The following is a 226,437-nucleotide window of genomic DNA, read 5'->3' on the forward strand; positions in this document are numbered from 1 at the left end:
TCACGGACATTCATGAGCAGAAAGTGGCCGCTGAACGGCTGCGCCGAAGCGAAGAGCAGTACCGCGCCCTGATCGAAGCCAGCTCCGCCATTGTCTGGCGCGCGGCAACCGACGGGGCGATCACAAAGGTCTGGGGCTGGGAGGCCTTCAGCGGTCAGACCAACGAGAACTACACCGGCTTCGGCTTCCTGAATGCCGTGCATCCTGACGACAGAGCAGGACTTCTCGCCCACTGGCAGATCATCCGCGCCTCGGAAGAGCCGGGGATGTTCGAGTACCGTGTCCGCCGCCTCGACGGCAAATACCGTTGGATGCTCGCCCGGGCGGTCCCGCTGCTGAACGAAAACGGTCAGGCTCAGGAATGGGTGGGCACCGTCACGGACATCCATGATCAGCGCCAGGCGGAGATCAGGCTGCGCAGCAGCGAAGAAAGGCTGCGCCTGGCCATCGAGACGACAGCCCTGGGAATTTGGGACCAGGACCTTGTCACCGGTCGGCGTCAATGGATGCCGGAGGCGCGCCAGATCCTGGGTTTGACGCCGGACGTCACCATCACGCGCGAGGTTATCCTCGATTGCGTTCACCCCGACGACCGCAGCCGGATGGCGAGCACGTTTTACGATGACCAGCCGGGCAGCGACCTGACCTACAGCGGCAGCTTCAGGATCATCCGCGCCGATACGGGGGAGGAACGCTGGGTCACGGCCATCGGCCGCACCCTGGTCGATGACGGCGGCCGGCCCATCCGCAAGATCGGAACCGTTCAGGACATCACGGAGCGCAAGCTGGCGGAGAACGCGCTGCGCTCGAGCGAGGAGCGCCTGCGGACGAGCGAAGCGCATCTCAGGTCCATTCTCGAGACCGTTCCCGACGCCATGGTCGTGGCCGACGAGAGCGGCATCATTCGCTCCTTCAGCGCCACGGCCGTGAACATGTTCGGCTATCAGCCCGAAGAGGTCATCGGCACGAACGTCAAGTTCCTGATGCCTCTTCCCTATCGCGAGCAGCATGACGGCTATATCCGCCGTTACCGTGAGACGGGAGAACGACGCATCATCGGGAGCGGGCGCGTGGCGGTTGCTCAGCGGAAGGATGGCTCCACCTTTCCCATGGAGGTTCAGGTCGGCGAGATGGAATCGGAGGGAGAGCGCTTCTTCACGGCCTTCATCCGCGATCTGACGGAGCGCCAGCGGACGGAGACCCGGATGCAGGAACTGCAATCCGAGCTTGCCTACATGTCCCGCTTCACGGCCCTGGGAGAGATGGGCTCGACACTGGCTCATGAGATCAACCAGCCCCTGACGGCGATCACGAGCTATTTGAAAGGCTGCGGCCTCATTCTCAGCGATGTCGAAGGAGACAAGATCTCCCTCGTTCGCCATGCCGTGAATGAAGCCGCCGAGGAGGCCCTGCGCGCCGGAGAGGTGATCCGGCAATTGCGGGAGTTCGTATCCAGGGGAGGAAGCGAGCATCAGATCGAGGGGCTTCAGCGCCTCGTCGAGGAGGCGAGCGCCCTGGCCTTGGTGGGCGCCAAGGAAAAGGACGTGAAGGTCGAATACGATTTTCCGTCCGACAACCCGCTCGTCTTCGTGAACCGCGTTCAGATCCAGCAGGTTCTGCTCAATCTGATCCGCAACGCCATCGAGGCGATGCAGGAATCGGACCGCCGAGAACTGCTGATCAAGGCTCAGCCTGTTCCCTTCGAGTCCATGGTCCAGGTCAGCGTCAGGGACACGGGATCCGGGATTGCCCCGGAGGTCTTGAAGAACCTTTTCAAGCCATTTACCACCACGAAGCGAAGCGGCATGGGCGTGGGCCTCTCGATCAGCCGGACGATCGTGGAATCCCACGGCGGCAAGATCTGGGCCGAGTCGATTCCCGGTGAAGGCACCACCTTTCATTTTACTTTGAGAACCGTCGACAAGGAGGACATGGCCAGTGTCGAACACGCCGATCGTGTATGTGGTGGATGATGACGTCGGAGTGCGGAAGGCCCTCTCTTTTTTGCTGGTTTCGGCTGGCCTGAACGTTCGTCTGTATGAATCCGCCAAGGCCTTCCTCGATGAAGTCGGCGATCCCGGGCGCTGTTGCATCGTGACGGACGTGCGGATGCCCGGCATCGATGGCCTGGAGTTCATCCGACGCCTCAATGGGCGCGGCCTGAACGTTCCTGTCGTCGTCATGACCGGCCATGCGGATATTCCGCTTGCCGTGGAAGCCATGAAGGCGGGAGCCATCGACTTTCTCGAAAAACCCTTCCGGGAAGACCGTTTCCTGGAGGTTGTCCGCTTTGCCCTGGTCTGCGACGAGAAGAGCGTTCGCAGAAATCAGGAGCTTCTTCGGACCCAGGCGCGCCTGCAATCCCTCTCGCAGAGGGAGCGTCAGGTGCTGGACGGCTTGGTCGCCGGCAAGGCCAACAAGATGATTGCCCATGAGCTGAACATCAGCATTCGCACCGTCGAGATCCACCGCTCGAACGTGATGGCGAAGATGGAGGCCAAAAGCCTTTCCGAGCTGATCCGCATGGCCCTGTTCCTGGAGGTCGCGACGGGACAGTGACCAGGCGCAGGCGGCACGGTGGCTCACGCAGCTGGACCGATGGAAAAAGGCGAAGGTCGTATTGACTGACGCCTGGCCGTGCCGGAAGCACTCCAGGCCCGTTGATGCCATTGGTTCCGCACAGAAGTGCGGAAGCCGCCCCTCTCGACAACTCCTTCAACCCAGAACTCCGGTGCCGCAATGGCCGATGTCAGACAGATCCTTCCGACGCCTCGGGAACGCGGCGACGGGGCATCCCAGGAAGAAGCCGCTCCACGGCAGTTCATTGTCTCCAATCAGAATCGGTGGTCTCGAAACACCCTCGACTTCAAGGATCTGTCTCAGGATGCGTGGTGCGAGCTCAGCTTCCAGATCTCCTGGCATCCTGAAGAGAAGAACCGGACAGCGCATGACTTCGCGGTCATCGGCGTCGACTTCCTGACCGAAGATGGATCGAGCATCGACTTCGCCTATGTTCCGGGTTTGACCAGGGCTCAGATCGACCCTCAGAGCTGCCCCATCGCAGGACCGGACTACTACGACCGGAGCAGCGACCAGACGCATGCAGGCACGGTCCAGTGCACATTCCTGGTTCCTGCTCCGGCGAAGCATATCACGGTTACCTTCCGCAGCTGGCGCAACTCTCATCCGTTCACGATCACCGATCCGAAGATCCTGCAGGTTGCTGAACATGAAGGCGGCGATGCTGGAGGAGCATCCTCTCCGGCGCCGAATAATCCCTGGCGCCCCTGGATCCGGCTAAACACCGATCCAGTGTGGCTGACCTATGGGGTAGTTCCAGCCAAGACGCTTTTTGTCAGAGGTCAGTTGATCAAGCCGAACGCAGGCGCCGAAGGTGCCCTGGCGCGTGTCATCTTCCGCAACAGGAACGGTGAAATCGTCGCCCCGTCGGACGATCTGCCAGCTTCGCCCGTTGTCGGAACCTACATCGATATTCCGGTCAGCCGGCAGACGAGGCGCTTCACGCTCGAACTCAACCCACCGGATCAGGCTGCTACGGTCGACCTCGGCTTTCAAGTCTGGCGCGATGAGGCGCAAATCAGCCTTGTCACACCCCTTGAGACCTCCCTCAGTGACGATCTCCTGCTGGAGAGCATCCTCAGCGAGGACAAAGCCGATGCCTCTGCGCTCGTTGGCGAGGTTCTCAACCGCCTTCAGGTTGGAGGTGCCAAGCTGATCGACGCTCTGATCGACAGCAGGACGCTTTCAGCGGCTCCGACGACATTCGATAGATTGCAGGCGGTTCAGCAAGGTCCATCGGCAGCCCTCGTCGGAAACGAGCTGTCTCTCGGCAGCTTCCAGGCGTGGCCGTTGCCAGAAAGTCCGGACTGGACTGAGGACCCCTACCAGTCGCCTTCGTGGCGCCTGGAATACCAATCCCTGTCCTGGCTTCTGGACCTTGTGCGCGACCAGGAGGCGAAGGGTGTGCACAGGGCCGTGGATCTCGCGCTGTCCTGGTCTCGCACCAATCCATGGGGCCAGCCCAAGGATGCACTCAGCGCGTATCCTGCGTCGATTGCCATCCGCACAGAGGTCTTGCTTCGTCTGCTGGCAGCCGCGAGTTCGGTCAGGGGCAAACCTCTCGAGAAGCTGCGTGTGCTTGGTGCGGAGGTCATTCAGCACAGCTTTGCGCTCGCCGAGATCCTCGGCCAGAACCTGTTTCTGCAATCCATCCTGCAGGTTCGGATCGCCTGCGCTCTTCTGAGCGCCTCAATCGGCCTCCAGGGATTTCCTCTGTCCGCCTACTGGAGATCCGTCGCCCTTGCTCAACTGCGCAACGGCTTCGATCATCTCCTCGGTCCTCATGGATCGTCGAATGAGCAGTCCCAGCATTACCGGCTGGAGCTGATCTCCATCGGCATGATCCTGTCCCAGCACCTCAAAAATCATCCTGAGGCAGAGGACCTCAGACGGCTCCTCGATATGCGCTTGAAGGACAGTCTCAAAGCTCTCGTGGCGACGACGGATCCGGCCGGCATGCTTGCTCCGTTCGGGGACACACCGCGCAACCTTCACCATGCCTCCTGGCTCCGACGTATCATTTCCGGATACGGGCGACATCTCCTGTCGGACCAAGCTCTGGCGGAAGAATTGGCGTATCCTCCTGGCCCGAGGCTCCATACATCGGATCATGCAGGTCTCATCGCCTTCCGCAATTATGAGCAGAAGCCGGGCTGGGGCTATCTCTGCGCCTCAATCGGCGAGCAGCGGCATGAGAACGGACATTACGACTGCACCTCCTTCGTCTACTCCGCCCGTGGCGTGAGATGGATTACGGATTCGGGCGGTTCAGGGGTCATGGAGGCAGGTCCTGCGCGCCAGTATCTGCTCTCGTCGCGGGCCCACAATGTGGCCATTCCGGATTCCCGCGAGCAGAGCGCAGGCTTCGGCCGGACCGAAGCGACAATCGCGCTCGAGAAGGCTCATGCGGTTCGGGTGGGCACGAACGTGCATGGCCCCTGCTACGACCATTCACGTGTTTTCGTGTGCCTGGACGACATGAACGCAATCGCGGTCTTCGACCGCTTCAGGTCATCCCGAAGCGCCATCAGCTTCGAGGCCTGTCTTCACTTCGAGGATGCCATTGCAGTGGCTCTCGCCAACAGCAAGCTTGCCATCGCTTTCCACAAAAGGGACAGGCTGCGGATCATCCCGCATCCTGTTGCCGGAACGCTGACTGGTCTGCGGGTCCAAAACGGGCAATCCGGGCGGGCCGGATCCATGCAGGGCTACCTCTCGAGCGGCACGGGCGGCCTCAAGCCCGCCAATGTGCTGAGCTATGGCTTCGCAGGCGCGTCTGAGGTGTGCGGCGGCGTGATCCTCGCCACCACGGAAGACGGCCTGAAGAGGCTTGTGAACCTCATTGCCACGCCGCAGGTACAGAAACTGCTGGCCTAAATTTTCGGCAGTCCGCCCCGGCGCTGCAAAAAAGAGCCCAGCCTTCAGGCTGGGCTCACGGCGCTCATGGTCTTCGTGCTGTCTTTTAGATCGAATTAGTTGAACAATGCATCGATGGCGTCCTGGGACGTCACGCCGTTGTCGCAGGCCAGTGCCGGCCCATTGAGGAGCGCCTTGTCTCCCTGGCGTTTCGGATCGTCGATGGTTTCGACATCCTTGAAGCTTTCCATGCCGCCCCAGATCTCCATCATGTGGTGGACGCGTTCTTCCACGAACTTCATTGCGCCCACGACCTTGCTGATGCGCTGGCCGGTAATGTCCTGGAAGTTGCAGGCCTCGAAGATACTGATCACGTGATCGAGGATTTCGCGGGCGATATCCTGATCGCTTCCGGCCAGTCTGGACGAGAGATTGCTGGAGAGTTCGTCGATCCGTTCAGCCGCAGCCAGAATCGAGTTCGTAGCGGTCTCCGTTCCAGTCACGATGGCACCGAGCTCATCCGTGACCCGGGTGATCTCCTTCCCCTGGGCGCCGGCATACCGAAGTGTGGCGATCTCTCTTTTCGTGCGCTCGATCGCCTCGTAGATCGAATCGAGTTCCGCCTTCAGGCGAAGGGCCTCCTGCATGTCGCGGCGGTGTTCCTCCAGCAGGGATGTCGAAATCTCCTTCGCGGGAACGATGGATTCCTTGATGGTCGCCAGCATCCCCATGACTTCGGAATGGCGCTCCAGAACGCTCTCGTCCTGCGAAGCAACGCCCAGGCTCGCTTCGATGCGATAGCTCTTTTTGAGGGTCATGACCGTCGCTCTTTTGTTGCTTATCCGCCAAAGACAGCGCTGATCTTCGAGCGCAGGGTGTCGGCGTTGAAGGGCTTGACGATGTAGTTGTTGACGCCGGCTTGCTTGGCCGCGACCACGTTCTCGGTCTTGGCCTCGGCGGTGATCATGATGAAGGGCAGGCTGCCCAGCTCCGCGTCGGCCCGCACCTGCTGCAGCAGCTCGAAGCCGGTCATGGGCGCCATGTTCCAGTCGGAGATCACCAGCCCGTACTTCTTCTCCTTCAGCTTGCCCAGAGCCTCCGAGCCGTCCTTCGCCTCGTCGACGTCGTTGAAGCCGATCTGCTTCAGCAGGTTGCGGATAATGCGCAGCATCGTCTGGTAGTCGTCAACGATGAGAACAGGGGTGGAAAGATCAAGGCTCACGGCAAAATTCCTGTATTCTGATTACACAACTGAAGTATATGCGATGGGCGAACAGGGCTTACGCAGCCTCCCGCTCCGTCTCGAAGGCAAGAACGGCATCGACATCGAGAACGATCAGCAGTTGGTCCCGCAACTGGTGGACGCCCTGCGACAGTCCCACCCAGCCCCGGTCCATATGAACCGGGTTCGGTTGCATCTCGTCCGGGTCGAGCTTGAGAACCTCGCCGACGTCATCAACGAGCAGCCCATAGGCCTCGCCCTGGTTCTCGAGGCCGACAGCCATGCGACGCCCTGCTTCGCCGCTATCGCCCAGTCCGAGCCGGCGGCGCAGCGACACCGCAGTAACGACGCGGCCACGGAGGTTCAGGAGGCCAGCGATTTCTCCTGGCGCGAGAGGAACGGTCGTCATCTCGCTTACGACGAAGACATCGTGCACGCGGCTGATCGGCAGCCCCAGCAGTTGTCCGGCCACCGTGACCGTCACGAACTCCATCTGCTTGGAGGCCGCCTTCACGTTTCCCGAAGGGTTTGTTTCTATGAGCTTCATGATCAGGCAGCCTCTTCGAGCGTTCCATTGAGCTCCGCGAGAGCGGAGAGCAGGCCTCTGCGGTCGATTTTCGAGACGATCTCGGAAATGCGCAGCTTTCTTGCCAGGGCAATCTGCTGCGGATCAGGCTTGACGGTCAGGCCGATCACGGGCGTCGTGCTGTGATGCGGATCGGCCCGCAGGGATGCAACCAGGGCGAAGCCGGAGTGCCCTGAGAGCTCGAGGTCCGTGACGACCACGTCGACGTGGAGACCGTTGGACAGGAGGCGAACCGCCTCCTGGGCTGTCGAAGCGGTCTGGACGCGATACCCGGACGCCTTGAGGACCGGCACAAGCATGTCCCGGAAGAAGGTCGAGCTGTCGACGAGCAGCAGTGACCGATCGGGCCCGCCCTTTCGCTCCTTCCGCGACCAGGTCTCCAGAACCATCGGCAGGTAATGCGCAACGTTGACGATCTCGGTGGTGCGCCCCCTCACGACCGCAGAGCCGACGAGGTCGGAGCGCTCGGCGAGGAGCTCGATGTCCAGCTTGTCCTCCACAATGTCGACGATCTCGGCCACTGCGAGGCCCATCGACACGTCACCGTCCGAGAACACCAGCAGAGACTGCATGCCCTCGCGCTTGATCGTGAGCTCTTCGTCGCATGAGACCAGCGGCATCAGTCGTCCGCGGTACTGAACGACCGGGCGTCCGCTCGACCATTCGATCGTCGAGGCCTCGATATCCTCAAGGCGCGTTACCAGGGACAGCGGGACAGCCTTCAGGCTCTCGCCCCCGCCGCGGAAGACCAGCAGGCTCGTCAGCTCGTCCGCCGCAACGACGGTCTGTTCGGGACCCGCGTCGTTCTGGAACTCGTTGCGGTCAGACTCGGAGCCCACCATACGGGCAAGACCATTGGGATCAATGATCAGCACGACGGCACCGTCGCCCAGAATGGTGTTGCCGGAGAACAGCTGGATGTGCCGCAGCTTCGAGGACATCGGCTTCACGACGATCTCTTCGGTATGGAAGACGCCGTCCACGAGAATGCCGAAACGCTGGTGCGCAACCTGCGTTACCACCACGAAGCCGTGGTTGGCATCCTCGTTTCCGGACAGCCCCATAACCTTCGACAGCGGCACGATCGGCAGCAGGCGGTCGCGCAGGCGCAGGATCGGCGTTCCGTTGATGCGCTCGATCGAGTGCTCGGAGGTGGGCGACACCCGCACGAGCTCCGATACCGCAACCTGCGGAATGGCGAAGCGCTGGTCCTTCGACGACACAATGAGCGCCGCCACAATGGCGAGGGTCAGCGGGATCTTGATCGTGAAGGTCGTTCCGCGTCCCTGCTCGGAGCGGATGTCGACCGTTCCGCCGATCAGCTCGATGTTGGTTTTGACCACGTCCATACCGACGCCACGGCCCGACACGGATGTGACCTTTGCGGCTGTCGAGAAGCCAGGATGGAAGATGAACTTCGCCACCTGGGCGTCGCTCATCCGCTCCAGCTCGGCGTCGCCTGCAATCCCGCGCTCGGCGGCCTTCTTGCGAATGGCCGCAAAGTTCAACCCCTTGCCGTCATCGGCAATCTCGATCGTGATCGAACCACCTTCATGATAAGCATTGAGGCGGATCGTGCCCTTCTCGGGCTTTCCGGCCGCCTTTCGGTCTGCCGGGTTCTCGATGCCATGATCCGCGGAGTTGCGGACCATGTGGGTGAGAGGATCCTTGATGACCTCCAGGACCTGCCGGTCGAGCTCAGTGTCCGCACCCTGCATCACGAGCTCGATCTTCTTCGAGAGCTCGTTCGAAAGATCGCGCACGACGCGGGGCAGTTTCTGCCAGGCATTACCGATCGGCTGCATCCGGGTCTTCATCACCCCGTCCTGCAACTCCGCCGTCACCTGCGAAAGACGCTGCAGCGGAACTTTGTAGCCGTGGTCCTCCGAGCTGCGCCGGGCGATCTCCAGCAGCTGGTTCCGCGTGAGGACGAGCTCGGACACCATCGTCATGAGATGCTCGAGAGTGTCCACGTTGACGCGGATCGTCTGAACCTTGCCGGAGATGCCTTCACCCCCGTCCCCGCCTTCCGATGTCTCGGCATTCTTCTTAGGGGGCGCAGCCGGCGAAGCGGTCGCCACAGATTTCTGGCTCGGCGCCTGCTCCTCAAGCTTTTCAATCACGAGCGGAACCGGCCCCGGCGCTTCGCGGAATGCACGCTCCAGTTCATCCAGCGAAACCTCGCCCGGCTTCAGAGGGCGCTCGAGTATCTGGTACGTCAGGGTGCCGGCGGTGACAGCCTTCTCCGGGCCGGGAGCCTCCTGGAAGGCGCGCTCCAGCTCGTCGAGCGAGACCTCGCCTGGCTTCAGCTCCCTCTCGAGCACCTGAAAGACCGTCGAGCCAGAGCTTTGGACTGGCTTTGGAGTCGGAGTGGCTTCGGGAGCAGGCGGCTCCTGGGTGGCCATCTTGTCCAGCAATGCGATAAGATCACCGTCGGAGCCCGCTGGCTCGGCGCCCTGACGCTCGAGTTCTCCGAGGATCTCCTTGATGCGGTCGAGGGTGCTGAGGATCAGCGAAACGGCAGGAGTCGTCACCGGCATTCCATCGCGGAACTTGCCCATGAGCGTTTCGGCTGCATGAGCAAGGGCCTCGAGCCGGGGCAACCCAAGGAAGCCGCAGGTTCCCTTGATGGTATGGACCAAGCGGAAGATGTTGCTGAGAATAGCCTCGTTGTTCGGATCCTGCTCGAAACGGACCATCTCCACGTCGACCGTTTCGAGGTGCTCGTTGGTCTCCGTAAGAAACTCAAGAAGAAGGTCGTCCATTGCCGTGTCTCAACTCTTACTATGTGAACTGAACGGCACCGGTCATCGGGCGTTTCAGATTGAGAGAATCACGCGGCCTTCACGCCGGCAATAAAGCGCTGAACCTCATGTTCACGCGTGGGAGCTGAAAGTCGATTTTCGACTCAAGAGCGGGAAGCCTGGAGACACCTGCCGTGCATGAGCTGCATGCAGACGGCAGTCCGCGAAATCATCATCGTCATGGCAGTGCCCCCAATACGCCTCGTCCACCCCGTCACTTTGTCGATTATCAAGGCTGAGCGGCCGGACCTGATCGTTGCTTCGACTTTTTAAGACGAAGAACTGATCCGTTGAGCCTCGCGCCTCTTCAACTTCATCAGTGACGTTGGGGAAGAATAAGTCGACGTTTCCTGCAATAGAGTTAACGCCCGGAAGAGACGAAGGCCGAATCGACTGAATTTCAGATAAAACTGCGCAGCCGAGCAGCATCAATGTTGCAATTTGCAACGCTGCTGCATCTGCGAACCTGCGCATTGCATTCAACACCAGCGCCTGCGCTGCACGCATGATGCCTAAGAACATTCGATCATGAGCGTTGCATGACCCTGTCGAAAACATCGGAGAAGAGCAGCCGGATCTGCCTTGGACGTTGGCAACTCCAACGCGCCTCAAACGGTCGATGACCGGATGCGAGCAGGAGAGAAAGGTCGCCCGGCACCAAAAGCAAATGGCTGCCCCAGTTCCTTAGGGCAGCCATCTATCGCACCGACGAGAATTAAGAGGCAACTCCTACATAGGAGTAGCCGATATATCGCTTGGCATCGATCGGATCATACCCGAGGCGCTGCCGCAGCTTCTTGCGCAGCTTGCTGATGTGCCCCTCGACGACGCTGTCCTCGACATCGTCGCTGTAGATTCCATAGACGGCGTCGAAGATCTGCTTCTTGGTCAGACGGTGCCCCTTCTTGCGCACGAGGTACTCGAGAATGTGCCTCTCGCGGCGCGGGAGAGAGAGTGGGAGACCGTCGATCTCAGGATCGCGGCCATCAAAGAAGACCTTGAGTCTGTCGCTGTCATCCTGAGACTTCTTGCCCAGGCTTGCGTTCACGCGGCGCCAGACGGCTTCGGCCCGGGCGAGGATCTCCCGCACGTGAACGGGCTTGCGGACGACATCGTCAAACTTCGCGGTGAAGAGTTCGAGGGTTTCCTCGAGGGAGCGAACATCGCTCAGGGCAATGATGGGTGCCTTGGAGTAGCGCCGGATGCTTTCGGCGGAGTGAACCCGCTCCTCGAAGCTGCCCAGCACGAAGCCCTGCACGGCGTCCAGATCAGAATCGGAAGCCGTCTCAAGCCAGTCGCTGAATTCATCTGCGTATAAGCCAAGGGAGGATATGCCTTCACGTTTGAAGCTCGCAACATATCCAGACGTAACCATCTGCCGGTCATCGACGACGATATACATTTTTTCTGCCCCGCCTTAGTAATTAAGTGCGTCTCGTGTTTTTATGCTTGCCGCTCACTGTTATTTACTTTGTTAAACATCGTTAAGCGGCTGAGGCAAAAACTATATTCTGAGGACTCGGCGGACAATACGTAAATAATGGGAGCTGTTACTCGCTTATGGTTAATGCTCCTTAACCATCGTTAACCAAAGCTTTCAGGAGCAAAATGCCCCGCCCACCCGGGACGGGCGCGCCCGATCAAAGAACCCAAAGGTTTGTCAAACCTGAAGTTTTCCAAGTGCCGGAACTTTCGGCTCACTCCTCCGCTCAGCTGGGGAGGCGTTATGCTTTCACATAACTACGTGGTTCCCGAAAGTCCGGAATACGTAGAACCACCTACGCGACCTGCGAAGAGGGCAGCCATGCGAGGTCGGCCCGGCCCTCCTGTCGTTTGGGGAGACAAAGCTCTTCCGGGCGCGACTGAGCAGCGGATTGCCATGCCGGAAAACATGAACTTGCAGCGGGCATACCAGACAGGAACCCTCTGTTAACTATGAAGCCTGGTGCCGCCAGGCCTGTCCTTGACCTCAAGCAGTGCGGCAAGTACCTCATATGGTTCAAGATCGCTCAAGTATTGCGAATAGGAAGCGATCAGCACTATGGCGGGTCCTCTCTGAGGACTGGCATGATGCACTGCCATTTTACCGGTCAGCCCGGATCATAGGTTTCCATCGGATCGAGTAACTGCTCGAAGGCATGATGCCGCTCCGTGGGGTCGGCTGCAGTCCGACATTCCTGAAAAGCTCCTGTGCATCCCAACGAGCAGTTTCTTCATGTTAGAGCGCCCTGGCCACAGCGAACTGCCTCAATGGAAGGAAGTCGAACGTCTTGCTGCGCTCCGGAGCTTCGACATCCTTGATACTGAGCCGCAAATCGAATTCGACAGCATTGCGAAGCTCGCGGCTCAGATCTGCAACACGCCGGTCGCTTGCATTTCGTTCCTCGACGAACAACGACAATGGTTCAAGGCCAGGGTCGGACTGGATCTCGCAGAGACTCCGCGTGAGAACTCCGTCTGCAATCATGCCATCCTGCAGACAGGGCTTTTCGTCGTCTCCGATTTGAACCTCGACCCGCGTTTCAAGGACAGAGTCCGTGTCGAAGGTGGGCCCGACCTGTCCTTCTATGCAGGCGTTCCGCTCAGAACGCAGGATGGTCTGCCTCTCGGGATGCTCTGCGTTCTCGATTACGTCGCTCGCCCTGATGGCCTCACCGAGCAGCAGGCAGAAGCGCTTTTCACGCTTGCTCAGGCGGTCATGTGCCAACTCGAGTTGAAGCTCACCAGCAAGAATGCAGCGGAAAACGAGGAGTTTACACGACGCCTTCTGGCAAGCTCCGACGATTGCATCAAGGTCTTCGACCTGAAGGGGCGTCTCCGCTTCATGAGCCAGGGCGGCATGCGTGCCATGGATGTCGAGGACTTCCGCACGATTGAGGGCCGCCACTGGACCGAGATCTGGAGCAGCGTCACCGGGAAGGACGCCGACGCGGCCGTTGAAGCTGTCAAATCCGGCGGCATCGGGCGCTTCCAGGGATCGTGCGCAACGATGGCGGGAACCCAGAAGTGGTGGGATGTGGTCGTCACCCCCATCATGGGGCACGACCGCGCCCCCCAGGGCTTTCTGTGCATCTCACGGGACATCACGGAATTTCGCGCGACTGAGGAGCGTCTGCGCAGAAGCGAGAGGCGCCTTCGCACCCTTGTCGATGCCATGCCTGCATCCGTCAGCTCCCCGCAGGTCGTCTGGTTCAGCGACCCGGATGGAGATTTCACCTATTGCAACGACATCTGGTACGAATATACCGGCCTGCGCTCCGAGGACGGGCTGACCGGAAGCTGGGCCTCGGCGATCCATCCCAACCACCGTGCGAGGATCCTCGGCAACTGGAGTGCCGCCCTCGGCAAAGATGCATCCTTCGAAATAGAGATGCCCTTGCGGCGAGCCTCGGATGGCATGTACCGCTGGTTCATCGTCCGTGGCCAGCCTCTGAAGAACGAGCAGGGCAAGATCGAGCAATGGTTCGGCATTGCCATGGACATCCACGAACGCAAGCAGTCGGAGCAGGCTCTGAGGGAAAGCGAGGAGCGTCTGCAGCTTGCGCTCAAGGCCGCCCACATGATTGCGTGGGAGTTCAACCCGCAGTCCGGGGCAACCACCCGCTCCGAGAATGCCCTCGCGCTTCTTGGAATCAGGCCGGGTGTCGACGGAACCTTCATGACAGGCATTCACCCCGATGACCACGAGAAGGTGGAGGGATTCTTGCGGGACATCCGGGCAGATGGGGCCAGTTCCGTTGAGTGCCGCTATGTCTTGCCCGGCGGAGAGACCCGGTGGCTCCGGGCCCGTGGTGAGCGGGCCGGTCCCGATCGCATTGTTGGCGTCACCTGCGACATCAGCGAGCAGAAGGAAGCGGAACAGGAGATCTGGCGCTCAGCCAACCACGATGCCCTGACCGGTCTTCCCAACCGCACCCTGTTTCAGCATCGCCTCGACGCCGCTCTCGACCATGCCCGGCAGAACGGCACGAGCGTCAGCCTTCTCCTGATTGACCTCGACGACTTCAAGGACATCAACGATACCCTCGGCCATGATGCCGGAGATGCTCTGCTGCAGGAAACGGCCCGTCGCCTGTCGACGATGGTCCGGGGGTGCGATACCGTGGCGCGGATCGGCGGCGACGAATTCGCAGTGCTTGTCGTGGACCCGTTGAAGCTGGAGAACGCGACCAGACTCGGCTCTTTGATTGCCGAGATGCTTCGGCAGCCGTTCATCTATCAGAAGCGGACGCTGATCAGCCGGGTGAGCATCGGCATCGCCGCCTATCCCGATCATGATGGGAATCCGTCGGAACTCATCAAGGATGCCGACATTGCGATGTACCAGGCCAAGTCTCAGGGACGGAACCGGGTCATCACGTACTCGCCCGAGATGCGGAACGCCATCGAGCAACGCGTCTCCCTCGGGCGGGGCATGCGCGAGGCCATCTCCAACGATGAGATTGTCCCCTTCTATCAGCCGAAGATTTGCCTCACCACAGGAGAGATCATCGGCCTCGAGGCGCTGGCACGGTGGCAGCACCCGACCGAGGGCATCCTCACACCGGCATACTTTGGCGCGGTCTTCGAAGACCACGACATCGCCGCGTCCATCGGCAAGCAACTGATTACAAAAGTTGCCGCAGATGTCCGCTCTTGGCTCGATCAGGATCTTCGGGTTGGACAAGTCGCCCTGAACCTTTCACCGGCTGAGTTCAGCCAATTGGGCATTGTCGACAATCTGCTGCGGGCGCTCGACCGGTTTGGGGTACCGGCCTCCTGTTTCGAGGTGGAGGTCACGGAAACCGTTCTTCTCGGCCGAAACTCGGACAACGTATCCTCGGCCCTCGCCCAGTTCCGCCGTCACGGAATTCAGATCGCCCTGGATGATTTCGGAACCGGATACGCTTCACTGACCCATCTGAAGCAGTTTCCCGTGGACCACATCAAGATCGACCGGAGCTTCGTGCGGGATCTTGAACAGGACTCCGATGACGAAGCGATCGTCGCGGCGGTCATCGGCCTTGGAAAGAGCCTGCAGCTTCAGGTGACGGCCGAGGGAGTAGAGACGCATGGTCAGGCTCGTCGTCTGCGCGAATTGGGTTGCGATCATGCTCAGGGCTACCTTTATGCAAAGCCCATGGCGGCTTCGCAGGTTCCGGATCTCGTGAGCCGGTGGAATTCCATGCTCATCAGGCCTCGCCCCGACAAGGCGGCAATGCTGCCCGGCGAATAGGCCTTGCGCACAGCCTCATGGCGGGCCGGAGGAGCGGTCCGGGTCTCTACGGATCTGGCCGTCTGACTTGTCCATCCTGCTTTAAGCTCCATCTGCCCCTCCGCATCGTCGAAGGCCCGCATCCGGTAAAGGGAACTTGAGGAATGAGCGTTACCATCTCCAGTCCGCAGCTGCGCGCTGAAGTGTCCGCCCATGGAGCCGAACTCATCCGGCTTCAGGATGACCAGGGACGCGATTGGTTGTGGGACGGCAATCCCGCCTTCTGGACCGGGCGCTCTCCCCTGCTGTTTCCGATCGTCGGGCGCGTCAGGAATGACCGCATCCGTGTCGGCGGCCTGGAATACGAACTGCCCCGGCATGGTTTCGCCCGTACGTCCCGCTTTGAGATCGAAGAGGCAAACCCCTCCCAATGCCGCTTTCGGCTCTCCTCCAGTGAAGCCACGCTGCAGCGCTATCCCTTTCCATTCCGGCTCGATGTGAGCTATGCGGTCGAAGGCGCCACTTTAAACATCACGGCGGCCGTCGCGAATACCGGCTCCGCCGGCATGCCCGTCTCGTTCGGCTTTCATCCGGCCTTTCGATGGCCACTGCCCTATGGCGCCCCGCGCGAAGCCCACGAGATCCGCTTCGAGCAGGAGGAAACGACGCCGATCCGTCGCCCTATCGAGGGCCTTCTCAGGAGAGACGCCGAGCCCAGCCCTGTGCAGGGTCATGTGCTCGCTCTGCGCGATCGCCTGTTCGAGGCAGACGCGCTTGTCTTCGATCAGCCGAGAAGCCGTTCCGTGGAATATGGTGCGGATGGCGGCGCTTCGCTCCGCGTCGACTTTCCCGGCATGCCGCATCTGGGAATCTGGACCAAGCCGGGAGCAGGCTTCATCTGCATCGAGCCCTGGCAGGGCCATGCGGATCCGCAAGATTTCGCAGGCGATTTCTCCGACAAACCAGGGAGCGTCGCCGTTCAGCCCGGAGAGACGCGCCTCTTCTCTATGACCGTAACGCTTAAGCCGCCAACCCGATAGCCGGCATGACACTCACGGACGGGACTCAGTGGCTCGTCACGAGGTCGCGGATCTGCTGGACGACATCGTCGCTGCAGTAGGGTTTCGGCACGAACCGCCCGTCATAGGGGAGAGCTTCGGGAGCCGGACGATGATAGGCGGAGGAAATCAGGAGCGAGATGTGCGGCCAGCGCTGCTGCACATTCTCGGCCAGAACCAGCCCATTCATGGAGCCGGGCATGTCGATGTCCGTAAAAAGGACCTGCACGTCTTCGGAGCACGATTCCAAAACCGCCAGCGCGACATCGGCATTGGCGGCCTCCAGAACATGAAACCCGGCATCCTGCAGGTCGTCGGCTGCGGCCATGCGCACAAGAGGCTCATCTTCAACCAGCAGAACGACAGGTAACCGATGTGAATAGCTGTTCATCATGAGGCGTGGAACGAAAGTAACCTATGTTAGTTCCTACTGCTCAGGTGGTTTTCGAGCGGGGGATAGTGCCATGACGTCGCACAAGTTCAGAATCGGGGATCGGGTGCGTCTGGTCAGGCAAGCAAGCACCAATACGGTGGAAGCGTTTCTCAACATGGTGACGACCATCGATACCACCCGCCCCGAAGACATATGGGAGGTCACCCGCCTGCTTCCTGCAGACCAGGCAGGCTTTCAGTACCATGTCCGAGGAAGCCATGACGGCGCCGCACGCCTCGTGCGCGAGGAGCAGTTGCAGCCTGCCTGATGCTTCGGCTGCAACTGTACGGGCCAAGCTTGTCCGATCACCGCTTCGACCTTCACGGGTGATTTCGGCAGACCGCCTGCAGGGCGCCTTATCCTGCCTTTCGGAGGAGTTCCCCAGGCTCATGCTCGACCGGCCCGGCCACTGAATGCCGGCGCTGGAAGTCGTGAAGCTCCTGCCTCACCGTCTCCAGGACGGGATCGAAGGTGGGCCCATGCTCCTTGGCGATGTCGACGAGCACATCGATTGCCCGGAGCAGGCGCTCCTCGGTAACAGGCTCCCACTTGCGTCCCGACCACTCGTCCATCTCAGATCCTCCTCATGGATGGAGACAAACACTGATCCAACATCCTTGAAGCCTAGTTAAGGGCGATGGTTAACGTTTTCCAACTGAGCAGACACCCTGTTGCTTCGTCGGCTTCGACTTTCAGGCCACCGAACAAACCCGTTCATGAAACTTTTCAAAGCCGCGTTTGTTGATTTGCCGTCAAGTTCTGCCCGACTGCCGTGAAACAACGAATCCTGATCAGCCGGTAACGATTTTCATCGGCTGAAAGGGACAATATCCGCTTGGCGCGGAGAAGCTGTGCTCCATGTACACCGCGGCAGAATGAGCGACCACCAGTAACGCAATTTCTTTGATGACTTTCTGAAAGGGAGCGTGGGCTCTTGGCGCAATCTGAACTCAAATCGCAGACCCTGCCCCACCGTTCCCGCACCCTCCGCCCTCACGAGCGTCCTGAGCGCCGGTACGAGAAGGGTGAGGCGCACTGGACGACCCTCGAGATCGAAACGCCCCGGCAGGAGACGTCCCCTCCCCTCGTCGTGGACCTCGACGGCACCCTGATCGCCTCCGACCTGCTGATCGAGACCGCCTTCTCGGAGCTGGGCCGCCGGCCGCAATCCGTTTTCGACATGCTGACGGCGCTCTCCCATGGCAAGGCGGCCTTGAAGCACCGCCTGTCCGAACCGGTCGATTTCGATCCGGGAACGTTGCCGTACGATCCCGAAGTCCTGTCCCTGATCCGGCAGGCCAGAGCTGCAGGGCGTCCTGTTTATCTCGCCTCCGCCAGCCATGAGCGTCTGGTGAGGAGCATCGCCGACCACCTCGGCCTCTTCACCGGATGGTTCGCCTCCAACGAGACCACCAACCTGGCCGGTCACAGGAAAGCCCAGAAGCTCGTCGAGGCCTTCGGGGAGCGCGGCTTCGACTATATCGGCAATGACGCCGCAGACCTGCCCGTCTGGGAGAAAGCCGCCAAGTCCATTGCCATCCGCACCCCTGCCGGGGTGAGGCGAAGGCTTGCCCGCCAGTGCCCCGATGCAGAGCACCTGAACCATGAGCGCCCGACGTGGCGGACCTGGGCCAGGATGCTGCGCGTGCATCAATACGCCAAGAACGTGCTCATCTTCCTCCCGCTCCTGGCGGCCCATCTGTTCACGCTGGAAGCCATCACCCAGGCCGTTCTGGCCTTCATTGCGTTCTCCCTCTGCGCCTCGAGCATCTACATCCTCAACGACCTCGTGGATCTGCAGGATGACCGCGGGCATCGCAGCAAGTGCAGGCGGCCTTTGCCCAGCGGGGCCATTCCCCTGATGCATGGCGTGATCGCCATTCCCATTCTCTTTCTGGCCGCTCTGGCGGTAGGCTCCCTCGTATCGCTGCAGTTCCTGGGCGTTCTGCTCGGCTACTTTGCCCTCACTACCGCCTATTCCTTCGTGCTCAAGCGCATGATGGTGGTCGACGTGATTACCCTGGCAGGCCTTTACTCGGTGCGTGTGGTCGGTGGCGCTGTTGCGGTATCCGTGCTCGTGTCAGAATGGCTGATCGCCTTCAGCATGATGATCTTCATGTCGCTGGCCCTGATCAAGCGCTACGTGGAACTGGCGGCCCGTCGCGACGCCAACCTCCCGGATCCGACGAGCCGCGATTACAAGAACAGCGATCTGGACATCGTGGCGGCCTTGGCCGCGGCTGCGGGCTTCAACGCGGTCACGATCCTGGCGCTGTACATTTCCAGCGACAGCGTCAACGAACTCTATTCGCGGCCTCAGCTCCTCTGGCTCGTGGGCCCGCTTCTCATGTTCTGGATTGCGCGTGCGCTGATGTTGGCCGGGCGCCGGATCATGGATGACGATCCCGTGGTGTTCGCTCTCAAGGACAGGGGCAGCCTTCTGACAGTGGCGGCCGCAGTCGCCCTGATCATGGCTGCCGTCTAAGCCATGTCCCACAAGCAAGCGATTGAGAGTGCCACCCCTCCCCGCAGTCTCCTCCAGATCCGAATGGGAGAGCGGGGCCGATGATGTTCGTCCGTTATGTCCTGTTCGCCATCGTCGCGACCCTGGTCAATCTGCTCACCCAGGAAATCGTCATTCGGATCGCGCCGGTTGCCCCCCTGGCCCTGTCCATCCTGATGGGAACGGTCGCGGGCTTCATCCTGAAATACGTGCTCGACAAGAAGTGGGTGTTCGAGGATGACTATGGCGGCCACCGGCAGGAGGTTCAGAAAATCACCCTCTACGGTGCCTTCAGTGTTCTGACCACGCTGGTCTTCTGGAGCTTCGAGGTGACTTTCTGGATGGTCTGGCAGACGGATCTGGCCAAATATACCGGTGCGGTGCTCGGACTTGCGATCGGCTATGCCGCCAAGTTCGTTCTGGACCGAACCTTCGTGTTCAAGGAGCGGCAGGCATGACGGAACTCTCCGGTTGGGGACGCTATCCCCGCCATCCGTCAGAAACGCTCACCCCTCCGTCCCCCAAAGCCCTCTCGTCCCTTATGGCCTCCCGGACCGGGCTGGTGGCTCGCGGCAACGGCCGCGCCTATGGCGATGCCGCCATCGGAGAACGGGTCACCCTCGTGGCCCGGGGACTCGATCGCATCCGCGCCTTCGATCCGGCCACAGGCCGCATTCAGGTGGAAGCGGGCGTCCTTCTCTCCGATCTGCTCGATACCATGGTCCCGAAGGGCTTTTTTCCCCCTGTTGTGCCGGGCACCAAGCTTGTCACCATCGGCGGCATGATCGCGTCGGACATTCATGGCAAGAACCACCACCGGGACGGCGGCTTCGGCGACCACGTGGAGAGCCTGACCCTGGCCCTGCCGGACGGCAGCATCATCATCTGCTCTCGTGACGAAAATTCCGAACTCCTGCTCGCCACCATCGGCGGGATGGGGCTCACAGGCACGATCCTCGATGCTACGTTCCGCCTCCGGCCCATTGAGACCGGATGGATGCGCCAGACAACCACCGTCGCCCGCAATCTCGACGGTGCCATTCATGCCCTTCAAGCCACCAGTCGCGCAACCTATTCGGTGGCCTGGATCGATTGTCTGGCCCGCGGCGCGTCCATGGGCCGTTCGCTGGTCTTCGCAGCCGAGCATGCCACCCACCGGGACCTGGAAGCCCTGCAGCCTGGGGGCGAGCCCTATCCGTCCTCCAAGCTCGGACGGCTGGGCGTTCCGCTCGACCTGCCCTCCTTTACTCTCAACCGACTGTCGGTATCCGCTTTCAACGAGCTCTACTTTCGGGCAGGAGCCGTGAAATCCGGCTATCCATTCCTGGTTCACTGGAATCCCTATTTCTTTCCCCTCGACGGGATCGGCAACTGGAACCGAATCTACGGGCGGCGCGGGTTTCTTCAGTATCAGTGCGTCATCCCTACCGCGCAGGCGCAGGCTGTGCTCGGCGGCATCCTCGAGCGCATATCCAAGCACGGCAACGCATCCTTCCTGGCCGTGCTCAAGCAGCTGGGCCAGAGCCATGGCGATCTCTCGTTCCCGCTCGAGGGCTTCACCCTGACCCTCGATCTGCCCGTCAGCGATGATGTCTTTCCCCTGCTCGACGAGCTTGACCGCATGGTGGTCGAAGCCGGAGGCCGGCTCTATCTAGCCAAGGATGCAAGGCAATCGCCTGCAACCTTCGAGGCCGGTTATCCCGGATTGCCCCGCTTTCGCGACCTGCGGCGGGCCATCGGTGCGACCGGCCGGATTTCTTCGCGTCTGTCGGCACGGCTGGGCATCTGATGGAACATTCGAAAACCCTTCTTCTCGTCGGCGGCACCTCCGATATCGGGCGCGCCACGGCGCTGCACTACGCGCAGGCCGGCTGGCAGGTGCAGCTCGCCGCCCGAAACGAGGAGGACGCCCGCCGCAACGCCGATGATATCCGCTCTCGCACCGGCGCCGAGGTGACGGTGCATCGGATCGACATTCTGGAGACGGGCGCCTTCGAGAGCTTCGTCGACACTTTATCCACGCTGCCGGACACGGTGGTCTGCGTTGTCGGCGAACTGGGCGATCAGGCACGGGGCCAGAGCGACATCTCCCACGCATCCCTCGTGCTGCGAACGAACTTCGAAGGCCCGGCGCTTCTGCTCGGGTTGCTTGCGGAGCGCTTCCTGGCGCGCGGTTCCGGCACTCTCGTCGGCGTGAGTTCCGTTGCAGGCGACCGCGGCCGCGGCTCCAACTATCTCTACGGCGCCGCCAAGGCAGGTTTCACGGCATTCTTGTCGGGCCTGCGCAACCGCTTGGCGCCCAAAGGCCTGCGGGTGGTGACGGTCAAGCCCGGTTTCGTGCGCACGCAGATGACGGCCGGCATGAAGCTTCCACCGGTTCTCACCGCGGAGCCCTGCGAAGTCGGACGCGCCATCTTCACGGCGGCGGAGAAGAGCGGACGCGACGTGATCTACGTGCGCCCGATCTGGCGTCCAGTCATGATGGTGATCGGGACCATTCCCGAACGGTTCTTCAAGCGCTTGCGCCTCTAACCCCTGACGCACGGAGGACGGAAGTCATGCGGCTCTGGACTGAGCGCCCCATGAAAGTGGGCCCGATTCTGCTCGCAGCCGCGGCCCTTCTTGCCCTGCTGCTCGCCCTTCCAGGTCAAACGGTCACGACCCGTTACCTGAACGACCTCTTCGTTATTCTGGACGGCGCCTATCGGGTTGCCGCAGGCCAGGTGCCGAACCAGGACTTCCATACACCCCTGGGTCCCTTTGCCTATTATCTCACGGCTGCAGGCTATTTTCTGTCAGGAACCCTCGGTGGCACCATGCCCACCGCCATGGCCCTGATCACCCTCGTGCTCGCCCTGCCGATGGCGCACATCCTCGGCTCCCGGCTTCATCCTCTCCTTGCCGTTCTCTACGGCCTGTTCCTGCTCCTGATCCTGGCGGTGCCTGTCAATCTCGGGGAAAGCGTCACCTCCCTGTCCTTCGCCAAGTTCTACAACCGGATCGGCTGGGCCGCCTTGGGCGCGCTCCTCGTCATGTATCTCCAACCGTTGAGCGCCAGACGCCGCCAGACGCTCCTGGACACGGCCTGCGCGGCCGCCCTGACCCTGCTGATGCTCTACACGAAGCTCAGCTACGGCGTTGTGGCCCTTGCCTTTCTTCTGTTCATGCTCTTGGACCGACAGCAGCGCCGCTGGTCTGCCAGTGCCTTGGGGATTACGATCCTCGCCGTCCTGGTCATCGAACTCATATGGCAATCTTCCCTTGCCCACCTTGCTGATCTGCGGCTGGCCTTCGACGTGGGTGGAAGCGGGCTGCGCGGAACATGGGGACAGATCATCGACCATGTCCTTGTCAACTTGACGGATTACGTGCTGCTCGGCCTGTTCGCAGGGATAGCCCTGTACCGGACGCACAGCGTTCGGGATTTATTGTTCTATGCCTTCTGCGCCATCGCGGGGTTTCTGATCGTCAATCAGAATTTCCAGGCCTGGGGCATCATCATGCTTCATGGTGCGGCGGCTGTTGCCGCAGAGACGATCCTGCGGTCCGAGGATCACCGGCCGCAAGCCGTCGATCATGGGAGCTGGTCCACAGGCGCAGGCGCGAAACTGCTTTTCCTTGCCGTCGTGCTGCCGACCATCATCCATTGCCTGGCTGCCCTGGGCCTTCACACGGCTGCCGCGAGTGTAAAGGCAGGCAATGCGGTCCCGCTCCCGAACCTGGAGCAGGTTCGGGTGGCGAACCTCTGGACGTGGAGCGACTACGATACAGCCGCTGCCTACCAGGACAGCCTGCGCGACGGTTTCGATGCACTATCGAATCTCGATCCGAAACCGGATCGCATTTTCGTGCTCGACACTGGGAACCCGTTCTCCATGGCGCTCGGTGCGCCCCCGGCGCGAGGCGATACGCCATGGCTGCAATGGGACCGCACCCTCGGCAGAGCAAACCACGTCCCAGCCGAGGCGCTCCTGGCCGATGTGCAGTTCGTGATGGTGCCGAAGACGGCCGACACTTCGGACGCCGCGATAGGACCGCTGCCGCAGCTTCAGGCCATCTATGGCCACTACATCGCAGCGCATTTCGACGCGGCCGGCGAGACACAACATTGGACGCTGTACCGGCGCCGTCCTCCTCCGGCTCCTGAAGCAGCCTTGCAACAGGACGGCCGGTCATGACGGCTCCTCCCGAACGACGGACGCCCTGGATATCCGGTACGCTCCTCTGTGCTGCGGCCGCTTTCGGGCTGCTGCTTGCCCTGCCGGGCCAGACGATCACGACAGCCTATCTCAACGACCTGTTCATCTTTCTCGACGGCGCGCATCGTATTGCGTCCGGCCAGGTTCCCAACCGCGACTTCCACAGCGCCCTGGGCCCGCTGTCGTTCTATGTGCCGGCTCTCGGATACTGGATCTCCGGCAGCATGGGCGGCGCAATGCCGACGGCCATGGCGCTCACGACCCTGGGGCTCGCTTTGCCGATGATCCACATCTTCAGCTCGCGTCTCCGACCGAGCGTGGCAATCCCCTACGGCCTGTTCCTGCTCCTGATCGTGGCCGTTCCCATGAATCTCGGCGAGAGCATCGCGTCTCTTTCCTTCGCCATGTTCTACAACCGGATCGGGTGGGCGGTTCTCAGCGCGCTTCTCGTCATGTACCTCCAGCCCCGGCAGTCTTCCGGCCGCCAGGATCCGCTCGATGCTCTGTGCGCCGCTGCCCTCACCCTGGCCTTGGTCTATACCAAGGCTACCTATGGCCTCGTTGCCTTGGCCTTCCTTGCATTCATGTTGTTCGACCCCCGCCAGCGGCGCTGGGCGCTGTGGTCCATCGGTCTGATTGCCCTCTCCGCCCTCGTCATCGAGGCCTTCTGGCAGTCCTCCCGCGCCTATCTTGAGGATCTTATGCTCGCAAGCCAAGTGAGCGGCACCCGAGGTATCGTCGATCTCTCGCTCGCCTTCATCCGCCACTTGGCCGACTACGTGCTTCTCGCCATCTTTGCGATTCTGGTGCTATGGCGAACCCGCAGCGTGCGCGATCTTTTGTTCTTCGGGATCTGCGCAGGTCCGGGCCTGATGATTCAGAGCCAGAACTCGCAGCCCTGGGGCATCATCACGCTGTTCGCGGGAGCGGCCGTCGCAACGGAGATCCTGCTGCGCTCCCGCCGTCCTGCCGGCCATGAAACCCTGGCCCGAGGGGCCACGCTTCTGCTGATCGCCTTTCTCCTACCGACAGGTCTTCATTGCCTCATAGCGCTCGGCGTGCATTCGGTCGCGGCCGTGGCGCACGTGGGTGAACCTTTTGGACTGCCTCGCTTCGAGGATCTGCGACTGACTACACTCTGGGTGCCGGGCGACCGCAGCTTCATGACGGACTACCTCATGAGCATTCGCGAAGGCGGGCGTATCCTGAGCGAACTTTCGGTGAAGCCCGAGAACGTCTCGGTCCTGGATTTCGCCAATCCCTTTTCGGCAGGCGTCGGTCTGCCGCCCTCGCGCGGCGACTACGCATGGCTTCACTGGGGACGCAACATCAATGATCTCCATCACCTGCCGCCGGAGCAACTGCTCGGGGATGTCGATGTGCTGATGGTGCCGAAGGCCGGCATCAACGGAATTCCGCTCCGCAACCTTTATGCAGATTATATCCGAGAGGCATTCGATCCTATCCGCCGCACGGATCTCTGGACCGTCTACAAGCGCCGCGAAGCGGGAATGCTCAGCAGCGTCGGCCAGCCACTGGAACATGCACGGCCATCCCGTGTTGGGGCTGGGGATGGAACATCACCATGAACGTCTCGAAGATACGTCCGTCGTCCTTGGCGGCGCTTGTCTTTGCCGTGGCGGCAATCTGCGCCCTGCTGCTCGCCTTGCCGGGCCAGACGATCACGACCCGCTACCTGAATGACCTCTTCATCTTCCTCGACGGCGTGCATCGCGTAAGCGAGGGACAGGTCCCGAACCGGGACTTCCATACGGCTCTCGGGCCGCTCGTCTACTACGTGCCCGCCCTGGGTTATTGGATCTCGGGTCATCTCGGCGGAGCCATGCCGGTGGGCATGGCGCTTCTGGTACTGGCGCTGGCAGTGGTGGCTGCCCACATCGTCAGTTCACGCCTGAGGCCTGCCATTGCCCTGCCTTTCTCGATCTTTCTGATCCTGGTGGCAGCTGTTCCCATCAACCTCGGCGAGAGCATTGCCGGCCTCTCGTTCGGCATGTTCTACAACCGGACCGGCTGGGCGGCTCTCGGCTTCCTTCTGATCCTGTATCTCCGGCCTCTCCATCACCGACCATTTCAAAACGTATTGGATGCCTTTTGCGCCGCCTCGCTGACGCTCCTCATGCTGTACATGAAGTTCAGCTATGGGCTGGTCGCTCTAGGCTTTCTCATCCTGATGCTCCTGGATTCGCGGCAGTGGCGATGGGCCTTGGCGGCATTGGCATTGGTTCTGACAGGCGGCTTGCTGATCGAGTCCTTCTGGGATGCAACCGAAGCCCACCTCAACGATCTTCTTCTGGCGAGCGGGGTCAGCGGAAGCTTCAAGACCCTCGATGAACTCGTCTCCATGTTCCTGAGGAACCTGGCCGACTACACCCTCTTCGCCTTGTTCGCCGCTCTCGCTCTCTGGCGCACACGCAGCATCCGCGACTTCGTGTTCTACGGGTTCTGCGCCGGCTCCGGCTTCATGCTGATCATGCAGAACTTCCAGGTTTGGGGCATTGCCACCCTCCCGGCCGGAGCGGCCGTCGCGGCGGAGTTGCTGGCGCGATCGGCGCCGGCATCGGTCGACAGGAGGACTCCGGCTCTGGCGGCGGGCACCCAGCTACTGCTGCTCGCTTTCGTTCTCCCCGGCAGCATCCACCATGCCGCCACTCTCGGCCTGCATGCCGCTCTGGCGAGCACAGGCCAAGGGCAAGCGGTCCCCTTGCCGAGGTTCGAGCGGGTCAGGCTCGTGCAGTTGTGGACCGAGGATAACTACCCCGTCTTCTCCCGCTATCTCGAGAGCCTCGGGGACGGAGCCCAAGCCCTTTCTGCACTTGGGGCAGAAGCCGGCCGCGTCCATGTTCTCGATTTCGTAGGCCCCTTCTCGGCCGGCCTCGGCCTTGCGCCGCCGCGGGGCGACAGCACCTGGCACCATTGGGGACGCACGATCAACGAGCACCATCACCTTCCTCCTGAAACGCTCTTTCAGGATGTCCGCGTCGTGATGGAGCCGAAATGGCCGGTGGAATTCTCAACGGCCGACGGCCTGCGCCAAATCTATGCCGGTTATCTTTCCGATCATTACGACCTCGAAGAGGAAACGAAGGACTGGAAAGTCTATCTCCTGCGCGAACCTTCAGAAACCGTCAGCCGCTCGTCTGACGATGATCCGAAGGAGCAGGAGACATACCCCTCAAGCGGCGGCTGAACCGTTCATATCCTCAAGAGGCGCTGGGCCTGCAATGGCACTCGGGCAATGGCATCGCGGCTGATGTCCGCTGCTCGTTCTGCCGAATACGGCGCCACTCATCTGTGACGAGGATGGCGAGGCACAGCACAAGCGCCCAGCCATAGACGGATCCGATCGTCAGCTGGATCCAGGCCGGCTTGCCCAGTTGATCGATGATGAAGGGCACCGGAATGATGAGCAGGAGGGCAACGACACGCATGGCCGGCCTGTGCCAATACCTCACGATCACGGGGAGCAGGAACAGCGTGTAGTGAATCCAGCCGAGCGGCGAAGCCAGAACGGACGCCAGGAGTGCCATGGCGCTGACGGTGAGAACATCGGGTCGCCGCCAGAAAGCCCAGGCCGCCAGTCCTGCCAGAAGCAGGAAGCCGAGCACAAGACCCAAGAAAGGGACGCCAGCCCGCGCGGCAAGGCCCGAGAATGACCCGTTCGTGAGGAAGAGCGCCCGCTCTCCATCGGCGGCGACGAGTTCGAGCCACTGGCGGTAGACCTCGGGCCCATAGAGCACCAGCGGGACCAGACTGATGGCGCATGCGGTGACGAAAGCCGCGACCGCAGGCCTGTACCGCCCGGACAGGAAGAGAAGCACGGGCCAGACCAGGAAGTTCGGCTTCATGGCCACGACGATCCCGATCAGGAGTCCCGCCCAGAACCCCTCCCCACGCTCAAGCAGCAGCCAGGCTGCAATGCCGGCGAAGACAAGCGGCAGATAGATCTGCCCAAGAAAGAGCGTGTCCCAGAAGCCGGCGAGCGCGAAGGCCCACACGGCGATGACCAGAGCCTCGGCGCGGTTGCCGACTTGGCTGACGAGGAGAAGGATGGCGGCGGCATAGACGGCAACCGAGATCCAGCGCCAGACTTGGTATGCCACATGGGGATCGGCCATGTCGAAGGCCTGGAACAGGAGCGCCGAGACCGGCGGGTTGAGATTAGGGTTCCATGACTCGAAGCCTGGCAGTTCCACACGAAGAGTCAGCGGGTAGATCCCATAGGGGTTGAGCCCCTCGCTCGCCGCACGGCCCGACGCCACGAAGGAGCCGAAATCCCACAAGCCATGCTCGTGGACGATGCGGGGAAACTCCGCGTGGATCGCAAGAAGACCCGCTATGACGATGAAGAACCCTGCGATCCAGCGCGTCGCTGCCGTCATCATGGGCTCCTTGAACTGAGGCTTGAAGGGGGCTCCCTGGTTGTAGTGCGACCCTGTTCGAAGCCCAGCCCTGCCGGACCCGCTGCTCCGGCGCTTCGCCAGGGCTGTTTCCCAAGGCGGCAAGCATTTGGAACCGTTACCTTATTCAGGAGGTTTACGATTGAGCCAAGCCGTGTCGGCTGGCAATCGATAAGTGAGGCTGTGTCCGACTATGGCGAATAATCCGGCTGTCCAGCAATCTGGAACCCAGCAAACATCCTCGACCGCCACGACCATGTGGGCCGTGGTTCTCGGCTGGGCTCTCGTGAGGCTCGTCGCAGCCGGGGAACGTCGTCCAATGCCGGCCGCGGCCGGACGACCGGCCCGGCGCCCACAGCAGCAGGGCACGAGACAGGCTCGCGATCGCGATACGGGCTTTTCCGAGAAGCAGCATGCCCCGCCTCATGCCGCCAACGAGAAGGGCCGCGGGCGCAGTGCGGACACGCCGACGGAGATTCCCTCCCGGGGCTGGAAGGACATCCTTTGGCGCACCTACGAGGAGTTCGGCAAGGACCGCGTGATGTCCGTTGCCGCGGGCGTGACCTATTATGCCCTGCTGGCCATCTTCCCGGCCATCGCCGCGCTGGTCTCGCTTTACGGTCTCTTCGCCGATCCTGCGACGCTGCAGGATCATCTCAACGCCATGGCGGGCGTCCTTCCGGGCGGCGCTCTCGACATCATCCGCGAGCAGGTCACACGCATTGCCTCGCAAGGCGGCGGCACCCTCGGGTTCAGCTTCATCATCGGGCTGCTCATCTCCCTCTGGAGCGCCAATGCCGGCATGAAAGCCGTCTTCGATGCCCTCAACATCGTCTATGACGAGGAAGAGAAGAGAAGCTTCGTCAAGCTGAACCTGATTTCCCTCACGTTCACTCTGGGAGCGATCCTCTTCATCATCGTCGCAGTCACCGGGATTGTCGTCCTTCCGATCCTTCTGGGCTTCCTCGGTCTCGGCAGCAGCATCGAATGGCTGCTGTCCCTCGCACGCTGGCCGGTTCTTCTGCTCGTGGTCGTCCTCGGATTGTCGCTTGTCTATCGCTATGGCCCAAGCCGCGACACGGCGGAATGGAAATGGATCACGCCCGGGGGCGTCATCGCCGCCGTGCTTTGGCTCGCGGTGTCGATGCTGTTCTCCTGGTACGTGGCAAATTTCGGCAGCTACAACGAGACCTACGGTTCGCTCGGCGCAGTGATCGGCTTCATGACCTGGATCTGGATCTCGAGCATCGTGGTGCTCCTCGGAGCCGAGGTGAACGCGGAGATGGAACACCAGACGTCCAAGGACACCACGGAAGGCGCTCATGAGCCCATGGGCACCCGCGGCGCACGGATGGCCGATACAGTCGGTGTCGCGAAGAGCTGAGCCTTCAACCCAGACTTCAAGGGCGCTCCCGGGAGGAGCGCCCTTTTTCGTTCGCCCTTTTACCGGAACGGTCGCTGATCCGATGAAGCCTCGCGGACAGGACCGGGGTCCTCAAGTCCTCTCTGCTTCCCGTGGCAACGACGCCTTTGAGGAAAGCGAGAGCAGCAAAAAATGCGCTGACGACGGTCAGCGCATTCTGGGGAATTTCAGATGGAGGACGATAGGAGAAGGGCTCAGGCCTGCCCCATCGTGACCGCACCTTCCAGGACCGGCGATGTGCGGCTGGACTTGCCGTCGTCGGCACGCTCATCGGAGAACCATGCGATCGTGGACTTGAGGCCGGCATCGAGAGACGTGCGCGGAGACCAGCCCAGGAGCTGCTTGGCGCGGGTGATATCGGGACGGCGGCGACGGGGATCGTCCACCGGGAGGGGGCGTGTGACGACACGGGAGGACGATCCCGTCATCGCCATGACCTTTTCGGCGAGGTCGCCGACGGTCAGTTCGACCGGGTTGCCGAGGTTGACGGCACCTGGGAACGGTCCCTTATAGGCCATGAGACGGAGAAACCCGTCGACAAGATCCGACACGTAGCAGAATGAGCGCGTCTGGCTTCCGTCTCCATAGACCGTGATGTCTTCGCCGGCGAGTGCCTGGCAGATCACATTGGAGACGACACGACCGTCATCGGCACGCATGCGCGGACCATAAGTGTTGAAGATGCGCGCGACCCGCACATCCGCGCGACCGGAGCGGTCGAAATCGAAGGTCAGGGTTTCGGCGGCGCGCTTGCCTTCGTCGTAGCAGGCCCGGGGCCCCGTGGGATTGACGTTGCCCCAATAGCTCTCGGGCTGCGGATGAACCTCCGGGTCGCCATAGATCTCGCTCGTCGACGCCAGGAAGAAGCGGGCGCCGATGGCTTCGGCGAAAGTGAGAAGGTTGTGCGTGCCGACAACGCTCGTCAGCATCGTATGCTCGGGATCGGCCTGATAATGGGGCGGCGAGGCCGCACAGGCGAGATTGAACACCTCGTCGAACTTCACGCGCTTGGAGCGCAGGCGGGCCGGCAAGGGCTTGATGATATCGCTGTCGATCAGATCGAACCGCGGTTCGCGCTCCAGATGGCGGAGGTTTTGCTTTCGTCCTGTCTGAAAATTGTCCAGCACAACCACGTGGGCGCCCTCGCTGAGAAGAGCATCGCAGAGGTGGGATCCTAGAAATCCAGCACCGCCCGCAACAAGGACGTGCTTGCTTTTGCCATTCTTCATGCGAACGCTCCTTCTCAGACCGACAAAGGGTCTCGAGGTACAAACCTTTTCTGGTCCAACGTGGAAGCTTGGCATTGGTTCAATGCCGGCTTCCGAATCTATTCACAAAGTCAGGCTCCGACTTCCAGAGCGAGAGAATAGTCCCGGTGCTGACGATCCATCGCCTCCAGAAGATCTCGCTCCATGGAGGCCGCACGATGGGCGGCCGTATGTTCGGCCAGGATCCGCTTTTGCGCCGAAGCCCTCAGCGCGTCCCGCCGGGTCGCGGCCCATGTATCGAGCACTTCGAGAACCTCTTCCGGTGTCTGAGCCAAGACGATGTCCTGTCCCGGCTGGAGCAGGGTCTCGATGCCATCCCAGATGTCCGAAATGATCGGCGTTCCGCAGGCTGCCGCCTCGAACAGGCGGACGCTCGGGCTGTAGCCGGCGCGGATCATATCGGCCCGCGTCACATTGAGCGTGTAGCGGCTCCGGGCATAAAAGGACGGGTGTTCGCCCGGAGGAACATGGTCGATCCGTTCCACATTCGGCGGCCAGTCGATATCAGCCGGGTATTGCGGCCCCGCAACGACGAAGCGCAGATGCGGCGCACGCCGGGCCGGCTCGATCAGCAGCCGCTCCAGGGTCGGCTGCCTGTCGGCGCTGTAGGTTCCAAGATAGCTGAGATCCCAGCGCTTTTCGTGATCGAGCGCGGGATAGGCCTCAGGATCGACGGAACAATAGAGCGCCCGCGCCGCCGGTGAACCGTAATGATTCATGAGGTGGTCGAGCGTGGGACCTCCGGTGAAGGAAAAGTAGACGTCATAATCGCGGATCAGAGCAGGCGTGATATATTCGTGATCGCCCCGTTCCAGCTTCGCGAGCGTCACCGGCGTATCGATGTCATAGAACGCCACCACGCCTTTCGCCGTCTGCTGCACCCATTGCCCGACGAGGACACCCTCCGGCACGTAGGATCCGACGATGACGGCATCCGCCTCGGCGATCACGTTGCGATAGCGCTCGAGATCCTCCAGGCCGGAATAGAATTCGAGGCGGCAGAAATCGGGATTCTTCAGATCGCGGTGGGAGGCATACCAGGGCACGTCGCGTTCAAGAAAGAGGATGTCGTGCCCCCGTGCGGCAAACGCTTTCAGCAGTGCGCGGAAGGTTGTCGCATGCCCGTTCCCCCATGACGAGGACAGGCTCAATCCCAGGACAACGACACGGAGCTTGGTCACGCCACGCTCCTTTCGCGCTTCAGGGATGCCTCCTCGCGCAGGATAGCGTCCACTTCCGCGCCGCGGCGGGTGTAGGTGTGCTCGGCCATGATCCGCGTCCTTGCAGCATCGCCGATGGCGCGCGCCCGCTCAGGGGTGAGGCTCTCGACGTGATCGGCCACATCCTTGCCGTCACGGGCGACGAGCACCTCCTCACCCTCCTTCAGGAAGAGCTCGAGGCCGATCCAAGCGTCGGTGATCAGGCACGCGCCGGCACCGGCCGCCTCGAAGACGCGGGTCGCGGGCGAATAGCCGGTCGTCGCCATGGAATCGCGGGCAATGTTGAGGACGGCCAGCGGGCTTGTGTTGAAGGTGTTGTGATCCCGCGTGTAGACATGCCCGATATGGCGCACGTTCGACGGCATGCCCTTGGTTTCCCAGCCATTGCCTCCGATAAGGAAGCTGCGGCCCGGCAGGCGGGAGGCGGGCTCCAGGAAAAACTGCTCCACACGGGCCTCCCGGTCCGGCAGGCGGTTTCCGAGGAAGGACAGGTCGGCCTTGAAGCGATCATCCGCCGACACCGGGTGGTGCGTTGTCGGATCGCAGGCATTGTAGATCGGGATGCAGCGGCGGGCGCCGAAGCCCTCATAAGCCGCGATGACCGGCGGCCCGCCGCCATAGGTGAGCACGAGATCGAGTGCCGGCATGGTGCGATGGAGCGGATGATCCGGACTTTCACGCAGTTCGGCGAGAGTGGCCGGCGCATCGACGTCCCAGAAGATGCGGATGGCGTCGGGACGCGAGGCGGCCACGACCCCTTCGAGGAGTTCGTTGTCGAACACGCCGACACCGGAGGCCTTCACCACCACGTCGGCTTTCGCTGCTTCGGCCACGACGCCACGCATGGCATCCTCGGTGGCGGGATACACCTTCACCTCGGCCCAGTCCGGCGGATCGATATCGCGGTGCTTCTGCCGGTCGAAAGCGTCCGGCTCGTAGAAAGTGATGCTGTAGCCGCGCCGGGCGAGGTCGCTCAGCAGGCCACGGTAATAGGTCGCGGCACCGTTCCAGTACGAGGAGAGAAGGCTTGAGCCGTAGAAGGCGATTTTCATGCGGACATCTCCATCGGCGTCGAAACGCCGTGAGTGGCGAGAATGGCGAGAAGCTGTTCGGCCCTGTGGGCGCAGGAATGGCGGCTGCGAATGGCATCGAGGCCGCTCTCGACCAGCGCCCGGCGCAGGTCGGCATCGTTGCGCACAGCATTGAGGTGGCGCTCCATCTCGGCTTCGTCCCGGGCGACCAGATAGTCCTTACCGGGATTGAACAAGCCTTCGGAGTCGCTCCAGGGCGCAGAGATCAGAGGGATTCCGCAGGCCAGGGCCTCGAAGACCCGGATGGTGGGAATGCCGGGCAGCAGATCGACATAGAAGCGGCGCGGCACATGCACCGTTGCCAGGTGGCGGGCTAAAACCTCGGGAGCCCGGGCATTCGGCAGCCAGCCGCGATAGGTCACGCCATAGCGGGCCAGCGTCTCCAGGGCGTGACCGGGATAGCGCACGCCATAGATATCCAGCGGGAGACCGACCGTTTGGGCCGGGCGGAACAGATAGCTTTCCAATTCGGCGCTGCGTTCGTCATCGCCCCAGTTGCCGATCCAGACGAGGCCGTTCCGCTCGGTCTCCTGAGCAGGAGGATGGAACAGCCGCATGTCGGCAGCCTCATGCCAGACATAGACGCGCTCGCCCCAGCCCCAGCGGCGATAGACCTCCGCAAGGGTCTCTCCGAACGCGAGAACTCCGTCATAGCCATCGAGGTCGAACTGGCGAATGGCATTCGGATCGCTGACGGCCCGATGATGCGTATCGTGGAAGAGGAGCGTGAAGCGGCCGCCCTGCCGCCGCACCTTTCCAACGGCCGCAACGAGCCAGGGATCGTTCCACTCATGGACGATCACCGCATCCGCATCGGCAAGCGCCTCCCCGAGATCGATATCGGGGTCGAAGACGACGGACGACAGTTCGGGATAGAGCTTGCGGTAGGCATCGAGCCCCGCGTCGCCGTGATCCTTCAGCAGGTTCTCGAGGCTCCAGGCCCCTCTGGGCTCGAAGGCCGTCACCTCATGTCCGCGCTGAACGAGATCGCGCAGGACGCCACGCAGGAAATGCGCGTTGCCGTGGTTCCAGCAGGACGCGAGAGAATGCGTGAAATAGACGAGCTTCATGCGGCGGCGCCCTCAATGGAGGATGTTCGGGATTCTCCGGCGAGCACGGATTCATAGGTCCTCAATACGCCCATGCTCATCGCTTCGACGGAATAGGTATCGGCCCGCTTCCTGGCCGCGCGCCCCAGAGCGTCACGGGCATCCGCGTCCCGAACCAGGCGCTCGATAGCCTCGGCGATCTGCCTGTCATCGTCCGGGTCGACGAACAATGCCGCGCCTTCCCACAGCTCGCGAAAGGTCGGAATGTCCGACAGAACGAGAGCGCATGCGGCTTGGGCGGCTTCCAGCACGGCCAGGCCGAACGGCTCGTAGCGTGCGGCCGACACGAAGATCGGTTGCTCGCCGAGATGCCGGGCAATTTCCTTATCGCTCAGGCGACCGAGGCTCTTGGCAAAGCGGGCCTCGACCTGCGCCCCATTCGGCCCTTGCAGGGGGCCTGCAGCGAGCACCGGGATGGAGAGATGCGCGGCCATGCGGTCGATGGCGGAAAAATTCTTTCCCTCGTCCCACAGGCGCCCAGCCGTGAAGGCGAAGAGATCGGAGCGAGCATGCGTCGGATGCTGCACGGCACGCCGCCCGTTCCTCACGACAAGAGGTGCCCGTTCAAGACCATAGGCCTCGGCCGTCGCCTGGGCGAATGCGCGGGTGGGCGCCAGGAGTCCATCGGCAGAGGCATAGCCCCGCCGGACGAGATCCGTGCGCCATTTGAAATCCTCCGGCAACGGCCCGCCTTTGACAGCCTGCCACCAGGTCGCGACACAGGAATGGCACGCGGCAATCACCGGGACGCTGAACCTGGCATGTGCCGCCAGCGCGGGCGAATTGAGATGCACGAGACCCGGCCTGATCTGCGCTGCGAGGCTGGCGATCGCTTGACCGGCCTCATTCACTTGACCCTGGTGGGATGCCGTCCAATCGAGGGGCAGACCTGTCGCGATGAGTTCAGCACCCGCCACCTCGGCCGTGGCCTGCTGATCCGCCGAAGGCGCAGGCCCCAGCACTGCAATCGTGGTCTTGACGCCATGCGGCCGCAGGCCGCCCGCAAGGTCGAGCGCATATTGCCAACCCCCCCCGACCGCATCGGCCGTCATGAGGATATGCAAGCCGTTTGCACCCTCAAGTGCAGTCATGGCCGATCACGCCGGTACGCAACGCGAATGCGAGAGGGCCTCTCATGACAAGGCCTCTGCAGCCTGAAGGCGGGGGGACGAGGCCGCCCGCGCAAGGCCCCTCTCCTCCTGCAGCCACTCCGCAAGAGCGGCGACGCCCTTGAGCCAGGATACGGGCTGCTTGAGACCAAGCTCCCGCGATGCAAGCCGCGTATCGGAGACGTAGTAGCGCTGGTCACCGGCGCGCCAATCCGAGTAGATCGTCTCGACTGGGCGGCCGATGACATACTCGATATGGGTGATGAGCTGGCGCAGGCTGATCGCGTTCGTCGGACCGCCACCGAGGTTGAAGGCCCGGCCTTGAACTGTGTCGATCCGCTTCCATGCCGCCGCATAGGCGTCGACAGCGTCGGAGATGCTGAGGATATCGCGAACCTGACAGCCATCGCCGTAGATCGTGATGGGTTCGCCCTGAAGGGCGCGGATCAGGAAGTGGGCAACCCAGCCCTGATCCTCGGTGCCCATCTGGCGCTGGCCGTAGATGCAGCTCATGCGCATGACGCAGGTGGGGATGCCGAAGGAGCGGGCATAGTCCAGAACGTATTGATCGGCCGCCCCTTTGGAGCAGCCGTAGGGCGTGTGGAAATCGAGCGGTCGCGCTTCGCCGACTCCAAAGTCCCGGATTGCCGGATCGCGCGGCCTGTAGGCATCGTTCGTCTGCTCGAGCTCCACATCCGAGAGATCGCCATAGACCTTGTTGGTGGAGGCGAAAATCAGCGGAACCCGGTCGTTGCGCTGACGGAGCGCGTCCAGCAGATTCAGCGTGCCGCGAATGTTGATCTCGAAATCCTCGCGCGGATCCGCAAGGCTCGTGGTAACCGCCACCTGAGCCGCCATGTGGAAGACGGCCTGCGCCTCGCCCGCCGCGTCGGCGACTGCGGTCTCGTCGCGGATGTCGCCGATGACGGCCGAGATCTTGGCCGGATGCCGCTTTTTCAGCCACTCCAGATTGCGGTCGACGCCGGGACGCGCCAGTGCATCGTAGACGAGGACATCGTGCCCTTCGCTCGCGAAACGATCCGCGAGATTGGAGCCGATGAAGCCTGCGCCGCCGGTGACTAGAACAGGCCTCCGGCGAAGAACCGCAGGAGCATCGGCATGCGTGTCGGTTGTCTTCATGCCACCAGGCCTCTGGCTTCCAACTCCTTGCGAGCCTCCTGCACGAGGTCTTTGGCCTCCTGCTTGGCGACCCATTCGGCGAGTTCGGCAAGCCCTTGCATGAAGTCCTTCTTCGGAGCGTAGCCCAACTCCTGCTGGATCTTGCTGATGTCCGCGATGCAGTGCCGGATGTCGCCGATGCGCGCCTTGCCGGCGATTTCAGGCGCCGTGGGCCGGTTCATGGCCTGCGACAGCAGCTCCGCCACCTCGGAGACGGTGCGATCCTGCCCGCTGCCGACATTGTAGACGCTGCCCGGTGCCTTCTCGTGCTCGAGGGCCAGGACGAAAGCCTGCGCCACATCCTCCACATGAACGAAGTCGCGCCGTTGCTGACCGTCTTCGAAGATCATCGGCGGCTGGCCGTTGTGAAGCCGTGAGGCAAAAATGGCCAGAACGCCGGTATAGGGGTTGGACAGCGCCTGCCCCGGGCCGTAGGCGTTCCAGAGCCGGAGCGCCACACCCTCCATGCCATAGGCCGGGCAAAGGGTCAGCGTCAGCCGTTCTTGAACGTACTTCGATAGGGCGTAGACGGAGGCCAGCGCCGGCTTCTTCCATTCGGGCGTCGGCACGGGAACGAGAGGCCGCCCCTTTTCGTCGAGAGGATCCCACGGATCGTTCTCGCTGGCGCGGGCCGTGCGCACAACATCCTCGTGGATCCGGCCCTCAGCGTCCTTGTAGAGGCCCTCGCCGTATATGCTCATGGACGAGGCGACGACCACGCGCTTGACGGGATTGTCGATGAGTTGCTGAAACAGCACCGCGGTGCCGTAATCGTTCACGGAGACATAGCGGTCGACGGCATACATGCTCTGGCCGACACCGACTTCGGCTGCAAGATGAACCACCTTGGTGGCGCCTTTCAGCGCCCGCAGGACCGCAGTCTCATCGCGCACGTCCCCGACGACAACCTCGACCTCGGGATCCAGCCCATCGGCCTGGGTCTTGTCGCCGTGGACTTGCTCGATCAGGCTGTCGAGCACACGCACCCGGTGGCCGCGCTCCAGGCAGGCACGAGCCACGTAACGTCCAATGAAGCCCGCACCGCCGGTAATGAGGATGGTATCCGTCACAAGATGCCTCCGGATCTGTTGTCGATTCTGCAGCCCATCGCGCCGACCGGGAGCCAAACCCTGTTCCCTGACTGGAAAAGCGACGCGAGACCTTCGCCGTTTCCAGGCAGGAACGGGCTCAGGCGGGACCCATCAAGAGCCGGTCACGCCATGCACTCCTCTTGCAAGCTTGGCCTTTCGCTGTGGAAACGCCGAAGCTTCATCTTTGTTCCTGCACCTGCTGAGTAGTTTGGGCGCTGGCGCGCTAAGACAAGAGACCCAAGCCAGGAATCGAGAAAGGGAACTACTTACCTTTCTCGAACGTTGACGGCCAAGCTTGGGATGATGCCATCCGGTATTTGCCTGCTGCCGTCTATGGGCGCGCCTCAAGAATGCAGGCAATCGGCTGACCGCACAAGGGAGAATCGTCATGAGTTCGAGAAAGGTCCGCGTTGGGATCGTGGGCGTCGGCAACTGTGCCTCGTCCTTCGTGCAGGGCCTTTCCTACTATAAGGACGCGAAAGGCAACGAGCCCGTTCCAGGCCTGATGAATGTGGACATCGGCGGGTATCACATCAGCGATGTCGAGGTCTCCGCGGCCTTCGACATCAATGCCTCGAAGGTCGGCCGCGACGTCTCGGAAGCGATCTTCGCCGCGCCCAACAACACGCAGCGGTTTGCGGCTGTCCCTGAAAGTGGAATCATCGTCAACCGTGGCAGGACCCTTGACGGCCTCGGCAAATATCTTCGCGACGAAGTCGAGGAATCCGGCCACGACGAGGCTGACGTCACGGAGATCCTGCGCCAGTCCAAGACGGATGTTCTGGTCTCGTATCTGCCCGTAGGTTCCCAGAAGGCGACGGAGTGGTATGCCGAGCGGGCGCTGGAAGCGGGCTGCGCCTTCGTCAATTGCATCCCGGTTTTCATCGCTTCGGATCCGGAATGGCGCAAGCGCTTCGAGGAGCGTGGGCTTCCCATCGTGGGCGACGACATCAAGAGCCAGGTCGGCGCAACCATCGTTCACCGGGTTCTGGCCAATCTCTTCCGTGAGCGCGGCGTGCGGCTCGACCGGACCTACCAGCTCAATTTCGGCGGCAACACCGACTTCCAGAACATGCTGGAGCGCGAGCGGCTCGAATCCAAGAAGATCTCGAAGACTCAGGCCGTGTCCAGCCAGCTCGACATTCCCCTGCCCGCCGGCGACATCCATGTGGGTCCGAGTGATCATGTCCCGTGGCTCACGGACCGCAAGTGGGCCTATATCCGCCTGGAGGGCACCACCTTCGGCGGCGTGCCGCTGAACATGGAAGTGAAGCTCGAAGTCTGGGACTCGCCCAACTCTGCCGGCATCGTCATCGACGCGGTGCGCTGCGCGAAGCTCGCCATGGATCGCAAGATCGGAGGCGCTCTGACGGGCCCTTCCAGCTACTTCATGAAGTCGCCGCCCCAGCAATTCACCGACAACGAAGCCCGGGAGAAGACCATCCGCTTCATCAACGGCGATGAAGAGTAGGGGAGCGAAGGCGTGACCACCACGTTCTTCCTCGTGCGCCATGCAACCCATGACCGGGTCGGCACGGTCCTGTGCGGCCGCATGCCGGGTGTGCATCTCGGCGCGTTCGGGAAGGCGCAGGCAGAACGCCTGGCGGCGCGCTTCGCCAACGAGAACGTCGCCGGCATTCACACAAGCCCCCTTGAGCGAGCCGTGGAAACGTCCGAACCCATCGCTGACCGGCTCGGGCAGCCGCTCGAAGTATGCGAGGGCATTGCCGAGATCGATTTCGGAGCCTGGTCCGGCACGAGCTTCGAGGCCCTGGCCCAGGACCCTCGCTGGGCCGCATGGAACAACGCCCGCAGCAACAATCGTCCGCCTTATGGGGAGACGATGCTTGAGGCGCAGGCCCGCATCGTCGGGGCCATGGAGCAATTGCGGAGCCGCTATGCGGATCGATCCGTGATCCTCGTCAGCCACAGCGACGTGATCAAAGCTGCCCTGCTCTACCACCTCGGCATGCCGATCGACGCCTATGGGCGCTTCGACATCGATCCTGCCTCGATCAGCACCGTCGTGGTCGGCGAGTGGGGCTCCAAAGTGTTGCGTTTGAACGAGGTGGTGGCCGCATGAAGATCGTCATATTCGGCCTCACCGTCTCCTCATCGTGGGGCAACGGCCACGCGACGCTCTGGCGGGGCCTTATCCGGGCGCTCGCGAAGCGGGGACATAGGATCGTCTTCTTCGAAAAGGACGTGCCGTATTATGCCGCGAACCGGGATCTTTTCGAGATCCCAGGCGGCGAGCTCGTGCTTTACCAGGAATGGGCCGACATACGCTCGCGCGCTGAGACCGCGTTGGCCGATGCGGACGTGGCGATGACCACCTCCTATTGCCCGGACGGGATCGCGGCAAGCCAGCTTCTGCTCGATGCATCGCGTGCGACCCGTGTATTCTACGATCTGGACACGCCGGTCACCTTCTCGCGTCTCGAGGCAGGTGAGCCGATCACCTACATCGGATCGCAGGGCCTGCGCGATTTTGACCTGGTGCTCAGCTATACGGGGGGCCGCGCCCTCGACCGGCTTCAATCCGAGCTCGGAGCCCGCCGCGTCGCGCCGCTCTACGGGCATGTGGATCCCGACGTTCATTATCCGGTGAAGCCCGCGGGCCACTACGTCTCGGATCTCTCCTACCTCGGAACCTACGCCGCGGACCGGCAAGTCGCTCTGCAGCGGCTGTTCATCGATCCGGCGGGCCTGCGTCCGAAGCAGCGCTTTCTGATCGGGGGCGCACAATATCCCGATGACTTCCCCTGGCAGCCCAACATCCATTTTGTGCAGCACCTGCCGCCTCCGGAGCACCCCGCCTTCTTCTCGTCCTCGCGCCTGACGCTCAACATCACACGGCAGGCCATGGCGGATATGGGCTGGTGTCCGTCCGGGCGCCTGTTCGAGGCGGCGGCCTGCGGCACGCCCATCCTGTCGGATCGATGGGAGGGTCTCGACAGCTTTTTTGAGCCCGGCCGGGAAATTCTCATTGCCGAGACATCTCAAGATACCGTCAGGGCGCTCGATCTCACGGATGCAGAATTGAAGCGCATCGCCACAGCCGGCCGGGAGCGGGTGCTCGCCGAGCACACCTCGGCTCACCGGGCCCGCGAGCTTGAGATCCTGCTGGAGGGCGCCAGTTCTGTTACATCCTCGACCGGCGACCCTGTCGCCATGATGGAGGCCTGACCATGTGGGGGATCATTCCCGCGGCAGGGATCGGCAGCCGAATCCAGCCGCTGGCGTTCTCGAAGGAGCTTCTGCCCGTGGGCAGCCGCCTCGACAACGGCGTCGAGCGTCCCTGCGCGGTCAGCGAGTATCTCGTCGAACGCATGATCCACGGCGGCGCCGACAAGATCTGCTTCGTGATCTCACCCGGCAAGTCCGACATCATGGAATATTACGGCGCAAGCTATGGCAGCGCCTCGATCGCCTATGTGGTCCAGCCCAAGGCGAGCGGGCTGTGCGACGCCATCTTCCAGGCTGCTCCCCTGATTCCGGCCGATGAGAGCGTGATCGTCGGCCTGCCGGACACGGTCTGGTTCCCCGAAACGGCACTTGCGGAGCTTCCGGAAGGCGTCCTCTCGTTCCTGCTTTTCCCGGTCGACAACCCGCAGGTCTTCGATGCCGTCGTCCTGGACGAGACGATGCATGTGCAGGAGATCCAGGTGAAGCGGGAGGATGCGTCCTCCCGCTGGATCTGGGGCGCCTTCAAGATGCCGGGCCATGTCCTGGGAGCCCTGCGCGAGCTCTGGCTCTCGCGCAATCGCGAGGACGAGTACTTCGGCACCCTGGTGAACGCCTATCTTGCCCAAGGAGGCGAAGCCGTCGGAGTCAAGGCCGGGGCATCCTATGTCGATGTCGGAACGCTGCACGGCTACCGCTCCGCCATCGGCCTGTTGAGCGAAGCGGCCCAGCAGGACAACGTCACGGGCGCCCGGGTCGCCCTCGGCTGGCCCGCCGGTCGGCTGCCGCGCGGACTTCATGATCTGAACAGGGAGTAAACTCCACGATGAACGCCATCGACCCCATGCCGCCAGAGGAAATCCGCCGGAAAGCCGAAGCGCTCGGCCCCTGGTTTCACAACATCGAGCTGAAAGGCGGCGTCTGGACGGCGCCCGACCACTTTCTCGGCAATTACCCGGCCGTGAAGTGGCAGCAATTCTCCGATGCGATCCCGCAGGATCTCACCGGCAAGAGCGTGCTCGATATCGGCTGCAACGGCGGCTTCTACTCCATGGAGATGAAGAAGCGCGGCGCCGAGCGCGTGCTGGGCGTCGATTTCGATGACGTGTACCTCGACCAGGCTCGCTTCGCTGCTCAGACCATGGGCTATGACATCGAGTTCCGGAAGCTCTCGGTCTACGACCTGGGTCAGCTCGGCGAGACGTTCGACGTGGTGCTCTTCATGGGCGTCCTCTACCATCTGCGCCATCCGCTCCTCGCCCTCGACCTCATTCACGAGCATGTGGCCAAGGACCTCCTCGTGTTTCAGTCGATGCAGCGCGGCTCGGCGGAGACGACGCCAGTCGAGGAAAACTACACCTTCTGGCAGACGGACCATTTCGACGATCCGCGCTATCCGAAGATGCATTTCATCGAACATCGCTATGCCGATGATCCGACCAACTGGTGGGCGCCGAATGCCGCCTGCGTGGAAGCCATGCTCCGCAGTGCCGGTTTCGAGATCGTCAAGCATCCTGAGACCGAAGTTTACATCTGCCGCCGTGTCGATGCCCCGCCCGGTGCGGGCGCCGTCTATCCGGCCCAAGGGAGAACCGCATGATCGAAGCTGCAATGATCTGGAACGAGCCGAACAACAAGTCCCATTGGGATCCCGAGATCGATCCGGATTGGAAGCTCTTCTCCGACATGGTGATTGCCGCCGGTCAGGCGATCAAGGCCGAGAACCCCAACCTGCCCCGCGTGCTGGGCGGCATCTCGCCCATCGACCCGGGCTTCATCAGGAAGCTGGAGGAGCACGGCGCCCTCGATCATCTGGACATCGTGGCCGTCCATGGTTTTCCGCTCGACTGGAACCTGTGGCAGATCCACGACTGGCCATCGAAGATCGATGAGATCCGGGCCGTGACGGACAAGCCGATCTGGGTCAGTGAGGTCGGAATCTCGACCTTCGGAGCCGAGGAGGTTCAGGTATGGGGCCTGAACCGGACCGCGGAGCTTCTCATCGGCAAGGTGCCGAAAATCCACTGGTACAGCCTCTATGACCTGCCCCGCGCCTGGGAGGCGACCACACGCCACCGCGAGGCGGAAGGATCCTCCTATTACCGCCACTTCTACATGGGCCTGCTGCGCGAGGACGGCACGCCGAAGCCCGCCCTGGAAGAATATGCGAAATACGCATCTCAGATGGGCCTGTGTCAGTGGTTCCACTTCGAGGATCATCGGCTGGATGACGCCGTCACCTGGATGAAGCGGCTGGGCGTGAAGTATCTGCGCACCGGCCTCTCCTGGGCCGACAGCTTCCGTCCCAACGCCCTCGACTGGTTCGACCGTCAGATGGAGGCGCTTGCCGACTTCGACGTGACGGTCACCTTCTGCTTCACGCCGGAGCACCGCGGGATTGCCCCGCACCATACCAGCGCCCCGCAGGTGAAGGAGGAATTCGCGGAATTCTGCGCCAGCATGATCAGGCGCTATGCGCCCGCAGGCCAGCCGGCGCAGACGAGCAAGGTTCTCGAGGTTCTCTGAACCGGGATCGAGCGTTCTTCATGAGAGAGGCGGCCGAACCCGGGTTCGGCCGCCTCGATTGTTTTCCAGCCGCCTTGTGCGGGTTTTATCGCCCGTAGATCCGGTCCAGAACGCGAGCGACATCGACGAGCTGCTCCGCCGCAGGGTCGAAGCGCTCGCCTGCCGCCAGGCGCGAAGCCCAGTCGGCCGCGGCGCGTCCGCCCCATTCGTCCGGCGGCGTGGTAAGCGTCTCGCGCGAGGTGCCCCGGTAGCGTTCAGCCGTAAAGTCGTAGAACGAGCCGTTTACGTTGCGCAGGGATACACCGCCCTGCGTCCCATAGAACGTGGCGGAGATCATGGCGTCGCATCCCGCCTGCAGGCGCCAGGAGCAAGCCAGCTGCACCACGGCGCCCGTCTCCAGCTCCACGGTGGCAACCGCATAATCCTCGACCTGCGTGGCTGTGTCCTTCAGCGGCGCGCCCCCGGCAAAGAGCTTGCCCGTGACGCCGGCGACATTCGGATTGTCCAGGGACCACAGGGCAAGGTCGACGAGGTGAACGCCGAGATCCATGACGCAGCCGCCGCCTGAGAGGGCCGGATCGTAGAACCAGGGCTTATCCGGACCATAGGCATTGTGGAACACGAGATCCACGGCATAGACATGCCCCAGATCCCCTGAGGCGATGATCTCGCGGATCCGGCGCATGCCTTCCGTGAAGCGATAGGAGAGGTCGACGCAGAGCAATCGGTCGGCCTTGCGCGCTGCATCCACCACGGCCTGGACCTCCGCCACGGTGCGCCCGAGCGGCTTCTGGCAGAACACGGCGACGCCCCGCTCCAAGGCCCGGATCGATTGCTCCGCATGCATGGCGCTAGGGGTCGCGATGACGATTCCATCGACGCCCGTATCGAGGATCTCATCGAGCGTCGAGACCAGCTTCGCATCCGGCGCCAGCTTGCCTGCCTCCGCGGCCATTTCCGGCGACGGATCGGCGATGGCCGCCACATAGACCGCACCCGTGCCGAGGATTGCTTGCATCCGGTGACGGCCGATCCAGCCGACGCCGAGAAAGCCCAGGCGGGGCCGATCAATCGACGTTTCGGGATTTGCCTTCATCAGAGCCTGTTGCGCCATCAGTACATCACCAGAGCTTTGAGAAAACCATCCGGCCGGTCGCGCGTGGCGTCGAGCGCCTCATCCAGTCGGTCGAGGCGATAGCTGTGCGTGTAGAGGAAGCTCGGATCGAGCCTGCCCGATGCAATCGCGTCCACAGCCTCGCGAAGGCCCTGCATATAGACCTTGGGGTCGCGCTCGTGCGCGTTGATCACGTCGATGCCGCGCCAGTTCCAGAGCCACATGTTCACTTGCCGGGGACCGTCCTGATGGTAGCCGGCGACGATGAGCCTGCCGCGCTCGCGGGTGATTTCGCCGGCAAGGTCCAGGGGCCATTGCTTGCCGACGGCCTCGATGACCCGTTCGCAGAACGCCCCGCCCGTCAGTTCCTTCACCTTCTCGATGATGGCATGGTGGTCTTCCATCGGGATCGTCTCGGCCGCGCCCATGCGGCGGGCGAGATCGAGCGAGAAGGGGCGGCGCGAGATCGCGATGACGCGGGCGCCTGCATCGGTGGCGAGCTTCGTCAGGATGGCGCCGAGAAAGCCGATGCCGATGATCGCCACCGTCTGCCCGGCCTCGATCTCGCTGCGACGGAAGATGTTCATGGCGCAACCGAGCGGCTCACCGGGAAACGGCTGCCCTGCAAGGGCTTCCGGCAGCCGCACCACGGCCTCGGCCTCGGCGAGGTCGTACTCGGCATAGGACTTGTAGGAGAGAGCGGCGACGCGGTCGCCGACCGACAGGCCCTCGACGCCCGCGCCAAGGGAATCCACGAAGCCCCAGGCCTCATGCCCGAGCGCACCCGGCTCGGTGGGATACTGCATCCATTCCGGCCCGGCCCAGGGCGTGAGGTTCGAGGCGCAGACGCCGCACCCTTCCAGGCGCAGGCGCACCTGACCGGGACCCGGCTCGGGGCGCGCGACCTGGCGCACTTCCACTTGCCCAGGCCCGGTGAGAATGGCCGCGCGCATGGTTCCAGCCGTGCCGGCCGGCCCATCATCCTTGTGCGAAAGAGTGGAAATATCGCTGCTCGTGCCGCTATCGTTCAGCAAGTTTGGCCCTCCACCATGATGCCCGAGCAATTAGGAACGGGTGGAGAGACTTCAAGGCTTGGCTGTAGTGGGGCAATCAGGGTTCGGCCCGGGAATTCTTCTCTGCCACGTAGTCCCTGCGCGCGGCGCTGTCGGGCTCCACCCCCTGAGCCGCGCACCAGCGGGCGAAGGCTTCCGGCTCGATCAAGATTCGATTGACGTGAAGACCGGCGTCCCTCCCGACGCTCTCGTTGTTTTCGGCGGCGGCAAGCCAGCTTTCGTAGGTCGGTGCCAGGTTATGCCGATCGGCCATCATTTCGCGGATGCGAGGGTAATCCTCACGTCTGTACCACGGCAGCCCGATTTGGCGCGTCGGCTCATTCGCCATTCCGTTGCCCCTGCATCAACCAGCCACCGAGCCCTCCCGTTGCTTGCGAGGCGAAAGGGCTCGATGCTGCAGCGCTTCCTCAGCTCAGCAGATAAAATACTGCCGGTGCCGCTGTGAGCAACCCGGCCGCCGTCAATAACGTGAGCCGATGATCAGGGTTCGCGATGCGATGGATTTTCCGGGCTGTCGTTCCGGCCTCCATGCTCCAGCCGTTCATGCAGGAGCAGAGAAGGCGGTGAGAGGCTCCCTCGGACAGTTCGAAGAATTCCATGGCATCTCCGAGCGTATCGCCCTTCAGGCCTGCCGCGCGCAGGACCGGATCTTCGAAGGCGACCGTGATCGGCGACTCGTCCGACCTCAATTGCGGACGCTTGTCTTTCGGGACGAACTCGATCTCTCCCAAAGACCTCAAGCGCCGCTTCGGCTGGCGCTCCAGCACTTCCGCCCAACGCTCGAGGCGCTCGTGGCGGGACAGGAAACCTTGGTTGAACTCATGCACCTCAGCGACGCTACGCAGCTTCTCTACAGGCTTGTGTTCCATAGGTATTCTCCTGCAAGGGAGCCGACCCTCGATCCAGGGCCGAGCCCAGGGAAACCTATGATCCCGTGAGTCCCAGGCTTTTTTGCGTCAAAGCGGGCTTTAGAAGAGAGTTTCGTGCGGGTGCGCCACATGCTCCTGGAAGATCGCACCGGTCGCAGGCTCGACCTCCTTGAGCACGACGGCATAGCCCCAGAGATTGGCCACCATCTGCAGCACGCGCTGAGCATCGTCCTTGTGGAGCAGGGTCCGGTTCAGAACATGATGGTGGAGGATCAGGCGCCGGTCGCCGGCGAGGTCGACGTCGATGACCTGGATGTCGGGATCGCTCCATCCGACATCGTAATGGCGCGACAGGGAGCGCCGCAGCCGGCGGTAGCCGCGCTCGTCGTGAATGGCTTCGATCCTGAGGTCGGGCCGATCCGGATCGTCCACGAGATGGAACATGCGCCACTGCCGGATCAGGTGCGGGCTTAAGTATTGCGAGATGAAGCTCTCGTCCCGGTAATTGGCCCACACATCGCGCAGGACCGCCATCGCATCGCCACGGCCGGCGATGTCCGGGAACCACTCCCGGTCCTCGTCGGTCGGCTTGGTGCAGATGCGCTCGATGTCCTGCATCATGCCAAAGCCCAGCGCATAGGGGTTGATGCCGCCGTAATGCTTGTCGTCGAACTCAGGCTGCCGCGTCACGTTCGTGTGCGACTGAAGGAATTCCAGGAACGCGCCGTCGCTGATCTGGCCGGTCTCGTGAAGACGGGTCATGATGCGGTAGTGGCAGTAGGTGGCGCAGCCCTCGTTCATCACCTTGGTCTGGCGCTGCGGGTAGAAATACTGCGCGATCTGCCGAACGATGCGCAGGATCTCCCGCTGCCAGGGCTGGAGCCGCGGCGCCGACTTCTCCAGGAAGTAGAGAAGGTTTTCCTGCGGCAGCTCCAGGAGGGCGCGGCGGCGCTCGTCGCTCAGTTGCGGCTTTGCGGCAGCGCCCTTGGTCGGCACCGTGCGCCAGAGGTCGTTGAAGGTCTGCTCCTGGTGGAGATGCCGTTCCTTTTCGCGGCGCTCCTCGGAGCGCAGGTCGGGACGCTTCTTGCGCGGATAGCGGTGCACGCCGTGGGACATCAGGGCGTGGGCGGCGTCGAGCACCCGTTCCACGGCAGCGTGGCCGTAACGCTCCTCGCAACGCGTGATGTAGTCCTTGGCGAAGTCGAGGTAGTCCAGGATCCCGTCGGCGTCGGTCCATTCCCGGAAGAGATAGTTGTTCTTGAAGAAGTGATTGTGCCCGAAGGCCGCGTGGGCGATCACGAGCGTCTGCATCGTCGCCGTGTTCTCCTCCATAATGTAGGAGATGCATGGGTTCGAGTTGATGACGATCTCGTAGGCCAGTCCCATGAGTCCCTGGCGGTAGCTCGATTCATGAAGCGCGAAGCGCTTGCCGAAGGACCAGTGCTTGTAGAACAGGGGCATGCCGATTGAGGCATAGGCATCGAGCATCTGCTCGGCCGTGATCACCTCGATCTGGTTAGGATAAACATCGAGCCCCATTTCCCCGACGCCGATCTTCTCGACGGCATCGTTGATGCGCTGGATGGTTCCGAAATCCCAGTCGGCGCCCTGGAACAGAAGATTGTCATGCTCCATCACGCTCATGGCACCCTTGCTCCTGCCTCCGCATCGCGCCGGCGAAAGAGTTCGCGGAAGACGGGGTAGATCTCACGCCGATGGTTGACCTTGCGCATGGCGAGGTTGGCGCCCTGTTCCTGCAGCGTCTCGTAGGTCTGCCACAGGGAGGTCTTGTGGTTGATGAACCCGGTCTGCATCCGGTCGCTGTCGCTGCCGACCTCCAGATAAGCGTAATACTGGCAGACGGGAAGGATCACATCCCTGAGGAGGGCGGCGCTGGTGCTGCCGTCGTTGGGGGAGTTGTCGCCGTCCGAGGCCTGTGCGGCATAGATGTTCCAGCTGTCGGGGGAGTAGCGCTCCTCGACGATCCGCTGCATCTCGCGCAAGGCCGATGACACCACCGTGCCGCCGGTCTCGGGGCTGTTGAAGAAGGTCTCCTCGTCCACCTCCTTGGCCTCGTGGGTGTGGCGGATGAACACGATCTCCACATGCTTGTAACGCCGCGTCAGGAAGATGTAGAGCAGCATGTAGAACCGCTTGGCGAGATCCTTCATGTGCTCCGTCATGGAGCCCGACACGTCCATCAGGCAGAACATGACCGCCTGCGCCACCGGCCGGGAGACCGGCTCGAAGCGGCGATAGCGCAAGTCGATGGGATCGATGTAGGGCAAGCGCTTGGTGCGCAGCCTCAGCTGCTCAAGCTCCTGCCGCAGGGCCGTCAGACGCTCTGACGGCCCCTCCGCCTTCTCAAGGCGGTCGATCTCCTCCTCGAGGAGCAGCAGTTCCTGCGGCTTGGGGCGCCGCATAGCAATGCGGCGGGAGAGGGAATTCCGCATCGAGCGCAGCAGAGCCAGGTTCACTGGCGATCCGGTGACCGTGTAGCCTGCCCGCCGCATGCCCTGCGTCTCGACCGTTGCCACCCGCCGCTTGGCGAGGTCGGGGAGTTCGAGGTCATCGAGGAAAAGATCGAGGAATTCGTCTCGGGTCAGGGCGAAGCGAAAATCGTCCTCGCCTTCGCCATTGTCGCCGCCGGCGCTGCCACCGCCTCCGCCGCCCGGGGGCCTGTCGACCGTGTCGCCTTCGACGAAGCGCTTGTTGCCGGGCAGGACATGGTCGTGCACGCCGCCTTCGCCCGAGCGCCGGAAGCTGGGCTCGCGAACACCATCGGCTGGGATCGTGACTTCCCCTCCCCGTTCGAGATCGGTGATGTCGCGATCTCCTGCGGTCTGGCGCACCGCCCTCTGGATCTGCGCCTTGGCGCGGCGCAGAAAGCGTTGCCGGTTCGCCAGACTCTTGCCTCCTGGGTTGAGGCGCCGGTCGATGATGTACATAGGAACGCCTAATCTGCCTCCGTCTTCTGTCAGCCCGCCTGCTTCACCCGCATGTACCACTCCACAAGCCGTCGGACCTGACGCTCGGTGTAGCCACGCTCCATCATGCGCTGCACGAACTCGCCGTGCTTTTTCTCGGTCTCGCCATCCTTCTTGGAACCGAAGCTGATCACAGGCAGGAGTTCCTCCACCTGGGAGAACATCCGGCGCTCGATCACGTCGCGGATCTTCTCATAGCTCGTCCAGGACGGGTTGCGTCCGTTGTTGCCGGCCCGTGCCCGCAGGGAGAACTTCACGACCTCGTTGCGGAAGTCCTTCGGATTGGCGATGCCCGCTGGCTTCTCGATCTTGGTGAGTTCCTGATTCAGGAGTTCCCGGTTGAGAAGCTGGCCGGTATCGGGATCCTTGAAGTCCTGGTCTTCGATCCAGGCATCCGCATAGGCCACGTAGCGGTCGAAGAGATTCTGACCGTAATCGTGGTAGGATTCCAGATAAGCCTTCTGGATCTCATGGCCGATGAAGTCGGCGTAGCGGGGCGCCAGCTCCGCCTTGATGAACTCCAGGTAGCGCCGCTCCACATCCTGCGGCAGCTGCTCCCGCCGGAGCGACTGCTCGAGCACGTACATGAGGTGCACGGGATCCGCCGCCACCTCGATGGTGTCGTGGTTGAAGGTGGCGGAGAGAACCTTGAAGGCGAAACGGGTCGAGATCCCGTCCATGCCTTCGTCGACGCCGGCGGAGTCCTTGTATTCCTGAAGGCTGCGGGCGCGGGGATCGACCTCGCGCAGGCTCTCGCCGTCATACACCCGCATCTTCGAGTAGAAGTTGGAGTTCTCGTGCGCCCGCAGGCGCGACAGAACCGAGAACCGGGCCAGCATCTCCAAGGTGGCCGGCGCGCAGGGGGCGCCAGAGAGCTCCGAGCTGCGGATCAGCTTTTCGTAGATCTTCTGCTCTTCCGTGACCCGCAGGCAGTAAGGCACCTTGATCACGTAGATGCGGTCGATGAAGGCTTCGTTGTTCTTGTTGGTGCGGAAGGTCTGCCATTCCGCCTCGTTGGAATGGGCCAGGATGATGCCGGTGAACGGAATGGAGCCGATATTCTCGGTGCCGACGTAGTTGCCCTCCTGCGTGGCCGTGAGCAGGGGATGCAGCATCTTGATCGGCGCCTTGAACATCTCGACGAATTCGAGGATGCCCTGGTTCGCCCGGTTGAGGCCGCCGGAATAGCTGTAGGCGTCGGGATCGCTCTGGGAGAGCGTCTCGAGCTTGCGGATGTCGACCTTGCCGACGAGGGACGAGATGTCCTGGTTGTTCTCGTCGCCGGGCTCCGTCTTGGCAACACCGATCTGACGCATGCGGGACGGGTTGATCTTGACCACCCGGAACTTGGAGATGTCGCCTTTGAACTCGTCGAGGCGCTTGATCGCCCAGGGGCTGAGCAGGTTTGTCAGGCGCCGCTTGGGGATGCCGTAGCGCTCCTCCAGCATGGGGCCCATCTGCTCCGGATCGAAGAGCCCGAGGGGGCTCTCGAAAACCGGACTGATCTCGTCGCCCGCCTTGAGGACATAGATGGGATTGACCTCCATCAGGGCTTTCAGGCGCTCGGCCAGGGAGGACTTGCCGCCGCCGACAGGTCCCAGGAGGTAGAGGATCTGCTTGCGCTCCTCCAGGCCCTGCGCAGCATGACGAAAGAAGCTCACGATCATCTCGATCGTCTCTTCCATGCCGTAGAATTCGGAGAAGGCCGGATAGACCCTGATCGTCCGGTTCATGAAGATGCGGCCGAGCCGCGCGTCCTTCGAGGTGTCGACGAGTTGAGGCTCGCCGATCGCCGCCAGGATGCGCTCAGGGGCGCTTGCATACATCATGGGATCGGTGCGGCACCCTTCCAGGTATTCCGCCAGGGACATCTCCGCCTCGCGGCGGGTTTCATAAGCTTTCAGGAAACTCGAGAACAGGTCGTCGGAATGAAGCATGGCGCCACCGAAATCAGATCCCTCTCAGAGACAACGATTGTGCACCGCTAAGGTTGCCCAGACCATGCGATACTGTGATGCGGCCAAATGGTGCGGCATAACCCTTTCGCTCTGGCGGCTGATGAACAGGTCGCGACTGGCCCGGCTTGTCTCGGGTCCGTCCATGCGACTTGGAAGCTTGCCCGCCCTGACAACCAGCGTCGCGGATTGCGGGCTGGACGGCAAGTTAAAGTTTGTCACCAGCATGCGTTTCCGGTGTGCCGCATCGCCGCCTGTACGCCCATGGGCCGACTTTCCTCAAGCTACGACAAGCCCTTACCTAACATCTGGGCGGCACGGACGGAGAGGCCAGCCTCCAGTGATTCAATTGAACGTGACCATGTGGAAAAGGGCCACCCGCTGCAATGCAGCAACGGGCCGGTCCCGCTCGATGAACAAAGCATGTGCGGAGCCGTTGACGGCGGACAGACCAAGCCTATCGTTTGTAGCGCACGACGACCCGGCGGCGCATACCCCTTCAGGCCGCCTTCATCCGGAGAACTTTCCTGTGATCAAAGCTTTCGGCTACGCCGCCCAGGATGCGACCACACCGCTTGCCCCCTTCAGCTTCGAACGCCGGGAGCCGGGTGAGCGCGACGTTCAGATCGAGATCCTCTATTGCGGCGTCTGCCACTCCGACCTGCATACGGTGCGGGCAGAATGGGGCGGGACGCTCTATCCATGCCTGCCGGGCCACGAGATCGTCGGCCGCGTCACTCGCGTCGGCCCCGGGGTGCAGAAATTCAAGGCAGAGGACGTCGTCGGGGTCGGCTGCATCGTGGATTCCTGCCGCACCTGCCGCTCGTGCCGAGAAGGACTGGAGCAGTACTGCGAGGTCGGCTTCACCGGCACCTACAACGGCCCAGAGCAAGGCACGGGTGCCAACACCTATGGCGGCTATTCCAACACCATCGTGGTCGATGAGAGCTTCGTCCTGAAGGTGCCGGACGGGCTCGATCCGGCCGCTGCGGCGCCTCTGCTGTGCGCCGGCATCACCACGTTCTCGCCCCTACGCCGCTGGCGCGTTCAGCCTGGCCAGAAGGTGGGCGTCGTCGGTCTCGGCGGCCTCGGTCACATGGCCGTGAAGCTCGCCCGCGCCATGGGGGCGCACGTGGTGCTCTTCACCACCTCCCCCAACAAGCGCGAGGATGCCCTGGCGCTGGGCGCCCATGAGGTGGTCGTCTCCAAGGACCGGGACGCCATGAAGGCGCACCGCAACAGCTTCGACTTCATCCTCGACACGGTCGCCGCCCCGCACGACCTCGACAGCTACCTCGTGCTGCTTGCCCGCGACGGCGTCATGGTGCTCGTAGGAGCGCCCGCCGAACCGCATCCGGCCACCACGGTCTTCAATCTGATCATGAAGCGGCGCCAGCTCGCCGGCTCCCTGATCGGCGGCATCGCGGAGACGCAGGAAATGCTCGACTTCTGCGCCCAGCACGGGATCACAGCCGAGATCGAGATCATCCCGATCCAGAAGATCAACGAAGCCTATGAGCGGATGCTCAAGAGCGACGTGAAGTACCGCTTCGTAATCGACATGGCTTCGCTGAAGCAGGAGGCTGCGGCCTAGAGTTCGGCAAGCCGCTTCCCATGCTGGTCTACGGCGACATCGAGACTGTCGAGACGGTTGGAGCCAAGCAGGCTGCCGTCACGGGCCTCCTGTCGAAGACCTTTTCCATGCCGCCCGGCATCGAGCGGCATGGGGTTCTCGTCTCCGCGTTCATCGGCACGAGCGAACTCGTTCAGGGCATTGTCGATCTGGAGTTTCAGGAGCGCGGCTTCGACACCCTCAGCGAGGATCATGCATCGGGCATGGAATGCCTTTCCATCCTCGCCCACGCCGTCGACAAATCCTGGTGCAGCGGCTTCGGGCAGCTTTCACCGCTGCCCCATGCCTTCTTCGAGAAGCTCAACGGGTTCGCCTTGTCCCGATCCATCCGAACGAAGCAGGTTGAAGGCTACACCTTCTATGCCCTCTACCCGGAAACCTATCTGGAAGCGGCAAGGGCTTCGGGCCTGGGAGCCAATACCCAGGTTATCGGCATCCGCAGCATCGGCACGGGATTGAGCGCCCTCGTAGCGGCAGCTCTCGGCGCTCCTGCTCCCCTCACCCTGCGCCCGGCCGGGCATCCCTTCGGCCGCGAAGTCAAGGTTGATCCGAGCCTCACGAAGAGCCTCACGGCCCAACGCGAGAAAGCCTTCGCCATCGTCGATGAAGGTCCGGGCCTGTCCGGCAGCTCGTTCGGCGCGGTGGCCGACTGGTTGGAGGAGGCCGGGGTATCGCGAGACCGCATCCATTTCTTTCCGAGCCACAGCGGCGCGCTCGGCCCGCAGGCCAGTGCCAGGCACCGGGCGCGATGGGTCTCCGCCCCCCGCCACCTCGTCACCATGGACGACCTCCTGCTGCGCGGCTCGCCCCCTCACCGGCTTGAAAACTGGATGGAGGATCTTCTTGGCCCGCTCGACGGACCGCTGGAGGAGATCTCGGGCGGAGCCTGGCGGACCCGGCGTTACTCGGACGAAAGCTCATGGCCGCCGGCCAACATCCAGCAGGAGAAGCGCAAGTTCCTGGCCAGGGCCGAGGGCGCGACGTGGCTGGTCAAGTTTGCGGGTCTGGGCGAGGCGGGCGAACGGAAGCTCCGGATGGCTCGTCAGCTTCATCAGGCGGGTTTCAGCCCGGAGCCGGCCGGCTGCCGCCATGGCTTCCTGGTGGAGCGTTGGCACGGAGGGCCGAATGGCCTCGATCGGGCCTGTATCGACCGCAGGAGCCTCGTCGATCAGGTGGGCCGCTACCTGGGCTTCCGTCGCAGGCATTTCCCGGCACTCGATCACCAGGGAGCCTCCCTGGAGGCGCTTCGCCCGATGGCGGTCTACAATGCCGGTCAGGCCCTCGGGGATGCGGTGGCTGCGGCCCTGGAGCGATCCCTGGCCGATCCGAGCACCCTTGAGAGCAGGATGCGCCGGATATGCACCGACAACCGCCTGCAGGCCTGGGAGTGGCTCGTTTCGGGCGACAAGGTGATCAAGGCGGATGCGCTCGACCACAGCGCCGCCCACGACCTGATCGGTCATCAGGACGTGACCTGGGACATCGCCGGCGCAATCGTTGAACTGGACCTCTCCGGCGAGGAAGCCTCGGAGTTGTGCCGCACCGTCCGGCAGGAGAGCGGCTGCCCGGTCGATCAGGACCTGCTTGCCTTCATGCTGCCCTGCTACCTCGCTTTCCAGCTGGGCGCCCACCTCATGGCAGCAGATTCTCTGGGAGAGGGACCGGAGGCCAACCGCTTGCGCCGGGCCGCCGGCCGCTACGGGAATCTCCTCCAGGATCACCTGAACCGTTTGAGCCGGTCCGAACCTTTGCAGGAACAAGAGGAAGTGCCGGCCAGTTAACGGCCAAGGCAACACACTTGCGAAGCCGGACCGATCCGTCTGGCGGGATCGGTATTTCATGTTCTCCGACACATGGCGGCTTTTGAAGGTGGCATTCGCGGGCTGGTGGAATGACCGCGCGATGAGCCTTGGCGCCTCCATTGCCTTTTTTACGGTCTTTTCGCTTGCCCCGATGTTGCTGGCGGCCATTGCCGTGGCTGGCTTGGTCTTCGGCCGGGAGGCGGCCCAAGGCGCCATCGTGGCGGAACTCGGCGGGATGATCGGCAACAACGAGGCCTCGTTTCTGGAGAGCATGATCGCCAGCGCCGGCAATGTGGGCTCCGGCATTATCGGCACCGCCGTGGGGATCGTGACATTTCTGCTGCTGGTCACAGGCGCCGTGGTCGAGCTCCAGGACGATCTGAACATCATCTGGAAGGCGAAGCCGCCCGCGAGCTACGGAATCATGAGCTTCATCCGAACCCGGCTCGTCAGCCTGGCGCTGGTGCTCGGGATCGGCTTTCTGCTGCTCGTCTCGCTGGTCATCGACACCGGACTGACGGCGCTAGGATCCTATCTCGAAGCGAACTTCTCGGGCGCAACGATCATCCTTCGTTTCCTCAACAGCCTCGTGGCCTTTGCCGTGGCAACCCTGCTGTTCGCGATGATGTTCAAGCTCCTTCCCGCCGTCGAGATTCAATGGAGCGACGTCTGGACCGGAGCCCTCGTGACTGCACTCCTGTTCACCCTCGGCAAGTTCCTGATCGGCTACTATCTCGGCAAGAGCAACGTCGCTTCGAGCTACGGAGCCGCCGCCTCCATCATCACGATCCTGCTCTGGATCTACTATTCAGCCCTGATCCTGCTCTTCGGCGCGGAGTTCACGAAAGCTTATGCGGAAAGCCGAGGGAGCAGAAAGGGGCGCCCCACGATGGAACCATGACGGAAAACGGGCCAGGAAACCCTGACCCGTTCTGTTCTGATCCAGGCAGTGCTGCCTACTCGGCAGCCTCCTTGGTAGCAGGTTCAGTCGGAACATTGCGCATGCCGCCTAAGACCTCCTCGGCCGAGGCTTTGTAGTTCTTCACGGAACTCGTCCACTGCCCCCAGACGGCGGGGTCGATCTTGTCGCCGTTCTTGCCGAGCTTCTGAAGACGGCGCTTGTCTTCGTCCGTCAGCACCTGCTTCGGCAAAGGCTGAAGATTGCGTACATCGTCGGCCGTGATCCCGATCATCTGACCGACGCGGGTGCCGTAATCGTCATGGACGAGCAGCAGGTGCCAGACCATTCGTTCCTGCACGTCGCGCTCGCACTGGCCGAGCAGGGTACCCATGTTGAGGACGAGGTCGTCACGTTCCCAGTCCATCATGGTGCAGTAGCGGCCACGCGCCTGAACATAATCGTTGCGGCGCTCGAGCACGCTGCGGGTGAGCCGGCCGCGGATCTCGGGCGGGTTATTCGGCTCCTCCTGGGGCGCCTCATGCAGGCCGTTATGGATCGACGGCTCGTAGTTCACATGCGGGTTCTGCCCCGGCGCTAGATCGCGGCGGTAGGACATCTGCCCGCCGTTCAGGTTGGTGGACACCTTGGCGTTCTTGGCTTGGTTTACCGGCAGTTGCAGGTAGTTCGTGCCGACGCGGTAGCGCTGCGTGTCGGAATAGGAGAACGTGCGCCCCACTAGCATCTTGTCGTCGGAGAAATCGAGGCCGTCCACGAGAACGCCCGTGCCCATGGCGATCTGCTCGTTCTCGTTGAAATGATCCTGGACATTGCGGTTGAGCGTCATGACGCCCGCATGGCGCAGCGGGAAATCCTTCTCCGGCCAGATCTTGGTGTCGTCGAGCGGATCCCACTCGAGCTCAGGATGGTCGTGATCCTCCATGATCTGGACGTACATGTCCCATTGCGGATGCTCGCCGCGCTCGATGGCCTCGTACAGATCCTTGGAGGCGGAGCCGAGATCCTGGCCCTGCACCTTGGCAGCTTCCTCGGCCGTCAGGCTGGCCAACCCGCAGCGCGGGTGGAAATGGTACTTGACCAGCACGGTGTCGCCCTGGGCATTGACCATCTTGTAGGTGTTGACGCCAAAGCCCTCCATATGCCGGTAGCTCGCCGGAATCCCGCGGGGGCTGAACAGGTGGGTCAGCATGTGCATGGATTCGGGCGTCTGGCTCATGAAGTCGAAGATGCGGTTCGGCTCCTGGCGGAACGTGACCGGATCGGGCTTCAGGGAGTGGATGACATCCGGGAACTTGATGGCGTCGCGGATGAAGAAAACGGCAAGGTTGTTGCCGACCAGATCCCAGTTGCCGTCTTCGGTGTAGAACTTGACGGCAAAGCCGCGCGGATCGCGGGCGGTCTCGGATGAATCGCGGCCGCCGATCACGGTCGAGAAGCGGATCGCGAGCGGCGTCTTCTTGCCGGCCTCCTGAAACAGCTTGGCGCGGGTATACTTGGAGGCAGGCTCGTCGCCGATCTTGCCGGTTGCCTCGAACTCGCCGTAGCACACGAAGCCGCGGGCATGGACGACACGCTCAGGGATTCGCTCCCGATCGAAGTGGGTGATCTTCTCGAGGAATTGGTAGTTCTCCAGCGTGGCCGGGCCGCGGCTGCCGACGGTGCGCTGGGACTGGTTGTTGGTGATGGGATGACCCTGCCTGTTTGTCAGGACCTGATCGGGCGTTCCCGACGGTGCTTTGGGGTTCTTATCCATAGGCTATCTCCCTTGAATGGCCTGCCACGGCTCGATTGCTCGAAGCCCAACATCCCGCGCAGACAATGGTTGCGCATGCTCGTGCGGACGCGGCGAAAGGGGATACCTGATGCAGGATGAGAGAAAGGGAATACGCTTCGTGAAAGATGCAACCGTGCAGCCTTGCAACGGCTCCTGGACTTCAGCCGAAGATGCGGTCCCCCTGCTCGTCGATGATCTGCTTGCCCTTGGTGATCGCGAAGGCGGCGGCGTCGTCCTTGCTCGGGTGCGTCTCGGCCCGCACGAAGCGATGCTCCTTCAGCCCGGTCTCGGCATCCTTCTCGATGATTCCGGCCGTCTGATACCCGCCCTTGGAGGAATAGGGCGCGGGGCGGATCCGGAAGCCTTTATACTCGATGGCCTCGGCGGCAGGCTCCTCACGGCTTGCCGAGCCGCCTCCGCCTGCAAAACGGTTCCAGAGGTCTTTGAGGATCGAGGGCATGGCTGAACTCAAGCTGCAATGATTCGTGAGCCCGAAGCATACGCGGGCACCGGCACAGGAGCGAATCCCGCCTGTCCCATCACGATCTCACGATCAGGCTTGGCCTTTCCGCCGCTGCGCCTTGACGGCCGGCACCCTCCAGCCGACTCTGGCAGGAGACATGCCATCTGCGGGATGCAGGAGCCCACGATCATGAAATATCCTCTGTTCGGCCTGTTCTTCTCCGGCGCCCTCCTGACGGGCGGCATCGCCGTCGCCCACCACGGCTGGGGCAGCTACGATGCGGGCCGGCTCGTGTCGATCACGAGCAATGTCCAAGAGGCCAACTGGCAAAATCCCCATGTGACGGTGGTCGTGACCCACCAGGACAAGAACTGGGATGCGGTGCTGGCCCCGCCCTTCCGAATGAGCGCAAGAGGCCTGAACCCGGACATGATCAAGCCCGGAACCTCGGTCCGGCTGGAGGGCTATCCCTCGACCCGGACGGATACCGAGCTGAGGGCAGAGCGCATCGTCGTGGACGGCAAGACGTACGAGCTGCGTTAGACGCCGATGTATCTGGACCTGCTTGCGGCCCTGGAGAGTTCGTGGCTCGGCCATGCAGGGCGCCATTCCGCATGGCTTTACACGGTTGCGAACCTTCTCCATGTGCTCGGGGCGGCTTTCTTGGTCGGCGGCATTGCCGTCTTCGATCTGAAGGTCCTGACAGAGCATGGCAAACATGCCTGGCAGGTCGGGCGTTATGCGATACCGCTCGCCGCCGCCGGCCTCGCCCTGCAGATCCCTACAGGGGTCCTTCTGCTGGCGGTGGAGGCCCGTGCCCTGGGGGTCAACCCGGCCTTCTATCTCAAGCTTGCCTTCATCGCCCTGGGCCTCGCCAACGTTGCCTTGTTCCATACCCGCTTCGGGGCGGCTCTGCGCGCCGGGGCTCTGCCCCCGGAGGCGCGCGCCTATGCCCTCGTGTCGCTCCTCGCATGGATCGTCACGCTCTTGGCGGGACGCATGATCGCCTATCTGTAGCGTGACCGGATTCACGCGTCTCCTTTCACCGGTGAGGTGTTCATGCGCTTGCGGCTGGCGCTTTGCGGAATCATCCTGTGCTGCAGCGCAGCCTTCGCCAATCCGAGCCCGTCGGGTGAGACCGTGGAGCAGGCCCTGTGCCGGCTGATCGAGGGAGCTGCGCGCAAGCAGCGGATCCCACAGGACCTGCTCACCCGGCTAATCTGGCAGGAGAGCTCATTCCGGCCGCATGTCGTCAGCCCCGCCGGAGCGCAGGGCATTGCGCAGTTCATGCCCGGCACGGCCAGGGAGCGGGGCTTGGTCGATCCCTTCGATCCCGAGCAGGCGATCCCGAAGGCGGCAGAGTTCGTGGCTCATCTCGCCGAACGTTTCGGCAATCTCGGTCTTGCGGCCGCCGCCTATAACGGTGGCCCGGCCAGGGTTGCCTCGTGGCTTGCCGGTCGTGGTGGGCTGCCGATGGAAACCAGGAACTACGTGTTCGCCATCACCGGTCGCTCGGCGGAGGAATGGGCCTCCGCAGCACGGGAGGAGCAGAATGATGTCGACGGAGACGCGACGGGCACGCAAGTGCAGCCGTGCCTGCAGATCGTGGCCACTCTGCGGGTCCCCGGCCGTGGCGACACCCTGGAAGCCCCCTTCGCTCCATGGGGAGTTCAGCTTGCCGGCAACTTCTCGAAGGAAAGAGCCCTGGCGAGCTTCAGGCGTGCGAGCCGAACCTACGCTTCCCTGCTGAAGGATGCACGGCCGATGATCATCGGCACGCGCCTGCGGTACCGCGGCACCAGAACGTTCTACCGTGTGCGCGCACCGGCAGAGACGCGGCAGGCGGCGGAACAGCTCTGCCGGGATATCCGCTCGGCCGGAGGCAATTGCATCGTCCTGCCGAGCTAAAGAAAAAGCCCCTCGGCGTTTCCACCGAGGGGCGTTCCTGAACGATCCCGATCAGCGGCGCTGGGGCCGCAGCGAGCGGGCCAGTTCGCGGATGACATTGTCCTCGATGTTGAGGTTCAGATCGTTGTCGTCGTTGTTGTCGTCGTCGCCCATGTCGGCATCGGCCGGAGCGGCGGGCCTGGACAGAACACCCCGTTGCGGAGCCGGCTGCCTCTCGCCTCCCTGGGCCGGAGGAGGCGCGGGAGGTGCGTTGCGCTGCTGCCCTGCGCCCTGCTCTGCAGAGTTGCGCGCGGGGGCATGAGGCGTATAGCCCCGAGGCGCCACATAGCGGTTCTCCAGGGCATCGAGCAGGCTGTTGAGAGCCGCGTTCGACATAGGAACGTCCGGCGCCTGAGGCGCGCCCTCCAACGCGATGGAGCGGTTCTGGTAAGGCACTTCCGTCGTGACATCAGGACCGAACCAGGAGAGCGGGCGGAAATCCCGGGCCTCATCCTCGCTCTCGAAGAACACGGAGATCATGTCCAGGGGGCCCGGCGTCACGAACCGGAGGATCTGGATATCGCGGGTGCCGATCGTCAGATGCGTGAGAAGGTAATCGAGCTTGCCCGGGGTTACGTCGAGAAGCGCCTCGGCATGCGCCCGCGGAACCTCGGTACGCTCCTCGATCGGGCCACTGGGGCTCGCATGAACCAGAACGAGGCTCCCCTTGTCGCCTTCCACGACCACGAAGGAACTGCGGTCGGCTTGGTTGGGGAAGTGGCCTTCCGTGACACGATTGCCCCCGCGCTCCTTGCGGATCAGCCGCGCAAGGGAAGAGGCAATGAGGTAACGCCGGGAAGTAACCATATTAAGTTCTCTACTATTAACGGAGTGCCGCGCCCCAGCCCGAAGAATTCACAGCATTCTGCCTCAAAACAACGACGTTACAATTCATACTCCGGAGGCAACTCGCCTGGGATCGACATGCAACAACGTTTGATACCGCGGAAGTTCGGGCGTGTAAGCGCGATTCTTTTGAAAGCCTATGATGGCGTTCGCGTGGCAAAGTTCAATGGATGTGGCAAAAAGCGGCCAGAGTTTTGTCGATAGAGTTAATGCGCTTCAATCATGGCATCCCGCAGCCGTTATCCACTTGGCTGGAATGCCTGCCGCGCTCATCGATCACATAGGCTAAAGGCTTGGAGCCCCGGCACCTTCTCCACGAGGTGCCGGGGCCGGGAGCAGCGGGAAGAAGTTACTCGCTGGCCTTCGTTTTCGGCACATAGGGTCCGTTGCCGTCGAAGGTGTAGGCGGTCTTCACCGTAGTGTAGAACTCCTGCGCATAGCGGCCCTGCTCGCGCGGACCATAGGACGAGCCCTTCCGCCCGCCGAACGGCACATGGTAGTCCACGCCGGCCGTGGGCAGGTTCACCATCACCATGCCGGCTTCCGCATTGCGCTTGAAGTGCGAGGCATATTTCAGGCTCGTGGTGCAGATGCCCGACGACAGACCGAACGGCGTATCGTTGGCGATCTCGAGCGCTTCGTCGTAGTCCCGCGCCCGGATCACCGTCGCCACCGGGCCGAAGATTTCCTCCTGCGCCACCCGCATCCGGTTGCTCACTTCCGTGAACAGGGCAGGCGCCAGGTAGAAGCCGGGAGCATCCCGCTTCAGTAGTTCGCCGCCGGCCACCAGCTTGGCGCCCTCCTCCTGGCCGATGCGGATGTACTTCAGGTCCTGATCGAGCTGCCCCTGGTCCACCACCGGACCGATGTGCGTGCCGCTCTTGAGGGCATCGTCCACCACCAGCCCCTGCATGCGCTCCTGCATGGCGGCCACGAAGCGGTCGTGGATGCCCTCCGTCACGATCAGCCGCGAGGAAGCGGTGCAGCGCTGGCCCGTGGAGAAGAAGGCGCTGTTGACGGCGCAGTCCACCGCCACCTTCAGGTCGGCATCGTCCAGCACCACCATCGGGTTCTTGCCGCCCATCTCGAGCTGGACTTTCTTCATCGGGTCGGCCGTGATGCAGGTCTGGGCCACACGCCGGCCGGTGGGCACCGAGCCGGTGAACGAGATCGCCGAGACCTTGGGGCTCTGCAGCATCGCCTCGCCGACCACCGAGCCCTTGCCCATCACCAGGTTGAACACGCCAGCCGGCACGCCGGCCCGGATGATGATCTCGGAGAGCGCATGGGCCGAGCCCGGCACGAGCTCGGCGGGCTTGAACACTACCGTGTTGCCGTAGGCCAGCGCCGGGGCGATCTTCCAGGCCGGAATGGCGATGGGGAAGTTCCAGGGGGTGATCAGGCCCACCACGCCGACCGGCTCACGGGTGATCTCCACGTCGATGAAGGGGCGTACGGACGCCACCTTCTCGCCGGCCATGCGCAGGCACTCGCCGGCGAAGAAGTGGAAGATCTGGGCCGCGCGCGTGACCTCGCCGATGCCCTCCGGCAGGGTCTTGCCCTCCTCGCGGGAGAGGAGCCGTCCCAACTCCTCCTTGCGGGCCAGGATCTCGTCGCCGACAGTTTTGAGAATGTCGTGCCGCTGCTGGATCGAGGAGCGTGACCAAGCCGGAAAGGCATCGTAGGCCGCTGCAATCGCACGCTCTGCCTCGGCCGCCGAGGCACGGGCGAACTCGCCCAGCACGTCGTTGGTGTTCGACGGATTGATGTTCGGCGAGGCCTCCGATGCGGCAAGCCACTCGCCCGCAATATAGTTCTTCGTCATCGTTAACCTGCCTGTCTGGTGTTGATGAGGCCCCGCTGGGCCAAGTTGGACATGAGAGCGCGGATGCCGAAGGTCCAAGGCTCGCATTCGGAACTCGGTTTCATGCGGTTGACGAGGGCTCCAAGCTTGGGAGCCGCGATGGTGACGATGTCACCCCTCTTGTGCGTGAAGCCCATACCGGGCTCGCCCCGGTCCTGCGTCGGCGCGAACATGGTTCCCAGGAACAGTGCGAACCCGTCGGGATATTGATGATGCGGCCCAACGGTCTGCGCCACAAGATCCTCGGGGTCGCGGCTGATCTTCGTGATCGAGGACGATCCTTCAAGCCTGAAGCCGTCCTCGCCTTCGACCGTCAGCGTCACATTGGTCTGGCGCACGTCGTCGAGGGAGAAGGTCTCATCGAAGAAGCGGATGAACGGGCCGACGGAGCAGGATGCATTGTTGTCCTTGGCTTTCGAGAGCAGCAGCGCCGAGCGGCCCTCGAAGTCACGCAGGTTCACGTCGTTGCCGAGAGTCGCGCCCACAATCTTTCCTTCGGCGGTGACGATCACCACCACTTCCGGCTCGGGATTGTTCCAGGTGGATTTGGGATGCAGCCCGGCATCCATGAAAGCGCCGACCGATGACAGCGTCGGTGCCTTCGTGAAGACCTCCGCGTCCGGCCCGATGCCCACCTCGAGGTACTGGCTCCAGGCTCCCTGAGCCATGAGAACCTCTTTCAGCGCCATGGCCTCGGCGGAGCCCGGCTTGAGGCGGCTGAGATCGTCGCCGACAAGCCGAAGGACCTCAGCCCGGATCGCCGCTGCCGCGCTGGCATCGCCCCGTGCGCGCTCCTCGATGACGCGCTCCAGCATGGAGACCGCGAAGGTAACGCCCGCAGCCTTGACGACCTGAAGGTCGATCGGCGCCAACAGCCAGGGTTTCGAGGCATCGCGCCTGTCGGGCGCGGCATTGCCCGCGATGTCTTCAAGCGATCCGATCCGCTCGCCCTGTGCAGCTTTGACCACGCCGGCCGGATCGGCCATGGCGGCAAGCTCGCTCACCGTGGCGCATGTGGAGGAGATATCAAAGAGGCCATCATCCCTCACCGCCACGACCGAAGGCCCTTGGCCCGGACGCCAGACACGCCCGACAAGGGCCCCCTGGAAGCCGTCCTCCGGCAGAATACGGGCAATGTTCGTTGAAGACGCGTGGTCCATCGGCTGGCGCTCGCTTTCCTTGAGGGCCGTTCCTCGCCCTCTCCCCTGTGGGCCTTTGATATAGCGAGCATGCCGCAAGCGGCTATAGCGAAAATTCATTGCAGGTCTGTCCTGCGGGGAGGGCTCGGAACAAACCCGGTTCATCCCCCGTTCGCACCCTAGTTACGTCGTTGCCGTGTCATGCACGTGCCGACCGGCACCGAGCAGGAAAAGGATGCGAGAATTGTCAGATACACCATCTCCGAATCCACAACCCGACGTGCCTAGTCCGGCACCGCAGCCCGTGCATCCCGATCCGGGCCCTGCCGGCCTTCCGGGCCACCAGGAACCCTTGGGCGTTCCCCCGACCACGCCGAGTGAAGCCCCCAGCCCGGGCGAGCCGGTGGGCATTCCGCCGTCCAGCCCTCAGGAAATTCCCACCAATCCAACGGGGAGTTAACGCCGCTTCGAATCTGTGCTTTGGCTTGGCTGGGTCAAAGGAGCCCACCCTATGGATGACAGCAAACGTTCTGCTGCGGCCAACATGGCCTCGCCCTCCTACCGTCTGGCCGCGATGGACCAGGATTTCCTGCTCGGCGACAGCATGCGGGGCATGCGGTTCATGCTGGAATACGCCAAGGCCGAGGAGCACCTGCGAACCTGGGGTGTGCGCTCGACCGTCGTCGTGTTCGGCAGTGCCCGGGTCAGGGAGGACGGACCTGGGCGACATCCCTACTGGTACCGGGAGGCGCGGTCCTTCGGCGCCATCGCCTCGCAGCGCGGCGGCGCCCTGGCCGTCACCAGCGGGACGCGGGACAATGTCATTGCCACAGGAGGCGGTCCCGGCATCATGGAGGCGGCGAACCGGGGAGCCTTCGACGTGGGTGCGCCGTCCATCGGCTTCAACATCACCCTGCCGCACGAGCAGGAGCCCAACGCCTATTCCACGCCGGACCTAACCTTCCGCTTCCACTACTTCGCGATGCGCAAGATGCACCTGGCCATGCGCGCCAACGCGCTCGTGGTGTTCCCCGGAGGCTTCGGCACCCTGGACGAACTGTTCGAGCTCCTGACCCTCCGGCAGACCGGGAAGGCGCCGCCCCTGCCCATCGTCCTCTTCGACAAGGCCTACTGGCAATCCGTCGTCAAGTTCGACGCCCTTCTCGAACATGGCATGGTGAGTGAGAAGGACCGAGAACTGGTCAACTTCGCCGACACCGCCGAGGATGTGTGGACCACATTGATCGAAAATGGTCTCGTAATTCAGACACTAGAGCGGAGCACCGAGCAGGATTTCTGAGGCCGCTTCAGAGACCATTGAATTGATTTGACAAGATCGCAGGGCTGAACTTTGATGACGGCTATGGGGATCGCGATCTCCCCACGAGGCGACATGCCCAAGCATCGCATCCGCACCACGAACTCACGGATGCATCATGTCGTCATTCAACACCATCCCGCCTGAAAAGCTTGCTCGCCTTGTCGGCACCCCCAAGTGCCCGGTCCTCGTTGACGTCCGTACTGATGAGGATTTCGAGAACGATCCGCGCCTCATTCCTGGTTCGATCAGGCGCCCATTCGAGACGGTCTCGGACTGGGCTCGAGAGTTCACAGGCAGATCTGCCATCGTGATCTGTCAAAAAGGGCTAAAGCTCAGTCATGGCGTTGCAGCCTGGCTCCGCCATGCAGGCATACCGGCCGACACCCTTGAAGGAGGGACTTTAGCCTGGGCTCAAGCTGACTTGCCTATGGTGCCCGCCGCTAGGATCCCACCCCGTGATCTGCAGGGGCGAACGCTCTGGGTGACGCGCTCGCGCCCGAAGATCGACCGGATCGCCTGCCCGTGGCTGATCCGCCGTTTCGTTGACCCGCACGCAGTTTTCCTGTTCGTTCCAACCTCCGAAGTTCCTGGCGTCGTGGAGCGATTTGAAGCCACACCTTTCGACATCGAGGGTGAAAACATCTTCTGGAGCCATCGTGGAGAGCTTTGCACCTTCGACGTGATGGTCGAGGAGTTCAGGCTTGACACGAAGCCCTTGAAGCACCTCGCCGTGATCGTGAGAGGCGCCGACACGGCTCGGCTCGACCTCGCCCCCGAAGCCTCGGGTCTGCTGGCCGCTTCCCTAGGGCTATCCCGCATGTATTCGGACGATCTCGCCCAGCTCGAGGCCGGGCTTCTGCTCTACGATGCGTTCTATCGCTGGTGCCGGGATGCCACGGACGAGACCCACAGCTGGCCCTCGAAGAAGCCGGGAGCTTGATGTGAACGAGACGGCACAATCCACGAGGAGCTCGGCGTCTCAAGCTCGGCCAGGCCATGGCGTCTCCTTAGGCGAAGCCTTTCGCGTCTGGCTGCGAGTCGCGGCCTTGAGCTTCGGCGGGCCGGCGGGCCAGATTGCCGTGATGCACCGCATCCTGGTCGAGGAGAGGCGCTGGATCTCGGAGAGCCGGTTTCTCCATGCGCTCAACTACTGCATGCTCCTGCCGGGACCCGAAGCGCAGCAGCTCGCCACCTATGTCGGCTGGCTCATGCACCGTACCCTCGGCGGCCTCATGGCGGGCGGCCTGTTCATCCTGCCGGGCATCATCGCCATCATGGGCCTGAGCTGGATCTATGCCCTTTACGGGAATGTCGGCTTCGTCGCGGCGCTCTTCTTCGGCCTGAAGGCGGCCGTGCTCGCCATCGTGCTGGAAGCGGTGGTGCGCATCGGCAGACGCGCGCTCAAGAATTCAGTGCTGATCGGGATCGCGGCGGCTGCCTTCGTGGCGATCTTCTTTCTCGATGCACCGTTTCCGCTGATCATTCTTGCTGCGGGTTTGATCGGCTTTCTTGGAGGGAAAGCAAATCTGCCACAGTTCCATGGCGGCGGGCATGGCAGCCAAAGTGGGGCGGAATCGGACAACCTGCTCGGGGAGCATCTGCCAGCACACGCCAGACCCAACACAGGGCGGAGCCTGCGTATAGCCGCTGTTTGGCTGGCGCTCTGGCTCTTGCCGGTTGCCGCCCTCCTGTTGATTCTCGGCGGCAGCAATGTCTTCAGCCAGATTGCTGTTTTCTTCTCCAAGATGGCGATGGTGACGTTCGGTGGCGCCTATGCAGTTCTGGCCTATGTGGCGCAGCAGGCGGTCGAGACCCATGGCTGGCTGCAGCCAGGCGAGATGCTGGACGGGCTCGGCATGGCCGAGACGACGCCGGGGCCGTTGATCATGGTGCTGCAATTCGTGGGCTTCATGGCAGCTCTCCGCGATGCAGGCACGCTCGACCCGCTGCTGGCCGCAACGCTGGGTGGCCTTCTCGCCACATGGGTGACTTTCGCACCCTGCTTCCTCTGGATCTTCCTCGGCGCTCCCTACATCGAGGCCCTGCGCGGCAACAGGGCCTTGAGCGGTGCGCTCACTGCCATCACGGCGGCCGTTGTGGGCGTGATCCTGAACCTCGCCATCTGGTTCGGCATCCACACGATCTTCAGCGATGTGCGTCCTGTGGAATGGGGAGCTTTTAGCTTCGATGCGCCCGTGTGGCAGAGCGCAAATCTCTGGGCGCTGCTGCTGTCTGCGGCGGCCATCGTCGCCATGTTCCGCTTCCACGTCGGGATGCTGCCAACCCTGGCTGCGACTTCGGCTGCGGGGATTGCTCTCTACGCGGCCGGCGTCATCGCGTGAGGGTGAGGCAGGATCCTGCCTCACCCATCTTCAATCAGGTCACAGACGAGATCTGGCCGCCGTCGACGCGCAGGATCGAGCCCGTCATGAAGGAAGCCTTCTCGCTGGCAAGGAACACGGCGGCGGCCGCAAACTCCTCGATCTCGCCATAGCGGCCTGCGGGAATGCCGGCACGGGCCGCAGCGGCGACGTCCTCGACGGAGCGGCCGGTGCGCTCGGCATTCGCCGCATCGAGCTGCTTCAGGCGGTCTGTCGCGATGCGGCCCGGCGCGATGGCATTCACGGTCACGCCCGAGGAGGCAACCTCGCTCGCCAGGGTCTTGCCCCAGCCTACGAGGGCGGGACGGATGGCGTTGGAGATCGCGAGGTTCGGGATCGGCTGGATCACGCCGGACGAGATCACCGAGATGATGCGGCCGAACTTGCGCTCAATCATCCCGGGCAGAAGCTGATCGGCGATCCGCACCAGATTGACGAACATCGCGTCGAAGGATTGCCGCCACTGATCGGACGACACGCCCTGCGCCTTGCCAGGAGGAGGACCGCCGCTGTTGAGCACGAGGATGTCCACGCCACCCAATGCATCCGTGACATCCTTCACCAGGGCGTCGACCTGATCGACCTTGCCGGTATCGCAGACGAACGGCAGGACGCCGTTGCCGATCCTGTCGGCAGCGGCCTTTGAGCCCTCCATCGTGCGGCTAGCGATGGCGACGCGGGCGCCTTCTTCCGCCAACCCCTGGGCGATGCCGAAGCCCAACCCCTTGCTCGCGCCGAGAACGAGCGCGCGCTTTCCTTCCAGTCCTGTTTTCATGCTTGTAACTCCCCTTGTCTTATGGGCGCTCGATGCGCTCCATCAGCCATTCGATATCGGCAATTGTCTCCGGGCTCAGCTTCGGCCCGGGCTTGCGCAGCGTGTCGGTCGCGATGATGCCGCGCCGCTTCAGGACGTATTTGCGCACCGCCAGACCGACGCCCGGCTGCGTCTCGTAGCGCACCAGCGGCAGATGCCGGTCGAAGAGGTCGTGCGCTTCCTTGCGCTTGCCCTCGTTGATGAGATTGACCACGCCCACCAGCATCTCGGGATAGGCATAGCCCGTCATGGCACCGTCGGCACCGCGCTCCATCTCAAAGGGCAGGAACATGCCGCCATTGCCGCAGAGAATCGACACGCGGCGCACTTGGCCGGCATCGCTCGCGCGGCGCAGAGCGGTGATCTTGTCGAGGCCCGGCCAGTCCTCGTGCTTGAGCATCACGCAGGAGGGGCTCTGCTCGATGATGCGTATGATCACCTTTGGAGTCATGACCACATTGGTCGTGAGCGGGTAATCTTGGATCACCCATGGCACATCCGTGCCGATCGCCTCCACCGCATCGGCGTAATAGGAGACGATCTGGTCGTCGGTCTTCAACGTCGAAGGCGGGGCGATCATGACGCCGGCGGCACCCGCATCCATCACCTTGGAGGACAGTCCCGACATGGCGGCGAAGCCCGCTGCCGAGACGCCGACGATCACGGGAACGCGGCCCGCCACCGTGGCGATCACCTGACGGGCGAAGGCCAGCGCCTCGTCGGCTGCCAGTTTGGGCGCTTCGCCCATGATGCCGAGGATGGTCAGCCCGGTGGCCCCGGCTTCGAGATAGGCCTCGACCATCCGGTCGGTCGAAGCGACGTCCACCCGCCCATCGCTTTCGAAAGGCGTGGGACAGATGACATAGACGCCGGCGGCAAAACTCGTGAGCAAGGCTTCCTCCATGGCAGAGCTTGGCAAGGGGTCAGGGGACCCTCATACACCTGCTTGCTGCCGGGCGCACTACCCACAGAAGGCGGCCCAGCTATGCCTTTAGCTGCGTCCGGAGCCGCTCTTCTTGCCACCGCCGTCCTGTTTGTTGACGGTCGCCCAAGCCCGGCGCTCGGCTTCCTTCTCGGAAAGGCCGCGGCTCTCATAGGATTCCTCGATATGCTCGGCCTTGCGCTTCTGCTTGTCTGTATAGGCAGATTTATTACCGCGGGACATGGCGCTCTCCTAACACGATTGATGCTCTGGAGATGCACGCCTCTCAGGATGCATCCCTCCGATCTCAACCGGCCAGCCGGAGCACAGTTCCGAAACTCTGTAGCCTGAGGCCTCTAGTTGGCGATAGCCCAACGGCCGGGTTCCTCCGTCTGGCCCATCAGGGCGAGGCCGTAGGCGATCGACTCGAACTGATCGGCCGAGGTCAGGCGGGTTTCGCCGAAGCGATCCACGAACAGGCGGCGGATGGCGGGCACGAAGGAGGTGCCACCCGTGAGGAAGACGCGCTCGATCTGCTCCGGGCCCACATTGGCCTTGGCGAGCGCCTCGTCCACCGTGCCGGCGATTTTTGCCACGTCTTCGGCGATCCAGTCCTCGAATTCGGCGCGGGTGATCCGGGCCTGAATGTCGACGCCCTCGCCCTGGAAGCGGAAGTCCGTCTCTTCCTCGCTTGAAAGCGCCACCTTGGCCGACGACACGGCCCGGTAGAGGGCAAAGCCCAGATCGTATTCGATGATGTCGATGAATTTCTCGAGCGGCTCGGGCTCGAGCGCGGCTCGGGCGAGCTCCCGCAGCTCCTTCAGATCGCCGCTGCCCTTCATCATGGCGAGTTGGTTCCAGCGGGCGAAGTTGGCGTAGTAGTGGTTCGGGATCGACAGGATCTTGCCCATGGAGCGGTAGAGCCCGCCCTTGCCCAGGCGGGGCGAGACGACCCGGTCGACGATGCGGTAGTCGAAGGCATCGCCTGCGAGGCCGATGCCCGCATGGCCGAGCGGCTCGGCCCTCAACACCCCGCCGGCCTTGGAAAAGCGCATCACGGAAAAGTCGCTGGTGCCGCCGCCGAAATCCGCCACGAGCACGGTCGCGTCATGGTCGAGCTGCCTGGCATAGAAGAAGGCCGCTCCCACAGGCTCATAGACATAGCGGGCATGCTCCGCGCCAAGCCGCCCGAAGGCGGCCTGGTATCGCTGCATGGCGAGAGCATCGTCCGGATTGTAGCCGGCGAACCGGACGGGCCGGCCGATGATCACGTTTCGGGCGCCCCAATCCAGGCGGGAGCCGCCGTGGCGGACGAGGGTGCGCAGAAAGGCGCTCAACAGATCCTCGAAGCCGTAGCGTTCCCGAAAGATGCGGGTCTCCTTGAAGGTCGGGCTTGCCGCAAAGGTCTTGAACGACTGGATGAACCGATGCGCGTGGAGCCCTTCGAGGAACTGCTCGATGGCCCAGGGGCCGCCTTCCACCTGGGTCCGCAGCCCGTTGCCATGCCGCTCGTCCCAGAAGCAGAGCGCGGTCACGAAGACCTTGAGGCTCTCGCCCCCATGCTCGAAGGTCAGGGCCTCGACCTGCCCGTCCGGGCCCGCGATGGCCACGACCGTGTTGCTGGTGCCGAAATCGATGCCGATGGAAAAATCGTGGGATTGGGGCATGGAGACCTCGGAAGCGGGCGGGAAGGGCCGGACGGTCTATACGCCAAGGCTTCCGGAGCCAAGAGGAATCGTCGGGAAGCATGCCTGACCCATCGGCACTGCGACCCCGGCGCTGTGGACAGGCCGTTGACCCGGGGGCTCCCCGCACCGTAGAAGCCGCGCCTTACGCTTTCTCGGAGACTTTCATGCTATCCATCGGTCAGCGCATTGCGGACGAACTGAATGTTCAGGAGTGGCAGGTCAAGGCGGCCATCGAGCTCCTCGACGGCGGCTCGACCGTGCCCTTCATCGCGCGCTACCGCAAGGAAGTCACCGGCACCCTGGACGATGCCCAGCTGCGCACCCTGGAGGAGCGCTTGGGCTACTTGCGCGAGCTGGAGAGCCGCCGCAAGACGATCCTCGACAGCATCCGCGAGCAGGGCAAGCTGACCGACGAGCTGGCGCTCCAGATCAACACCGCCGACACCAAGGCGCGGCTCGAAGACCTCTACCTGCCCTACAAGCCCAAGCGCCGCACCAAGGCACAGATCGCCAGGGAAGCCGGCCTGGAGCCCCTGGCCGATCTGCTCCTGACTGAGCCCGCCCGCGAGCCGAAGGAGGCCGCCGCCGCCTTCGTGAACCCGGAGAAGGACGTCGCCACGCCGGAGGCTGCTCTCGAAGGCGCTCGCTCCATCCTGGTCGAGCGCTTCGCGGAGAACGCTGAACTCCTTGGCGCCCTGCGTGAGATCTATTGGGAGCGCGGCAGCCTCACCTCGAAGGTGTGCGACGGCAAGCAGAGCGACGGAGCCAAGTTCTCGGATTATTTCGACTTCGCCGAGCCCCTGACCAAGCTGCCCTCCCACCGCATTCTCGCGCTGTTCCGCGGCGAGAAGGAGGAGATCCTCGACCTGCGCATGGAGGAGGACAAGGAGGCGGCCGAGCCCGGCTATGTCAGCCGCTACGAGGGCCGCGTCGCACTTGCGTTCAGCATCACGGAGCAGGGCCGCCCCGGCGACAAGTGGCTGCTCGATACGGTCCGCTGGGCGTGGCGGACGAAGCTGCGCTTCTCCATCGAACTCGACATGAAGATGAAGCTCTGGCAGCTGGCCGAGGACGAGGCCGTGAAGGTGTTCGCCGGCAACCTGCGCGACCTTCTGCTGGCAGCCCCTGCCGGCGCCCGACCGACGCTCGGCCTCGATCCGGGTTATCGCACCGGCGTGAAGGTGGCGGTGGTGGATGCCACCGGCAAGGTGGTGGCCACCGACACCATCTACCCGCATGAGCCCAAGCGGCAATGGGACGAGTCGATTGCAACGCTGGCGCGGCTCTGCCGGGTTCACAAGGTCGAGCTCGTCGCCATCGGCAATGGCACGGCATCCCGCGAGACCGACAAGCTCGCAGCCGAACTGGTGTCGAAGCACCCGGACCTGACGCTCACCAAGATCATGGTCTCAGAAGCGGGCGCCTCCGTCTATTCGGCCTCCGCCTATGCGAGCCAGGAACTGCCGGATCTCGACGTGTCTATCCGCGGCGCGGTCTCCATCGCCCGCCGCCTGCAGGATCCTCTGGCGGAGCTCGTGAAGATCGACCCGAAATCCATCGGTGTCGGGCAGTACCAGCATGATCTCGCCGAGTACAAGCTTTCCCGCTCCCTCGACGCGGTGGTGGAAGACTGCGTGAACGCGGTCGGTGTCGATCTCAACACGGCGTCCGCCCCGCTGCTCGCCCGCGTCTCGGGCCTCGGCGATTGGGTTGCGCAGAACATCGTTACCCATCGTGACGCCAACGGTCCGTTCAAGACACGCAAAGCGCTGACCAAGGTCTCAGGTCTCGGGCCTAAGACCTTCGAGCAGGCCGCAGGCTTCCTGCGCATTCCGAACGGCGACGATCCGCTCGATGCCTCCGGCGTCCATCCGGAAGCCTATCCGGTGGTGCGCCGCATTCTCGAAGCCACGAAGAGCGACATCAAGGTGGTGATCGGCAACGGTGCCGTGCTGAAGAAGCTCAATCCGCAGAGCTTCACAGACGAGAAGTTCGGCGTCCCGACCGTCAAGGACATCCTGAGCGAGCTGGAGAAGCCCGGCCGCGATCCGCGCCCCGAGTTCAAGACCGCAACCTTCATGGAAGGCGTGGAGAAGATCGGCGACCTGAAGCCCGGCATGATGCTGGAAGGCGTCGTCACCAACGTGGCGGCCTTCGGCGCCTTCGTGGATATCGGCGTGCACCAGGACGGCCTCGTGCACATCTCTGCGCTTGCCGACACCTTCGTGAAGGATCCGCGCACCGTGGTGAAGCCGGGCGACATCGTGAAGGTGAAGGTGCTCGAGGTCGACATTCCCCGCAAGCGCATCTCGCTCACCATGCGCATGAGCGACCCGGCCGAGAAGCGCCCCTCTGGGCGGCAGGACGACAACCGGGGAGCCTTCCAGAAGCATCGGGCCCAGAGCGAGCGGAAACCCGCTCCACAGGCAACGGCCTCTGGCGGCGCTCTGGCTGATGCCCTGCGCCGGGCCGGAATGGACAAGGGCAGCCGGAAGTGAACTCGACAGGGGTGGCTTGTGGACGCCCCTGATCTGTCCAGCGCATCGTGCGGAAAAGTGGTCCCGGTTTTCCGCACGATGCGCCTATCAAAAAAAGGTGAGCATCGGATTGATCCCAAAAGTGGCTTCCACTTTTGGGTCCGATGCTTTAGAACCAAAGCGTCTCACGGGGAGCCTCATACGGGGCTGAGAGGCGGCCAGGCCGCCGACCCGTCGAACCTGATCCGGGTCATGCCGGCGGAGGGAATGAGCATGCGACATCGCCATAAAAGCTATGCCCCGTGCAATTTGCGCCGCCAGTCCGGCCTGCTGCATGCATGGGAGCGCCCTTAAGATGTTACGCCGCCTTCTTCTCACCCTCGCCTCGCTCGGACTGGCCACAGGCCTTGCCCAGGCTCAGACAAAGCCGACGCTCACCGTCTACACTTACAGCTCGTTCGCCGGGAAGTACGGTCCCGCAAAGACCGTCGAGGAACGGTTTGAGGCGACCTGCAACTGCGACCTCACCTGGGTCACCGCCGAGGATGCCGGCAGCCTGCTCGGGCGGCTGCGCCTGGAAGGCCAGAACACCAAAGCCGATGTAGTGGTCGGCCTCGACATGAATCTGATGGCGGAAGCCAAGTCCCTCAACCTGTTTGCCCCCCATGGCGTGGAGGTGAAGGACTTGTCGCTTCCCATCGATTGGAAGGACGACACCTTCATTCCCTTCGACTGGGGCTACTATGCCTTCGTGTATGACGCCAACAAGCTGCCCAACCCGCCGAAGAGCCTGAAGGAACTGGTCGACAATCCCAACGGCCCGAAGGTTGTGCTGCAGGATCCCCGCACCAGCGCGCCGGGCCTCGGCCTTCTGCTCTGGATGCAGAAGGTCTATGGCGACGACGCCGGCGAGGCTTGGGGCAAGCTCAAGCCCCGCATCGTCACCTTCACTAAGGGCTGGTCGGAGGCCTACGGCCTCTTCCTGAAGGGCGAGGCCGACATGGTGATGTCCTACACCACGTCTCCCGCCTATCACATCGTCGCGGAGAAGAAGGACAACTACAAGGCCGCAGCCTTCAGCGAGGGGCACTACCTGCACGTGGAGCTCGCCGGCATGACGCGCACCACGAAGCAGCCGGAACTCGCCAGGAAGTTCATGGCCTTCATCCTCAGCGAACCGTTCCAGACGGCGATCCCGGAGACCAACTGGATGTACCCGGCGAAGAACCCGCCATCGGGCATGCCTGAGGCTCTCAAGGGGATGATCGAACCGAGCCAGGCGCTTCTCTTCACGCCCGAGGAGGTGCAGGAGAACCGCCGCGCCTTCACCGATGCCTGGCTCAACGCCACGGCGCGCTGATCGCTCATGCTGACCTTGAAGCTGCCCCATCCCGGAAGCCTGGTGGCTTTTGTCATCTTAGGGTTGGTTGCGGGCGGCTTCATCGCGCTTGCCACTTTCGATGGAGGAACGCCGACGCTTTTCTCCATCGGCCCTTATCTCGGCCGCGTGCTCGCCTTCTCGATCATCCAGGCGACGCTCTCGACGGCCCTGTCCCTTGCTCTCGGCATCGGCCTCGCGCTTGCCCTCGTGCGCCGCAGCTTCCCAGGCCGGTATGTTGTTCTTGCGGCCCTGAGCACCACGATGGTGATGCCCACCATCGTGGTCGTCTTCGCAGTCTTCGCCGTCTATGGCCGCAGCGGATGGCTCGCCGAGATGCTCGCGTTTTTCGGATGGGAAGGCGGCTTCAGCATCTTCGGCTATCCCGGCATTCTCATCGCTCACGTGTTCCTGAACGCTCCCTTCGTGGCGCGGGTCACGCTGGATGGCTTGGCCCAGATTCCCGCCGAGCACTGGCGCCTCGCCACCGCATTCGGCTTCACGCCGGCGCAGGTCTTTCGCCACCTCGACTGGCCGGTGCTGCGCGCGGAGCTGCCAGGCATTGCGGGCCTGATCTTCCTCATGTGCTTCAAGAGCTTCGCCATCGTGCTGGCGCTCGGCGGCGGCCCGAGCCGCTCCACCCTTGAGGTGGCGATCTACGAGGCGCTCAAGATCGACCTCGATTTCGGCCGCGTCGCCTGGCTGGCTCTGATCCAGCTCGTGATCTGCCTGTCGATGACGGCACTCCTGCATTGGGCCTTCATCCGCCCGCCCGCCGGGCATACGGTCCGCAGCCTCGTCCGCCGTCCCGATGCAAAGGATCCCCGCCTGAAGATCGTGGATACCGTGCTGCTCGCGATCGGGGCGCTCTTCATCGTTCCCCTCGCCTTCAGCGTCCTGACAGGCCTTCGCAATGTTCCCGACATCATCGGCCTCGATCTTCTCCAGGCCTTCGTCACCAGCATGGTCATCGCTTCCGCCGCCGCAATCATCGCCTGCGTGCTCGCTCTCGCACTCGCCTCCGCGGCACGGCGGAGGCGCCTCGTCCTGCGCTCGCCACGCATCGCAGCCTTCTATGACTTTCTGCCCGATACCCTTCTCGCCATTCCGCCCTTCGCCCTGACGGCGGGCCTCTTCCTGCTGATCCAGCGCTTCGGCGATCCGGCATCCGCCGGTCTGATCCTTCTGCCGCTCATCAATGGGTTGGCCGCCGTGCCATTCGCCTATCGCTATGTCGCGCCCCATCTGCTCACCGTCGAGGAGCGCTATGGCCGGGTGGCAGCCTCGCTCGGCGTCACCGGCTGGGCGAAGCTCACGATCATGGACTGGCCCGTGCTGAGGAAGCCTCTTGCCGCCGGCTTTGCCCTGGCGATGGCTTTGTCGTTCGGCGATTTCGGCATCATCGCGCTGTTCGGCGGCACGGAGCTGGTGACGCTGCCCTACCTTCTCTACGAGCGTCTCGGCGCCTACCGGCTCGATGAGGCGTCGGCCATCGGCCTCGTCATCGTTCTCGTTGCCTTCCTGCTCGCTCATCTTTCAGGTCGCCTGTCCCATGCTGACGATTGAGAACTGCCGCCTGTCATGGCCCGACTTCGTGGCGGACTACACTCTTGCGGTGAAGGCGGGGCACCTGTGCGCCGTCATCGGCCCGTCAGGCGGCGGCAAGACGACCCTGCTGCACATGATCGCCGGCTTCGAGACGCCCGAGAGCGGAACGCTGACCCTCCATGGCCAGAACCTGCTGCCGCTCGAGCCTGCCAAGCGGCCTGTTGCCATCGTCTTTCAGGATCACAACCTGTTTCCTCACCTGAGCGTCACGCAGAACGTGGGCCTGGGCCTCCGGCCCTCCTTGCGTCTGACCGACGGTGAGAAGGCGCTGATCGAAGACACCTTGGAGGCCGTCGGCCTGACCGGGTTCGGCACCCGCAAGCCCGGCGAGATGTCGGGAGGCCAGCGCCAGCGCGTGGCATTGGCGCGCGCCCTGGTCTCCGGCCGACCGCTCATCCTGCTGGATGAGCCCTTCAGCAGCCTCGACCCGACGCTGCGCCGTGACATGATCCTGCTCGTCGACGACATGCGGCGCAAGCGCCCGGTCACCATCCTCATGACGATCCACACGCCGGAGGATGCTGCCGACGTGGCGGATCAAATGGCCTTTGTGGCCGACGGCAGGGTCGTCGCCTCAGGTCCGCCCGCGACCATCCTCAACAGCGCGCTGGCGCCGAGGATCGCGGCGGCCGTCTCGAATTCGTGAACGAAGCCTCGCCTCAGGAACGCGCGGCCAAGACCGAAAGCCCTGCCGCATCGAACACGTGGAGCGCACGAACCGGCACATGGGCCGTATAGGACCCGCCCGGAGCCGCCTCGGTCTCGCCGGGAGCACGGACGATCACATCGTCGCCGCTGGCGAGGCGCATGTAGACGTAGCTCGACTCACCGAGCTGCTCCACGGCATCGATGGTGCCTCTGAGGGGGGTAGCGTCGGCCCCTCCCTCCTCCATGTGCTCGGGCCTGATGCCCACTGTCACGGCATCGCCCGGCTTCACGCTGCCGGGCTTCACGGCCACAGCCGCTTCCGTGCCGGCGAAACCGACCGTGGCCTGGCCTTCGCCTGTCCGAAGAACCTGCCCCTGGATGAAATTCATGCGCGGCGAGCCGATGAAGCCGGCGACGAACAGGTTGCGCGGGTGGCGGTAGAGCTCCAGCGGCGCCCCGACCTGCTCGATCCGGCCCTGGTTCAGCACCACGATCTTGGACGCCAGCGTCATGGCTTCGACCTGATCGTGAGTAACGTAAATCATGGTGGCGCCGAGATCCCGGTGTAGTTTGGCGATTTCCAGGCGCGTGTTGACCCGCAGAGCCGCATCGAGATTCGACAAGGGCTCGTCGAAAAGGAAGACGCTGGGGTTGCGCACGATGGCGCGACCGATAGCGACGCGCTGGCGCTGGCCGCCCGACAGCTCCCGCGGCTTACGGTCGAGCAACGGCGTCAGCTTCAGGATCTCGGCGGCCTGCCGTACCCGGCGGTCCACCTCCGTCTTGTTGGCCTTCGCGAACTTCAGCCCGAAGGCCATGTTCTTGTAGACGCTCATATGCGGGTAGAGCGCGTAGGACTGAAAGACCATGGCGATCTTGCGATCCGCCGGCGGCAACTCGTTCACCCGCCTGTTGCCGATCCGGATCTCGCCGCCGCTCACCGTCTCAAGGCCCGCGATGATGCGCAGCAACGTGGACTTGCCGCAGCCCGACGGACCGACGAAGACGACGAACTCTCCGTCGTCGACGGAAAGGTCGATATCCCGCAGGATCTCCGTCGCTCCGAAGGACTTGGCAACGCCGTGGAGAGAAACCTCAGCCATCGTGGTGAATTCCTGGAATGATGCTCACTTCACGGCGCCGGCGGTCAGGCCGCGCACGAGATAGCGGGAGAAGAGAAGATAGAGAACGAGTACGGGCGCGATCGCCAACGTCAGGGAGGCGAGCACCGCATTCCAGTCCGTCACATACTGGCCGATGAACTGCTGCACACCCAGTGTGATCGTCTGCTTGCCATCGCCGGGCGCGAGGATCAGCGGGAACCAGAGATCGTTCCACACAGGCACCATGGTGAACACGGCGACGGTCGCGATGGCCGGGCTGATGAGGGGCAGGATGATGCTGAAGAAGATCCGGTACTCGCTCACGCCGTCGCAGCGGGCTGCATCGCGCAGATCCTTCGGGATCTGCTGGATGAACTCGCCGAGAATCAGGATCGCGAGCGGCAACCCTTGAGCCACATAGACGAGGATCAGCGCCGTCAGGGTGTTGACGAGGTTCAGCTCCACCATCATGCGCAGGATGCTGACGCTCCCGAGGCGGATTGGCACCATGATGCCGATGGCGAGATAGAGGCTGAGAAGCGTGTTGCCGCGAAAGCGGTATTCGGTCAGCGCCCAGGCGGCCATGGCCCCGATGAGCACGATCAGCACCAGGGATACGACCGTGACGGTCATGCTGTTGAAGAAGTAGAGGCCGAAATCGGAATTGGCGAAGACACGGTCGAAGCCGATGGTGGTCAGGGTCTGGGCATTGGGAAGGCCGAGCGGGTCGGCGAAGATCGCCCGGCGTGTCTTGAAGGCGTTGATCAGGATGAGAAAAATCGGGCCTAGTGCCAGGATCGTGTAGAGGATCAGCGCGATATGGACGGCGATGCGGCCGGGCCTGACGGTCATGTCCCGGTCTCCTTTAAAAGGTGTGCCGCTGCAGCCGCCGCTGCACGCCAAACAGGTAAATCAGAATGCCGATCAGGATGATGATCAGCATCGCGGTCGCCACCGCCGCACCCATGGTCGGGCTGCCGACCTGAAGCTGGAAGCCGAAGAAGGTGCGATAGAAGAAGGTGCCGAGAATATCGGTTGAGAAATTCGGGCCGGCGAGCGCGCCCTTAATTGCGTAGATCAGGTCGAAGGCGTTGAAATTTGCCACGAAGGTCAGGATCGAGACAACACCAAGCGTCGGCAGGATCAGAGGCAGGCGCACGAACCAGAACACGCTGAACGGCCCTGCACCGTCGACAGTCGCCGCATCGAGCAGATCGTCGGGGATGTTCAGAAGGGCCGCATAGATCAGCATCATCGGGATGCCGACGAATTGCCACACAGAAATGAGGGAGACTGTCAGCAGAGCCGTCGATTCCTGCCCCAGCCAGGGGCCGAACAAGCCGCCCAGCCCCACTGCCTTCAGAAGGCTCGGCGCGATGCCCCAGAGAGGGTTGAGGATCAGCTGCCAGATGAAGCCGATGATGACCACGGAAAGCATGGTCGGCAGGAAGATGAGCGTGCGATAGACGCTGCCGCCGGTCAGCCGCGGCAGGCTGAGCAGCATGGCTAATCCTAACCCGATGCCGTTCTGCACCACCATATGAATGGCGAAGAAGATCAGGTTGTTGGTGAGCGCATTCCAGAACTGGCCCGACCAGTTGGGATCCATCAGGAGCGTCTCGAAATTCTGCAGCCCGACGAAGCTGCGCGCGCCTGTCTCATCGCCGGCATAGAGGCTCAGGCGGATGGTGTCGATCAGCGGGTAGATCGAGAACAGCGTGTAGATCGCGAGCGCAGGTGCAAGAAACACCGCGATATGGATCGGGAAGCGCGAACGGGCTGGAACCACGTCCGTCGACTGCACGCTGGAGGCCGTGAGATCCGTCATGCTTGCCTGAAATCGAGGAGAGTAAGAGCGGGCCGCCCATCCGAACGGCCCGCTTACAGTGCTTCGCTTACTTCTTGTGCGGCTCGTACCAGCTGGCGAGGCCGTCCTCGACCTTCTTGGCCGCTTCTTCGGGCTTCATGGTGCCGTTCATCACTTGGGCGCTCACGTTCCAGAGCTCGTTCTCGAGGTTCGGCGTGCCGCGGGACAGGATCTGGTAGGAATTGCGGATCGAGCTTTCGCAATCGCCGCGCCAGCCGACGAACTTGGCCGCCACTGGGTCCTTCACCTCCACCTTTGCCTTGGAGAGCGGGAAGAAGCCCGGCAGCTCGTTGGCGTAGATCTCGGCGAATTCAGGCGACGCCAACCAGGACAGGAAGGTCTTGGCGGCTTCCATGTTCTGCGACTTGGCATTGATGCCGAGGGCGATGTCGGTGTGGTCGCTGATGTAGCACTTGTCGCCGGCATTCACCACGGGCGGCGCAAAGGCGTCGAACTCGAAATCGGCCTGCTTGCGGAAGATCGGCACATCCCAGGAGCCGGCCGGATAGATCGCCGCGCGGCCCAGGGTGAACAGGTTCTGCGTATCCGGGTATTTCTGGGCCTTGTAGCCGTCGCCCATATAGGGAGCCCAGCTCGCCAGTTCCTTGAACGTGTCCACGTAGGGCTTGTCGGTGAATTTCTGCTTGCCCTCGATGAGCGCCTTGCGGCCCTCCTCGCCCTTCCAGTAGTTCACGCCGATGTTCTGGAAGCCCATGGTGGCGGCTTCCCACTGATCGGCCGTGCCCATGGCGATGGGCGTATACTTGCCGTCGGCCTTGATCTTGTCGAGCACCGCATGGAATTCGGCCATGGTCTTCGGCGGCGTCAGCTTCAGCTCGTCGAAGATCTCCTTGTTGTAGACGAAGCCGTGGATCACCGAGGCCATCGGCATGCAGAAGGTGGTCTTGCCGTCGTCCGTGGACCAGGCGCTCTTGGCCACATCCGAGAAATTCTCGATGCCCTTCACGTCGTTAATGGAAACGAGATTGCCCTTCTTGAACAGGTCGAGGGACGCGTCGAAAGGACGGCAGGTGATGAGGTCCCCGGCCGTCCCGCCGGCCAGGCGTGCATTGAGCGCGGCATTGTACTCGGTCGGCGGATCGGCCTTGAACTGCACCTTGATATTCGGGTGCTTCTTGTTGAAGGCCGGAATGATCTTGTTGTTCCAAACCTCCGCATCGTCGTTGCGCCAGCTCTCAATGGTGAGGGTCTGGGCCGAGGCGGCGTTGGCGAAAGCCAGGGCGGCCGCGACGACGGATGCCGTCGCCAGCAGCTGTCCCGCACGACGCCGGAAAGCCTTCGAATGGAGCGTCTTCATCGTTTTCGTCCTCCGTACTCCAGAGGCGGCGTCGAAGCCCGCCTCCGAGCATGTTCCCTTTTGTTGCCCCGTGCCCATTTTGTGCATTCTTGTGCCTTCCAGCGGGCAGCCATGACTGTTTCACTGGTCGATGCGTTGGACAAGTGACCTCATATTGGTATCGGCAAAATTCAAAGACAACTCCCCTTCGGCCGGATCTTCTGGAAACTGCCGACCTCCCTCCGCGCTCTCGCGAATCTGCATCCACAGGGTCGACATGCAGGACCTTGGGCAATGAAGCTGCCGCCCCTTCCCGAACTGGACATTAAGTGGCATTGTGCCGTCCGAATGTCCGATCCTGAGATCCCTCCACGCATGACCGACCTCCTGTTCCTTGGCATCGATGGCGGCGGCACCAAGTGCCGGGCGCGTCTGCGCAATGAGCAGGGCGATCTGCTGGGGGAAGGGACGGGCGGCCCGTCCAATATCCGTCTCGATCCAGACGTGGTCTGGAACTCGATTCTGACGGCGTGCCGCGAAGCGCTGTCCCAGGCAGGGCTTCAGGAGAGCGACCTCGGCCGGGTTCATGCCGGCATGGGTGCTGCAGGCGCGGGCCAGACCAGCGCGGTCGAGCGCCTGCTGGCACGCTCCCATCCCTTTGCATCCTTCGAGATCGAAACGGATGCCCACACCGCCTGGCTCGGCGCCTTCAACGGAGGCGACGGGGCGATTCTCATCGTCGGCACCGGCTCCTGCGGCTATGGGGGCGTGAGCGGCCAGTGCCACTACGTTGGAGGCTGGGGCTATGAGGTGTCCGACGAGGGCAGCGGCGCCGCCATCGGGCGAGAACTTCTGCGCCACTGCATCTGGGCCCATGACGGGCGCGCCCCATCGACCCCGCTCTCGGACGCGGTGCTGGCCGAGTTCAAGAACGACCTCGAGATCCTGGTCGACTGGGTCGGCAAAGCCCGGCCGAGCGATTACGGGCGCTATGCGCCGCTCGTCCTTGACTATGCCGAGCGGCGGGACCCGCTCGGCATCGAGCTGGTTGCGAGCGCTGCCGCCGGGTTGGGCCTGATCGCCACCCGCCTGCTCGACCTGGGCGCTCCGGCCATCTGCCTCTTCGGCGGCTTGGCCGAGCCCATGCGCCCCTGGCTGCCGCCTCCTGTCCAGCGGACCATTGCGCCCCCCATGGCCGATGCTGTCGACGGCGCCATCCTGCTCGCCCGCACGGCCATGGCAGAGAGGCTCTCATGACCCATCAAGCCGGCGAGGCCCTGTCGCTTCTTCCCCTGAACGAGGCCAATCCGACGCCTCTCTATCTCCAGCTACAGCAATCCATCGAGGAAGCGGTGCGCAAGGGCGCGCTCAAGGCCGATGCAGCCCTGCCCGGAGAGCGGGATCTTGCCAAGCAGCTCGGCATTTCGCGCGTCACCGTGCGCAAGGCCATCACGGGCCTCGTGCAGAAAGGCGTGCTCGTTCAGCGCTGGGGCTCAGGCACCTTCATCGCGCAGCAGATGCGGCTGGAGCAGCCCCTGTCCCGCCTGTCGAGCTTCACGGACGACATGTCGGCCCGCGGCCTGAAATCCTCGGCCGTGATGCTGAGCCGGTCGACAGGGCAGGCCTCGACGGACGAGCTGATGGCGCTCGGTCTCTCGCCCGGCGACCGGGTGAGCCGCGTCAATCGCCTGCGCCTGGCGAACGGCATTCCCATGGCCATCGAGAACGCCGTCATCCCGTCTCGGGTTCTGCCGGATCCCTCCCTGGTGCAGCAATCCCTTTATGCAGTGCTGCACGAGAAGGGCTTCATGCCGACGCGCGCCCTTCAGCGGCTGCACGCAGTGCTCCTGACAGAGGAACAGGCTTCGCTCCTCGGCGTTCCGCCCCAGAGCCCGGCGCTTTATATCGAGCGCCGGTCGTTCACGGCCACCGGTGAAGTGGTCGAATTCACCTCGTCCTACTACCGGGGCGATGCCTATGATTTCGTGGCCGAGCTGACGATCAGCCAGCCCGAACGGATGCACAATGATGACACCTGAAACGAACAGCGCTGTTTCCACCGTCACGGCCATGCTGCGCGAAGCGCAGGAGGCCCCCCAGGTGGTGGCGCGCCTGCTCGACAACAACGCATCCCTCTGCCGGGAGCTGGGCGAGCGCCTGCGCGCCTCCGCTCCGCCCTTTGCGGTGACCTGCGCACGGGGCAGCTCGGACAACGCGGCGACCTTCGTCAAATATCTGCTCGAGATCCACTCCGGTCTGGTGACGGCTTCCGTCGGCCCTTCGGTGACATCCGTCTACGAGGCGCGCCCGCGCATGCGCGATGCGCTGTTCCTCGCCGTGTCGCAATCGGGTCGCAGCCCCGACATTCTCAACCTTGCCCAGGCGGGACGCGATGACGGCGCGCTGACGGTCGCGCTGGTGAACGACACCTCCTCGCCGCTCGCTTCCACCTGCGAGGTCGTGCTGCCGCTGCATGCCGGCCCCGAGAAGAGCGTGGCAGCCACGAAATCCTTCATCGCGGCGCTGGCAGCGGGCCTGCAGCTCGTCGCTCATTGGTCCCAGGACCAGGGTCTGCTGAACGCGCTCGACACGCTGCCCGACGTGCTCGCCAAAGCATCCGCCGTCGATTGGTCGCCCGCGCTGCCGCTCCTGTCGGACGCCGACAACCTCTTCGTCGTCGGACGCGGCGTCGGCTTCGCCGTGGCCCAGGAAGCCGCGCTCAAGCTCAAGGAGACCTCGGGCGTGCATGCGGAAGCCATGAGCGCCGCCGAGTTGATGCACGGCCCCTGGACCCTGGCCGGCGACCACTTCCCCATCATGGTCCTGAGCCAGCAGGACGAGACCCTGAACGGCGTCAACGATCTCGTGACGAGGCTGAACGAACAGGGGGTCCCTGTCGTGGTCGCAGGTGCGGCCGAGGGCCCTGCTTCCGTCATGCTGCCGGCCGTCGAGGATGTTCACCCCTATCTCGCGCCGATTGCCCTCATTCAGAGCTTCTATCCCCTCGTGAGCGCCATTGCGCTGGCACGCGGGCGCAATCCCGACAACCCGCCGCGCCTGCGCAAGGTGACGGAGACCGTCTGATGCCCATCGCTCTGACCGGAGCCCGCGTGTTCGACGGCTCGCACATGCTCGACGGCCGCGCCGTCGTGATCGAGAGCGGCCGCATTGCCGCCGTGCCGCATGAGCGGGACCTCGGCGCCGGAATTAAGCGCCGCGCGGTGAGCGGCCTCCTGGCGCCCGGCTTCATCGACGTTCAGGTCAATGGCGGCGGCGGTGTCCTCTACAACGACGTGCGCAGCGTCGAAGGAATCAGGACCATCGCGCAGGCGCACCGGGCCTACGGCACCACCGGCCTCCTGCCGACCTTCATCACCGATACGCGCGAGATGATGGCGGAAGGAGTCGAGGCCATGCGCGAGGCTCTGGCTTCTCGCATTCCCGGCGTTCTCGGCATCCATGTCGAAGGCCCCTTCATCAGCCCCGAGCGCAAGGGTGTGCACAACCCCGCCTTCATGCGCCCGATGGAGGAGGAGGATATCGCCATCCTGACCTCGTTGAAGGAAGGCCGCACCCTGGTGACGCTCGCGCCCGAGCGCAACGGCATGGATTCCATCGCGCGGCTCGCTTCAGCCGGCGTTCTGATCTGCGCCGGGCATACGGCAAGCGACTACGACACCGTCATGGAGGCGATCCGGCACGGCTTGCGCGGCTTCACGCATCTCTTCAACGCCATGCCGCCGCTCGCCGGCCGCGACCCGGGCCCCGTGGGTGCGGCGCTCGACAGCCCGGATACGTGGTGCGGCCTCATCGTCGACGGGCATCATGTAAGCGATGCCGCCTTGCGTGTGGCGATCGCCGCCAAGGGCGCGGAGCGCATGATGCTCGTGACCGACGCCATGTCTGTGACCGGCACGGACCTGACGAGCTTCGAGCTCCACGGCCGCACGATCTACCGCAAGGACGGCCGGCTTACCACGGAGGACGGAACGCTCGCCGGCTCCGACCTCGACATGGCGAGCGCCGTGCGCAACAGCGTCGAGCGGCTGGGCCTCGCCTTGCCGGACGTGCTGCGCATGGCGTCGCTTGCACCGGCGAGTTTCCTGCGCCTCGATCACGAGCTCGGCCGCATCGCGCCGGGCTACCGCGCCGACCTCGTCCTTCTCGACGAGAGCCTGCAGGTGCGGCAGACTTGGATCGGTGGGCAAAGCGAATAAGGGGTAAGCGTCGATGAGCGCGCAGCGGGTTCTGGTCGTCGGCCTCGGCAACATGGGCCTGTCCCATGCCCTCGCCTACACGCGGATCGAGGGCTACGAAGTGGCAGGGCTCTGCACGCGCAACATCGAGACCATGGTATTGCCTGAGGCTCTGAATGGTGCTCCACGGTTCAGCGATTTCGAGAAAGCGCTGACGGCGACAAAGCCGGACGTGGTGTCCATCAACACCTGGTCTGACACCCATGCGCCTTATGCGATCCGGGCCATGGAAGCAGGCGCCCATGTTTTCGTGGAAAAGCCCCTGGCCGATACGGTCGAGGATGCGCAGCGGGTCGTTGATACGGCCATGCGCACCGGGCGCAAGCTCGTCATCGGCTACATCCTTCGCCACCACCCCTCCTGGATCAAGTTCATCGAACTCGCCAGGACGCTCGGCACGCCTCACGTCTTCCGCATGAACCTCAACCAGCAATCGAGCGGAGCCGCCTGGGAGGCGCACAAGAGATTGCTGCAATCCCTCTCCCCCATCGTCGATTGCGGCGTGCATTACGTCGACGTCATGTGCCAAATCACGAAGGCCAAGCCCGTGCAGGTCCATGGCGTCGGCACCCGCCTGACGGAGGACATGCCGGCCGGCATGTACAATTACGGCCATCTCCATGTGACCTTCGACGACGGTTCTGTCGGCTGGTACGAGGCCGGCTGGGGACCCATGATGAGCGAGACCGCCTATTTCGTGAAGGACGTGATCGGCCCGAAGGGCAGCGTCAGCATCGTCATGGCCGAGACGGCGGGCGACATCCGCTCCGACGACATCAACGCTCACACGAAGACCAACCAGATCCTTCTCCACCATGCCGCCTTGAAGGACGACGGCACCTTCGCGAGGGCCGACGAGCGGATCAGCACCACGGACGAGCCGGACCACGACGATCTGTGCGAGCGCGAGCAGCGCTACCTGCTGTGGGCGATTCAGGAGGACCTGGACCTGACGGATCACATGAACGACGCCGTTCGTTCCTTACGCATCGTGCTCGCGGCCGACGAGGCGGTGCGGACAGGCCGGGTGGTGACGCTCTGAGCGTCAGCCCTTCGCGTAGAGAACGAAACTGCGGCTTTTTCCGGCAAACTCCCGGTCGTATTCCCGCTCCACACGCCAGCCGTGACGCTCATAGAAGTGGCGAGCCGCATGGTTGTCGCGGAAGCACTCGAGGGTTCGCGCATCTCGCTGTTCGGCCTCCTTCAGGAGAGCCGCACCGCCTCCCCTGCCGCTGGCTGCGGGATCCATGAACAGCATATCGATGTGCCCGCCCGTCAAAAGCAGGAAGCCTGCGGGCGCTTCGCCTGAACACGCGACCAGCATTCCCTCCCACGACGAAGCGAAACGCGTCGCAAAGAAGGTGGCGTCTCGGCTTTCGAGCACATCCGGCTCCAGGATGTTCTCAAAGGCAGCCCGGTAAGACCTCTCGGCGATAGCTGCCAAAGCTGGAATGTCATCTGCTCCGGCAGGCCGCACGATCACGGCTGTCCTCTCAGACGCGGATCGAGGGTATCGCGCAGGGCGTCGCCCAGGAGATTGAAACCGAAGGACAGGAACAGGATGGCGAAGCCCGCGAAGATCGCGCTCCAGGGGGACAGCATGAGGAAGTTGCGTCCCTCCGACAGCATCAGGCCGAGCGAAGGGGTCGGCGGCTGGGTGCCGAGACCGAGGAACGAGAGCGAGGCTTCCACCAGGATGGCGGCGGAGAGCAGCAGGCTCGTCTGGACCAGGATGACGGAGGCGAGATTCGGCAGGATGTGCAGAAAAATGATGCGCGCATCCGACGCCCCGATGGCGCGGGCGCCGGCCACGTACTCGCTCTCGCACAAGACGAGTGCCGGACCGCGCAGAAGCCTTGCGAAGATCGGCGTGTAGACCACCGCAATGGCGGCGGCCGCGCTGTAGGTGTGCGGGCCCAGCACCGCGATGATGCCGATGGCAAGCAGCATCACCGGGAAGGCGAAGAGCACATCCATGATGCGCATGATGATCCGGTCGAGCCAGCCGCGGTAATAGGCAGCAACAAGCCCAAGCGCGCCTCCGGTACAAAGCGCGATGCCGACGGCGAGCAGACAGGCAATGAGCGAGGTGCGGTAGCCGTAAAGGATGCGGGTGAGCACGTCGCGACCCAGCTGATCGGTGCCGAACCAGTTCAACTCGGTCGGCGCGCGCAGCCGCCGTGCCACGCTCTGCGCCATAGGGTCGTAAGGCGCGAACAACGGCGCACCGAGGGCGAGGATGATCTGGATCGCCACCAGGACGACCGCGAAGGTGAGGAGCTTGTTCTTGGCCAGACGCTGCACGGCTTTTAGGCCCTCACGCGGGGATCGACCACGATGTAGAGAAGGTCGACGAGAAAATTCACGAGGACGAAGCCTGCCGTGACCACCAGGATGGTGGCCTGGATCAGCGGGTAGTTGCGCTCGGCGATGGCTCCGAGAATGAGTCGGCCGAGGCCCGGAATGGCGAAGACCTGCTCGACCACGATGGCGCCGCCGAGGAGATAGCCCGTCATGATGCCGACGCTGGTGAGGAACGGGATCAGCGCGTTGCGCAGGGCATGCTTGTAGACCACCTTGCGCTCGGCCAAGCCCTTGGCGCGCGCGGTGCGGATGTAGTCCTGACCCAAGGCATCGAGCATGGCCGAGCGCACGAGGCGCGAGAGATTGGCAAGGATCGGCAGCGCCAGGGCGATGGCCGGCAGGGTCATCCGCTGCAGATTGCCGACGGGATCCTCCGAGAACGGCACATAGCCGAGGGACGCGAAGCCCGGCGCCCAGGCGGCCAGAAGCAGGATCAGCACGATGCCGAGCCAGAAGGAGGGAATCGTGAGGCCGGCGATGGCCGTCACGCGCATCGCCACATCGGCGGCACCGCCGCGGGTTTGCGCCATCAGGCAGCCGACGGGCACCGCCAGCACGGCGCCGACGAGAAGCGCCAGGAAGGTGAGCTCCAGCGTCGGCCACAGGTGCAGGAGGATTTCGCCCGCCACGGGCCGACCCGTCCAGAGCGAGGTGCCGAAATCGCCGCGCAGTGCAGCGCCCGCCCAAAGCAGATACTGCTCGACGATGGGGCGGTCGAGACCGACGCGCCGGTTGAGCTCCGCCATGCGCTCGGGCGTGATCTCGGTATTCGCCCCCAGCATGATCGCGACCGCGTCGCCCGGAATCAGGCGGATCATCAGGAACACGATGATCGACACGCCGAACAGGACAATGACGAGGTCGATAAGGCGGGCGAGCAGAACGCGATTCATGCAGGCGGGCTCTTCTGATAAAAGAGTCCCGGCGCCGCACGGGTGCGGCACCGGGGGATGGAAGCCGATCAGTAAGACGCGTCGCGCAGGGTCAGAAGCGACCGGTTCGGCATCACGTCGTAGCCCTGCAGCTTGCTGTTCATGGCCGAGAACAGCGTGCCGTAGGTCAGGTGAGCCACCGGACCGGAGCAGGCGAGCTTCTGCTGCACCTTGTCATAGGCCGCCTTGCGGGCTGCCTGGTCCTGCTGGCTGCGCGCCTGATCGAGCAGTTGATCGATCTCAGGATCCGAATACTTGAACACGTTGGTCGATCCGCCGGTGCGGAAGGTGCGGTAGAAATACTCGTCCGGATCCGGCTGGCCGGCATTGATCGAGGCGAACATGTCGAAGTTGCTGTTGCGCCAATCCTGAATGAACTGGCCCTGCTCCTGGTTGACCAGCTCGACCTTGAAGCCTGCCTTGTTCAGCTGCTCCTGCACCACCTGGGCGATGTCCTTCACGTCCTGACGCGGCAGGACCTTCAGGGTGACGGCGACCGGCGTTGCGACGCCCGCCTCCTTCAGGAGCGCCTGGGCCTTGGCCGGATCGGGCTTGTAGCAGGCGAACTTGTTGACATCGAGCGCCCAGGACTTCAGCGCGGGCGAGAGCGGGCCACCCGGAACACCGGCGCCGAAGAGGGCTGCGTCCACGATCTCCTGACGGTTGAGGGCGTAGTTCACCGCCTCGCGCACCTTCGGGTTGTCGAAGGGCGGCTTCGACACGTTCATGCCGATGAGCGTGTAGGCGAGATCCATGGTCTCAGCGAGCTTCACGTTCGGCTTGCCCTTGAGCTGCAGGGCCGTGGCCGCATCGATGTTGGGCAGGAGCGCGTATTGGCCGTTGCTCAGGCCCACCTGGCGGGTCGCCGATTCAGGCACGATGTTGAACTTGAGCCCGGCGAGCTTCGGCAGGCCCTTCGCCCAATAGGCGTCGTTCTTGGTCAGAAGAATGAAGCCGTTGGGCTGCCACTCCTGGAACTTGAACGGGCCTGTGCCAACGGGCGCCTTCTGCAGGGCATCTTTGTTCGCCTCCATGGCGCTCGGCACGATGGCGATGGTGGCGAGCGACGACAGGAGCGCCGCGGACGGCTCCTTGAGCTTCAGCTCGACCGTCTGGGGATCGACCGCATTGGCGCTTTCGACCGCTGCGAGGCGGCTTGCCAGGGGCGAGGCGATGTCCTTGCTCTGCACGCGCTTGATGGAGGCGACCACGTCTTCTGCCGTCATGTCGGAGCCGTCATGGAATTTCACGCCCGAGCGCAGCTTGAACGTATAGGTCTTGCCGTCCGGCGCGACGGTCCAGGATTCGGCGAGGCCCGGGACGGTCTTAAGATCCTTGTCGATGGCCGTGAGGCCCTCATAGATATTGCCGTTCACCACCATGAAGCTCGGAAACGCGGTGATGAGATGCGGATCGAGTCCTGTCGGGCCTGCATCCGCGCCGATTTCCAGAACTTGAGCCGAAGCGGAGGCCATTGCCGCCACCATGAAACCTGCGCCAAGCGCACTGCGCAGAGCTGACCTGACCATTCTTTTGTTCCTCCTTTGGAAGCCGCAAAGGGATTTATAAGTCATCGTTTCGAACCTGTCATGGTCCAATATCATACCACTCTGGACCGGCTCATGGGCTGTGCTATGGTCCACCACAGGATTGAACCTCCCGGAGAGAGTGATGTCGGATCGTCCCATCGTCAAAGCCATCGGCGTGATCAGCGGTACTTCGATGGACGGCATCGATGTTTCCATCGTCGAGACGGACGGCGATACGGTCGTGAGGCCTGGCCCTGGCCGTACCTTCTCCTACCCGGAGGATTTGAGGACAGTTCTCCAGGAGCTGATCGCCGAGCCGGCACGGGCGCAGAGCGAGCCGCTGGAGGATCTCGAGCGGGCCGTGACGGAGGCCCATATCGCCGCCATCCGGCGCTTCATGGGCGAGACCGGGATTGCCGCCGCGGATGTGCAGCTTATCGGCTTTCACGGCCAGACCGTCTACCACCGGCCCGAAACCCGCTTCACGCGCCAGCTCGGCCTCGGTGCGCGTGTCGCGCAGGATCTCGGCATCGACACGGTCGACCGCTTCCGCCATGCCGATGTTGCTTCGGGTGGCGAAGGCGCGCCGTTCGTCCCCCTCTATCACCGGGCTCTCGCCAGCAAGCTCGCGCAACCGGTCATGGTCCTCAATCTCGGCGGCGTCGGGAACGTCACCTATATCGACGGCGATGTGGTGATCGCCTTCGACACCGGCCCGGCGAGCGCGCTGCTCGACGATTTCGTGCTGCGTCGCCGCGGCTTGAGCTTCGACGAGAACGGGCAGCTGGCAGCCTCCGGCAAGGCCGACGACAAACTCGTCTCCGAATTCATGCGGAACCCGTTCTTCGACCGCCCGGCGCCGAAATCCCTCGACCGCCAGGACTTCCATGCCCGCGCCAAAGGTGTGGAAACGCTCTCGGACGAGGACGGCGCCGCGACTCTGGCGGAATTCACGGTGCAATCCGTCATCGCCGCTCTGCGCCATGTGCCGCGCGCGCCGCAGCGCTGGCTGGTCACCGGCGGTGGGCGGCGCAACGCCCATTTCATGAAGCGCCTGCACGGGGAACTCGGCGTTGCCGTCGATCCTGTCGAGTCCGTGGGCTGGAACGGCGATTTCCTCGAGGCTCAGGCCTTCGGCTATCTCGCCGTGAGGTCGACCCTCGGTCTGCCCTTGAGCCTGCCGACGACGACCGGCGTGCCGCATCCCATGCCCGGCGGTGAACTCCATCGCGCCGCGTGAGACCGCCATGGTCCTGACGGAGATCATCGAGCAGGCCTTCGCGCCCTCCGCCACTTCGATCGAGAGCGGCAGCATTCCCGGCGCGGTTCTTGGGCTCATTACCGCAAGTGGCGAGCGCGCCGTGCAATGGGCCGGCGCGGCACAGATCGAGCCGGATCGCGAAAGTGTTTCCCGTGAAACATGGTTCGACCTTGCCTCGCTCACCAAGGTGATCTTCACGACCACGCGCGTTCTGCAGCTGGTCGAAGAGGGCCGGATCGCCCTCGACGATCCATTGGTGACGGTCATCCCGGATCTGCGCCAGTACGACATGAACGCGGCCGAGCGGCGGCTCACCTTCCGCCAGTGCCTTGCGCATCAGACGCATCTGCCGGCGGTGGAGCCGCTCTACACCTATGGCCAGGATCCGAACACGCTGCGTGCCTTCATCCTGCAGAGGGTCTGGCAGCCGGGGCCGCCGGTCTATTCCGATATCAATTACATGCTGCTCGGCATCGCCATCGAGCGCATCACCGGACAGGCGCTGATCGACCAGCCGCTTCCCGAACGCTTCTCGTTCCGGCCCGATCCGAAACTCTGCGCCGCAACCGAGAGGGACACCTGGCGCGGGCGCGTCATTCGCGGCGAGGTGCATGACGAGAACGCCTTTGCGCTGGGCGGCGCCTCGGGCCATGCGGGATTGTTCGGCACCATCGACGGCGTGCTCGACTTCGCCCGTTCGCTCCTCGACGGCACGGGACTGTCACCCGACTCCATCAAGGTGATCCGCACGCGGGAGTCGGAGAGGCGCACGGTGGGCTGGGAGGGCTTTTATCCCGGCTGGCACGGCGGCGATTCCTGCTCGGCCGACACCATCGGCCATACGGGCTTCACCGGCACCGGCCTCTGGATCGATTTCGAACGCGGGCTCGCCTGGTCGCTGCTGACCAACCGGGTTCATCCGAGCCGGCACAAGGACAGCGGGATCCTGCCGCTGCGCCGTGCAACGGGCGAGGAGGTGATCGCGTTGTTCGATCGCCGCGCGTGACTTTAAGGATGCCAACAGAAACGTGGTGAACGTCTCCATTCTGTCGTCCGCAGGCAATTGTTGCGGGTCTCAACTGGTCCTATATTGGTCTGGAAGAAAGTTGGCATAATGGCGACAGAACATTTCAGTACCCGCTTCCAGGACCTCGACACCTGGCCGAGCCTCGACGTGCTCTCGGCCTTTCTCGAAGGACAGCTCTCCGCCGTCGCGGCCGTCAGGCCCGCTCTCCCGGCGATTGCTTCTGCTGCGGAAGAGGCGGTGCCGCGCCTGCGCCGCGGCGGGCGGCTCGTCTATGCCGGCGCCGGAACGTCGGGCCGCATCGGCGTTCAGGACGGCACGGAACTGCCGCCGACCTTCAACTGGCCGGACGACCGCATCGTTTACCTGATCGCCGGCGGGGAAGGCGCCATCATGCAGGCGGTCGAGAATGCCGAGGATTCGGTCGAGGACGGCATCGCGGGCATCCGCGACAACAAGATCGGCCCCGACGATGTGGTGATCGGCGTGGCGGCCAGCGGCCGGACGCCGTTCACCATCGCGGCCCTCAAGGAGGCGGCCGCGCGGGGCGCCCAGACCATCGGCATCTCCAACAATCCCGACACGCCCCTGCTGGACGTCTGCTCCCATCCGATCCTGGCCGACACGGGCGAGGAGGTGGTGGCCGGCTCGACCCGTATGAAGGCCGGCACGGCCCAGAAGGTGATCCTCAACCTGCTCTCCACCCTGATCATGGTGCGGATGGACCGGGTCTATCGCGGCCTGATGGTCAACATGCGGGCCACGAACGCCAAGCTGCGCCGCCGCAGCGAGATCATGGTGATGCAGATCACCGATTGCGACGAGGCCACGGCGACGGACGCCATCCTGGAGGCCGGCGGCGACCTGAAGACGGCCGTTCTCATTGCGATGGGTGCCAGCCCGGCGGAGGCGCAAGCCGCTCTCGAGCGCCATGACGGCAATCTGCGCAAGGCCCTGGCGGATCTCCCCAAGACGTCATAACAAAGCAGCATCAAGGCGGGCACTGACAAGAAGGCTGCAGGCGCATGGGGCTGGGGCTGGGCATCGATGCGGGCGGAACCGCCACGCGCTGGCGGCTGGCGGATGCCACCGGCCGGTGCATCGCCGAAGGCTCCGTCGCGCCCCTGACCGGCCATCTCTTTTCCGCCGCCGCCGAAGAGCGCGCCCGGCAGATCGTTCTCGACATGGCTCAAGTCGTGCTGAAGACGGGAAAGCCGCTGGGCATCATCGCGGGCATCACGGGGCTGACCCGCGACACGCCGGCCGAGGCCACCATGCGGGCCATGTTCGCCGAGACCTTCGAGCTGCCGCCGGAAAAAGTCTTCGTCGCGGAGGACATGTGGATCGCCTACCTGGCCTACTTCGCCCTGGGCGAGGGCATCCTGGTCTATAGCGGCACCGGCTCCATCGGCTACTATCTCTCCGAGGACAAGCAGGTGATCCGGGTCGGCGGGCGCGGCAACCTCATCGACGACGGCGGCTCCGGCTTCTGGATCGCCCGTGAGGCGCTCAAAGCCATCCTGCGGACCGAGGAGGAAAGCCCCGGCGCAGGTTGGAGTTCGACGCTCGGCACCTGCCTCGCCCGGGCGCTCGGCGGCACCGACTGGAACATCGTCCGCTCCTTCGTCTATGGCGGCGACAGGGGCAAGATCGGCTCCCTGGCTCGGGCCGTCGGCGAGGCGGCCTCCGCCGATGACGCCACGGCCCTTCATATCCTGAGGGAGGCCGGCGAGGAGCTGGCACGCCTGGCCAATGCCCTGATCAAGCGCCTCGGGCCCCGGCCCGTGGCCCTGGTGGGCGGCTCGGCGCGGCTCCATCCGGTCGTCGCCAGTTCCTTCCGCAAGGGCCTTGTCGCTCCGGTCGAGTTCATCGCGACCGATCTGGACGCGGCTCTGACGGCCGCCCGCCTGGCCGCGACCCTCAACAGGCCTTAAGAAACCGCCAAGCCCAAAGGCCAAGCCCTCACGGCTTGCCTATTCAGTCCCGCTCGTCCAAGACTCTGGCGGCGAATTCAGCGAGACGATGTTTAAGCGATGCATGCTCTCTTTGTCGGACAGACCTATATCGACGTGACCTTCCTGGCGGACGAGTTGCCGACCGGGGACGAGAAGACCGTGGCCCGTGACTATGCGATCTCGTTCGGGGGCAATGCGGTCACGGCGGCCTTCGCCTGCGCCAAGCTGGGCCTGCCGCCGGACCTGCTCACCTCGATCGCGGATGACTGGCTTGGCCGCATGTTCATCGACATGGCGGCGAAATACGGCATCTCGGTCCATCACCGGAAGGTTCACGAATCCTCCCTGTCCTTCATCATGCCCCGGGGCGGCAAGCGCGCCATCGTGCGCTGCCGCGACGACCATTACCTGCACCCCGTTCCGCCGCTGAACCTTCAGGGCTGCAAGGCGCTCCACCTCGACGGCCACCAGGCCGATGCGGCCATGCATTACGCCCGGGCCTGCCGTGAGGCCGGCATCCTCACCTCCCTCGACGGCGGGGGCCTGCGCTCCAACACCCATGAGCTCCTGGAATTCATCGACGTGGCCATCGTGGCCGAGCGCCTGTGCGAGCAGATGGACCTGAGTCCGGCCGGAATGCTCGGTTATCTGAAGAGCCGCGGCTGCCGGATCGGCGGCGTGACCTTGGGTGAGCGCGGCCTCGTCTGGTACGACGAGACGGGTCAGGAAGGCGTCCTGCCCGCCCTCGACGTTCCGGGCGACAAGGTGGTGGACACCAACGGCGCCGGCGACATCTTCCACGGCGCCTATGTCTATTCCGCCATGGCCCGGCCGGAGCTGCCCTGGCGCGAGCACTTCATCTTCGCCCGCGGAGCGTCGTCCCACGCCATCCAGCATCTCGGCAACGAGGCGAGCCTGCCGACCGTTGCCGATATCACGCAGGTGCAGACGCAGTTTGCGGAGAAAGCCGCGTCCAAGGCCCTGCTGGACGGCCCGGATACGGCTGGACAAAGCAAGCGGACAGCCTAGAACATTATTACAATAATAAGCCTGACACCGACGCTTCCCGTTCATGTGCCTTCGTAAAGGATGTCCGCGTGAGTCCCTCTCAGCCTTGGGCCTATGGACTGGATGAGATTCGCCTCCAGGGCGGAGCGGAAGGGTTCAGCCGGGAGGCTTTGTCCGAGCTTCTCGAGAATGTGCCGCTGGCCATCGCAGTCACCCTTGGGGCGAACCAGCAGTTCGCCTTCGCCAACCGCCTGTTCCGGTCGGTCCTCGGATCCCCCGACGAGGACCTGATCGGACAGACCGTCCAGGAGGTCATGGGTGAGAGGTACACCCCCGAGCTTCGCTCCGCGCGCGAGAAGGTCTTCCAGACCGGCGAGCCGCAGGAGCTGAAGGACCATGCCCTCGTCCTGACCCCCGGCACCACCACCTATTGGGACATCAAGCTGCTGCCGGTCCGCGATGGGAGCGATCAGATCAGCGGCATTCTGGCTCTCGGAGCCCATGTGACGGAGCGGGTCAAGGCGCGCGGCGAGGCCGAGATCAAGGCCCGCGAGGTTGCGCTCCACAATGAGCGTCTGGCGCTTGCCGTCGAGGCGACCGAGATGGGCCTGTGGGAATGGAACACCCAGACCGGCGAGACCTTCTGGTCGGACCGGCAGAAGGACATCTTCGGCCTGCCGAGGAACGAGCCTGCAACCTATGAGTTCTGGTACTCGGCCCTCCATCCGGAGGATCGCGAGCACGTTGTGAGCGGCGTCGGGTCCCTGAGCAATCCGCGATCCGGCGGGCAGCTTCAGATCGAGCACCGGATCCTCCGCCCCGATGGCGAGGTCCGCTGGATCCTCAGCCGCGGCCGCATGCTCTACGAGATCGTCGACGGCGAGCTGAAACCCGCCCGCGTCCTCGGAACGATCATCGACATCACGGAGCGCCGCAGGAACGAGGAGGTCCGGCAGCTTCTGGTGCAGGAGCTCAATCACCGGGTCAAGAATCTCTTCGCCATGACCAGCGGCATGATCGCCCTCACGGCCCGGACGGCGGAAACGCCGAAGCAGATGGCCACCGCCCTGCGCGGGCGCATCGAAGCCCTGGCCCGCGCCCATGAGCTGATCCGCCCGGCCATCACGGGCAGCGAGCCGACCGATGGGGAGACCACGGTCGACGGGATCCTGCAGGCCATCCTGGCGCCGCACATCAGCCAGGACGCCTCCTCCTCGATGACGCTCGAAGGGCCGCCGGTGCGGATCGGCCCCAAGGCCGCAACGATCCTGACCCTGGTGCTGCACGAGCTGGCCACCAACGCGTCGAAATACGGCGCCCTCTCGGTTCCCGAAGGCCGCCTGAGGATCAGCTGGGTGCGCGGCGTGACGCTCACGCTGCTGTGGCAGGAAGAGAACGGGCCGGCAATCCAGGGCGAGCCGAGCGCGGAAGGCTTCGGCTCGAAGCTCGCGCTCCGGAGCGTGAAGGACCAGCTCGGCGGCGCCATCGCCTACGACTGGCGCCCCGAGGGCCTGCGGGTGCGCATCGACCTGCCGATGAACCAGCTGGAAGCCTGATCCGGCGGTGTCATTCCCGGCCGAAGATGGCGAAGCCATCGCAGGGGAAGGGAATCCATAGCGCCGAGGGTGTGATTGGATCCCCTTCCCTCGCTTTCGCTCGCCGGGGATGACACCCTCCACGTCATGGCCGGCCTTGTGCCGGCCATCCCGATGCGAAGGAACGCGACGCCTCAACGAAGGGGGATCACCGGCACAAGGCCGGTGATGACAGAGGTTCCAATCCCGAAAGGCGCTTGAGCCTTACGCCGCCTTCTTCTGGTAGTCCTTCACGTCCGAGAACTGGATCGCCTTGTAGCGGTCCACCTCGTATTGAAGGTTGAACTGGTTCGCCGCCATGAACACGGGCGCATCGTCGAGATCGCGCGCCATGGACGACAGGTGGCTCTCGATGAACTTGTCGAGCTCCTTCGGGTCGTCCGCCGTGATCCAGCGGCAGATCGAGAAGCGGGTCGGCTCGTAGTCGATGGGCAGGCCGTATTCGGCCGCCAGGCGTTCTTTCAGCACGTCGAGCTGCAGCGCGCCGACGACGCCCACGATGGCGCCGGAACCGTCCTGCGGCACGAAGAGCTGCACCACGCCTTCTTCCGCCATCTGCTGCAGCGCCTCGCGCAGCTTCTTGGCCTTCATGGCGTCCTGCAGCTTGATGCGGCGCAGGATCTCGGGCGCGAAGCTCGGCACGCCGCGGAAGACGATGTCCTCGCCCTCGGTGAGCGTATCGCCGATGCGCAGGGTGCCGTGATTGGGAATGCCCACCACGTCGCCGGCCCAGGCTTCGTCCGCGATGGCGCGGTCCTGGGCGAAGAAGAATTGCGGCGAGTTCAGGCTCATGGGCTTGCCCGTGCGCACGAGCTTCGCCTTCATGCCGCGCTGGAGCTTGCCGGAGCAGATGCGCATGAACGCGATGCGGTCGCGGTGGTTCGGATCCATGTTGGCCTGGATCTTGAACACGAACCCCGACATCTTGGGCTCGCTCGCCTCGACAAGGCGCTTGTCGGCCTCCTGGCCGCGCGGCGGTGGCGCGTATTCGGCGAGCGAGTCGATGAGATCCCGCACGCCGAAATTGCGCAGAGCCGAGCCGAAGAACACCGGCGTGAGATGGCCCTCGCGGAAGGCTTCGAGATCGAAGGGCTTGCAGGCCTCCTGCGCCAGCGAGACCTCCTCCTGCCATGCCTCCACCTCTTCCGGCGGCAGCAGGTTCAGGAGCTTCGGGTCGTCGGGGCCTGAGACCTCCGTCGGCTCGTCGTCCGTGTCGATGCGGCGGACCACGTTGCGGCGCAGGTCGAAGGTTCCGGCGAAGCTCTTGCCCTGACTGATCGGCCAGGTGACGGGAGCCGTGTCGAGGGCGAGCGTCTTCTCGATCTCGTCGAGCAGGTCGAAGGGGTTGCGCGCCTCGCGGTCCATCTTGTTGATGAAGGTGACAATCGGGATGTCGCGCATGCGGCATACCTCGAACAGCTTGCGGGTGCGCGCCTCGATGCCCTTGGCCGCGTCGATCACCATGATGGCGGAATCGACGGCCGTGAGCGTCCGGTAGGTATCCTCCGAGAAGTCCTCGTGGCCCGGCGTGTCGAGCAGATTGAAGACGCAGCCGCCATACTCGAAGGTCATGACCGAAGTCACCACCGAGATGCCGCGCTCCTTCTCGATGCCCATCCAGTCGGACCGGGTCGAGACGCGGTTCTTCTTGGCCTTCACCTCGCCGGCGAGCTGGATCGCGCCCCCGAACAGCAGCAGCTTTTCGGTGAGCGTGGTCTTGCCCGCGTCCGGGTGGGAGATGATCGCAAAGGTTCGGCGGCGGCCCACCGGGGCCGGAAGATCGGTCATGGCTTTTGGAATTCTCTGAAATCGATGCAGGGGACAGAACGCCGCAGCGCCCCGCCCTTTCGCTGGGCTCTTCTCACCCCATATGGGGGTTTCCCGTCAACAACGAAAGGAGGTGATCCAGTGTCACACTCCTTTATTTTCAAAACCCCTTGTCTTACCGGGGGTTACGGCGGCTCTCCCTCTAATTGATTCTACGTTGGTACTTCGCTCAATAGATCAGCGAAAGACTGGCTTTGTCCTTAGCGACACTGCCACTTGGCCTTTAGGACAGATGCTCCGGGCACATCGAGAATACCATCTCGAATACCGAAAGATCCATAAATCAATTCTCCATTTATGCGAACTTAAATATCGCCTTTTTGGCATCAACTCCGGCACAATAATCAGCATATTCTTTACGGATTTATTGCTGATGAGTAATTCACCTTGGAAAAAACGATCTGAAGCGGCTGATTACTTGCGCCGAAGCCCGAAAACGCTTGCGAATTGGGCATCCGAAGGACGTGGCCCACGCTTCACTCGGAAAGAAGGGCGTCCCCTCTATCATATCAACGATCTCGATACTTGGGCCCGCAGCGGGAGCGATTCTGCCCTGCTTCAACAGCGTGGCCGCCCACTGGCTGTGGGGGGTCAGCATGGCTAAGTCTACGCCGCTGAAACTTACCTGCAACAAAGTTCGAACACTGACCTGCCCCGCAGGCGAACGCAGCATTAGTTACACTGACATCATGGGGAATCTCATCATTGTGATCTCCCCTCGGTCAAAGATTTGGCGGTATCGCTTTCGGTTTAACGGAGGCAACCCCGAGACTATCACGCTCGGGAAGTGGCCTAATATGAGCTATGAAGAAGCAAGAGCTAAGGTTGTCGAGTTCGAACGGGCACGCTCAGAGGGCCGCCATCCAAGGTCCATCTTGGCCCGTCCACGACGCGCGACGACCGTTGCGGACGTGCTTCAGCACCACCTCTTGACCCTGAAGCCCGACAATAGGAAAGGCGTAACGAACCTTTATCGTGAGATTCTGAAGGATCATGGAGCGACTGCGGTAACTGACTTTACGCGGTATGTGGCGAAACGCTGGATTGAGGACAATTATGAGCATCGCAAAGGCGCGGCGCGTTCGCTGATCCGGAATTTGACGGCGGCATTCAACAGGGCCATTGACTCGATCAGTGGGCTCGCAGTCCCGCCGGGATATGAAAACCCGACCTCGAAAATTTCCAAGCACATTTCATGGCTCGTTGAGCATAAACCGGGCAGTCTCGCCGTGGCTTGGGAAGACCGCGAGTGGGAACAGGTTATGGCTGCGATCCAACATGGCTATGCCGATCCTGATACGCATGTGACAGGTCCAATGTGCCTTGAATTGCTGCTCCATACAGGCGCTCGCCCGTCTGAGATTCAGAGTTTGCGTTGGGACGAAATCGAGGACTTCCACACAGAAGGGAAGAATTTCAGAATCGCAGTCAAGGATCGCCACAAAACATGGGCGAAGACCGACCGACCGCGACAGATCTTCTTCAGCGAGGAAGCAATGGCAGTCCTCGACAAGGCTGCCGCGTATCGTAACCAGACTGGCTACAACGGCCCCTATGTTTTTCCGTCGCGCCGCAGTCAAAAGAACCAGAAAGTGGGCTACGTCAGCCGCTTGACTGCGCTGGCACACCGCCTCGGCAAAGCGGTTGGATTTGACTTCAAGCCTTATAACTTCCGGTCTGCATACATCAATCACGCGGTCCAGACGCTCGGATATGGCAAACTCTCGGTGATTTCCGAGAACGTTGGCCACACCGAGGTAGCAACCACCCTTAAATACTACCATCGCCAAAGGGTCTCGGATCGCGCAGAGGCAGCGGAAGCTGTGGGAAGGGCATTCAAAAAGCTTTCCACCGCCACAACTGTCTCGGGGCTGTATAGTGCTCCCTTCACGGGAGCAAGTTCTCAGAACCCCGCTTTTGCACCTGACCTTCAGAGCTAACATCCTTCGATGTAGCCTAAAGCGGTAATAGAGACCCTTTCTATGGCAGGAGCGCCTATCGGAATTCTAACAAAATGGTTCAAGTTCCATTCAGCCACGCTTTGTTTGAATGAAGCCAATAGGAATTTGGCGCTATCGGATTGGAGATCATACATGCGGAAGATTGCAACGCTGGCTGCCATCAGCGTCTTGGCTCTTGGAACCGTATCGGCGTCCAATGCCGAGGCACGGGATCGCAATTGGGTTGGCCCTGCTGTTGCGGCTGGCGTCGTCGGTGTTGCGGCGGGTGCCCTGCTTGCGAGTGCAGCCACTCCGGCCTACGCTTATCCGGCTTATGCTCCGGCATCTTATAGTTATGGCAGCTATTATGCCGCCCCGGCTTACCGCCCCTATCGCGTGAAGCGGATTGTCCGCTACTACGAGGAGCCCCGCCCGGTCTACCGCACTCGGCGCGTGGTTCGCTCCTATGACTACGGGTACGCTCCGGTGAGCACCCGTACTGTGACCTACAGCTACGGCTCTCCGTACTATGGGGGCGGCTACCACGGCGGATGGTAAGCTGAACCAAATCCGGGAATCCAGAGGGCGGTCTTTATGACCACTCTTTTTGTAACTACATGACACCTCGAAATTCGCGATCTTTTAGACCCGGCACCGTTATCTGGCTGAAACCCTGACAGGAACTCCACGAGCGATTGAATTGCTCACGGTGGATGGTTGCCTTCGTGCGCTCAATAACGGCATCCAGATCGGCGTTCGCATCGGCAGCCTCAATGGCCACCTGCATGTCAGCCGAAGTTGCAAGCAGCGGATCACCGTCGAATGTCACCGTTACATCGACTGCTACCGATGACAGCCGGATGCCCATCTCATGGGCGACATAGTAAAGGTCGTTGCAAAAGCACCCGCCAATTGCCACCCCAAGCAGTTGGCCGCCATTGAACCCTAGTCCTTGACCACCTGCCCTTCCCTCTGGCCGGTCAACGACCACAGAGTGAGCGCCTGCCCAACCAACCGACGCTTCGGTATCAGGAATGCCACGTAGTTTGACCGTCATTGTCGTCATATAGCCCTCCCCTGTCTGCGCTAAGTCTAAGCCACCACGTCCTTGGCCACCGCAGCAGTCCATAGCCCCAAGATCACATCGGGATTGGTGATCCCCATGATTTCTTCGGTGGTCATGCCGATAGAGGTGCCGTACCGAAGCATCTTGGTACGGTCGTCTTCGAAGATTGCTTGGTCAGCCCAATCAGGGCGAGCATCGATCAAGGCGCTCATCATTCGCTAAACCCGATGCGAATGCGATTGGCTGAACATCACGGCCCTCCATGTGCGATGTTGATGTTCCCAACCGATGCCAGAGATTATAAAATGAACGGTGAACCGAAGACTCGATGCAAAATGCGGCACATAGGGGTGCGACGGTCTTCGAGATCTATGGACCCGATGCTTGCCCAAAAGCTGCGAGACGGCGCATGCTCATTCTGGAATTCCTGCGAGCTTTAGCGCCTCAAGAAACCGTTCAAACATGGCCTTGTCACGGTAGTGGGATCGTCGCGAACGAGTGATTGAGGTGTTCGGCTGCACTTCTAGCAGTTTTGAAGCGACCGCTCTCGCTTCATCTAATCGGTCGAGGAAGACGAGGGCAGCGGTATGGTATCGGAGTGAAACTGGATGTGAGGGCATTCTTTCCAGTGTGCGTCGCGCCCACAGTTCCGCTTCTTCAAAGCGGCCAGAAAACAGGTAAGCGGCAGTCGTCCCACTGTTTATGAGGTGTACCCGAGGGTCGATGGGGCTCATGCGCCGCGCTGTATCCAGCAAGCTCAATGCCCTTTCATACTCGCCAATATGCACGAAGACCCACCCACAGTTTGTGCAGACGAAGGCGGAATTTGGATGTAATCGCAGGGCATTGTTGGCGAGGTCTGCTGCCTCGTCGAAATGCCCAACGAGGCCAGCGAGTGTAAAGGCTGCGATTGAAAGGGCAGTCCCATTGGCATTGTCGGCTCCAATTGCCCGATGCGCCGCTTCACACGCCTGCTCTGACCCGTAGCTCCAATCCGCAATCCAGCCTCCGACCGTCATTCGAGCCAAACAATCTGATAATGCGGCCCATGCCGCTGAGAACTCTGGATCACGCTCAACTGCCTTGCGAAGCAGGGCTTCGGCGTGGCGAAATCCGGCCTCTGTGTATGAATGGAAGTCTGGCAGTGCTCGGAGATAAAGATCATAGGCCGCGAGGCTTTCGGTTGGCTTGGCACGGGCACGGGCGATTTCTGCTGTCAGCAACGTTGGTTCAATAGCGGATACGACAGCGCGTGTGATCTCGTCTTGGAGGTCAAAAATATCCTCTATTTCGCGGTCGAAGCGATCAGCCCATATGTGGGCTCCGGTCGCGACCTCAATAAGCTGGCCTGTAATCCGTACTCTTTTGCCAGCACGACGGATTGAGCCCTCAAGCACGTACCGAACACCGAGAACCCGCCCAACCTCCTTTACGTCTATCGCCTGTCCTTTGAACGTGAAGCTGGAATTTCTCGCAATCACGAAGAGCCAGCGGGTACGAGATAAGGCCGTCAACAGGTCGTCTGTGATACCGTCTGCAAAGTATTCCTGCTCCGGGTCGCCGCTCATGTTCGTGAACGGCAAGACGGCAATAGAGGGTCGGTCGGGCAGCGGGAGGGCTCTACGGAGCACCTCAGCACTTGTTGTTCCGTCCGAGCACCGTCCAATGGCAAAGACCCGAATTGGCCTGTCGATGTTCTTCACCTCCTGCTCACCCATGTCCTCAAAGACATAAGGCAGTTTGCCCCGGACCTCCTCGTGGACCTTACTGGAAATCAATATGCTTCCGGGCTCGGCAATCTGCTCCAAGCGGGCCGCGATATTCACCCCGTCCCCGAACACATCTCCGTCACTTTCAATGATGATGTCGCCAAGATTGATACCGATACGGAGCTTTAGAGCTTGGCCATTATCCTGAGTGCCTTCGACCCTCAGCGCGTCCTGAATGGCAATGGCGCATTCGACGGCCCCTGTTGGGCTTGGGAATTCCACGAGGAACCCATCTCCTGTGGTCTTGACGATCCGCCCACCCTGCTCGGCTACATGGGGCTCAACCACCTCGGCTCGCAGGCTCTTGATGCGGGCAAGAGTCTCCTCTTCGCTCTGGCTCATTAGTCGTGAGAATCCGACCACATCAGCCGCAAGGATGGCCGCAAGCCGTCGTTGGACCTTCATTGGAGTGCCCTAAACCACAAAAGCAATTGTGCAACGGAGTTGCCGCTTCGTCCACGGCAAAACTGTCATCGTCGGGTTTGATATGGTGAGGGAGGCGATCCAAAGGCGGTAGCTTCCGGCGGGTCCTCGATAGCGGCCCACCAGATGGCCAACACTACGTCTTTGTCCGAAAGCAGATGCACACGACCCTGACCGTGTGAGAACGGCGAAGTATTCAGAAAGCCGTCTCACACAAGTTGTCTCTTGATTTTTAAGGCCAAGTCTCCCATAGTTGTCTCACATGGTCAGGGGGCAACATGCTGATTGGGCTGGCACGCACTAGCACTGACGAACAAAAGGCTGGCCTCGAAGCACAGGTCGAAACGCTCCGCGCGCTTGGTGTCAATGAGGACCACCTGTTTGTTGAGGAGGCCAGTTCGGTTGGGAAGCGGCCTGTCTTGGAGGAGGTGCTGAGGTTCTGCCGCAAGGGCGATACGCTCATTGTCACGTCCCTCTCCCGGCTTGCTAGATCCGTTCCCCACCTATGGGAGATCGTGCAAAGCCTTGAGAAGAAGGGTGTCGCCCTCCGAATCCTCGATTTGGACATCGACACGAGCACCCCGAATGGACGCTTGATGATGACGCTCGTTGGCGGCATCGTTCAGTGGGAACGCGAGATCATGCTGGAGCGCCAGAGGGTCGGGATTGCCAAGGCGCGCAAGGAGGGGAAGTTCCGTGGACGTGTACCCACCGCCCGTCGTCAGAGCACCGAAGTTGCAAAGCTCAAGGCGGAGGGCATCGCGCCGACTGATATCGCCAAGCGGCTCAAGATCAGCCGAGCGTCGGTCTACCGTATCCTGAGCGAGACCGGCCCGTGCGAAACTGAGGCTCGGTAAGGTCGAGTTGTAAGCTGTCGAGCCTATCGCCTGTGCGCCACCGGAGGTGTCATCACGCTCCGGTCGATCCTCACCAGCGTCTCGACCTTTGACGACACCTTGTCCGGGAGGCTGTCACCCCCACCGTTGGGGATGTCTAAGCGTTTAGCAAGGAAGTCGATCTCAGCGGCGGTTACTGGATGCCCATGCCCTTGGAGCATTTCCGCCAGATCTTCAGGGAGCACATCAATCTGCTCTTGCAGGAGGAGAAGGGCTGCTCGGAGGGTACTCAACTCACGTTCGTCGAAGACAAGTGTGAGGGTCTTCATCTGATCCTTCATCCATAAGAATGGTCCGCTCAGGCTAACCGGACGTTTGGCAGAATCAAGGCAATCGGAGCACATTGAAACTATGTTGCCATGGCGCACCAAGTGCCTTCCACGGACCGAATGGCCCGAAGAAGGTCGCACCATTCCTCAAACATGATCATGCTGTATTGTGCCGACGAGAAGATAATCCAGCGGATGCTGTCCACATTCGGTCGCGTCCACCTTCCAAAGGCGGCGGCGATTGGCCGGGCGACTAATGACCCAGAGCCACTCACCGCCCATGAGTTGGTTGCTGCTGATTAAAAGGGCACAAGGATGAGTTGCGTAGTCCGAGGGATCTCCAGCAATCTCGACAACATGGCGTCAGCAATATTAGAACAAGCGCGGACGATCTTAGCTCATCGACAGGCATCTACCTGCTGAGGGAAGCCATTTCCATTGAACTCGATCCTCTTTTTCTTCCCAAAGTATGCAGTGAAACTTGGCCCACTGTTATTAGTTGTTCCACTCACGACGTAATGCCCGCTCTCTACCCGCACATCTTTAACCGAATATGGCGTCTCGCCCTCTTCTACTTTCGCGACGAAAGTGCGTGACGCAGGTGTAAACACCACGGAATACTCCCGACGAATATTCCGACACGTCATTTGCAGCTTGGAGGCTGGTTGGGCAGCGGCCGCTGTCGTTCCTACTGTGAACGAAGACGTTGAAGTAAAGGCCGAGGCTGAGACGGTTAATAGGATGTATGTTAGGGCTTTTCTGCGAGCCATCGTTGATCTTCCACTCTTGAAGAGGCGCATTTTCTTAGGCAGTCGTTGCAGATCGATGCGGCCTGCAAGACCTGTTATCATTATCTTGAGTATGATGACGCATGGATACCTTTTCCCATGCGCGAGATCAGGCATGATGTGGCATATATATTATTGAATACGCGAAGGATTTCGGTTCTAACGAACGGAGATCGTGAACGTCTTAACGCCGGTTGGGCAACAGCGAGGATCATCGGGCTTTGGAACGGTCGTGGTAACTGAAATGCGACCGGGCGAGAACTTCACGTTCCGAGGGCTTTCCCCGAATAACTCGTTGATCTTCACAATTCTAGCAAGCTTGTAGGTCCCGTTGATCTCGCGCCAGACCCACGTATGCAACTCCATGCTGTTTCCACCCTCGAATGGGCTGTAAATGAGAGAGATCGCATCATTGGTTCCTTGGCCGGTCAGGTCGCCATAAAACACGCTGACGTAATCATTACTCAAGCGACTCTTCTTCATCTGCGCTCGGATAGTCCCAGATGCCGGGCCGTGCAGCCCTTCAGACGGAGCATCAGCGTCAGACAAAGAAAGGTCTTTACCCTGTTGCTCCAACTGAGCCTCCGCTTCCATATCAGCCTTGAGGAAGCGTGCGTTTACCCACCCCGCCATCCCTTGGTACTGTATTTTGCACCAACGGGTTGTGCCGGGAAGCGGAGCATCTGAGTTGATGACCTCCTGCCCTCCATGAAAGGTGCGGCATTCCAGATTGCGGAGCCCTCGTCCATCCGGAGGGATCTGCCCGATTTTAGCAGAAGCTACGGAAGGTTTCTCGCGAACGAATAGCACATCGTTTGAGGCTACGCCTTTCACCGAGAAAAAATCGGGGCCATCGGCGGTAGCCCAAGCAGGCTGGTGCAACCCTACAGCCGCGATAGCTAAGAGCAGCGCGCCAACTGAACTATTCATTTTAACCTGTCTCTCTCGCTTAAGCACCACGTAAGTCTGCCAACTCGCGCTCGTGACTTCCACGAGGAGTCAATATACCTCGAAACTCGTCATGCAGTGATTCTTGGGCAAGGTTCGCGCGCCCCCGGTAATGGAAAAGGTTGATCTCCGTCCATCCTCTAGTGACACCTCCATGGTGCGCCCCTTGCGGAGTTCCTCCCAAAGCGACCAGAAGTTCGCAGCACAGGCATGACACTCGGTTGACACAGACGATGTTTCGTCAGCACCAAGCTCAAGCTGTCGATTATTAACTTTTATCTTGATACTGCTATCTGGCGGCGGGGCCTTGCCCCCGATCAGGAAGCTAATCTGAACCGGCTTACCGCCCTTCGGTTTCCAGCTATGACAATTCATCCGAAGAGTGTCGCCAGCCGAGTTCCTGACGGAATACTCCCTCGACCCGCGTTGAGTATCGACCTTCCAGTTCTCCAATCCTAAGCTCTTGTCCGCAGTAGACGCCTTTGCAGCCTGCTCTTCACTTTGCGGCGCTGACGGATCAATATACTTACTCTCACAGACGGCACCCCAAAGCCGATACTCTGCCAGATGCTTCTTTGGGGGCTGGCCAGTGCGCTTAATCGGAATGGCTGGAGCATCGTCGCCTTCGGGAACATTGTCGGTTCTAGCGACAAATCGATTACCTTGATGGCATCCGATCATGTAGATCGCATGCGTGGGCGGCTTGTTATCAAAATCCGTTCTAGTCCTAACGCTGGCAATACCGTCGTCGCCAATGTTGCTTGGACTTAAGATGATCGAAGTCCAGCGTGCGCCGTTGCTCTCGCCAAGATCATATGGCCGTGGATCGGATGGGCGTTCCGCTTTCTGTTCAACGGGCTTCTTCTCACAAAGAAACTCCATTCCTGCGTTGCTTAAGGTGAATGCCTTCCATTGCTCGGAGTAGGCCCACCTGACACCGAGAGGTCCATAGTCGGCTTTCTCAAGTCCATACGTGTGGGAGGCTCGCTGAGGCGAATCCTTTATTTCGCCTCCGTAGTCCGTGCTCGTTGAGCTTTCCAAATAGAAGTTCTTGAACGTGGTCCGACCGTTCATACTGTCTAATCGGGTGCTTTCCGTGCCCGTAAATCGTACAGTAAAGGTCAAGGGGTGCTTGGCCGGTCTCGGTGCCCCTGTAAACGGCAGAGATCCATTTGTTCGGAAACCAAACTCACGATCACAATGGAGAGCATAGTCGGCATCAGCCCATGCAGCGGTGGCAGCAATCATATTGAAGGATGCGGCAGTCAGTATGGCTCTCGTCAGCCGGATTTTAGACATATCTGCCCCCAAGCCGATTTAGCTTACCGGCTTCTATTTCCGCCCATATTACCATTGCAGATGGGGACATCGCCACGCTTCAACTTGGCCTCGGCCTCATACTTTATGGCATAAGGTAAATGTGAGCGGCTTAACCCCACGGAAACGCTCATGGGGTCGTAACGCCCTTGCTAGGCCGTCGCCCATTCCTGAAGACGCCGAATCTCGCTAAACACCTGTTCCATTTCTCGAAAACGCCGATCAGCCTCGACTCGGTGCTGTTGGGACTTGCCGTCTGGATGCAGCGCCTTCCGATAAGCCTTGTGGACCGCCCTGATTACGAAGTCGGGCGCGGCCTCATCGAGCCCAACCCGCCGGAACACGGGATGGCCCTTGCCCTCCCTTCCTTGGCGCTCCTTCGCTTCCTGTAGTTGTTGCTCCAGATGTGAGATCTGCCCCTGCGCGAAGATGAGGGCACTTCGCAGGGCTTCCGCCTGAGCCTCCGTGCTTTGACATGCCGCGCGGAGACGGACGGCTTCGCGTCGATCCGATATCAGCAGCGGGACCGCCCATATGACCGAGCCCCACAAGAGCAGCCCAGAGAGCACAGGCCACTTCACGATCATCAGGAAACTCCCAAGCATGATCGCAATCCGAAGCGTTCGTGGGGAGGCAAGGATTGCATCGAGCCTCGGCTCGATCAGCTTCCACCCGGCCACTGCTATTTGGTTCACGAATACGCGCATGAAGGGGGTCACGCCGCGTGGAGGTCTCTGGCCACCTCATTCAAGATGGCCTGCAAATCGTCAGGCCCTGCATCATCCTCAAGCACATCAAGCTCCAGCCCGTCGAACTGCCTAATGCCGAGGAGCCGTGCCACAGCGTTGTAGGGCTTGGCCTGCGCTACCCGCGCGGGGCTCAGGATGCCAGCGGCTTCGAGCTTCCGGTGGATCGTGTGAGCCGTAGCCCCATCAACAGGACGATTGTTGGGACTATAGATGCCGGTCAGAAGCCAATGGTTCGGGCTCAGGCTCAGGACTTCGATGATGGCGGGTTCAGGCAGGTACTCTACATAGGCTTGCCGCCCGACCACGCAGAACCGGATCTTGGTGGCCAAGCAGTTGTTGAAGCGCGCCGCTGCCTCACGCATGGCCTGTGCAGAGCCAAGGACGGTGAAATCACTGTTGTCATAGATCGGCGGAGAAACAGGAAAGCGTTCAGCCTTATCCAACCACCGCATGGCCCAATCGTCCAACTTTTCGGGGCTGACCTCTGCGAGGCTCTTGGCCAGTTCGAGTTCCGTCACCTGCGGCACGAGGCGCAGGATCAAGTCGATGGTCGTCTTGAAGTCTGCCACTTGCTCAACCGAGCGCAGACCCTCGACAAGATTGGGAAGCACAAAGGGAGGTTTGAGCGCCAACAGAACCGCAGGCATCGAGGGAGCCACCTTCTCTATCTGCCGGAGGATCTTGGCGCGGCCACGGTGCTCAGGCTGAGAGAGGATGTTCACGATGGTGCGGTAGGTGGCCGGATGCAGAGGGCTAGTGCCCAAGCGGCCAAGAACTCCGACCAGCCCCTCTACGGACCCGAAGGCGGCAGGAACGATGTCCCGCACCCGGATCGGGCGGGTTATGAGAACCTGAGCGATCTGCGCTCGCGGGTCGGCACCCGCAGGTCCAGCATTGGGAAGAAGAGAGCCAAGACGGCTTGCGATGCCCGCCGGCCCTTCATGGAGACAGGACGCGAGCACGAGAAAGATCGCTTGTCGGCGCAGGGGGCCTGCGGCCATAGCAAATCGGAGAATGCCGGGGTGGATTTCGTCGTAGGAAATGAGAGTGCTAAGAGCCCAACCGTTGAACGCGCGCGGTTTCACTTCCAGACATTGATTCAAGGGCAAACCCCGTCAATATTGATTATGATTCATTGTTTCATAGGATGGAATATTTGTAAAGTATAACTTCGTAATCGATGTATATTATGAATCACTATTACGAGTGTCATTCGTTATTCTGAGTCATAGGGTCGACTCTTCCGCCAAAATCTGGCTCACCTAGCGGGAAATCCCATCTCTGCTGCCCTTCATTGGGATGAGCCAATCATCTTTATGGCTTGGTCCTTCCCAATACCGATCTGCTATGAGAGTTGGGAGCCAACATTCAACCACTTGAACTTCTTAGATCGTGCGTATAGCTGCGGGTCACTATCTTTCAGTTAGTAAAAAAGCGCGCAGATGAGGCTGCACCTTTTTTAGACGCCTCATCCAATGGGATCTTGAATGTCCAACGAAACAACATCAAACTACATCGAGCTTGCGGCTGGCATCGTGTCGGCCTTCGTCACCAACAACTCAGTGCCAGCCTCCGAACTTCCGAGCTTGATTGGAAGCGTTCACGCGGCGCTTCAGAACATCGGCCAACCGGCTGGAACGCAGGAAGAAGCGAAGCCTACCCCTGCTGTGTCCGTGAAGAAGTCGATTACACCGGACTTCCTAATCAGCTTGGAGGACGGAAAGCAATACAAGTCTCTCAAGCGGCACCTTGGGAAGTTGGGTCTGACCCCTGAAGCTTACCGTGAGAAGTGGGGCTTGCCCCGCGAGTATCCCATGGTTGCGCCAAACTATGCGGCTCAGAGGTCGGAATTAGCCAAGAGCATGGGTCTTGGTCAGAAGCGCAGGAAGACGGCTCAGGCCAAAGCCGCCGCCAATGATGTAGTCCAAGCGGATGCACCCAAGGCTCCAGCCAAGCGCGGACGGAAGAAGGCCGCTTAACGCCGCTCCGACGAAGGTTAGAAGGCCGCTATCTCTGAGCGGCCTTCTTTTTGGATAGGGCACCGCGAGCACTATGGAAGGAACCTGAGCGGCACCAGCAGAACTTTGGCCTGATTGCAGAGGCGATGTCGAATACAGCTATTTTGGCTGGAAGTACGAGGTCTTGCCCTCCTGACCGTGTTTGGGGTCAGGGGGCATCCATAGTGACAAAACTTCTTGATCCAAAATGTAGGGCTGCCAGCCCTAACTATGAGCCGATCTGCATGGGGAGCCCGTCCGAGGCCAAAACGGGCAGCGATCACCTTGGATAAATAGCCCAAACATCTGTCCAAGGATCACCATGCGCTACCGCGACTTCGCTCCCAACCAAACCTCCACCTATAAGAAGCGTCTTCGAACCGTGACCCTCTGCGTCCTTGATGACGCTGAATGGGCTCTCCTGACCAAGATCCGAGAGGCCACAGGTCCGAGCCGGATTATTGGCGTGAGATCCCTCGCTCCACGATTTCAGGGCTTCTCCGTCGAGATCGTCTGCAAGGATATCAATGCGGCTTGGGAGTTATTCGCGAACTGGCATGACAACTCCATTCGGGAGGTCTGCCAAGCCGCAATACAGGATGAGGTCCAGCATTCAGCAGCCCAGACCCACTAAAGTGGCACGGCCCGTGTAAGCCTTACGCAACTTTCTGCGACCTAATCTCACATTCAGAAGACAGTCCTATTGTAGTCAGTCCATCTTGCCACTGAGCGGCTTTCTGCGAGAGAAGCAAAATAACACTAGGTCTATCGGGGCAGCCCTGAATGAAACGACGTAGCGCAAGCGAACCCAACTCTCCGTCAGTGGGAGCACGCCAGCCTGCCGGGAGGGATCGAGACTGGAAAGCCATTGCCGAGATCATCCCACAAATGGTTTGGTTGGCGCAGCCCGATGGCGGCAACGACTATTACAGCGGTCGCTGGTATGAATTCACAGGCGTTCCCGTTGGCGTTGCTCACGAGGACGGCTGGAGAGAGGTGGCGCACCCTGACGACCGCAGCCGGGTAGAGGCCCGATGGGAGCACTCCGTCACAACCGGGGAAAAATTTGAAACGGAGTATCGCATTCGCCATCGTTCCGGCGAGTATCGGTGGATTCTGAGCCAAGCCGCACCGTCCTATGACGATCACGGCAGGATCGAGCGGTGGTTCGGCACCAGCACGGACATCCATGCGGCTAAGATGACTGAAGCGGCACTGGCGCGGAGTGAAGAGCAGTATCGTGCGCTTCTTGAGGTCAGCGCCGGGGTCGTATGGCTCGCCACGCCAGACGGAATGATCACTGAGGCAAGAGGCTGGAAAGACTTTACCGGACAGGACGAGGATAAAGCTGTTGGGTTGGGCACTCTCAACGTCGTCCACCTCGATGACAGGGAGAGGACCCGACAAGCGTGGTTGGCAGCCGTAGCGTCTGCTGTCCCTTATCAGCATGAGTGTCGTGTGTGGCACGCCAGCGGTGAGTACCGCTGGACGCTGAACAGCGCCGTACCCATCAAGAACCCCGATGGTTCGATCCGTGAATGGATTGGCACCCTGAGCGACATCCACGAACGTAAGCAGGCCGAGGAACAACTCCGTGCCAGCGAGGAACGACTCCGGCTTGCTTTACAGGTCGGAAGAATGTCGGCATGGGAGCTAGACCTCGAAACCGGCGAGATTTCGAGTGCCAAGAACCTGCCCGACTTGCTTGGGCATTCACCCCGCTCCCTTTCCGGCTTTCTGGAGAGGGTCCACCCCGATGACCTGCACAAGCGGGAGGCGTTCTTCCGCGAGATTGCGGCGCAAGGCGCAAGCAGCATTGAGCTTCGTTACCTCTTACCGAGCAATCAAGTGCAATGGGTTGGTATTCGCGCCGAGAAGCGTGGGCCAAGTCAGATCGTTGGCGTCACCTTCGATATCAGCGAGCGCAAGGCGGCAGAGGAAGAGATCTGGCGCGCTGCCAACCACGATCCGCTGACGGGGCTCCCTAATCGTGCCCTGTTCCAGCAGCGTCTGGAGCAGGCACTAGCCGAGGCCAAGCGCAGTGAAACGAGCGTGAGCTTCCTCATGCTCGATCTGGACGAGTTCAAGGTGATCAATGACCTCCTTGGCCATGATGCAGGTGACGCGGTGCTGCGAGAGGTCGCGAGCCGTCTGGAGGGCATTACCCGTCAGTGCGATACTGTTGCACGGTTTGGAGGCGATGAGTTCGGGATCATTCTAGTCGAGCCGATGCGGCTTGAGCATTCGATCAGATATGCAGAGCGGGTGATTAAGCGCCTGCGGCAGCCGTTCTCCTATACAGGCCGGAAGCTAATCATCAAAGGCAGCATCGGCGTCACGGCCTTCCCTGATCACCACGCTGACCCGATGGCTTTGATGAAGGCAGCCGACATCGCCCTCTATCGGGCTAAGGCTCAAGGCCGCAACAGGGTCGTGGTCTACACATCGGAGATGGGGCAAGACATCGAAGATCAGGCTGCTCTCAGGCAGCAGGTGCGGAAGGCGCTCTTGCGAGAGCAGTTCCTGCCGCACTACCAGCCCAAGATCGATCTCGCCTCTGGGAGGATCGTTGGATTCGAGGCGCTTGCGCGATGGGAGAATCCTAGCCGAGGCATCCTGACGCCAGCCGCTTTCAGCGCAGCGTTCGCTGATCCGGAGCTTGGGGTAGCCCTTGGCAAGCAGATCATCAGTCGAGCCGCACAAGATATGCGGCAATGGCTCGATAACGGCATCGACTTCGGGCGCGTCGCTGTCAACCTCTCATCGGCAGAGTTCAACCGTCCTCACCTTGCGGAGGAAGTTCTGAGCCTCTTGGATGCTGCGAAAGTCCCGCCGGAGCGGCTGGAGGTGGAAATCACCGAGACGGTCCTGCTCGGCAGAAGCGCGGAGTATGCCGGGACAATCCTCCGGACGCTTTGCGAACGAGGGGTGCGGATCGCCCTTGACGACTTCGGCACCGGCTATGCCTCACTGACCCACCTCAAGCAGTTTCCGGTCGATCACGTCAAAATCGACCGAAGCTTCGTTCGGGACTTGGAGGAGGATGCCGACGATGCGGCAATCGTCGCAGCGGTCATCAGCCTCGGTCACAGCCTCAACCTCGCGATCACCGCCGAAGGCGTCGAAACACCCGGTCAGGCCCTGCGGCTGCGCGCTCTAGGTTGCCACCATGCCCAAGGCTTCCTCTATTCACAGGCCGTGACGGCTTCCGAGGTGCCGGAGTTCATCGCCAGTTGGAGCAATTGGGAGACGAAAAGCTCTGGCTGATCGATAGGGTCTTACGGACCATCTTCATCACGGACGGACGTAGCTCCCGCTCTACACGGGCAGCGGGAAGCTTATGATGCAATCCGCTCAAGATCGGGTGGAGGCTCTGCGCCATTCTCCTTACGCAACCTCTCCAAACGGGCCTTGGCGATCTCGTGGTAACGCTGGTTGGCCTCGACACTGATGAATCCACGGCCATTCTGGTAGGCCGCAGCAGCGGTCGTGCCGGAGCCGCCAAAGGGATCAAGCACAACGGCACCGGGGCTGCTACAGGCTCGGACGATCCTCTCGATCATTGGCAGGGGAAACTGCGCTGGATGGTCCGTCTTGTCCTTTGACGCAGTTCTCCCACCCACCACACGGTCAAAGTACCAATAGTCGGTCGGGTTCTTTCCGGCAGGATTGTTCCTCTGATCGTTCGACCGATTGAGGGTGCCGTCGCGGACATCATCAAGGTGGAACACGTAATTGGCCGGATCTTTCACCAACCACATCCACCGCTCGGTGCGGTGAGCAAACCTCTTGGAGTAGGCTAACCCGCCCTCGAAGTGCCAGACGACCTCTTGGATGAGGTGCAACCCGTGCCGAGCGAGAAGCGGATAGTAGAGATATGTCAGCGGAACGGCCTGACCAACTTCTGGTCTGAAATAGCCGACATTGAGCCAAAGCGCGCCCGTGGGACTTAGGAGCCGTGGTATGGAGGACACCCACCGTTCTGCAAAGTTCAGGTACTCCTCGACCGAAAGATCAGCCTCATACTCCTTACCAGCATTATAGGGAGGGCTGGTCACGATAAGATCCACAGACCTGCTTTCCATGCCGTGCATGAAGTCGATGCAGTCGGCATGCACCAATCTCTGGACCGTTGAATGGCCCATCCCGCGCGGTGCTTCCCTCCTGATCGTTGCAGGCTTCCGGACGCGCGCAGTCGGGGCCAATGCGGCTATGGCAGCCTCAAGGCTGGCAATGCGCCCCTTGCCCTGTTCCAGCCCACGGATCGTGGGGATCGAGAGGTTGCTCCGCTCCGACAGTTTCTGGAGTGACCATCGCTTTTTTAACCGAGCCTCTTGGACGCGGGCACCTAGACTGCTGGCTGGCGAAAGGCCAGCAATCGGTATCCGAAGGTGGTCGAGGATGGGGATCAGGGTCTTGAGCGTTCCCGCTCCTTGTTCGGCCAGCCATACGGCACGGGGTGTCACACCGATGGTTTGGGCCAACTCCTCTTGAGAGAGGATTGCGCGCTGACGCGCATCTCGGATTGCGGGGGCAAATTTCATGAAAGGAATCGACAGGAGAGACTGTCTGAACCTTTCATGGTTCGGTGGTAGAACTCAAGGGAAACATTCTGCTCCAAGAGTTCACACAGGTCGAGAATCCACCCTCGCCAGAAACGCACGATGAAAGCGTTAAAACAGCGTTGGCATCGGCTCTCGGCACACTTGAGCCACCCTCCGCATAGAGACTGTCGCTCCACCGTACCGGAAGCGAAGACTTCGGAAATCCTGAAGGCTGAGGTGCCATTGGCTGCTGGCTGTGAGGGCTTGGCCAACCATGATCCTTGCAAGGGCCGGAAGGTCGATGCGGCCTACCACTGACCCGACCTCGATCTGATCGGGCTTGTCCCACGTCCTTGTCATGGCCTCACGGACATCCGCCTGACCAAGCAGTGGTCCGATACGCACGATGGCGTGAGCGGTGATCTCGAACCTTCCAGCCCCCTCCTCCACTGCTATCCAGCCCCAGATCGCCGCACTGAACCACCACCGGGAAAGCTGACGACACAGGTTGAAGCGGTTGCGGAGGTCGGAACGGAACTGCGTAATTGCACCCTGAGCATTCGCGGTGGCACCCAACCTGATTGTGACCGGTACGAATCGGCAATCAGGAGCATCAAACCCCTTCAGCACGGCGCGACACTCCCGCCGGATCTGACGCTTTCGACAGCGATCACAGCCGGGACTGCCACAGCGATAGCGGCCATTCCAGCCAACCCCGCAGTCGAGAGCTTCAGGTGTCACGGCCACAGAGCTTTTTCGAACCGGCGTAGGTCCGAAGCGGACTGGAATTCTATGGCCACCATATCGATCAAGTCGCCGCTATGTGGGTTCTCATTTATCCAGTCTTGAACCTCGTCCGAGACCGGAACGATCATCAGGAAAACGTCAGGATCGGCAGCAGGCCAGCGTTGTGCGTCGTTGAAGTGTAGGAGGAAGTAAATTGCATCCCTCTCACTGGCGCACACGAGCCCCACGAGGCTTGTAGGCTCGATGAATGTCGCTTCTGACGGGAGACCTGCCCGTTCGGCAAGTTCGCAGGCGTAGTTCAGAGGCACTGGATAAATTGCGGAAGGCTTGGGGAGCATCAGATAAACCCTTTTATGAGGTATTTATCTGATGCTCTGGATAGCGACTTCTCCCAAAGGGCGAGGCATAGAACTAGCTTCGCGTATCAGCGCCGACGTTGTGCGACCGGCCTTCCCTTCGGAACCTCATCGAAATTCTTGAGATAGGGTTCCGCAGATTTACGCCAAATCCGCTCGAACTGCTCGACACCCCAAATCATGAGATAGGCTTCTTCCGGCGACGGCATGATATTCAGGCTGCGATCACGGCGCTCTGCTGCCATTTCGGTTGCCTCTTGAAGAGTAGGAAGCATCTGCTTCCGCAGACGCTCCCAGATCTCTTCGTGCCGGTCCAATCGAGCCTCAAGGGCTGTGATCTGCTCCGTCAGGGCAGTGATAATCTCAAGGATCTCTTCGCTCATCATCGCCGCCCTCCTGTCAGGTCTTTGAGTGCATGATGGAGAGCGACACCTGACAGCATCCTCGACGGATGTTCGTCCTGCATATGGCGCTGAAACCATCCCCTAAGCTCGTCAACGTCCTTTGCAAGAGCTTCGGAGACTGCACTCACTGTGCCGTCTGGATCTACAACGGTAGGACGGGCCTTAGCCCCGTTTTCAAGGGCTGCCACACGGTCCAGCGCATCTTCAAGGGCAGCCGTCAGAATCTCGTTATCTTTTGAAAGCTGCTCCACCTGATCAATGAGGGAGAAGAGGACTTGGAGAACTTGGTCACTCATTGGAGCTTACCCTTTTTCAAGGAAGCTCCTCGGCCCTTCCAAAGACCCAACGGATTGTAACGAGCCCGAATGATTGGCAGCTTCTTGTCAGGCGCAGGCTTGACCTCTTCCCATGCAATGATGGTGGGCAGCATCGCGTCCAAGTGGACCTCAAGGTTCGCCCCTTCGAACTGATCGTACCAGAAGCGCAGGAAGTAAGGCCATGAGTAGTTGGTGCCACACCTCTTGTCGGTGAACGTCCCCATCAAAGCATTGTCGGGATATTCATGAACAGTCCTCTTGTACTGTTCCTTGAGGTAATGATGGGTAACGATGTCGATCTTTCCCTCGCTAGCCTTGTGGTCCACATACGACATCCAGAAACCCGGATCGTGCAATTGAACCGTACCAGACCAAGCAGACAATGCTGGTGACGGCGTAAATGCCTGTGTCTGAGTGAAAAACTGCACGTTCATCGCATAGCGAGCGGATGACCACTTCCCCTTGTGACCCTTGCCGTTGTCATAGTGATTGAACGTGGCAACGGTAATAAGAATCGCCGGAGGGATGTCGTTGAGGCTAACCACCTGAGAAGAGTCAATAAGCGTATCCTGCTGGATTTGAACAGTGTTGGCGGACACAAGCGCGTCTCGCATATTATCAAAAATACCTGCCATAAACATTCTCTATAAAAATACATAAATATAAAAATATCGATCAGATATTTCTTAATGATCGATGCTTTATTTAAGCATAATACAGAGTATTTTTCAATTTATATTATTAGTAAATCTAGTCTATACGCAGTGACCGCTCCGCCTTATCGCTGATTTCTGCAACGTGTATTGAACAATCTATAAGCAACAATGTATAAAAAGTAATTATAATGAGATTTAGGACATCTCAGGCAAATCACATCGGCTGCGCCTCATTCCTCGCTTCGCTCGGACAATTAACTGAGGTCGCATTCGCTCCTCATGCCAAAGGATAAGGGCAAGTGGTCGTCTTCCTCATAACCGGGACAAGAAGATCAAAAAGGGGAAACCTGCGAGACGACGCCGTGCCCTTGATCCGCATGCCCCACCCGCACCCTGTTACGAACTCTCGCTGCTCACACAGCCAAGAACCCTTCACTACCGATTCAATTGTTGCGCTTGATCGTGACTGTCGGGTGGTTGCGGCGCTTGGATGGCAGTGAAATTAGATACAGAGGGTCGGGCTTCAAAAGCGAAGCAACGCTGTCTCGGTTGCGATCATGTCGCAACACGTCTGTACCTTCTCGCCTATGGGGGTTTGGTCGCGAGCGCCACCAGCATGAACCCGACGAGGCAAGAATGCGTAGATGAGATTCTACGTTGATGCTACGTTTGTCGGGATTAGACGGGAATGGACGGGATCAATCGGGAACCACAATTCCACCAGCCCAACCGTGTGACAGCCTGCCACATCGTTGAATTGAAAGGAAAACTCTTGTCACTGTTGAACTTCGGGTCATCGCTCCCACATTTGGTATTCCCGTTCAACAAACGAAAGGAGGTGATCCAGTGTCTCATTGTCATACCCTACGGTCCCCGGTTGCCGTGACCTGGATCTTGGCCTCTGCCGAGATTGGTGCGTAACGCACGCGCATCGTGCGGAAAAGTGGTTTCCGGTTTTCCGCGCTAAACGATGCGCCCTGAAGAAGGGAGCATCGAATGGATCCCAAAAGTGCCCCCCACTTTTGGGTCCGATGCTCAAGGAACGGCTCCTTACGGGCCGTGGAACCGACAATGGAAAGGCCGCCCTTCGGGGCGGCCTTTCTTGTTTTCAGGCGCTGAGCAGCTTGCCCGTGCGCCGCGCCTCGGTGCCGGCCACCTTGGCCAAACGCATCCCTTTGGTGACGAAGCGCTGGGCGATCCGGGCGAACATCACGCCGTCGCAGGGTGCCGTCGCTGGAACCACCGCGCCGGTCAGCGGATCCACGACATCCCCGATCACGTCGCCTTCTCTCACCCGGTCACCGATGTCCGCCTTGAAGACCAGGATGCCGTAGGCGGGCGCCTGGACCGGCTCGGAGGCGGCCAGCGGCGTGGCCCGGCACAGGGGCTCCGGCACCTGCGGAGCCTCGCCGGCGATGACGCCGCGCAGGATCAGGTAATCGACGACCGCCGCCGCATCGGCCTGCCCCGTCTCGTGGCTCACGTCCCGCTCGCCCCGGAACTCCAGAGTGGTCGAGTGGCAGCCGAAGGGGATCGGGCGATCCGGGAAACGGTCGGCCAGTTCCGCCCACGGGCGGCTGCAGGCTTCGTCGAAGGGCTCGTCGCCGGACACGTCGGCGACGAGATAGGCATGGGCGCCGATCAGGGCGGAGAGCGGCGCGAATTCCTCCTCCGAACGAGTATGCGTGTAGAGATGCACCACGGCTTCCGAGTCGCAATGCATGTCGAGCACGATGTCAGCCTCTTGCGCGAGGCCCAGCAGGGCCTTCTTCATCGCCTCGGCCGGATTGGCGGGCTCCCAGGCTTCGAGCTCCGCCCGCAGGGCCTCGCGGATGAGGCGCAGATTTTGCGCGCCGTCATCCGTCAGCTTGCCGTCGATACGCTCAGCCACCTTCGGCACGAGATCGGGATAGCCGCGATTGAAGTTGATGCCGTCGGAAAGATTGAAGCGGCCGATATGGTCGCCCAGCACCCTCTGCGCCAGGCCGATGGGATTGGCCGAGGGCACGAGCACGATCTCGCCTTTGATGCGTCCCTCGCTTTCGAGGGCGGTGAGGCGCTCGCGCAGGTGGTGGGCGGCGATCATGCCGGGAATCTCGTCCGCGTGGAGCGAGGCCTGGACATGGATGCGCGGGCGGGCGCCTTCCTGGCCGAAGCGCTGGACCGTCAGGGAGAGGTCGGCTCCGGGAGCCAGCGGAGCAAGGGCGATCTGTTCTGTTCTCATCACCAATCAGCAGGTTGAAGCGCGTGCTGCCCGACGCGTTTACGGCAGGCTCTTCAGGTAGCCTGCCACCCCTGCGATGGGAAGACGAAGCGCTCGGGATTCGTCACGATGGCGGCCAGGCCCTGCAGGGCCGGCTCGGGATTGACGATGGCGTAGACCGGCACCCGCCTCGCCCAGGCATCGTGCGGCGCCTTGCGGTCGAAGGCCTCGCGGAAGCCGCCGGACTGGAGGATGTCGATCATCCGGGGCGCGATGCCGCCGGCGATGAACACGCCACCGGAGGATTCGAAGGTGAGCGCGAGATCGCCGGCGAAGCGGCCGAGGAAGCGGGCGAACAGGTCCAGCGCGTCCTTCGCCAGCGCGTCGCCCTCGCGGGCGGCGGCCAGGACGTCATTGGGCATGGTGAAGGGGCAGTCGACGCAGCGGTGCGCCGCCAGGGCCTTGGCAATGCGGAAGAGACCGGGCCCGGAGAGCACCACCTCGCCGGAGACGCGGTCGCCGACCCGCTCGAGGTGCGGCCAGAGGGCGGTTTCCTCCTCCGTAGTGGGTCCGAATTCCATGTGGCCCGCCTCGGTTGCCAGGATGGCGAAGCGATCCTCCACCGGCACCAGGGCGCCGGCACCGAGCCCCGTGCCCGGTCCCAGCACCACGCGGGCACCAGATCTGGCCGGCGGGAAGGCGCCTATGGGCGCAAGATCGCCCCTGCCCTCGTCGAGCACCGTCACGGACGCCGCGACCGGCGTGTAGTCGTTGACGAGGGTCACGCGCTCGAGGTTGAGCGCCCGGCCGATAGCCTCGGCATCGATGACCCATTGGGCATTGGTGAGGCGGATGGCGGGCGCGTCGACGCGGGTCGCAACCGCAATGATGGCGGAGCGCGGAGCTGTTCCGGCATAGGCTTCAAGCGCGATCCTGATGGCCCCGACCGGATCCGGCGTCTGCGCCGTGAGGGCGCGTGGCAGGAGCTGAACGGGCTCGCCGGGCGCAGGCAGAACGGCGAAGCGGGCATTGGTGCCGCCGATATCGCCGAGCAGAACGGGAAATGCGAACATCGAAGCCTATCGTCCTTTTTCGCCTGTGACGCCCGATCGTGACGATCAGAACGCCTCCTCCCAGCTCCGGCTCAGGCGCACGGCCGAGTTGATGAGGCCGACCATGGAATAGGTCTGGGGAAAGTTGCCCCAGAGCTCCCCGGTGGTGAAGTCCGCATCCTCGGAGAAGAGGCCGAAGGAGTTGCGCAGGCTCAGGATGTGCTCGAACAACTCCTTCGCCTCCTCCTTGCGCCCGATGGCGCTCAAGGCATCCACGTACCAGAAGCCGCAGATCATGAAAGCCGTGTGCATGAGCCCGAAATCGTCCTCCACATCATAACGCAGAAGCAGGTCACCCCGTCGCAGGGTTTTTCCCACGGCCTCCACGGTGGCGACGAAGCGCGGGTCCTCCGCCTTCACGAAATCGAGTTCAGCCAGGAGCAGGAGCGTCGCGTCGAGATCCTCGCCGTCGAAGGAGGACACGAAGGTGCCCTTGTCGGCATTGTAGGAGTGCTCGTTGATCACCCGGTGCATGTGCTCGGCGTTCTCGCGCCAGAAGGCGGCCCGGTCCTCGCGCCCCATGGCCTCGGCGATCTTGGTGAGCCGGTCGCAGGCCGCCCAGCACATCACGCTCGGAAAGGTATGCACAGCCGCCTTGGTGCGCAGCTCCCACGGGCCGGCATCGGGCTGGTCGAACACCTCGATGGCACGCTGGCCGAGCTTTTCCAGGTGCTCGAACAGGGCCCGGTTGCCGGTGCGGATGAGGCGCTTGTCGAGGAAGGCGTGAACGGAGGCGAGCACGACGCTGCCATAGGCATCGTTCTGGATCTGGGTGTAGGCGGCATTGCCGACACGCACCGGACCCATGCCGCGGTAGCCTGCCAGCGCCGTCGCCTCCCGCTCGTCGAGATCGGGCGAGCGGGTGATGCTGAAGAGCGGCGGCATGTCCTTCTGGTCGGGGATGGCATCCATGTCGTCGACGATGTTGGTGATGTAGGTGAGGTATTCCTCCATCGTCTTCGTGGTGCCGAGCCGGTTGAGGGCCTGGATCACGAAATAGGCGTCGCGCAGCCAGCAATAGCGGTAATCCCAGTTGCGCTGCGTGTTCGGCGCCTCGGGCACCGAGGTGGTGAGCGCCGCCACGATGGCGCCGGTCTCCTCGAAATTGCACAGCTTGAGCGTGATGGCGGCGCGGATCACCGCCTCCTGCCAGTCGAACGGAATGGAGAGCGAGCGCACCCAGTCGCGCCAGAAATCCACCGTGCTGTCGAGGAAGGCGCGGGCCGTGGTGTCGGCTTCCGAGCGCAGGGGCTCATCCTCGCCGAAGAAGAACGACATAGGCCGGTCGACCACGAAGAAGCGCTCGTCCTGAACGTAGGAGATCGACGCATCGGTGGTCAGGCGAAGGGACGTGTCGGGACCGACGAAGCGCAGATGATTGCTGCCGCGCGTCTGGCCGGGCGGATGCTCGCCCCATTCGAAATGCGGCCGCAGGCGGACGCGGATGCGCGGGCGCCCCTTCACGGGCTGCACCCGGCGGATCAGCATGGGCGGGCGGAAGGTGCGGTCGAAATGCTTGAAGCGCGGCGCGAAATCCGTGACCTCGACGACGTTGCCGAAGGAATCCGTCATGCGCGACACGAGAACCGCCGTGTTCTCGAGATAGCGCTGTTCGCAACTCACCATGCCGGCCATGTCGATGGCGAAGATGCCCTTCTGGTCCGCATCGCTCTGGCCCTCGGGGCAATCGAGCAGGGCGGAGAAGACGGGGTCGCCATCGAAACGCGGAAAGCAGCTCCAGACGATCTGCGCACGGCGATCGACCAGTGCCGAAATCATGCAATTGCCGATGACGGCAAGATCCAGCGAACTCATGTCAACTATTACCCTCGTCGAAAGGAAGAGAACCCTCGGACGCCCACGCGGACAGGCAGCGCCGCAGCTCGGCGGGGGTGCCGAGGCGCACCTTGGCGATGGTCTCGCCGCCGCCGATGCGCACGGACAGGCCGCCATGGGCGTTCACGGCCTTGAAGCCGTTCTCGTCGGTCAGGTCGTCGCCGATGAAGATCGGGCGCCGCCCCCTGTAGGGGGCCTCGTGAAGAAACCGCTCGATCACCTTGCCCTTCCCGGCCGCCGAGGGAAGGATCTCTGCCACAGCTTTGCCGTGCTGAACACGGTAATCGTGCCCTAAGGCCTCCATGGCCGCGTGCGCGGTGGCGAGCGCGAATTCCTTCTCGTGGGGAGCCAGCCGCCAGTGGATCGCGACGGAGCAGCCCTTGTCTTCGATCAGGACGCCTTCCTTGCCGGCCACGATCTGCTTGAGGCGCTCCACCATGTCCCGCAGGACGGGGTGCTCGTCCGGATCGCACATGGAGAGCCGGCCTGCGATGCGCTGCTCGAGGCCGTGCAGCCCGGCGATGTCGAACTCGTGCGGCGCAAGGCGCCCGTCCAGAAAGGCAATGGGCCGTCCGCTGATGATGGCGAGCGCGCCGCCCAGCCGCTCCTGCAGATCCGTGAGCACCTTCGGCAGGGCCGGGTCGACCGCAACCGCATCGGGACGTTCGACGATGTCGACGAGCGTTCCGTCGAAATCCAGAAAGAGCGCGAAATTCTCGTTTGTCTCGTCCATTACCTTCTGTCCTGCGGAAATCTCACGCATTGGCGGCCGCCTGTCTGCGCCCTCTGGCGATCAGCCGCCGGATCCGCTGCTGCTTGCGCAGGCGCGATGCCGCGAGCAGCATCTGCCCGGCCCAGCGATAGACGTTGCGCTCCTTGACCTGATCGCGCATGAGCCGCATCCGCTCGCGTTGCTCCGGCTCCGGCATGGTGAGCGCCCGGTTGATGGCCTGCCCCATGGCATAGGCATTGTAGGGGTTGACGATCAGCGCCTCCGACAATTCGCGCGAGGCTCCCGCGAAGGCCGAGAGGATGAGCACGCCCTGCTCGTCGTCGCGGGCAGCCACGAACTCCTTGGCCACGAGGTTCATGCCGTCGTGCAGGCTCGACACGATGCACAGATCCGCCGCGCGGAAGAGCTCGAACACCTCGTTGGGCTCGTGGTGGCGGACGAGCAGCTTGATCGGCTCGTAACCGTCGCCGCCATGGCGGTCGTTGATGTCACGGGCGAGGGCCTCCGCCTCCTCCTGCAGCAGGCGGTAGTTCGCCAGCTTGCTGCGGGTCGGCGCCGCGACCTGGATGAAGGAGAAGTTGCCGTGCCATTCAGGATGCTCCGTCAACAGCGCGTCGATGGCCTGCATGCGGTCGATGATGCCCTTGGTGTAGTCGAACCGTTCGATGCCGACACCAATACGCATGTCCGGCGACAGGCCCAAGCGCTCGCGCACGACGCGGCGGCACTCCTCCACTGGCTTCTGGCCCTCCATGGCCGTCGGGGGCCACTCGATGGAGATCGGATAGGGCCGGATCAGGGTCTCCTCGCCCCCGAAGAACACCGAATCCCTCTCCCGATCGATGCGGCTTTCCACGTAGGAATCGACCGAATCAAGGAAGTTGTTGCAGTGGGCCTGGGTATGGAAGCCGAGGATCGACGAGCCGAGCAGCCCGTCGACGATCTCCTCGCGCCACGGGCAGATGCCGAAGGTCTCGGCATTCGGCCAGGGGATATGCCAGAAGGTCACGATGGTCGCCCGGGGCAGCCGGTCCCGGATCATGCGCGGCAGCAGGGCGAAATGGTAGTCCTGCACCAGGATGATCGGATCCTCGCGCTTGGCCTCGGCCACGATGGCCTCGGCGAATTTCTCGTTCACGGAGCGGTAGAACTGCCAGTCGGCCTCGCGGAAGACCGGCCGCACGAAGGCGATGTGGCAGAGCGGCCAGAGCCCCTCGTTGGCGGCGCCGTAGTAATAGCCGTCCTGCTCCTCTTCCGACAGCCAGACCCGGCGCAGGGTGTAGGACGGGTTATTCGGCGGCACGGGCACCCGGTCGTTGGCGTCAACCACGTCCCTGTCGGCCGAGCCGCTGCCATGGGCGACCCAGGTGCCGCCGCAGGCGCGCACCACGGGCTCCAGGGCCGACACGAGGCCGCTTGCGGGAATCTGAAGGGCGACCTCGCCCGTCTGGGTGCGGTTGTGGATGTAGGGCTCGCGGTTCGACACCACGATGACCTCGGAGCCGGACAATTCGTTGGCGAGCGCGGCCCGCAGGGTCTCCGGGCTCCAGTCCGTATGCGCGGCATCGATGGTCCGCCGGGAGGACTCCAGCTCCTGGAGCACGTCGCGGATCTCCTTGCCGAGAGGGATGATGTTCTCCTCGGCGGCGGGCTGCGCATCGCCCGCGCGGGCACTCTCCAGCGCCTGCCGGATGGAGGCAAGCCATCGCCGCATGATGAGGGCGGCGATCATGGCGGCAAGGGCCGCGGCCCCGAAGGCGACGCCGGCGAGGGCCAGGAAGAGGTAGTTTCTCGCCTCCCCGCCGCGCTGATCGGCGTAGCTCAGGTCGTGCAGGACCACGAGGTGGCCCAGCCGTCCGCCCGCATTCAGGGGGAAGGAGCTGACGAGAATATTGCGATTCTGGCTTCTGACGGTGGAGAAGCTCTCCGAATCGGAGCGGGCGGCCTCCGCGCAGGAGAACGATGGCGGCATGTTGGCCGTGGGGAAGCGCAGCTCCTGCCCGTCGCAATAGCCGATGGCCAGGACGCGTTCGTCGGCTGCGATTCGCTCGAACAGGGCGGCCACCTGCTGGGCATCGTTGCGGACGAGAAGGCCCGTGACCTGGTCGCGGACGGAGTTGAACACCAGGCGGGACCGCAGCTCGACGTCGCGGCGCGACCATTGCTCCACGAAGGATGTCGCAAAGGGCAGCACCGCCAGGATGACGATGGCGGCCACGAGCAATGCGATGCCGCCGAAGCGGAAGATGATCCTCAAAACACTCAGTTCCTCAAGAAAACCAGCACCGTCATCGAAGGGGAGGCCTGGCCTCGGAGCGACCTTCGGAATGCCTTCGACGGAGGGCCACGGGGATGCGGCCTTCGCCCCTGTTATGGGTTTTTCGACGGAACTTTCCAGCCTTGACCGGAGCTGGAGACGGGTTCTGCCTGGATTTGCAACAAAAAACGCGGCCGGACTGAGGGATCCGGCCGCGTCTGATTACGCAAGGTCATTACAGAAGGCTAGTGCTCGCGGAAGGCGCGGGCGATCTGCTCCTTCATGGGCTTGAAGAAGTATTCCAGCGGGGTGCGCTCGTTCACCTCGACGAAGACTTCCGCCTGCATGCCGGCGATGAGTTGCACTTTATCGAGCTTCTTGATCTGATCCTGAGGCAGGTCGACCCTGACCGTGTAGAAGGTCATGCCGGTCTGCTGGTCGCGGGACACGTCCGCCGAGATGCGGGTGACCTTGCCGTGCAGCTCCGGCGTGTGGCGGGCATTGGCGGCATGGACGCGCACCGTTGCCTTCTGGCCGATCTTCACCTGATCGATCTCGTTGGGGAGAACCCGGGCCTCGAGCTCGAGCTTCTCGTTCACGGGAACGATGTTCATCACCGGCTCGGCGGGCGAGATCACGCCCCCGATGGTGTGAACGTTGAGCTGGTGGACGAAGCCGTCGCTCGGCGCGCGGATGTCGATGCGCTTGAGCTGGTCTTCGGCGGCCACGCGACGCTCGGTGTATTCCGCGATCTTGCCCTGGATCTCGCGCAGTTCCTGAACAGCCTCGGCCAGCATCTGCTCGTCGATCTGGATGATCTGGAACTCGGTTTCCGCGATGCGGCTCTCCGCCTGGGCCACGGCAGCGATGAGCTGGCCGCGCTGGCCTTCGATGCTGGCGGCGTCACGCTCGAGAGCGTTGAGGCGCGTGATCGGAACCAGGTTCTTCTGGTACAGGTCCCGGACGCCCTTCAGCTCATCCACGATCAGCTCGGCCTCGCGGGCCTTGGCTTCCTGCTGCGCCTTCAATCCCCGGATCTCGTCCTGGGACTGGGTGATGCGCTTCTTGAGCTGATCCTTCTGCGCCTCGCGGGAGGCACGGCGCGCGGTGAACAGGGTCCGCTCCGAGGACATGATCTTGTGAATGGCCGGATCGTTGAGCCGGTTGGCGAACTCGGCCGGCGTCGCGACCTCGGACGCGCCGTCGCGTTCCGCCTCCAGGCGGGCCTGGCGGCCGAGATACTCGTCGAGCTGCTTGGCGACGACCTGCAGGTTGGCGCGGGTCACCGTCTCGTCGAGGCGAATCAGGAGATCGCCCTGGGAGACGCGGTCGCCTTCCTGGACCTTCAGCTCGCCGACGATGCCGCCGGTGGAGTGCTGGATCTTCTTGACGCTGGTGTCGACCACGAACTGACCGCCGGCCACGACGGCGCCGGACAGGGTCGAGGTCGCCGCCCACAGGCCGATCGTGCCGCCGAACAGGGCGATCATGGCCACGCCGCCGATGGTGGACTGGCGCAGGATCCGCTGGTGGACGGACGGTTTCTTTTCGGGAGCTTGAATGACCAACATTTAACCAACCTCTCGCAGGCTAGCCGCCTGGGCGGCGGGCGCCTGCTGCGGGCGCACCGGAGCCGGCGTCGCATTGCGTTTCATGACGGATTGCAGGACCTCGTCCCGCGGGCCGACGGCCTTGATGCGGCCCTCTTCCATAATGGCGACCTGATCGACTTGGCCGAGAGCGGCCGGGCGGTGGGTGATGACGACCACGATGCCGCCGCGCTTCCTCACCGCCAGGATGGCCTGGTTCAGGGCCTCGTCGCCGGCGCCGTCGAGGCTGGCGTTCGGTTCGTCGAGCACGACCAGGAACGGGTTGCCGTAAAGGGCGCGGGCGAGCGCCACGCGCTGACGCTGGCCGCCCGAGAGCGATGCGCCGCTTTCGCCGATGCGGGTGTCGTAGCCGTCGGGCAGGTTGAGGATGAGCTCGTGGGCCCCGGCCGTCTGCGCCGCCATGATGACGTCGTCCGGCTTGGCGTCGGGCTGGAAGCGGGCGATGTTCTCGGCCACGGTGCCTTCGAACAGTTCCACGTCCTGCGGCAGGTAGCCGATGTGGCGGCCGAGCGGATCGGCCTCCCACTGGTCGAGGGCGGCGCCGTCCAGGCGGATCTCGCCGCGCAGGGTCGGCCACACGCCGACGAGCGCACGGGCGAGCGTCGACTTGCCGGAAGCGCTGGGGCCGATGAGGCCCAGGCCCTGGCCGGCCTGGAGCTGGAGGGTGGCGGCCTGCACGATGGGCAGCGGGGCGCCCGGCGCACCGACATAGACCTCGTCCACCAGGAGGGTGGACTTGGGCGCGGGGAGCGGCATGCGCTGGCCCTGGGCCGGCACGATGGACATGATGTGCGCGAGGCGGCGATAGGCCTGGCGGGAGGCGGTAAAGCCCTTCCAGTGCGCCACGGCGATTTCGATGGGCGCCAGGGCGCGGGACATCAGGATCGAGCCGGCGATCATCAGACCACCCGACATCTCGCCCTTGATCACGTAGTAGGCGCCCAGGCCCAGGACGGCCGACTGCAGGACCATGCGGAACACCTTGGCGAAGGCGCTGATGCCGGCAGACGACTCGCTCGCCATCAGGCCGTCGTTGACGTGGCGGACATGCACCTCGTCATAGCGCTTGGCCAGGAAGCCCAGCATGCCGTTGGCACGGATGGACTCAGCGTTGCGGCGGCTGGTCTCCGCGATCGCGTGCCGCTCGGCGCCGCTCTTGGTCACCTCGTAGGACGGCGCCTTGCTCTTGGCATCCGTGTAGATGGTGAGGCCGATGATGATGACACCGCCCACCACCGACAGAACGCCGATGCCCGGATGGATCATGAAGCAGCCGATGAGGAAGATCGGCATGAAGGGCATGTCGAACAGGGCCGTGGGGCCGAGGCTCGAGAGAAAGCCGCGGATCGTGTCGAGATCGCGGATCGGCTGCATGCTCTCGGCCTGCTTGGCGCCCTTCAGCGGCATCGTGGCCACGAGGTCGAAGACACGATGCGACAGGAGCTCGTCGAAACGGGCGCCGATGCGCGCCAGCATCCGGCTGCGGATCATGTCGAGGCCGCCCGAAAGCGAGTAGGCCGCCAGCGTGATCAAGGAGAGGCCGATCAGGGTAGCGATGCTCTGGCTCGACAGCACCCGGTCATAGACTTGGAGCATGTAAATGGAGCCCGTCAGGGCCAGAAGGTTGACCACCGCCGAAAAAACGGCAACCCCCGTGAACGAAGGAAGGCAGGATTTCAGAGCGTCCTGGACCTCTGTGCTTTCTTCCCGATTTCTCGATGCCTGCTTCATGTCTTCTTTCCATCAGCGCACGCGTAACCGGCGCTAGCTTGATTGCAGTGCCGCTCCGCAAGGTTATCACCTAGCACAGCGGTGGCCATTTGGCGATGGCTGCCATATCGGGGTTTTGGCCCCACAAGAGTATCTCTTCATAGTTAGGCCTGGTGGCCCGCGTTGCTCACTACTCTTATGGGTATTGAAGTGCCCCTAAGGTGTCGCTTTCCGTTACGCCACCTGTTGTAACCCTATTATATGTAACTATGTCAATAAAAAGTTCTTAATAGATCTTCATCAATGTGCGCAAAATCACCCTACCTCTTTGTTTAGAGAGGGTTGCGCTGCAACCACTAACCTTCACCATAACGCTTTGGTAAACATTCGTGGTTAATCGTCTGTGACCTGCAAATGAGGTCGCATTATGGACAGCACCGAACGTCTTCAGGATCGCGATTCAGCCAAGCAAGAGGCCGGGGCATCGTCCGACAGCACCGTCCGCGACGTCTCTCCGGCCAGCGCTGCCCTGGCCGCGGCCATCGAGAGCGCGCGTGAGAGCGCCAAGCTGGCGCTCCAGCCGTCCGAAGCGAAGGCCTCGGATGCTGCCGGCCGCCGGGTCGTCCCCTCCGGGTTGATCGCACAGGCGGCCATGGCCCTTCTGCTGATCGGGACCGGCTGGTCCGCCTCTTATCTGGGAACGCTCGCCAACCGCGACGCCATCGAGAAGCTCGAAGCCGAGACTGCCCGCAGCCAGGAGATCCTTGCGCGCCTGAGCAGCGACCTCGAAGCTCTCAAGACCACGGCTGCGGCCTTCAAGGAGATCGAACACACCGCATCCACTACGGCGAAGTCGGCACAGGCGAAGCTCACCGATAGGGTCGAACGGCTTGCAATCACCCTCCAGGAGCCTGCCAAGAAGCTCTCCTCGATCGAGGGACGGCTGGACAAGATGGAAAGCCAGATCGCGACCACCCTGGCGGCCCTGACCACGAAGCCTGCGACGCCTCCTGCTCCCGCGGCACCTCCGGTCACGGAAGCAGCGGCGCGGGAAGAGGCGCCTGCCCCTAAATCCGTCAAGAGCGAGCCCGTGGACGGCTGGGTGCTGCGCGAGGTCTACAAAGGCGCGGCGCTCGTGGAGAGCCGCAACCGCCGGCTTTACGAGGTCATGCCCGGCGGCATCCTGCCCGGCGTCGGCAAGGTCGAGGCCATCGAGCGCCGCGGCACCCGCTGGGTCGTGCTCACCGACAAGGGCTTCATCGGCACCTATCGGTAAACATCGGCCACCAAACCCCGCAGGCTGTAGACGAGCCCCGCGAAGATCGCGAGGCTCGCCACGTAAAGAAGGACGAACCAGAGCAGGCGCTTCCCGCGCCGCTCTCCAGGCCGATGCGCGTCGTCCCGCATCAGTGATATCCGTAGCCGCCGCCCGAGATCTCCTCCGCCACCTTGCCGCGGAAGACCCAATAGGCATAGGCCGTGTAGGCAAACGTGAGCGGCATGACGATGGCGAAGCCCACGAGCGCAAAGAGCTGCGAACTGACCGTGTTGGCCGTGTCCCAGATCGTGAGGTTCGGCGGCACGTTGTAGGGAAAGAGGCTGATGCCCAGACCCAGGTAGCCGAGCAGGAACAGCCCGATGGTCAGGAAGAAGGGCCGGTAATGGCGCCCCTCCTCCAGATCGCGGAAGAGCCGGTAGGCCAGATAGGCCGTGACCAGGGGAATCGGCGCCAGGAAGGCGATGTTGGGCCAGGAGAACCAGCGCGTCTCGATCTCGCGGCCGAGGAACGGCACCCACAGGGACACCGCCGCCATGGCCACGATGGTGAGCAGCAGAAAGCGCACCGCCATGCGCCGCGCCCAGATCTCCAGTTCGCCCGTGGTCTTCATCACGCACCAGGTCGCGCCCAGAAGCGCATAGCCGAAGATCAGGCTGACGCCGGTGAGCACGCTGAAGGGCGTGAGGAAGTCGAAGGTGCCGCCGGTGAACTGGCGCCCGTCATTGGCGAAGCCCTGCACGAAGGCGCCCAGCACCATGCCCTGGAAGAAGGTGGCAGTCAGGGAGCCGAAGAAGAAGGCATTGTCCCAAAGGAATTTCGAGCGCTCCGCCTTGAAGCGGAACTCGAACGCCACGCCGCGGAAGATGAGCGCGATCAGCATGAGGATGATCGGCACGTAGAGCGCCGGCATCAGCACCGCATAGGCCACATGGAACACGGCGAAGAGCCCGCCGCCGCCGAGGATGAGCCAGGTCTCGTTGCCGTCCCAGATGGGCGCGACGGAAAACATCATGCGGTCGCGCCAGTTCTCGTTGTGGGCGGCCTTGAACAGGATGCCGACCCCGAGATCGAAGCCGTCGACGATCACGTACATGGCCACCGCAACCGCGATGAGGCCCGACCAGATCAGCGGCAGCCAGAAGGCCAGTCCTTCGTATTCCGTTCCGAAACCGAACATGGTGCCGTCTCCTATCGAACAGGCAGGGCTTTGTCGCCGGGCCGTCCTCCGATGCTTTCGTCCGGCACCGAGAGCGGGCGCTTGGGTTTCTTGCCGAGATCATCGCCGCGGATCTCCTCGACCGGATCGGGGCCGCGCCTCAGGAGCTTGGCGAGGTAATAGGAGCCGAAGCCGAACACGAAGGCATAGACGACGATGAACGTCAGGAGCGATGCGGTGACCGCGCCGGCCGAGACGGGCGAGACTGCATCCGCCGTGCGAAGCTGGCCGTAGACCACCCAGGGCTGGCGGCCGATCTCGGCCGTGAACCAGCCGAAGAGCACCGCGCCGAAGCCCGACGGCGTCATGATCATGGCCGCTGTCAGGAAGGTTCTGTTGGTGAACAGCGTGCCCTTCCAGCGCAGATAAAGGCTCCAGAGGCCTATCCCCAGCATCGCGAAGCCGATCGCCACCATGATGCGGAAGGAGAAGAACACGGGCCAGACCGGCGGGCGATCCTGGGGCGGCACCTCCTTCAACCCGGGCACCTCGCCGTCATAGGCATGGGTCAGGATCCAGCTGCCGATCTTCGGAATGCCGATCTCGTAATGGTTCGTCTCAGCCACCTCGTCGGGGATCGCGAAGAGGCGCAGCGGCATGTTGGACATGCGCTCCCAGTTGCCCTCGATGGCAGCCAACTTCGTCGGCTGGTATTTCAGCACGCCGAGGCCATGAAGATCGCCGATGATGATCTGAACCGGGACGAAGATGGTGGCGAACCACAGCGCCATGGACAGCGAGCGCCGCGAGGCGGCGAGCTTCGCCTCCGGCGCATCGTGCGGATGGCGCAGCAGCATCCAGGCGGACATGCCGGCCACCGCAAAGGCCGTCGTCAGGTAGCAGCCCATCACCATGTGCGCGTAGCGCAACGGGAAGGAGGGATTGAAGATCACCTTGAACCAGTCGACCGGCACCGCCTTGCCGTTCTCGATGGCAAAGCCGTCGGGCGTCTGCATCCAGGAATTGGCGGAGAGAATCCAGAACGCGGAAATGAGCGTGCCCAAGGCCACCATGCAGGTGGCGAAGAAGTGAAGACGGTCGCCGACGCGCTCCCAGCCGAAGAGCATGATGCCGAGAAACGCCGCCTCGAGAAAGAACGCGGTGATGACCTCGTAGGCGATGACGGGCCCGAGGACGTTGCCCGTGAACTCGGAGAACCGCGACCAGTTCGTGCCGAACTGGTAGCTCATGACGATGCCGGACACGACGCCGAGGCCGAACGAGACCGCGAAGACCTTCACCCAGAAGCGAAAGAGATTGCGGTAGAGCGGATTGCCCGTGCGCAGCCAGTTGAACTCCAGCGCCGCGAGCCAGCTGGCAAGGCCGATGGTGAAGGCCGGAAAGATGATATGGAAGGCGATCGTGAACGCGAACTGGATGCGCGAGAGCAGCAGGGCATCGAATTCCATATCGGCCTTCCCCTTGTCGACGTACCTGCCTGCTTTTAGGGCGGCGGCAGTCCGGGACCAGGGGCGAGAGGTCTCAGTGCGACTCTATTCCTGCCGCATATCCGGAACGGAGCGGGCGCCATCCGGTGCTCAGGCGCTGCAGGGCTTCGAACTCGACAGGGTCGTGGCTGCAGAAGATCCTGACGTTGCCGGCGGGATCGTTCGCCAGGTCCCGCAGGCGCTCCTGATTGTGAAGACGCAGCGGCCGGTTCTCCTCCATGAGCTTCTGATAGGCCAGAAGCCCGAGGGTGCATGACGGATCCTCGTCCATCTCGTGCCGGTGGAAATAGGCGTCGCCCGCATTGAGCAGCCATCCCTCCGGCGTATCGATGGCGATGCCCGCGTGTCCCATCGTGTGGCCCGGAAGGGGAAGCATCAGGATTTCGGGCGGCAACCCGTCGAGGTCGCGCACGGAGCCGAAGCCGAACCAGTGCTCCCCGGTCGGGTCGTAGAAGCGCCAGTCGCGCACGCCGTCCCATTGCTCGGGACGGTAGCGGCGGCGATGAATGAAGCCCTGCCGCACCTCGGCTTCCTCGACCTCGGCGCGCAGCACATGGACCGTCGCGTCCGGAAAATCCTCCAGGCCGCCTGCATGATCGAAATCGAGATGCGTGAGCACGATGTGGCGCACGTCGCGCGGGGAGAAGCCGAGGCTCTTCACTTGTTCGAGAGCCGTGTAGCGGTGTTCCAGCTGGATGCGGTTGACGTGCACGAAGAGCGGGCTCAGGCGCTCGTAGGGATCCTCCACGTCGCGGGCGCCGATGCCCGTGTCGACGAGAACCAGACCGCTGCTGTCGGTCTCGATCAGCTGGCAATGGCAGACCAGATGTCCCGTCAGCCCGCGGCTCACCCCATCCCAGAGCCGTCCGCCCACCGGACACATGCAACCGCAATTGAGGTGATGGATGCGCATGAGGGACCTCGCTGAATGAAGAAAGCGAAATCCTAACGCGGGGGTTGAGGGAAATGTTCGAGAGGCCCTGTGTCGCTCACTTGCGGCAGGCGAAGGGCGGGAAGGTGCTGGCCGTGCCGGCGTTCATGGCCGCGACGACCATGATGTTGGCCATGCTGAGCTCCTCTTCGGACCGGGGGCACACATCGGCCCGCGCCGTGCAGCCGGATGCGAGGAAAGCCTCGTGACGCTCGATGAAATCCGGGCTCAATCCCTGGCGGCCCCGCCGCGTGAGCGCCTCCGCCCAGGCCTTCCCGTAGCGCTCGCATTTCACCTCGGGCCAGGATCTCGGCGGAGCATCCTGGGCCATCGCGGATGACAGCCCGCCTGTCACCGAGCAGGCTAACGAAAGCGCAAGCACCACCACTCTCATCGATTAACTCCGTCATCCTCGGCCAGGACGAGGCGATGGATCACGGGAGAAGGTTCAGGTCAAGCTTCGGAAGATCGGGCGCCGCTCAAGCCCGGATCTCGGGCCGGCTCTTCTCCGGCTGCTTGCCTGAGGCACGCCGCTTCTTTGCAGGCTTTTCCTCCTCCTGCTTCTTCACCTCGCGGGAGAGGCGCTCCTGCAGCAGGGTGAGGACGGCAGCCTCCTCGGGCTTGAGGGACGGCAGATCCTCGCGCAGCTCCGTTTCGATCTCTTCCTTGATTTCGAGCAGAAGCTCGCCCTCGAGATAGGAGGAGAACACCTCAGGGTGCACGTAGCACTTGCGGCAGATGCTGGGCGTGTTGCCGAGCCGGGCCGACACCTTCTCGATGGCCGCCCGGATGTTCTTCTTGGCCTTGGCCTCGCTGTCGAATTCCTCGAATTCGATCAGCGCCAGCGCGGCCAGCACCGTTCCGGCCCAGGTGCGGAAGTCCTTGGCTGTGATGTCGCGTCCGGTGATTTCCTTGAGATAGGCGTTCACGTCGTTCGAAGTGATCGATTGCTGCTCGCCGTTCTCGTCGAGATACTGAAACAGGTCCTGACCCGGCAGGTCCTGGCAGGCTTTCACGATCCTGGCGATGCGCCGGTCCTTCACCTGCAGCTTCCAGGTCTTGCCGCTCTTGCCCTTGAACTGGAAGCGCAGCTCACCGCCATCGACCTTCACATGCGGGTCGCGCAGGGTGGTGAGGCCGTAGCTCTTGTTCTGCTTCACGTAGTCGGCGTTGCCGACGCGGATGAGCGTGTTCTCGAGCAGATGCACCACCGTGGCCAGCACCTTCTCGCGCGGCAGCCCGCGCAGGCTCATGTGCGCGTCGATGGTCTTGCGGATCTCCGGCAATCCCTTGGCGAATTCGAGCATGTGCTCGTATTTCGTGCTCTCGCGGACCTCGCGGAACGCCGGATGGTAGCGGTACTGCTTGCGGCCCTTGGCGTCGCGTCCGGTCGCCTGGATGTGGCCGTTGGCCCTGGAGCAGATCCACACATCCGTATAGGCCGGCGGGATGGCCAGCGACTTGATGCGATCGAGCGTCGCCTTGTCGGCAACCTTCGCGCCGTCAGGCTTCGTGTAAGTGAAGCCCTTGCCGGACTTCTTGCGCCGGATGCCGGGCTCCTCGTCCGAGACATAACGCAGCCCTGCCGTCTCAGCCGCATCCCGCGGATCGACGATGTTCTCAGAGGTGGCATTGGGTTCCAGCAGCATGGGGCGCCTTGATAAACGAGCAGAACGTCAACCGGGCCGCGCCGCTTCGGGTTCCCTGCGCGAGGTCGACGCAGCGGGTGGCGTATGGGTGTCGCTGCGGTCGTTGCGGATCTTCAGGACGAGGATGGTGGCGCTCAACCCTAAGCTCAGCAGGTTGAAGATGATGAGCGGCAACGCCCCGATCAGGAACCCGTAGGCGGTCCACAGCACGAAAGCCGTGACGGTGACCATGTACATGCCCTTGGAAATCGCGGCCGTGTCCCGCTCGCGCCACGCCTTCAGCACCTGGGGCACGAAGCTCGACGTGGAGAGAATGCCGGCGATTGTCGCCAGAAGTGTCGGCAGCCAATCCGCCATGAAGCGCCTCCCGTTGCACAAGCCGACGGCAACGGGCGCCGGCGAAGGGGAGTTCCCTTTCTCCTCGCAGGGAGGTTACAAGGGCGCCTTGCTTCACCCGGATCGTCCTTTGCCCTCCTCTCCCGCTCTCGAGACCCAAGCCCCAGAGATCCTTGGCCGCAAGCTCGTCTTCGTCGTCACCGAGGACTGGTTCTTCGCCTCCCATTTCCTGCCCATGGTCAGGGCCGCCCGCGAGCTGGGGCTTGCGGTGACGGTGGTCACACGGGTGCGTGCGCACCGGGAGGTCATCGAGGCCCTGGGGGCGAAGGTCGTGCCGCTCGACATCGAGCGCCGCAGCCTGAACCCCATCACTATGGGCGACGCCTCGGGCCAGCTCGCCGCCATCCTGAAGGCCGAGAAGGCCGATCTCGTCCACTGCATTGCTCTGAAGAGCATCCTGCTTGGCGGCTTTGCCGCCACTCTCGCAGGCGTCGGGCGGCGGGTCTATGCGCTCACGGGCCTCGGCTTTCTCGGCGCCCGGAGCGACGCGGTCGGGCGCCTGTCGCAGCGGGCGGTCCGCCTGCTGGTGCGCGGCCTCCAGACGGACCGGACCCGCTACCTCTTCGAGAACACGGACGATCCCAAACTCCTCGGCCTCGACCCAACCGGCGCCCGCGTCACCATCCTCGGCGGCGCCGGGGTCGACCCCGAAGCCCTCAGGCCCGAACCAACGCCGCCCCTGCCCCCTCTCAAGGTCGCGGTGGTCGCCCGCATGCTCTGGTCCAAGGGTATCGACGTGGCCGTGGAAGCGGTCCGCACCGCACGGGCGCAAGGCGCGCCTATCGAGCTCTCCCTCTACGGGGCCCCCGATCCGTCGAACCCCAAGGCGATCCCCGAGGAAACCCTGAAAGCGTGGAGCGCGGAGCCCGGCATCGCCTGGCATGGCGCGACGCGGGACGTCGCGGGCGTCTGGCGGGACCACCATGTCGCCTGCCTGCCCTCTCGCGGCGGCGAGGGCCTGCCGCGCACCCTCCTGGAGGCGGCGGCCTGCGGCCGCGCCATCGTCACCACGGACGTGCCCGGCTGCCGGACCTTCGTGCGGGATGGAGTCGAAGGCCTGCTCGTGCCGCCGGGCGAGGCCGCGGCCCTGTGCGAGGCCCTGCTGGCCCTCTCCGGCCAGCCGGATCGCCTCGCCCGCATGGGCGAGGCCGCCCGCGCCCGGGTTCTCGACGGCTTCACGGAACGGGACGTGATGGAGAGCGTCAAAGAGCTGTACCGCTCCATGCTGGCTTCATGATCGCCGACCCGGTCGCCTTCATCCTCGCCGAGACCCGGCTTCGCCCCGTGCCCCACGCGCCGGAGATCGCCCTGCACGTGGCCGACGAGGCCACGGAGCTGTGGCAGAAGACCGAGGAGGAACTGGGCGAGATCGGCCTTCCGCCGCCGTTCTGGGCCTTCGCCTGGGCCGGCGGGCAGGCGCTGGCGCGCTACATCCTGGACCATCCCGACACGGTACGCGGCCGACGCGTGCTCGACTTCGCCTCCGGCTCGGGCCTCGTTGCCATCGCGGCCATGAAGGCGGGCGCCGCCGCGGTGACCGCCTGCGACATCGATCCCTTCGCCATCGCGGCCATCGGGGTCAACGCGCAGGCCAACGGGGTGGCCCTCACCCCGCTCCAGGCCTACATCGTCGGGCAGGATGGAGGCTGGGACACGGTGCTGGCCGGCGACATCTGCTACGAGCACGATCTCGCAGCCCGTGTGACCGAATGGCTGCTGGCCCTGAGCAGCCGGGGATCGACGGTCCTGATCGGCGATCCGGGCCGCAGCTACCTGCCCATGGACCGGCTCGAGAACCTAGCGGTCTACGAGGTGCCGGTCACCCGCACGCTTGAGGATTCCGATATCAAGAAGTCGAGCGTCTGGCGCTTCCGGCAGGCGTGAGCCGGCGCCGAAGCTTGCACATTTTTTAACCCCCGAAGAAGCGACTTTGCTGTTTACCTCTCGAAACATGTAGTGTTATAACCTCTATGAACGAGGTGGATCTACCTGATTAGCAGGTGTGGCGCCGCATCGCTTTCAACCTTCAGCCTTATTCGAAGAGGGATCCCGATGGTCCATGCTCCGGCCCTGCAGCACCGCCTTCCCGCCGACAGCGCGCGCTTCCAGACTTCCCCCGCTTCCGACAGCGGGAGGCGGACCCTGGCGGAAGCCGAAGCCCTGTGCCGGGCCAGGGGCGTGCGGCTGACGCCGATCCGCCGGCGCGTTTTCGAGATGCTTCTGGGCTCACCCAAGCCTCTGGGAGCCTACGACCTCGCCGATGCCCTCGCGTCCCAGGGGCGGCGGATGGCTCCCATCACGGTCTATCGCGCCCTCGACTTCCTGATCGAGCAGGGGCTGGCCCATCGCCTTGCGAGCCGCAACGCCTACATCGCCAGCACCGGCAGCCGCGAGACCCCGGCCTTCCTTGTGTGCGACGGCTGCGGCGAAGCCACCGAGATCACCTGCCAGGAGGTGGCGGCGACCGTCCGCAGGGTGCTGTCGGCGCAGGGCTATAAGCCCCTGGCCCGCGCCCTGGAGATCACGGGCCGATGCGTCCATTGCCAGGACGTTCACTGACCTCCTGCCTTTGCTCCGCCGGCGCACCGCGTGGATCACGAAAGGGCAAGCTCACTTTTGCGTTCCATGCCCCAAGCCGCGCTTGACGAAGGGGGCTTTTGGCATCAGCTAAACGACGGCAGCCCGGAGCTGCCGTCGTGGGTTGTACATGTCCTTCATCTCGTCTCCTGAGACCGATCCCGCATCCGAGAGCGCAGGCGGCCCCGCTCCGCGCCACCGTACGGTGGGCGTGATGGTCGGCCCCGTCATGGTCGGCGGCGGCGCTCCGATCGTGGTCCAGTCGATGACCAACACGGACACGGCCGACGTGGACGCCACCGTCGCCCAGGTGGCGGCGCTGGCCCGGGCAGGCTCGGAAATCGTACGCATCACGGTGGACCGCGACGAGGCAGCGGCCGCCGTGCCGAAGATCCGCGAGCGACTCGACCGGCTCGGCGTGGACGTGCCTCTCGTGGGCGACTTCCATTATATCGGCCACCAGCTGCTGGCCGATCACCCGGCCTGCGCCGAGGCGCTGGCCAAGTACCGCATCAATCCCGGCAATGTGGGCTTCAAGGAAAAGAAGGACCGGCAGTTCGGCGCCATCGTCGAGCAGGCGATCCGGCACGACAAGGCCGTACGCATCGGCGCCAACTGGGGCTCCCTCGACCAGGAACTGCTCACGCACCTGATGAACGAGAACGCCGCTTCGGCGAACCCGCGCGACATGCGCTGGGTCACCCGCGAGGCGATGATCCAGTCGGCGCTGCTCTCGGCCGCCCGCGCGGAGGAGATCGGCCTCGGGCGCGACCGGATCATCCTCTCGGCCAAGGTCTCGGCCGTGCAGGACCTGATCGCCGTCTACCAGGACCTCGCCCGCCGCTCCGACTACGCCATCCATCTCGGCCTCACCGAGGCCGGCATGGGGACGAAGGGCATCGTGGCCTCGTCGGCCGCCATCGGCATCCTGCTCCAGCAGGGCATCGGCGACACGATCCGCTTTTCGCTCACGCCGGAGCCCGGCGGCGACCGGACGCTGGAGGTCAAGACGGCCCAGGAGCTGCTCCAGACCATGGGGTTCCGCACCTTTGTGCCCCTGGTGGCCGCCTGCCCCGGCTGCGGGCGCACCACCTCGTCCGTCTTCCAGGAGCTGGCCCGCGACATCCAGACCTGGATCTCCACCTCCATGCCGGAGTGGCGCCGGACTCATCCGGGCGTCGAGAACCTGAACGTGGCCGTGATGGGCTGCATCGTGAACGGGCCGGGCGAATCGAAGCACGCCAATATCGGCATCTCGCTTCCCGGCACCGGCGAGCAGCCAGCCGCTCCTGTCTTCATCGACGGCAAGAAGGCTATGACCCTGCGCGGGCCGACGCTGGCCCAGGACTTCCAGAAGATCGTCATCGACTACATCGACAAGAATTATGGCCAGGCCGGGCGCGATGCCGCCGAATGAGGCGGCAAGCCGGACCGTAGAATCCCGGGCGAAATACCGTTTTAAGCTCAGGCGCGATGTGCTAGACAGCCGCCGCGCCGGCAATGACGGCCGCTGCGTTCATGAGCGCATCGTGCGGAAAAGCGGATCCCGACAATGGCTTCCGCTTTTGGGTCCGATGCTTTGAGAAGGGGCTGCCCTTCGTCGTTTGCAGAGTGTTTCAACAAGGCCGTCCGCGGGCACGTCCGCAAAGAAAAGCACACATGGCAGAACAGCATGCTGTTGCCCCAGGGCACGCGGATTCCGCGGTCCCGGAGGCCACCCTTCCCGAAAGCCATCACAAGGCGAGCTTCTGGACCCTGACCCTCGGCGCCATCGGCGTCGTCTACGGGGATATCGGCACCAGCCCGCTCTACGCCATGCGCGAAACCGTGATGGCTGCGACAGGAGGGCACCATGGCGTTCCGGTCGATCTGACCCGTGAGCTGGTGATCAGCATCCTGTCGCTGCTGCTCTGGGCCTTGATCCTCACGGTCACGGCGAAATACGTCATTCTGCTGCTGCGGGCCGACAACAAGGGCGAAGGCGGCTCGCTGACGCTGGTGGCCCTCACCCAGCTCGCCCTCGGGCGCCGGAGCCTGCCCGTGCTGATGATGGGCATGGCGGGAGCGGCCCTGTTCTATGGCGATGCCGCGATCACGCCGGCCATCTCTGTGCTCTCCGCTCTGGAAGGCCTGAAGCTCGTCGCCCCCTCCTTCGAGAGCTATGTCCTGCCGGGAGCGCTCGCGATCATCATTGCACTCTTCGCAGCCCAGAGCCGCGGCACCGGAAAGGTGGCGACCTTCTTCGGCCCCCTCACGCTCCTGTGGTTCGTGACCATGGCGTGCCTCGGCCTCCTCCACATCGCAGACGATTGGGAGGTCCTGCTCGCCTTCAATCCGTATTACGGGGTGCATTTCCTCGTCACCCACCCGGGAACGGCTTTCGCGATCCTGGGCAGCGTGTGCCTTGCCGTCACGGGTGCGGAAGCGCTGTATGCCGACCTCGGTCATTTCGGCCGCAAGCCGATCCGCATGGCCTGGGGCACGGTCGTGTTTCCGGCGCTTGCCCTGAACTATCTCGGCCAGGGCGCTCTCGTCCTGTCGAATCCTGAGACCATCGCCAATCCGTTCTTCCTGCTGGCGCCCCCGTGGCTGCTCCTACCGCTGGTCATCCTGGCGACGCTCGCCACCATCGTGGCGAGCCAGGCGGTGATCACCGGCGCCTTCTCCCTGACCCGGCAGGCGGTTCAGCTCGGCATCATGCCGCGCCTGGAGGTTCGCTTCACGTCCGAGACGCACCAGGGCCAGATCTATCTGCCGCGCGTGAACTGGTTGCTGCTCGCTGCCGTCGTGACGCTCGTGATCCTGTTTGGTTCGTCGAGCAACCTCGCCAGCGCCTACGGCATTGCGGTGTTCGGCACCATGGTGGTCACGACGCTGCTCGCCTGCATCGTGATGAGCCGGAGCTGGGGCTGGGGTCCGGTAAAGACCGGGCTGGTGATGATTCCCCTTCTTCTCATCGACCTCACATTCCTGTCCTCGAATCTCGTGAAGCTCCTGGACGGCGGCTACGTGCCCCTGCTGATCGCCGGCACGTTCTTCGTGATCATGTTCACTTGGGTGAAGGGAACCCGGATCCTGTTCGAGAAGACCCGCAAGGTCGACGTGCCCTTCGTCGAGCTGGTGCAGATGCTGGAGAAGAGCCCGCCGCACCGGGTGAAGGGCACCGCCGTGTTCCTGACGAGCGATCCGGACACCGCGCCCGCCGCGCTGCTTCACAACCTCAAGCACAACAAGGTGCTGCACGAGAAAAACGTGATCCTCACGGTCAACAGCGCCGACATCCCGCGCGTGGACGACGAGGACCGCGTCTCCATCGAGCATGTGGGCGATTCGTTCTGGCGCATCCGCCTGAGCTACGGCTACATGGAGACGCCCAACATCCCGCGCGGGCTGGCGATCCTGCGCAAGCAGGGCTTCAAGTTCGACATCATGGCGACGTCGTTCTTCCTGTCGCGGCGCTCGATCCGGCCGGCGAGCCAGTCGGGCATGCCGCTCTGGCAGGACAAGCTGTTCATCGGCCTCGCGAAATCGGCAAGCGACGCGACGGACTTCTTCCAGATCCCGACCGGCCGCGTGGTGGAAGTCGGCACCCAGGTGACGGTATAGGCATCGGACCCAAAACTTGCGCATCGTGTGGGCCGAAAAACCGGGGCCACTTTTCGCACGATGCGTGAGCATATTGCCCTCGTGGCGGCGCGATGTCACTTTCGAGCCGCCATGACCGACATTACCCTGATCCGCCCGAGCCTCGACTGGCTGCCCGCTTATGAAGACGCCCTTGCCCGCGGCTGGTCGCCCAACACCGACCATGACGTCAGCCGCGAACAGCTCCGGCAACTGCGCCGCAATCCCGAGCGCTTCCTTCACGACCTCTACAACAGCCCGATGATCCGCCTGGCCGACGGGCGCGAGGTGCCGCGCCTGCCTGCGCACGATTTCTGGATCAGCGACGGCGCGTTCTGCGGCCGGATCGGCTTTCGCTTCCAGCGCGGCACGGAAGCGCTGCCGCCCACCGCCTACGGCCATATCGGCTACACCATCGTGCCGTGGAAGCAGCGGCGCGGCTATGCCACCCAGGCCCTGCGCATGATCCTGCCTGTCTGCCGCCAGGAGGGATTCTCCCGGGTCCTGATCACCTGCGACGACGACAACGAGGCCTCGCGGAAGGTAATCCTCGCCAGCGGCGGCGTGCCTTCCGGCACGGTTCCGCACAATGGCCGGCCCGGGCACGTGAAGCTCCAGTTCTGGGTGCCGACGGAAGCGGATTCGGAGGCGGCCGCCCTTGCGGGGTAAGGCTGGCCGGTGATCTAACGAAACCCCGTCGATCCCTCTGGAGCATCGCATGACGAAGCCGGTTCTCGAACCTCTGAGCACATACCGTTCCTATCCGCCCGAGGAGATGGTCGACCGCGCCCGCGCCTTCTACGAGACCATTCGCCGGCGCCGCACCGTGCGGGACTTCTCCAGCAAGCCCGTTCCCAGGGAGGTGATCGAGTACGCGCTCATGGCCGCCGGCACGGCGCCGTCCGGCGCCAATCTCCAGCCCTGGCACTTCACCGTGATCACCGGCGCGGAGACGAAGCGGCGCATCCGGGAGGAGGCGGAGGTCGAGGAGCGCGACTTCTACAACGGTCGCGCCCCGCAGGAATGGCTCGATGCCCTGGCGCCCCTCGGCACGGACGAGCACAAGAATTTTCTGGAGACCGCCCCGGTGCTGATCTCCATCTTCGGGCAGCGATCGAGCGAAGGACCAGACGGGCGCCGGATCAAGAACTACTACGTGCCGGAATCGGTGGGCATCGCCACGGGCTTCCTGATTGCGGCCTTGCATGAGGCGGGCCTCGTCACGCTGACGCACACCCCCAGCCCCATGGGCTTTCTCAACGAGATCTGCGGCCGACCCGACACGGAGAAGCCCTACATTCTCTTAGTGGCGGGCTACCCGGCAGAGGATTGCCGGGTTCCGGTCTATGGCGGGCTCAAGAAGCCGCTGGAGAAGATCGCGTCCTGGCTTTGATCGACCGCTAGACCTGCCGCTCGACCACGAAGCGCACTGCCTCGCGCAGGGTGTCCGCTTTCACACCGAACCGGTCGAGACAGGCGTGCGCCTTGTCCACCAGCTGGCGGCACTCGCGGCGGGCGCCCTCCATGCCGAGGAGATCCACGAGCGTGGCCTTGCCCTTCTCCTGGTCCTTGCCGGTGCGCTTGCCGAGCGCTTCGGCGGAAGCCTCCCGGTCGAGGATGTCGTCCGCCACCTGGAAGGCGGCACCCAGGGCTCGCCCGTAGTCGAGCAGACTCCCGCGGGTCGTCCCGTCGGCCTGCCCTAGGATCGCCCCCGCCTCCACGGAGAAGGCCAGGATGGCGCCCGTCTTCATCATCTGGAGCAGGCGCACATCCGCCTCACTCAGGGTCGCGGTTCCGTAGCGGCCTTCCGCCGAGAGGTCGAGGAGCTGGCCGCCCACCATGCCGCCGAGGCCCGACGCGCGGGCGAGGCCCAGCACGAGATCGGAGCGGACGGAGGGGTCCGAGGCCGTCGCCGGATCGGCGAGAACCTCGAAGGCGAGGGTCTGGAGGGCATCGCCCACGAGAATGGCCGTGGCCTCGTCATAGGCCTTGTGCACCGTGGGGTGGCCCCGGCGCAGGTCGTCATCGTCCATTGACGGCAGGTCGTCATGCACCAGGGAATAGCAGTGAAGAAGCTCGACGGCGCAGCCGGCCCTCAGCGGCCCCTGCCCTTCCACCCCGAGGAGGCGGGCCGCCTCGATGGTCAGGAAGGGGCGCAGGCGCTTGCCGCCTCCTAGGGCGGCGTGACGCATGGCGGCCATGAGCCGGGGCGGGCGGGCAATCTCGCCGGGAGCGACTTTGTCTGATAGCAAGGCTTCGAGACTGGCTTCGACGGTTCTCGCGGCCTCCGAGAGCCGCGTCGTGAAAGTAGGGGTAGATGGCATCATGATGAGCCTGGATTCGGGTGGGGCCGCCGCTCCGCCCGAGGGGAACGTGGGTGAGCAATCGCGGTCGAAATGGACGCTGCGGTCGGGACAGCCCCGGGAGCCGATGACGGCTGGGCGCTTCCTCCGCCGCTTCGTCAAGATCGGCCTCGGTCTCGTTCTCTTATGGGTCGGTGCGGTCTTTTGGCTAGGGCTTTTGTATTGGGCCGTGCCGCCGGTCTCGACTCTCATGCTCGGCCGTTGGCTCACCCTTCAGCCGGTGGAGCGGACTTTCGTCAGCCTGGACGAGATCTCGCCCAGCCTCCCGCTCGCCGTTCTGACCGCCGAGGACAGCCGCTTCTGCGAGCACAACGGCGTCGACTGGGACGCCCTTTGGGACGTGGTCGAGGCGGCGGACGGGGACGGGCCGGCCCGCGGCGCCTCGACCCTTCCCATGCAGGTGGCCAAGAACCTCTTCCTGTGGCCGAGCCGCTCCTACATCCGCAAGGGCCTGGAGATCCCGGTGGCGCTCTATCTCGACCTGATCTGGTCCAAGCGCCAGATGATGGAGGTCTATCTCAACATCGCCGAATGGGGCGACGGGGTGTTCGGGGCCGAAGCCGCCGCCCAGAAATATTTCCGCAAGTCCGCCAGGAACCTGAACGCCCGGGAAGCCGCCCTGCTGGCCCGGGCCCTGCCCAATCCCCTGGCGCGCAATCCGGCCCGCCCGAGGCCGGGGCATCGGGCGCTCGCCGGGCAGCTGCAGGTCCGCATGGTACGGGCTGCGCCCTTCACCGATTGCCTCAAGCCGTGATGCTGCCTGCGGCAATGAAAAACGCCCCGAATGCACCAGGGGGCTAGATATTTGCTCGCAGACCTTGTATGAGGCGCAACCTCATCAAGTTTGAGATGTGAGCGTTCCCCGGTTGAGCGGGCGCTCCGCTTTATTTACCGGAGACGAGAAATGGCCGTTCCTAAGAGAAAGACGTCGCCCTCGCGGCGTGGCATGCGTCGCTCCGCCGATGCCTTGAAGGCCCCGACCTATATCGAGGACAAGGATTCCGGCGAGCTGCGCCGTCCTCACCACGTTGACCTGAAGACCGGCATGTACCGTGGCCGTCAGGTCCTGAAGGTGAAGGCTGACGCGTAATTCCTGCGCGACATGCGAGCATCAAAAACCGGCGCCTCGGGCGCCGGTTTTTTTTATGCCCGCAATCCCCAGAGCTCCTGATTTTCCAGCGCTTTTTACGCTTCCTTAAGCCTGAAGGCCGATCCTGCATCCTTGTTCTCCAGGGCCGGCTCAACCGCGATCCATGTATCGCCGCCCCGGTGTGCGTTTTCCAAGGGTGAGAGTGATGGCGAAGCGGCAGAGCCCGTTGGGATTGTTCAAGGGAGCTTCCCGGCTGCCGCGCAAGGGTCAGGCTGCCGCCTCCCGTCTGTCCGTCGCCGGCGTGCTCTATGCCTGGGACATGGTCACGGACGCTCTGACCTGGGGGCCTGGCGCGGCCGAGGCTCTTGGCCTCTCGTCCAGGGACCTGCCCAAGACCGGCCAAGCCTTCGCCCAGCTGGGCGAGCCGGGCTGCGGCCTTGCCCGCGATGAGGCCATCGCGGCCACGGAGCCGCCCCAGCATGCCTACGAGACCCGCTATGCCCTGAGGCTCGAGCCCGACCGGGTCGTCATGGTCGAGGATGCCGGCCGCTGGCTTCCGGATCTCCAGGGGCGGCCCGCCTTCGCACGGGGCCAGCTGCGCGTGGATTCCGCCTCCGGCGCCCGAGATCTCCTGCCGGCGGTGCTGAAGGAGCGCTCGGCGCTTCTCTGCCGCATTCAGGATGCCGTCAATGAGGCTGTTCGCGTTTCCCAGACCTGCACGCTCATCGTCGGCGTGTTCGAACCGGATGCCGTGGACGAGATGGCGGAGATCGCCCGCCGGCTTCGCCCGATGATGCGCCACCACGATGTTTTCGCCAGGCTCGGGCCGAACCGCTTTGCCCTGGCCCTCACCAACTGCCCGGCCGCGGACGCCGCAGGCGCCATGAGGCGCCTGTCCGGGCTCCTGCAGGATCATCCGGCCGCTTCGTCGCTGCGCCTGGGCGCCGCCTGCGCGCCGGACCACACCTTCAAGGCCACCAAGCTGCTGCGCTTTGCCGAGCAGGCCCTGGCGGCATCCGCCGAGCGGGGCGACGCCTTGGCTCTCTACAAACCTCGCTCGGCGAGGCCCGCGCCCGCCGAGCGGACGCCCTTCGACTGGGTTGCCGCCCTCAACGACCGCAGCCTGGCCTTGGCCTTCAGCCCCCTGGTGGATGCGCAGACCCGCGCACCGATGCTGGCTCACGCCAGCGCCTCGGCGACCGGAGCGGACGGGCGCCCCCTTCCGCTCGGCCCCGCACCCGGATTGGAGAAGGCCAACCTTCCCCTGCTCGTCGACGGGCGCATGCTGGAGCTGGCCGCCGACCACCTGGCCCGGAATCCGAACCGGCGCCTGGCGCTGCCCGTTTCGGCCAAAACCCTCCAGGACGCCGAATGGCTGCCGATGCTGGCGGCGCATCTCGGCGCCCGTCCGGGCATCGAGGCCCGGCTCGTTCTCGAAATCCCCGAGATGGCTCTCGTGGAGTGCCGGCGCAATCTCGGCCGCCTCCACGCCATGAAGGCGCTCGGCGTCGGCATCGCGCTCACGGGCTATGGGGCGGGCCATGTTGCCCCGGACCATCTGCGGGTGCTGCCGATCGACCTTCTCAAGATCGACGGCGCCTTCATCCAGCCGCTCAAGCGCTCCACGGACGACCGTCTCCATGTGCGCACCCTGGTCGACCGGGCGCAGCACATGGGGATCGCCCTTGCGGCCGAATGGGTCGACGACGAGACGACCGCCCGGCTTCTCGCCGCCTGGGGCGTGGACTACCTGCAGGGCGGTTTGTTCGGCGAGCCGGAGGCCATCGTGCAGCCGTCCGCGCTCCGGCAGATGCTGAAGAAGGCGCGCGGATAGAAGCGACTTACTTGGTCGCCAGCTTGTCGAGCTTGGCCTGCATGTCGGCCATCTGCCGCTTCAGGGTATCGAGGTCGTCGGGTCCTTCCCCCTTGGGAGCGGGCTTGGCCTCGGGCGCGCCTGCGGTTCCTTGCGGGAAGGGCGAGAACATGCGCATGGCCTCGCTGAAGAAGCCCATGTTCTTGCGCACCTGCTCTTCCATGGCCTGGAAGGCCGAGGGGCCGAAGGCCTGCGCCATCTGCTCCCGCAGCTTCTGCTGCTCCTGGGACAGATTGTTCATGGAGAATTCGAGGTAGCTGGGCACTAGGGCCTGCATGCTGTCGCCATAGAAGCGGATCAGCTGGCGCAGCACCGTCACGGGCAGAAGGTTCGGCCCCTCCTTGTTCTCCTGCTCGAAGATGATCTGGGCCAGAACCGAGCGAGTGATCTCCTCGCCGGACTTCGCGTCGTAAACCACGAAGTCCTCGCCTTTGCGCACCATGCCGGCCAGATCTTCCAGCGTCACGTAGGTGGAGGTGCCCGTGTGATAGAGGCGGCGGTTGGCATATTTCTTGATGACTGTCGGTTGTTTGTCCGTCGCCATGTTGACCCGATACGCTCCTGGGAAATCCACCGGTCCCGGCATCCCTCAGGATGTCAGCCTTCCTTGATTATAAGCCTTATAAGAGAGGTGCAAAGCGCCAAAAGTCTAAGGCTTCTTGAGACCGGGTCGAACGATCCTATCCTTGACATCCCACCCTCTGGGGCTTTCATCGAGCAAGCACTACATACAATCCAGCACCACCCGGATCAGCACAGGAGAGAGGCATGGCCCAAGAGAGCATCGTCATCGTCGGAGCGGCGCGCACACCCGTCGGCTCATTCAACGGCGCTTTCGCCAACACCCCGGCCCATGACCTCGGCGCCATCGCCATCAAGGCGGCCCTCGAGCGCGCCAAGGTCGACGGCTCGGAAGTGGACGAAGTGATCCTCGGCCAGATCCTCACCGCGGCTCAGGGCCAGAACCCGGCCCGTCAGGCCGCCATGGCCGCCGGCGTACCGCAGGAGAAGACCGCCTGGGCGTTGAACCAGCTCTGCGGCTCGGGCCTTCGGGCCGTGGCCATCGGCATGCAGCAGATCACCAACGGCGATGCCGGAATCATCGTAGCCGGCGGCCAGGAATCCATGTCGCTTGCGCCGCACGCGGCCCACATGCGTTCCGGCGCCAAGATGGGCGACTTCAAGCTCGTGGACACCATGATGAAGGACGGCCTCACGGACGCCTTCCACGGCTATCCCATGGGCAACACCGCCGAGAACGTGGCCCAGCGCTGGCAGCTGACCCGCGAGGAGCAGGACCAGTTCGCCCTCGGCTCGCAGAACAAGGCCGAGGCGGCGCAGAAGGAGGGCCGCTTCCGGGACGAGATCACCCCTGTGACCATCTCCTCCCGCAAGGGCGACATCGTGGTGGACCAGGACGAGTATATCCGCGCCGGAACGACCATCGATGCCCTCGCGAAGCTCCGGCCCGCCTTCTCCAAGGAGGGCACGGTCACGGCCGGCAATGCCTCGGGCATCAATGACGGCGCCGCCGCCGTGGTGCTGATGACGGAAGCCGAGGCCCAGAAGCGCGGCCTCACCCCGCTCGCCCGCATCGCCTCCTGGGCGACTGCCGGCGTCGATCCGGCCATCATGGGCACGGGCCCGATCCCGGCCTCCCGCAAGGCGCTTGAGAAGGCCGGCTGGAAGGTGCAGGACCTCGAGCTCGTCGAGGCCAACGAGGCTTTCGCCGCGCAGGCGCTCGCGGTCAACAAGGACATGGGCTGGGATCCGTCCATCGTGAACGTGAACGGTGGCGCGATCGCTATCGGCCATCCCATCGGGGCGTCGGGTGCGCGCGTGCTCGTGACCCTGCTGCACGAGATGGGCCGTCGCAATGCCAAGAAGGGCCTCGCGACTCTGTGCATCGGCGGTGGCATGGGCGTCGCCATGTGTCTGGAGCGCTAAACCGACAGGAAGCTCTGTAAGGGAAATTACGGAGCTTCACCCTTCCACGTTCTGCCACATATCGTAAGCTATGGTGTGAGACGGCCTGAATCGGGCCGCCTCACACCAAATGGATCCTTGAGAGATCCGCAGAACGGTCCTGGGAAGGAAACAGCATGGCGCGCGTCGCATTGGTCACCGGCGGCACTCGCGGCATCGGTGCCGCAATCTCAACAGCCCTGAAGCAGGCAGGATACAAGGTTGCCGCGAATTACGGCGGCAACGACGAAGCCGCAAACGCATTCAAGAGCGAGACCGGCATTCCGGTCTTCAAGTTCGACGTGTCGGATGCTGCCGCCTGCGAGGCGGGCATCCGGGCGGTCGAAGCCGAACTCGGCCCGGTCGACATTCTCGTGAACAATGCGGGCATCACCCGCGACGGCATGTTCCACAAGATGACCTTCGATCAGTGGTCGGCCGTCATTCGCACCAATCTCGATTCCATGTTCACCTGCACGCGTCCCGTCATCGACGGCATGCGCTCGCGCAATTTCGGCCGTATCATCATCATCTCGTCCATCAACGGCCAGAAGGGCCAGATGGGGCAGTCGAACTACTCGGCCGCTAAGGCCGGCGTAATCGGCTTCGCCAAGGCGCTGGCGCAGGAGAACGCCAACAAGGGCGTCACCGTCAACGTGATCGCCCCGGGCTACATCGCCACCGAGATGGTGAAGGCGGTGCCGGAAGAGGTGCTGAAGTCGAAGATCCTGCCGCTCATTCCCATCGGCCGCCTCGGCGAGGCGGAAGAGATCGCCCGCAGCGTGCTCTACCTCGCCGCCGACGAGGCCGGCTTCATCACCGGCTCGACCCTGTCGGTGAACGGCGGCCAGTACATGGCCTGACGATTCGAATAGACCCTAGGCAAGACGATGAAAGCCCTCCTCATCGGGAGGGCTTTCGTTTATGGCGGTCATCATGACGACTCGCACCGCCACCACCATCGGCCTCACGGCCATCCTGCTCTGGTCCATGCTCGCCTTGTTCACGGCGGCAACCGGCACGATCCCGCCGTTTCAGCTCAACGCCATGACATTCCTGGTCGGTGGGCTGGTGGGCGTGGCGAGTTGGATCGCGCGGCCGCAGGGGCTGAAAGCGCTGCGACAGAAGCCGGTCGTCTGGGCATTGGGCGTCGGCGGCCTGTTCGGCTATCACGCCCTCTATTTCGCGGCGCTCCGCTGGGCGCCGCCGGCCGAGTCGGGGCTCATCAACTATCTCTGGCCGCTCCTGATCGTTCTGTTCTCCTCGTTCCTCCCGGGCGAGCATCTGCGGCGGGCGCATATCGTCGGAGCGCTGCTGGGTTTTTCCGGCGTGATCGTGCTGATCGCCGGCCGTGGCGCCTTCGACGCGCGGGCGGAATACATGCCCGGCTATCTCTGCGCCTTCGTGGCCGCTTTCGTCTGGGCCGGCTACTCGGTGTTTTCGCGGCGCTTCGGCCAGGTGCCGACGGACGCGGTGGCGGGCTTCTGCCTGGCGACCTCGCTGCTCAGCCTCGTCTGCCACCTGGTCTTCGAGACCACCGTGTGGCCCGAGACGACGACGCAATGGCTCGCCCTTCTGGCGCTCGGCATCGGCCCGGTGGGCGCGGCCTTCTATGTGTGGGACATCGGCATGAAGCAGGGCGACATCCGCTTTCTCGGCGTCGCCTCCTATGCGACGCCGGTGCTCTCGACCCTGCTGCTGGTGGTGGCCGGCTATGCGGCGCTCACCCTCTCGCTGGCGCTCGCCTGCGGCCTCATCGTAGCGGGCGCCCTGATCGCGACGCTCACGCCGAAGAAGAGCGTCCCGGCATGACCCGGTGGGTGTAGCGGTAGGCGGTTCCGAAACCCAACGCTCCGTAGAGGGAGCGGGCGATCTCGTTCTCCTCCCGCACCTGGAGATAGGCGGTGTGCGCCCCCTCCCCGCAGCCCCAAGCCATGAGGCTTGAGACCACGCGGCGGCCCAAGCCGATGCCGCGCAGGTCCGGGGCAACGACGATGTCGTAGAGGCCCACATAGCCGCGCTCCACCACCCCGAGGCCCCAGGCGACGGGCCTGTCGTCGAGGCTCAGCGTGGCAAACGCCGCCTTCTGGCGGATGCGGGAGACGATCTTCATCAGGGTCTCGTCATCGGCCTTGTCGCCGCCATAGGATCCCGCGGCCTCCCGCACCCAGCGCTTGGAGACCTGCGGCTCGAGAACCACTTCGGGATCGCGCTCGCAATCCTCGCTGCTGATCGGCGCGGTGAGCACATGCGTCGCCTCGATGTCCTTGAAGCCGCGCAGCTTCAGCCGCTCGTCCACATCGGTTGCCTCGAGCCCATTGAGGCGGAAGGTCGGGCGCACATTGGCCTCGACGAAGCGGGCAACCATGTAGTCGATGAGCGCGTCGTCGAGGGTTGCATTCGGCAGGAACGGCGTCGCGGAATTGGCGCGCTTCGAGTAGCCGTCGGCAAGCCGCAGGATCCAGCCGTCATAGGCCTGGTAGTCGAACGAGGGCCAGGCGTTCAGAAGCCGGCTCTCGAGTCCGATGATGAGGCTGTGGTCTTTCATGAGGCTGTCCGCTCCTGCAAGGTCCAGCACTAGCGCATCGTGCGGACCCAGAGGGCCGCGTCAGCGAAAAGTGGATCCGGTTTTCACTGCGTGGCCCGCTGGGTCCGCAGAGAACGATGCGCCAGCAAAGAATTGGAGCATCGAATTGGATCCCAAAAGTGGATTCCACTTTTGGGTCCGATGCTCTAGTCAGAACCGGTTCTTCCATTCGCGCAAGGCCTGGAATACCTCCACCGGACTGGCTCCCTGCTTATCAACGGATTTCGCGAGCGCCGGCTCCCCGGCACGCAGGAAAGGATTGGTCGCCTTCTCCTGGCCGATCGTCGAGGGCACCAGGAAGCGGCCTTCCGCCTTGGCGTCCTCCGCCTCCTTGGCACGCGCCTTCAGCGCCGCGTTGTCCGGATCGGCGGCGAGCGCGAAGCGTGCATTCGAGAGCGTATAGTCGTGCCCGCAATAGACCCGCGCCTCGTCCGGCAGGGCAGCCAAGCGCTGCAGCGAGTGCCAGAAATCGGCGTAGCTGCCCTCGAACATCCGCCCGCACCCGAGGGTGAACAGGGTATCGCCCGCAAACAGCGCACGGTCCGCCGCGAACCAGTAGGAGACGTGGTCGGCGCAATGGCCCGGCGTCTCCCAGACATGCGCCTGCAGGCCGCCCACATGCACGGTGTCGCCCTCGCGAACGTAGGCATCGGCGGACGGCACGGCCTCGCGCGCCTTAACGGGCGCCACCACCCGGCAGCCGGTGCGGCGCTTCAGGCCCTCGATGCCCTGCACGTGATCGGCATGGCGGTGGGTGACGAGAATGTCTGTGAGCTGCCAGCCTGTCTCGGCCAGGGCCGCCAGGATCGCGTCCTCGTCAGGCGCGTCGATGGCCGCGCAGGCGCCCGTGTTGGGATCGTGGATCAGAACACCGATATTGTCCTGCAGGCAGAGAAAGGCGTGGATCTGGGCGGACATCGAGGAACCTTGTCTTGATGTGTTCTGAGCTATCATGGGACAGTCGGCCCGTGAAACCAGCCCCCGCACCTTCGATTGCCAGTGTCGGACCGGCCCGAGAGGCAGCCTGTTGAGGTCATGAGCATCGATATCACCGATCTGCGCGGCTTCTACGCCAGCCCCCTCGGGGCGGTGACGCGCCGCTTCGTCGGCCGGGCCATCGACCGTTTCTGGGGACCGCTGACGGGTTTGCGCGTGCTCGGCCTCGGCTATGCGCCGCCTTATCTCTCCGCCGTGAAGGGCGAGAGCGAGCGCACCCTGGCCTTCATGCCGGCGAACCAGGGCGTGGTGAACTGGCCCAGCACCGGCGCCTCGGCCTCCGCCCTCGTCGACCCGCTGATGATGCCCCTGCCCGATGCCTCCATCGACCGGGTGCTCGTGGTCCACGCCCTGGAGACGGTGGAGAGCCCGAGCGAGCTCCTGCACGAGATCTGGCGCATTCTCACTCCGGGCGGCCGGATCATCCTGGTGGCGCCCAACCGGCGCGGGCTCTGGGCCAGGATGGACACCACGCCCTTCGGCTATGGCCAACCCTACAGCCGCTCGCAGCTCAAAAGCCTCATGCGCCAGACCTGGTTCTCGCCGGAGGGCTGGGCCGAGACCCTCTACGTGCCTCCCCTGCGCAACCGCTTCCTGCTCCAGACCGCCCAGGCCTGGGAGCAGGTTGGTGCCGGCTTCTCCCTGCCTTTTGCCGGCCTCCACATCGTCGAGGCGACCAAGCAGCTCTACCGGCCCGGGGCCGTGCGGGCCGTGCAGCGCTCGCGCCGCCTCTCGCCCGTCTTCGTTCCGGCTCCGGCCTCGCGTCTAGGCTGATTGTCCTTGATTCCGCCGCGTTTTACAGGACTAAAGCAGAGCTCAACTTGACTTGGCAGCCCCGAAACGCCAGTGTCCGCCCCGCTTCGGCAGGGCTATAGGGCCCACGCCGGTCTTCTTTGCCCATAGAGTCTGATGCGCAGTTATCTCGATTTCGAAAAGCCCGTCGCCGAGCTGGAAGCCAAGGTCGAGGAGCTTCGGGCGCTCGGTGAGAACCGGGACGCCGTCTCCATCGCCGACGACATCTCCCGCCTGGAGGTCAAGGCCGCCGATGCCCTGAAGGATCTCTACGGCAAGCTCACGCCCTGGCAGAAGACCCTCGTGGCCAGGCACCCGCAGCGGCCGCATTTCATCGATTACTGCGCCGGGCTCATCACCGAGTTCACCCCGCTCGCCGGCGACCGCAAGTTTGCCGAGGACGAGGCGATCGTCGGCGGCTTCGGGCGCTTCCGGGGCCAGCCGGTCTGCGTGATGGGCCAGGAGAAGGGCCACAACACCGAGACCCGCATCCGGCACAATTTCGGCATGGCCCGCCCCGAGGGCTACCGCAAGGCCGTGCGCCTGATGGAGATGGCGGACCGCTTCAGCCTGCCGGTCATCTCGTTCGTCGACACCGCCGGCGCCTATCCGGGCATCGAGGCGGAGGAGCGCGGACAGGCGGAGGCCATCGCGCGCTCGACCGAGATGCAGCTCTCCCTTGGTGTTCCCAACGTTGCCCTCGTGATCGGCGAAGGCGGCTCCGGCGGTGCCATCGCGATTGCCACCGCCAACAAGGTGCTGATGCTGGAACACGCGATCTACAGCGTGATCTCGCCGGAAGGCGCGGCCTCCATCCTCTGGCGCGACGCGGCCCGGGCGCAGGATGCCGCCACCAACATGAAGATCACGGCCCAGGACCTCCTGCGGCTCGGCATCATCGACGGCATCGTGACGGAGCCCGTGGGCGGCGCCCACCGCGACCCGCAGGCCACCATCGAGGCCGCCGGCAACGCCATCGAGGAAGCCCTGCACGACCTCGGCAACATGGGACCGGCCGAGATCCGCGACCATCGCGCCGACAAGTTCCTCGCCATCGGCCGCAAGCTTTAGGCGGACCGATCCCGGTTGGAGCCCGCGCCAGGCAGGCGGGCTCCCGCGCCTCCCTGCTGGGTCGTTACCTCCAAAGGGAGCCTCGCTCTCCGAAGAGGCCGGTCCAAACCCCGTCGGCGGCGGATTTTTTACCTTTTGTTCACCACGACTCCATCACGGCCCCGCTTGCAGTAATGGGCGGTTAAGGCTAACGATCTAGGAGTAAAGGGGAACTGGTCGGCACAGACGCCGGGCAGATCAAGAATTGCGGGGTCCCCATGATGAAGCGTATCGCATTGGCTGCGAGCCTGGTGCTCGCGCTTGCCGCCTGCCAGGACGATAATCTCTCCCGTGGCTCCACGCGCCACCTCGTGCCGATTCCGCCCGCCACCATGGCGTTGATGTCGACCAAGGGCATGTCCAAGGAAGACCCGATCCTGATCCGGGCCTATAAGAAGGAGTCGGAGCTGGAGATCTGGAAGCGCGGCTCCAACGGCAAGTATGCGCTCCTCAAGACCTACCCGGTCTGCCGCTGGTCCGGCCAGCTCGGCCCCAAGAACCGCGAGGGCGACCGCCAGGTGCCGGAGGGCTTCTACACGGTCACCCCGGCGCAGATGAACCCGAATTCCAACTTCTATCTCTCGTTCGATACCGGCTATCCCAACGCCTTTGATCGGTCGCTCGGCCGCAACGGCGGCGACATCATGGTGCACGGCTCCTGCTCGTCGCGCGGCTGCTTCGCCATGACGGACCAGAACGTGGCCGAGATCTACGCCATCGCCCGCGAGGCGCTCGGCGCCGGACAGCGCGGCTTCCAGTTCCAGTCCTATCCGTTCCGGATGACGGCCGAGAACCTGGCCAAGCACCGCCTCGACCCGAACATCGCCTTCTGGAAGAACCTGAAGGAAGGCGCCGATGCCTTCGAGGTCACCAAGGACGAGGTGCGGGTCGCTGTCGGCCGCGGTCGCTACGAGTTCAACCTCGACCCGGACACCGCCTCCGTCGTGGCGCAGAAGCGCGCCCAGGACGAGCAGGAGGTGGCCGAGCTCGTCGCCAAGGGCGAGAAGCCGATCAAGCTCGTCTACCACGACGGCGACACCCATGAATCCTTCCGCACGGCGCTGGCCAATGTCACGGGCGTGTCCGACACCAAGCTCGGCTACGTGAGCCGGACCGAGGGCATCTCCTCCGGCCCGCGGGTGGTCGCCCTCAACGACACCGGCAAGGAAGTGCCGGAGGCGCCGCCGACGGCGCTCGCCTTCGCGTCCATGAAGGAAGTGCCCGTCTCGCAGGCCGAGACCCGGGCGGCCGTGACCCAGCAGACAGCCCCCGTGGCGGCTGCGGCGGAGGCTTCGGCCACCGAGACCCCGTTCTACAAGAAGATGTTCGGCGGCGTCGCCGACCTCTTCAGCACATCGTCTCCGCAGCCGGCGGTCGAGGCGGTCCAGGTGGCCCCTGCCGCTCCCGCTACGATGGCCCCCGTCGTGAAGCCCGTACCGCAGAAGCGGGCTCAGGCCGGGACCGGCGTCAGGGTCGCGAACGCGAACTGATCCAGCGAAGCAAGAACTTGTGCAAAAACCCGCCAGCCCGGCGGGTTTTTAGCTTTGCGGGCTCAAAGCCAAGTTGAAAATCTGCCCGATGCTTGAGATGCTACCCTAGGTTTAGACAGGGGGCATTCATGCAACCTTTAAAGATAGTACCGGTACCTGTTATTTCTATCTTGCTAACCGGTTGCGCCACCCTCCCGAGGCTTCCTTCGGAAGAGCAGCTTTCGATCCATAAAATCGTCGATCATGTTCAATGCGAGCTTGCTCTCGCCTGGGCAGCGCTGCCTCCGAAAAGCCCTATCAGAAACTGGGACGCTGGTTTCACTCTCGATCTGAAAGTGAGGACGGATAGCGGGATCGCTCTTGGCGCCGATAGGGCGATTGAGCTTGGAGCCGGCTTGCTGCCGTCGGTTTCCCTCAAGGCCGGCGGCAACGCCACGCGGTCTTCGACAACGAACTTCAACCTTCCGATGGGCGCCATTACCGATGATCTGGTTGAAGCCTGCCGTACCGAGCCAACTCCGACCGAAACCACGTCGTGGAGACTGCAAGGCAGCTTGGGCGTCGGCGAGTGGGTGGCCAGGATGGCCAAGATCATCGATGAGCAGGATGACATCTCTGCCCTGAAGGGCTTCTCATACGGAGTCGAATTCGTTCTCAAAATGGAAGCTGGGGGCAATCTCGCATTCAGTTATGTAACGTCGAATGCCTCAGTCGGCCCAAGCATCTCTAATGAGGAGACTCACCGGATTGTGGCTGCATTCGCTCCTGTGCCGCCACCGAAGACAACCGTCGTGCAGGTCAAGACCATTCGAGGAAGGCCTGTTCGAGTCCGGCGTCTCGTTCCGCAAACCGGCGCGCCTGCTTCGAACGTCGACAACCTTCTCCAGCAACAACGGTTGAACCTGCAATTGCAGGATCTGCAGGAGAGATGATCGGTTTCGACAGGCTGTCGCCCATCGGATCTCACCTCACGAAAAGGCCTGCCGAAGCAGGCCTTTTACAAGGCTACGCCCGATCACCCGAACAGGGCGTCGATGGCATCCTGGGAGGTGCGGTTGGGGTCGCCGTCCATGGCCGGTCCGTTCAGGAGAGCCTCGTCCCCCTGCCGCTCCGGCATCTGGAAGGCCTCCACGTCGTTGAAGCTCTCCAGGCCGCCCCAGATCTGCGCCATCTGGGTCACGCGCTCCTCGATGAACTTCATGGAGCCCACGACCTTGCTGATGCGCTGGCCGGTAATGTCCTGGAAATTGCAGGCCTCGAAGATCGTGATGACCCGGTCCGAGATCTGCCGCGCCATCTCGGCATCCTGGCCGGAGAGCTGGGAGGCCAGCTTTCCCGTGATCTCGTCGATCTCCTCGGCGGCCGCCAGGATGCTGTTGGTGGCGGCCTCCGTGCCGCAGACCACGGCCCCGAGCTCGTCGGTGACGCTCGTCACCTGCCCGCCCGGGGTGTGGGAGTGAAGGGTTGCGATCTCGCGCTTGGTGCGCTGGATCGATTCCGTGATGGCGTCGAGCTCGTCCTTGAGGTGGAGCGCCTCGCGCAGATCGGTCCGGATCTGGTCGAGAAGAGCCTTGGAGGCTCCGCTGCTCGGCTCGAGGGCGGCGTGGATGGCCGCCATGCCCCGCATGATCTCAGCATGCCGGCGGGCCGCGATGCTCTCGCGGGACTGGGCCAGGAGATCCAGGCTCAGGGGATCGAAGGAAACGGGCGGTGGGAGACGCATGGCGGCTACTCACCCAGCACGGCGGCGATCTTCGAGCGCAGGGTGTCGGCGTTGAAGGGCTTGACGATGTAGTTGTTGACGCCGGCCTGCTTGGCCGCGACCACGTTCTCGGTCTTGGCCTCGGCGGTGATCATGATGAAGGGCAGGCTGCCCAGCTCCGCATCGGCCCGCACCTGCTGCAGCAGCTCGAAGCCGGTCATGGGCGCCATGTTCCAGTCGGAGATCACCAGCCCGTACTTCTTCTCCTTCAGCTTGCCCAGAGCCTCCGAGCCGTCCTTCGCCTCGTCGACGTCGTTGAAGCCGATCTGCTTCAGAAGGTTGCGGATGATGCGCAGCATCGTCTGGTAATCGTCAACGATGAGCACCGGGAGAGACGTGTTCAATGCCATGATGTTTCGGCCTGCAAAGTAAGAAAGGAATGTGAAGAAGCGCCTGTGACGGACACTTTTCAAAAAGGTTGTCGGGTGCTTGCCTTATGGCTCACGATGCTTGCCTCAAGCTGGCGTTGCCGCAGCAAAAAGCCCGGCCGAATGGCCGGGCTTCTGGTCTCACGCTTCGAGGAGAAATTGCTCAGTGCCGTAGTCCCGGCGCCTCCTGGCCTGTGCGGGCCACGTATTCCGTGTAGCCGCCGCCATATTGGTGAATGCCGTCCGGGGTGATTTCCAGAAGGCGGTTGGACAGGGCGGCCAGGAAGTGGCGATCGTGCGAGACGAAGAGCATGGTGCCCTCGTATTTCGACAGCGCGTCGATCAGCATCTCCTTGGTGGCCATGTCGAGATGGTTCGTGGGCTCGTCGAGCACCAGGAAGTTCGGCGGGTCGTAGAGCATCTTGGCCATCACGAGGCGCGCCTTCTCGCCGCCGGAGAGAACGCGGCATTTCTTCTCCGCGTCGTCCCCTGAGAAGCCGAAGCAGCCGGCGAGTGTGCGCAGGGACCCCTGCCCGGCCTGCGGGAACGAATCCTCCAGGAACTCGAACACGGTGCGGTCGCCCTCCAGCACCTCCATGGCGTGCTGGGCGAAGTAGCCCATCTTGACGCTCGCCCCGATGGTCACCGACCCTTCGTCGGGCGCCGTGGTGCCGGCCACGAGCTTCAGGAGCGTCGACTTGCCGGCGCCGTTGACGCCCATGACGCACCAGCGCTCCTTCCGGCGCACGCCGAAGTCGAAGCCCTCGTAGATGCTGCGGCTGCCATAGCGCTTGTGCACGTTCTTGAGGCTGACAACATCGTCGCCCGAGCGCGGCGCGGGCAGGAAGTCGAACGCCACCGATTGCCGGCGCTTGGGCGGCTCCACCCGGTCGATCTTCTCCAGCTTCTTGACCCGGCTCTGCACCTGGGCCGCATGGGAGGCGCGCGCCTTGAAGCGCTCGATGAACTTGATTTCTTTCGCGAGCATTGCCTGCTGGCGCTCGAACTGCGCCTGCTGCTGCTGCTCGTTCAACGCACGCTGCTGCTCGTAGAACTCGTAATTGCCCGAATAGGTGGTGAGCGAGCCGCCATCGATTTCCATGATCTTGTTGACGATGCGGTTCATGAAGGCGCGGTCGTGCGAGGTCATGAGCAGCGCGCCGTCATAGCCCTTGAGAAACTCCTCCAGCCAGATCAGGCTCTCGAGGTCGAGATGGTTGCTCGGCTCGTCGAGCAGCATCACGTCCGGGCGCATGAGCAGGATGCGGCCGAGCGCGACGCGCATCTTCCAGCCACCGGACAGGGCGCCCACGTCGCCGTCCATCATCTCCTGGGAAAAGCCGAGGCCTGCCAGAACCTCGCGCGCCCGGCCCTCCAGCGAATAGCCGTCGAGCTCCTCGTAGCGTGCCTGCACCTCGCCGTAGCGTTCGATGATCCTGTCGAGATCGTCCGCCTTGTCCGGGTCGACCATGGCGGCTTCGAGCTCGCGCAGTTCCGCCGCCACGGCGCTCACGGGACCTGCGCCCTCCATCACCTCGGCGGCGGCGCTGCGGCCGGCCATCTCGCCCACGTCCTGGCTGAAATACCCGATGGTGATGCCGCGATCGACGGAGACTTGGCCCTCGTCCGGCTGCTCCTCCTTGGTGACCATGCGAAAGAGCGTGGTCTTTCCCGCGCCGTTGGGACCCACGAGGCCGATCTTCTCGCCCTTCTGAAGGGTGCCCGACGCCTCGATGAAGAGGATCCGGTGGCTGTTCTGCTTGCTGACGTTCTCGATGCGAATCATGGGTCTTTGAAACTTGAAGATGTTGGGCGGCGCAGAAAAAGCCCGGCCATGAGGCCGGGCTTTTCACGGTATGGTTTCAGCGTGTGGCGGCTTTAAGCCACGAACTGCCCGTGGCAGTGCTTGAACTTCTTGCCCGAGCCGCACGGGCAGGGCTCGTTGCGGCTGACGCGGCCCCAGCTGGCGGGGTCGTTCGGATCGCGGGACGGCGTCGGCTCGGTGGCTGCTGCGGCCGCAAAACCAAGCGCCGGTCCGGCTCCGAGGGCGCCGCCTTGAGGCCTGTCGAACTCGTTCTCGCCGGTGGCGGGATCGAGGTGCTGGGCGAACATGGGCGGCAATTCCTGCGGCTCCGGCTGCTGGAACACCACCTGGATGCGCATGAGCTGGCCCGTCACCTGCTCGCGCAGATGGCCGATCAGACCGTTGAACAGCTCGAAGGCCTCCGACTTGTATTCGTTGAGCGGATCGCGCTGGGCGAGCCCACGCCAACCGATGACCTGGCGCAGGTGGTCGAGGGTCACGAGGTGCTCGCGCCAGAGGTGATCCAGGCTCTGCAGCAGAACCTGCTTCTCCACGTAGTCCATGACCTCGGCGGAATTCGCCTCGATGCGCTGGGCATAGGCCTCGTCGGCCGCCTTGGTGATGCGCTCGCGGATCTCATCGTCGGCGATGCCCTCTTCCTTCGCCCATTCCTCGATCGGCAGATCGAGGTTGAGGAAGTTGATAACGTTGTTCTTCAGGCCCTCGACATCCCACTGCTCGGCATAGGCCTGCTCGGGGATCGCGCGGGCGACGATGTCCTCGATCACCCCATGGCGCATGTCGTCGATGGTCTCGCGCACGCTCTCCTGGGCCATGAACTCCTTGCGCTGCTCGAACACGACCTTGCGCTGGTCGTTCATGACGTTGTCGTATTTCAGGATGTTCTTGCGGATGTCGAAGTTGCGCGCCTCGACCTTCGCCTGCGCCCGCTCAATGGCCTTGTTGATCCACGGGTGGATGATGGCCTCGCCCTCTTTCAGGCCGAGCTTCTGCAGCATGCCGTCCATGCGGTCGGAGCCGAAGATGCGCATCAGGTCGTCCTGAAGCGACAGGTAGAACTTGGAGCGGCCGGGATCGCCCTGGCGGCCGGAGCGGCCGCGCAGCTGGTTGTCGATGCGCCGCGACTCGTGGCGCTCGGTGCCGAGCACGTAGAGGCCGCCGGCGGCCAGCGCCTTCTCCTTGAAGGACGCCACCTCGTCGAGGATCTCCTTCTCGCGGCGGGCGCGCTCCTCGCCTTCGACGCCGACAAGCTCGCGCTCGATGCGCATCTTGGCGTTACCGCCAAGCTGGATGTCGGTGCCGCGGCCGGCCATGTTGGTGGCAATCGTGATCGCGCCCGGCACGCCGGCCTGGGCGACGATGAAGGCCTCCTGCTCGTGGAAGCGGGCGTTGAGCACCGCGAAGTGCTTGGTGCCGCGCCCGGCACGGGCGTCGCGGTAAAGGGGCTCGAGCGCCTGCGGGTTCTCGAAGTCGATCAGGGTGTAGCCGTCCTTGATCAGGAGCTCGGCCAGATGCTCGGACTTCTCGATCGAGGTGGTGCCCACCAGGATCGGCTGGCCCTTGGCCGAGGATTCCTCGATGTCGCGGATCACCGCCTGATAGCGCTCCTCGACGGTGCGGTAGACCTCGTCGTCGTCGTCGATGCGGGAGACCGGGCGGTTGGTCGGGATCTCGACCACCTCGAGATTGTAGATCTCCATGAACTCGTCGGCTTCGGTGGCCGCCGTGCCGGTCATGCCGCCGAGCTTGTCGTAGAGGCGGAAGTAGTTCTGGAACGTGATGGAGGCGAGCGTCTGGTTCTCAGGCTGGACCTGGACCTTCTCCTTGGCCTCGAGTGCCTGGTGCAGGCCCTCCGAATAGCGCCGGCCCTGCATCATGCGGCCGGTGAACTCGTCGATGATGACTACCTCGCCGTTGCGGACGATGTAATCCTTGTCGCGCTGGAACAGGGTGTGGGCGCGCAGCGCCTGGTTCATGTGATGGACCAGGGTCGCGTTCTGGGCGTCGTAAAGGTCGCCCTCCTTGAGAAGGCCGATTTCCCGCAGCAGCCCCTCGATCTTCTCGGTGCCGTCTTCGGTCAGCGAAACGGAGCGCTGCTTCTCGTCGAGCTCGTAGTCGCTCTTGTCGAGGCGCGGGATCACCACGTCGATGGCGTTGTAGAGTTCGGAGCGGTCATCGAGCGGGCCGGAAATGATGAGCGGCGTGCGGGCCTCGTCGACCAGGATCGAGTCCACCTCGTCCACGATGGCGAAGTTGTGGCCCCGCTGGACCATCTGCGCCATCTCGTACTTCATGTTGTCGCGGAGATAATCGAAGCCGTATTCGTTGTTGGTCCCGTAGGTGATGTCGGACGCATAGGCCTGGGCGCGCTCCGCATCGTCGAGCCCGTGGACGATGACGCCCACCGACATTCCCAGGAAGCGGTAGATCTGGCCCATCCACTCCGAGTCGCGCTTGGCGAGGTAATCGTTCACCGTGACCACGTGGACGCCCTTGCCGGAGAGGGCGTTCAGGTAGACCGGCAGCGTCGCCACCAGGGTCTTGCCCTCACCGGTCCGCATTTCGGCGATCGAGCCCTCGTGGAGGACCATGCCGCCGATGAGCTGCACGTCGAAGTGGCGCTGGCCGAGGGTCCGCTTGGCCGCCTCGCGGACGGTGGCAAAGGCCGGGACCAGGATATCGTCCAGGGTCTTGCCGGCTGCAAGCTGAGCCTTGAAGTCCTCCGTGCGGGCGCGGAGCTGATCGTCGGACAGGGCCTCCAGCTCGGCCTCCATCGCGTTGATGGCCGCGACCTTGGGCCGGTAGGACTTCAGCCGGCGATCGTTGACCGAGCCAAAGATTTTCTTCGCGAGAGAACCGAACATCGGGAGCCTTCGAAAATTCCGTAAAGAGACAAGGGGCGTTTGCGCCGCCTTATAGACCTAATTATGCCAGAGCGCATCTTAAAGGCTGTGCCTTTAATGGCGCAGCCTCAAGGGGGCACCCGGCAGGGCCGTTCAAGACCCTGCGAGCGGCGATGCTGTGACATAAATATGCCATTACTTGCAAACGTAAACACATTCGGCCATCTGATCGTCGCTGCCCGTGGGCGATCACGCTCACCAGAGGAAACACAATGAATCGCTCACTCACGCTCCGGAAGAGCCTTCTCTCCCTCGGCGCCGCCCTGCCGCTCCTGGCCGGCGCCGCCCTCGCCCAGACCCCCGCAACGCCTGCGGCCCCGGCCACGTCGCCCGCGACGGTTCCCGCCGTCGATCCCGCCAAGGTGGTCGCCCGCGTCAACGGAATCGAGATCACGGAAGGCGATCTTGCCATCGCGGCCGAGGATTCGGCCCTGCAGATGCCCAACATTCCCGACGAACAGAAGCGGGACCTGCTCATCGGCTACATGATCGACCTCAAGCTCGGCGCCAAGGCGGCCGAGGCCGCCAAGGTCGGCAGCGGCGCCGAATTCGCCCGCAAGCTCGCCTACAACCGGGACAAGACCCTGCTCGACCAGTACCTGGAGCAGGAGGCCAAGAAGGCCGTGACCGCGGAGGCCGCCCGCAAGCTCTATGAGGAGACCGTCAAGAGCGTGCCGGCCGAGCAGGAGGTCCGGGCCCGTCACATCCTGGTGGAGAACGAGGAGGAGGCGAAGAAGATCGCGGCCCGCGTGAAGGGCGGCGAGGATTTTGCCAAGGTGGCCGGCGAGGTTTCCAAGGACCCGGGCTCCAAGACCGACGGCGGCGATCTCGGCTTCTTCACCAAGGACCGCATGGTCGAGCCCTTCGCCGAAGCCGCCTTCAAGCTCGAGCCCGGCCAGATCTCCGACCCCGTCAAGAGCCAGTTCGGCTGGCACGTGATCAAGGTCGAGGAAAAGCGCAGCAAGCCGGCGCCGACTTTCGAGGAAACCAAGGACCAGGTGGAAGCCTACCTTGCCCGCAAGGCCCAGCAGGACCTGATCCTCGGCCTGCGTAAGGATGCCAAGATCGAGCGCCTGGACGACAAGGGCAACCTGGTCGAGCAGAAGCAGCCGTAAGGGTTTTCAGCTTCAGAAAAGTTCAGGGCGGCCTTCAGGGCCGCCCTTTTTCTTTCCAGCGTGTCATTCCCGGCCGGAGCGAAGCGGAGGGGAAGGGAATCCATGGCGCCGAACGTGTTCATGGATCCCCTTCCCGGTCCTGCGGACCGCCGGGGATGACAATGCCCGATGGGGCAATGTCACTTGTTCGTCCGACCCATCCGGCCCGGATCGACACCACCCTCACGGTTGGTCTGGTTCTCCACGTCGCCCTGGAATGTCGAGCCGCCGTCGAGGTCGCGGGGGTCCTCGCCGGCCATGGTGGAGCCTTTCGACCGGCCGATGCCCGGGTCGACGGCGAGATCGCTGCGGGGACGGTCCTGGGGTTGGGTCTTGGGGTGCTTGCCTGTCACGGAAGGCCTCCATTGTTGTCAGACCGCGTCAACGGCGCGGGCGAAGCGTCGTTCCGCTCCGTGACAATGACGTTCCGTGAAGCTTGCACTTGACAAAAAGCCTTAAAAAACCACAGGTCGCGCTCGCAACGTCGTATCCCCACAGCTCTTGTCCGAGTCCTCCATGTCCAAGACCGTGTCTCCGCTCGCGCCCACGTCGTTCCCGACGCTTCCCGCCCTCGAGGGCGTCAGGATCGCCACCGCGGAAGCCGGCATCCGATACAGGAACAGGACGGACGTGCTCTATGTGACGCTGCCCAAGGACACGGCTGTGGCGGGCGTCTTCACCCGCTCCAAGTGCCCCTCAGCCCCGGTCGACTGGTGCCGCAAGAATTTGGCGAAGGGCACGGCGCGGGCGCTGGTGGTGAACTCGGGCAACGCCAATGCCTTTACCGGCAAGAAGGGCGCGGAAGCGGTGAAGCTCACCGCCGACATCGCCGCAGAAGCCGCGGGCTGCCGCGCCTCGCAGGTGTTCATCGCCTCCACGGGCGTCATCGGCGAGCCCCTCGACGCCAGCAAGTTCCAGGGCGTGCTGAGCGCCTGCGAGAAGAAGGCGAAGCCCACCGGCTGGACCGATGCGGCCAAGGCCATCATGACCACCGACACCTTCCCGAAGGTGGCGACCCGCACGGCCAAGATCGGCGGCGTCGACGTGACGATCAACGGCATCGCCAAGGGCGCCGGCATGATCGCCCCCGACATGGCCACCATGCTCTCCTTCGTGTTCACCGACGCGCCCATCGCCGCGCCGGTGCTGCAGACGCTTCTGAAGAAGGGTGCCGACAAGAGCTTCAACTGCGTGACGGTGGACAGCGACACCTCCACGTCCGATACGCTGCTCTTCTTCGCCACCGGAACGGCCGCGGCCAAGGGAGCACCCACGATTTCTCTGCCGAGCGACCGGCGCCTCAAGGAGTTCCGTGCGGCGCTCGAGAACCTCCTGTGTGACTTGGCCCAGCAGGTTGCCCGCGACGGCGAGGGCGCGCGCAAGTTCGTGACCGTGAAGGTGACGGGCGCCACGGGCGCGACCTCGGCCAAGCGCATCGCCATGGCGATCGCCAATTCACCCCTGGTGAAGACCGCGGTGGCCGGCGAGGACGCCAACTGGGGCCGCGTGGTCATGGCGGTGGGCAAGGCGGGCGAGCCCGCCGAGCGCGACAAGCTCGCGATCTGGTTCGGCGATATCCGGGTGGCCGTGAAGGGCGCCCGCGATCCGGACTACGACGAGGCGAAGACCTCCAGCTACATGAAGGGCGACGAGATCACGATCCGGCTCGATCTCGGCCTCGGCCGCGGCGAGGCGACCGCCTGGACCTGCGACCTGACCAAGGCCTATGTGGAGATCAACGGCGATTACCGGAGCTGATGGGGCTCCGCCTGAGCGGCTAAGGAATGACTTTGACAGTGACCTGAACCGGCCAGGTCGTGTCATTGCCCCACCGGTCTTGCCCGACCCAGGCCCACGTAAACTGGTCGGAACCTGCAAAGCCAGCCTTTGCCGCATAGACCACGGCTGTTCCTTGCGCAGTAGCAGATCCAACGGACGCCTTGTTTAGGATGCGCGCCTCGGAGATAGCAGAAAGCGAACCACCCAAAGTAATTCTGCATGCTTTCCCGGCTTTAACCGTCATCTCCAGATCAGTCGTTTGACCCTGCGCGGTTCGGAAAGCAGGATAGGAGCAGTTTTTGCCCTGAATGAGTTGTGCCTGCGCATCGTCAATCGGATGAAACAGGAAAATCAAAGTCGCGATAACAACGATTTTTTGCATAAGCCCCCGCAAGCTGTGCTGTACTTTTTATTTGATATAATTTCGATTAGACGTATTCGACCAACTGGAACTGGATAAGTTCTTTTGGCACTCAGTCCGGTTAGGGAACGACCGTAATCTTCCTCCGGATGGTCACCCGCATCGGTCCGCCATACCGCCCTTGTCCGATGAACGTGTAGGCGAATTCGTCAGGCCCTTGGTACCCGGGTTTGGCAAGGTAGTAGGGTTTGAGGCCCTCTACACCGGCTCTGCCGATCTTTGGCTTCTGCGAGATTACTGTTTCGGTAAGCGCGCCTGGAATACCGTCGAGGCCGAAAAGGCAGCCCTTACCGGCCTTCACGGTCAGTGGGCCCTCAACTTCGGAGATCTCGCCGGTGAAGTAAACCGGGGCCCCCGAGCAGTTTTGGGCGAGCGCGTCGGAGGCAAATGCCACACATCCGATGATGCTTGCGGCAACGAGGGAAACATATTTGCTCATTGGAAGACTCTTGGCGTTGTCAGTCATGCAATTGAGTAACATACATTGATTGATGCTGGGAGGCAGTTTCGGCAAGAAGGTGAATCGGACACTCAAGCGGAACCTGTGCCATAGCGCACGAGAGATTCAATTCGCTCCGCCCCGAGTTTCAGGCTAAGAGACCGGCCCTGAGCCACTCCCTCACGCGCCCAGCGGATCTTTGACGTGCCCCCTCTCAAGCTCACCCTCGTCGTTGCCGTCGCCCTGATCGACACTGACAACCGCATCCTCCTGGCCCAGCGCCCGGAAGGAAAGCAGCTGGCCGGTTTGTGGGAGTTTCCCGGCGGCAAGGTGGAGCCGGGCGAGCGGCCGGAGGAGACGCTGATCCGGGAGCTGCGCGAGGAGCTCGGGATCGTCGTGAAGGAGCCCTGCCTCGCGCCGCTGACCTTCGCGAGCTACGCTTACGAGACCTTCCACCTGCTCATGCCGCTCTATGTCTGCCGCCGCTGGGAGGGCTTCGTGCAGCCGCTGGAGGGACAGGGGCTGAAATGGGTCAGGCCGCAGGAGCTGCGCTCCTATCCCATGCCGCCGGCCGACGAGCCGCTGATCCCCTTCCTTGTCGATCTCCTGACCTGAGGTCGCGCATGTCCACAGCCCATGGGGAAGCACCCTCGCTTCCCGCAGCCCCGACCCCGGTTTTTCTGGCGGCGAACCTCCTCGTCTGCTCGATGCTGTGGTCCACCTCGTTCCTGTTCATCAAGCTGAGCGGAAACATCAACCCCTTCGTGCTGGCCTCGATCCGCGGCCTCATCGGCGCGTCGGCCCTCCTCGTGTGGTTCGCCGTGCAGGCCAAGAGCCTCCGCCCCGACAACGGCCAGTGGCACCATTGGCTGGTTCTCGGCGCCCTCAACGGCTGGATCCCGAATGTCCTCGTGGCTCATGCGCTGACCCAGATCGGAACCGCCCCGGCGGCGATGATCCAGGCCTCGGGGCCGCTCATCGTCGCGGTTCTGTCGCACCTGCTCTATGCGGACGAGCGGCTGACATTGCGGCGCTTCGTGGGCGTCCTCGTCGGCCTTGCGGGCATGGGCATTCTCATCGGTCCGGCGGCCCTGCCGGACAGCGGCATCAGTCCCTGGGGCGCAGGGGCCATGGTGGCGACCGCTCTCAGCTATGCCACCGCGAACCTCTATGTCCGCTCCATCCGGCAGGCGGACCCGGCCCGCCTCGCTCTCGGTCAGCAGATCTGCTCGGCCATTCCGGCAACCGTGCTGGCGCTCGTCGTCACCGGCCCGTCCGCCTTCGCCGCCGTGCCGGACAGTGCGGCTTCGCTGCTGGCGCTGGGCATCGTCTCCACCGCCCTGCCGATCCTGCTCTTCATGCGGCTCATCCGCCGCGCCGGCCCAACCCGGGCCTCGATGGTCGGTTATCTCCAGCCGGTCTGGACGACGATCCTCGCACTCCTGTTCCTCAACGAGAGCATCGGCCTGCGTGAGATGATCGGCGGCGCCGTGGTGCTGTCCGGCGTCGCGCTCGTGTCGTTGAGCGGACGCTTCAGATCAGTTCGTTGAGCACCGCGCGGGTTTCCGGCGGGATCTCCACCGGGCGCTGGGTTTCTCGGTCCACATAGACATGGACGAAGTGCCCTTGCGCCGCCGCTGCTTGAGCGCCCTGCCTGAAGATGCCGATTCGGTAGCGCACCGACGAGCGCCCGAGATGCGAAACCGCGATCCCGGCCTCCAGCGCATCGGGAAAGGCGACGCTCTCGAAATAGGTGCAGCCCGATTCGACCACGAGACCGACCACGGGGCTCTCGGTGATGGCGAGCAGCCCTTTCTCGACAAGCCAGCCGTTCACGGCGCTGTCGAAATACGAGTAGTAATGCACATTGTTCACGTGCCCGTAAGCATCGTTATCCATCCAGCGAGTAGCGATGGGGCGAAACAGCTTGAATTCCGAGCGGTCGGGGCGAGAAGGGCGATCAGTCATAGCGCGTCTTACCAGGCCGCTTCGTAAATCGCGCGCGCATCGTCGAGGGTGAGCGGGCGCGGATTGTTCACGAGCAGCCGGGTCTGCTTCATGGCATCCTCGGCCATCATCGGCACCGCGTCCTGCGGGATGCCCACGTCGCGCAGGCGCGGCTGCAGACCGACCTTTGTGCAAAGATCGGCCAGCGCTTCGACGAAGGCCGAGCCCGTGGCGCGGCCTTCGAGTTCCGGGAAAGCATGGGGGGCGAGCTCCGCATAAGCGGCCTCGCAGGCGCTCGCGTTGAACCGCAGCACGTGCGGCAGCACGAGGGCGTTGGAGAGCCCGTGCGGAATGCCGAAATGCCCGCCGATGGGGTAGGCCAGCGCATGAACGGCAGCGACCGGCGAATTGGCGAAGGCCTGGCCCGCCAGCATGGAGCCCAGCAGCATGGCGGAGCGCGCCTCCACATCCTGTCCCTGATGCACCGCGCGCTCGATGTTGCGGCCAAGCAGGCGCAGCGCTTCCCTGGCGAGCGCCTGCGAGACCGGATTGTTGTTGGCGCTCGTCGAGGTGAAAGCCTCGATGGCATGGACCATGGCGTCGATGCCGGTGGCCGCCGTCACATGGGGCGGGAGGCCGAGCGTGAGATCGGGATCGAGCAGCGCGATGTCGGGAATGATCGTGGGCGAGACCACGCCCTTCTTCTCGTGCGCGCCGGTGGTGACGATGGAGATCGGCGTCACCTCCGATCCCGTGCCTGCCGTGGTGGGAATGGCCAGCAGCGGCAGGCGCGGTCCTTTCGCGACTCCCACGCCGTAGATGTCGGACAAGCTCTCGCCGCTGGCAGCCAGCAGCGCCACGAGCTTCGCCACGTCGATGGAGGAGCCTCCGCCGAAGCCGATCACGGCACGCGCGTCGAACGCTTTCGCTTTCTCGACAGCCGCCAGCACCACGTCTTCCGGCGGATCGGCCACGACGGCATCGAACACGTCGACGGCAATGCCAGCCTGCTCCAGGGCATGGAGAGCCGGCGCGATGAGCCCGGCCTTCACAAGGCCCGCATCGGTGACGAGCGCCACCCGGGGTCCGAGACGCTGGGCGGCGATTTCGCCTAAGCGCGCGATGCTGCCGGAACCGAAGACGAGGGACGGAGCGGTGTTGAAGGTGAACGGCGACATAGGTGCTTCCCGAGATGGGATTTGTGTGCGCCGAAGATGCCTCGTGCTTGCCGGGGCAGCAACCCGGATTCCTTACACCCTTAGGAGAACGCTAGCGCATCGTGCGGACCCGGAGGGCCGCGTCAGCGAAAAGTGGATCCGGTTTTCCGCTCCGAACGATGCGCCAGCATGTGGAAGAAGCATTGGACCCAAAAGTGGCTGCCACTTTTGGGTCCAATGCTTTACTCCGTGAACTCCTCGATGGCGTCCACCTTGTTCGGGTAGAAGGCGAGATGCTCCCTGATGGCGGCGACCGAGGGGAAGGGCTCCTCGTAGCTCCAGGCCGCGTTCTCGCGGACGAGCCCGCCTCCGTTGACGGTGAAATAGGAGGCCTGCCCCTTATAGGGGCAATGGGTGTGATGGTCGGTGGAATCCAGGAGATCCATGCGCACATCCTCGCGCGGGATGTACTGCACCGGCGGGTAGCTCGCCTCCTGCAGGGTCAGCGCCTGCGTGGTCTCCGCGATGATGAAGCCGCCGAGCATGACCCGGATGCGGTTCGGGTTCTGCTTGATGGTGATCGGATGATCCGGGCCGGGCTCCTTCATGGCGCTTCCTTCTCCAAGACGTATCGTCTGGAGAATGAAGATAGGGCGGCCTGGTTGCACCCCAAGGCGCGAGCGGGCCGGCTAATCCTTGTCGGGCTTTGGCGCCCCCTCCTTCACGCCCAGAGCATCGGCCAGGCGCATCTTGGCGGAGCCGGGGCGCAGGGGCTTCTGCTGGCTCTCGTGCGGGGTCCAGCCGGAGAGCCAGACGATCTCGAAGGTCGCGGGGATCCGCCCGTCGGGCTCGCCGAAGCGTTCGGCATAGATCTCCGCCGCCCGCAACAGGGTGGCGCGCCGCAGCGGGGTCCGCCGGCGGTCGTTGAGCGCGTTGGTCAGCCCCATCTGGCGCAGGTCGCGCATGAGCGCGAAGGCGGTGGCATAACGCACGCGAACGATGTCGGAATCCGTCACCGGCAGGGCAAAGCCCGCCCGCTGGAGCAACCCACCGATGTCGCGCAGATCCGCGAAGGGTGCCACCCGGGGACTGACGCCGCCCTCGACCTCCGATTCCGCCTGCGTGAGGGACTGGCGCAATTCGGTGAGGGTGCTTCCGCCGAGCAGCGCTCCGACGAACAGGCCATCGGGCTTGAGGGCGCGCCGGATCTGGATGAGAGAGCCCGGCAGATCGTTCACGGAATGAAGCGACAGGAGCGATACGGCCAGATCGAAAGTCTCGCCCGAGAACGGCAGGCGCTCCTCGTCCCCGAGAACGCTCCCCGGCTCCGGCACCGGCGACAGGCGGATCACCGTCCCGGCGCGCCCGCTCCGGCGCAGGGCCTCCGCGGCGGCCGGCGTTGGCGTGCCCACGTCGAGCGCGAGCGGGAACTCCCGCAGCACGGTCGAGAGCCGCTCCTCCAGGTCTTCGGCGGCGCGGACCAACAGGAAGTCGGCATAGCCTTGGTGCAGCGCGCGGGCGAGGCGGCGGCGGACGAGGGGACGATCAAAAACGAGGGGCGTGCTCATGAGGCGCTGGATATGGCGTGTTCGGGCGCAGGAACCAAGGCTTTTTTGATTCTCCGGCAGGGAGGTGGCAGGGCACAGTTCATCGGCTAAGCTTCGCTCATGAGCGAGCCCCTCGATGCCGAGCCGATCCAACTCCGCGGCCGCCTTCGCCAGACGGCGCAGGGGGCCTGGCGCTCGGCCTTGGGCCTCCTCTACCCGCCCACCTGCATCGCCTGCCAGGCGGCCACCGGGGAGCCTCACACCCTCTGCGCCTCCTGCTGGTCGGGCGTGCGCTTCATCGAGCGCCCCTATTGCGAGCGGCTCGGCACTCCCTTTGCGGTCGATCTCGGCCAGCCGCTGCTCTCGCCGGCGGCCATCGCCGACCCGCCGGTGTTCCAGCGGGCCCGGGCCGTCGCCGAATATGACGGCACCGCGAGCCTCCTCGTGCACCGGCTGAAATACAACGACCGGCTGGAACTCGCCCGGGCCCTTGGCGGCATGATGGCGCGCGCCGGCGCGGAGCTTCTGGCGGACGCGGACGTGATCGTGCCCGTGCCGCTCCACCGCTGGCGGCTTTGGTGGCGGCGTTTCAACCAGGCCATGGCTCTCGCCAAGGTCGTCTCGACGGAGAGCGGCGTGCCCTGCGATCCGTTCCTGCTCGCCCGCGTCAGGCGCACCCGCCGGCAGGTGGGTCTCACCAAGGCGCAGCGGCAGGAGAACCTGCAAGGGGCCTTCCGCGTCCCCGCCGAAGTGAAGGCGCGGCTGAAGGGCAGGCGGGTGCTCCTCGTCGACGACGTGCTGACCACCGGCTCCACGGCCAATGCCGCCTCGCGGGCGCTCCTGCGCGGCGGCGCGGCCTCCGTCGACGTCCTGGCCTTCGCCCGGGTGGTGAAGGAGTTGTGACGCAGGCGTAAAGCTTCCTATATCCTCCCGACCACAGGAGATTGTCCGACCATGCCTGCCATCACGATCTACACGAAAAGCTGGTGCCCTTATTGCTCGGCCGCCAAGAAGCTTCTCAACGAGAAGGGCGTCGAGTTCACCGAAATCGACATCGAGAAGAAGCCCGAAGCCAGGGCGGAGATGATCCAGAAGGCCAAGGGCCGCTCCACCGTTCCGCAAATCTTTATCGGCGAAAAGCATGTCGGCGGCTGCGATGACCTGTATGATCTTGATGACAGGGGCCAGCTCGAGCCTTTATTGCAGGCCTGACGGAGACTGAAATTCCATGAACCCGACCCGCTTCACCGCCGCCTGCATCCAGATGCGCTCCGGGCGCGATGTCCTCAAGAACCGCGACGACGCGGTGGCCCTGGTGCGCCAGGCTGCCGACCAGGGCGCCCATTTCGCTCAGACACCGGAGATGACCTCGCTCGTCTGCCGCGACCGGGCGGAGCTGTTCTCCAAGGTCGGGCCGGAGGCGCAGGATCCGGTGCTGGCGGCTCTGCGCCAAGTCGCTCGGGAGCGGGGCATCGTGGTGCAGATCGGCTCCATCGCCGTCAAGGAGGGTGACAAGGTCGCCAACCGGGCCTTCCTGATCGACCGGGATGGCGAGATCATCACATCCTACGACAAGATCCACCTCTACGACGTAGACCTGCCGAACGGCGAGAGCTGGCGCGAATCGGCCACCTATACCGGCGGCGCCTCGGCCGTTGCCGCCGAGACGCCCTGGGGCTATCTCGGCATGACGATCTGCTACGACGTGCGCTTCGCCGCCCTCTATAAGGCGCTCGCCGACAACGGCGCCTCCTTCCTGTCGGCCCCGGCCGCCTTCACCAAACAGACCGGCGAGGCGCACTGGCACGTGCTGCACCGGGCCCGGGCCATCGAGACCGGCTCTTTCATGATCTCGGCCGCGCAAGCGGGCCTGCACGAGGACGGGCGCGAAACCTATGGCCATTCGCTGATCGTCGATCCCTGGGGCCGCATTCTGGCCGAAGGCGGCACGGAGCCCGGCGTGTTCCTGGCTGAGATCGACACGGCCCTCGTGACGGAGGTGCGCGGCCGCATCCCGACCCTCAAGAACGCCCGCCCCTTCAAGGTCGAGGTGGTTCCCACCATCGAGACGGATCGGGCGGCCACCGCCTGATCCCCTTCCTTTTCGAAGCCTGAATTCTTACGTCTCACACGGACATGATCAAATACGCCCTGGCCTGTGAGCAGGCCCATGAGTTCGAGAGCTGGTTTCCCTCAAGCGACGCGTTCGAAACGCAGCGCAAGCGCGGCTTCGTGACCTGCCCGTTCTGCAACTCCGCCAAGGTCGAGAAGCAGATCATGGCGCCCTCGGTTTCACGCACGGACAAAGCCCCCAAGGCGCCCGGCCCCGAAACGCAGCCCATGGCGGTACTCTCCGACAAGGAGCGGGAGATCCGCGCTGCCCTGCGGGCTCTGCGCGAGCACGTAATGAAGAATGCCGAGAACGTGGGCAAGGACTTCGTCGAGGAAGCCCGCAAGATGCATTTCGGCGAGACGGAGGAGCGGTCGATCTACGGCGAGGCGGATCTCGCCGAAGCCAAGGCATTGCTGGAGGAAGGCATCGACGTGCTGCCCCTGCCGGTCGTGCCCGACGACCGGAACTAGCCGTCACGCTTGGGGATTACGCCTCCTCTGAACGGATTTACGCGAGGCGTTCCTTGGCGGTCTTCTTCACCAGCGACACCCATTTCGGCGACCCCCGGGTGCTGCGCATCGACAAGCGTCCGTTCAAGACGATCCCAGACCATGACGAGGCGCTCATCGCCAACTGGAACGCGGTTGTCTCGCCCGACGACGAGGTCTGGCATCTGGGCGACTTCGCCCTTCATGTGCGCCCGGAGCGGATCGACGAGCTGCTCTCCCTTCTCAACGGCCGCAAGCACCTGATCACCGGCAACAACGACGGCGCGGCGACCCTTGCCGCCAAGGGCTGGGAGAGCGTGCAGGCCTATGCCGAGCTGATGCTCGACGGGCAGGCGGTCGTCATGTGCCATTACGCCTTCCGCACCTGGAAGAACATGGGCCGCGGCTGGATCGACCTGCATGGCCACTCCCACGGCAAGCTGAAACCCCAGACCCTGCAATACGATGTGGGCGTGGATGCCTGGGATTACCGGCCCGTCACGCTCGAGACGGTTCTCGGCACCCGACGCCGGCGCATGGCAGTCGGGGTGGTCTGATTCAGCAGAGTTGCTCCTGGTTTCGTGATGGGAGAGATGTGCCTGTGGCTTTTTCTTAGGATTCTTTGCTTTATGACCGGCTCCGATCAGAAGGAGTCATCGATGGATCTGCCGAAAAGCGACTTGAGGCCCACGCGACGCATCTCGCTGATGCGCAAGTTCTTCGACAGCGAAGCCTCCGGCGGCATTATTCTCATGGGCGTGACGGTGATCGCCCTGGCGATCGCCAACTCGCCCCTGGCCGACGCTTATTTCGGCCTGCTCAAGACCTACGTCTTCGGGCTCAGCGTCCTGCACTGGATCAACGACGCGCTCATGGCGGTGTTCTTCCTGCTGGTCGGCCTCGAGATCAAGCGTGAGATGCTCGACGGGCAGCTCTCCACCTGGCCGCGGCGCATGCTGCCCGGCATCGCGGCCTTCGGCGGCATGGTCGTGCCGGCGCTCGTCTATCTCGCCATCACGTGGAACGAGCCGCATCTGCGCCAGGGCTGGGCGATCCCAGCCGCCACCGACATTGCCTTCGCGCTCGGCGTTCTGGCGATCCTTGGCACCAGGGTGCCGACCTCCCTCAAGATCTTCCTGACGGCGCTGGCGATCCTCGACGATCTCGGCGCGATCATCATCATCGCCCTGTTCTACACGAGCGATCTGTCGCTGATGATGCTGGGCGCGGCGGTCCTGTGCCTTGTGGTGCTGGTAGCCTTCAACCGCTTCGGGATCGCGTCGCTCCTGCCTTATCTGGCAGTCGGTGCCATTCTCTGGTTCTTCGTTTTGAAATCGGGCATCCACGCCACCCTGGCGGGCGTCGCCCTCGCGCTCACAATTCCGCTTCAAGACAAGCCGAAGGAGACACGCGCGGAGGATTCGCCCCTGCACCGGCTGGAGCATGCCCTGCACAAGCCCGTGGCGTACGCCATCATCCCGATCTTCGGCCTCGCCAATGCGGGCGTGTCCCTGTCGGGCCTCTCCCTGGATGCGCTCCTGAGCCCCCTCCCCCTCGGCATCGCCATGGGGCTCTTCATCGGCAAGCAGCTCGGCGTCTATGCCTTCTCGGAGCTCGCGATCAGGCTCAACCTCGCCGATGTCCCGGCGGGCGCGACACGGGTCCAGTGCTATGGCGTCGCGCTGTTGTGCGGCATCGGCTTCACCATGAGCCTGTTCATCGGCGCGCTCGCCTTCCCGGATCAGCCGGAACTGGGGGACGCCACCAAGATCGGCGTGCTCATGGGCTCGGTCCTGTCGGCGGTCGCAGGGTATGTGCTGCTCAGCATCGCCCCGCGGGAGATGCCGCTCAGGCCTTCGAGGCCAGCAGCATATAATTGACAGCCGTATCGCGGGACAGCGACCAGCTGTCCCGCAACGGGTTGTAGGTCACGCCTGCGAGATCATGGACGGCAAACCCTGCCGTTCGGATCGAGTCGGTCAACTCGTCCGGGGTGACGAACTTGTCCCACTCGTGGGTGCCCTTGGGCAGCCAGCCCAGGATGTACTCGGCTCCCACGATGGCGGACGCGAAGGAGCGCAGGGTCCGGTTGATGGTCGCCATGGCGAGGCAGCCGCCGGGGCGCACCGCCTGGGCGCAGGCCGTCACGAAGGCCTGCCGGTCCGCCACGTGCTCCACCACCTCCATGGCGAGCACCATGTCGAAGGTCTCGGCCTTGGCGACGACGGACTCCACGGTCTCGTTGCGATACTCGACCGGCACCCCCGCGCGCTCCGCATGGAGCCGGGCGACGGAGATGTTGGTCGGGGCGGGGTCGAGCCCCGTCACCCGGGCGCCCAGGCGCGCGAGCGGCTCAGACAGCACGCCCCCGCCGCAGCCGACGTCCAGGATGGTGATGCCCTCCAGCGAGCGGGCGGAGCGCGGGTCGCGCCCGAAGCGGCGGCAGGCCTCGTCGCGGATATAGCTCAGGCGCACCGGATTGAACTTGTGCAGGACCTTCATGGGGCCTTTTGGGTCCCACCAGGTCTCGGCGATCTTCTCGAAACGGGCGACCTCGGCGGGGTCGATGGTGGTGGATGCGCCGTGGGTCATAGAAGCCTGATTCCTTAGACGAAGAAATGATTCCCGCGCGTTGACAGGGCGCGGCCCTACCGTCATGTATACGCGCCTTTCGCGGCTCGAAGGGCAAAATTTTCCCTGAACCCTTAACGGCCCTCTTCGACCATGCCCCGTCTCGTGATGAAGTTCGGCGGAACATCCGTCGCCACCGTAGAGCGCATCCGCAACGTGGCCCGGCATGTGAAACGCGAGGTCGAGGCCGGCTATGACGTGGCCGTGGTGGTCTCCGCCATGGCGGGCAAGACCAACGAACTCGTCGGCTGGGTCAAGGATGCGTCAGCCCTCTACGATTCCAAGGAATACGACGTGGTCGTCGCTTCCGGCGAGCAGGTGACCTCCGGTCTCCTCGCCCTCGCCTTGCAGGAAATGGGCCTCAAGGCCCGGTCCTGGCAGGGCTGGCAGATCCCGATCATGACCTCCGAGGCCCATGGCTCGGCCCGCATCGCGGCCATCGATGGCACCGGCATCGTCAAGGGCTTCACGGACGATAGGCAAGTCGCCGTCGTGTCCGGCTTCCAGGGCGTCCATCAGCCCTCGGGCCGCATCACCACCCTCGGCCGCGGCGGCTCGGACACCAGCGCCGTGGCGCTGGCCGCCGCCATTCAGGCCGAGCGCTGCGACATCTATACGGATGTCGACGGCGTCTACACCACCGACCCGCGCATCGTGCCCAAGGCCCGGCGCCTGGACAAGGTTTCTTACGAGGAAATGCTGGAAATGGCCTCGCTGGGGGCCAAGGTGCTCCAGGTGCGCTCGGTGGAGCTCGCCATGATGCACCGCGTTCCGACCTATGTGCGCTCCAGCTTCGACGACCCTGCCGATCCCAAGCTCGGCACCCTCATCTGCGACGAGGAAGACATCATGGAACAGCAGATTGTCACGGGCATCGCCTATTCGCGCGACGAAGCCCAGATCACGCTGCGGGACATCGCCGACAAGCCGGGCATCGCCGCTTCGATCTTCGTGCCCCTGGCCGAGGCCAACATCAACGTGGACATGATCATTCAGGTCGTGTCCGACAACGCGGCCACCACGGACCTGACCTTCACAGTGCCGACCGCCGATTACGAGCGGGCTTGCGCGATCCTGAACGCCCGCAGGGACGAGATCCGCTTCCAGGACCTCCAGGGTGCCACCGACGTGGTGAAGGTCTCGGCCATCGGCGTGGGCATGCGCAGCCATGCGGGCGTGGCGGCCCGGGCTTTCAAGGCCTTGGCCGACAAGGGCATCAACATCCGGGCGATCACCACGTCCGAGATCAAATTCTCGGTCCTGATCGAATCCGCCTATACGGAACTTGCGGTTCGCACGCTCCACTCGCTATACGGCCTTGATCAAGCCTGATTGACGAGGGATCAGTCGGGCTGCGACAGTGACCATGCCGCCGCCGGCCCGCCCTGCCGGCCCTTGAAGGACGGGAACAGATAAGCTCATGCCAAGCGCTCCCGGCGGTCCGCGCCTCCTGCTGCGCCGCCTCCGCGAGATCATGGCGGAGCCGGTCGGGGCGCAGGACCGTCTCGACAAGATCGTCACCCAGATCGCCGCGAACATGGTGGCGGAGGTGTGCTCCGTCTATGTCATGCGCGGCGACGGCGTGCTCGAGCTCTTCGCCACCGAAGGCCTGAACCGGGAGGCCGTCCACCTCACCGTCATGCGCTCGGGCGAGGGCCTCGTGGGCCTGATCGCCTCGACCGCCGAGCCGCTCGCCCTGTCAGACGCCCAGAGCCACCCGTCCTTCTCCTATAAGCCGGAGACGGGTGAAGAGGTCTACCACGCCTTCCTGGGCGTGCCCCTGCTGCGCGCGGGCAACACGCTGGGCGTCCTCGTCGTCCAGAACCGCACCTACCGGGTCTACACCGAGGAGGAGGTCGAAGCCCTCCAGACCACCGCCATGGTGGTGGCCGAGATGCTCGCCACGGGCGAGCTGCAGGCCCTGGCCCCGGTGGAAACCGGCATTGCGCTCCGCCGCCCGGTCTACCAGAAGGGCGTCGCACTCGCCGAAGGCGTGGGCCTCGGCCATGTGGTGCTCCACGAGCCCCGGGTGGTGGTCAAGAACCTCATCGCCGAGAATATCGAGGCCGAGCTGAAGCGGCTCGATGCGGCCATCGGCGAGGTGCGCCTGTCCATCGACGAGCTCATCGAGCGCGGGGACGTCGCCCATCACGGCGAGCACCGGGAGGTTCTGGAGACCTTCCGCATGTTCGCCCATGACCAGGGCTGGCTCCGGCGCATGCGCGAGGCGGTGACCTCCGGCTTGACGGCGGAAGCCGCCGTCGAGCGGGTGCAGTCCGACAACCGCGCCCGCATGCTGCGCCAGACGGATCCCTACCTGCGCGAGCGCCTGCACGACCTCGACGATCTCGCCAACCGCCTGCTCCACCGGCTGGTCGGGCGGGATTTCGTGATGGAGCGCGAGAACCTTCCCGAGAACGCCATCATCGTGGCCCGCTCCATGGGCCCGGCGGCCCTCCTCGACTACGACCGCTCGCGCCTGCGCGGCCTCGTGCTCGAAGAGGGCGGGCCGACGAGCCACATCGCCATCGTGGCCCGGGCGCTCGGCATCCCGGCGGTCGGCGAGGTGTCGAACGCGACCTCGCTGACGGAACCGGGCGATGCCATCATCGTCGACGGCGCCGCGGGCGAGGTGCAGATCCGCCCCAATCCGGACGTGGAGGCGGCGTACGCCGAGAAGGCGCGGCTGCGCGCCCGCCGGCAGGAGCAGTATCTCAAGCTGCGGGACGTGCCCTCCGTGAGCAAGGACGGGGTCGAGGTCACCCTGCAGATCAATGCCGGCCTCGTGGTCGACCTGCCGCATCTGGCCGAAACCGGGGCCGCGGGCGTCGGCCTGTTCCGCACGGAGCTGCAGTTCATGATCGCCGCGCGGATGCCCTCGGCTTCCGAGCAGCAGGCGCTCTACAGCACCGTCTTCGCGGAAGCCGGCGACCGGCCGGTCACCTTCCGCACCCTCGACATCGGCGGCGACAAGATCCTGCCCTACATGCAGTCCGTCGAGGAGGAGAACCCGGCCCTCGGCTGGCGCGCCATCCGCATCGGCCTCGACCGTCCGGGCCTGCTGCGCGCCCAGATCCGCGCCCTCCTCAAGGCGGCGGCCGGACGGCCCCTGAAGATCATGTTCCCCATGGTGGCGACCTGCGACGAGTTCGAGCGCGCCAAGCTGCTCGTGGAGCGGGAAAAGGCTCACCTCGCCAACCACGGCCATCCCCTGCCCTCGGACCTGAAGCTCGGCGTCATGCTGGAGGTTCCCTCCCTCCTATTCCAGCTCAGGGAAATCTGCGAGAGCGCCGATTTCGTCTCGCTGGGCACCAACGACCTGATGCAGTTCCTCTTCGCCATCGACCGGGAGAACCGGCGCGTGGCGGACCGCTTCGACCCCTTGAGCGCGCCCATGCTGCGGGCCCTGAACATGGTGGCCGAGCAGGCCGAGGCCGCGGGGTGCGTGGCGACGGTCTGCGGCGAGATCGGCGGACGCCCCCTCGAGGCCATGGCCCTGATCGGCCTCGGCTTCCGGTCGCTCTCCATGTCCCCGGCAGCCATCGGCCCGGTGAAGGCCATGCTGCTCGAGATGAACGTCGCCGAGGTCAGCGCCCTGATCCGCGATGAACTGAAGAATGCCGGGGGCGGCCAGACGCTGCGCCCGAAGCTTGCCCATTTTGCGGAAACCCATGGTATTCCGGTCTGATGTCGATTGCCCCTCCTTCTGATCGCCTGAACGCAATTCTCGCCCGCCATGACATCATCATGGCGACGCTCAATGCCGGGCCCGATCCTGAAACCTTCGTGGCCCTCTCCCGCGAGCTCGCCGAACTCGACGGCGTGGTGGGGGCCATCCGCGCCTATCGGACCATGGAGGACAACCTGCAGGGCCTCCAGGCCATGCTCGACGATCCATCGATGGATTCCGAGATGCGCTCGCTCGCCGAAGAGGAGCTGCCGCAGGCCCGGGAAGACCTGGAGAAAGCCGCCCAGGACCTGCGCCTCATGCTCCTGCCCAAGGACGAGGCGGACGAGAAGAGCGCCATCCTGGAAATCCGCGCCGGCACCGGCGGCGACGAGGCGGCCCTGTTCGCCGGCGACCTGCTGCGCATGTACACCCGCTACGCGGACCTGAAGGGCTGGAAGGTCGAGATCGTCTCCGAGAGCGAGGGCACGGCGGGCGGCTACAAGGAAGTGGTGGCGGAGATCAAGGGCCGGGGCGTGTTCGCCCGCCTCAAGTTCGAGAGCGGCGTCCACCGGGTCCAGCGGGTGCCGGATACGGAAACGCAAGGGCGCATCCACACCTCCGCGGCGACCGTCGCCGTGCTGCCCGAAGCCGAGGACGTGGACATCGTCATCAACGATGCGGACCTGAAGATCGACACCATGCGGGCTCAAGGCGCCGGCGGCCAGCACGTCAACAAGACCGAGTCGGCGATCCGCATCACCCATATCCCCAGCGGGATGGTGGTTTTCGTTCAGGACGAGCGCTCCCAGCACAAGAACCGCGCCCGCGCCATGGCGCTCCTGCGCGCCCGCCTCTACGACGCCGAGCGCACCGCCAAGGACGCTGCCCGCGCCGCCGACCGCAAGGCACAGGTGGGCTCCGGCGACCGCTCCGAGCGCATCCGCACCTACAACTTCCCTCAGGGGCGCGTCACCGACCACCGGATCAACCTGACCCTCTACAAGCTCGAGGAAGTGATGGTGGGCAACGCCCTCGACGAGCTGATCGACGCCCTGGTGACGGAGCATCAGGCGGCCCAGCTCGCCGCCCAGGACCAGGCGGCATGATCGAGGGCGGGATCGAAGGCCTCAGCCACATCACGCTCATCACCCGCGACCTTGCCCGCATGAGCGCCATCATCGAAGGGGCGCTCGGCGGCCGGGAGATCTACTCGTCCGGCGACGACACCTTCTCCCTCTCCCGCGAAAAGTTCTTCGATGTGGGCGGGCTCTGGATCGCCGTGATGGAGGGCGAGAGCCTTGCCACGCGCACCTACAACCACGTCGCCTTCAAGATCCCGGCCTCCGCCATCGAGGACTACCGCCAGCGCATCGAGGCGCTGGGGCTGGAGTTCCGCGAGTCCCGGCCCCGGGTCGAGGGCGAAGGCCACTCGCTCTACTTCTACGACGACGACAACCACCTGTTCGAGCTCCACACCGGCACCCTGGAGGAGCGGCTGGAGCGCTACCGGCAGGGCCGGAATCCTTGAAAACCCGCGCAGAGGCCCTGAAGGAGCTGCGCCGGACCCTCACCGAGGCCGGCTTCGACACCGCGGCCCTGGACGCCCGGCTGCTCCTTCTGACAGTCCTTGGCATTTCAGCGACAGATCTTATCACCTGGCCTGACACTCCTCTTACCTCGGAGCAGGCTGACACCCTCGCCGCCTTCATGAACAGGCGCCTCGCCCATGAGCCGGTGGCCCGGATCGTCGGCGAGCGGGAGTTCTGGGGCCTGCCCTTCCGCCTCTCCCCGGAGACCCTGGTCCCTCGCCCGGACACGGAGACCCTGGTCGAGACCGTGCTCGCCCTGCTTCCCGACCGTCAGGCTCCGTTGAAGGTCGTGGACTTCGGCACCGGGTCGGGCTGCATCCTGGTGGCGCTGCTGCACGAACTGCCGAACGCCACGGGTCTCGGGGTCGACCTGTCCTTTGGTGCCCTTGTGACAGCCCGTGCCAATGCCATTGGAAACCGGGTTGGCAGCCGCTGCCATTTCGCCCTGTCCCGCTGGGCCGATGCGATTGCAGGCCGGTTCGACCTGATCGTCTCGAACCCGCCCTACATCGCCTCCGGGGTCATCCCGACCCTGGACCAGGAGGTGCGCGAGCACGACCCGCGGCTCGCCCTCGACGGCGGCTCGGACGGGCTGGAGCCCTACCGGATCCTTTTGGGCGAAGCGGAGCGGCTTCTGGCGCCCGGAGGCCTGCTGGCCCTGGAGATCGGCTACGACCAGGCCGAGGATTTAGAAAGCTTGGCCGGTTCCCATGGGCTTGAAGTCTTGAGGATCGCGCACGATCTATCGGGTAACCCGCGCTGCATCGCCATGAGGCGATTGTGATGGCCTGGGTGAGGCTTTCTTGTCCCAGGATGGGATAAAGTCGGAAATAGCCCTTGTTGGACCGAGAGGAACCCGCTAGATTCAGGGTAGAGATCGTCCTCGGTCTAAACAAATCGGCAGCCCCTTGGGGGCATGCCGGAAGACCAAACGATATCAATCGCGCAGGCAGGGGCTTTTGAACGAAACGGCCTGGCGCGATCACTTGAACCCGACACTGAAGGATGGCCGAGCCTCTCGAAGGCTGTGGCTGAACGACAGACGGTTTGCCACGCGAACGGTGGGCGTTGAGCCCGTTCGTTGAATATTGGCTTGCATATCGCGTGGGCTTTTAAGAACCAGCGAGGCTCGTAGAGCGAAAAATGAGACCAGGACAAAACAGGCGTATGCGCGGTCGTAACAACAACAACCGCAGTAACAACAACAAGGGGCCCAATCCCCTGACGAAGAGCTATGAGTCGAACGGCCCGGACGTGAAGATCCGCGGCACGGCTCAGCATATCGCCGAGAAATACAGCCAGCTCGCCCGCGACGCGCAGTCCAGCGGCGACCCGGTGGCGGCCGAGAACTACTTCCAGCACGCCGAGCATTATTTCCGCATCATCGCGGCCGCCCAGGAGCAGCTGCGCGAGCAGTACGGCTACCAGCAGCAGCGCTCCTTCGATGAGGACGGTAACGAGGAAGAGGGCTTCACCCAGGGTGAGCGCCCGAGCTTCGAGCGTGCGGGTGGCGGCCAGGACTTCGGCAACGGCGAAGAGGGCGATTTCGGCTCGCAGCCGCAGCCCTACGAGAACCGGGCCGAGCGCCAGCCGCGCTTCGACCGCCAGGACCGCAACGACCGTCAGGATCGCGGCGAGCGTCAGGACCGCGGCGATCGTCCCGATCGCGGTGACCGCCAGGATCGCGGCGAGCGTCGCGAGCGCTTCCAGCCCCGTGAGCGCGGCCCGCGCCAGGATTACCAGCCCCGCGACGAGCAGCCCTTCGAGGGTCGCTCGGAGAACGGCGAGCGCACCGAACGCAATGAACAGCGCCCTGCCCGCTTCGACCGGAACGACCGCCAGGACCGGGGCGAGCGCCCCGAGCGCCAGGATCGTCCCGAGCGCCAGGATCGTCCTGAGCGCAACGACCGCTTCGAGCGCGGCGACCGTCCGGAGCGCCGCGAGCGCTTCCCGCGCGAGCGCCGCCGGGACGACGAGGCGTCCGATCAGGGCACCCTGCCGGCTTTCCTCACGAACCCGGTCCGCGCGCCCGCTCCCGTGGCCGCCGAGACGGAGGCTCCGGCTCCCGCACCGGTGATGCAGGAAGCAGCGAACGACGAGGCCGCGGCCCGTCCGCGCCGCCGCCGCCGCACCCGCCAGGAGATGATCGACGCGGCCAACGCCGAGAACGGCGGCTTCACGCCGGATCCGGCCGAAACCCCGGCCGCCGAGTAAGGCACACCGGCACCTGAGACATGAAAAAGGGAGAGCTAGGCTCTCCCTTTTTTGTTGGCGAAAAGATCTTGTCGCTTTCGCAGCCGGCATCGCTTCAGTGTCATTCCCGGCCGAAGCGTCAGCGGAGGGGAAGGGAATCCATGGCGCTGTGCGTGCGGGTGGATCCCCTTCCCTCGCCTGCGGCTCGCCGGGGATGACACCGAGGCGGCTTGGCCGCCTCCATTCCTCTACAGAGCCAGCTCCGTCTGCTCCGCCTCGAGGTCCTCGCCCGTTTCGAGCGGGCCGCCGGCAACCACCTCGGCATAGATGCCGCAATCGAAGTGCCCGTAGGCCTTCATCAGGCTTTTCGGGATCTCCAGGTCGCGGATGCCCGTGTCCGGGTCCACGTTGGTGGCCGCGCAGCGTTCAATGCGCTTGGTGACCTTCAGGCGCAGGCCGGAGGGCGCGGAGAGCACCTTGCCCACGAGGTCGAACTCAGCCCAGGGCGCGAGGCCTTCGATATGGATGTTGCCGCGAAAGCGCAGGGGGTCGACGGGCGCGCCGACGATGTTTTCCAGCGCCCGCACGCTCGCGAGGTTGATGAGGGACACGAAGCCACGCCGGGAATCCGTGAAGCGGAAGCCGTCGGGCGCGGTGAGCACCTTCGGCGGGCCGCGCAGTTCCTTGGGCATGAAGCGGCGGAAGAACGCCTCGATGGCGAGCCGCCCCTGCTGACTCGAGAGATCGCCACGGGCCACCTCCCGTCCCTCCTGCTCGATGAAGAGCGTCGTGATGGAATCGACGTAGCGGGTCTTCAGCCGGGCCAGGCTCTCGTTGCGCATCAGCATCAGGAACTTGATCTTGGGCTGATGCTGCGGGTTGTCCGCATCGAAGCCCGCCGGCCCGTTCTCGACAGCAAACAGCCGGTCGCCGGGAAAGTAGTCGCCCTTGGCGAGGGTGACGGAGGACAGGGTCTCGGGCGAGAGGCCCTTCACGGGATAGCGCTGGAGGGAGGCGATGCGGATGGTCATGGCTTAGCGATAAAGCGCGTGGGGAAGCGGGGCAAGAGAAGGAATTGCGCATTCTCCTCGCCGCCATCGTCATCCCGGACGGAGCGCTGTTTTTCCCTCTCCCCTTTAGCGGGAGAGGGTGGCCTGCGCAGCAGGTCGGGAGAGGGGCCATGCTCGACTGGGACTGCCCCTCTCCCGGCTCACTCCGTTCGCCACCCTCTCCCGCAGAGGGGAGAGGGTTGGTCGCGCCAATTTCGTCCAGTGATAATGGGTGATCACCGGCCCGATGCCCTAGCGCCAGTCCGTCCCTTCGACAGGAGCCTGATCCCGGCTGCGGGTGCGGCCCGCCTCCACCGCCGGGGCCTGCGGCTTGGCCTTCTCGGCCCGCGCCTCCTCCTGGCCGCCCGGCCCGTCGACGATGAGGCGGGCGCCGCGCTGGTAGGTCAGGTAGTTCCACAGCCAGGTGAAGGCGACCACGGCCCGGTTGCGCAGGCCGATCAGGAAGTAGACGTGGGCGACGCCCCAGAACAGCCAGCCGATGAAGCCCGTGAGGTGAACGCTGCCGAGCTTCACCACAGCGGCCTTGCGGCCGATGGTGGCGAGATCGCCCTGGTGGCGGTAGCGGAAAGGTCCCGGGGCCGGGCGGCCCGACGCCCTCGCGGCGATGACCTTGGCCACATAGGCCCCCATCTGCTTGGCGGCCGGCGCGATGCCCGGCACGGTCTTGCCCTCCGCATCCACGGCCGCCGCCGTGTCGCCGATGACGAAGACCTCGGGGCGGCCGGGCACCGCGAGATCCGGCCCCACCTTCACCCGTCCGGCCCGGTCCTGCTCCACCTGGAGCCACTCGCCGGCCGGGGAGGCGATCACGCCCGCAGCCCAGACCAGGGTGCCGGCCTCGATCCGCGATGCTTCGAGATCGACCCCGCGCCCGTCGCAATCGGTCACCCGCGCCGAGGTCATGACCTCCACGCCCATCTTTTCGAGGGCCTGCGCGGCATAGGCCGAGAGGTCTTCCGGAAAGGTCGGCAGCAGGCGGGGACCGGCCTCGATGAGGATGACGCGGGCGGCATGCGGGTCGATGCGCCGGAACTCGGACGGCAGAGCGTAATGGGCCACCTCCGCGATGGCTCCCGCCATCTCGACGCCCGTGGGGCCGCCGCCCACCACCACGAAGGTGAGGAGCCGCCGCTGCTCATCCGGGTCGTCGATCAGCTCCGCCTCCTCGAAGGCGAGCAGGACCTTGCGGCGGATGCGCGTCGCGTCCTCGATCTGCTTCAGCCCCGGCGCGACGGCGGCCCATTCCGGGTGGCCGAAATAGGAATGGGTGGCGCCGGTGGCGAGGACGAGGAAATCGTAAGGGACGGCGGTCGCGCCGGCATGGACGAGCCGTGCCTGCGGATCCACGCCTTCGACCTCCGCCATGAGGACCGTGATGTTCTTCTGGCGCCGGACGATGCTGCGGATCGGCCAGGCGATGTCGGCCGGCGACAGGGCGGCTGTGGCGACCTGGTAGAGCAGCGGCTGGAAGTAGTGAAAGTTGTGGCGGTCGATGAGCGTCACATCCACCGGAGCGCGGGCGAGCGCCTGAGCGGCCGTCAGCCCGCCGAATCCGGCCCCGACGATCACAACCTTCGGCACGTCAGCAGTCATGGCGCTCTCGCTTGGTCGAGGAAAGGCTCCCCATCATAGAAAAAGCCCCGCCGGTTGGCAGGGCTTTTCTTCACGCACGCGATCCGGAGCTTACGAAGCGTCGCCTGAGCGGGCGACCCGGGTGCGCTTGAGCTCGGGCGTGTTGAAACCCTCGCGCGCCGGGATGTGATCCTCGTCGGTGGTCTTCGGGTTCATGCCCTCGTTGGCCGTCTTGTGCTCGGGGATGCTGGTCTGGGGACCGGCCTCCTTCTTCATGCGCAGCGCCTTCTCGGCATTGGCCACCAGCTCCTCGTGAGCCTTCTCGGCCTTGCGCTTCTTGGGGCTGAACATGGAGAAAATATCGGAAAGAGCCATGGTGTGATTACTCCTTGGCGCGGGAGAGCACGCCGTCGCTCTCGTCGCTGCGATGGGTCGGCGGGGATTGGACGTTCTGGCGCGAGACCGGGATGTCGCGGGAGGTCGCCATGGTGCCGGTGGAATCGCCGATGTCGCGGTCCGCCTCGTTGCCCGGGCGGCCTTGATCGTCCCGGATCACCCGGCCGTTCTCCGTGGTGTCGCCGAAGGTCTCCGGCGTCACGGAGGGCTGCTGCTCGACCGGGCTCATGGGCACGGCATGGCCAAGCTCCGCATTGCGGGCCAGGTCGGCACGGGCCTTTTCGGCTTCCGAACGCGGGTCGCGTGTCATGGTAACCTCCTCAAACTGTTGTGGGGTCAATGCCAGGATGGGAAGCCGGTTCCCCTCTTGTTGTCCTGGATCAATGCCCCCACCTAAGCTCCAGCGGATGCTCCGGTATGGAGGTCCGACATCGCAGGGTCGGCCTGTGCCTCCAAGAGGGCGGGCTGACCTGAGGAGGGATGATTGATGAATTTCGAAAAATACACCGAGCGCGCCCGGGGCTTCGTCCAGGCAGCCCAGAATCTCGCCATGCGCGAAGGCCACCCGCAGCTGTCGCCGGGCCATGTGCTGAAAGTCCTGCTGGACGATCCGGAAGGCCTCTGCGCCGGTCTCATCGACCGGGCCGGCGGGCGCTCCCGCGACGCCCATGCGGCGGTGGAGCAATGGCTCGCCAAACAGCCGAAGGTTTCCGGCTCCGCCGCGCAGCCGCAGGCCACCCGCGACCTGATGCGCTTCTTCGACACCGCCGAGAAGGCAGCCGAGAAGGCGGGCGATTCCTACGTCACCGTCGAGCGCATGCTGCTGGCGCTCGCGGTCGAGAAGGATAGCGAGGCCGGAAAAATTCTGGCCCAGGCCGGCGTGACCGCTCAAGGGCTCAACACCGCGATCAACACCTTGCGCAAGGGCCGCACCGCCGACAACGCGACGGCGGAAAACGCCTATGATGCGCTCAAGAAATATGCGCGCGATCTCACGGAAGCGGCCCGCGACGGCAAGCTCGACCCGGTGATCGGCCGCGACGAGGAGATCCGCCGCACCATTCAGGTGCTGTCGCGGCGCACCAAGAACAACCCGGTGCTGATCGGCGAGCCCGGCGTCGGCAAGACCGCCATCGTCGAAGGCCTGGCGCTGCGCATCGTCAACGGCGACGTGCCCGAAAGCCTGAAGGACAAGCAGCTGCTCGCTCTCGACATGGGCGCGCTGATTGCGGGTGCCAAATATCGCGGCGAGTTCGAGGAGCGCTTGAAGGCCGTGCTGCAGGAAGTGACGTCGGCGGAAGGCGGCATCATCCTGTTCATCGACGAGATGCACACGCTCGTCGGCGCCGGCAAGGCCGACGGTGCTATGGATGCGTCGAACCTGCTCAAGCCTGCGTTGGCGCGTGGCGAGCTGCATTGCGTCGGCGCGACGACTCTCGACGAGTACCGCAAGCATGTGGAGAAGGACGCGGCGCTCGCCCGTCGTTTCCAGCCGGTCTTCGTGAGCGAGCCCACGGTGGAGGACACCGTGTCGATCCTGCGCGGCCTCAAGGAAAAGTACGAGCAGCATCACGGCGTGCGCATCACCGACTCGGCGCTTGTCGCGGCAGCCACGCTGTCGAACCGCTACATCACCGACCGCTTCCTGCCGGACAAGGCTATCGACCTCGTGGACGAGGCCTCCTCGCGCCTGCGCATGCAGGTCGACTCGAAGCCGGAAGAACTCGACAACATCGACCGCGAGATCGTGCGCCTGAAGATCGAGCAGGAGGCCCTGAAGAAGGAGACGGATTCCGCCTCCAAGGACCGCCTGGAGCGCCTCACCAAGGAGCTGGCGGAGCTGGAGGAGCAGTCGGCTGCCATCACGGCGCGCTGGAAGGCCGAGAAGGACAAGCTCGGCACCGCGGCCGATCTCAAGAAGAAGCTCGAGGAAGCGCGCAACCAGCTCAGCCAGGCGCAGCGCGCGGGCGATTGGGCGAAGGCCGGCGAACTCTCCTACGGGGTCATTCCGGACCTGGAGAAGCAGCTGACCGATGTCGAGGCCCATGCCGATGGCGGCGGGCTGATGGAAGAGGCCGTGACGCCCGACCATGTGGCCGGCGTCGTCTCGCGCTGGACCGGCGTGCCCGTCGACAAGATGCTGGAAGGCGAGCGCGAGAAGCTGCTGCAGATGGAGCAGGCGATCGCCAAGCGCGTGGTCGGCCAGGCCGAGGCGGTGGCGGCGGTGTCCACCGCCGTGCGTCGCGCCCGCGCAGGCCTGCAGGATCCGAACCGGCCCATCGGCTCGTTCATGTTCCTCGGCCCCACGGGCGTCGGCAAGACGGAGCTGACGAAGGCGCTGGCGAGCTTCCTGTTCGACGACGAGACCGCCCTCGTGCGCCTCGACATGTCGGAATACATGGAGAAGCACTCTGTCGCCCGGCTCATCGGCGCACCTCCCGGCTATGTGGGCTACGAGGAGGGCGGCGCTCTGACTGAGGCCGTGCGCCGCAGGCCCTATCAGGTGGTGCTGTTCGACGAGATCGAGAAGGCGCATCCGGACGTGTTCAACGTGCTGCTGCAGGTGCTCGACGACGGACGCCTCACGGACGGCCAGGGCCGCACCGTGGACTTCCGCAACACGCTCATCATCATGACCTCGAACCTGGGCGCCGAATATCTGGTGAACCAGCCCGAAGGTCAGGATACGGATGCGGTGCGCGACGAGGTCATGGGCGTGGTGCGCTCGCACTTCAGGCCCGAGTTCCTCAACCGCGTGGACGAGATCATCCTGTTCCACCGGCTGCAGCGCTCGGAGATGGGTGCCATCGTGGACATCCAGATGCGCCGCCTGCAGAAGCTGCTCACGGACCGCAAGATCACGCTGGAACTCGACGAGGAGGCGCGTGAATGGTTGGCCGACAAGGGCTACGATCCTGCCTATGGCGCGCGTCCATTGAAGCGCGTGATCCAGAAGCACGTGCAGGATCCGCTGGCGGAGCTGATTCTTGCCGGCGAGGTCAAGGACGGCGAGACCGTGCCGGTGCATGCGGGCCCCATGGGCCTGATGATCGGCGACGTGACGGTGAGCGGCACCGAGCGCCCGCCGCAGGGCGTGCGGCTGAATTAAGACACGAACACAACAGCGAGAAAGGCCGGGCATTCGCCCGGCCTTTTTTGTTTTCGCACTTCCGTGTCATTCCCGGCCGGAGCGTCAGCGGAGAGGAAGGGAATCCACGATCAAGCGCAACGCTATGGATCCCCTTCCCTCGCTACGCTTGGCCTGAGGATGACGGGGTGGAATGATGATGTGTGGTTACTCCGCCGCCGCGCGGTAGTCGCCCTCGTCGTTCATGGGCAGGCCCGCATCGTCGCGGTCGCGTCCGGGGTTGCGTGCGCCCTCGCGCAGGAGCGCATCCTTGTCGGTGCGCTCGCCCTTGTCGTCGCGCAGTTCGCGCTTGGAGCGGCGAAGCTGCTTGGCGGTCTTCTGGAGGGCTGCCCGGAAGGCGGCGTAGAGGTCCTTGTTCTTGGCCTCGCCGCTCATGATCTTGAGCGCGCCCATCTGCATGTTGACCGTGCACCGATAGGTGATGCCCTCGCGGGTGACGTGCACGGAAGCCGTGCTCAACCGCCCGAAATACTTTCCGGCGACCTGACGGATATTCGTTTTGGCATATTGGGGGAAGTTTTCGCCCAGATCGACTGTCGAGCTTTGCACCAGGATGTTGTTATCGGCGCCTTCGGGATCCATCCGCTCCTCCTTGGATGAAGGTTCGATGGCTAACGGCGGGACTGCAGGAAGGTTTCGCCCGCGATGCAACAAAACCGGTCCTGCCAAGGTTATCCGTTGTTCAGGGTCTGCGCGCCCGTGCTCTCTGCTCGCCCACGTCGACGATGGACACCTCGACGGTCTCAGTCCGGTTGTTGCGCACGATCCTGAGCGAGACGGTGTTTCCCACGCCGGCCCGCTCCAGCCGGTCGGTGAGGTCCGACAAGTGCCGCACGGGCGCATCCTCGACGCCCACGATCACGTCGCCGATGATCCCGGCCCGCACGTCCACGCCGCGCAGGCCTGCCCGGTCTGCCGGCGAGCCCGGCACCACGCCGGCCACGATCACGCCGGTCACGCCGAGTTGCGCCGCAAGCGTCTCGTCGCCTGCCAGGATGCCGATGCCGGGTGTCGGCACACGGCCGGTGCGGATGAGCTCCGGCACCACGCGGTTGACCACGTCGACGGGAATCGCGAAGCCGATGCCGGCATTCGTCCCCGACGGCGAGAAGATGGCCGTGTTCACCCCGATGAGGCGCCCGGCGGAATCGAGGAGCGGGCCGCCCGAATTGCCGGGATTGATGGCCGCGTCGGTCTGGATCACGTCGGCAACTTCGCGCCCGCCGCTGGTGGGCAGGCGGCGCTTGAGGGCGCTGATGATGCCGGTGGTGAGCGACTGGTCGAGCCCGAACGGGTTGCCGATGGCAAAGGCCGCCTGCCCCACCTTCAGGTCGGCCGAGCTCCCCACGGTCACGGGCGCCGGCAGCGCGCCCTGGCGCTGGAGCCTCAGGACGGCAAGATCGTAGTTCGGCGCGCGCCCGATCACCTCCGCCGGCCGCACCTCCCCGGAGGCAAGGCGCACCACGAAGGATGAGCCGTTCTCCACCACGTGCTGGTTCGTCACCACATGGCCCGCCGCATCCCACACGAAGCCCGTGCCGGAGCCTGCCGGGTCGCCGCCGGCGGGTCCGCGGCCGCGCAGCGCCACCACCTGCACCACGGAGGGCGCCACCGTCTCGAAAAGCCGGATCGTCGTGCGCTCGAACTCCGCCAGGTCGCCGCGCGCCGCGACGGGCCGCGGCTCACGGGCGGAGTACAGATAGGTGTTCACGTAGGGCTGAAGAATGAAGATTGCGAGCAGCACCGCGATGGCGATGATCCCTACGCGCGTAACCCGATCCTGCATGTCACCTCCACCTGCCGCGTCGTCCCTCATGGGGACGCCCGTGTGAACGCTTCGTTCCCTCGCCGAGGCCAGAGGAAGGCGCGGCATGGCGCTCCGGAACCTTCACGCTGCCCGTCGATTGAGCCGAGGTTACAGGGAGCGCGATAAGGATGCTTCAGTTTCGTTTTGGGCGTCTTGCCGCCGGAGCCCTGATGGCTGCCCTTGCGCTCGCGGGCGCAGCCCACGGCGTCGAAACGGGACCGCTCGACCAGTTGAGGCAGCGGGCGCTGGAACTGGTCAATCGGGAGAGGGCGGATCGCGGCCTGGAGGCCCTCCGGTTACAGGACGGTCTCAACGAGGCTGCGCAGAACCATGCCGAGGACATGCTGCGGCGAAACTACTATTCGCACACCTCACCGGAAGGCGAATCGGTTCAGGACCGTTTTCTGGACGCGGGCGGAAGCCGATGGAAGCTGACGGCGGAGAACATCGCGCGTTGCCAGGGTTGCCCATCGCCGCCGACGGAAGATCGTGTCGAGGAACTGCACCAGGGCTGGATGGATTCTCCGCCTCATCGGGAGAACATCCTGAGGCAGGGGCTCGCCTCGTTCGGGTTCGGCATCGCGGTTGGCGATGACCGCACGCTCTATGCCGTCCAGACCTTCGCCGGGCCGGGCACATCGCGAGACCGGCAACCCGAGGAAGCCTCCGCGCTCGACCGGCAGGAGCAGAATGCGCTCCTGGAAAAGCGGCTCAACAGGGCGCGAACGCGGGAGGACCTGCCGCCGGTGGAAACGCATCCGGCGCTCGTGGAGGCGGCAGCTCAGCTTCTGCCGCAGGCGGACCCCGGCTCCTTCACGGCCGGTGAATCGTCCAATCCGATGGATGCGCTTCCGGCCGATGCACGCATGCAGTGGAGCAGCCTTGCGGTCGTCATGGCGACCTGCGGCGGATGCGGCACCCGGCCGACCGCAGGGGATGTCCGCTCCTTTCTCCAGCAATGGCTCGACAACCCGCAATACCGCGATCGCCTGCTCGACCGGAGCTTCACGCATGCTGGGTTCATCATCCGGGCGAATGGCGATGGGCTGAAAAGCGCGCTGCTCGTCCTGGGCCGGCAGCGGCAGAGGCCATGACCGACGCTCCGCCGGCCTGAACCAAACTTTCCCGCAAACGTTCGCTCTCACAGTCGATTGCAGGAGAATCCTTGATGTCACGCCGTCTCGTGATCGCCGGCCTCATGGCCGCCGTCGCCGTTCCCGCTTTTGCCCAGCAGCAGAACCAGGCCATTCCGTTTTCCGTCACGCCGCAGCCCGCCGAACAGCGGGTGAACCCGGATCTCGGGCAGAACGCGCAGCAGCGCGAGCAGCGCACGCAACAGGGCGGCGCCCCGCAGGACACGCGGACCCCTGCCCGCCAGGGCCAGGCCAACAGCGCGCCGGCCGCCCTTGGCCAGGAGCAGTCGCAGGCCGACCGGCAGTACATCCAGCAGATGCTGGCGCTCAGCACCGTCTCGCTGCAGCAGTCGAACTTCGCGCTGAGCAAGGCGCAGAATCCGCGCGTGAAGCAGTTCGCCGAGTTCGAGGTCGGCGAGCAGAACCTGCTCACCGAGATCATGCACTCCTTCGCCGAGCCGAACGCCACCGCGTCCACCACCCGCGGCGCCCAGGCTGCGGCCTCCACGGCGCCGGTGCTGCCGCAGGACGATGCACAGGCGATGGAGCGCCTCTCGAAGGCGCAAGCGGGCCCTGCCTTCGACAGGGACTATGTCGCCATGCAGATCCAGGGGCACCAGGAGCTGCTGAAGCTGCAGGAAAGCTATCTGCAGCAGGGCTCCGGCAATCGCGAGACCACGAACCTGGCCAAGCTGGCGCGCAACCAGATCCAGGAGCATCTCACGATGCTGCAGGACATCCAAAAGGAGCTTGGCCAGTAGCATCCGACCTGCCTTTCTTTTCACGGTCGTGAGACCGGAACACCCGTCCCGAACAGGACGTTGCCTTTTCAAGCTGCAGGCCGGGCGGCCTGCTCGAACCCCCAAGAAGAGGAACAGCTCATGGCGCGAGACAAGCGCGGACAGCCCACAGAACCGGACGTGGACGAGGTGATGAACCAGCTTGTGCAGGAAGAGACCGGCGACGACTTCGTCGCAGGACCGACCCAGCGCAACGATATCGGCAACACCAAGCGCGCGGCCGCCAAGGCCACCGGTCAGATGGGTGCCTCGAAGAAGCTCGACCCCGATCTCGACATCGACCGCGTGGACGACAACCGGGTCCAGAGCGGTTCACGGGCCGGGATCCACTCCTTCAAGGAGGTGCCGGAGAAGGAAGACGACGAGGCCGGCTTCCGGATGTCGAACGAGGAGATCGCCGAAGGCGTCAACACCACCGCCAACAAGAGCCCGGCTCCCCGCACCCCGCAGACGGAAGGCTCGATGGGCCCCACGGGGATGAGCGGCGGCGCGGCCTCCCGGGCCCGGGTGCCGGCCCCCGGCAACGCTGTGGACGTGCCCAAGGGCACCCTGGTGCGCGGCCATCCCACGGCCAGCCAGTCCGGCGGCAAGTCGACCTCCTCCACGGGCGACGAGAAGCCGCCGAAGCGCTCCGGCCGCGCCGGCGGCCCGCAGGGCCAGCGGCCCCTCTCCAAGGGCGGCAGCGAGGAACGGTAGCTTCAACAGTGTCATTCCCGGCCGGAGCATAGCGGAGGGGAAGGGAATCCATGGCGCAGTGCGTGTGAGTGGATCCCCTTCCCGGCCTGCGGCCGCCGGGGATGACACGCCCCTCCCCCAAACACCCTGCGTCCGGGATGACGCTGCTGCATAGCTGTCTCTACGGAAGATGGAGTGACAGCCCCGTACCTCCCGCTTTATGGATTGTTCAGCCGAACCGGCACTGACGACATAAATCGGTAGAGGAAACGCTCATGGACAGAAGAAAAGTTCTCAAAGGGGCCGGCCTTGCGGCCGCCGCAGGCGTGGTCGCCTCCCCGGCCATCGCGCAGGCCCAGCCGGAAGTCCGCTGGCGCATGGCTTCGGCTTACCCTAAGAGCCTCGATACCCTCTATGGCGCGGGCGAGATGATCTCCAAGCGCGTGGCCGCCGCCACCGACAACAAGTTCCAGATCCAGCCCTTCGCCGCGGGCGAGATCGTCGGCGCGCTCCAGACCCTCGACGCCACCCAGAACGGCACGGTCGAGAGCGCCTACACCCTGTCGAGCTTCTTCATCGGCAAGGACCCGACGTTCATGTTCGACACCTCCGTGCCGTGGGGCATGAACGTGCGCCAGCACAATGCCTGGATGTATTACGGCGGCGGCCTCGAGCTCATGCGCGAGTTCATGAAGGACTACAACGTGCATCCGATCCCGGCCGGGCAGACCGGTGCGCAGATGGGCGGCTGGTTCCGCAAGGAGATTAACTCCATCGCGGATCTGAGCGGCCTCAAGATGCGCATCGCCGGCATGGGCGGCCAGATCATGCAGAAGCTCGGCGTGGTGCCGCAGGTGCTCGCCGCAGGCGACATCTACCCGGCGCTCGAGCGCGGCACCCTCGATGCGGTGGAGTTCTCCGGCCCGCATGACGACGAGAAGCTCGGCTTCGTGAAGGTCGCCAAATACTACTACTATCCCGGTTTCTGGGAAGGCGGCGCGCAGCCCTCGCTCTACGTGAACCTGGACAAGTGGAACGAGCTGCCGGCGCACTACAAGGCCGTGCTCGAGGCGGCCTGCGCGGAGGCCAACGCCATGTGCGTGGCCAAGTACGACGCGCAGAACGCCGAAGCGATCCGCCGCCTCGTCGGCCAGGGCGTGCAGCTGCGCCCCTTCCCGCGCGACGTGATGGAGCAGAGCTACAAGGAGGCTTACAAGCTCTACGGCGAACTCGCGGCCGCGAATCCCAAGTTCAAGAAGGTGTACGATTCCTGGAGCGCCTTCCGCGACAAGGAGCTGACCTGGTTCCGCATCGCGGAGCTGCCCTTCGACTACTTCGTCAACCAGCAGCAGGGCCAGCCCCGCTGATCTTCTTCTTGATCTCAGGAGCGGCGCCGAAAGGCGCCGTTTCCAATTGAGGTTCAAGGCGGATCGAGGCTTGGCCTGATGCGTTGTCTTCCTGACAAGCAACAGCAATCCGGCGATGGAGAACCGTCATGACGGACAAGAACCGCAATCAGGACAGCACGCAGGACAAGAATAACGCTAAGGACAACAAGCAGACCGAGACTGACAAGACGCACCAGGAAGAGCTGCTCGACGAGGCCGTGGAGGAAACCTTCCCGGCCAGCGATCCGGTCGCCGTGAAGATCACGAAGTAAGTCGATCCTGAAGGCTGTTTTCAACCTCTGACCTCATCCTGAGGAGCGAGCTTGCTCGCGTCTCGAAGGATCGTCCAGTGCTCTCTGGAGCCTCCTTCGAGACGCAGACTGCGTCTGCTCCTCAGGATGAGGTTGAGGGTGTGAGGTCTGGCTGTTTGTGTTCGTGTCAGCTCCTGCTTGCCACCGCGACGCCCAACGCCGCGAGCGCCATGCCGGCGAGCTGGATCAGGGTCAGGGTCTCGCCGAAGAGCGCGAAGGCCATGAGCGCCGCGACCGGCGGCACGAGATAGAGCAGGGTCGCGACGCCCACGACCGCTCCCTGGCGGATCAGGAACAGCAGCAGCCCGATGGCCCCGATGGAGAGGCCGAACACCGCCCAGGCGAGCGCGCCGAGGAGCGGAAGCGTGAAGTCCATATGCCCCTCCTCCAGCAGCAGCATCAGCGGCAGGGTGACGATGGCCGCGCCGATATACTGGATGGTCGCATTGACCCGCAGGTCGAGATTGCTGCCGGTGCGCTTCTGCCAGATGGTCCCGAAGGTGATGGAGAGCATGCCGAGCACGCAGACGAAGAGCGCCAGCGGCGGCACGCCGCCATCGCCCAGCTTCGGCGCCACCACCAGGGCGGCGCCCATGAAGCCGATGCCGATCCCGGCCCAGCGGCCAGGGGAGACGCGCTCCCCCAGCAGGGGCCCGGCGAGAAGGCCTGTCGCCAGCGGCTGCAGGCCGGCCACCAGGGCGGAGATCCCGGCCGGCAGCCCGTGCTTGACCGCCCAGAACACGCCCCCGAGATAGAACCCGTGCAGGAGAACCCCGGCGATCAGGCTGTTGCGCCAGTCGCTCCAGCGGCGCGGCCAGGAGACCCGCGCCGCCGCGACGATGGCGGCCAGCACGAGGGTGGCGAGTATGTAGCGCACGAACAGGAACGTCAGCGGCTCGGCATGGGGCGCCACGAGCCGTGCCACGATGAAGCCGGTGGCCCAGATGAGCACGAACAGCGGCGGCGCGATGCGGGCGAAGAGGGAGGGGCTCATGGCGGGACAGGATCGGAACCGGAAGGAGTGGCCTTGTAGGCTCCCGCCCCGGCCTTTGTCGATCCATGGAGCCTCATCCCTATGTCGACACGATAACCACGCTCATTGTCTTTCGAGCGCTGGACGAGAATGGCGCAGGTGTCCCCTCCCTCCTTGTGGGGGAGGGCCAGGGAGGGGGGTGCAGCGCAGGACTGACACCAGGTCGGCGCTCACACCCCCCTCTCCAACTCTCCCCCACAAGGGGGGAGAGGGCTGGTGGCGTTCCTCTTGTTCAGCCCTTGTTTCCTTGCCCTTAACCCCTGCCGCACCATCTCCAGGCTCTTGGAGACCCTGCTTTTGAACCGCCTTCGCCTCTGGCTCGAACTCCTCGCCATCGCGTCCACCCGCTTCGTGCTGCACGATGCCTGGGCGATTGCGAGCCATATCGCGCTCTCGGTGCTGACCTCGATGTTCCCGTTCCTCATCCTGGTCACGGCGCTGGCGAGCCTGTTCGGCACCGGGACCCTGGCCGACGAGGTGGCGGACATCATCCTGGAGGCATGGCCGCGCGGGATCGCAGGTCCCATCGCGGGCGAGGTGCACACCATTCTCTCCGTCAAGCGCAGCGACGTGGTGACCCTCGGCCTCGTGCTCGCCCTCTATTTCGCCTCGAGCGGCGTAGAGAGCCTCAGGGTCGGGCTCAACCGCGCCTACGGGGTGCGCGAGACCCGCGCCTGGTGGCTGACGCGCCTCGAATCCATCGCCTTCGTGATCGCCGGAGCCCTGATGCTGCTGGCGCTTGCCCTGCTCGTGGTGCTCGGCCCCTTCCTCTGGCGGTTCATGCTCGTCTGGGTGCCGGCGCTGCAGCCCTTCGAGGGGCTCATCGCCTTCCTGCGCATCGGCGTGGCGACGGTGGTCATCGTGGCGGGCCTGCTGCTGGCCTACAAGCTCATCCCGTCGGGACGGCGCGGCTTCCGCGCGGTGCTGCCCGGCGTGGGCGTGACGCTCGCCCTCTGGCTTCTCGGCGGCTTCGCGTTCAGCTGGTATCTCGAGTTCTATCCGGGGGCCTACGCCTCCACCTATGGGGGGCTTGCCACCGCCATGGTGGCCCTGATCTTCCTCTATACGCTCAGCGCCATCTTCCTGTTCGGCGGGGAGCTGAACGGCACGATCATCCTCGCCAAGCGCCGCCGCCTCGGCAAGGAGCCGAAGCCGCAGCACATGAACGACCTGATCGCGCTGCCCTGACGGGGGCGCCGGTCGCAGCGCTCACGGGGTCAGGATCACCATCAGCACGAGCCCGAACAGGCCGATGGCGGCAATGCCGATGAGGCTGAGTCAGGGATATCTGCTGTCGCGGTCAGGATCCAAGAGCCGGTCTCCCGTCACGCGCCGAGGGTGACGATCCAGAGGCAGAGGCCGAGACCGACCATCACGGCCAGCCAATTCAGCGAACGATCGAAGACCAGGTTCCAGGAGGCCGGAACGGTCTGGGCGAGCTTCTTCTGCGGGGGGAGATCGACGGGCATGGTTCATGCTCCAAAGCCTGGACAGCTTCGAGACGCACCATGCGCCCAAAAGGGCAGCGGCCGACTAAGGAATCGCTGATGGATGAACCCTACACGGCCAATGCGTCATTTGTAAGTATGGTCTCAACCCATGACCTCAGCGACGGCATCACGGTCAGATGATCGTCGAGCCGTCCGACTTCACGCGCTCGTCGCCGATCTGCCGCGCGAGCTTGTCGGCCTCTTTGCCGCCCACGTGGATGCGCACCAGCGTCCATTCATTCTCGGATTTCCACATACGGAACGAGAGCATGAAGCCGTCGCCGTGCTTCTGGGCATCGGCATGGGTGGCGTCGGGCAGGTCATAGGGCCCGAGCCCGTCGAAGGTAATCTGTCCCACGGGGGTCTCCGGTCATGAGAATCATGAGCCAACGACTGAGCGCCTGACTGGTTCATGGCCTCGCGCCGTCATGAGTCATGAGGCGCCCTCTCAAAGATTGGGCGTGATCCTCAACTCCAGCCTTGCCGACGCAACGGGCCGCGTGCTCGGCGCAAGACCGTAGCCGAGGGAGACGTTGAGGACGGATTTGAACCGGTCCGTGGGTGCGCTGAGCAGCGCCTGTCCCATGACTTCCGACAGCAGGCCGGTGCTGAAATCGCCGCTCAAGGCATCGAGGCTGACGCTCGGCGCAAAGCGCAGCTGCGTGCTCCAGGATTGCAGCGGCAGATCGAGCGGAATGCCCATGGAGCCGCTGAGCGACTGCGCATAGCCGTGGCTCGTCACGTCTATGAGGCCCGCCGTCGACAGCCCGAAAGTGAGGCCGCCGAGGCTCTCCCAATCGCGGGTCACGAAGGCCTCCCAGGTGGCTTTCGACTGCAGCGGTCCATGGTGCCCGCCGCCGCGGATCAGCTCGGTGCCGACGAGGAAGTTGTAGTCGTGCAGGGGCTGGAGCTTGGCCCCAAGCGAATGGCCGGTCGCGCCGGGCCGGAAGCTCTGGGCAGAGCCACTGGCCATGCCGTTCGCCCACACCTGGGTGCGGTTCAGGCTGAAGGAGGGGCGCGGGTGCTTGCCCCGGCGCGTTACAGCAACATGATCGTCGAGCCACTGGGGCGTGAGGTCGGCGCTCCAGATCCCCTCCCCTTCCGCCCACGCCGCGGTGGAGAACAGCACGAGGGGAAGCAGCAACGCTCCACGCCGGCAAAGAAGAAATAACATCGAAGGAACCAGAATAAAATCGTAACGGAGACTGCAATACGGCCTCCATTCGAGTTGGATCTGGTTAATTCCCGGTTAATCGATCTTCATTGTTCGGCATGGTCGACGCCGCAGACAGAACAAGACCCTGCGATGCAGAGAAATTGGAGAGCGGAATCAACCGGATGGCGCACGCTTGCTCGCGTGTTGCAGTCGCGGTACTCAAAAAAGAAACGGCCGGGCGTGAGCCCGGCCGCTTCCGATTGCGATGCCGTGAGGATCAGTTGACGATCTTGTACTTCACGAAGCCTTCCGGCGCGTCGCCCATCTTCTCGACCTTGATGCCGGCCGGCTGATAGTTGGCGGCGTTCGGGCCGGTGGTGAAGGTCATGGTGACGCCGGCGGGAACCGCGAGCGACCAGGAGCCGTCGGCCTTCGGGGCCACTTCCTTCTTCTCGACGATGTAGCGCATGATGGCGTCGCGGGTGAGGTCCGGGGCCTCGAACACGATGGTGCTGCCGTCGGCGCCGGGGAAGTTGCCGCCGCCGCCTGCACGGTAGTTGTTCGTCACCACCAGGAACTGCTGGTCATCCGCAACGGGCTTGCCGTTATAGGTGAGGTCCTTGATGCGGTGGGCATCGGGGTTCACCAGCTTGCCGTCATTGTCGTAGCGCGAGGCCTGCGTCGGGTCGATCTTGTACTGGACGCCGGCGATCACGTCGAAGTTGTAGGCCGGGAACTTCGCGTTGATGAGGTCCTGCTCGCCGCCCTTGGCCGGATCGATCTGGTTGTAGATGCCGGCCGAGCGCTCGAGCCACTCGCGCACCTGGGCGCCCGTGATCTTCACCACCCGGATCGTGTTCGGGTAGATGTAGATGTCCGCCATGTCCTTGATGGCGAGCGGGCCGGGCTTGATCTCGGTGAAGTAGTTCGGCCCACCGCGGCCGCCGGCCTTGAAGGGCGCTGCCGCCGACAGGATCGGCAGGTCCTTGAAGGCGGAGGCCTTGAGCTGATCGGCCACGTACCAGGCCTGCGCATCGGCCACGAGCTTCACCGAGGCGTCGTCCGACACCAGCGAGTAGTAGGAGTGGATCGGCACGGCGGTCTTGCCGACGGGCTCGCGCACGTATTTCAGGGTGGCGTCATGATCGGCCTGGACTGCGGCGACGACGCCGGCCTCGGACCCCACCTTCGCCACCACCTTGCGGTCCACGCGGTCGTAGATCGAGCGGGCCTCAGTGCGGAAGTCAGCCACCTTCCAGCCATCGCCCTCCTTCACAAGATCGAGGTCGATCAAGCCCAGGTGGCTGCCCCAGAAGCCGGCCATGACGGCGGGCTTGCCGTGCAGCGTGCCCTTCTGCACGTCCACGCCGGGGATGTTGTTGAACTCCTTGCCGCCCGGGAACACGAAGTGCTGGTGGCCGGTGAGGATCGCATCGATGCCGTCGACCTTGGCGAGGTGGAGCGCAGCATTCTCCTCGCCGCCCTTGCGCTCGCCGCCCGCGATGCCGGTATGGCTGAGGGCCACGATGATGTCGGCGCCTGCCTTCTTCATCTCGGGAACGTACTTGTTGGCCGCGTCGACGATGTCGATGGTGGTCACCTTGCCGTCGAGATTGGCCTTGTCCCACTGCACGATCTGCGGCGGCACGAAGCCGATCACGCCCACCTTCAGCTTGTGCTTCGCGCCGGACTCGTCGGTGACCTCACGGTCGAGGATGAGCCAGGGCTTGATCAGCGGTTCGCCGTTCGCCTTCACCGCATTGGCGCAGACGAGCGGGAATTTCGCCTCGCCCATGGCGTTCTGCAGGAATTCGAGACCATAGTTGAATTCGTGGTTGCCCAGCGTGCCGGCATCGTAGTTCAGGGTGTTCATGGCAGCCACGATGGGGTGCACGTCGCCCTTCTTCATGCCCTTGCGGTAGGCCACGTAGTCGCCGAGCGGGGAGCCCTGGATGATGTCGCCGTTGTCGAACAGCAGGCTGTTCTTGGCCTCCGCGCGGGCGGCCTTCACGAGGGTGGCCGTGCGGGCCAAGCCCACGCTGTCGTCGGGCGCATCGCGATAGTAATCATAGGGGAAGACGTTCACGTGAAGGTCCGTGGTCTCCATGATGCGGAGCTTCACGAGCGGACCGGCGGCCCAGCCGGTCTGCGACAGGCCGACAAGTGCGGCGGCGGCCACGCCGGTCTGCAGGACGCGGCGGCGGGTAATCAAGGTTGTCATAGGTCTTCCCTTTTACGAAACGTAGTTCGCTGTAGGCTACAAGAGCACAAGTTTTGTGACAGAATCAATATGAGCCGGCTCACCATGGAGCCGCAGCCGTTGCGGAAGCCCGTGGCGGACCCCGCCGTCACGGCCGGAACGGCGCTTCCAGGGCTCCGCGACTGGACATTCTTCCTAGTCTGTGCGGCACTGCCGCTCCCTTCGAGCCGTGCCGGCCCCTGCCGGAACGCCCCTGCCAGGAACGGAAGGACAACGGATGTGCCGTGATGCGTATGTTCCCTACGAGCCCTTGAACGTCCTGAAGCCGGTTGCGCCGGATGTCTGGATCGTGGACGGCCCGGAGATCCGGCTCAGCTACATGGGCCTGAAGCTGCCCTTCCCGACCCGGATGACGGTCGTGCGCCTGCCGGACGGAGGCCTGTGGATTCACTCGCCGATCGAGCCGGACGGCGCCCTCGTCGAGCGCATCCTGGCCCTTGGCCCCATACGCTTCCTCATTGCCCCCAACACCCTTCACTACTGGTGGGTGCCGGATTGGAAGGCCCGCTTCCCCGAGGCCGAAGTCCATGGGGTTCCAGGTCTCGACCGCAAGGCGAAGCGCCCCCTTCCGGTCGACCGCGTGCTCGGCGATGCGCCTGCGGCCGCATGGGCGGACGTGATGGATCAGGTTCTCGTCCACGGAGACGGGCTCACGGAAGCCGATTTCTTCCACCGCCCCTCGCAAACGCTCATCCTCACCGACCTGATCGAGAATTTCGAGATGGGGCGGGTTCGGCAATGGTTCTACCGCTGGCTCCTGCGCCTTGCCGGGCCTGTCGATCCGGACGGCAAGACGCCTGTGGATCTCCAGCTCAGCTTTCTCCGTCAGCGCCGGGCCGTGAAGGCCGCGGTCCGGCGCATGATCGCCTGGAGCCCTGAGCGGGTCATCATCGCCCACGGACGATGGTATGACGGGAACGGCACGGCCGAGCTGCAGCGTGCCTTCCGGTGGGTTCTCTAGCCCCCGTAGTCGGAGCGGCGGCAATCCTGGCCGTCTAGGCCCGCAGCGCCTCGTCGAGGTCGCGGTAGAGATCCTCCACGTCCTCGATGCCGGTGGAGAGCCGCAGGAGGTCCGGCGGGCAGGGCGTGCCCGGCCCCTCGATGGAGGCGCGGTGCTCGATCAGGCTCTCGACGCCGCCGAGCGAGGTGGCGCGCTTCCACAGGCCCACCCGGGCGGCGGTGCGGATCGCCGCGGCCTCGCCCTCGGAGACCTGGATCGACAGCATGTAGCCGAAGCCGTTCTCCATCTGCCGGGCGGCAATGTCGTGGCCGGGATGCTGCGGCAGGCCCGGATAGAGTACGCGGGCCACCTTCGGGTGCGCGGCGAAGCGCTGGGCGAGGTCGAGGGCGCTCCTGGCCTGGGCCGCCGTGCGCACATGAAGCGTGCGCATGCCGCGCATCAGGAGATAGGCCTCGAAAGGCCCGAGGATCGCGCCCTGCATCTTGCGGATATTGACGACGCGGGTCCAGAACGCATCCGCCTTGGCGCCGGCGAGTGCGCCGGCCACCACGTCGGAATGGCCGTTCAGCACTTTCGTCGCCGCATGCATGACGATGTCGGCGCCAAGATTCAGCGGTCGGGTGTGGATCGGCGAGGCGGTGGTGGAATCGACCGCGAGCCTGGCCCCGGCCGCATGCGCGATCTCGGCGGCGCCGGCGATGTCCGTGATGGTCCAGAGCGGGTTGGAGGGCGTCTCGATCCAGACCAGCTTGGTCTCGCCAGGCTTTACCGCCTTGCGCAGGGCATCGAGGTTGTCGGTCTCGACGAAATCGACCTTGAGGCCCCAGCGGACCGCCTCGGTCATGAGCCAATTGCGCAGGGCCCAGTACATGACCTTGGAGGCCACGATGTGGTCGCCCGGATCGAGGGCCTGGAACACCGCGGTGGCCGCCGCCATGCCGGAGGAGAACAGCAGCGCGCCGGCCTCGGCCTCCTCCAGCATCGCCAGCACTTCCTCGGCCTCGCGGACCGTGGCATTGTCCGGCCGGCCGTAGACGAAGCCGGAGGAATAGGCATTGTCCTCATCGCGGATATAGGTGGTCGCCACGTGGATCGGCGGCACGACCGCCTTGGTGATCGGATCCACATGGCCCATGGCCTGCGCGGTGAGGCTGCGCTTCGACCACCGGGAACGCGATGACGGCATAGGGAACCTCCGGAGAGCGTGACAGGTTGCGTCACTGAGAAACAGACACGCTGCTCTTAAAGGGATTTCGGGGATGCATACAGACCAAACTGTGCCGGGCAGCCATGCAATGCCGCCGCTGCTCCGTTTTCTCGTGGCCGTGCTGCCGGTGGTCGCGGTGGCGGTGTCGGCGAGCCTCGTCACGCAGCCGAACATTCCCACCTGGTATGCGGGGCTCCAGAAGCCGGGCTTCACGCCGCCGAACTGGGCCTTCCCGGTCGCCTGGACGATCCTCTACGCCATGATGGCCTATGCGCTCTGGCGCATTCTCTCCCTGCCCGAGAACCGGCCCGGACGCAGGGCGGCGATCATCGCGTTCTTCGTGCAGCTCACCTTGAACGGAGCGTGGTCCTTCGCGTTCTTCGGGAGCAAAAGCCCGCTCGCCGGCCTCGTGGTCATCGCGGCCCTGATCGTGGCGATCCTCGCCACGATCCGCATCTTCTGGAGACTCGACCGCACGGCGGCCTTGCTGCTGGTGCCCTATCTCGCCTGGGTGGCCTACGCGACCCTGCTCAACGGCACGATCTGGCGGCTGAACGCCTAGCCGAGCATCTGAACGATAGCCTCATCCTGAGGAGGTCGCTTCAGCGACCGTCTCGAAGGACGAGGCGTCTCCAGAGAGCACTGGAGGCTCCTTCGAGACGCCTGCTCCGCAGGCTCCTCAGGATGAGGATTGTGTGTGGAAGCGTGCGCTATTCCGGCTTGTCGAACAGGTCCGGATCCTTGTCGTGATGGTCGAGCACGCCGACGAAAGGCAGCTGCCGGTAGGAATGGGCCACATCCATGCCGTAGCCGATCACGAACACGTCCGGGCAGGTGAAGCCCACATATTCCGGGTGGATCTGCACGGCGCGCTTGCCGGGCTTTTCCAGCAGCACGGCGGTCTTCACGCTCTTGGCGCCGCGGGCCATGAGCAGGTCCTTGGCGAAGGTGACCGTGCGGCCCGATTCCAGGATATCGTCCACGAGCAGCACGTCGCGCCCGCGCACGTCGCTTTCCACGTCGCGCAGGATGGTGACGTTGCCGGTGGAGACGGTGCCGTCGAGATAGCTCGACAGGTGCACGAACTCCACCTGGGGCGCGAGCCCGGCCCGGTGCAGGGCGCGGATCAGGTCGGCGGCGAACATGAAGCTGCCCTTGAGCACCGCCACCACGAGCAGGTTCTCGGGCTTGGTGGCCGCGATCTCCTCGGCCAGCGCCTCGTTGCGCTTGGCGATGGTGTCTTCGTCGAAAAGAACCCGGATGCGGTGGGCAGTGCTCATCATGATCGTCCAGAAAAGAAATATGAGGCTCTCGAAGCCGCCCCTTCACGACCATGCCTGCCCCAGGATGTCAAACGGAGTTGGTGGTTTTTGAAGCAAAAGCACGCCGCCACTCCCCTCTCCCGTGTGGGAGAGGGGCAGGGGTGAGGGCGTGACGGTCAACCAGCCTAAAACTGACCGTGCCCACTGCAGCACGTCACCCGCTGCACTCTATCCGGCACCGGCCTTCCCTCACCCCAACCCTCTCCCACACGGGAGAGGGAGATTTCGTCCTGCGGCACTATCCCGCGAGGGGTTCGCTTCCCGTTACACTCCTGCAAGTTTATGGCTTGCTAACCATAGCGGGGCGATAAGGAGGCGAATCGCGGACGTCTCCCGCCCCATAACCGCAACGCTCAAGGACGGCTCGGCCAGGTGTGAAAGCGCTCGATCACGACGACTACCCCTACGATGACAACGCGGCCCCGGTCGTGCATTTCGAGAATGTGGGCGTGCGCTACGGCATGGGGCCCGAGGTCCTGCGCGACCTGACCTTCTCCATCGAGCACAACTCGTTCCAGTTCCTCACCGGCCCGTCGGGCGCCGGCAAGACGACGCTGCTGCGCCTCATCCTGCTCTCGGTGAAGCCGACCCGCGGCCTGATCTCCATGTTCGGCGAGGACGTCTCCCGGATCTCGAAGGACGAGCTGACCGCCTTGCGCCGCCGCATGGGCGTGGTGTTCCAGGATTTCCGCCTGCTCGACCACCTGACCACCTACGAGAACGTGGCCCTGCCGCTGCGCGTGCAGGGCAAGGAGGAGGCGAGCTACCGGGCCGAAGTGGTCGAACTGCTGCGCTGGGTGGGCTTAGGCGACCGCATGCACATGCTGCCGCCTGTGCTCTCGGGCGGCGAGAAGCAGCGCGCGGCGATCGCCCGCGCGCTGATCGTGCGCCCGGACCTGCTGCTCGCGGACGAGCCCACCGGCAACGTGGACCCGTCGCTCGCCCGCCGGCTGCTGCGCCTGTTCATCGAACTCAACCGGCTCGGGACCTCGGTGATCATCGCCACCCACGATTTCGGTCTCATGGATCAGCTCGACGTCCGCCGCCTCGTGCTCGGCGACGGCCGGCTGCATATCGACGAGTGAGCCGGATGAACGGGTCCCCGCAACCTCGCCTGAAGAAGGCCGCTGCCGCCGCCGACGGGCCAAAGCGCCCCCTGCCCGCCTCGCTCAGCCGGAACGCCCCCCTGGTGCCGGTGGACTCGGCCGGCGGGCAGGCGCTGGCCGCCGTCATCGCGATCCTCACCTTCCTGGCGGCCCTGTGCGCCGGCGGCGCCGAACTCGTGGCGGCAAGCTCCGCCCAGTGGCGCTCCGAGATCTCCCGGGAAGTCACCATCCAGATCCGGCCCAATGCCCAGCGCTCCATCGACCAGGACGTGGAGCGCGCCGTGGCGCTGGCCCGCCAGGCGCCGGGGGTCGAGGAGGCCCAGGCCTTCACACGAGAGGAATCCGAGCGTCTGCTCGAACCCTGGCTCGGAACCGGCCTCGATTTCAACGACCTGCCGGTGCCCCGCCTGATCGTGATCAAGATCCAGGAAGGCGCGAAGCCTGATTTCAGCGCCTTGCGCCAGTCCCTGCAGCGGGAGGTGCCGGGCGCGACGCTGGACGACCATGCCCTGTGGGTCTCGCGTCTCTCCACCATGGCCAACACCATCATCGGCGTGGGCGTGTTCCTGGTCACCTTGGTGCTGATTGCGGCGGCGCTGGCGGTCATCTTCGCCACCCGCGGGGCCATGGCCAGCAACCGGGAGGTGGTGGAGGTTCTCCATTTCGTGGGCGCCAACGACGATTTCATCGCCAAGGAGTTCCAGCGCCGCTTCTTCCGGCTCGGCCTGCGCGGCGCCGCCATCGGGGCAGGCGCCGCCATGGTCCTGACTCTGGCCCTGGGGCTCGTGACCCGCTCCTGGCGGGCAAGCCCCACGGGCGACCAGATCGAGGCGCTGTTCGGCGCCTTCACCATCGGCTGGCGGGGCTATGCGGTCGTGGTCCTGATCGCACTCTTCGTGGCAGTCATCACAGGCATCGTGTCGCGCCTGACCGTGAGACGCTTTCTTAACGAAAATGGTTGATGGTGAGCCTTAACAAGGAATAAGCGGGCTGCCTCTCCATTGCCGCAATCTCCATTATCCTCGTCCCGGATGACCTCGCGAACGCAGAGTTGGAGTGCGCCGGGCGCCATGGACACAACGGAAGCCGTCGGATGGGGCTGGACGATGCCGGAATCGCCTAAGGCTCCCGCACGACGGTCCTGGACGCGTCGCGTCCTGGGCTTGGGCTTCTGGGCCGCGACCTGTGCCGCCATTGCCGGTTTCCTGGGCTTTCTCGTCTTCGTCTACAGCCTCGACCGGTTCGAGCAGCGGCCGGAAACCCGGGCGGACGGCATCGTGGCGCTCACCGGCGGCGCCCAGCGCATCGGCGACGCCATCGACCTCCTGGACAAGGGCTATGCCAAGAGGCTCCTGATCTCGGGCGTCAACGAGAACACCAGCCGCGATCAGATCGCCCGGCTCAATCCCGGCCAGCGGCGCCTGTTCGATTGCTGCGTGGACCTCGACTACCGGGCCCGCAACACCATCGGCAACGCCATCGAGACCCGGCGCTGGGCCGAAACCAACAGCTTCAACACCATCATCGTAGTGACCTCGAACTACCACATGCCGCGCACGCTGGCGGAGCTCGACCACGCCCTGCCGAACCTGCAGAAGATCCCCTATCCGGTGGCCGCGACCATCGACCCGCACGACTGGTGGCACAATCCGGCCGTGGCCCGGGTGATCTTCACCGAATACCTCAAGTTCCTGGCGGTCTGGGTGCGCACCCATCTCGAGGACGACCCGGAGCGCTCCTCGGTGGCCCACCTCATCAGCGGCGGATCCCCGGTCAAGAAGCAGCTGATCGCCGAACCGATCTGGCGCTAGCGCATCGTGCGGACCCAGCGGGCCGCGCCAGCGAAAAGTGGACCCAGTTTTCCGCGTCAACGATGCGCAAGCATAAGGTGAAGCATCGGATGAACCCCAAAAGTGCAAGTCCACTTTTGGGTCCGATGCTGTAGAGGTGCTGACAAAAACCCTCTAAGGTGAGCGTGACCGCGGAGCCTCTTGCTCCGCTTTTCGTTTTGCGATGCCATGCTGATCCTCCGCTCCCTGCTGTTCAACGTCGCCTTCTATGCCAACCTGATCCTGTGGCTTTTCCTGCTCCTGCCCGGGCTGCTGGTGCCGCGCCGGACCTTCATGCAGATGGTCAAGCTCTGGGGCCGCACGTCGATCTGGCTGCTGCGGGTGATTGCTGGCATCAAGGTCGAGATCACTGGCCTGGAGAAGATCCCGCCGGGCGGGGCCCTGGTGGCGGCCAAGCACCAGTCGTTCCTGGAAACCTTCACCATCGTGACGTTCCTGGATGACCCGACCTACATCCTGAAGCGGGAGCTGATGTGGCTTCCCATCTTCGGCTGGCACCTGGCCAAGGCCCAGTGTGTGCCGGTGAACCGCAAGGCCGGCTCGCTTGCCCTGGTGCAGATGACCCAGCGGGCGAAGGAAGAGGCGGAGCACGGGCGCCAGATCATCATCTTCCCCGAGGGAACCCGCCGCCCGCCGGGCGCGCCGTCGGCCTACAAGTACGGCGTGGCGCATCTCTACCAGAATCTCGGTTTCCCCTGCATTCCCATCGCCCTGAACGCCGGGCTCTACTGGCCGCGCCGCCAGTTCATCCGCCGCCCCGGCACCGTGCGGATCGAGGTGCTCGCCCCCATCCCGGCGGGCCTGCCGCGCGATGAGTTCTTCCAGCGGGTGCAGGCTGAGATCGAGACGGCCTCGAACCGGCTCTACGAGGAGGGCCGGCGGGAGCTCGGCCTCGGTCCAGCATCACCGTCCGAGGCCACGCTGTCGAAGGCGTAACGAGACTTTCACCCCATCATGGCCGGTCTTGTGCCGGCCATCCCGATACGGAGAAGCGCAGCGCTTCACATCATCGGGATCACCGGCACAAGGCCGGTGATGACGTGAGCGGGTGTCATTCCCGGCGAGCGTCAGCGAGGCAAGGGAATCCATAGCGCTGCGCCTGATCGTGGATCCCCTTCCCGGCCTCACGGCCGCCGGGGATGACAAAACCCCTTAAAAACCCGCAAAACCTAGGCTCTGCCAAGCTTCTCATTGCCTTGACGACTCACCTGCCCGTTCTTACATATAAGAACATATGGCGAACAAACGAACCATATCCTGGAATGCGGCCATGCGGGATCTCCGCAACGACCGAATGCGGAGGGCTGGCGTGCGCGAGGAAAGGCTACGGGCGACCGCAGGGCTTCGCTCCTCTTCCACCCTGAGTTCCTGGCGCGGCCGTTCGGGCCGCCGCTACATCGTCGGCGTGCATCCGCTCAACGAGGCGGAGCTGCTCGACGTGACGGACGCAGTGATCCTGGCCGTCAGGCGCGACCGGGACGGCACCGGCACGGTGATCGACGCCGCCATGGCCGCCTCCGAGCCGGCCGAGCACACCCGGATGCGCTGGCTGGCTAAGATGCAGGAACGGGGCGCCACCGAGCTTCACATTCATCGGCTCGCCGCAACGGACGAGGATCGCCGCGCGATCTTCGAGGACCTGCGCGAGAACGAGACTCAGGCTTCCTGATCGAGCGCACCGACGATCTTATGCAGCAGCGGGTCGGTCACGTTCATCCCGATGAGGTGATCGTAGGTGTTGCGCACGTAATCCGGGTTGCGCCCGGAAACTCCCTGCCCCTGCCGCACATGCCTCAGCACATCCTCGAAGGACAAACGCCCGGCATATTGCCCGTGATAGCGGTCGACCACGTAGGCCAGGGCCCGGACCCGCCGCCCGTCCGCCAGCCGCACCGGCAGGCGTCGCTCCAGATAGACGGCCGTGACCTGCTCGCGCTCGCGCAGGTACTGGATCGTGGCCTCAGCCTCCTCCGGCGCAACCTGGAAGGCGACGCCGTGGCAGCGGCCGCCGCGGTCGAGGCCGAGCACCAGCCCGGGATGCTCGGGCGTTCCGCGATGGACATGGGAGAAGACGCAGAGCGAACGGTGATAGCCGTAGAGATGGGCATGGGCGCGCTCGAGATAGGGAAAGCCCGGCCGCCACATGAGCGAGCCATAGCCGAACACCCATAAATCCTCCGTGAGGTCGTTCATGTCACCCGCGCCCGAACCTTGCCTGCATCGGGCGCTACCAGTTACGAAGCATCCGCACAACAGGAGATCGCGCATGGATCAGGCCGCCCCGACGGGCAATGTTCGCCGCAGCCGTTTCTGGCTCTACACGCCCTTCGTCCTGCTGCTTCTGCTGGCCATTGCCTGGAGCGTCGCCTGGTTCGTGATCCGCAACCGCACGGCGGAGGCGCTGGACGGCTGGATCGCCGCGGAGGCGCGCGCCGGACGGGAGTGGACCTGCACGGACCGCAGCATCGCCGGCTACCCGTTCCGCATCGAGGTGGTCTGCAGCAATCTCGAGCTGAAGCGCGGCGCCGTGACGGCCTCGTTCGGCCGCACCGAGGCGGTGGCGCAGGTCTACCAGCCGCGCCGCATCATCGCCGAGGTGGCCGGCCCCTTGCGCGTGACCGACGGCACCGTGGCGGTGCAGGGCAGCTGGGACCTGCTGCAGGCCAGCATCAACGCCTCGCAGACGGGCCTGCAGCGCCTCTCCGTGGCCGCGGACGCGCCGAAGGTGACCGTCACCGGTCTGCCGGCCGGCGAGTTCAGCGGATCGGGCCGGCATCTGGAGCTTCATGTCAGGCCCAACCCGTCCCGGGCGGCCGAGCAGGCCCGCGACGTGGCAGCCTCCATCACGGATGCCCGCATTCCTCTTCTCGATGGGCTGATCGGCGGCACGGAACCGGCCAACCTGAACGCGGATGTGACCGTGACCCAGGCCGACGGCTTCAAGGGCGGCACCATTGCGGAGGAGCTGGAGCTCTGGCGCAAGGCCGGGGGCAAGCTCGACCTCCTGATGCTCTCGGCCACCAAGGGCTCGCGCCAGATCGAGACCAAGGGCGAGCTGCGCCTCGACGAGCAGCACCGGCCCGCGGGCCAGATCAATGTGGCGGCCGCCGGCCTCGACGGGCTTCTCGGCAACCTCACCGGCGGACGCCTCGGCGGCAATCTCTTAGGGATGCTGCTGGGACAGGGCCCGCGCGCCAACGCGGCTCAGCCGAACGCCAAGCCGCAGCTCGCCTCCCTGCCGCCGCTGCGCCTGGAGAACGGCTTTCTCGCCATGGGGCCGTTCGTGATCCCGAACGTAAAGCTGCAGCCGCTGTACTAAGCCCCCAACGTCATCACCGGCCTTGTGCCGGTGATCCCGATTGGAGAGGCGTCGCGCTTTTCATGATCGGGATGGCCGGGACAAGCCCGGCCATGACGGAGAGGGTGTCATTCCCGGGAGGACGCGCAGCGGAGGGGAAGGGAATCCACTCACACGCACGGCATTATGGATCCCCTTCCCGCACTTCGTGCGCCGGGGATGACAAGCGTGCCGCCTAAGCCTTGTCCTCGCGCCTTCGGCCGAAATCCGGCTCCGGCGTTTCCTGGCCGGACGAGATGATGCCGCGGCGGATGGCGCGGGTGCGGGTGAAGAGATCGAAGAGCTTGTCGCCCTCGCCCCAGCGGATGGCGCGGGCGAGCAGCGCGATGTCCTCGTTGAGGCGGCCCAGCATTTCCAGCACGGCCTCGCGGTTGTGCAGGAACACGTCGCGCCACATGGTCGGGTCGGAAGCGGCGATGCGGGTGAAGTCGCGAAAGCCGCCGGCCGAGAACTTGATTACCTCGCCTTGCGTGACCGTCTCCAGATCCGCCGCCGTGCCGACGATGTTGTAGGCGATGAGATGCGGCACATGGCTGGTGATGGCGAGCACGAGGTCGTGGTGCTGCGCGGTCATGACCTCCACGTTGGAGCCCATGGCCTCCCAGAAGGCGCGCACGCGCTCGACCGCCGCCTCGTCTTCGCCCTCGGGCGGGGTGAGGATGCACCAGCGGTTGTGGAAGAGCGTCGAAAAGCCCGCGTCGGGCCCCGAATGCTCCGTGCCCGCCACCGGATGGGCCGGGACGAAATGCACGCCCGGCGGCAGGTACGGCTGCACCTGCGCCACCACGGAGGCCTTCACCGAGCCCACATCCGACACGATGCAGCCAGGCTTCAATCCTGGGCGCATCGCTTCGGCGACCTTGCCGCAGACGCCGACCGGCACGCAGAGGATGACGAGATCCGCATCCCTCACGCCGGCCGCCACGTCGGTGGTGGCCTCGTCCGCAAGCCTAAGCTCCCGCACCCGTGCGACAACCGCGTCGCTCGCATCCACCGCCACGATGGTGTGCGCGAGGTTGAGCTGACGGGCGGCGCGGGCAATCGACGAGCCGATCAGCCCGAGGCCGACGAGAGCGATGCGCTCGACAAGCGGCGTGTCACGCGGGGGACCGAGACGCTCAGGCATTTTTCCCGCCCATGAAATCGCGCAGGGCCGCCACCACAAGGCCGTTCGCCTCCTCGTCGCCCACGGTCAGGCGCAGGGCATCGGGCAGGCCATAGGCCGCAACCTGACGCAGGATGAGCCCGCGCGCGGTCAAGAAGGCATCGGCGTCCTTCGCGGTCTTGCCCGCTTCTTTCGGGAAGTGGACCAACAGGAAATTGCCGACGCTCGGGGTGACTTTCAGGCCGAGCGCCTCGATCTCGCGGGTAAGCCAGGCGAGCCATTTGTCGTTGTGCTCGATGGCTTTTGCGATATGCGCCTCGTCCTGGATCGCCGCAATGCCGGCGGCCATCGCCGGGCCGCTCACGTTGAACGGGCCGCGGATGCGGTTGATCGCGTCAGCGATGTGGGCGGGCGCCACCATCCAGCCGAGGCGAAGATTCGCGAGTCCATAGATCTTAGAGAAGGTGCGGGTCATCACCACGTTCTCGGAGGTGGCGACGAGCTCGAGTCCCGCCTCGTAATCGTTGCGGCGCACGTACTCGGCGTAGGCCGCGTCGAGCACCAGCAGCACATAGGGCGGGAGGTTCGCGTGCAGGCGCTTCACCTCGTCGAAGGGAATGTAGGTGCCGGTCGGGTTGTTGGGATTGGCCAGGAAAACGATCTTGGTCCTGTCCGTCACCTTTGCCAGGATCGCGTCCACGTCGGTGCGCAGATCCTTCTCCGGCGCGACCACAGGCGTGCCGCCCGCGGCCTGGATCGCGATGCGGTAGACCAGGAAGCCATGCTCCGTGAAGATGCCCTCGTCGCCAGGCCCCACATAGGCGTTCGTGATCAGGGACAGGAGTTCGTCGGAGCCCGTGCCGCAGATGATGCGGTTCGGATCGAGCCCGTAGCGGGCCGCAATCGCCTCGCGCAGTTTGGTGGCGGCGCCGTCCGGGTAAAGCTCGAGATGGTCGAAGGTCCGGATCGCCTCCATGGCCCTCGGCGAGGGGCCGAGCGGCGTCTCGTTCGAGGAGAGCTTGTGGATCTTCGCAACCCCTGCGGCCTTGCTCTTGCCGGGCACGTAGGCGTCGATCTGCATGACGCCGGGGCGGGGTTGGGGACGAGCGGACATCGGTGACTTCCTGAAAACAATCGGAATTGCAAAAGGGCTCTAGCGCAGGTCGGACTTCATTTCACGTGGAAACGTTCGGCATGGCTGCCGACCTCGGCCAGCTGGGCGAGGCTGGCGCCGGCCTTCGTCAGGGTTTCATGAAGCTGCGCCGGCTCGACGGTGCCGGGGACCGCGATGAGTTCCGACAGGCCATGGGCGTCGGCCGCGCTCGCCACCACCTCGCCGCCGAGGCGGACGAGGGCCTCGTTGGCGCCCCGGTGCCAGCGCTCGAACTGGGCGGCATAGAGCACCACGTCGCGCACAGCCGCATCCACCAGGGGCTTGGAGATCACGAAGACCGGGGTTCCGGCCGGATGGTCAGGCCGCTCGATGAAGGGCAGTCGGGCGATCACCTTCGGGCGGTCCCGGTCGGCGAGCGTGCGCCACCAGGCGCCGCTCGTGGCGCCCTGGTCGAGGCGGAAGATGCCGAGATCGCCCCCGGAGGAGGCCACCGCCTCGATCACCGCCGCGGCGCTGGGATGCGTGATGTAGGGCACCGTGAAGCCGAAATGGAACCGGGCCGAGTCGCGCATGGGGGCATCGCCCCCGGAGACGTCGGCATGAACGGAATAGTTGGACTGCACATAGGTGAAGGTGCCGATGATCACCCGCCAGATGCTCTCCACCGTGTCGAGCGGCAGCAGGCCCTCGTGACGCTCGGCCAGCGCCTTCATCATCGAGGCCTCGCGGCCGGGGCGGAAGGCCGAGGCAATGCCGGTCTTCGAGGCCTTCTTGGACGCGATCAGCCGGTCGATGATGGTGCCGCGCTCCATGAGCAGCCGATGCATCGCCTCGTCGATGCGGTCGATCTCCTGGCGGAGCTCGGCAAGAGCAAGGACAGCCTTCTCGGCGGGCTTCTCGGCGGACATGGATAGATCCTCAGGCTCGATGCCGTTTCTTTGACGGTTTTGGCCGGGCTTGTCATCTCCGATTGCGCACCGGGGTGAGAGCCAGCGCCTTCAGGCCTGAGGCCGGTTGGCCTCAAGCCGTCAGGTCAATCGAGGGTGGCGCGCTGGGCAGCCCGGCTCGATGTGGTGTTGGTAAGTGAGAGCCAAGCTGCTCGTCACGCGCGGTTTGTTTCAGCGGACCTGGTCCAAGCCAGGATCGGCCACCCGCGATCACAGGCGTGCGAGACCTGCGGCGGGACCGCTTCCCACCCCACTCCTGCGACGCCTCGCGAGCGCGCCCCTCGAAGGGCGGGAATGCACAACGATATAGCCGAGCTTAAGGCAGCTGTCAAGAACAAACTGAGAACGTTGCTCCTGACGCCCCGGTGTCATTCCCGGCCGGAGCGTCAGCGGAGGGGAAGGGAACCCACGATCAAGCGCTGCGCTATGGATCTCCTTCCCTCGCTTCGCTCGCCGGGGATGACACCTGGGACACTCCCCTCTCCCGGGCGGGAGAGGGGCAGGGGTGAGGGCGTGCGGCTTCACCAGCCAAGCGCCGTCGTCTCCGATGCAGCACGTTACACGCGGCACTTTATTCGGCACGGGCCTTCCCTCACCCCAACCCTCTCCCAAACGGGAGAGGGAGAGGCGCCCTATCCTGCATGCGATCCCAGATCGGCTGAGCCGTCCGGGATGAAACCCTGAGCCCGATGCCGGGGCGTTATGTTCGTTGACGCAACCGCCGCCCCGCAGTACCGATTGTTCGAAAGAACGAACGTTTCCGCTGAAATATGTCCTTTGCCCCCCTCGTCTCCGAACCGCGAAGCCAGGTCGACGATCCGTCGAGCCTGGTCATGCGCTTTGGCCCGGACGAGCCCCTGATGATGGATGCCGGGATCGCGCTCGCGCCCTGGCAGATCGCCTACCAGACCTACGGCACGCTGAACGCGGACAAATCCAACGCGGTGCTGATCTGCCACGCGCTCACCGGCGATCAGCACGTGGCGAACGACAATCCGGTGACGGGCAAGCCCGGATGGTGGCTCACCATGGTGGGGCCCGGCCGGCCGGTGGACACGGACCGGTTCTTCGTGATCTGCGCCAACGTGATCGGCGGCTGCATGGGCACCACGGGCCCGGCCTCGATCAACCCGGCCACAGGCCAGCCCTACGCCCTCGACTTTCCGGTCGTCACGATCCCCGACATGGTGCGCGCGCAGGCTGCTCTCATCGACCGGCTCGGCATCGAGAAGCTTTTTTGCGTCGTCGGCGGCTCCATGGGCGGCATGCAGGTGCTGCAATGGGCGGCGGCCTATCCCGACCGGGTCTTTGCCGCACTTCCCATCGCCACCGCCGCCCGCCACTCGGCCCAGAACATCGCCTTCCACGAGGTCGGCCGCCAGGCCGTGATGGCCGATCCGGAATGGCGCGGCGGGCGCTACCTGAACGAGGGCACGCGCCCGTCCAAGGGGCTGGCCGTCGCCCGCATGGGCGCGCACATCACCTACCTGTCGGAAGTCGCCCTGCACCGGAAGTTCGGGCGCAATTTCCAGGACCGGGCCGCTCCCACCTTCTCCTTCGACGCCGATTTCCAGATCGAGAGCTACCTGCGCTACCAGGGCATTGCCTTCGTGGAGCGGTTCGACGCCAACTCGTATCTCTATGTCACCCGGGCGATGGATTATTTCGACATCGCGGCCGAGCATGGCGGCTCGCTGGCCAAGGCCTTCAAGGGCACGCCCACGCGCTTCTGCGTGATCTCGTTCACCTCCGACTGGCTGTTTCCCACCTCCGACTCCCGGGCCATCGTGCATGCGCTGAACGCTGCGGCGGCGTCCGTCGCCTTCGTGGAGGTGGAGAGCGACAAGGGGCATGACGCCTTCCTGCTCGAGGAGCCCGAGATGTTCGCGGCGGCGCGGGGCTTCATCGATGCGGCGGCGCGCGCCCGGGGGATCGCATGAGCCTGCCCGGCACCCTGCCCCTCACCGATATGGCGAGCGGCCACCGCCTCGACTTCCTGCTGGTCGCCGACATGGTCGAGCCCGGCTCCCGCGTGCTCGATGTGGGCTGCGGCGACGGGGCGTTGCTCTCGCTCCTGCGCGACCGCAGGGGCGTCGACGGGCGCGGCATCGAGATCTCGCGGGAGGGCGTCAACGCCTGCCTCGCCAAGGGGCTGCCGGTGATCCAGGGCGATGCCGACACCGACCTCGCCGATTACCCGGACGATGCCTTCGACTACGTGATCCTGTCGCAGACGATCCAGGCCACGCGCCAGCCCAAGGTGGTGCTGGAGCATCTCCTGCGCATCGGCCGCCGGGCCATCGTGTCCTTTCCGAATTTCGGCCACTGGCGGGTGCGCGTCGATCTCGGCCTGCGGGGCCGGATGCCCATGACCGAGAACCTGCCCTATTCCTGGTACGACACGCCCAACATCCATTTCTGCACCATCCGGGACTTCGTGGAGCTGTGCCGGGAGGTCGGGGCCGGGATGGAGAAGGCCGTGGCGCTGAACGCCGGCGGCCAGCCCATGCGCGTCACCTTGCCCTGGTGGGTGTGGAATCTGTTCGGGGAGCAGGGGGTGTTTTTGCTGAAGCGGCGGTAGTTTACCCGGTGTCATTCCCGGCCGGAGCGTAGCGGAGGGGAAGGGAATCCACAGCGCCGAGGGTGTGACTGGATCCCCTTCCCGGCCTTACGGCCGCCGGGGATGACACCCTCTTCGTCATGGCCGGGCTCGTTTCGGCCATCCGCGTCTTCGGCCGTTTCGTCCCCCTCAGCCTGAGGAGGCTGGAGAGGCGGATAGGAATACGTGGATCCCCGGAACAAGTCCGGGGATGACGGGGAGAGTTGTTACCCCTCCCGCTCCGCCAGGGGGTGCAGGTCCCGCACCATACCCTTGAGGCGCTCATCCAGCACGTGGGTGTAGATCTGCGTGGTCGAGATGTCGGAATGGCCCAGAAGCTCCTGCACCACGCGCAGGTCCGCCCCGTTCTGGAGCAGATGGCTGGCAAAGGCGTGGCGGAGCACGTGAGGGCTGACCTTGTCGGCGCGCAGGCCTGCGGCCCCGGCCAACACCTTGAGATCGCGGGCAAAGGCCTGGCGGGTCAGGTGGCCGCTTTCGCTGTCGGCTGGGAACAGCCAGGGACCGGCGGCCTTTGTCTGCTCCTCGAGCAGGGCGAGATAAGTGCGGGCCGCCTCGCGGGCCGCGTCGGTCAGGGGCACCAGCCGCTCCTTGGCGCCCTTGCCGCGCACCACGAGAAATCGGTCGCGGGTTTTGGCCGCGCTCTTGGGCAGGGCGATCAGCTCGGAGACGCGCAGGCCCGTGGCGTAGAGGAGTTCCAGCAGGCAGGTCATGCGGGCGGCACGCAGGCGCTCAAGTTGCGTGGCCTGGTGATGGGCGATGCCCTCGGAGGCCACCTGCAGCAGGCGGTCGACCTCGGCGACGGAGAGGACTTTCGGCAGCGCCCTGCCGCGCTTCGGCGCCGACACGGCGGCCGTGGGGTCGGCCGGGGCATAGCCTTCCACGTAGAGGAACTTGTGGAACTGGCGCACGGCTGAGAGCCGGCGGGCTGCGGAGGTGGCCTTCAGGCCCCGCTCCTCCAGGCTCGCCATGAAGCCCCGGATGGTGGCGGAGGTGGCGTTGTCGGGCTGGGCGCCCGCCTCAGCGAGGAAGCTCAGGTAATCGTCGAGGTCGCGCCGGTAGGCATCGAGCGTGTTCTTGGAGGCGCCGCGCTCGGCGGCGAGCATGTCGAGGAAGAGGCTGGCCTGGCGGGCGCCGCTCATGAGGACGAGGGCGGACGGCTGGTCTGGACCGGAACGCTGATCTCGCGCGGGTCGGGATCGACAAAGGTCGCCAGGGCGAACATGGCGGCAAAGCCAAGGCCCGCGAGAATGGCGACGACGAGGAGAAACCGGAAGAGAGTGGGCACCTGAGCCTCTTGAAACGTTAAACCGCTAGAACCATGCCGGGGCCCGGAAGGCAACCCCCTTGCGTCGGTTAAGTTTGGCCGGGACAGGGGAATAACGCCCTTGTGACAGCCCGCCGCGCCCGTGCTAGGACATGGAGCCATGAACAAAATCAGCCGCTTCAATTCGCTCGATGAAGCAGGCGGGCAAGACCAGGCAAGCCAGCGCGGCCATCCCATCAGCCGCCTGCTCGGCACGCGATCGCTCGTGCTCGTCGGCCTCATGGGCGCCGGGAAGAGCACCGTGGGCCGCAGGCTCGCGCAGGCGCTCAAGCTGCCCTTCCGCGACGCCGATCACGAGATCGAGGCCGCGGCCGGCATGACGATCCCGGAGATCTTCGCCATCCATGGCGAGGAGCACTTTCGCGACGGCGAGCGCCGCGTGATCGCGCGCCTGCTGCAGGACGGCCCCATCGTGCTCGCCACCGGGGGCGGCGCCTTCATGAACGAGGAGACCCGCCGGCGGATCGCCGAGCGGGGCATCTCGATCTGGCTCAAGGCCGATCTCGACGTGCTCATGCGCCGGGTGCGCAAGCGCCAGACCCGCCCCCTGCTGCAGAACCCGGACCCCGAGGGCACCATGCGCCGCCTCATGGACCTGCGCCATCCGGTCTATGCCACGGCCGACATCACGGTCGATTCCCACGAGGCCCCGCACGACAAGGTGGTGACCGAACTCATCAAGGCCCTGCGGACCTGGCTCGAACACGGCAAGCAGGAGAGCGCCCGGTCATGACGCTTTCATCAGCCAGGATGGACAACCCGTCCTTGATCACCGTGCCGGTTCCCCTCGGAGACAGAGCTTACGACATCCTGGTCGGACGTGGCCTGATCGCGTCCGCAGGCGCGCGCATTGCGGCTCTGGGCGCCCGCGCCGCCGCCATCGTGACCGACGAGCATGTGGGGCCGCTCTATGCCCACGCGCTCGCGGCTTCGCTCGAAGCGCAGGGCCTTCGCGTCTCCGTGACCGCCTTAGCCCCCGGCGAGGCCACGAAATCCTATGCCGGCCTGGAGCGGGTCTGCGATGCGGTGCTGGCGGCAAAAATCGAGCGCGGCGACCTCGTGGTGGCGCTCGGCGGCGGCGTGATCGGGGACCTGGCGGGCTTTGCCGCCGCGGTGGTGCGCCGGGGCGTGCGCTTCGTCCAGGTGCCCACCACCCTGTTGTCCCAGGTCGATTCCTCGGTGGGCGGCAAGACCGGCATCAATTCGCGCCACGGCAAGAACCTCGTCGGCGCCTTCCACCAGCCGAGCCTCGTCATCGCCGACACGGCGCTGCTCGACACGCTCCCGATCCGCGAAATGCGTGCCGGCTACGCCGAGGTGGCGAAGTACGGCCTCATCGACGACGAGCGGTTCTTCGCCTGGTGCGAGGGCAACTGGTCCGGCATCTTCGCGGGCAGCCTCGCGCGCGACAAGGCCGTGGCGCAGAGCTGCCGCGCCAAGGCGGCCGTGGTGGTGCGCGACGAGCATGAGACCGGCGACCGGGCGCTGCTCAATCTCGGCCATACCTTCGGCCACGCGCTCGAAAAGATCACGGCCTACGATTCCGCACGCCTCGTCCACGGCGAGGGCGTCGCCATTGGCTTGGCCCTCGCCTTCCGCTTCTCCGCCTCGCTCGGACTTTGCCCGCTGGCGGACGCGGAGCGCGTCGAGGCTCACCTAAAAGCCACAGGGCTTCCCACGCGCCTGTCCCAGGTTCCGGGCGGCTGCGGCACGGTGGACGAGCTGCTTGCCGCCATGGCCCAGGACAAGAAGGTGAAGGGCGGCGCCCTCACCTTCATCCTGGCGCGGGGCATCGGCCAGAGCTTCATCGCGCCGGGCATCGAGGCCGAGACGGTGCGCAGGTTCCTCGCAAGCGAGATCGACGCATAACGCCATGGTCGAAGAATCCTCCGGCAATCTCTGGCTCGCAGCGGCTTTCGTCGTTCTCTGCCTGCTGCTCTCCGCCTTCTTCTCGGCGAGCGAGACCGCTTTCACGGCCGCCTCGCGCTCCCGCATGCTGGTGCTGGAGAAGGGTGGCGACAGGCGCGCCAAGCTGGTGAACCGCCTGCTCGACATGCGCGAGCGCTTCATCGGCACGGTGCTCATCGGCAACAACATCGTCAATATCGGCGTCTCGGCCTTTGCCACCAGCGTGCTCGTGGCGATCTTCGGCGACGAGGGCGCGATCTATGCCACGGTGATCATGTCGATCCTGGTGATCGTGTTCGCCGAGGTGCTGCCGAAGACCATCGCCATCTCCTCCTCGGACAAGGCATCCCTGTTCCTCTCGCGGCCCATGTCCTGGGTGGTGGCGCTCCTAGGCCCGCTCGCCATCGCGATCGAGCGCATGGTGCGCCTGATGCTGCGGCCCTTCGGCATCAGGATCGGGGAGAACACGCCGATCCTCTCGGCCAGCGAAGAGATCCGCGGCCAGGTGGCCCTGCTGCACAAGGAAGGCGGCGTGGCGAAGGCCGACCGCGACATGCTGGGCGGCCTGCTCGACCTTAAGGACCTGAGCGTCTCGGAGGTGATGGTCCACCGCACCAAGATGCGCACGATCAATGCGGATCTCTCGTCGGAAGAGATCGTGCGCGAGGTTCTCTCCTCGCCCTATACGCGCATGCCCCTGTGGCGCGGCAGCCAGGAGAACATCGTCGGTCTTCTCCATGCCAAGGACCTGCTGCGGGCGCTCGACGCGGTGGGCGGCGACGCGAGCAAGCTGAAGGTGGAGGCGATTGCGCTGGAGACCTGGTTCGTGCCGGACACCACGTCGCTTCGCGATCAGCTCAAGGCCTTCCTCGCGAAGAAAACGCACTTCGCCCTCGTGGTCGACGAGTACGGCGAGGTGATGGGTCTCGTGACCCTCGAGGACATCCTCGAGGAGATCGTCGGCGACATCAAGGACGAGCACGATCTCTCCGTGCAGGGCGTGCGGCCGCAGCCCAACGGCTCGGTGAACGTGGACGGGGGCGTGCCGATCCGCGACCTCAACCGCGCCATGGACTGGAACCTGCCGGACGAGGAGGCCACCACCATCGCGGGCCTCATCATCCACGAGGCGCAGGCCATTCCCGACACGGGCCAGATCTTCACCTTCCACGGCTTCCGCTTCCAGGTGCTGCGCAAGTCCCGCAACCGGATCATGGCCGTGAGGATCACGCCGCTGTCGCTGGTGCGCACCAGGGCGGAGTAAGTTCTGGGCCGGGGTGAGCGGCAGACACCAGGGCTCGGGTCTCCCTCTCCCGTGTGGGAGAGGGCTGGGGTGAGGGAAGGACGATGCCGGACGAGGTGATGCAGTCTACGCCTTCGGGGCCGATAGAGAGTTGCACTCTATTCTGAAGCCACACGCCCTCACCCCTGCCCCTCTCCCACACGGGAGAGGGGAGACATGGCGCACTTCTCTGATAGGTCAGGCCTTCAAGAACTCCACCAGCGCCGCGTTCACGGTTTCCGGCTCCTCGTGCTGCACCCAGTGGGTGGCGCTCTCGATCCAGCGGATGCTACCCTTCTCGCACAAGGAAAGGCTCGCCTCCGCCAGCCCCTTCTCCAGGAACCGGTCCTGGCTGCCCCAGATCAGGAGAGTGGGTGCGCGCACGCTTGCGTCCTTCATATCGGGCTTGAACGGCAGGGCGCGGTACCAGTTCAGCATCGCGGTGAGCGCGCCGGGCTGCGACCACGTTTTTTCGTATCGGGCGATGTCCTCGTCCGAGAACGTGCCCGGGCGGCTCGTGCGCCGGAGCGCATCCCTGAGGCTGCGGTGGCCGTTGGCCGAGAGCATGGTTTCGGGCAGGAACGGGACCTGGAAGAAGCCCACATAGAGGCTGCGCACCATCTGGCTCGGGTGCGAGCGCATGTAGGATCCGGCGACGTTCGGATGGGGCGCGTTAAGGATCGCGAGCCTCTCCACGCGATCCGGATGGCGTGAGGCCGTCCACCAGGCCGCGAGCCCGCCCCAGTCGTGACCGACGAGAGAAAAGGTTTGTCGCCCGAGCGCATCGGCAAGGCCCACAACATCCTTCGCCAGGATGTCGAGATCGTAGGCGCGCCGGCCTTCCGGCTTGTCGCTGAGATTGTAGCCGCGCTGGTCGGGCACGAGCACGCGAAAACCCGCATCGGCCAATGGCCCGATCTGGTAGCGCCATCCCCACCAGAACTCCGGAAAGCCGTGCAGGAGGATGACGAGCGGGCCGTCGTCCGGCCCCGCCTCGATGCAGTGCAGCGCGATGCCGTTGGTGCGCAGGCGGGTACCCGACCTGTCGGGATCGAAGGAGGGTCTCATGCGTGCGCCGATACCTTGACGGGCCGCCTCTGAGGCTCCTCGGCAGCCATGAACTGCGCCCTGGCGAGCTCCGCAAAGCGTCCGCCTTGGGCCACAAGCTCGTCGAAGGTGCCGCTTTCGATCACGCGGCCCTGATCGAACACGAGGATGCGGTTGGCGTTGCGGATCGTGGCGAGCCGGTGGGCGATCACGAAGGTGGTGCGCCCCTTCATGACCTCATCGAGGGCCAGCTGCAGCTTGCGCTCGGTGGCGGCGTCGAGCGCGCTCGTGGCCTCGTCGAGAATGAGGATGGGCGGGTTCTTGAGCAGCGCGCGGGCGATCGACAGGCGCTGGCGCTCGCCGCCCGACAGCGACCGTCCGCGCTCGCCGATCACCGTGTCGAGCCCGTCCGACTGGCGGGCGATGAACTCGATGGCCTGCGCGCGCTCCAGCGCCTCGACCATCTCCGCATCCGTGGCATCCGGCCGGCCCACCTGCAGGTTCTCGCGGATCGTGCGGGCGAACAGCATGGGCTCCTGGAACACCACGCCGATGTTGCGGCGAAGCGACGACAGGGTGACGTCGCGGATGTCGAGCCCGTCGATGCGGATGCAGCCCGATTGCGGGTCGAAGGCCCGGTGCAGAAGGCCGAGCGAAGTCGACTTGCCGGAGCCGGTCGCACCCACCAGCGCCACGTTCTCTCCCTCATTGACGGCGAACGACACGTCCTGCACGGCGGAACGCTTGCCGTCATAGGAGAAGCTGACATTGTCGAAGACCACGTCGCCCTTGTAGCGCTCCACGTCCGTGGCGTTGGGGCGGTCGTGCACCACGGGCGCCGTGTCCAGGATCTCGAAGAATTCCTGCAGCTTCGGCGCCTGCATGAAGAGCTGGTTGATGAAGCTGACCGCCTGCTCGAGACGCCCGATCAGCATGGTCGCCATGCTCATGAACATGACGATCTCGCCGATGGTGGCAAGCCCGTTCAGGTGCAGCCATGTGCCGAGCACGAAGATGGCCGTGACCGTGATGGTGGCCGATGCCCGCGACGCCACCGAGGCGAGCGCCCACCAGGACAGAACGGGATTCTGCGCCTGGAGCAGCTGCTGGATGATGACCCGCAGGGACCGCGTCTCCGCCTCGATGCGGGTGAAGGACTGGATCACCGGCACGTTGCCGAGCGCGTCCGAGGCGTGCTCGGCGAGGCTCGAATGGTAGCGCTCGACGGAGCCCTGCAGGGTCTCGGTCTTGCGCAGCACGATGGCGGTGAGAACCGCAAAGATTGCGACGAGCCCAACGAGCAGAAGGCCCAGGCGCCAGTTGAGGAACACCGTCAGGGGCAGCAGCACGACGAGGGCGATCAGCGCGGACATGTGCTCGCGGAAGAAGCCGAGCCAGAGCCAGGACATGCTGCCCGAGCCTTCCAGCATCACCTTCAGGACGCGGCCCGAATGGGTCGAGGTGTGGAAGGCGAGCGGCAATTCGAGCACGTGCTCGAAGTAATTGGCCACCACGGCCAGGCGCCGGCGATGGGCGAGCCTGTCCGCATGCAGCGCCACCAGGGCGCCTGCCCCGATGGCGAAGATCCCGAACGCCACCCAGGCGAGGATGAGCGGCATCAGCACCCCGAAGGTCACGGGCGGCGCATCCGCCAGCTGGCCGCGGGTGAGCACGTCGATGATGCGGCCGAACAGGATCGGCTCCGCGAAGGCGGAAATCGCCAGCGCCACATTAGCAAGCGCGAGGATGGCACCGACCCGGATATCGGACCCGAGTTGGCCGAGAACGCGAATGTAGAGCCTGATCAGCCGCATGGGGTCCGCCTGAAAGCCTCAAGAAGCATGAGTCTGGGGAAAAACTCCGCCCCCGCTCCAGGGTTGCATACCCGTTTGCGCCCCCGCAAGGCGCCAGACGCGGCTCAGCGCCTGTCGGCCGCGACGGCCAGGGCCCAGTAGACCTTGTACTTGGAGTTCGGCGCATAGGCCGTGGCGATGCCGATCCGGGTGGCCCTCGCGTCGAGGAGCACCCGGTTGTGCGGCTGGCTCTCGCGCCAGCCGGAGAAGGCCTCGGCCAGGGTGTGATAGCCGGCCGAGAGGTTCGCGGCGGGCTGGGCGAAGCCCCCGGAGGCGAGCCGCGCTTTGAAGGCGTCCGCCGAGCTTGGCCTGTCGGCGCTTGCCATGGCGTCGGCCTCCGCCTGGGCTGCGGCCTGGAGATCCGGATCGAGGGTCAGCGGACGAAGCCCGTTGTTGCCGCGATAGGCGCTGATCATGTCGCGCGCCATGGCGGCGTCCACCTCCGCTCCGGCCTTGGCCATGGAGACGTAGAAGCTCGGC

Annotated in this window: 210 protein-coding genes and 1 riboswitch (2 of these 211 running past the window's edge); of the genes, 105 read left to right on the plus strand and 105 right to left on the minus strand. The window is 64.1% G+C overall.

Going from position 1 to position 226,437, the window contains the following annotated elements; genetic code table 11:
• The 3 genes from JAO75_RS25310 to JAO75_RS00870 form a co-directional block, all read left to right on the plus strand.
• Nucleotides 1-1,973: the 3' portion of a PAS domain S-box protein gene (locus tag JAO75_RS25310; RefSeq protein ID WP_199045829.1), read on the plus strand. It extends 766 nt beyond the left edge of the window; only the last 1,973 of its 2,739 coding nucleotides appear in the window; the start codon falls outside the window, past its left edge; it ends in the stop codon at nt 1,971-1,973.
• Nucleotides 1,939-2,559, plus strand: coding sequence for a response regulator FixJ (gene fixJ / locus JAO75_RS00865; RefSeq protein WP_199045831.1), 621 nt, complete (start codon nt 1,939-1,941; stop codon nt 2,557-2,559). The genes JAO75_RS25310 and fixJ overlap by 35 nt, the downstream gene beginning before the upstream one ends.
• A 180-nt stretch (nt 2,560-2,739) precedes the next feature.
• Nucleotides 2,740-5,457, plus strand: coding sequence for a heparinase II/III domain-containing protein (locus JAO75_RS00870; RefSeq protein WP_199045833.1), 2,718 nt, complete (start codon nt 2,740-2,742; stop codon nt 5,455-5,457).
• Between the two features lie 95 nt (nt 5,458-5,552).
• Here the strand turns inward: JAO75_RS00870 and JAO75_RS00875 are convergent, their stop codons facing one another.
• The 6 genes from JAO75_RS00875 to JAO75_RS00900 all read right to left on the minus strand — a co-directional run bounded on the left by JAO75_RS00875 (nt 5,553) and on the right by JAO75_RS00900 (nt 11,450).
• A complete protein-coding gene (locus tag JAO75_RS00875) occupies nt 5,553-6,254 on the minus strand; it encodes a protein phosphatase CheZ (RefSeq protein WP_199045835.1) in 702 nt (233 codons plus the stop codon).
• A gap of 20 nt (nt 6,255-6,274) precedes the next feature.
• Nucleotides 6,275-6,658: a response regulator gene (locus JAO75_RS00880; RefSeq protein WP_199045837.1), complete on the minus strand. Its 384-nt coding sequence runs from the start codon at nt 6,656-6,658 to the stop codon at nt 6,275-6,277.
• Between the two features lie 58 nt (nt 6,659-6,716).
• A complete protein-coding gene (locus JAO75_RS00885; protein ID WP_199045839.1) occupies nt 6,717-7,205 on the minus strand; it encodes a chemotaxis protein CheW in 489 nt (162 codons plus the stop codon).
• Nucleotides 7,206-7,207: 2 nt separating this feature from the next.
• Nucleotides 7,208-10,009 carry a hybrid sensor histidine kinase/response regulator gene (locus tag JAO75_RS00890; protein ID WP_199045841.1) on the minus strand — a complete coding sequence of 934 codons (2,802 nt, stop codon included), beginning with the start codon at nt 10,007-10,009 and terminating at the stop codon, nt 7,208-7,210.
• A 111-nt stretch (nt 10,010-10,120) separates the two neighbouring features.
• Entirely contained in the window at nt 10,121-10,570 is a 450-nt protein-coding gene (locus JAO75_RS00895; RefSeq protein ID WP_199045843.1) for a hypothetical protein, read from the minus strand.
• Nucleotides 10,571-10,763: 193 nt separating this feature from the next.
• Nucleotides 10,764-11,450, minus strand: coding sequence for a response regulator transcription factor (locus tag JAO75_RS00900; RefSeq protein ID WP_199045845.1), 687 nt, complete (start codon nt 11,448-11,450; stop codon nt 10,764-10,766).
• Between the two features lie 813 nt (nt 11,451-12,263).
• Here JAO75_RS00900 and JAO75_RS00905 point away from each other — a divergent pair.
• Together JAO75_RS00905 and JAO75_RS00910 are read left to right on the plus strand one after the other, a co-directional pair.
• Nucleotides 12,264-15,263, plus strand: a complete 3,000-nt coding sequence (locus tag JAO75_RS00905; RefSeq protein ID WP_199045847.1) for a bifunctional diguanylate cyclase/phosphodiesterase — start codon at nt 12,264-12,266, stop codon at nt 15,261-15,263.
• A 143-nt stretch (nt 15,264-15,406) separates the two neighbouring features.
• Entirely contained in the window at nt 15,407-16,282 is an 876-nt protein-coding gene (locus tag JAO75_RS00910) for an aldose 1-epimerase family protein (protein ID WP_199045849.1), read from the plus strand.
• A gap of 25 nt (nt 16,283-16,307) precedes the next feature.
• Here JAO75_RS00910 and JAO75_RS00915 read toward each other — a convergent pair whose 3' ends face one another.
• Nucleotides 16,308-16,694: a response regulator gene (locus JAO75_RS00915; protein ID WP_199045851.1), complete on the minus strand. Its 387-nt coding sequence runs from the start codon at nt 16,692-16,694 to the stop codon at nt 16,308-16,310.
• Between the two features lie 70 nt (nt 16,695-16,764).
• Between JAO75_RS00915 and JAO75_RS00920 the strand changes: the two genes are divergently transcribed.
• Nucleotides 16,765-17,001: a hypothetical protein gene (locus JAO75_RS00920; RefSeq protein WP_199045853.1), complete on the plus strand. Its 237-nt coding sequence runs from the start codon at nt 16,765-16,767 to the stop codon at nt 16,999-17,001.
• 88 nt (nt 17,002-17,089) lie between these two features.
• Here JAO75_RS00920 and JAO75_RS00925 read toward each other — a convergent pair whose 3' ends face one another.
• Nucleotides 17,090-17,305 carry a hypothetical protein gene (locus JAO75_RS00925; RefSeq protein ID WP_199045856.1) on the minus strand — a complete coding sequence of 72 codons (216 nt, stop codon included), beginning with the start codon at nt 17,303-17,305 and terminating at the stop codon, nt 17,090-17,092.
• A 362-nt stretch (nt 17,306-17,667) separates the two neighbouring features.
• Here JAO75_RS00925 and JAO75_RS00930 point away from each other — a divergent pair, with 362 nt between their 5' ends.
• From JAO75_RS00930 to JAO75_RS00960, 7 genes are all read left to right on the plus strand, one after another.
• Nucleotides 17,668-19,218 (plus strand): UbiA family prenyltransferase, encoded by a 1,551-nt coding sequence (locus tag JAO75_RS00930; RefSeq protein ID WP_246742302.1) that lies wholly within the window; start codon nt 17,668-17,670, stop codon nt 19,216-19,218.
• Nucleotides 19,219-19,298: 80 nt separating this feature from the next.
• On the plus strand, nt 19,299-19,694 hold the full coding sequence (locus JAO75_RS00935; protein ID WP_199045858.1) for a GtrA family protein: 396 nt from the start codon (nt 19,299-19,301) through the stop codon (nt 19,692-19,694).
• Entirely contained in the window at nt 19,691-21,025 is a 1,335-nt protein-coding gene (locus tag JAO75_RS00940) for an FAD-binding oxidoreductase (RefSeq protein ID WP_199045860.1), read from the plus strand. The genes JAO75_RS00935 and JAO75_RS00940 overlap by 4 nt, the downstream gene beginning before the upstream one ends.
• A complete protein-coding gene (locus tag JAO75_RS00945) occupies nt 21,025-21,768 on the plus strand; it encodes an SDR family oxidoreductase (RefSeq protein WP_199045862.1) in 744 nt (247 codons plus the stop codon). Before JAO75_RS00940 ends, JAO75_RS00945 begins: the two co-directional genes overlap by 1 nt.
• A 26-nt stretch (nt 21,769-21,794) precedes the next feature.
• Entirely contained in the window at nt 21,795-23,414 is a 1,620-nt protein-coding gene (locus JAO75_RS00950) for a hypothetical protein (protein ID WP_199045865.1), read from the plus strand.
• Nucleotides 23,411-25,024, plus strand: coding sequence for a hypothetical protein (locus JAO75_RS00955; protein WP_199045867.1), 1,614 nt, complete (start codon nt 23,411-23,413; stop codon nt 25,022-25,024). Before JAO75_RS00950 ends, JAO75_RS00955 begins: the two co-directional genes overlap by 4 nt.
• A complete protein-coding gene (locus JAO75_RS00960) occupies nt 25,021-26,643 on the plus strand; it encodes a hypothetical protein (RefSeq protein ID WP_199045868.1) in 1,623 nt (540 codons plus the stop codon). Before JAO75_RS00955 ends, JAO75_RS00960 begins: the two co-directional genes overlap by 4 nt.
• Nucleotides 26,644-26,656: 13 nt before the next feature.
• Here the strand turns inward: JAO75_RS00960 and JAO75_RS00965 are convergent, their stop codons facing one another.
• Nucleotides 26,657-27,835, minus strand: a complete 1,179-nt coding sequence (locus tag JAO75_RS00965) for a glycosyltransferase family 87 protein (protein WP_199045870.1) — start codon at nt 27,833-27,835, stop codon at nt 26,657-26,659.
• A gap of 211 nt (nt 27,836-28,046) precedes the next feature.
• On the opposite strand from JAO75_RS00965, the gene JAO75_RS00970 reads away from it, so the two are divergent.
• Nucleotides 28,047-29,237, plus strand: a complete 1,191-nt coding sequence (locus JAO75_RS00970; protein ID WP_199045872.1) for a YihY/virulence factor BrkB family protein — start codon at nt 28,047-28,049, stop codon at nt 29,235-29,237.
• 233 nt (nt 29,238-29,470) lie between these two features.
• Here the strand turns inward: JAO75_RS00970 and JAO75_RS00975 are convergent, their stop codons facing one another.
• The 7 genes from JAO75_RS00975 to JAO75_RS01005 all read right to left on the minus strand — a co-directional run bounded on the left by JAO75_RS00975 (nt 29,471) and on the right by JAO75_RS01005 (nt 37,322).
• On the minus strand, nt 29,471-30,505 hold the full coding sequence (locus JAO75_RS00975; RefSeq protein WP_199045874.1) for a UDP-glucuronic acid decarboxylase family protein: 1,035 nt from the start codon (nt 30,503-30,505) through the stop codon (nt 29,471-29,473).
• Between the two features lie 110 nt (nt 30,506-30,615).
• Nucleotides 30,616-31,725, minus strand: a complete 1,110-nt coding sequence (locus JAO75_RS00980) for a glycosyltransferase family protein (RefSeq protein ID WP_199045876.1) — start codon at nt 31,723-31,725, stop codon at nt 30,616-30,618.
• Complete coding sequence (locus JAO75_RS00985) at nt 31,722-32,816, minus strand: CgeB family protein (protein WP_199045878.1); 1,095 nt, start codon at nt 32,814-32,816, stop codon at nt 31,722-31,724. The genes JAO75_RS00980 and JAO75_RS00985 overlap by 4 nt, the downstream gene beginning before the upstream one ends.
• Nucleotides 32,813-33,925, minus strand: coding sequence for a CgeB family protein (locus JAO75_RS00990; RefSeq protein WP_199045880.1), 1,113 nt, complete (start codon nt 33,923-33,925; stop codon nt 32,813-32,815). Before JAO75_RS00990 ends, JAO75_RS00985 begins: the two co-directional genes overlap by 4 nt.
• Nucleotides 33,922-35,055 (minus strand): glycosyltransferase family 4 protein, encoded by a 1,134-nt coding sequence (locus tag JAO75_RS00995; protein WP_199045882.1) that lies wholly within the window; start codon nt 35,053-35,055, stop codon nt 33,922-33,924. The genes JAO75_RS00990 and JAO75_RS00995 overlap by 4 nt, the downstream gene beginning before the upstream one ends.
• A 42-nt stretch (nt 35,056-35,097) precedes the next feature.
• Nucleotides 35,098-36,213 (minus strand): SDR family NAD(P)-dependent oxidoreductase, encoded by a 1,116-nt coding sequence (locus JAO75_RS01000; RefSeq protein WP_199045884.1) that lies wholly within the window; start codon nt 36,211-36,213, stop codon nt 35,098-35,100.
• Nucleotides 36,210-37,322 (minus strand): SDR family NAD(P)-dependent oxidoreductase, encoded by a 1,113-nt coding sequence (locus JAO75_RS01005; protein ID WP_199045886.1) that lies wholly within the window; start codon nt 37,320-37,322, stop codon nt 36,210-36,212. The genes JAO75_RS01000 and JAO75_RS01005 overlap by 4 nt, the downstream gene beginning before the upstream one ends.
• Nucleotides 37,323-37,731: 409 nt before the next feature.
• On the opposite strand from JAO75_RS01005, the gene JAO75_RS01010 reads away from it, so the two are divergent.
• From JAO75_RS01010 to JAO75_RS01035, 6 genes are read left to right on the plus strand one after another with little or no spacing between them, the layout of a single operon-like run.
• Complete coding sequence (locus JAO75_RS01010) at nt 37,732-38,814, plus strand: inositol-3-phosphate synthase (RefSeq protein ID WP_199045888.1); 1,083 nt, start codon at nt 37,732-37,734, stop codon at nt 38,812-38,814.
• A 12-nt stretch (nt 38,815-38,826) separates the two neighbouring features.
• On the plus strand, nt 38,827-39,426 hold the full coding sequence (locus JAO75_RS01015; protein ID WP_199045890.1) for a histidine phosphatase family protein: 600 nt from the start codon (nt 38,827-38,829) through the stop codon (nt 39,424-39,426).
• Entirely contained in the window at nt 39,423-40,532 is a 1,110-nt protein-coding gene (locus JAO75_RS01020) for a CgeB family protein (protein ID WP_199045893.1), read from the plus strand. The genes JAO75_RS01015 and JAO75_RS01020 overlap by 4 nt, the downstream gene beginning before the upstream one ends.
• A 2-nt stretch (nt 40,533-40,534) precedes the next feature.
• On the plus strand, nt 40,535-41,347 hold the full coding sequence (locus JAO75_RS01025; protein ID WP_199045894.1) for a nucleotidyltransferase family protein: 813 nt from the start codon (nt 40,535-40,537) through the stop codon (nt 41,345-41,347).
• An 8-nt stretch (nt 41,348-41,355) separates the two neighbouring features.
• Nucleotides 41,356-42,129 (plus strand): TIGR04290 family methyltransferase, encoded by a 774-nt coding sequence (locus tag JAO75_RS01030; protein ID WP_199045896.1) that lies wholly within the window; start codon nt 41,356-41,358, stop codon nt 42,127-42,129.
• A complete protein-coding gene (locus JAO75_RS01035) occupies nt 42,126-43,055 on the plus strand; it encodes a glycoside hydrolase 5 family protein (RefSeq protein WP_199045898.1) in 930 nt (309 codons plus the stop codon). Before JAO75_RS01030 ends, JAO75_RS01035 begins: the two co-directional genes overlap by 4 nt.
• An 85-nt stretch (nt 43,056-43,140) precedes the next feature.
• Here the strand turns inward: JAO75_RS01035 and JAO75_RS01040 are convergent, their stop codons facing one another.
• The 7 genes from JAO75_RS01040 to JAO75_RS01070 form a co-directional block, all read right to left on the minus strand.
• Complete coding sequence (locus JAO75_RS01040) at nt 43,141-44,151, minus strand: Gfo/Idh/MocA family protein (protein ID WP_246742303.1); 1,011 nt, start codon at nt 44,149-44,151, stop codon at nt 43,141-43,143.
• A gap of 17 nt (nt 44,152-44,168) precedes the next feature.
• Complete coding sequence (locus JAO75_RS01045; RefSeq protein WP_199046285.1) at nt 44,169-45,122, minus strand: MDR/zinc-dependent alcohol dehydrogenase-like family protein; 954 nt, start codon at nt 45,120-45,122, stop codon at nt 44,169-44,171.
• A 157-nt stretch (nt 45,123-45,279) separates the two neighbouring features.
• Nucleotides 45,280-45,570, minus strand: coding sequence for a hypothetical protein (locus JAO75_RS01050; protein WP_199045902.1), 291 nt, complete (start codon nt 45,568-45,570; stop codon nt 45,280-45,282).
• A gap of 79 nt (nt 45,571-45,649) precedes the next feature.
• The gene (locus JAO75_RS01055) at nt 45,650-46,111 is read right to left on the minus strand and encodes a hypothetical protein (RefSeq protein WP_199045904.1); all 462 of its coding nucleotides are present in this window, start codon (nt 46,109-46,111) and stop codon (nt 45,650-45,652) included.
• 99 nt (nt 46,112-46,210) lie between these two features.
• On the minus strand, nt 46,211-47,755 hold the full coding sequence (locus tag JAO75_RS01060; protein ID WP_199045906.1) for a SpoVR family protein: 1,545 nt from the start codon (nt 47,753-47,755) through the stop codon (nt 46,211-46,213).
• The gene (locus JAO75_RS01065) at nt 47,752-49,059 is read right to left on the minus strand and encodes a YeaH/YhbH family protein (RefSeq protein WP_199045908.1); all 1,308 of its coding nucleotides are present in this window, start codon (nt 49,057-49,059) and stop codon (nt 47,752-47,754) included. The genes JAO75_RS01060 and JAO75_RS01065 overlap by 4 nt, the downstream gene beginning before the upstream one ends.
• A gap of 29 nt (nt 49,060-49,088) precedes the next feature.
• The gene (locus JAO75_RS01070) at nt 49,089-51,035 is read right to left on the minus strand and encodes a PrkA family serine protein kinase (RefSeq protein WP_199045910.1); all 1,947 of its coding nucleotides are present in this window, start codon (nt 51,033-51,035) and stop codon (nt 49,089-49,091) included.
• A 547-nt stretch (nt 51,036-51,582) separates the two neighbouring features.
• On the opposite strand from JAO75_RS01070, the gene JAO75_RS01075 reads away from it, so the two are divergent.
• From JAO75_RS01075 to JAO75_RS01085, 3 genes are read left to right on the plus strand one after another with little or no spacing between them, the layout of a single operon-like run.
• Nucleotides 51,583-52,647, plus strand: a complete 1,065-nt coding sequence (locus JAO75_RS01075; RefSeq protein ID WP_199045912.1) for a zinc-binding dehydrogenase — start codon at nt 51,583-51,585, stop codon at nt 52,645-52,647.
• 20 nt (nt 52,648-52,667) lie between these two features.
• Nucleotides 52,668-54,467 carry a hypothetical protein gene (locus JAO75_RS01080; protein WP_199045914.1) on the plus strand — a complete coding sequence of 600 codons (1,800 nt, stop codon included), beginning with the start codon at nt 52,668-52,670 and terminating at the stop codon, nt 54,465-54,467.
• Nucleotides 54,468-54,525: 58 nt separating this feature from the next.
• Nucleotides 54,526-55,389, plus strand: a complete 864-nt coding sequence (locus tag JAO75_RS01085; RefSeq protein WP_199045916.1) for a YihY/virulence factor BrkB family protein — start codon at nt 54,526-54,528, stop codon at nt 55,387-55,389.
• Nucleotides 55,390-55,444: 55 nt separating this feature from the next.
• Here the strand turns inward: JAO75_RS01085 and JAO75_RS01090 are convergent, their stop codons facing one another.
• Both JAO75_RS01090 and JAO75_RS01095 read right to left on the minus strand, forming a co-directional pair.
• Entirely contained in the window at nt 55,445-57,160 is a 1,716-nt protein-coding gene (locus JAO75_RS01090; protein WP_199045918.1) for a catalase, read from the minus strand.
• Nucleotides 57,161-57,341: 181 nt separating this feature from the next.
• Nucleotides 57,342-57,641 carry an HlyU family transcriptional regulator gene (locus tag JAO75_RS01095; protein ID WP_199045920.1) on the minus strand — a complete coding sequence of 100 codons (300 nt, stop codon included), beginning with the start codon at nt 57,639-57,641 and terminating at the stop codon, nt 57,342-57,344.
• 192 nt (nt 57,642-57,833) lie between these two features.
• Between JAO75_RS01095 and JAO75_RS01100 the strand changes: the two genes are divergently transcribed.
• The 3 genes from JAO75_RS01100 to JAO75_RS01110 are packed head-to-tail and all read left to right on the plus strand — an operon-like array spanning nt 57,834 to nt 59,552.
• Nucleotides 57,834-58,187, plus strand: coding sequence for a DUF6152 family protein (locus tag JAO75_RS01100; protein WP_199045922.1), 354 nt, complete (start codon nt 57,834-57,836; stop codon nt 58,185-58,187).
• 6 nt (nt 58,188-58,193) lie between these two features.
• Entirely contained in the window at nt 58,194-58,661 is a 468-nt protein-coding gene (locus JAO75_RS01105) for a hypothetical protein (protein ID WP_199045924.1), read from the plus strand.
• Nucleotides 58,662-58,703: 42 nt separating this feature from the next.
• Nucleotides 58,704-59,552: a lytic transglycosylase domain-containing protein gene (locus JAO75_RS01110; protein WP_199045926.1), complete on the plus strand. Its 849-nt coding sequence runs from the start codon at nt 58,704-58,706 to the stop codon at nt 59,550-59,552.
• A 51-nt stretch (nt 59,553-59,603) separates the two neighbouring features.
• Here JAO75_RS01110 and JAO75_RS01115 read toward each other — a convergent pair whose 3' ends face one another.
• From JAO75_RS01115 to JAO75_RS01125, 3 genes are all read right to left on the minus strand, one after another.
• Nucleotides 59,604-60,398, minus strand: a complete 795-nt coding sequence (locus JAO75_RS01115) for a CYTH domain-containing protein (protein WP_199045928.1) — start codon at nt 60,396-60,398, stop codon at nt 59,604-59,606.
• Nucleotides 60,399-60,786: 388 nt separating this feature from the next.
• On the minus strand, nt 60,787-62,262 hold the full coding sequence (locus JAO75_RS01120; RefSeq protein WP_199045930.1) for an aldehyde dehydrogenase family protein: 1,476 nt from the start codon (nt 62,260-62,262) through the stop codon (nt 60,787-60,789).
• Nucleotides 62,263-62,264: 2 nt separating this feature from the next.
• Nucleotides 62,265-63,461 carry a fumarylacetoacetate hydrolase family protein gene (locus tag JAO75_RS01125; protein WP_199045932.1) on the minus strand — a complete coding sequence of 399 codons (1,197 nt, stop codon included), beginning with the start codon at nt 63,459-63,461 and terminating at the stop codon, nt 62,265-62,267.
• A gap of 490 nt (nt 63,462-63,951) precedes the next feature.
• On the opposite strand from JAO75_RS01125, the gene JAO75_RS01130 reads away from it, so the two are divergent.
• From JAO75_RS01130 to chrA, 3 genes are all read left to right on the plus strand, one after another.
• The gene (locus tag JAO75_RS01130; RefSeq protein WP_199045934.1) at nt 63,952-64,740 is read left to right on the plus strand and encodes an LOG family protein; all 789 of its coding nucleotides are present in this window, start codon (nt 63,952-63,954) and stop codon (nt 64,738-64,740) included.
• Between the two features lie 136 nt (nt 64,741-64,876).
• Nucleotides 64,877-65,701: a chromate resistance protein ChrB domain-containing protein gene (locus JAO75_RS01135; RefSeq protein WP_199045936.1), complete on the plus strand. Its 825-nt coding sequence runs from the start codon at nt 64,877-64,879 to the stop codon at nt 65,699-65,701.
• A gap of 1 nt (nt 65,702) precedes the next feature.
• Complete coding sequence (gene chrA, locus JAO75_RS01140; RefSeq protein ID WP_343234534.1) at nt 65,703-67,103, plus strand: chromate efflux transporter; 1,401 nt, start codon at nt 65,703-65,705, stop codon at nt 67,101-67,103.
• A 34-nt stretch (nt 67,104-67,137) separates the two neighbouring features.
• On the opposite strand, the gene JAO75_RS01145 is transcribed toward chrA, so the two are convergent.
• The 4 genes from JAO75_RS01145 to JAO75_RS01160 form a co-directional block, all read right to left on the minus strand.
• The gene (locus tag JAO75_RS01145; RefSeq protein ID WP_199045940.1) at nt 67,138-67,917 is read right to left on the minus strand and encodes an SDR family oxidoreductase; all 780 of its coding nucleotides are present in this window, start codon (nt 67,915-67,917) and stop codon (nt 67,138-67,140) included.
• 19 nt (nt 67,918-67,936) lie between these two features.
• Nucleotides 67,937-68,848 (minus strand): dihydrodipicolinate synthase family protein, encoded by a 912-nt coding sequence (locus JAO75_RS01150; RefSeq protein WP_425523134.1) that lies wholly within the window; start codon nt 68,846-68,848, stop codon nt 67,937-67,939.
• Nucleotides 68,849-68,947: 99 nt separating this feature from the next.
• The gene (locus JAO75_RS01155; RefSeq protein WP_199045943.1) at nt 68,948-69,121 is read right to left on the minus strand and encodes a hypothetical protein; all 174 of its coding nucleotides are present in this window, start codon (nt 69,119-69,121) and stop codon (nt 68,948-68,950) included.
• A gap of 113 nt (nt 69,122-69,234) precedes the next feature.
• Complete coding sequence (locus tag JAO75_RS01160; protein WP_199045944.1) at nt 69,235-70,545, minus strand: Hsp70 family protein; 1,311 nt, start codon at nt 70,543-70,545, stop codon at nt 69,235-69,237.
• A gap of 185 nt (nt 70,546-70,730) precedes the next feature.
• On the opposite strand from JAO75_RS01160, the gene JAO75_RS01165 reads away from it, so the two are divergent.
• From JAO75_RS01165 to JAO75_RS01180, 4 genes are all read left to right on the plus strand, one after another.
• Complete coding sequence (locus JAO75_RS01165; RefSeq protein ID WP_199045945.1) at nt 70,731-73,064, plus strand: Tex family protein; 2,334 nt, start codon at nt 70,731-70,733, stop codon at nt 73,062-73,064.
• Between the two features lie 157 nt (nt 73,065-73,221).
• A riboswitch (TPP riboswitch) is annotated at nt 73,222-73,328 on the plus strand.
• Between the two features lie 70 nt (nt 73,329-73,398).
• Nucleotides 73,399-74,403, plus strand: a complete 1,005-nt coding sequence (gene thiB, locus JAO75_RS01170; protein ID WP_199045946.1) for a thiamine ABC transporter substrate binding subunit — start codon at nt 73,399-73,401, stop codon at nt 74,401-74,403.
• A 6-nt stretch (nt 74,404-74,409) separates the two neighbouring features.
• Nucleotides 74,410-75,987, plus strand: coding sequence for an ABC transporter permease subunit (locus tag JAO75_RS01175; protein ID WP_199045947.1), 1,578 nt, complete (start codon nt 74,410-74,412; stop codon nt 75,985-75,987).
• Nucleotides 75,974-76,675: a thiamine ABC transporter ATP-binding protein gene (locus tag JAO75_RS01180; protein WP_199045949.1), complete on the plus strand. Its 702-nt coding sequence runs from the start codon at nt 75,974-75,976 to the stop codon at nt 76,673-76,675. Before JAO75_RS01175 ends, JAO75_RS01180 begins: the two co-directional genes overlap by 14 nt.
• 13 nt (nt 76,676-76,688) lie before the next feature.
• On the opposite strand, the gene JAO75_RS01185 is transcribed toward JAO75_RS01180, so the two are convergent.
• From JAO75_RS01185 to JAO75_RS01200, 4 genes are all read right to left on the minus strand, one after another.
• Nucleotides 76,689-77,780, minus strand: a complete 1,092-nt coding sequence (locus JAO75_RS01185) for an ABC transporter ATP-binding protein (protein WP_199045951.1) — start codon at nt 77,778-77,780, stop codon at nt 76,689-76,691.
• Nucleotides 77,781-77,804: 24 nt separating this feature from the next.
• A complete protein-coding gene (locus tag JAO75_RS01190; RefSeq protein ID WP_199045953.1) occupies nt 77,805-78,632 on the minus strand; it encodes a carbohydrate ABC transporter permease in 828 nt (275 codons plus the stop codon).
• 13 nt (nt 78,633-78,645) lie between these two features.
• A complete protein-coding gene (locus tag JAO75_RS01195; protein ID WP_210340128.1) occupies nt 78,646-79,608 on the minus strand; it encodes a carbohydrate ABC transporter permease in 963 nt (320 codons plus the stop codon).
• Nucleotides 79,609-79,675: 67 nt separating this feature from the next.
• On the minus strand, nt 79,676-80,965 hold the full coding sequence (locus JAO75_RS01200; protein WP_199045955.1) for an ABC transporter substrate-binding protein: 1,290 nt from the start codon (nt 80,963-80,965) through the stop codon (nt 79,676-79,678).
• Between the two features lie 354 nt (nt 80,966-81,319).
• Here JAO75_RS01200 and JAO75_RS01205 point away from each other — a divergent pair, with 354 nt between their 5' ends.
• The 5 genes from JAO75_RS01205 to JAO75_RS01225 are packed head-to-tail and all read left to right on the plus strand — an operon-like array spanning nt 81,320 to nt 86,242.
• Nucleotides 81,320-82,201 (plus strand): glucosamine kinase nucleotide-binding domain-containing protein, encoded by an 882-nt coding sequence (locus JAO75_RS01205; protein ID WP_199045957.1) that lies wholly within the window; start codon nt 81,320-81,322, stop codon nt 82,199-82,201.
• The gene (locus tag JAO75_RS01210; protein WP_199045959.1) at nt 82,198-82,983 is read left to right on the plus strand and encodes a GntR family transcriptional regulator; all 786 of its coding nucleotides are present in this window, start codon (nt 82,198-82,200) and stop codon (nt 82,981-82,983) included. Before JAO75_RS01205 ends, JAO75_RS01210 begins: the two co-directional genes overlap by 4 nt.
• Nucleotides 82,970-84,028 (plus strand): SIS domain-containing protein, encoded by a 1,059-nt coding sequence (locus tag JAO75_RS01215; protein WP_199045961.1) that lies wholly within the window; start codon nt 82,970-82,972, stop codon nt 84,026-84,028. The genes JAO75_RS01210 and JAO75_RS01215 overlap by 14 nt, the downstream gene beginning before the upstream one ends.
• Nucleotides 84,028-85,161, plus strand: a complete 1,134-nt coding sequence (gene nagA / locus JAO75_RS01220) for an N-acetylglucosamine-6-phosphate deacetylase (RefSeq protein WP_199045963.1) — start codon at nt 84,028-84,030, stop codon at nt 85,159-85,161. The genes JAO75_RS01215 and nagA overlap by 1 nt, the downstream gene beginning before the upstream one ends.
• A 13-nt stretch (nt 85,162-85,174) precedes the next feature.
• A complete protein-coding gene (locus JAO75_RS01225) occupies nt 85,175-86,242 on the plus strand; it encodes a Gfo/Idh/MocA family oxidoreductase (RefSeq protein ID WP_199045965.1) in 1,068 nt (355 codons plus the stop codon).
• A 3-nt stretch (nt 86,243-86,245) separates the two neighbouring features.
• On the opposite strand, the gene JAO75_RS24725 is transcribed toward JAO75_RS01225, so the two are convergent.
• The 4 genes from JAO75_RS24725 to JAO75_RS01245 form a co-directional block, all read right to left on the minus strand.
• Entirely contained in the window at nt 86,246-86,683 is a 438-nt protein-coding gene (locus JAO75_RS24725; RefSeq protein WP_199045967.1) for a GNAT family N-acetyltransferase, read from the minus strand.
• The gene (locus JAO75_RS01235; protein WP_199045969.1) at nt 86,680-87,504 is read right to left on the minus strand and encodes an ABC transporter permease subunit; all 825 of its coding nucleotides are present in this window, start codon (nt 87,502-87,504) and stop codon (nt 86,680-86,682) included. The genes JAO75_RS24725 and JAO75_RS01235 overlap by 4 nt, the downstream gene beginning before the upstream one ends.
• A gap of 5 nt (nt 87,505-87,509) precedes the next feature.
• Entirely contained in the window at nt 87,510-88,457 is a 948-nt protein-coding gene (locus tag JAO75_RS01240) for an ABC transporter permease (protein ID WP_199045971.1), read from the minus strand.
• Between the two features lie 68 nt (nt 88,458-88,525).
• Nucleotides 88,526-90,025, minus strand: coding sequence for an ABC transporter substrate-binding protein (locus JAO75_RS01245; RefSeq protein WP_199045974.1), 1,500 nt, complete (start codon nt 90,023-90,025; stop codon nt 88,526-88,528).
• Nucleotides 90,026-90,167: 142 nt separating this feature from the next.
• Here JAO75_RS01245 and JAO75_RS01250 point away from each other — a divergent pair, with 142 nt between their 5' ends.
• The 6 genes from JAO75_RS01250 to JAO75_RS01275 all read left to right on the plus strand — a co-directional run bounded on the left by JAO75_RS01250 (nt 90,168) and on the right by JAO75_RS01275 (nt 96,829).
• Complete coding sequence (locus JAO75_RS01250) at nt 90,168-91,265, plus strand: anhydro-N-acetylmuramic acid kinase (RefSeq protein ID WP_199045976.1); 1,098 nt, start codon at nt 90,168-90,170, stop codon at nt 91,263-91,265.
• Nucleotides 91,266-91,272: 7 nt separating this feature from the next.
• Complete coding sequence (locus JAO75_RS01255; RefSeq protein ID WP_199045978.1) at nt 91,273-92,292, plus strand: serine hydrolase domain-containing protein; 1,020 nt, start codon at nt 91,273-91,275, stop codon at nt 92,290-92,292.
• Nucleotides 92,293-92,400: 108 nt separating this feature from the next.
• Nucleotides 92,401-93,291 carry an N-acetylmuramic acid 6-phosphate etherase gene (locus tag JAO75_RS01260; protein WP_199045980.1) on the plus strand — a complete coding sequence of 297 codons (891 nt, stop codon included), beginning with the start codon at nt 92,401-92,403 and terminating at the stop codon, nt 93,289-93,291.
• Between the two features lie 44 nt (nt 93,292-93,335).
• A complete protein-coding gene (locus JAO75_RS01265; protein ID WP_199045982.1) occupies nt 93,336-94,244 on the plus strand; it encodes an N-acetylglucosamine kinase in 909 nt (302 codons plus the stop codon).
• Nucleotides 94,245-94,343: 99 nt separating this feature from the next.
• Complete coding sequence (locus tag JAO75_RS01270; protein WP_199045984.1) at nt 94,344-95,294, plus strand: sugar kinase; 951 nt, start codon at nt 94,344-94,346, stop codon at nt 95,292-95,294.
• A gap of 68 nt (nt 95,295-95,362) precedes the next feature.
• Nucleotides 95,363-96,829 carry a PAS domain-containing protein gene (locus JAO75_RS01275; RefSeq protein WP_199045986.1) on the plus strand — a complete coding sequence of 489 codons (1,467 nt, stop codon included), beginning with the start codon at nt 95,363-95,365 and terminating at the stop codon, nt 96,827-96,829.
• Between the two features lie 243 nt (nt 96,830-97,072).
• Here JAO75_RS01275 and JAO75_RS01280 read toward each other — a convergent pair whose 3' ends face one another.
• Nucleotides 97,073-98,656: a peptide chain release factor 3 gene (locus JAO75_RS01280; RefSeq protein ID WP_199045988.1), complete on the minus strand. Its 1,584-nt coding sequence runs from the start codon at nt 98,654-98,656 to the stop codon at nt 97,073-97,075.
• A gap of 412 nt (nt 98,657-99,068) precedes the next feature.
• On the opposite strand from JAO75_RS01280, the gene JAO75_RS25435 reads away from it, so the two are divergent.
• The 3 genes from JAO75_RS25435 (at nt 99,069) to JAO75_RS01295 (ending at nt 101,193) form a co-directional block, all read left to right on the plus strand.
• Nucleotides 99,069-99,299 (plus strand): helix-turn-helix domain-containing protein, encoded by a 231-nt coding sequence (locus JAO75_RS25435; protein ID WP_425523140.1) that lies wholly within the window; start codon nt 99,069-99,071, stop codon nt 99,297-99,299.
• On the plus strand, nt 99,292-100,635 hold the full coding sequence (locus tag JAO75_RS01290) for a tyrosine-type recombinase/integrase (RefSeq protein WP_199045992.1): 1,344 nt from the start codon (nt 99,292-99,294) through the stop codon (nt 100,633-100,635). Before JAO75_RS25435 ends, JAO75_RS01290 begins: the two co-directional genes overlap by 8 nt.
• Nucleotides 100,636-100,788: 153 nt before the next feature.
• The gene (locus tag JAO75_RS01295) at nt 100,789-101,193 is read left to right on the plus strand and encodes a hypothetical protein (RefSeq protein WP_199045994.1); all 405 of its coding nucleotides are present in this window, start codon (nt 100,789-100,791) and stop codon (nt 101,191-101,193) included.
• Nucleotides 101,194-101,248: 55 nt separating this feature from the next.
• Here JAO75_RS01295 and JAO75_RS01300 read toward each other — a convergent pair whose 3' ends face one another.
• The 3 genes from JAO75_RS01300 to JAO75_RS01310 all read right to left on the minus strand — a co-directional run bounded on the left by JAO75_RS01300 (nt 101,249) and on the right by JAO75_RS01310 (nt 103,875).
• Nucleotides 101,249-101,701: an OsmC family protein gene (locus tag JAO75_RS01300; protein WP_343234535.1), complete on the minus strand. Its 453-nt coding sequence runs from the start codon at nt 101,699-101,701 to the stop codon at nt 101,249-101,251.
• A 26-nt stretch (nt 101,702-101,727) separates the two neighbouring features.
• Complete coding sequence (locus tag JAO75_RS01305) at nt 101,728-101,904, minus strand: hypothetical protein (RefSeq protein WP_199045996.1); 177 nt, start codon at nt 101,902-101,904, stop codon at nt 101,728-101,730.
• Nucleotides 101,905-102,114: 210 nt separating this feature from the next.
• Entirely contained in the window at nt 102,115-103,875 is a 1,761-nt protein-coding gene (locus JAO75_RS01310; protein WP_199045998.1) for an adenylate/guanylate cyclase domain-containing protein, read from the minus strand.
• Nucleotides 103,876-104,171: 296 nt separating this feature from the next.
• Between JAO75_RS01310 and JAO75_RS01315 the strand changes: the two genes are divergently transcribed.
• Entirely contained in the window at nt 104,172-104,750 is a 579-nt protein-coding gene (locus JAO75_RS01315; protein WP_199046000.1) for a recombinase family protein, read from the plus strand.
• 23 nt (nt 104,751-104,773) lie between these two features.
• Here JAO75_RS01315 and JAO75_RS01320 read toward each other — a convergent pair whose 3' ends face one another.
• The 5 genes from JAO75_RS01320 to JAO75_RS01340 all read right to left on the minus strand — a co-directional run bounded on the left by JAO75_RS01320 (nt 104,774) and on the right by JAO75_RS01340 (nt 109,963).
• A complete protein-coding gene (locus JAO75_RS01320) occupies nt 104,774-105,058 on the minus strand; it encodes a basic helix-loop-helix domain-containing protein (RefSeq protein ID WP_199046003.1) in 285 nt (94 codons plus the stop codon).
• Between the two features lie 947 nt (nt 105,059-106,005).
• On the minus strand, nt 106,006-106,776 hold the full coding sequence (locus tag JAO75_RS01325; protein WP_199046005.1) for an SH3 domain-containing protein: 771 nt from the start codon (nt 106,774-106,776) through the stop codon (nt 106,006-106,008).
• A 69-nt stretch (nt 106,777-106,845) separates the two neighbouring features.
• Nucleotides 106,846-108,093, minus strand: a complete 1,248-nt coding sequence (locus tag JAO75_RS01330; RefSeq protein WP_199046007.1) for a hypothetical protein — start codon at nt 108,091-108,093, stop codon at nt 106,846-106,848.
• Between the two features lie 170 nt (nt 108,094-108,263).
• On the minus strand, nt 108,264-108,818 hold the full coding sequence (locus tag JAO75_RS01335; protein WP_199046009.1) for a hypothetical protein: 555 nt from the start codon (nt 108,816-108,818) through the stop codon (nt 108,264-108,266).
• Nucleotides 108,819-108,826: 8 nt separating this feature from the next.
• On the minus strand, nt 108,827-109,963 hold the full coding sequence (locus tag JAO75_RS01340; protein WP_199046011.1) for a hypothetical protein: 1,137 nt from the start codon (nt 109,961-109,963) through the stop codon (nt 108,827-108,829).
• A gap of 384 nt (nt 109,964-110,347) precedes the next feature.
• On the opposite strand from JAO75_RS01340, the gene JAO75_RS01345 reads away from it, so the two are divergent.
• The 3 genes from JAO75_RS01345 (at nt 110,348) to JAO75_RS01355 (ending at nt 114,124) form a co-directional block, all read left to right on the plus strand.
• Nucleotides 110,348-110,839 (plus strand): Ros/MucR family transcriptional regulator, encoded by a 492-nt coding sequence (locus JAO75_RS01345; RefSeq protein ID WP_199046013.1) that lies wholly within the window; start codon nt 110,348-110,350, stop codon nt 110,837-110,839.
• 340 nt (nt 110,840-111,179) lie between these two features.
• The gene (locus tag JAO75_RS01350) at nt 111,180-111,491 is read left to right on the plus strand and encodes a hypothetical protein (RefSeq protein ID WP_199046015.1); all 312 of its coding nucleotides are present in this window, start codon (nt 111,180-111,182) and stop codon (nt 111,489-111,491) included.
• A gap of 149 nt (nt 111,492-111,640) precedes the next feature.
• On the plus strand, nt 111,641-114,124 hold the full coding sequence (locus JAO75_RS01355; RefSeq protein ID WP_199046017.1) for a bifunctional diguanylate cyclase/phosphodiesterase: 2,484 nt from the start codon (nt 111,641-111,643) through the stop codon (nt 114,122-114,124).
• A gap of 71 nt (nt 114,125-114,195) precedes the next feature.
• On the opposite strand, the gene JAO75_RS01360 is transcribed toward JAO75_RS01355, so the two are convergent.
• The 12 genes from JAO75_RS01360 to JAO75_RS01415 all read right to left on the minus strand — a co-directional run bounded on the left by JAO75_RS01360 (nt 114,196) and on the right by JAO75_RS01415 (nt 129,363).
• Nucleotides 114,196-115,401, minus strand: coding sequence for a DNA methyltransferase (locus JAO75_RS01360; RefSeq protein WP_199046019.1), 1,206 nt, complete (start codon nt 115,399-115,401; stop codon nt 114,196-114,198).
• A gap of 737 nt (nt 115,402-116,138) precedes the next feature.
• The gene (locus JAO75_RS01365) at nt 116,139-116,486 is read right to left on the minus strand and encodes a hypothetical protein (protein WP_199046021.1); all 348 of its coding nucleotides are present in this window, start codon (nt 116,484-116,486) and stop codon (nt 116,139-116,141) included.
• An 86-nt stretch (nt 116,487-116,572) separates the two neighbouring features.
• Nucleotides 116,573-116,890 (minus strand): hypothetical protein, encoded by a 318-nt coding sequence (locus tag JAO75_RS01370; RefSeq protein ID WP_210340129.1) that lies wholly within the window; start codon nt 116,888-116,890, stop codon nt 116,573-116,575.
• Nucleotides 116,887-117,204: a hypothetical protein gene (locus tag JAO75_RS01375; protein ID WP_199046024.1), complete on the minus strand. Its 318-nt coding sequence runs from the start codon at nt 117,202-117,204 to the stop codon at nt 116,887-116,889. The genes JAO75_RS01370 and JAO75_RS01375 overlap by 4 nt, the downstream gene beginning before the upstream one ends.
• Nucleotides 117,201-117,860 carry a hypothetical protein gene (locus JAO75_RS01380; RefSeq protein WP_199046025.1) on the minus strand — a complete coding sequence of 220 codons (660 nt, stop codon included), beginning with the start codon at nt 117,858-117,860 and terminating at the stop codon, nt 117,201-117,203. Before JAO75_RS01380 ends, JAO75_RS01375 begins: the two co-directional genes overlap by 4 nt.
• A gap of 1,129 nt (nt 117,861-118,989) precedes the next feature.
• A complete protein-coding gene (locus JAO75_RS01385) occupies nt 118,990-120,105 on the minus strand; it encodes a succinylglutamate desuccinylase/aspartoacylase family protein (RefSeq protein ID WP_199046026.1) in 1,116 nt (371 codons plus the stop codon).
• 53 nt (nt 120,106-120,158) lie between these two features.
• Nucleotides 120,159-121,139, minus strand: coding sequence for a glucokinase (locus tag JAO75_RS01390; protein WP_425523141.1), 981 nt, complete (start codon nt 121,137-121,139; stop codon nt 120,159-120,161).
• Between the two features lie 63 nt (nt 121,140-121,202).
• A complete protein-coding gene (locus JAO75_RS01395) occupies nt 121,203-123,011 on the minus strand; it encodes a glycoside hydrolase family 15 protein (RefSeq protein WP_199046029.1) in 1,809 nt (602 codons plus the stop codon).
• 1 nt (nt 123,012) lies between these two features.
• Nucleotides 123,013-123,765, minus strand: coding sequence for a trehalose-phosphatase (gene otsB / locus JAO75_RS01400; RefSeq protein WP_199046031.1), 753 nt, complete (start codon nt 123,763-123,765; stop codon nt 123,013-123,015).
• A 22-nt stretch (nt 123,766-123,787) separates the two neighbouring features.
• Nucleotides 123,788-126,022, minus strand: coding sequence for a trehalose-6-phosphate synthase (locus JAO75_RS01405; protein ID WP_199046033.1), 2,235 nt, complete (start codon nt 126,020-126,022; stop codon nt 123,788-123,790).
• A gap of 245 nt (nt 126,023-126,267) precedes the next feature.
• Nucleotides 126,268-127,593 carry an HlyD family type I secretion periplasmic adaptor subunit gene (locus JAO75_RS01410; protein ID WP_199046035.1) on the minus strand — a complete coding sequence of 442 codons (1,326 nt, stop codon included), beginning with the start codon at nt 127,591-127,593 and terminating at the stop codon, nt 126,268-126,270.
• The gene (locus JAO75_RS01415) at nt 127,594-129,363 is read right to left on the minus strand and encodes a type I secretion system permease/ATPase (protein WP_199046037.1); all 1,770 of its coding nucleotides are present in this window, start codon (nt 129,361-129,363) and stop codon (nt 127,594-127,596) included.
• A gap of 406 nt (nt 129,364-129,769) precedes the next feature.
• Between JAO75_RS01415 and JAO75_RS01420 the strand changes: the two genes are divergently transcribed.
• Nucleotides 129,770-130,618: a hypothetical protein gene (locus JAO75_RS01420; protein ID WP_199046039.1), complete on the plus strand. Its 849-nt coding sequence runs from the start codon at nt 129,770-129,772 to the stop codon at nt 130,616-130,618.
• A 130-nt stretch (nt 130,619-130,748) separates the two neighbouring features.
• On the opposite strand, the gene cydB is transcribed toward JAO75_RS01420, so the two are convergent.
• The 6 genes from cydB to JAO75_RS01450 all read right to left on the minus strand — a co-directional run bounded on the left by cydB (nt 130,749) and on the right by JAO75_RS01450 (nt 136,222).
• Nucleotides 130,749-131,798, minus strand: a complete 1,050-nt coding sequence (gene cydB / locus JAO75_RS01425) for a cytochrome d ubiquinol oxidase subunit II (protein WP_199046040.1) — start codon at nt 131,796-131,798, stop codon at nt 130,749-130,751.
• A gap of 11 nt (nt 131,799-131,809) precedes the next feature.
• The gene (locus tag JAO75_RS01430; RefSeq protein WP_199046041.1) at nt 131,810-133,246 is read right to left on the minus strand and encodes a cytochrome ubiquinol oxidase subunit I; all 1,437 of its coding nucleotides are present in this window, start codon (nt 133,244-133,246) and stop codon (nt 131,810-131,812) included.
• Nucleotides 133,247-133,319: 73 nt separating this feature from the next.
• Complete coding sequence (locus JAO75_RS01435) at nt 133,320-134,198, minus strand: MBL fold metallo-hydrolase (RefSeq protein ID WP_199046042.1); 879 nt, start codon at nt 134,196-134,198, stop codon at nt 133,320-133,322.
• Between the two features lie 76 nt (nt 134,199-134,274).
• On the minus strand, nt 134,275-134,598 hold the full coding sequence (locus JAO75_RS01440) for a hypothetical protein (RefSeq protein ID WP_199046043.1): 324 nt from the start codon (nt 134,596-134,598) through the stop codon (nt 134,275-134,277).
• Nucleotides 134,599-134,695: 97 nt separating this feature from the next.
• Nucleotides 134,696-135,865 (minus strand): DNA topoisomerase IB, encoded by a 1,170-nt coding sequence (locus JAO75_RS01445; RefSeq protein ID WP_199046044.1) that lies wholly within the window; start codon nt 135,863-135,865, stop codon nt 134,696-134,698.
• A 27-nt stretch (nt 135,866-135,892) separates the two neighbouring features.
• Nucleotides 135,893-136,222 carry a SemiSWEET family sugar transporter gene (locus tag JAO75_RS01450; protein ID WP_199046046.1) on the minus strand — a complete coding sequence of 110 codons (330 nt, stop codon included), beginning with the start codon at nt 136,220-136,222 and terminating at the stop codon, nt 135,893-135,895.
• Between the two features lie 109 nt (nt 136,223-136,331).
• On the opposite strand from JAO75_RS01450, the gene JAO75_RS01455 reads away from it, so the two are divergent.
• From JAO75_RS01455 to JAO75_RS01485, 7 genes are all read left to right on the plus strand, one after another.
• Nucleotides 136,332-137,498, plus strand: coding sequence for a glycosyltransferase family 4 protein (locus tag JAO75_RS01455; protein WP_246742305.1), 1,167 nt, complete (start codon nt 136,332-136,334; stop codon nt 137,496-137,498).
• On the plus strand, nt 137,495-138,145 hold the full coding sequence (locus tag JAO75_RS01460; RefSeq protein WP_199046050.1) for a class I SAM-dependent methyltransferase: 651 nt from the start codon (nt 137,495-137,497) through the stop codon (nt 138,143-138,145). The genes JAO75_RS01455 and JAO75_RS01460 overlap by 4 nt, the downstream gene beginning before the upstream one ends.
• A gap of 168 nt (nt 138,146-138,313) precedes the next feature.
• Nucleotides 138,314-138,820, plus strand: coding sequence for a Fur family transcriptional regulator (locus JAO75_RS01465; RefSeq protein WP_199046052.1), 507 nt, complete (start codon nt 138,314-138,316; stop codon nt 138,818-138,820).
• 148 nt (nt 138,821-138,968) lie between these two features.
• On the plus strand, nt 138,969-140,255 hold the full coding sequence (gene ispG, locus JAO75_RS01470) for a flavodoxin-dependent (E)-4-hydroxy-3-methylbut-2-enyl-diphosphate synthase (RefSeq protein WP_199046054.1): 1,287 nt from the start codon (nt 138,969-138,971) through the stop codon (nt 140,253-140,255).
• A gap of 242 nt (nt 140,256-140,497) precedes the next feature.
• The gene (locus JAO75_RS01475) at nt 140,498-142,444 is read left to right on the plus strand and encodes a potassium transporter Kup (RefSeq protein ID WP_199046056.1); all 1,947 of its coding nucleotides are present in this window, start codon (nt 140,498-140,500) and stop codon (nt 142,442-142,444) included.
• A gap of 111 nt (nt 142,445-142,555) precedes the next feature.
• Nucleotides 142,556-143,131, plus strand: coding sequence for a GNAT family N-acetyltransferase (locus tag JAO75_RS01480; protein ID WP_246742306.1), 576 nt, complete (start codon nt 142,556-142,558; stop codon nt 143,129-143,131).
• Between the two features lie 49 nt (nt 143,132-143,180).
• A complete protein-coding gene (locus JAO75_RS01485) occupies nt 143,181-143,855 on the plus strand; it encodes a nitroreductase family protein (protein ID WP_199046060.1) in 675 nt (224 codons plus the stop codon).
• 7 nt (nt 143,856-143,862) lie between these two features.
• Here JAO75_RS01485 and JAO75_RS01490 read toward each other — a convergent pair whose 3' ends face one another.
• The gene (locus JAO75_RS01490) at nt 143,863-144,789 is read right to left on the minus strand and encodes a polyprenyl synthetase family protein (protein ID WP_199046062.1); all 927 of its coding nucleotides are present in this window, start codon (nt 144,787-144,789) and stop codon (nt 143,863-143,865) included.
• On the opposite strand from JAO75_RS01490, the gene mtgA reads away from it, so the two are divergent.
• The 3 genes from mtgA to JAO75_RS01505 all read left to right on the plus strand — a co-directional run bounded on the left by mtgA (nt 144,788) and on the right by JAO75_RS01505 (nt 147,749).
• Entirely contained in the window at nt 144,788-145,579 is a 792-nt protein-coding gene (gene mtgA / locus JAO75_RS01495; protein ID WP_425523136.1) for a monofunctional biosynthetic peptidoglycan transglycosylase, read from the plus strand. The two genes, JAO75_RS01490 and mtgA, sit on opposite strands and share 2 nt — an antisense overlap.
• 150 nt (nt 145,580-145,729) lie before the next feature.
• Nucleotides 145,730-145,915 (plus strand): 50S ribosomal protein L32, encoded by a 186-nt coding sequence (rpmF, locus tag JAO75_RS01500; protein WP_036358586.1) that lies wholly within the window; start codon nt 145,730-145,732, stop codon nt 145,913-145,915.
• Nucleotides 145,916-146,120: 205 nt separating this feature from the next.
• The gene (locus JAO75_RS01505; protein ID WP_199046063.1) at nt 146,121-147,749 is read left to right on the plus strand and encodes an EAL domain-containing protein; all 1,629 of its coding nucleotides are present in this window, start codon (nt 146,121-146,123) and stop codon (nt 147,747-147,749) included.
• Between the two features lie 7 nt (nt 147,750-147,756).
• Here the strand turns inward: JAO75_RS01505 and phaR are convergent, their stop codons facing one another.
• Nucleotides 147,757-148,332, minus strand: coding sequence for a polyhydroxyalkanoate synthesis repressor PhaR (gene phaR, locus JAO75_RS01510; protein WP_199046065.1), 576 nt, complete (start codon nt 148,330-148,332; stop codon nt 147,757-147,759).
• Between the two features lie 224 nt (nt 148,333-148,556).
• On the opposite strand from phaR, the gene JAO75_RS01515 reads away from it, so the two are divergent.
• From JAO75_RS01515 to yddG, 3 genes are all read left to right on the plus strand, one after another.
• Nucleotides 148,557-149,735: an acetyl-CoA C-acetyltransferase gene (locus JAO75_RS01515; protein ID WP_199046067.1), complete on the plus strand. Its 1,179-nt coding sequence runs from the start codon at nt 148,557-148,559 to the stop codon at nt 149,733-149,735.
• 155 nt (nt 149,736-149,890) lie between these two features.
• Nucleotides 149,891-150,616, plus strand: a complete 726-nt coding sequence (gene phbB, locus JAO75_RS01520; protein ID WP_199046069.1) for an acetoacetyl-CoA reductase — start codon at nt 149,891-149,893, stop codon at nt 150,614-150,616.
• Between the two features lie 73 nt (nt 150,617-150,689).
• Nucleotides 150,690-151,565, plus strand: a complete 876-nt coding sequence (gene yddG, locus JAO75_RS01525) for an aromatic amino acid exporter YddG (RefSeq protein WP_199046071.1) — start codon at nt 150,690-150,692, stop codon at nt 151,563-151,565.
• Here yddG and JAO75_RS01530 read toward each other — a convergent pair.
• The gene (locus tag JAO75_RS01530; protein ID WP_199046073.1) at nt 151,537-152,301 is read right to left on the minus strand and encodes a GNAT family N-acetyltransferase; all 765 of its coding nucleotides are present in this window, start codon (nt 152,299-152,301) and stop codon (nt 151,537-151,539) included. The genes yddG and JAO75_RS01530 overlap by 29 nt on opposite strands.
• A 189-nt stretch (nt 152,302-152,490) precedes the next feature.
• Nucleotides 152,491-153,258: a hydroxyacylglutathione hydrolase gene (gloB, locus tag JAO75_RS01535; RefSeq protein ID WP_199046075.1), complete on the minus strand. Its 768-nt coding sequence runs from the start codon at nt 153,256-153,258 to the stop codon at nt 152,491-152,493.
• 117 nt (nt 153,259-153,375) lie between these two features.
• Between gloB and JAO75_RS01540 the strand changes: the two genes are divergently transcribed.
• The 4 genes from JAO75_RS01540 (at nt 153,376) to JAO75_RS01555 (ending at nt 157,660) form a co-directional block, all read left to right on the plus strand.
• Nucleotides 153,376-154,110, plus strand: a complete 735-nt coding sequence (locus tag JAO75_RS01540) for a class I SAM-dependent methyltransferase (protein ID WP_199046077.1) — start codon at nt 153,376-153,378, stop codon at nt 154,108-154,110.
• Nucleotides 154,111-154,245: 135 nt separating this feature from the next.
• The gene (locus tag JAO75_RS01545; RefSeq protein WP_199046079.1) at nt 154,246-155,199 is read left to right on the plus strand and encodes an acetyl-CoA carboxylase carboxyltransferase subunit alpha; all 954 of its coding nucleotides are present in this window, start codon (nt 154,246-154,248) and stop codon (nt 155,197-155,199) included.
• Between the two features lie 257 nt (nt 155,200-155,456).
• On the plus strand, nt 155,457-156,728 hold the full coding sequence (locus tag JAO75_RS01550) for a L,D-transpeptidase family protein (protein WP_199046081.1): 1,272 nt from the start codon (nt 155,457-155,459) through the stop codon (nt 156,726-156,728).
• Nucleotides 156,729-156,856: 128 nt separating this feature from the next.
• The gene (locus tag JAO75_RS01555; RefSeq protein WP_199046083.1) at nt 156,857-157,660 is read left to right on the plus strand and encodes a hypothetical protein; all 804 of its coding nucleotides are present in this window, start codon (nt 156,857-156,859) and stop codon (nt 157,658-157,660) included.
• 83 nt (nt 157,661-157,743) lie between these two features.
• Here JAO75_RS01555 and JAO75_RS01560 read toward each other — a convergent pair whose 3' ends face one another.
• The 4 genes from JAO75_RS01560 to secA form a co-directional block, all read right to left on the minus strand.
• Nucleotides 157,744-158,451, minus strand: coding sequence for a protein phosphatase CheZ (locus JAO75_RS01560; protein ID WP_199046085.1), 708 nt, complete (start codon nt 158,449-158,451; stop codon nt 157,744-157,746).
• A gap of 5 nt (nt 158,452-158,456) precedes the next feature.
• On the minus strand, nt 158,457-158,840 hold the full coding sequence (locus JAO75_RS01565) for a response regulator (RefSeq protein WP_036358554.1): 384 nt from the start codon (nt 158,838-158,840) through the stop codon (nt 158,457-158,459).
• Between the two features lie 181 nt (nt 158,841-159,021).
• On the minus strand, nt 159,022-160,644 hold the full coding sequence (locus JAO75_RS01570; protein WP_199046087.1) for an ABC-F family ATP-binding cassette domain-containing protein: 1,623 nt from the start codon (nt 160,642-160,644) through the stop codon (nt 159,022-159,024).
• 92 nt (nt 160,645-160,736) lie between these two features.
• Complete coding sequence (gene secA, locus JAO75_RS01575; RefSeq protein WP_199046089.1) at nt 160,737-163,547, minus strand: preprotein translocase subunit SecA; 2,811 nt, start codon at nt 163,545-163,547, stop codon at nt 160,737-160,739.
• 251 nt (nt 163,548-163,798) lie between these two features.
• Here secA and JAO75_RS01580 point away from each other — a divergent pair, with 251 nt between their 5' ends.
• Nucleotides 163,799-164,701: a peptidylprolyl isomerase gene (locus tag JAO75_RS01580; RefSeq protein WP_199046091.1), complete on the plus strand. Its 903-nt coding sequence runs from the start codon at nt 163,799-163,801 to the stop codon at nt 164,699-164,701.
• A gap of 179 nt (nt 164,702-164,880) precedes the next feature.
• On the opposite strand, the gene JAO75_RS01585 is transcribed toward JAO75_RS01580, so the two are convergent.
• Nucleotides 164,881-165,093, minus strand: coding sequence for a hypothetical protein (locus JAO75_RS01585; RefSeq protein WP_199046093.1), 213 nt, complete (start codon nt 165,091-165,093; stop codon nt 164,881-164,883).
• Between the two features lie 163 nt (nt 165,094-165,256).
• Between JAO75_RS01585 and argJ the strand changes: the two genes are divergently transcribed.
• Nucleotides 165,257-166,498: a bifunctional glutamate N-acetyltransferase/amino-acid acetyltransferase ArgJ gene (gene argJ / locus JAO75_RS01590; RefSeq protein ID WP_199046095.1), complete on the plus strand. Its 1,242-nt coding sequence runs from the start codon at nt 165,257-165,259 to the stop codon at nt 166,496-166,498.
• 19 nt (nt 166,499-166,517) lie between these two features.
• Here the strand turns inward: argJ and JAO75_RS01595 are convergent, their stop codons facing one another.
• Complete coding sequence (locus JAO75_RS01595; protein WP_199046097.1) at nt 166,518-166,901, minus strand: hypothetical protein; 384 nt, start codon at nt 166,899-166,901, stop codon at nt 166,518-166,520.
• A 100-nt stretch (nt 166,902-167,001) separates the two neighbouring features.
• Entirely contained in the window at nt 167,002-167,379 is a 378-nt protein-coding gene (locus tag JAO75_RS01600; protein WP_199046099.1) for a hypothetical protein, read from the minus strand.
• Nucleotides 167,380-167,583: 204 nt separating this feature from the next.
• Between JAO75_RS01600 and JAO75_RS01605 the strand changes: the two genes are divergently transcribed.
• A complete protein-coding gene (locus JAO75_RS01605; protein WP_199046101.1) occupies nt 167,584-167,994 on the plus strand; it encodes an NUDIX domain-containing protein in 411 nt (136 codons plus the stop codon).
• Nucleotides 167,995-168,002: 8 nt separating this feature from the next.
• Complete coding sequence (locus JAO75_RS01610; RefSeq protein WP_199046103.1) at nt 168,003-168,929, plus strand: DMT family transporter; 927 nt, start codon at nt 168,003-168,005, stop codon at nt 168,927-168,929.
• Here the strand turns inward: JAO75_RS01610 and JAO75_RS01615 are convergent.
• The 4 genes from JAO75_RS01615 to JAO75_RS01630 all read right to left on the minus strand — a co-directional run bounded on the left by JAO75_RS01615 (nt 168,913) and on the right by JAO75_RS01630 (nt 172,051).
• Nucleotides 168,913-169,347: an acyl-CoA thioesterase gene (locus tag JAO75_RS01615; RefSeq protein WP_199046105.1), complete on the minus strand. Its 435-nt coding sequence runs from the start codon at nt 169,345-169,347 to the stop codon at nt 168,913-168,915. The two genes, JAO75_RS01610 and JAO75_RS01615, sit on opposite strands and share 17 nt — an antisense overlap.
• A gap of 8 nt (nt 169,348-169,355) precedes the next feature.
• Nucleotides 169,356-170,504 (minus strand): iron-containing alcohol dehydrogenase, encoded by a 1,149-nt coding sequence (locus JAO75_RS01620; protein WP_199046107.1) that lies wholly within the window; start codon nt 170,502-170,504, stop codon nt 169,356-169,358.
• A 221-nt stretch (nt 170,505-170,725) separates the two neighbouring features.
• Nucleotides 170,726-171,091 carry a DUF427 domain-containing protein gene (locus JAO75_RS01625; RefSeq protein WP_199046109.1) on the minus strand — a complete coding sequence of 122 codons (366 nt, stop codon included), beginning with the start codon at nt 171,089-171,091 and terminating at the stop codon, nt 170,726-170,728.
• Nucleotides 171,092-171,172: 81 nt separating this feature from the next.
• The gene (locus tag JAO75_RS01630; protein ID WP_199046111.1) at nt 171,173-172,051 is read right to left on the minus strand and encodes a methyltransferase domain-containing protein; all 879 of its coding nucleotides are present in this window, start codon (nt 172,049-172,051) and stop codon (nt 171,173-171,175) included.
• 99 nt (nt 172,052-172,150) lie between these two features.
• On the opposite strand from JAO75_RS01630, the gene JAO75_RS01635 reads away from it, so the two are divergent.
• From JAO75_RS01635 to nhaA, 6 genes are all read left to right on the plus strand, one after another.
• Entirely contained in the window at nt 172,151-172,933 is a 783-nt protein-coding gene (locus tag JAO75_RS01635; protein ID WP_199046114.1) for a ComF family protein, read from the plus strand.
• A 51-nt stretch (nt 172,934-172,984) separates the two neighbouring features.
• Nucleotides 172,985-173,242 carry a glutaredoxin 3 gene (grxC, locus tag JAO75_RS01640; RefSeq protein WP_199046115.1) on the plus strand — a complete coding sequence of 86 codons (258 nt, stop codon included), beginning with the start codon at nt 172,985-172,987 and terminating at the stop codon, nt 173,240-173,242.
• Between the two features lie 16 nt (nt 173,243-173,258).
• Complete coding sequence (locus tag JAO75_RS01645; RefSeq protein WP_199046117.1) at nt 173,259-174,122, plus strand: carbon-nitrogen hydrolase family protein; 864 nt, start codon at nt 173,259-173,261, stop codon at nt 174,120-174,122.
• Between the two features lie 44 nt (nt 174,123-174,166).
• The gene (locus JAO75_RS01650; RefSeq protein WP_199046119.1) at nt 174,167-174,613 is read left to right on the plus strand and encodes a DUF1178 family protein; all 447 of its coding nucleotides are present in this window, start codon (nt 174,167-174,169) and stop codon (nt 174,611-174,613) included.
• 53 nt (nt 174,614-174,666) lie between these two features.
• Nucleotides 174,667-175,188: a metallophosphoesterase family protein gene (locus JAO75_RS01655; RefSeq protein WP_199046121.1), complete on the plus strand. Its 522-nt coding sequence runs from the start codon at nt 174,667-174,669 to the stop codon at nt 175,186-175,188.
• Nucleotides 175,189-175,290: 102 nt separating this feature from the next.
• Nucleotides 175,291-176,511, plus strand: coding sequence for a Na+/H+ antiporter NhaA (gene nhaA / locus JAO75_RS01660; RefSeq protein ID WP_199046123.1), 1,221 nt, complete (start codon nt 175,291-175,293; stop codon nt 176,509-176,511).
• On the opposite strand, the gene ubiG is transcribed toward nhaA, so the two are convergent.
• Complete coding sequence (gene ubiG / locus JAO75_RS01665; protein WP_199046125.1) at nt 176,480-177,223, minus strand: bifunctional 2-polyprenyl-6-hydroxyphenol methylase/3-demethylubiquinol 3-O-methyltransferase UbiG; 744 nt, start codon at nt 177,221-177,223, stop codon at nt 176,480-176,482. The genes nhaA and ubiG overlap by 32 nt on opposite strands.
• Before the next feature lie 132 nt (nt 177,224-177,355).
• Here ubiG and JAO75_RS01670 point away from each other — a divergent pair, with 132 nt between their 5' ends.
• The 6 genes from JAO75_RS01670 to JAO75_RS01695 all read left to right on the plus strand — a co-directional run bounded on the left by JAO75_RS01670 (nt 177,356) and on the right by JAO75_RS01695 (nt 184,735).
• Complete coding sequence (locus JAO75_RS01670) at nt 177,356-178,594, plus strand: aspartate kinase (RefSeq protein ID WP_199046127.1); 1,239 nt, start codon at nt 177,356-177,358, stop codon at nt 178,592-178,594.
• A gap of 88 nt (nt 178,595-178,682) precedes the next feature.
• Nucleotides 178,683-180,950: a phosphoenolpyruvate--protein phosphotransferase gene (ptsP, locus tag JAO75_RS01675; protein WP_199046129.1), complete on the plus strand. Its 2,268-nt coding sequence runs from the start codon at nt 178,683-178,685 to the stop codon at nt 180,948-180,950.
• Complete coding sequence (prfA, locus tag JAO75_RS01680; RefSeq protein WP_199046131.1) at nt 180,950-182,038, plus strand: peptide chain release factor 1; 1,089 nt, start codon at nt 180,950-180,952, stop codon at nt 182,036-182,038. The genes ptsP and prfA overlap by 1 nt, the downstream gene beginning before the upstream one ends.
• Nucleotides 182,035-182,460, plus strand: a complete 426-nt coding sequence (gene fosX, locus JAO75_RS01685; protein WP_210340130.1) for a FosX/FosE/FosI family fosfomycin resistance hydrolase — start codon at nt 182,035-182,037, stop codon at nt 182,458-182,460. The genes prfA and fosX overlap by 4 nt, the downstream gene beginning before the upstream one ends.
• Complete coding sequence (gene prmC / locus JAO75_RS01690; RefSeq protein ID WP_199046133.1) at nt 182,457-183,305, plus strand: peptide chain release factor N(5)-glutamine methyltransferase; 849 nt, start codon at nt 182,457-182,459, stop codon at nt 183,303-183,305. The genes fosX and prmC overlap by 4 nt, the downstream gene beginning before the upstream one ends.
• Nucleotides 183,306-183,688: 383 nt before the next feature.
• On the plus strand, nt 183,689-184,735 hold the full coding sequence (locus JAO75_RS01695; RefSeq protein WP_246742307.1) for a DUF4167 domain-containing protein: 1,047 nt from the start codon (nt 183,689-183,691) through the stop codon (nt 184,733-184,735).
• Nucleotides 184,736-184,962: 227 nt separating this feature from the next.
• Here the strand turns inward: JAO75_RS01695 and JAO75_RS01700 are convergent, their stop codons facing one another.
• From JAO75_RS01700 to JAO75_RS01715, 4 genes are all read right to left on the minus strand, one after another.
• Nucleotides 184,963-185,745: an MOSC domain-containing protein gene (locus tag JAO75_RS01700; protein WP_199046136.1), complete on the minus strand. Its 783-nt coding sequence runs from the start codon at nt 185,743-185,745 to the stop codon at nt 184,963-184,965.
• Nucleotides 185,746-186,015: 270 nt separating this feature from the next.
• Entirely contained in the window at nt 186,016-187,377 is a 1,362-nt protein-coding gene (locus JAO75_RS01705; protein WP_199046137.1) for an NAD(P)/FAD-dependent oxidoreductase, read from the minus strand.
• A 90-nt stretch (nt 187,378-187,467) separates the two neighbouring features.
• The gene (locus JAO75_RS01710; RefSeq protein WP_199046138.1) at nt 187,468-187,731 is read right to left on the minus strand and encodes a hypothetical protein; all 264 of its coding nucleotides are present in this window, start codon (nt 187,729-187,731) and stop codon (nt 187,468-187,470) included.
• Nucleotides 187,732-187,738: 7 nt separating this feature from the next.
• Nucleotides 187,739-188,062, minus strand: a complete 324-nt coding sequence (locus tag JAO75_RS01715; protein ID WP_199046139.1) for a hypothetical protein — start codon at nt 188,060-188,062, stop codon at nt 187,739-187,741.
• Between the two features lie 177 nt (nt 188,063-188,239).
• Between JAO75_RS01715 and clpB the strand changes: the two genes are divergently transcribed.
• Nucleotides 188,240-190,861 carry an ATP-dependent chaperone ClpB gene (gene clpB, locus JAO75_RS01720; protein ID WP_199046140.1) on the plus strand — a complete coding sequence of 874 codons (2,622 nt, stop codon included), beginning with the start codon at nt 188,240-188,242 and terminating at the stop codon, nt 190,859-190,861.
• A gap of 186 nt (nt 190,862-191,047) precedes the next feature.
• On the opposite strand, the gene hpf is transcribed toward clpB, so the two are convergent.
• The gene (gene hpf / locus JAO75_RS01725) at nt 191,048-191,482 is read right to left on the minus strand and encodes a ribosome hibernation-promoting factor, HPF/YfiA family (protein WP_199046142.1); all 435 of its coding nucleotides are present in this window, start codon (nt 191,480-191,482) and stop codon (nt 191,048-191,050) included.
• A 100-nt stretch (nt 191,483-191,582) separates the two neighbouring features.
• Nucleotides 191,583-192,686 (minus strand): S1C family serine protease, encoded by a 1,104-nt coding sequence (locus JAO75_RS01730; protein WP_199046144.1) that lies wholly within the window; start codon nt 192,684-192,686, stop codon nt 191,583-191,585.
• A gap of 149 nt (nt 192,687-192,835) precedes the next feature.
• Here JAO75_RS01730 and JAO75_RS01735 point away from each other — a divergent pair, with 149 nt between their 5' ends.
• From JAO75_RS01735 to JAO75_RS01755, 5 genes are all read left to right on the plus strand, one after another.
• Nucleotides 192,836-193,801 carry a CAP domain-containing protein gene (locus JAO75_RS01735; protein ID WP_199046146.1) on the plus strand — a complete coding sequence of 322 codons (966 nt, stop codon included), beginning with the start codon at nt 192,836-192,838 and terminating at the stop codon, nt 193,799-193,801.
• Between the two features lie 74 nt (nt 193,802-193,875).
• Nucleotides 193,876-194,601, plus strand: coding sequence for a DUF4142 domain-containing protein (locus JAO75_RS01740; RefSeq protein WP_199046148.1), 726 nt, complete (start codon nt 193,876-193,878; stop codon nt 194,599-194,601).
• Between the two features lie 120 nt (nt 194,602-194,721).
• Nucleotides 194,722-195,336: a hypothetical protein gene (locus JAO75_RS01745; RefSeq protein WP_199046151.1), complete on the plus strand. Its 615-nt coding sequence runs from the start codon at nt 194,722-194,724 to the stop codon at nt 195,334-195,336.
• A 254-nt stretch (nt 195,337-195,590) separates the two neighbouring features.
• Nucleotides 195,591-196,682 carry a TRAP transporter substrate-binding protein gene (locus JAO75_RS01750; protein WP_199046153.1) on the plus strand — a complete coding sequence of 364 codons (1,092 nt, stop codon included), beginning with the start codon at nt 195,591-195,593 and terminating at the stop codon, nt 196,680-196,682.
• Nucleotides 196,683-196,810: 128 nt separating this feature from the next.
• Entirely contained in the window at nt 196,811-196,975 is a 165-nt protein-coding gene (locus JAO75_RS01755; RefSeq protein ID WP_199046155.1) for a hypothetical protein, read from the plus strand.
• 166 nt (nt 196,976-197,141) lie between these two features.
• Here the strand turns inward: JAO75_RS01755 and JAO75_RS01760 are convergent, their stop codons facing one another.
• A complete protein-coding gene (locus JAO75_RS01760; RefSeq protein WP_199046157.1) occupies nt 197,142-198,008 on the minus strand; it encodes a DMT family transporter in 867 nt (288 codons plus the stop codon).
• Nucleotides 198,009-198,344: 336 nt separating this feature from the next.
• Between JAO75_RS01760 and JAO75_RS01765 the strand changes: the two genes are divergently transcribed.
• The gene (locus JAO75_RS01765) at nt 198,345-199,235 is read left to right on the plus strand and encodes a YihY/virulence factor BrkB family protein (RefSeq protein ID WP_199046159.1); all 891 of its coding nucleotides are present in this window, start codon (nt 198,345-198,347) and stop codon (nt 199,233-199,235) included.
• Between the two features lie 137 nt (nt 199,236-199,372).
• On the opposite strand, the gene JAO75_RS01770 is transcribed toward JAO75_RS01765, so the two are convergent.
• The 4 genes from JAO75_RS01770 to JAO75_RS01785 form a co-directional block, all read right to left on the minus strand.
• Complete coding sequence (locus JAO75_RS01770; RefSeq protein WP_199046161.1) at nt 199,373-199,516, minus strand: hypothetical protein; 144 nt, start codon at nt 199,514-199,516, stop codon at nt 199,373-199,375.
• A gap of 154 nt (nt 199,517-199,670) precedes the next feature.
• On the minus strand, nt 199,671-199,895 hold the full coding sequence (locus JAO75_RS01775) for a hypothetical protein (RefSeq protein ID WP_199046163.1): 225 nt from the start codon (nt 199,893-199,895) through the stop codon (nt 199,671-199,673).
• A gap of 90 nt (nt 199,896-199,985) precedes the next feature.
• Entirely contained in the window at nt 199,986-200,711 is a 726-nt protein-coding gene (locus JAO75_RS01780; protein WP_199046164.1) for a hypothetical protein, read from the minus strand.
• A gap of 259 nt (nt 200,712-200,970) precedes the next feature.
• Entirely contained in the window at nt 200,971-202,914 is a 1,944-nt protein-coding gene (locus JAO75_RS01785) for a bifunctional 2',3'-cyclic-nucleotide 2'-phosphodiesterase/3'-nucleotidase (RefSeq protein ID WP_199046165.1), read from the minus strand.
• A 256-nt stretch (nt 202,915-203,170) separates the two neighbouring features.
• On the opposite strand from JAO75_RS01785, the gene JAO75_RS01790 reads away from it, so the two are divergent.
• Nucleotides 203,171-203,914 (plus strand): DUF4336 domain-containing protein, encoded by a 744-nt coding sequence (locus JAO75_RS01790; protein WP_199046166.1) that lies wholly within the window; start codon nt 203,171-203,173, stop codon nt 203,912-203,914.
• A 34-nt stretch (nt 203,915-203,948) separates the two neighbouring features.
• Here JAO75_RS01790 and JAO75_RS01795 read toward each other — a convergent pair whose 3' ends face one another.
• Nucleotides 203,949-205,100 carry a trans-sulfuration enzyme family protein gene (locus JAO75_RS01795; RefSeq protein WP_199046167.1) on the minus strand — a complete coding sequence of 384 codons (1,152 nt, stop codon included), beginning with the start codon at nt 205,098-205,100 and terminating at the stop codon, nt 203,949-203,951.
• A 73-nt stretch (nt 205,101-205,173) separates the two neighbouring features.
• On the opposite strand from JAO75_RS01795, the gene JAO75_RS01800 reads away from it, so the two are divergent.
• Nucleotides 205,174-205,683 (plus strand): TspO/MBR family protein, encoded by a 510-nt coding sequence (locus tag JAO75_RS01800; protein ID WP_199046168.1) that lies wholly within the window; start codon nt 205,174-205,176, stop codon nt 205,681-205,683.
• A 148-nt stretch (nt 205,684-205,831) separates the two neighbouring features.
• Here JAO75_RS01800 and hpt read toward each other — a convergent pair whose 3' ends face one another.
• Nucleotides 205,832-206,404 carry a hypoxanthine phosphoribosyltransferase gene (gene hpt / locus JAO75_RS01805; RefSeq protein ID WP_199046170.1) on the minus strand — a complete coding sequence of 191 codons (573 nt, stop codon included), beginning with the start codon at nt 206,402-206,404 and terminating at the stop codon, nt 205,832-205,834.
• Between the two features lie 500 nt (nt 206,405-206,904).
• Between hpt and JAO75_RS01810 the strand changes: the two genes are divergently transcribed.
• The 5 genes from JAO75_RS01810 to JAO75_RS01830 all read left to right on the plus strand — a co-directional run bounded on the left by JAO75_RS01810 (nt 206,905) and on the right by JAO75_RS01830 (nt 211,068).
• Complete coding sequence (locus JAO75_RS01810; RefSeq protein ID WP_210340146.1) at nt 206,905-207,528, plus strand: cell division ATP-binding protein FtsE; 624 nt, start codon at nt 206,905-206,907, stop codon at nt 207,526-207,528.
• A 5-nt stretch (nt 207,529-207,533) separates the two neighbouring features.
• Nucleotides 207,534-208,511 (plus strand): cell division protein FtsX, encoded by a 978-nt coding sequence (locus tag JAO75_RS01815; protein ID WP_199046174.1) that lies wholly within the window; start codon nt 207,534-207,536, stop codon nt 208,509-208,511.
• 108 nt (nt 208,512-208,619) lie between these two features.
• On the plus strand, nt 208,620-209,360 hold the full coding sequence (locus tag JAO75_RS01820; RefSeq protein ID WP_246742308.1) for a YdcF family protein: 741 nt from the start codon (nt 208,620-208,622) through the stop codon (nt 209,358-209,360).
• Between the two features lie 207 nt (nt 209,361-209,567).
• On the plus strand, nt 209,568-210,335 hold the full coding sequence (locus tag JAO75_RS01825) for a lysophospholipid acyltransferase family protein (protein ID WP_199046178.1): 768 nt from the start codon (nt 209,568-209,570) through the stop codon (nt 210,333-210,335).
• Nucleotides 210,336-210,669: 334 nt separating this feature from the next.
• Nucleotides 210,670-211,068 (plus strand): hypothetical protein, encoded by a 399-nt coding sequence (locus tag JAO75_RS01830; RefSeq protein ID WP_246742309.1) that lies wholly within the window; start codon nt 210,670-210,672, stop codon nt 211,066-211,068.
• On the opposite strand, the gene JAO75_RS01835 is transcribed toward JAO75_RS01830, so the two are convergent.
• Nucleotides 211,056-211,592, minus strand: coding sequence for a gamma-glutamylcyclotransferase (locus JAO75_RS01835; protein ID WP_199046181.1), 537 nt, complete (start codon nt 211,590-211,592; stop codon nt 211,056-211,058). The two genes, JAO75_RS01830 and JAO75_RS01835, sit on opposite strands and share 13 nt — an antisense overlap.
• A 73-nt stretch (nt 211,593-211,665) precedes the next feature.
• On the opposite strand from JAO75_RS01835, the gene JAO75_RS01840 reads away from it, so the two are divergent.
• Nucleotides 211,666-212,718: a DUF2125 domain-containing protein gene (locus JAO75_RS01840; RefSeq protein WP_199046182.1), complete on the plus strand. Its 1,053-nt coding sequence runs from the start codon at nt 211,666-211,668 to the stop codon at nt 212,716-212,718.
• 214 nt (nt 212,719-212,932) lie between these two features.
• Here the strand turns inward: JAO75_RS01840 and JAO75_RS01845 are convergent, their stop codons facing one another.
• The 3 genes from JAO75_RS01845 to JAO75_RS01855 are packed head-to-tail and all read right to left on the minus strand — an operon-like array spanning nt 212,933 to nt 215,884.
• On the minus strand, nt 212,933-213,883 hold the full coding sequence (locus JAO75_RS01845) for a prephenate/arogenate dehydrogenase family protein (RefSeq protein WP_199046183.1): 951 nt from the start codon (nt 213,881-213,883) through the stop codon (nt 212,933-212,935).
• On the minus strand, nt 213,876-214,976 hold the full coding sequence (gene hisC / locus JAO75_RS01850; RefSeq protein ID WP_199046186.1) for a histidinol-phosphate transaminase: 1,101 nt from the start codon (nt 214,974-214,976) through the stop codon (nt 213,876-213,878). The genes JAO75_RS01845 and hisC overlap by 8 nt, the downstream gene beginning before the upstream one ends.
• Before the next feature lie 56 nt (nt 214,977-215,032).
• The gene (locus JAO75_RS01855; RefSeq protein WP_199046188.1) at nt 215,033-215,884 is read right to left on the minus strand and encodes a chorismate mutase; all 852 of its coding nucleotides are present in this window, start codon (nt 215,882-215,884) and stop codon (nt 215,033-215,035) included.
• An 809-nt stretch (nt 215,885-216,693) separates the two neighbouring features.
• Here JAO75_RS01855 and metX point away from each other — a divergent pair.
• Both metX and metW read left to right on the plus strand, forming a co-directional pair.
• A complete protein-coding gene (metX, locus tag JAO75_RS01860) occupies nt 216,694-217,863 on the plus strand; it encodes a homoserine O-acetyltransferase MetX (protein WP_199046190.1) in 1,170 nt (389 codons plus the stop codon).
• Nucleotides 217,860-218,504, plus strand: a complete 645-nt coding sequence (gene metW / locus JAO75_RS01865) for a methionine biosynthesis protein MetW (protein WP_199046192.1) — start codon at nt 217,860-217,862, stop codon at nt 218,502-218,504. The genes metX and metW overlap by 4 nt, the downstream gene beginning before the upstream one ends.
• Nucleotides 218,505-218,749: 245 nt before the next feature.
• Here metW and xerD read toward each other — a convergent pair whose 3' ends face one another.
• Both xerD and JAO75_RS01875 read right to left on the minus strand, forming a co-directional pair.
• Nucleotides 218,750-219,682 carry a site-specific tyrosine recombinase XerD gene (gene xerD / locus JAO75_RS01870; RefSeq protein WP_199046194.1) on the minus strand — a complete coding sequence of 311 codons (933 nt, stop codon included), beginning with the start codon at nt 219,680-219,682 and terminating at the stop codon, nt 218,750-218,752.
• A complete protein-coding gene (locus tag JAO75_RS01875; protein WP_199046196.1) occupies nt 219,679-219,828 on the minus strand; it encodes a histidine kinase in 150 nt (49 codons plus the stop codon). Before JAO75_RS01875 ends, xerD begins: the two co-directional genes overlap by 4 nt.
• Before the next feature lie 139 nt (nt 219,829-219,967).
• On the opposite strand from JAO75_RS01875, the gene JAO75_RS01880 reads away from it, so the two are divergent.
• The 3 genes from JAO75_RS01880 to JAO75_RS01890 are packed head-to-tail and all read left to right on the plus strand — an operon-like array spanning nt 219,968 to nt 223,039.
• Nucleotides 219,968-220,600 carry a shikimate kinase gene (locus tag JAO75_RS01880; protein WP_199046198.1) on the plus strand — a complete coding sequence of 211 codons (633 nt, stop codon included), beginning with the start codon at nt 219,968-219,970 and terminating at the stop codon, nt 220,598-220,600.
• On the plus strand, nt 220,597-221,736 hold the full coding sequence (gene aroB / locus JAO75_RS01885) for a 3-dehydroquinate synthase (protein WP_246742310.1): 1,140 nt from the start codon (nt 220,597-220,599) through the stop codon (nt 221,734-221,736). The genes JAO75_RS01880 and aroB overlap by 4 nt, the downstream gene beginning before the upstream one ends.
• Nucleotides 221,737-221,740: 4 nt before the next feature.
• Nucleotides 221,741-223,039 carry an HlyC/CorC family transporter gene (locus JAO75_RS01890; protein ID WP_199046200.1) on the plus strand — a complete coding sequence of 433 codons (1,299 nt, stop codon included), beginning with the start codon at nt 221,741-221,743 and terminating at the stop codon, nt 223,037-223,039.
• Between the two features lie 216 nt (nt 223,040-223,255).
• Here JAO75_RS01890 and JAO75_RS01895 read toward each other — a convergent pair whose 3' ends face one another.
• The 3 genes from JAO75_RS01895 to JAO75_RS01905 form a co-directional block, all read right to left on the minus strand.
• Entirely contained in the window at nt 223,256-224,125 is an 870-nt protein-coding gene (locus JAO75_RS01895; protein WP_199046202.1) for an alpha/beta fold hydrolase, read from the minus strand.
• Entirely contained in the window at nt 224,122-225,918 is a 1,797-nt protein-coding gene (locus JAO75_RS01900) for a glucan ABC transporter ATP-binding protein/ permease (RefSeq protein WP_199046204.1), read from the minus strand. The genes JAO75_RS01895 and JAO75_RS01900 overlap by 4 nt, the downstream gene beginning before the upstream one ends.
• A 104-nt stretch (nt 225,919-226,022) precedes the next feature.
• Nucleotides 226,023-226,437 carry the 3' portion of a CAP domain-containing protein gene (locus JAO75_RS01905; protein ID WP_199046206.1) on the minus strand. It continues 83 nt past the right edge of the window, so the window shows 415 of its 498 coding nt (coding positions 84-498); its start codon lies off the right edge, out of view; the stop codon is at nt 226,023-226,025.

Source organism: Microvirga splendida (assembly GCF_016427565.1).
GTDB classification, from domain to species: Bacteria; Pseudomonadota; Alphaproteobacteria; order Rhizobiales; family Beijerinckiaceae; genus Microvirga; species Microvirga splendida.

Excerpts from the sequence above, each read along its gene's own strand:
- JAO75_RS00870 (WP_199045833.1), top strand. The coding sequence starts at position 2,740 with ATGGCCGATGTCAGACAGATCCTTCCGACGCCTCGGGAACGCGGCGAC.
- JAO75_RS00875 (WP_199045835.1), bottom strand. The coding sequence starts at position 6,254 with ATGACCCTCAAAAAGAGCTATCGCATCGAAGCGAGCCTGGGCGTTGCT.
- JAO75_RS00885 (WP_199045839.1), bottom strand. The coding sequence starts at position 7,205 with ATGAAGCTCATAGAAACAAACCCTTCGGGAAACGTGAAGGCGGCCTCC.
- JAO75_RS00890 (WP_199045841.1), bottom strand. The coding sequence starts at position 10,009 with ATGGACGACCTTCTTCTTGAGTTTCTTACGGAGACCAACGAGCACCTC.
- JAO75_RS00895 (WP_199045843.1), bottom strand. The coding sequence starts at position 10,570 with ATGTTCTTAGGCATCATGCGTGCAGCGCAGGCGCTGGTGTTGAATGCA.
- JAO75_RS00900 (WP_199045845.1), bottom strand. The coding sequence starts at position 11,450 with ATGTATATCGTCGTCGATGACCGGCAGATGGTTACGTCTGGATATGTT.
- JAO75_RS00905 (WP_199045847.1), top strand. The coding sequence starts at position 12,264 with ATGTTAGAGCGCCCTGGCCACAGCGAACTGCCTCAATGGAAGGAAGTC.
- JAO75_RS00910 (WP_199045849.1), top strand. The coding sequence starts at position 15,407 with ATGAGCGTTACCATCTCCAGTCCGCAGCTGCGCGCTGAAGTGTCCGCC.
- JAO75_RS00915 (WP_199045851.1), bottom strand. The coding sequence starts at position 16,694 with ATGATGAACAGCTATTCACATCGGTTACCTGTCGTTCTGCTGGTTGAA.
- JAO75_RS00920 (WP_199045853.1), top strand. The coding sequence starts at position 16,765 with ATGACGTCGCACAAGTTCAGAATCGGGGATCGGGTGCGTCTGGTCAGG.
- JAO75_RS00925 (WP_199045856.1), bottom strand. The coding sequence starts at position 17,305 with ATGGACGAGTGGTCGGGACGCAAGTGGGAGCCTGTTACCGAGGAGCGC.
- JAO75_RS00935 (WP_199045858.1), top strand. The coding sequence starts at position 19,299 with ATGATGTTCGTCCGTTATGTCCTGTTCGCCATCGTCGCGACCCTGGTC.
- JAO75_RS00940 (WP_199045860.1), top strand. The coding sequence starts at position 19,691 with ATGACGGAACTCTCCGGTTGGGGACGCTATCCCCGCCATCCGTCAGAA.
- JAO75_RS00945 (WP_199045862.1), top strand. The coding sequence starts at position 21,025 with ATGGAACATTCGAAAACCCTTCTTCTCGTCGGCGGCACCTCCGATATC.
- JAO75_RS00950 (WP_199045865.1), top strand. The coding sequence starts at position 21,795 with ATGCGGCTCTGGACTGAGCGCCCCATGAAAGTGGGCCCGATTCTGCTC.
- JAO75_RS00955 (WP_199045867.1), top strand. The coding sequence starts at position 23,411 with ATGACGGCTCCTCCCGAACGACGGACGCCCTGGATATCCGGTACGCTC.
- JAO75_RS00960 (WP_199045868.1), top strand. The coding sequence starts at position 25,021 with ATGAACGTCTCGAAGATACGTCCGTCGTCCTTGGCGGCGCTTGTCTTT.
- JAO75_RS00965 (WP_199045870.1), bottom strand. The coding sequence starts at position 27,835 with ATGACGGCAGCGACGCGCTGGATCGCAGGGTTCTTCATCGTCATAGCG.
- JAO75_RS00970 (WP_199045872.1), top strand. The coding sequence starts at position 28,047 with ATGGCGAATAATCCGGCTGTCCAGCAATCTGGAACCCAGCAAACATCC.
- JAO75_RS00975 (WP_199045874.1), bottom strand. The coding sequence starts at position 30,505 with ATGAAGAATGGCAAAAGCAAGCACGTCCTTGTTGCGGGCGGTGCTGGA.
- JAO75_RS00985 (WP_199045878.1), bottom strand. The coding sequence starts at position 32,816 with ATGAAAATCGCCTTCTACGGCTCAAGCCTTCTCTCCTCGTACTGGAAC.
- JAO75_RS00990 (WP_199045880.1), bottom strand. The coding sequence starts at position 33,925 with ATGAAGCTCGTCTATTTCACGCATTCTCTCGCGTCCTGCTGGAACCAC.
- JAO75_RS00995 (WP_199045882.1), bottom strand. The coding sequence starts at position 35,055 with ATGACTGCACTTGAGGGTGCAAACGGCTTGCATATCCTCATGACGGCC.
- JAO75_RS01000 (WP_199045884.1), bottom strand. The coding sequence starts at position 36,213 with ATGAAGACAACCGACACGCATGCCGATGCTCCTGCGGTTCTTCGCCGG.
- JAO75_RS01010 (WP_199045888.1), top strand. The coding sequence starts at position 37,732 with ATGAGTTCGAGAAAGGTCCGCGTTGGGATCGTGGGCGTCGGCAACTGT.
- JAO75_RS01020 (WP_199045893.1), top strand. The coding sequence starts at position 39,423 with ATGAAGATCGTCATATTCGGCCTCACCGTCTCCTCATCGTGGGGCAAC.
- JAO75_RS01025 (WP_199045894.1), top strand. The coding sequence starts at position 40,535 with ATGTGGGGGATCATTCCCGCGGCAGGGATCGGCAGCCGAATCCAGCCG.
- JAO75_RS01030 (WP_199045896.1), top strand. The coding sequence starts at position 41,356 with ATGAACGCCATCGACCCCATGCCGCCAGAGGAAATCCGCCGGAAAGCC.
- JAO75_RS01035 (WP_199045898.1), top strand. The coding sequence starts at position 42,126 with ATGATCGAAGCTGCAATGATCTGGAACGAGCCGAACAACAAGTCCCAT.
- JAO75_RS01040 (WP_246742303.1), bottom strand. The coding sequence starts at position 44,151 with ATGAAGGCAAATCCCGAAACGTCGATTGATCGGCCCCGCCTGGGCTTT.
- JAO75_RS01045 (WP_199046285.1), bottom strand. The coding sequence starts at position 45,122 with ATGCGCGCGGCCATTCTCACCGGGCCTGGGCAAGTGGAAGTGCGCCAG.
- JAO75_RS01050 (WP_199045902.1), bottom strand. The coding sequence starts at position 45,570 with ATGGCGAATGAGCCGACGCGCCAAATCGGGCTGCCGTGGTACAGACGT.
- JAO75_RS01055 (WP_199045904.1), bottom strand. The coding sequence starts at position 46,111 with ATGGAACACAAGCCTGTAGAGAAGCTGCGTAGCGTCGCTGAGGTGCAT.
- JAO75_RS01060 (WP_199045906.1), bottom strand. The coding sequence starts at position 47,755 with ATGAGCGTGATGGAGCATGACAATCTTCTGTTCCAGGGCGCCGACTGG.
- JAO75_RS01065 (WP_199045908.1), bottom strand. The coding sequence starts at position 49,059 with ATGTACATCATCGACCGGCGCCTCAACCCAGGAGGCAAGAGTCTGGCG.
- JAO75_RS01070 (WP_199045910.1), bottom strand. The coding sequence starts at position 51,035 with ATGCTTCATTCCGACGACCTGTTCTCGAGTTTCCTGAAAGCTTATGAA.
- JAO75_RS01080 (WP_199045914.1), top strand. The coding sequence starts at position 52,668 with ATGCTGGTCTACGGCGACATCGAGACTGTCGAGACGGTTGGAGCCAAG.
- JAO75_RS01085 (WP_199045916.1), top strand. The coding sequence starts at position 54,526 with ATGTTCTCCGACACATGGCGGCTTTTGAAGGTGGCATTCGCGGGCTGG.
- JAO75_RS01090 (WP_199045918.1), bottom strand. The coding sequence starts at position 57,160 with ATGGATAAGAACCCCAAAGCACCGTCGGGAACGCCCGATCAGGTCCTG.
- JAO75_RS01095 (WP_199045920.1), bottom strand. The coding sequence starts at position 57,641 with ATGCCCTCGATCCTCAAAGACCTCTGGAACCGTTTTGCAGGCGGAGGC.
- JAO75_RS01100 (WP_199045922.1), top strand. The coding sequence starts at position 57,834 with ATGAAATATCCTCTGTTCGGCCTGTTCTTCTCCGGCGCCCTCCTGACG.
- JAO75_RS01105 (WP_199045924.1), top strand. The coding sequence starts at position 58,194 with ATGTATCTGGACCTGCTTGCGGCCCTGGAGAGTTCGTGGCTCGGCCAT.
- JAO75_RS01110 (WP_199045926.1), top strand. The coding sequence starts at position 58,704 with ATGCGCTTGCGGCTGGCGCTTTGCGGAATCATCCTGTGCTGCAGCGCA.
- JAO75_RS01115 (WP_199045928.1), bottom strand. The coding sequence starts at position 60,398 with ATGGTTACTTCCCGGCGTTACCTCATTGCCTCTTCCCTTGCGCGGCTG.
- JAO75_RS01120 (WP_199045930.1), bottom strand. The coding sequence starts at position 62,262 with ATGACGAAGAACTATATTGCGGGCGAGTGGCTTGCCGCATCGGAGGCC.
- JAO75_RS01125 (WP_199045932.1), bottom strand. The coding sequence starts at position 63,461 with ATGGACCACGCGTCTTCAACGAACATTGCCCGTATTCTGCCGGAGGAC.
- JAO75_RS01130 (WP_199045934.1), top strand. The coding sequence starts at position 63,952 with ATGGATGACAGCAAACGTTCTGCTGCGGCCAACATGGCCTCGCCCTCC.
- JAO75_RS01135 (WP_199045936.1), top strand. The coding sequence starts at position 64,877 with ATGTCGTCATTCAACACCATCCCGCCTGAAAAGCTTGCTCGCCTTGTC.
- JAO75_RS01145 (WP_199045940.1), bottom strand. The coding sequence starts at position 67,917 with ATGAAAACAGGACTGGAAGGAAAGCGCGCGCTCGTTCTCGGCGCGAGC.
- JAO75_RS01155 (WP_199045943.1), bottom strand. The coding sequence starts at position 69,121 with ATGTCCCGCGGTAATAAATCTGCCTATACAGACAAGCAGAAGCGCAAG.
- JAO75_RS01160 (WP_199045944.1), bottom strand. The coding sequence starts at position 70,545 with ATGCCCCAATCCCACGATTTTTCCATCGGCATCGATTTCGGCACCAGC.
- JAO75_RS01165 (WP_199045945.1), top strand. The coding sequence starts at position 70,731 with ATGCTATCCATCGGTCAGCGCATTGCGGACGAACTGAATGTTCAGGAG.
- thiB (WP_199045946.1), top strand. The coding sequence starts at position 73,399 with ATGTTACGCCGCCTTCTTCTCACCCTCGCCTCGCTCGGACTGGCCACA.
- JAO75_RS01175 (WP_199045947.1), top strand. The coding sequence starts at position 74,410 with ATGCTGACCTTGAAGCTGCCCCATCCCGGAAGCCTGGTGGCTTTTGTC.
- JAO75_RS01180 (WP_199045949.1), top strand. The coding sequence starts at position 75,974 with ATGCTGACGATTGAGAACTGCCGCCTGTCATGGCCCGACTTCGTGGCG.
- JAO75_RS01185 (WP_199045951.1), bottom strand. The coding sequence starts at position 77,780 with ATGGCTGAGGTTTCTCTCCACGGCGTTGCCAAGTCCTTCGGAGCGACG.
- JAO75_RS01190 (WP_199045953.1), bottom strand. The coding sequence starts at position 78,632 with ATGACCGTCAGGCCCGGCCGCATCGCCGTCCATATCGCGCTGATCCTC.
- JAO75_RS01195 (WP_210340128.1), bottom strand. The coding sequence starts at position 79,608 with ATGACGGATCTCACGGCCTCCAGCGTGCAGTCGACGGACGTGGTTCCA.
- JAO75_RS01200 (WP_199045955.1), bottom strand. The coding sequence starts at position 80,965 with ATGAAGACGCTCCATTCGAAGGCTTTCCGGCGTCGTGCGGGACAGCTG.
- JAO75_RS01205 (WP_199045957.1), top strand. The coding sequence starts at position 81,320 with ATGACCGACCTCCTGTTCCTTGGCATCGATGGCGGCGGCACCAAGTGC.
- JAO75_RS01210 (WP_199045959.1), top strand. The coding sequence starts at position 82,198 with ATGACCCATCAAGCCGGCGAGGCCCTGTCGCTTCTTCCCCTGAACGAG.
- JAO75_RS01215 (WP_199045961.1), top strand. The coding sequence starts at position 82,970 with ATGATGACACCTGAAACGAACAGCGCTGTTTCCACCGTCACGGCCATG.
- nagA (WP_199045963.1), top strand. The coding sequence starts at position 84,028 with ATGCCCATCGCTCTGACCGGAGCCCGCGTGTTCGACGGCTCGCACATG.
- JAO75_RS01225 (WP_199045965.1), top strand. The coding sequence starts at position 85,175 with ATGAGCGCGCAGCGGGTTCTGGTCGTCGGCCTCGGCAACATGGGCCTG.
- JAO75_RS01240 (WP_199045971.1), bottom strand. The coding sequence starts at position 88,457 with ATGAATCGCGTTCTGCTCGCCCGCCTTATCGACCTCGTCATTGTCCTG.
- JAO75_RS01245 (WP_199045974.1), bottom strand. The coding sequence starts at position 90,025 with ATGGTCAGGTCAGCTCTGCGCAGTGCGCTTGGCGCAGGTTTCATGGTG.
- JAO75_RS01250 (WP_199045976.1), top strand. The coding sequence starts at position 90,168 with ATGTCGGATCGTCCCATCGTCAAAGCCATCGGCGTGATCAGCGGTACT.
- JAO75_RS01255 (WP_199045978.1), top strand. The coding sequence starts at position 91,273 with ATGGTCCTGACGGAGATCATCGAGCAGGCCTTCGCGCCCTCCGCCACT.
- JAO75_RS01260 (WP_199045980.1), top strand. The coding sequence starts at position 92,401 with ATGGCGACAGAACATTTCAGTACCCGCTTCCAGGACCTCGACACCTGG.
- JAO75_RS01265 (WP_199045982.1), top strand. The coding sequence starts at position 93,336 with ATGGGGCTGGGGCTGGGCATCGATGCGGGCGGAACCGCCACGCGCTGG.
- JAO75_RS01270 (WP_199045984.1), top strand. The coding sequence starts at position 94,344 with ATGCATGCTCTCTTTGTCGGACAGACCTATATCGACGTGACCTTCCTG.
- JAO75_RS01280 (WP_199045988.1), bottom strand. The coding sequence starts at position 98,656 with ATGACCGATCTTCCGGCCCCGGTGGGCCGCCGCCGAACCTTTGCGATC.
- JAO75_RS25435 (WP_425523140.1), top strand. The coding sequence starts at position 99,069 with ATGAGTAATTCACCTTGGAAAAAACGATCTGAAGCGGCTGATTACTTG.
- JAO75_RS01290 (WP_199045992.1), top strand. The coding sequence starts at position 99,292 with ATGGCTAAGTCTACGCCGCTGAAACTTACCTGCAACAAAGTTCGAACA.
- JAO75_RS01295 (WP_199045994.1), top strand. The coding sequence starts at position 100,789 with ATGCGGAAGATTGCAACGCTGGCTGCCATCAGCGTCTTGGCTCTTGGA.
- JAO75_RS01300 (WP_343234535.1), bottom strand. The coding sequence starts at position 101,701 with ATGACGACAATGACGGTCAAACTACGTGGCATTCCTGATACCGAAGCG.
- JAO75_RS01310 (WP_199045998.1), bottom strand. The coding sequence starts at position 103,875 with ATGAAGGTCCAACGACGGCTTGCGGCCATCCTTGCGGCTGATGTGGTC.
- JAO75_RS01315 (WP_199046000.1), top strand. The coding sequence starts at position 104,172 with ATGCTGATTGGGCTGGCACGCACTAGCACTGACGAACAAAAGGCTGGC.
- JAO75_RS01320 (WP_199046003.1), bottom strand. The coding sequence starts at position 105,058 with ATGAAGACCCTCACACTTGTCTTCGACGAACGTGAGTTGAGTACCCTC.
- JAO75_RS01325 (WP_199046005.1), bottom strand. The coding sequence starts at position 106,776 with ATGAATAGTTCAGTTGGCGCGCTGCTCTTAGCTATCGCGGCTGTAGGG.
- JAO75_RS01330 (WP_199046007.1), bottom strand. The coding sequence starts at position 108,093 with ATGTCTAAAATCCGGCTGACGAGAGCCATACTGACTGCCGCATCCTTC.
- JAO75_RS01335 (WP_199046009.1), bottom strand. The coding sequence starts at position 108,818 with ATGCGCGTATTCGTGAACCAAATAGCAGTGGCCGGGTGGAAGCTGATC.
- JAO75_RS01345 (WP_199046013.1), top strand. The coding sequence starts at position 110,348 with ATGTCCAACGAAACAACATCAAACTACATCGAGCTTGCGGCTGGCATC.
- JAO75_RS01350 (WP_199046015.1), top strand. The coding sequence starts at position 111,180 with ATGCGCTACCGCGACTTCGCTCCCAACCAAACCTCCACCTATAAGAAG.
- JAO75_RS01355 (WP_199046017.1), top strand. The coding sequence starts at position 111,641 with ATGAAACGACGTAGCGCAAGCGAACCCAACTCTCCGTCAGTGGGAGCA.
- JAO75_RS01360 (WP_199046019.1), bottom strand. The coding sequence starts at position 115,401 with ATGAAATTTGCCCCCGCAATCCGAGATGCGCGTCAGCGCGCAATCCTC.
- JAO75_RS01365 (WP_199046021.1), bottom strand. The coding sequence starts at position 116,486 with ATGCTCCCCAAGCCTTCCGCAATTTATCCAGTGCCTCTGAACTACGCC.
- JAO75_RS01370 (WP_210340129.1), bottom strand. The coding sequence starts at position 116,890 with ATGATGAGCGAAGAGATCCTTGAGATTATCACTGCCCTGACGGAGCAG.
- JAO75_RS01375 (WP_199046024.1), bottom strand. The coding sequence starts at position 117,204 with ATGAGTGACCAAGTTCTCCAAGTCCTCTTCTCCCTCATTGATCAGGTG.
- JAO75_RS01380 (WP_199046025.1), bottom strand. The coding sequence starts at position 117,860 with ATGGCAGGTATTTTTGATAATATGCGAGACGCGCTTGTGTCCGCCAAC.
- JAO75_RS01385 (WP_199046026.1), bottom strand. The coding sequence starts at position 120,105 with ATGAGAACAGAACAGATCGCCCTTGCTCCGCTGGCTCCCGGAGCCGAC.
- JAO75_RS01395 (WP_199046029.1), bottom strand. The coding sequence starts at position 123,011 with ATGAGTTCGCTGGATCTTGCCGTCATCGGCAATTGCATGATTTCGGCA.
- otsB (WP_199046031.1), bottom strand. The coding sequence starts at position 123,765 with ATGGACGAGACAAACGAGAATTTCGCGCTCTTTCTGGATTTCGACGGA.
- JAO75_RS01410 (WP_199046035.1), bottom strand. The coding sequence starts at position 127,593 with ATGTTGGTCATTCAAGCTCCCGAAAAGAAACCGTCCGTCCACCAGCGG.
- JAO75_RS01415 (WP_199046037.1), bottom strand. The coding sequence starts at position 129,363 with ATGAAGCAGGCATCGAGAAATCGGGAAGAAAGCACAGAGGTCCAGGAC.
- JAO75_RS01420 (WP_199046039.1), top strand. The coding sequence starts at position 129,770 with ATGGACAGCACCGAACGTCTTCAGGATCGCGATTCAGCCAAGCAAGAG.
- cydB (WP_199046040.1), bottom strand. The coding sequence starts at position 131,798 with ATGTTCGGTTTCGGAACGGAATACGAAGGACTGGCCTTCTGGCTGCCG.
- JAO75_RS01430 (WP_199046041.1), bottom strand. The coding sequence starts at position 133,246 with ATGGAATTCGATGCCCTGCTGCTCTCGCGCATCCAGTTCGCGTTCACG.
- JAO75_RS01435 (WP_199046042.1), bottom strand. The coding sequence starts at position 134,198 with ATGCGCATCCATCACCTCAATTGCGGTTGCATGTGTCCGGTGGGCGGA.
- JAO75_RS01445 (WP_199046044.1), bottom strand. The coding sequence starts at position 135,865 with ATGCTGCTGGAACCCAATGCCACCTCTGAGAACATCGTCGATCCGCGG.
- JAO75_RS01450 (WP_199046046.1), bottom strand. The coding sequence starts at position 136,222 with ATGGCGGATTGGCTGCCGACACTTCTGGCGACAATCGCCGGCATTCTC.
- JAO75_RS01460 (WP_199046050.1), top strand. The coding sequence starts at position 137,495 with ATGATCGCCGACCCGGTCGCCTTCATCCTCGCCGAGACCCGGCTTCGC.
- JAO75_RS01465 (WP_199046052.1), top strand. The coding sequence starts at position 138,314 with ATGGTCCATGCTCCGGCCCTGCAGCACCGCCTTCCCGCCGACAGCGCG.
- ispG (WP_199046054.1), top strand. The coding sequence starts at position 138,969 with ATGTCCTTCATCTCGTCTCCTGAGACCGATCCCGCATCCGAGAGCGCA.
- JAO75_RS01475 (WP_199046056.1), top strand. The coding sequence starts at position 140,498 with ATGGCAGAACAGCATGCTGTTGCCCCAGGGCACGCGGATTCCGCGGTC.
- JAO75_RS01480 (WP_246742306.1), top strand. The coding sequence starts at position 142,556 with ATGACCGACATTACCCTGATCCGCCCGAGCCTCGACTGGCTGCCCGCT.
- JAO75_RS01485 (WP_199046060.1), top strand. The coding sequence starts at position 143,181 with ATGACGAAGCCGGTTCTCGAACCTCTGAGCACATACCGTTCCTATCCG.
- mtgA (WP_425523136.1), top strand. The coding sequence starts at position 144,788 with ATGATGAGCCTGGATTCGGGTGGGGCCGCCGCTCCGCCCGAGGGGAAC.
- JAO75_RS01490 (WP_199046062.1), bottom strand. The coding sequence starts at position 144,789 with ATGATGCCATCTACCCCTACTTTCACGACGCGGCTCTCGGAGGCCGCG.
- rpmF (WP_036358586.1), top strand. The coding sequence starts at position 145,730 with ATGGCCGTTCCTAAGAGAAAGACGTCGCCCTCGCGGCGTGGCATGCGT.
- JAO75_RS01505 (WP_199046063.1), top strand. The coding sequence starts at position 146,121 with ATGGCGAAGCGGCAGAGCCCGTTGGGATTGTTCAAGGGAGCTTCCCGG.
- phaR (WP_199046065.1), bottom strand. The coding sequence starts at position 148,332 with ATGGCGACGGACAAACAACCGACAGTCATCAAGAAATATGCCAACCGC.
- JAO75_RS01515 (WP_199046067.1), top strand. The coding sequence starts at position 148,557 with ATGGCCCAAGAGAGCATCGTCATCGTCGGAGCGGCGCGCACACCCGTC.
- phbB (WP_199046069.1), top strand. The coding sequence starts at position 149,891 with ATGGCGCGCGTCGCATTGGTCACCGGCGGCACTCGCGGCATCGGTGCC.
- yddG (WP_199046071.1), top strand. The coding sequence starts at position 150,690 with ATGACGACTCGCACCGCCACCACCATCGGCCTCACGGCCATCCTGCTC.
- JAO75_RS01530 (WP_199046073.1), bottom strand. The coding sequence starts at position 152,301 with ATGAAAGACCACAGCCTCATCATCGGACTCGAGAGCCGGCTTCTGAAC.
- gloB (WP_199046075.1), bottom strand. The coding sequence starts at position 153,258 with ATGTCCGCCCAGATCCACGCCTTTCTCTGCCTGCAGGACAATATCGGT.
- JAO75_RS01540 (WP_199046077.1), top strand. The coding sequence starts at position 153,376 with ATGAGCATCGATATCACCGATCTGCGCGGCTTCTACGCCAGCCCCCTC.
- JAO75_RS01545 (WP_199046079.1), top strand. The coding sequence starts at position 154,246 with ATGCGCAGTTATCTCGATTTCGAAAAGCCCGTCGCCGAGCTGGAAGCC.
- JAO75_RS01550 (WP_199046081.1), top strand. The coding sequence starts at position 155,457 with ATGATGAAGCGTATCGCATTGGCTGCGAGCCTGGTGCTCGCGCTTGCC.
- JAO75_RS01555 (WP_199046083.1), top strand. The coding sequence starts at position 156,857 with ATGCAACCTTTAAAGATAGTACCGGTACCTGTTATTTCTATCTTGCTA.
- JAO75_RS01560 (WP_199046085.1), bottom strand. The coding sequence starts at position 158,451 with ATGCGTCTCCCACCGCCCGTTTCCTTCGATCCCCTGAGCCTGGATCTC.
- JAO75_RS01565 (WP_036358554.1), bottom strand. The coding sequence starts at position 158,840 with ATGGCATTGAACACGTCTCTCCCGGTGCTCATCGTTGACGATTACCAG.
- JAO75_RS01570 (WP_199046087.1), bottom strand. The coding sequence starts at position 160,644 with ATGATTCGCATCGAGAACGTCAGCAAGCAGAACAGCCACCGGATCCTC.
- secA (WP_199046089.1), bottom strand. The coding sequence starts at position 163,547 with ATGTTCGGTTCTCTCGCGAAGAAAATCTTTGGCTCGGTCAACGATCGC.
- JAO75_RS01580 (WP_199046091.1), top strand. The coding sequence starts at position 163,799 with ATGAATCGCTCACTCACGCTCCGGAAGAGCCTTCTCTCCCTCGGCGCC.
- argJ (WP_199046095.1), top strand. The coding sequence starts at position 165,257 with ATGTCCAAGACCGTGTCTCCGCTCGCGCCCACGTCGTTCCCGACGCTT.
- JAO75_RS01595 (WP_199046097.1), bottom strand. The coding sequence starts at position 166,901 with ATGCAAAAAATCGTTGTTATCGCGACTTTGATTTTCCTGTTTCATCCG.
- JAO75_RS01600 (WP_199046099.1), bottom strand. The coding sequence starts at position 167,379 with ATGAGCAAATATGTTTCCCTCGTTGCCGCAAGCATCATCGGATGTGTG.
- JAO75_RS01610 (WP_199046103.1), top strand. The coding sequence starts at position 168,003 with ATGTCCACAGCCCATGGGGAAGCACCCTCGCTTCCCGCAGCCCCGACC.
- JAO75_RS01615 (WP_199046105.1), bottom strand. The coding sequence starts at position 169,347 with ATGACTGATCGCCCTTCTCGCCCCGACCGCTCGGAATTCAAGCTGTTT.
- JAO75_RS01620 (WP_199046107.1), bottom strand. The coding sequence starts at position 170,504 with ATGTCGCCGTTCACCTTCAACACCGCTCCGTCCCTCGTCTTCGGTTCC.
- JAO75_RS01625 (WP_199046109.1), bottom strand. The coding sequence starts at position 171,091 with ATGAAGGAGCCCGGCCCGGATCATCCGATCACCATCAAGCAGAACCCG.
- JAO75_RS01630 (WP_199046111.1), bottom strand. The coding sequence starts at position 172,051 with ATGAGCACGCCCCTCGTTTTTGATCGTCCCCTCGTCCGCCGCCGCCTC.
- JAO75_RS01635 (WP_199046114.1), top strand. The coding sequence starts at position 172,151 with ATGAGCGAGCCCCTCGATGCCGAGCCGATCCAACTCCGCGGCCGCCTT.
- grxC (WP_199046115.1), top strand. The coding sequence starts at position 172,985 with ATGCCTGCCATCACGATCTACACGAAAAGCTGGTGCCCTTATTGCTCG.
- JAO75_RS01645 (WP_199046117.1), top strand. The coding sequence starts at position 173,259 with ATGAACCCGACCCGCTTCACCGCCGCCTGCATCCAGATGCGCTCCGGG.
- JAO75_RS01650 (WP_199046119.1), top strand. The coding sequence starts at position 174,167 with ATGATCAAATACGCCCTGGCCTGTGAGCAGGCCCATGAGTTCGAGAGC.
- nhaA (WP_199046123.1), top strand. The coding sequence starts at position 175,291 with ATGGATCTGCCGAAAAGCGACTTGAGGCCCACGCGACGCATCTCGCTG.
- ubiG (WP_199046125.1), bottom strand. The coding sequence starts at position 177,223 with ATGACCCACGGCGCATCCACCACCATCGACCCCGCCGAGGTCGCCCGT.
- JAO75_RS01670 (WP_199046127.1), top strand. The coding sequence starts at position 177,356 with ATGCCCCGTCTCGTGATGAAGTTCGGCGGAACATCCGTCGCCACCGTA.
- ptsP (WP_199046129.1), top strand. The coding sequence starts at position 178,683 with ATGCCAAGCGCTCCCGGCGGTCCGCGCCTCCTGCTGCGCCGCCTCCGC.
- prfA (WP_199046131.1), top strand. The coding sequence starts at position 180,950 with ATGTCGATTGCCCCTCCTTCTGATCGCCTGAACGCAATTCTCGCCCGC.
- fosX (WP_210340130.1), top strand. The coding sequence starts at position 182,035 with ATGATCGAGGGCGGGATCGAAGGCCTCAGCCACATCACGCTCATCACC.
- JAO75_RS01695 (WP_246742307.1), top strand. The coding sequence starts at position 183,689 with ATGCGCGGTCGTAACAACAACAACCGCAGTAACAACAACAAGGGGCCC.
- JAO75_RS01700 (WP_199046136.1), bottom strand. The coding sequence starts at position 185,745 with ATGACCATCCGCATCGCCTCCCTCCAGCGCTATCCCGTGAAGGGCCTC.
- JAO75_RS01705 (WP_199046137.1), bottom strand. The coding sequence starts at position 187,377 with ATGACTGCTGACGTGCCGAAGGTTGTGATCGTCGGGGCCGGATTCGGC.
- JAO75_RS01710 (WP_199046138.1), bottom strand. The coding sequence starts at position 187,731 with ATGGCTCTTTCCGATATTTTCTCCATGTTCAGCCCCAAGAAGCGCAAG.
- JAO75_RS01715 (WP_199046139.1), bottom strand. The coding sequence starts at position 188,062 with ATGACACGCGACCCGCGTTCGGAAGCCGAAAAGGCCCGTGCCGACCTG.
- clpB (WP_199046140.1), top strand. The coding sequence starts at position 188,240 with ATGAATTTCGAAAAATACACCGAGCGCGCCCGGGGCTTCGTCCAGGCA.
- hpf (WP_199046142.1), bottom strand. The coding sequence starts at position 191,482 with ATGGATCCCGAAGGCGCCGATAACAACATCCTGGTGCAAAGCTCGACA.
- JAO75_RS01730 (WP_199046144.1), bottom strand. The coding sequence starts at position 192,686 with ATGCAGGATCGGGTTACGCGCGTAGGGATCATCGCCATCGCGGTGCTG.
- JAO75_RS01735 (WP_199046146.1), top strand. The coding sequence starts at position 192,836 with ATGCTTCAGTTTCGTTTTGGGCGTCTTGCCGCCGGAGCCCTGATGGCT.
- JAO75_RS01740 (WP_199046148.1), top strand. The coding sequence starts at position 193,876 with ATGTCACGCCGTCTCGTGATCGCCGGCCTCATGGCCGCCGTCGCCGTT.
- JAO75_RS01745 (WP_199046151.1), top strand. The coding sequence starts at position 194,722 with ATGGCGCGAGACAAGCGCGGACAGCCCACAGAACCGGACGTGGACGAG.
- JAO75_RS01750 (WP_199046153.1), top strand. The coding sequence starts at position 195,591 with ATGGACAGAAGAAAAGTTCTCAAAGGGGCCGGCCTTGCGGCCGCCGCA.
- JAO75_RS01755 (WP_199046155.1), top strand. The coding sequence starts at position 196,811 with ATGACGGACAAGAACCGCAATCAGGACAGCACGCAGGACAAGAATAAC.
- JAO75_RS01760 (WP_199046157.1), bottom strand. The coding sequence starts at position 198,008 with ATGAGCCCCTCCCTCTTCGCCCGCATCGCGCCGCCGCTGTTCGTGCTC.
- JAO75_RS01770 (WP_199046161.1), bottom strand. The coding sequence starts at position 199,516 with ATGCCCGTCGATCTCCCCCCGCAGAAGAAGCTCGCCCAGACCGTTCCG.
- JAO75_RS01780 (WP_199046164.1), bottom strand. The coding sequence starts at position 200,711 with ATGTTATTTCTTCTTTGCCGGCGTGGAGCGTTGCTGCTTCCCCTCGTG.
- JAO75_RS01785 (WP_199046165.1), bottom strand. The coding sequence starts at position 202,914 with ATGACAACCTTGATTACCCGCCGCCGCGTCCTGCAGACCGGCGTGGCC.
- JAO75_RS01790 (WP_199046166.1), top strand. The coding sequence starts at position 203,171 with ATGTGCCGTGATGCGTATGTTCCCTACGAGCCCTTGAACGTCCTGAAG.
- JAO75_RS01795 (WP_199046167.1), bottom strand. The coding sequence starts at position 205,100 with ATGCCGTCATCGCGTTCCCGGTGGTCGAAGCGCAGCCTCACCGCGCAG.
- JAO75_RS01800 (WP_199046168.1), top strand. The coding sequence starts at position 205,174 with ATGCATACAGACCAAACTGTGCCGGGCAGCCATGCAATGCCGCCGCTG.
- hpt (WP_199046170.1), bottom strand. The coding sequence starts at position 206,404 with ATGATGAGCACTGCCCACCGCATCCGGGTTCTTTTCGACGAAGACACC.
- JAO75_RS01810 (WP_210340146.1), top strand. The coding sequence starts at position 206,905 with ATGGGGCCCGAGGTCCTGCGCGACCTGACCTTCTCCATCGAGCACAAC.
- JAO75_RS01815 (WP_199046174.1), top strand. The coding sequence starts at position 207,534 with ATGAACGGGTCCCCGCAACCTCGCCTGAAGAAGGCCGCTGCCGCCGCC.
- JAO75_RS01820 (WP_246742308.1), top strand. The coding sequence starts at position 208,620 with ATGGACACAACGGAAGCCGTCGGATGGGGCTGGACGATGCCGGAATCG.
- JAO75_RS01825 (WP_199046178.1), top strand. The coding sequence starts at position 209,568 with ATGCTGATCCTCCGCTCCCTGCTGTTCAACGTCGCCTTCTATGCCAAC.
- JAO75_RS01830 (WP_246742309.1), top strand. The coding sequence starts at position 210,670 with ATGCGGGATCTCCGCAACGACCGAATGCGGAGGGCTGGCGTGCGCGAG.
- JAO75_RS01835 (WP_199046181.1), bottom strand. The coding sequence starts at position 211,592 with ATGAACGACCTCACGGAGGATTTATGGGTGTTCGGCTATGGCTCGCTC.
- JAO75_RS01840 (WP_199046182.1), top strand. The coding sequence starts at position 211,666 with ATGGATCAGGCCGCCCCGACGGGCAATGTTCGCCGCAGCCGTTTCTGG.
- JAO75_RS01845 (WP_199046183.1), bottom strand. The coding sequence starts at position 213,883 with ATGCCTGAGCGTCTCGGTCCCCCGCGTGACACGCCGCTTGTCGAGCGC.
- hisC (WP_199046186.1), bottom strand. The coding sequence starts at position 214,976 with ATGTCCGCTCGTCCCCAACCCCGCCCCGGCGTCATGCAGATCGACGCC.
- JAO75_RS01855 (WP_199046188.1), bottom strand. The coding sequence starts at position 215,884 with ATGTCCGCCGAGAAGCCCGCCGAGAAGGCTGTCCTTGCTCTTGCCGAG.
- metX (WP_199046190.1), top strand. The coding sequence starts at position 216,694 with ATGTCCTTTGCCCCCCTCGTCTCCGAACCGCGAAGCCAGGTCGACGAT.
- metW (WP_199046192.1), top strand. The coding sequence starts at position 217,860 with ATGAGCCTGCCCGGCACCCTGCCCCTCACCGATATGGCGAGCGGCCAC.
- xerD (WP_199046194.1), bottom strand. The coding sequence starts at position 219,682 with ATGAGCGGCGCCCGCCAGGCCAGCCTCTTCCTCGACATGCTCGCCGCC.
- JAO75_RS01880 (WP_199046198.1), top strand. The coding sequence starts at position 219,968 with ATGAACAAAATCAGCCGCTTCAATTCGCTCGATGAAGCAGGCGGGCAA.
- aroB (WP_246742310.1), top strand. The coding sequence starts at position 220,597 with ATGACGCTTTCATCAGCCAGGATGGACAACCCGTCCTTGATCACCGTG.
- JAO75_RS01890 (WP_199046200.1), top strand. The coding sequence starts at position 221,741 with ATGGTCGAAGAATCCTCCGGCAATCTCTGGCTCGCAGCGGCTTTCGTC.
- JAO75_RS01895 (WP_199046202.1), bottom strand. The coding sequence starts at position 224,125 with ATGAGACCCTCCTTCGATCCCGACAGGTCGGGTACCCGCCTGCGCACC.
- JAO75_RS01900 (WP_199046204.1), bottom strand. The coding sequence starts at position 225,918 with ATGCGGCTGATCAGGCTCTACATTCGCGTTCTCGGCCAACTCGGGTCC.